General features: G+C 72.7%; 193 protein-coding genes, 5 pseudogenes and 1 riboswitch (1 of these 199 only partly in view). Of the genes and pseudogenes, 97 read left to right on the top strand and 101 right to left on the bottom strand.

The features are described 5' to 3' along the window. A protein-coding gene (locus F1615_RS02025) for a GntR family transcriptional regulator (RefSeq protein ID WP_149547084.1) crosses the window boundary here: on the bottom strand, positions 1–323 show its beginning. The gene continues 349 nt to the left of window position 1, outside the view; 323 of the gene's 672 nt are visible here — the first part of the coding sequence; the start codon lies at positions 321–323; its stop codon lies off the left edge, out of view. Between the two features lie 149 nt (positions 324–472). On the opposite strand from F1615_RS02025, the gene F1615_RS02020 reads away from it, so the two are divergent. Genes F1615_RS02020 through F1615_RS02005 form a run of 4 tightly spaced genes read left to right on the top strand, consistent with a single transcriptional unit; the run spans position 473 to position 5,423 of the window. Then, complete coding sequence (locus F1615_RS02020) at positions 473–2,131, top strand: L-lactate permease (RefSeq protein WP_149547083.1); 1,659 nt, start codon at positions 473–475, stop codon at positions 2,129–2,131. Beyond that, the gene (locus F1615_RS02015) at positions 2,131–3,513 is read left to right on the top strand and encodes an FAD-binding oxidoreductase (RefSeq protein ID WP_149547082.1); all 1,383 of its coding nucleotides are present in this window, start codon (positions 2,131–2,133) and stop codon (positions 3,511–3,513) included. The genes F1615_RS02020 and F1615_RS02015 overlap by 1 nt, the downstream gene beginning before the upstream one ends. Continuing rightward, the gene (locus F1615_RS02010; RefSeq protein ID WP_149547081.1) at positions 3,510–4,775 is read left to right on the top strand and encodes a (Fe-S)-binding protein; all 1,266 of its coding nucleotides are present in this window, start codon (positions 3,510–3,512) and stop codon (positions 4,773–4,775) included. Before F1615_RS02015 ends, F1615_RS02010 begins: the two co-directional genes overlap by 4 nt. A 6-nt stretch (positions 4,776–4,781) precedes the next feature. Beyond that, positions 4,782–5,423, top strand: coding sequence for a hypothetical protein (locus tag F1615_RS02005; RefSeq protein ID WP_149547080.1), 642 nt, complete (start codon positions 4,782–4,784; stop codon positions 5,421–5,423). Between the two features lie 343 nt (positions 5,424–5,766). Here F1615_RS02005 and F1615_RS02000 read toward each other — a convergent pair whose 3' ends face one another. Further along, positions 5,767–7,263: a cellulose-binding domain-containing protein gene (locus tag F1615_RS02000; protein WP_149547079.1), complete on the bottom strand. Its 1,497-nt coding sequence runs from the start codon at positions 7,261–7,263 to the stop codon at positions 5,767–5,769. A 216-nt stretch (positions 7,264–7,479) separates the two neighbouring features. Continuing rightward, positions 7,480–8,802, bottom strand: a complete 1,323-nt coding sequence (locus F1615_RS01995) for a radical SAM protein (RefSeq protein WP_149547078.1) — start codon at positions 8,800–8,802, stop codon at positions 7,480–7,482. Between the two features lie 154 nt (positions 8,803–8,956). On the opposite strand from F1615_RS01995, the gene F1615_RS01990 reads away from it, so the two are divergent. From F1615_RS01990 to F1615_RS01980, 3 genes are all read left to right on the top strand, one after another. Beyond that, complete coding sequence (locus F1615_RS01990) at positions 8,957–10,210, top strand: D-arabinono-1,4-lactone oxidase (RefSeq protein WP_149547077.1); 1,254 nt, start codon at positions 8,957–8,959, stop codon at positions 10,208–10,210. 153 nt (positions 10,211–10,363) lie between these two features. Then, a complete protein-coding gene (locus tag F1615_RS01985) occupies positions 10,364–11,590 on the top strand; it encodes an ROK family transcriptional regulator (RefSeq protein WP_149547076.1) in 1,227 nt (408 codons plus the stop codon). Positions 11,591–11,646: 56 nt separating this feature from the next. After that, complete coding sequence (locus F1615_RS01980) at positions 11,647–14,517, top strand: glycoside hydrolase family 2 TIM barrel-domain containing protein (RefSeq protein WP_149547075.1); 2,871 nt, start codon at positions 11,647–11,649, stop codon at positions 14,515–14,517. Positions 14,518–14,522: 5 nt separating this feature from the next. On the opposite strand, the gene F1615_RS01975 is transcribed toward F1615_RS01980, so the two are convergent. Together F1615_RS01975 and F1615_RS01970 are read right to left on the bottom strand one after the other, a co-directional pair. After that, positions 14,523–15,047 (bottom strand): hypothetical protein, encoded by a 525-nt coding sequence (locus tag F1615_RS01975; protein ID WP_244328607.1) that lies wholly within the window; start codon positions 15,045–15,047, stop codon positions 14,523–14,525. Next, on the bottom strand, positions 15,029–16,738 hold the full coding sequence (locus tag F1615_RS01970; protein ID WP_149547074.1) for a PHP domain-containing protein: 1,710 nt from the start codon (positions 16,736–16,738) through the stop codon (positions 15,029–15,031). The genes F1615_RS01975 and F1615_RS01970 overlap by 19 nt, the downstream gene beginning before the upstream one ends. A gap of 175 nt (positions 16,739–16,913) precedes the next feature. On the opposite strand from F1615_RS01970, the gene F1615_RS01965 reads away from it, so the two are divergent. Beyond that, the gene (locus tag F1615_RS01965) at positions 16,914–17,492 is read left to right on the top strand and encodes a TetR/AcrR family transcriptional regulator (protein ID WP_149547073.1); all 579 of its coding nucleotides are present in this window, start codon (positions 16,914–16,916) and stop codon (positions 17,490–17,492) included. Here F1615_RS01965 and F1615_RS01960 read toward each other — a convergent pair. The 9 genes from F1615_RS01960 to F1615_RS01920 all read right to left on the bottom strand — a co-directional run bounded on the left by F1615_RS01960 (position 17,455) and on the right by F1615_RS01920 (position 24,301). Continuing rightward, entirely contained in the window at positions 17,455–18,249 is a 795-nt protein-coding gene (locus F1615_RS01960; protein ID WP_149547072.1) for an isocitrate lyase/PEP mutase family protein, read from the bottom strand. The genes F1615_RS01965 and F1615_RS01960 overlap by 38 nt on opposite strands. Further along, positions 18,246–18,497, bottom strand: coding sequence for a hypothetical protein (locus F1615_RS01955; protein ID WP_149547071.1), 252 nt, complete (start codon positions 18,495–18,497; stop codon positions 18,246–18,248). Before F1615_RS01955 ends, F1615_RS01960 begins: the two co-directional genes overlap by 4 nt. Before the next feature lie 107 nt (positions 18,498–18,604). Continuing rightward, positions 18,605–19,519, bottom strand: a complete 915-nt coding sequence (locus F1615_RS01950; protein ID WP_149547070.1) for a carbohydrate esterase — start codon at positions 19,517–19,519, stop codon at positions 18,605–18,607. Position 19,520: 1 nt separating this feature from the next. Continuing rightward, positions 19,521–20,615, bottom strand: a complete 1,095-nt coding sequence (locus tag F1615_RS01945) for a glycoside hydrolase family 43 protein (protein WP_149547069.1) — start codon at positions 20,613–20,615, stop codon at positions 19,521–19,523. Positions 20,616–20,755: 140 nt separating this feature from the next. Continuing rightward, positions 20,756–21,583, bottom strand: coding sequence for a class II glutamine amidotransferase (locus F1615_RS01940; protein ID WP_149547231.1), 828 nt, complete (start codon positions 21,581–21,583; stop codon positions 20,756–20,758). A gap of 646 nt (positions 21,584–22,229) precedes the next feature. Next, positions 22,230–22,412 (bottom strand): hypothetical protein, encoded by a 183-nt coding sequence (locus F1615_RS01935; protein ID WP_149547068.1) that lies wholly within the window; start codon positions 22,410–22,412, stop codon positions 22,230–22,232. A gap of 173 nt (positions 22,413–22,585) precedes the next feature. Next, entirely contained in the window at positions 22,586–23,026 is a 441-nt protein-coding gene (locus tag F1615_RS01930) for a DUF7144 family membrane protein (protein ID WP_149547067.1), read from the bottom strand. 29 nt (positions 23,027–23,055) lie between these two features. Next, positions 23,056–23,526 (bottom strand): SHOCT domain-containing protein, encoded by a 471-nt coding sequence (locus F1615_RS01925; protein WP_149547066.1) that lies wholly within the window; start codon positions 23,524–23,526, stop codon positions 23,056–23,058. 115 nt (positions 23,527–23,641) lie between these two features. Then, positions 23,642–24,301: an HdeD family acid-resistance protein gene (locus F1615_RS01920; protein WP_149547065.1), complete on the bottom strand. Its 660-nt coding sequence runs from the start codon at positions 24,299–24,301 to the stop codon at positions 23,642–23,644. A 172-nt stretch (positions 24,302–24,473) separates the two neighbouring features. Here F1615_RS01920 and F1615_RS01915 point away from each other — a divergent pair, with 172 nt between their 5' ends. Then, positions 24,474–25,877 (top strand): DUF2252 domain-containing protein, encoded by a 1,404-nt coding sequence (locus F1615_RS01915; protein ID WP_149547064.1) that lies wholly within the window; start codon positions 24,474–24,476, stop codon positions 25,875–25,877. A 15-nt stretch (positions 25,878–25,892) separates the two neighbouring features. On the opposite strand, the gene F1615_RS01910 is transcribed toward F1615_RS01915, so the two are convergent. From F1615_RS01910 to F1615_RS01895, 4 genes and pseudogenes are all read right to left on the bottom strand, one after another. Then, positions 25,893–26,090, bottom strand: coding sequence for a hypothetical protein (locus tag F1615_RS01910; protein ID WP_149547063.1), 198 nt, complete (start codon positions 26,088–26,090; stop codon positions 25,893–25,895). A 129-nt stretch (positions 26,091–26,219) separates the two neighbouring features. Continuing rightward, positions 26,220–26,651, bottom strand: coding sequence for a hypothetical protein (locus F1615_RS01905; protein ID WP_244328621.1), 432 nt, complete (start codon positions 26,649–26,651; stop codon positions 26,220–26,222). 56 nt (positions 26,652–26,707) lie between these two features. Beyond that, positions 26,708–27,289 (bottom strand): annotated as a pseudogene (locus F1615_RS01900) (MFS transporter); the annotation flags it as partial. Between the two features lie 88 nt (positions 27,290–27,377). Then, positions 27,378–30,035 carry a LuxR C-terminal-related transcriptional regulator gene (locus F1615_RS01895; RefSeq protein WP_149547061.1) on the bottom strand — a complete coding sequence of 886 codons (2,658 nt, stop codon included), beginning with the start codon at positions 30,033–30,035 and terminating at the stop codon, positions 27,378–27,380. 99 nt (positions 30,036–30,134) lie between these two features. On the opposite strand from F1615_RS01895, the gene mmuM reads away from it, so the two are divergent. Next, positions 30,135–31,049 (top strand): homocysteine S-methyltransferase, encoded by a 915-nt coding sequence (mmuM, locus tag F1615_RS01890; RefSeq protein ID WP_149547060.1) that lies wholly within the window; start codon positions 30,135–30,137, stop codon positions 31,047–31,049. Positions 31,050–31,108: 59 nt separating this feature from the next. On the opposite strand, the gene F1615_RS01885 is transcribed toward mmuM, so the two are convergent. Then, complete coding sequence (locus tag F1615_RS01885) at positions 31,109–33,601, bottom strand: SpoIIE family protein phosphatase (RefSeq protein ID WP_149547059.1); 2,493 nt, start codon at positions 33,599–33,601, stop codon at positions 31,109–31,111. Positions 33,602–33,956: 355 nt separating this feature from the next. Between F1615_RS01885 and F1615_RS01880 the strand changes: the two genes are divergently transcribed. Continuing rightward, positions 33,957–36,392: a SpoIIE family protein phosphatase gene (locus F1615_RS01880; RefSeq protein WP_149547058.1), complete on the top strand. Its 2,436-nt coding sequence runs from the start codon at positions 33,957–33,959 to the stop codon at positions 36,390–36,392. Between the two features lie 72 nt (positions 36,393–36,464). Here the strand turns inward: F1615_RS01880 and F1615_RS36105 are convergent. Further along, positions 36,465–36,701 (bottom strand): annotated as a pseudogene (locus tag F1615_RS36105) (ATP-binding protein); the annotation flags it as partial. A 264-nt stretch (positions 36,702–36,965) separates the two neighbouring features. Between F1615_RS36105 and F1615_RS01870 the strand changes: the two are divergent. After that, positions 36,966–37,634: a DNA alkylation repair protein gene (locus F1615_RS01870; protein ID WP_149547057.1), complete on the top strand. Its 669-nt coding sequence runs from the start codon at positions 36,966–36,968 to the stop codon at positions 37,632–37,634. Between the two features lie 7 nt (positions 37,635–37,641). Here the strand turns inward: F1615_RS01870 and F1615_RS01865 are convergent, their stop codons facing one another. Beyond that, the gene (locus F1615_RS01865; protein WP_149547056.1) at positions 37,642–39,186 is read right to left on the bottom strand and encodes a carboxylesterase/lipase family protein; all 1,545 of its coding nucleotides are present in this window, start codon (positions 39,184–39,186) and stop codon (positions 37,642–37,644) included. A gap of 175 nt (positions 39,187–39,361) precedes the next feature. Between F1615_RS01865 and F1615_RS01860 the strand changes: the two genes are divergently transcribed. Continuing rightward, positions 39,362–40,423 carry a LacI family DNA-binding transcriptional regulator gene (locus F1615_RS01860; RefSeq protein WP_149547055.1) on the top strand — a complete coding sequence of 354 codons (1,062 nt, stop codon included), beginning with the start codon at positions 39,362–39,364 and terminating at the stop codon, positions 40,421–40,423. A gap of 309 nt (positions 40,424–40,732) precedes the next feature. Continuing rightward, a complete protein-coding gene (locus tag F1615_RS01855; protein WP_149547054.1) occupies positions 40,733–41,956 on the top strand; it encodes an MFS transporter in 1,224 nt (407 codons plus the stop codon). 134 nt (positions 41,957–42,090) lie between these two features. Here the strand turns inward: F1615_RS01855 and F1615_RS01850 are convergent, their stop codons facing one another. Then, entirely contained in the window at positions 42,091–45,057 is a 2,967-nt protein-coding gene (locus F1615_RS01850) for a helix-turn-helix domain-containing protein (RefSeq protein WP_425385612.1), read from the bottom strand. Positions 45,058–45,205: 148 nt separating this feature from the next. Here F1615_RS01850 and F1615_RS01845 point away from each other — a divergent pair, with 148 nt between their 5' ends. After that, positions 45,206–45,511, top strand: coding sequence for an SH3 domain-containing protein (locus tag F1615_RS01845; protein ID WP_149547052.1), 306 nt, complete (start codon positions 45,206–45,208; stop codon positions 45,509–45,511). A 68-nt stretch (positions 45,512–45,579) separates the two neighbouring features. On the opposite strand, the gene F1615_RS01840 is transcribed toward F1615_RS01845, so the two are convergent. From F1615_RS01840 to F1615_RS01830, 3 genes are all read right to left on the bottom strand, one after another. After that, positions 45,580–46,986 carry an erythromycin esterase family protein gene (locus F1615_RS01840; protein ID WP_244328606.1) on the bottom strand — a complete coding sequence of 469 codons (1,407 nt, stop codon included), beginning with the start codon at positions 46,984–46,986 and terminating at the stop codon, positions 45,580–45,582. An 88-nt stretch (positions 46,987–47,074) separates the two neighbouring features. Continuing rightward, positions 47,075–47,413 carry a YciI family protein gene (locus F1615_RS01835; protein WP_149547051.1) on the bottom strand — a complete coding sequence of 113 codons (339 nt, stop codon included), beginning with the start codon at positions 47,411–47,413 and terminating at the stop codon, positions 47,075–47,077. Between the two features lie 44 nt (positions 47,414–47,457). Further along, on the bottom strand, positions 47,458–48,156 hold the full coding sequence (locus tag F1615_RS01830; RefSeq protein ID WP_149547050.1) for a ThuA domain-containing protein: 699 nt from the start codon (positions 48,154–48,156) through the stop codon (positions 47,458–47,460). A gap of 122 nt (positions 48,157–48,278) precedes the next feature. Between F1615_RS01830 and F1615_RS36100 the strand changes: the two genes are divergently transcribed. After that, positions 48,279–48,680, top strand: coding sequence for a VOC family protein (locus F1615_RS36100; protein ID WP_244328620.1), 402 nt, complete (start codon positions 48,279–48,281; stop codon positions 48,678–48,680). On the opposite strand, the pseudogene F1615_RS01820 reads toward F1615_RS36100, so the two are convergent. Together F1615_RS01820 and F1615_RS01815 are read right to left on the bottom strand one after the other, a co-directional pair. Then, a pseudogene (locus F1615_RS01820) lies at positions 48,672–49,349 on the bottom strand (helix-turn-helix domain-containing protein); the annotation flags it as partial. The gene F1615_RS36100 and the pseudogene F1615_RS01820 overlap by 9 nt on opposite strands. A 10-nt stretch (positions 49,350–49,359) precedes the next feature. After that, positions 49,360–50,295: an AraC family transcriptional regulator gene (locus tag F1615_RS01815; protein ID WP_149547047.1), complete on the bottom strand. Its 936-nt coding sequence runs from the start codon at positions 50,293–50,295 to the stop codon at positions 49,360–49,362. Positions 50,296–50,376: 81 nt separating this feature from the next. Between F1615_RS01815 and F1615_RS01810 the strand changes: the two genes are divergently transcribed. Continuing rightward, entirely contained in the window at positions 50,377–51,219 is an 843-nt protein-coding gene (locus tag F1615_RS01810) for an NmrA family NAD(P)-binding protein (RefSeq protein ID WP_149547046.1), read from the top strand. A 137-nt stretch (positions 51,220–51,356) separates the two neighbouring features. Here F1615_RS01810 and F1615_RS01805 read toward each other — a convergent pair whose 3' ends face one another. Continuing rightward, entirely contained in the window at positions 51,357–52,499 is a 1,143-nt protein-coding gene (locus F1615_RS01805; RefSeq protein ID WP_149547045.1) for a YihY/virulence factor BrkB family protein, read from the bottom strand. A gap of 89 nt (positions 52,500–52,588) precedes the next feature. Between F1615_RS01805 and F1615_RS01800 the strand changes: the two genes are divergently transcribed. From F1615_RS01800 to F1615_RS01730, 15 genes are all read left to right on the top strand, one after another. Then, the gene (locus tag F1615_RS01800) at positions 52,589–54,223 is read left to right on the top strand and encodes an acyl-CoA dehydrogenase family protein (RefSeq protein ID WP_149547044.1); all 1,635 of its coding nucleotides are present in this window, start codon (positions 52,589–52,591) and stop codon (positions 54,221–54,223) included. Between the two features lie 255 nt (positions 54,224–54,478). Next, the gene (locus F1615_RS01795; RefSeq protein WP_149547229.1) at positions 54,479–55,756 is read left to right on the top strand and encodes a GAF domain-containing protein; all 1,278 of its coding nucleotides are present in this window, start codon (positions 54,479–54,481) and stop codon (positions 55,754–55,756) included. Positions 55,757–55,953: 197 nt separating this feature from the next. Then, complete coding sequence (locus F1615_RS01790; RefSeq protein ID WP_149547043.1) at positions 55,954–57,225, top strand: hypothetical protein; 1,272 nt, start codon at positions 55,954–55,956, stop codon at positions 57,223–57,225. Between the two features lie 73 nt (positions 57,226–57,298). Then, positions 57,299–57,871 carry a GNAT family N-acetyltransferase gene (locus tag F1615_RS01785; protein ID WP_149547042.1) on the top strand — a complete coding sequence of 191 codons (573 nt, stop codon included), beginning with the start codon at positions 57,299–57,301 and terminating at the stop codon, positions 57,869–57,871. A 127-nt stretch (positions 57,872–57,998) separates the two neighbouring features. Then, the gene (locus tag F1615_RS37040) at positions 57,999–58,082 is read left to right on the top strand and encodes a putative leader peptide (protein WP_310887545.1); all 84 of its coding nucleotides are present in this window, start codon (positions 57,999–58,001) and stop codon (positions 58,080–58,082) included. 127 nt (positions 58,083–58,209) lie between these two features. Next, positions 58,210–59,925 carry a nitrite/sulfite reductase gene (locus tag F1615_RS01780; protein WP_149547041.1) on the top strand — a complete coding sequence of 572 codons (1,716 nt, stop codon included), beginning with the start codon at positions 58,210–58,212 and terminating at the stop codon, positions 59,923–59,925. Beyond that, positions 59,922–60,101, top strand: coding sequence for a hypothetical protein (locus tag F1615_RS36095; RefSeq protein ID WP_149547040.1), 180 nt, complete (start codon positions 59,922–59,924; stop codon positions 60,099–60,101). Before F1615_RS01780 ends, F1615_RS36095 begins: the two co-directional genes overlap by 4 nt. Beyond that, the gene (locus F1615_RS01770) at positions 60,098–60,808 is read left to right on the top strand and encodes a phosphoadenylyl-sulfate reductase (RefSeq protein WP_149547039.1); all 711 of its coding nucleotides are present in this window, start codon (positions 60,098–60,100) and stop codon (positions 60,806–60,808) included. Before F1615_RS36095 ends, F1615_RS01770 begins: the two co-directional genes overlap by 4 nt. 35 nt (positions 60,809–60,843) lie before the next feature. Further along, complete coding sequence (cysC, locus tag F1615_RS01765; protein WP_149547038.1) at positions 60,844–61,380, top strand: adenylyl-sulfate kinase; 537 nt, start codon at positions 60,844–60,846, stop codon at positions 61,378–61,380. After that, entirely contained in the window at positions 61,377–62,312 is a 936-nt protein-coding gene (gene cysD, locus F1615_RS01760; protein WP_149547037.1) for a sulfate adenylyltransferase subunit CysD, read from the top strand. Before cysC ends, cysD begins: the two co-directional genes overlap by 4 nt. A gap of 2 nt (positions 62,313–62,314) precedes the next feature. Beyond that, the gene (locus F1615_RS01755; protein ID WP_149547036.1) at positions 62,315–63,649 is read left to right on the top strand and encodes a sulfate adenylyltransferase subunit 1; all 1,335 of its coding nucleotides are present in this window, start codon (positions 62,315–62,317) and stop codon (positions 63,647–63,649) included. A gap of 262 nt (positions 63,650–63,911) precedes the next feature. After that, the gene (locus F1615_RS01745) at positions 63,912–65,015 is read left to right on the top strand and encodes an aliphatic sulfonate ABC transporter substrate-binding protein (protein WP_149547034.1); all 1,104 of its coding nucleotides are present in this window, start codon (positions 63,912–63,914) and stop codon (positions 65,013–65,015) included. A 36-nt stretch (positions 65,016–65,051) separates the two neighbouring features. Continuing rightward, positions 65,052–65,840, top strand: coding sequence for an ABC transporter ATP-binding protein (locus tag F1615_RS01740; RefSeq protein ID WP_149547033.1), 789 nt, complete (start codon positions 65,052–65,054; stop codon positions 65,838–65,840). Beyond that, positions 65,827–66,723, top strand: coding sequence for an ABC transporter permease (locus tag F1615_RS01735; RefSeq protein ID WP_037925923.1), 897 nt, complete (start codon positions 65,827–65,829; stop codon positions 66,721–66,723). The genes F1615_RS01740 and F1615_RS01735 overlap by 14 nt, the downstream gene beginning before the upstream one ends. An 8-nt stretch (positions 66,724–66,731) precedes the next feature. Further along, a complete protein-coding gene (locus F1615_RS01730) occupies positions 66,732–67,469 on the top strand; it encodes a sirohydrochlorin chelatase (RefSeq protein WP_149547032.1) in 738 nt (245 codons plus the stop codon). A gap of 51 nt (positions 67,470–67,520) precedes the next feature. Here the strand turns inward: F1615_RS01730 and F1615_RS01725 are convergent, their stop codons facing one another. Both F1615_RS01725 and F1615_RS01720 read right to left on the bottom strand, forming a co-directional pair. Then, a complete protein-coding gene (locus F1615_RS01725) occupies positions 67,521–68,138 on the bottom strand; it encodes a DsbA family protein (RefSeq protein WP_149547031.1) in 618 nt (205 codons plus the stop codon). A 95-nt stretch (positions 68,139–68,233) separates the two neighbouring features. Continuing rightward, complete coding sequence (locus F1615_RS01720) at positions 68,234–68,782, bottom strand: DUF1697 domain-containing protein (RefSeq protein ID WP_149547030.1); 549 nt, start codon at positions 68,780–68,782, stop codon at positions 68,234–68,236. Positions 68,783–69,156: 374 nt separating this feature from the next. Here F1615_RS01720 and F1615_RS01715 point away from each other — a divergent pair, with 374 nt between their 5' ends. Beyond that, positions 69,157–71,406, top strand: coding sequence for an MMPL family transporter (locus tag F1615_RS01715; RefSeq protein WP_149547029.1), 2,250 nt, complete (start codon positions 69,157–69,159; stop codon positions 71,404–71,406). A 79-nt stretch (positions 71,407–71,485) separates the two neighbouring features. Here F1615_RS01715 and mgt read toward each other — a convergent pair whose 3' ends face one another. Beyond that, positions 71,486–72,685 carry a macrolide-inactivating glycosyltransferase gene (gene mgt, locus F1615_RS01710; RefSeq protein ID WP_425385611.1) on the bottom strand — a complete coding sequence of 400 codons (1,200 nt, stop codon included), beginning with the start codon at positions 72,683–72,685 and terminating at the stop codon, positions 71,486–71,488. Positions 72,686–72,952: 267 nt separating this feature from the next. Between mgt and F1615_RS01705 the strand changes: the two genes are divergently transcribed. Beyond that, complete coding sequence (locus tag F1615_RS01705) at positions 72,953–73,816, top strand: phosphotransferase enzyme family protein (RefSeq protein WP_149547028.1); 864 nt, start codon at positions 72,953–72,955, stop codon at positions 73,814–73,816. Positions 73,817–73,835: 19 nt separating this feature from the next. Here F1615_RS01705 and F1615_RS01700 read toward each other — a convergent pair whose 3' ends face one another. Together F1615_RS01700 and F1615_RS01695 are read right to left on the bottom strand one after the other, a co-directional pair. Next, a complete protein-coding gene (locus tag F1615_RS01700; protein ID WP_149547027.1) occupies positions 73,836–74,558 on the bottom strand; it encodes a 3'-5' exonuclease in 723 nt (240 codons plus the stop codon). A gap of 131 nt (positions 74,559–74,689) precedes the next feature. After that, entirely contained in the window at positions 74,690–75,931 is a 1,242-nt protein-coding gene (locus tag F1615_RS01695) for an SAV2148 family HEPN domain-containing protein (RefSeq protein ID WP_149547026.1), read from the bottom strand. A gap of 303 nt (positions 75,932–76,234) precedes the next feature. Here F1615_RS01695 and glgX point away from each other — a divergent pair, with 303 nt between their 5' ends. The 3 genes from glgX (at position 76,235) to F1615_RS01680 (ending at position 82,215) form a co-directional block, all read left to right on the top strand. Next, positions 76,235–78,370 (top strand): glycogen debranching protein GlgX, encoded by a 2,136-nt coding sequence (gene glgX / locus F1615_RS01690; protein ID WP_149547025.1) that lies wholly within the window; start codon positions 76,235–76,237, stop codon positions 78,368–78,370. Positions 78,371–78,463: 93 nt separating this feature from the next. Continuing rightward, the gene (treY, locus tag F1615_RS01685) at positions 78,464–80,812 is read left to right on the top strand and encodes a malto-oligosyltrehalose synthase (RefSeq protein WP_149547024.1); all 2,349 of its coding nucleotides are present in this window, start codon (positions 78,464–78,466) and stop codon (positions 80,810–80,812) included. Positions 80,813–80,997: 185 nt separating this feature from the next. After that, positions 80,998–82,215 carry a M14 family zinc carboxypeptidase gene (locus F1615_RS01680; RefSeq protein ID WP_425385610.1) on the top strand — a complete coding sequence of 406 codons (1,218 nt, stop codon included), beginning with the start codon at positions 80,998–81,000 and terminating at the stop codon, positions 82,213–82,215. Between the two features lie 51 nt (positions 82,216–82,266). On the opposite strand, the gene F1615_RS01675 is transcribed toward F1615_RS01680, so the two are convergent. The 3 genes and pseudogenes from F1615_RS01675 to F1615_RS01665 all read right to left on the bottom strand — a co-directional run bounded on the left by F1615_RS01675 (position 82,267) and on the right by F1615_RS01665 (position 83,737). Then, positions 82,267–82,686: an SSI family serine proteinase inhibitor gene (locus F1615_RS01675; protein ID WP_149547022.1), complete on the bottom strand. Its 420-nt coding sequence runs from the start codon at positions 82,684–82,686 to the stop codon at positions 82,267–82,269. 168 nt (positions 82,687–82,854) lie between these two features. Continuing rightward, positions 82,855–83,055 (bottom strand): annotated as a pseudogene (locus F1615_RS36090) (dehydrogenase); the annotation flags it as partial. A gap of 130 nt (positions 83,056–83,185) precedes the next feature. Further along, positions 83,186–83,737, bottom strand: a complete 552-nt coding sequence (locus F1615_RS01665) for a DUF1707 and FHA domain-containing protein (protein WP_149547021.1) — start codon at positions 83,735–83,737, stop codon at positions 83,186–83,188. 174 nt (positions 83,738–83,911) lie between these two features. Here F1615_RS01665 and treZ point away from each other — a divergent pair, with 174 nt between their 5' ends. After that, positions 83,912–85,657 carry a malto-oligosyltrehalose trehalohydrolase gene (gene treZ, locus F1615_RS01660; protein WP_149547020.1) on the top strand — a complete coding sequence of 582 codons (1,746 nt, stop codon included), beginning with the start codon at positions 83,912–83,914 and terminating at the stop codon, positions 85,655–85,657. A 13-nt stretch (positions 85,658–85,670) separates the two neighbouring features. Here treZ and F1615_RS01655 read toward each other — a convergent pair whose 3' ends face one another. Beyond that, the gene (locus F1615_RS01655; protein ID WP_149547019.1) at positions 85,671–86,624 is read right to left on the bottom strand and encodes an aminoglycoside phosphotransferase family protein; all 954 of its coding nucleotides are present in this window, start codon (positions 86,622–86,624) and stop codon (positions 85,671–85,673) included. A 49-nt stretch (positions 86,625–86,673) separates the two neighbouring features. After that, positions 86,674–87,801 (bottom strand): aminopeptidase P family protein, encoded by a 1,128-nt coding sequence (locus F1615_RS01650; RefSeq protein ID WP_149547018.1) that lies wholly within the window; start codon positions 87,799–87,801, stop codon positions 86,674–86,676. A gap of 193 nt (positions 87,802–87,994) precedes the next feature. On the opposite strand from F1615_RS01650, the gene F1615_RS01645 reads away from it, so the two are divergent. Beyond that, positions 87,995–88,750 carry a metallophosphoesterase gene (locus F1615_RS01645; protein WP_208818227.1) on the top strand — a complete coding sequence of 252 codons (756 nt, stop codon included), beginning with the start codon at positions 87,995–87,997 and terminating at the stop codon, positions 88,748–88,750. Here F1615_RS01645 and F1615_RS01640 read toward each other — a convergent pair. The 5 genes from F1615_RS01640 to F1615_RS01620 form a co-directional block, all read right to left on the bottom strand. Next, positions 88,743–89,327, bottom strand: coding sequence for a PDZ domain-containing protein (locus F1615_RS01640; protein ID WP_149547016.1), 585 nt, complete (start codon positions 89,325–89,327; stop codon positions 88,743–88,745). The genes F1615_RS01645 and F1615_RS01640 overlap by 8 nt on opposite strands. Before the next feature lie 29 nt (positions 89,328–89,356). Next, entirely contained in the window at positions 89,357–91,513 is a 2,157-nt protein-coding gene (cyc2, locus tag F1615_RS01635) for a germacradienol/geosmin synthase Cyc2 (protein WP_149547015.1), read from the bottom strand. A 95-nt stretch (positions 91,514–91,608) separates the two neighbouring features. Next, on the bottom strand, positions 91,609–92,781 hold the full coding sequence (locus F1615_RS01630) for a damage-control phosphatase ARMT1 family protein (RefSeq protein ID WP_149547014.1): 1,173 nt from the start codon (positions 92,779–92,781) through the stop codon (positions 91,609–91,611). A gap of 41 nt (positions 92,782–92,822) precedes the next feature. Beyond that, complete coding sequence (locus tag F1615_RS01625) at positions 92,823–93,470, bottom strand: ScbR family autoregulator-binding transcription factor (RefSeq protein ID WP_149547013.1); 648 nt, start codon at positions 93,468–93,470, stop codon at positions 92,823–92,825. Positions 93,471–93,725: 255 nt separating this feature from the next. Continuing rightward, entirely contained in the window at positions 93,726–95,537 is a 1,812-nt protein-coding gene (locus F1615_RS01620; RefSeq protein WP_244328605.1) for a S8 family serine peptidase, read from the bottom strand. Positions 95,538–95,905: 368 nt separating this feature from the next. Between F1615_RS01620 and F1615_RS01615 the strand changes: the two genes are divergently transcribed. The 6 genes from F1615_RS01615 to F1615_RS01590 all read left to right on the top strand — a co-directional run bounded on the left by F1615_RS01615 (position 95,906) and on the right by F1615_RS01590 (position 101,866). Next, positions 95,906–96,775, top strand: a complete 870-nt coding sequence (locus tag F1615_RS01615; protein WP_244328604.1) for a lytic polysaccharide monooxygenase — start codon at positions 95,906–95,908, stop codon at positions 96,773–96,775. Positions 96,776–97,032: 257 nt separating this feature from the next. Next, positions 97,033–98,043, top strand: coding sequence for a substrate-binding domain-containing protein (locus tag F1615_RS01610; protein WP_149547010.1), 1,011 nt, complete (start codon positions 97,033–97,035; stop codon positions 98,041–98,043). 51 nt (positions 98,044–98,094) lie between these two features. Further along, positions 98,095–100,470 (top strand): sensor histidine kinase, encoded by a 2,376-nt coding sequence (locus tag F1615_RS01605; protein WP_149547009.1) that lies wholly within the window; start codon positions 98,095–98,097, stop codon positions 100,468–100,470. A gap of 29 nt (positions 100,471–100,499) precedes the next feature. Beyond that, positions 100,500–100,931, top strand: coding sequence for a roadblock/LC7 domain-containing protein (locus tag F1615_RS01600; RefSeq protein WP_149547008.1), 432 nt, complete (start codon positions 100,500–100,502; stop codon positions 100,929–100,931). Position 100,932: 1 nt separating this feature from the next. Beyond that, positions 100,933–101,292 carry a DUF742 domain-containing protein gene (locus F1615_RS01595; protein WP_149547007.1) on the top strand — a complete coding sequence of 120 codons (360 nt, stop codon included), beginning with the start codon at positions 100,933–100,935 and terminating at the stop codon, positions 101,290–101,292. After that, on the top strand, positions 101,279–101,866 hold the full coding sequence (locus F1615_RS01590) for a GTP-binding protein (RefSeq protein WP_149547006.1): 588 nt from the start codon (positions 101,279–101,281) through the stop codon (positions 101,864–101,866). Before F1615_RS01595 ends, F1615_RS01590 begins: the two co-directional genes overlap by 14 nt. A 52-nt stretch (positions 101,867–101,918) precedes the next feature. Here the strand turns inward: F1615_RS01590 and F1615_RS01585 are convergent, their stop codons facing one another. The 5 genes from F1615_RS01585 to F1615_RS01565 form a co-directional block, all read right to left on the bottom strand. Next, positions 101,919–102,875 (bottom strand): ABC transporter substrate-binding protein, encoded by a 957-nt coding sequence (locus F1615_RS01585; protein WP_149547005.1) that lies wholly within the window; start codon positions 102,873–102,875, stop codon positions 101,919–101,921. 77 nt (positions 102,876–102,952) lie between these two features. Beyond that, on the bottom strand, positions 102,953–103,618 hold the full coding sequence (locus tag F1615_RS01580) for an ABC transporter permease (protein WP_149547004.1): 666 nt from the start codon (positions 103,616–103,618) through the stop codon (positions 102,953–102,955). Continuing rightward, on the bottom strand, positions 103,615–104,316 hold the full coding sequence (locus tag F1615_RS01575; RefSeq protein WP_149547003.1) for an ABC transporter permease: 702 nt from the start codon (positions 104,314–104,316) through the stop codon (positions 103,615–103,617). Before F1615_RS01575 ends, F1615_RS01580 begins: the two co-directional genes overlap by 4 nt. After that, positions 104,313–105,455 carry an ABC transporter ATP-binding protein gene (locus F1615_RS01570; protein WP_167533624.1) on the bottom strand — a complete coding sequence of 381 codons (1,143 nt, stop codon included), beginning with the start codon at positions 105,453–105,455 and terminating at the stop codon, positions 104,313–104,315. The genes F1615_RS01575 and F1615_RS01570 overlap by 4 nt, the downstream gene beginning before the upstream one ends. Positions 105,456–105,589: 134 nt before the next feature. Beyond that, positions 105,590–106,291 (bottom strand): FAD:protein FMN transferase, encoded by a 702-nt coding sequence (locus tag F1615_RS01565; RefSeq protein ID WP_149547002.1) that lies wholly within the window; start codon positions 106,289–106,291, stop codon positions 105,590–105,592. Between the two features lie 71 nt (positions 106,292–106,362). Here F1615_RS01565 and F1615_RS01560 point away from each other — a divergent pair, with 71 nt between their 5' ends. The 3 genes from F1615_RS01560 (at position 106,363) to F1615_RS01550 (ending at position 109,934) form a co-directional block, all read left to right on the top strand. Then, the gene (locus F1615_RS01560; RefSeq protein WP_149547001.1) at positions 106,363–107,052 is read left to right on the top strand and encodes a response regulator transcription factor; all 690 of its coding nucleotides are present in this window, start codon (positions 106,363–106,365) and stop codon (positions 107,050–107,052) included. 38 nt (positions 107,053–107,090) lie between these two features. Beyond that, positions 107,091–108,494 carry a sensor histidine kinase gene (locus tag F1615_RS01555; RefSeq protein ID WP_149547226.1) on the top strand — a complete coding sequence of 468 codons (1,404 nt, stop codon included), beginning with the start codon at positions 107,091–107,093 and terminating at the stop codon, positions 108,492–108,494. A gap of 438 nt (positions 108,495–108,932) precedes the next feature. Beyond that, complete coding sequence (locus tag F1615_RS01550) at positions 108,933–109,934, top strand: NAD-dependent epimerase/dehydratase family protein (protein WP_149547000.1); 1,002 nt, start codon at positions 108,933–108,935, stop codon at positions 109,932–109,934. Between the two features lie 176 nt (positions 109,935–110,110). On the opposite strand, the gene F1615_RS01545 is transcribed toward F1615_RS01550, so the two are convergent. Continuing rightward, a complete protein-coding gene (locus F1615_RS01545; protein ID WP_149546999.1) occupies positions 110,111–111,223 on the bottom strand; it encodes a sensor histidine kinase in 1,113 nt (370 codons plus the stop codon). Positions 111,224–111,225: 2 nt separating this feature from the next. Then, a complete protein-coding gene (locus tag F1615_RS01540; protein WP_149546998.1) occupies positions 111,226–111,948 on the bottom strand; it encodes a response regulator transcription factor in 723 nt (240 codons plus the stop codon). A gap of 104 nt (positions 111,949–112,052) precedes the next feature. Between F1615_RS01540 and F1615_RS01535 the strand changes: the two genes are divergently transcribed. From F1615_RS01535 to F1615_RS01525, 3 genes are read left to right on the top strand one after another with little or no spacing between them, the layout of a single operon-like run. After that, complete coding sequence (locus tag F1615_RS01535) at positions 112,053–112,775, top strand: glycosyltransferase family 2 protein (protein WP_149546997.1); 723 nt, start codon at positions 112,053–112,055, stop codon at positions 112,773–112,775. Further along, on the top strand, positions 112,772–113,395 hold the full coding sequence (locus F1615_RS01530) for a TIGR04282 family arsenosugar biosynthesis glycosyltransferase (RefSeq protein ID WP_149546996.1): 624 nt from the start codon (positions 112,772–112,774) through the stop codon (positions 113,393–113,395). The genes F1615_RS01535 and F1615_RS01530 overlap by 4 nt, the downstream gene beginning before the upstream one ends. Continuing rightward, positions 113,392–114,123 (top strand): class I SAM-dependent methyltransferase, encoded by a 732-nt coding sequence (locus F1615_RS01525; protein WP_149546995.1) that lies wholly within the window; start codon positions 113,392–113,394, stop codon positions 114,121–114,123. Before F1615_RS01530 ends, F1615_RS01525 begins: the two co-directional genes overlap by 4 nt. Before the next feature lie 202 nt (positions 114,124–114,325). Here F1615_RS01525 and F1615_RS01515 read toward each other — a convergent pair whose 3' ends face one another. Beyond that, positions 114,326–114,784 (bottom strand): hypothetical protein, encoded by a 459-nt coding sequence (locus F1615_RS01515; protein WP_167533623.1) that lies wholly within the window; start codon positions 114,782–114,784, stop codon positions 114,326–114,328. A gap of 8 nt (positions 114,785–114,792) precedes the next feature. Beyond that, complete coding sequence (locus F1615_RS01510) at positions 114,793–116,064, bottom strand: molybdopterin-dependent oxidoreductase (protein WP_149546993.1); 1,272 nt, start codon at positions 116,062–116,064, stop codon at positions 114,793–114,795. A 113-nt stretch (positions 116,065–116,177) separates the two neighbouring features. Between F1615_RS01510 and F1615_RS01505 the strand changes: the two genes are divergently transcribed. After that, positions 116,178–117,533 carry a hypothetical protein gene (locus tag F1615_RS01505; RefSeq protein WP_149546992.1) on the top strand — a complete coding sequence of 452 codons (1,356 nt, stop codon included), beginning with the start codon at positions 116,178–116,180 and terminating at the stop codon, positions 117,531–117,533. Positions 117,534–117,547: 14 nt separating this feature from the next. On the opposite strand, the gene msrB is transcribed toward F1615_RS01505, so the two are convergent. From msrB to F1615_RS01485, 4 genes are all read right to left on the bottom strand, one after another. Continuing rightward, positions 117,548–117,955 (bottom strand): peptide-methionine (R)-S-oxide reductase MsrB, encoded by a 408-nt coding sequence (gene msrB / locus F1615_RS01500; RefSeq protein ID WP_149546991.1) that lies wholly within the window; start codon positions 117,953–117,955, stop codon positions 117,548–117,550. 14 nt (positions 117,956–117,969) lie between these two features. Continuing rightward, positions 117,970–119,358, bottom strand: a complete 1,389-nt coding sequence (gene murC, locus F1615_RS01495; RefSeq protein ID WP_149546990.1) for a UDP-N-acetylmuramate--L-alanine ligase — start codon at positions 119,356–119,358, stop codon at positions 117,970–117,972. 80 nt (positions 119,359–119,438) lie between these two features. Further along, on the bottom strand, positions 119,439–119,912 hold the full coding sequence (locus F1615_RS01490; RefSeq protein WP_208818226.1) for an indole-3-glycerol phosphate synthase: 474 nt from the start codon (positions 119,910–119,912) through the stop codon (positions 119,439–119,441). A 234-nt stretch (positions 119,913–120,146) separates the two neighbouring features. Next, entirely contained in the window at positions 120,147–120,941 is a 795-nt protein-coding gene (locus tag F1615_RS01485) for a pyrimidine reductase family protein (RefSeq protein WP_149546989.1), read from the bottom strand. On the opposite strand from F1615_RS01485, the gene zapE reads away from it, so the two are divergent. The 3 genes from zapE to F1615_RS01470 all read left to right on the top strand — a co-directional run bounded on the left by zapE (position 120,940) and on the right by F1615_RS01470 (position 124,655). Further along, the gene (zapE, locus tag F1615_RS01480) at positions 120,940–122,079 is read left to right on the top strand and encodes a cell division protein ZapE (RefSeq protein ID WP_149546988.1); all 1,140 of its coding nucleotides are present in this window, start codon (positions 120,940–120,942) and stop codon (positions 122,077–122,079) included. The genes F1615_RS01485 and zapE overlap by 2 nt on opposite strands. 269 nt (positions 122,080–122,348) lie before the next feature. Then, the gene (locus F1615_RS01475; RefSeq protein ID WP_149546987.1) at positions 122,349–123,170 is read left to right on the top strand and encodes a slipin family protein; all 822 of its coding nucleotides are present in this window, start codon (positions 122,349–122,351) and stop codon (positions 123,168–123,170) included. Positions 123,171–123,260: 90 nt separating this feature from the next. Then, the gene (locus F1615_RS01470; protein ID WP_149546986.1) at positions 123,261–124,655 is read left to right on the top strand and encodes an alkaline phosphatase PhoX; all 1,395 of its coding nucleotides are present in this window, start codon (positions 123,261–123,263) and stop codon (positions 124,653–124,655) included. Between the two features lie 60 nt (positions 124,656–124,715). Here F1615_RS01470 and F1615_RS01465 read toward each other — a convergent pair whose 3' ends face one another. After that, complete coding sequence (locus F1615_RS01465; protein ID WP_149546985.1) at positions 124,716–125,201, bottom strand: SRPBCC family protein; 486 nt, start codon at positions 125,199–125,201, stop codon at positions 124,716–124,718. Next, positions 125,198–125,605: an ArsR/SmtB family transcription factor gene (locus F1615_RS01460; protein ID WP_149546984.1), complete on the bottom strand. Its 408-nt coding sequence runs from the start codon at positions 125,603–125,605 to the stop codon at positions 125,198–125,200. Before F1615_RS01460 ends, F1615_RS01465 begins: the two co-directional genes overlap by 4 nt. An 88-nt stretch (positions 125,606–125,693) precedes the next feature. On the opposite strand from F1615_RS01460, the gene F1615_RS01455 reads away from it, so the two are divergent. After that, complete coding sequence (locus F1615_RS01455; RefSeq protein ID WP_149546983.1) at positions 125,694–127,217, top strand: FAD-dependent oxidoreductase; 1,524 nt, start codon at positions 125,694–125,696, stop codon at positions 127,215–127,217. Between the two features lie 89 nt (positions 127,218–127,306). Next, positions 127,307–128,170, top strand: coding sequence for a polysaccharide deacetylase family protein (locus F1615_RS01450; RefSeq protein WP_149546982.1), 864 nt, complete (start codon positions 127,307–127,309; stop codon positions 128,168–128,170). A gap of 21 nt (positions 128,171–128,191) precedes the next feature. Here F1615_RS01450 and F1615_RS01445 read toward each other — a convergent pair whose 3' ends face one another. The 3 genes from F1615_RS01445 to F1615_RS01435 all read right to left on the bottom strand — a co-directional run bounded on the left by F1615_RS01445 (position 128,192) and on the right by F1615_RS01435 (position 132,699). Next, complete coding sequence (locus F1615_RS01445) at positions 128,192–129,799, bottom strand: FAD-dependent monooxygenase (RefSeq protein WP_167533622.1); 1,608 nt, start codon at positions 129,797–129,799, stop codon at positions 128,192–128,194. Positions 129,800–129,860: 61 nt separating this feature from the next. Next, complete coding sequence (locus F1615_RS01440) at positions 129,861–130,376, bottom strand: DUF2231 domain-containing protein (protein ID WP_149546980.1); 516 nt, start codon at positions 130,374–130,376, stop codon at positions 129,861–129,863. A gap of 133 nt (positions 130,377–130,509) precedes the next feature. Then, positions 130,510–132,699, bottom strand: coding sequence for an MMPL family transporter (locus tag F1615_RS01435; RefSeq protein ID WP_167533621.1), 2,190 nt, complete (start codon positions 132,697–132,699; stop codon positions 130,510–130,512). A 140-nt stretch (positions 132,700–132,839) separates the two neighbouring features. Here F1615_RS01435 and F1615_RS01430 point away from each other — a divergent pair, with 140 nt between their 5' ends. The 5 genes from F1615_RS01430 (at position 132,840) to F1615_RS01410 (ending at position 138,414) form a co-directional block, all read left to right on the top strand. After that, a complete protein-coding gene (locus F1615_RS01430; protein WP_149546978.1) occupies positions 132,840–133,478 on the top strand; it encodes a TetR family transcriptional regulator in 639 nt (212 codons plus the stop codon). Between the two features lie 38 nt (positions 133,479–133,516). Continuing rightward, the gene (locus F1615_RS01425; RefSeq protein WP_149546977.1) at positions 133,517–133,702 is read left to right on the top strand and encodes a hypothetical protein; all 186 of its coding nucleotides are present in this window, start codon (positions 133,517–133,519) and stop codon (positions 133,700–133,702) included. Between the two features lie 33 nt (positions 133,703–133,735). After that, entirely contained in the window at positions 133,736–134,455 is a 720-nt protein-coding gene (locus tag F1615_RS01420) for an aminoacyl-tRNA hydrolase (protein ID WP_149546976.1), read from the top strand. Between the two features lie 337 nt (positions 134,456–134,792). Next, positions 134,793–135,956, top strand: a complete 1,164-nt coding sequence (locus F1615_RS01415; protein WP_149546975.1) for an MFS transporter — start codon at positions 134,793–134,795, stop codon at positions 135,954–135,956. Between the two features lie 388 nt (positions 135,957–136,344). Beyond that, positions 136,345–138,414, top strand: a complete 2,070-nt coding sequence (locus F1615_RS01410; protein WP_149546974.1) for a neutral/alkaline ceramidase — start codon at positions 136,345–136,347, stop codon at positions 138,412–138,414. A 14-nt stretch (positions 138,415–138,428) separates the two neighbouring features. On the opposite strand, the gene F1615_RS01405 is transcribed toward F1615_RS01410, so the two are convergent. Beyond that, entirely contained in the window at positions 138,429–138,629 is a 201-nt protein-coding gene (locus tag F1615_RS01405; protein WP_149546973.1) for a type II toxin-antitoxin system VapB family antitoxin, read from the bottom strand. A gap of 214 nt (positions 138,630–138,843) precedes the next feature. Between F1615_RS01405 and F1615_RS01400 the strand changes: the two genes are divergently transcribed. From F1615_RS01400 to F1615_RS01390, 3 genes are all read left to right on the top strand, one after another. Continuing rightward, positions 138,844–140,154, top strand: coding sequence for a DUF692 domain-containing protein (locus tag F1615_RS01400; protein WP_167533620.1), 1,311 nt, complete (start codon positions 138,844–138,846; stop codon positions 140,152–140,154). An 84-nt stretch (positions 140,155–140,238) separates the two neighbouring features. Then, positions 140,239–140,466, top strand: a complete 228-nt coding sequence (locus tag F1615_RS01395; RefSeq protein WP_341873403.1) for a hypothetical protein — start codon at positions 140,239–140,241, stop codon at positions 140,464–140,466. Positions 140,467–140,538: 72 nt separating this feature from the next. Then, on the top strand, positions 140,539–142,152 hold the full coding sequence (locus F1615_RS01390) for an alpha/beta hydrolase (protein WP_149546972.1): 1,614 nt from the start codon (positions 140,539–140,541) through the stop codon (positions 142,150–142,152). A gap of 47 nt (positions 142,153–142,199) precedes the next feature. Here F1615_RS01390 and hemQ read toward each other — a convergent pair whose 3' ends face one another. Both hemQ and hemG read right to left on the bottom strand, forming a co-directional pair. Continuing rightward, the gene (hemQ, locus tag F1615_RS01385) at positions 142,200–142,931 is read right to left on the bottom strand and encodes a hydrogen peroxide-dependent heme synthase (RefSeq protein ID WP_149546971.1); all 732 of its coding nucleotides are present in this window, start codon (positions 142,929–142,931) and stop codon (positions 142,200–142,202) included. A 5-nt stretch (positions 142,932–142,936) separates the two neighbouring features. Further along, complete coding sequence (gene hemG, locus F1615_RS01380) at positions 142,937–144,397, bottom strand: protoporphyrinogen oxidase (RefSeq protein WP_149546970.1); 1,461 nt, start codon at positions 144,395–144,397, stop codon at positions 142,937–142,939. A 156-nt stretch (positions 144,398–144,553) separates the two neighbouring features. On the opposite strand from hemG, the gene F1615_RS01375 reads away from it, so the two are divergent. Continuing rightward, a complete protein-coding gene (locus tag F1615_RS01375; RefSeq protein ID WP_149546969.1) occupies positions 144,554–145,510 on the top strand; it encodes a DUF4349 domain-containing protein in 957 nt (318 codons plus the stop codon). Between the two features lie 45 nt (positions 145,511–145,555). Continuing rightward, a complete protein-coding gene (locus F1615_RS01370; protein WP_149546968.1) occupies positions 145,556–146,953 on the top strand; it encodes an FAD-dependent oxidoreductase in 1,398 nt (465 codons plus the stop codon). 64 nt (positions 146,954–147,017) lie between these two features. Here F1615_RS01370 and F1615_RS01365 read toward each other — a convergent pair whose 3' ends face one another. Together F1615_RS01365 and hemE are read right to left on the bottom strand one after the other, a co-directional pair. Further along, on the bottom strand, positions 147,018–147,338 hold the full coding sequence (locus F1615_RS01365; protein WP_149546967.1) for a hypothetical protein: 321 nt from the start codon (positions 147,336–147,338) through the stop codon (positions 147,018–147,020). A gap of 231 nt (positions 147,339–147,569) precedes the next feature. Continuing rightward, a complete protein-coding gene (gene hemE / locus F1615_RS01355) occupies positions 147,570–148,664 on the bottom strand; it encodes a uroporphyrinogen decarboxylase (RefSeq protein ID WP_149546966.1) in 1,095 nt (364 codons plus the stop codon). Between the two features lie 145 nt (positions 148,665–148,809). Between hemE and F1615_RS01350 the strand changes: the two genes are divergently transcribed. From F1615_RS01350 to F1615_RS01340, 3 genes are all read left to right on the top strand, one after another. Continuing rightward, the gene (locus tag F1615_RS01350) at positions 148,810–149,484 is read left to right on the top strand and encodes a DUF3000 domain-containing protein (RefSeq protein ID WP_149546965.1); all 675 of its coding nucleotides are present in this window, start codon (positions 148,810–148,812) and stop codon (positions 149,482–149,484) included. 269 nt (positions 149,485–149,753) lie between these two features. Further along, positions 149,754–150,416 (top strand): helix-turn-helix transcriptional regulator, encoded by a 663-nt coding sequence (locus F1615_RS01345; RefSeq protein WP_149546964.1) that lies wholly within the window; start codon positions 149,754–149,756, stop codon positions 150,414–150,416. Between the two features lie 174 nt (positions 150,417–150,590). Further along, positions 150,591–151,871 (top strand): HRDC domain-containing protein, encoded by a 1,281-nt coding sequence (locus tag F1615_RS01340; RefSeq protein ID WP_149546963.1) that lies wholly within the window; start codon positions 150,591–150,593, stop codon positions 151,869–151,871. 103 nt (positions 151,872–151,974) lie between these two features. Here F1615_RS01340 and F1615_RS01335 read toward each other — a convergent pair whose 3' ends face one another. From F1615_RS01335 to F1615_RS01325, 3 genes are read right to left on the bottom strand one after another with little or no spacing between them, the layout of a single operon-like run. Then, positions 151,975–152,805 carry a carbohydrate ABC transporter permease gene (locus F1615_RS01335; protein WP_149546962.1) on the bottom strand — a complete coding sequence of 277 codons (831 nt, stop codon included), beginning with the start codon at positions 152,803–152,805 and terminating at the stop codon, positions 151,975–151,977. Next, a complete protein-coding gene (locus tag F1615_RS01330; RefSeq protein ID WP_149546961.1) occupies positions 152,802–153,755 on the bottom strand; it encodes a carbohydrate ABC transporter permease in 954 nt (317 codons plus the stop codon). The genes F1615_RS01335 and F1615_RS01330 overlap by 4 nt, the downstream gene beginning before the upstream one ends. Next, entirely contained in the window at positions 153,755–155,077 is a 1,323-nt protein-coding gene (locus tag F1615_RS01325; RefSeq protein WP_149546960.1) for an ABC transporter substrate-binding protein, read from the bottom strand. The genes F1615_RS01330 and F1615_RS01325 overlap by 1 nt, the downstream gene beginning before the upstream one ends. A 146-nt stretch (positions 155,078–155,223) precedes the next feature. Between F1615_RS01325 and F1615_RS01320 the strand changes: the two genes are divergently transcribed. The 6 genes from F1615_RS01320 (at position 155,224) to F1615_RS01295 (ending at position 165,412) form a co-directional block, all read left to right on the top strand. After that, entirely contained in the window at positions 155,224–157,605 is a 2,382-nt protein-coding gene (locus tag F1615_RS01320; RefSeq protein ID WP_149546959.1) for a glycoside hydrolase family 2 protein, read from the top strand. Further along, entirely contained in the window at positions 157,602–158,636 is a 1,035-nt protein-coding gene (locus F1615_RS01315) for a LacI family DNA-binding transcriptional regulator (protein WP_149546958.1), read from the top strand. Before F1615_RS01320 ends, F1615_RS01315 begins: the two co-directional genes overlap by 4 nt. A 353-nt stretch (positions 158,637–158,989) precedes the next feature. Continuing rightward, the gene (locus F1615_RS01310) at positions 158,990–160,207 is read left to right on the top strand and encodes a thiolase family protein (RefSeq protein WP_149546957.1); all 1,218 of its coding nucleotides are present in this window, start codon (positions 158,990–158,992) and stop codon (positions 160,205–160,207) included. Beyond that, complete coding sequence (locus F1615_RS01305; protein WP_149546956.1) at positions 160,204–162,333, top strand: 3-hydroxyacyl-CoA dehydrogenase NAD-binding domain-containing protein; 2,130 nt, start codon at positions 160,204–160,206, stop codon at positions 162,331–162,333. The genes F1615_RS01310 and F1615_RS01305 overlap by 4 nt, the downstream gene beginning before the upstream one ends. Before the next feature lie 145 nt (positions 162,334–162,478). Continuing rightward, entirely contained in the window at positions 162,479–163,927 is a 1,449-nt protein-coding gene (locus F1615_RS01300) for a cellulose binding domain-containing protein (RefSeq protein ID WP_149546955.1), read from the top strand. A gap of 57 nt (positions 163,928–163,984) precedes the next feature. After that, positions 163,985–165,412 (top strand): polysaccharide deacetylase family protein, encoded by a 1,428-nt coding sequence (locus tag F1615_RS01295; RefSeq protein WP_244328603.1) that lies wholly within the window; start codon positions 163,985–163,987, stop codon positions 165,410–165,412. Positions 165,413–165,481: 69 nt separating this feature from the next. Here F1615_RS01295 and F1615_RS01290 read toward each other — a convergent pair whose 3' ends face one another. Together F1615_RS01290 and F1615_RS01285 are read right to left on the bottom strand one after the other, a co-directional pair. Then, a complete protein-coding gene (locus tag F1615_RS01290; protein ID WP_244328602.1) occupies positions 165,482–167,257 on the bottom strand; it encodes a glycosyltransferase in 1,776 nt (591 codons plus the stop codon). Continuing rightward, positions 167,254–168,525, bottom strand: coding sequence for a nucleotide sugar dehydrogenase (locus tag F1615_RS01285; RefSeq protein ID WP_149546953.1), 1,272 nt, complete (start codon positions 168,523–168,525; stop codon positions 167,254–167,256). The genes F1615_RS01290 and F1615_RS01285 overlap by 4 nt, the downstream gene beginning before the upstream one ends. Positions 168,526–168,783: 258 nt before the next feature. On the opposite strand from F1615_RS01285, the gene F1615_RS01280 reads away from it, so the two are divergent. Further along, entirely contained in the window at positions 168,784–169,872 is a 1,089-nt protein-coding gene (locus F1615_RS01280) for an LCP family protein (RefSeq protein ID WP_149546952.1), read from the top strand. Positions 169,873–169,875: 3 nt separating this feature from the next. Here F1615_RS01280 and F1615_RS01275 read toward each other — a convergent pair whose 3' ends face one another. Further along, the gene (locus F1615_RS01275) at positions 169,876–170,892 is read right to left on the bottom strand and encodes a hypothetical protein (protein WP_149546951.1); all 1,017 of its coding nucleotides are present in this window, start codon (positions 170,890–170,892) and stop codon (positions 169,876–169,878) included. Between the two features lie 68 nt (positions 170,893–170,960). On the opposite strand from F1615_RS01275, the gene F1615_RS01270 reads away from it, so the two are divergent. Further along, positions 170,961–171,332 carry an NYN domain-containing protein gene (locus F1615_RS01270; protein ID WP_149546950.1) on the top strand — a complete coding sequence of 124 codons (372 nt, stop codon included), beginning with the start codon at positions 170,961–170,963 and terminating at the stop codon, positions 171,330–171,332. A gap of 75 nt (positions 171,333–171,407) precedes the next feature. On the opposite strand, the gene F1615_RS01265 is transcribed toward F1615_RS01270, so the two are convergent. The 9 genes from F1615_RS01265 to ngcE all read right to left on the bottom strand — a co-directional run bounded on the left by F1615_RS01265 (position 171,408) and on the right by ngcE (position 183,524). Continuing rightward, a complete protein-coding gene (locus tag F1615_RS01265) occupies positions 171,408–172,910 on the bottom strand; it encodes an amino acid permease (RefSeq protein WP_149546949.1) in 1,503 nt (500 codons plus the stop codon). Between the two features lie 147 nt (positions 172,911–173,057). Then, the gene (gene dxs, locus F1615_RS01260) at positions 173,058–174,980 is read right to left on the bottom strand and encodes a 1-deoxy-D-xylulose-5-phosphate synthase (RefSeq protein ID WP_149546948.1); all 1,923 of its coding nucleotides are present in this window, start codon (positions 174,978–174,980) and stop codon (positions 173,058–173,060) included. Positions 174,981–175,213: 233 nt separating this feature from the next. Further along, positions 175,214–176,500, bottom strand: a complete 1,287-nt coding sequence (locus tag F1615_RS01255; protein ID WP_149547223.1) for a sugar ABC transporter permease — start codon at positions 176,498–176,500, stop codon at positions 175,214–175,216. Positions 176,501–176,511: 11 nt separating this feature from the next. Further along, on the bottom strand, positions 176,512–177,303 hold the full coding sequence (locus tag F1615_RS01250; RefSeq protein WP_040905943.1) for an ATP-binding cassette domain-containing protein: 792 nt from the start codon (positions 177,301–177,303) through the stop codon (positions 176,512–176,514). 182 nt (positions 177,304–177,485) lie between these two features. Next, positions 177,486–178,598 carry a sugar ABC transporter substrate-binding protein gene (locus tag F1615_RS01245; RefSeq protein ID WP_149546947.1) on the bottom strand — a complete coding sequence of 371 codons (1,113 nt, stop codon included), beginning with the start codon at positions 178,596–178,598 and terminating at the stop codon, positions 177,486–177,488. A gap of 120 nt (positions 178,599–178,718) precedes the next feature. Continuing rightward, positions 178,719–179,930 carry an ROK family transcriptional regulator gene (locus F1615_RS01240; RefSeq protein WP_149546946.1) on the bottom strand — a complete coding sequence of 404 codons (1,212 nt, stop codon included), beginning with the start codon at positions 179,928–179,930 and terminating at the stop codon, positions 178,719–178,721. A gap of 180 nt (positions 179,931–180,110) precedes the next feature. Next, positions 180,111–181,046, bottom strand: coding sequence for a carbohydrate ABC transporter permease (locus F1615_RS01235; protein WP_149546945.1), 936 nt, complete (start codon positions 181,044–181,046; stop codon positions 180,111–180,113). Between the two features lie 15 nt (positions 181,047–181,061). Then, entirely contained in the window at positions 181,062–181,991 is a 930-nt protein-coding gene (locus F1615_RS01230; RefSeq protein WP_149546944.1) for a carbohydrate ABC transporter permease, read from the bottom strand. A 75-nt stretch (positions 181,992–182,066) separates the two neighbouring features. Continuing rightward, positions 182,067–183,524 (bottom strand): N-acetylglucosamine/diacetylchitobiose ABC transporter substrate-binding protein, encoded by a 1,458-nt coding sequence (ngcE, locus tag F1615_RS01225; protein WP_149546943.1) that lies wholly within the window; start codon positions 183,522–183,524, stop codon positions 182,067–182,069. A gap of 374 nt (positions 183,525–183,898) precedes the next feature. On the opposite strand from ngcE, the gene F1615_RS01220 reads away from it, so the two are divergent. Beyond that, positions 183,899–187,702, top strand: a complete 3,804-nt coding sequence (locus F1615_RS01220) for a GH92 family glycosyl hydrolase (protein WP_149546942.1) — start codon at positions 183,899–183,901, stop codon at positions 187,700–187,702. A gap of 189 nt (positions 187,703–187,891) precedes the next feature. Here F1615_RS01220 and F1615_RS01215 read toward each other — a convergent pair whose 3' ends face one another. The 3 genes from F1615_RS01215 to acnA all read right to left on the bottom strand — a co-directional run bounded on the left by F1615_RS01215 (position 187,892) and on the right by acnA (position 192,972). Further along, a complete protein-coding gene (locus F1615_RS01215) occupies positions 187,892–189,727 on the bottom strand; it encodes a caspase, EACC1-associated type (protein ID WP_149546941.1) in 1,836 nt (611 codons plus the stop codon). Positions 189,728–189,739: 12 nt separating this feature from the next. Then, positions 189,740–190,159, bottom strand: a complete 420-nt coding sequence (locus tag F1615_RS01210) for a hypothetical protein (protein ID WP_244328601.1) — start codon at positions 190,157–190,159, stop codon at positions 189,740–189,742. Between the two features lie 89 nt (positions 190,160–190,248). Then, a complete protein-coding gene (gene acnA / locus F1615_RS01205) occupies positions 190,249–192,972 on the bottom strand; it encodes an aconitate hydratase AcnA (RefSeq protein ID WP_149546940.1) in 2,724 nt (907 codons plus the stop codon). A gap of 309 nt (positions 192,973–193,281) precedes the next feature. Between acnA and F1615_RS01200 the strand changes: the two genes are divergently transcribed. From F1615_RS01200 to F1615_RS01190, 3 genes are all read left to right on the top strand, one after another. Next, a complete protein-coding gene (locus F1615_RS01200; RefSeq protein ID WP_149546939.1) occupies positions 193,282–193,488 on the top strand; it encodes a DUF4236 domain-containing protein in 207 nt (68 codons plus the stop codon). A gap of 64 nt (positions 193,489–193,552) precedes the next feature. Then, entirely contained in the window at positions 193,553–195,082 is a 1,530-nt protein-coding gene (locus F1615_RS01195) for a helix-turn-helix domain-containing protein (RefSeq protein WP_149546938.1), read from the top strand. 456 nt (positions 195,083–195,538) lie between these two features. After that, positions 195,539–195,748: a hypothetical protein gene (locus F1615_RS01190; protein WP_149546937.1), complete on the top strand. Its 210-nt coding sequence runs from the start codon at positions 195,539–195,541 to the stop codon at positions 195,746–195,748. A gap of 452 nt (positions 195,749–196,200) precedes the next feature. Here the strand turns inward: F1615_RS01190 and F1615_RS01185 are convergent, their stop codons facing one another. Beyond that, on the bottom strand, positions 196,201–197,340 hold the full coding sequence (locus F1615_RS01185) for a site-2 protease family protein (RefSeq protein ID WP_149546936.1): 1,140 nt from the start codon (positions 197,338–197,340) through the stop codon (positions 196,201–196,203). A 399-nt stretch (positions 197,341–197,739) separates the two neighbouring features. Continuing rightward, entirely contained in the window at positions 197,740–197,901 is a 162-nt protein-coding gene (locus F1615_RS01180; RefSeq protein WP_341873400.1) for a hypothetical protein, read from the bottom strand. A gap of 516 nt (positions 197,902–198,417) precedes the next feature. Here F1615_RS01180 and F1615_RS01175 point away from each other — a divergent pair. Together F1615_RS01175 and F1615_RS01170 are read left to right on the top strand one after the other, a co-directional pair. After that, entirely contained in the window at positions 198,418–199,089 is a 672-nt protein-coding gene (locus F1615_RS01175; protein WP_149546934.1) for a CBS domain-containing protein, read from the top strand. Positions 199,090–199,261: 172 nt separating this feature from the next. Beyond that, positions 199,262–200,287 carry a 6-phosphofructokinase gene (locus F1615_RS01170; protein WP_149546933.1) on the top strand — a complete coding sequence of 342 codons (1,026 nt, stop codon included), beginning with the start codon at positions 199,262–199,264 and terminating at the stop codon, positions 200,285–200,287. A gap of 66 nt (positions 200,288–200,353) precedes the next feature. Here the strand turns inward: F1615_RS01170 and F1615_RS01165 are convergent, their stop codons facing one another. Next, positions 200,354–201,241, bottom strand: coding sequence for a universal stress protein (locus tag F1615_RS01165; RefSeq protein WP_149546932.1), 888 nt, complete (start codon positions 201,239–201,241; stop codon positions 200,354–200,356). Positions 201,242–201,433: 192 nt separating this feature from the next. Here F1615_RS01165 and F1615_RS01160 point away from each other — a divergent pair, with 192 nt between their 5' ends. From F1615_RS01160 to F1615_RS01145, 4 genes are all read left to right on the top strand, one after another. After that, positions 201,434–202,486 carry a class I fructose-bisphosphate aldolase gene (locus F1615_RS01160; protein ID WP_149546931.1) on the top strand — a complete coding sequence of 351 codons (1,053 nt, stop codon included), beginning with the start codon at positions 201,434–201,436 and terminating at the stop codon, positions 202,484–202,486. A gap of 377 nt (positions 202,487–202,863) precedes the next feature. Next, positions 202,864–203,202, top strand: coding sequence for a hypothetical protein (locus F1615_RS01155; protein ID WP_149546930.1), 339 nt, complete (start codon positions 202,864–202,866; stop codon positions 203,200–203,202). Further along, positions 203,199–204,767 (top strand): sodium:solute symporter family transporter, encoded by a 1,569-nt coding sequence (locus F1615_RS01150; RefSeq protein WP_149546929.1) that lies wholly within the window; start codon positions 203,199–203,201, stop codon positions 204,765–204,767. The genes F1615_RS01155 and F1615_RS01150 overlap by 4 nt, the downstream gene beginning before the upstream one ends. A gap of 85 nt (positions 204,768–204,852) precedes the next feature. Beyond that, positions 204,853–205,461: a dihydrofolate reductase family protein gene (locus F1615_RS01145; protein WP_149546928.1), complete on the top strand. Its 609-nt coding sequence runs from the start codon at positions 204,853–204,855 to the stop codon at positions 205,459–205,461. 279 nt (positions 205,462–205,740) lie between these two features. On the opposite strand, the gene F1615_RS01140 is transcribed toward F1615_RS01145, so the two are convergent. Beyond that, the gene (locus F1615_RS01140) at positions 205,741–205,929 is read right to left on the bottom strand and encodes a DUF397 domain-containing protein (protein ID WP_149546927.1); all 189 of its coding nucleotides are present in this window, start codon (positions 205,927–205,929) and stop codon (positions 205,741–205,743) included. Further along, positions 205,926–206,816 carry a helix-turn-helix domain-containing protein gene (locus tag F1615_RS01135; protein WP_149546926.1) on the bottom strand — a complete coding sequence of 297 codons (891 nt, stop codon included), beginning with the start codon at positions 206,814–206,816 and terminating at the stop codon, positions 205,926–205,928. Before F1615_RS01135 ends, F1615_RS01140 begins: the two co-directional genes overlap by 4 nt. Before the next feature lie 317 nt (positions 206,817–207,133). On the opposite strand from F1615_RS01135, the gene F1615_RS01130 reads away from it, so the two are divergent. Both F1615_RS01130 and F1615_RS01125 read left to right on the top strand, forming a co-directional pair. Further along, the gene (locus F1615_RS01130; RefSeq protein WP_149546925.1) at positions 207,134–207,358 is read left to right on the top strand and encodes a DUF397 domain-containing protein; all 225 of its coding nucleotides are present in this window, start codon (positions 207,134–207,136) and stop codon (positions 207,356–207,358) included. Positions 207,359–207,443: 85 nt separating this feature from the next. Then, on the top strand, positions 207,444–207,911 hold the full coding sequence (locus F1615_RS01125; RefSeq protein WP_149546924.1) for a hypothetical protein: 468 nt from the start codon (positions 207,444–207,446) through the stop codon (positions 207,909–207,911). Positions 207,912–207,998: 87 nt separating this feature from the next. Here the strand turns inward: F1615_RS01125 and F1615_RS01120 are convergent, their stop codons facing one another. Continuing rightward, positions 207,999–208,961, bottom strand: a complete 963-nt coding sequence (locus tag F1615_RS01120) for a hypothetical protein (RefSeq protein WP_149546923.1) — start codon at positions 208,959–208,961, stop codon at positions 207,999–208,001. 332 nt (positions 208,962–209,293) lie between these two features. Here F1615_RS01120 and F1615_RS01115 point away from each other — a divergent pair, with 332 nt between their 5' ends. Next, positions 209,294–209,734 (top strand): ATP-binding protein, encoded by a 441-nt coding sequence (locus F1615_RS01115; RefSeq protein ID WP_149546922.1) that lies wholly within the window; start codon positions 209,294–209,296, stop codon positions 209,732–209,734. A gap of 34 nt (positions 209,735–209,768) precedes the next feature. Here the strand turns inward: F1615_RS01115 and F1615_RS01110 are convergent, their stop codons facing one another. Then, positions 209,769–211,088: a hypothetical protein gene (locus tag F1615_RS01110; RefSeq protein ID WP_149546921.1), complete on the bottom strand. Its 1,320-nt coding sequence runs from the start codon at positions 211,086–211,088 to the stop codon at positions 209,769–209,771. A gap of 94 nt (positions 211,089–211,182) precedes the next feature. On the opposite strand from F1615_RS01110, the pseudogene F1615_RS01105 reads away from it, so the two are divergent. Then, positions 211,183–211,476: pseudogene (locus tag F1615_RS01105) on the top strand (hypothetical protein); the annotation flags it as partial. A 52-nt stretch (positions 211,477–211,528) separates the two neighbouring features. Here the strand turns inward: F1615_RS01105 and F1615_RS01100 are convergent. Continuing rightward, positions 211,529–212,038 (bottom strand): hypothetical protein, encoded by a 510-nt coding sequence (locus F1615_RS01100; protein ID WP_149546920.1) that lies wholly within the window; start codon positions 212,036–212,038, stop codon positions 211,529–211,531. Positions 212,039–212,257: 219 nt separating this feature from the next. On the opposite strand from F1615_RS01100, the gene F1615_RS01095 reads away from it, so the two are divergent. After that, on the top strand, positions 212,258–213,274 hold the full coding sequence (locus tag F1615_RS01095) for a hypothetical protein (RefSeq protein ID WP_244328600.1): 1,017 nt from the start codon (positions 212,258–212,260) through the stop codon (positions 213,272–213,274). 10 nt (positions 213,275–213,284) lie between these two features. Here F1615_RS01095 and F1615_RS01090 read toward each other — a convergent pair whose 3' ends face one another. The 6 genes from F1615_RS01090 to F1615_RS01065 form a co-directional block, all read right to left on the bottom strand. Beyond that, positions 213,285–213,839 (bottom strand): YciI family protein, encoded by a 555-nt coding sequence (locus F1615_RS01090; protein ID WP_149546919.1) that lies wholly within the window; start codon positions 213,837–213,839, stop codon positions 213,285–213,287. A 69-nt stretch (positions 213,840–213,908) separates the two neighbouring features. Then, positions 213,909–214,586 (bottom strand): ABC transporter ATP-binding protein, encoded by a 678-nt coding sequence (locus F1615_RS01085; protein WP_149546918.1) that lies wholly within the window; start codon positions 214,584–214,586, stop codon positions 213,909–213,911. Continuing rightward, positions 214,579–215,580: an ABC transporter ATP-binding protein gene (locus tag F1615_RS01080; protein ID WP_425385615.1), complete on the bottom strand. Its 1,002-nt coding sequence runs from the start codon at positions 215,578–215,580 to the stop codon at positions 214,579–214,581. Before F1615_RS01080 ends, F1615_RS01085 begins: the two co-directional genes overlap by 8 nt. 56 nt (positions 215,581–215,636) lie before the next feature. Beyond that, the gene (locus tag F1615_RS01075) at positions 215,637–216,515 is read right to left on the bottom strand and encodes an ABC transporter permease (protein WP_149546917.1); all 879 of its coding nucleotides are present in this window, start codon (positions 216,513–216,515) and stop codon (positions 215,637–215,639) included. A 5-nt stretch (positions 216,516–216,520) separates the two neighbouring features. After that, positions 216,521–217,489 carry an ABC transporter permease gene (locus F1615_RS01070; RefSeq protein ID WP_149547219.1) on the bottom strand — a complete coding sequence of 323 codons (969 nt, stop codon included), beginning with the start codon at positions 217,487–217,489 and terminating at the stop codon, positions 216,521–216,523. Positions 217,490–217,509: 20 nt separating this feature from the next. Continuing rightward, positions 217,510–219,099 carry an ABC transporter substrate-binding protein gene (locus F1615_RS01065; RefSeq protein ID WP_149546916.1) on the bottom strand — a complete coding sequence of 530 codons (1,590 nt, stop codon included), beginning with the start codon at positions 219,097–219,099 and terminating at the stop codon, positions 217,510–217,512. Positions 219,100–219,301: 202 nt separating this feature from the next. Continuing rightward, positions 219,302–219,484: riboswitch (cobalamin riboswitch) on the top strand. Between the two features lie 30 nt (positions 219,485–219,514). Here F1615_RS01065 and F1615_RS01060 point away from each other — a divergent pair. Genes F1615_RS01060 through F1615_RS01045 form a run of 4 tightly spaced genes read left to right on the top strand, consistent with a single transcriptional unit; the run spans position 219,515 to position 222,318 of the window. Beyond that, positions 219,515–220,225 (top strand): energy-coupling factor ABC transporter permease, encoded by a 711-nt coding sequence (locus tag F1615_RS01060; RefSeq protein WP_149546915.1) that lies wholly within the window; start codon positions 219,515–219,517, stop codon positions 220,223–220,225. After that, positions 220,222–220,731, top strand: coding sequence for an energy-coupling factor ABC transporter substrate-binding protein (locus F1615_RS01055; protein ID WP_149546914.1), 510 nt, complete (start codon positions 220,222–220,224; stop codon positions 220,729–220,731). Before F1615_RS01060 ends, F1615_RS01055 begins: the two co-directional genes overlap by 4 nt. A 4-nt stretch (positions 220,732–220,735) precedes the next feature. Continuing rightward, positions 220,736–221,485: a cobalt ECF transporter T component CbiQ gene (gene cbiQ, locus F1615_RS01050; protein ID WP_149546913.1), complete on the top strand. Its 750-nt coding sequence runs from the start codon at positions 220,736–220,738 to the stop codon at positions 221,483–221,485. Continuing rightward, positions 221,482–222,318, top strand: a complete 837-nt coding sequence (locus tag F1615_RS01045; RefSeq protein WP_149546912.1) for an energy-coupling factor ABC transporter ATP-binding protein — start codon at positions 221,482–221,484, stop codon at positions 222,316–222,318. Before cbiQ ends, F1615_RS01045 begins: the two co-directional genes overlap by 4 nt. A gap of 59 nt (positions 222,319–222,377) precedes the next feature. Here F1615_RS01045 and F1615_RS01040 read toward each other — a convergent pair whose 3' ends face one another. The 3 genes from F1615_RS01040 to F1615_RS01030 all read right to left on the bottom strand — a co-directional run bounded on the left by F1615_RS01040 (position 222,378) and on the right by F1615_RS01030 (position 230,404). Next, positions 222,378–223,172: an SGNH/GDSL hydrolase family protein gene (locus F1615_RS01040; RefSeq protein ID WP_149546911.1), complete on the bottom strand. Its 795-nt coding sequence runs from the start codon at positions 223,170–223,172 to the stop codon at positions 222,378–222,380. 205 nt (positions 223,173–223,377) lie between these two features. Next, positions 223,378–228,288, bottom strand: coding sequence for a DNA repair ATPase (locus F1615_RS01035; RefSeq protein ID WP_149546910.1), 4,911 nt, complete (start codon positions 228,286–228,288; stop codon positions 223,378–223,380). Between the two features lie 70 nt (positions 228,289–228,358). Beyond that, complete coding sequence (locus F1615_RS01030) at positions 228,359–230,404, bottom strand: flotillin family protein (protein WP_149546909.1); 2,046 nt, start codon at positions 230,402–230,404, stop codon at positions 228,359–228,361. Positions 230,405–230,686: the final 282 nt, after the last annotated feature.

The raw sequence follows: 230,686 nt of genomic DNA, 5'->3' as shown, positions 1-230,686 counted from the left end.
ACCGCGTCGCGCTCGACGAGGACGCGGACGACCTGCGTCTCGAGCGGCGTACGGACGAGGAACAGATCGTCGACGTCGGCGCGGGTGAGGTGGGGCACGTAGGCCGACTTGTTGGCGTGGCGGTGCAGGAGCCCCTCATGGACCAGCATGGTCACGGCACTGCGGGCGGTGGGCCGCGAGACGCCGTAGCCGGTCGCGATCTCGGTCTCGGCTATGGCCGTACCGGGTGTCAGCTGCCCGTCGAGCACCCGGTCGCGCAGGGACGCGGCGAGGGCCTCGACGACCGAGACGGTGGACAGCCGGATGGCGGCGTCCTGAGCCATGAATACCTCCGAAGGGACCGCCGTCATTGTCGCACGCGGATGTACGCGACTCATTGACAGACATGTGCGGTTGTCTGACAATCGACCAACCCTGCACGGAGGAGTGACGGGGATCACGTCCGTTTCCGGACATGAGGCAAGGACGCGTCATGGCTGCTTACCAACAGGTTTTCGACCCCGTCTGGGGGTCTCTCGGATGGAGTGCGCTGTTCGCCGCGCTTCCCCTGGTCACGCTCTTCGTCCTGCTGGGGGGACTGCGCTGGAAGGCGTGGAAGGCGTCGCTGGTGTCCCTGGCGGTCGCGCTGGGAGTGGCGGTCCTCGCCTACTCGATGCCCGTCGGGCAGGCGGCACTGGCCGCGAGTGAAGGAGCCGCGTTCGGCCTGTTCCCGATCATTTTCATCGTGCTGAACGCGCTGTGGATCTACAAGATGACCGAGATCACCGGCTGGGACGCGGTGCTCCGCAGGGCATTCGGGTCGCTCTCCGGCGACCAGCGGGTCCAGGCCGTGATCATCGCATTCTGTTTCGGCGCACTGCTCGAGGCGCTCGCCGGTTTCGGCACCCCGGTCGCCGTCTCCTCCGTGATGCTGATGGCGGTCGGGCTGAGACCGATGAAGGCCGCCGCAGTCTCCCTCGTCGCCAACACCGCCCCGGTCGCCTTCGGTGCCATCGCGGTCCCGATCACTACCCTCGGCAAGATCACCGGCATGGACGCGGCCGACCTCGGCGCGATGGTCGGACGCCAGACCCCGCTGCTCGCCCTGTTCGTACCGCTGGTCCTGGTCTTCATGGTGGACGGCAGGCGCGGTGTGAAGCAGACCTGGCCGATCGCCCTCGTCGCCGGATTCGCCTTCGCCGCCGCTCAGTTCGTCAGCGCCAACTACATCTCGTACGAGATCGCCGACATCGTGGCCGCCTTCGCCGGCGCCCTGGCCGTCGTGGGCATGCTGCGCGTCTGGCAGCCGAAGGAGGTGCTGGCCGCGCAGGCGCAGACCCCGGTCATCGCCGGCGGCTCCACCGCCGACGAGCGTTCGGACGCGGTCGCGCGGCGCCGGCGGACCGGCGAGGGCTCCGCCCTCAAGGCCTTCGCCCCGTACCTGATCGTCGTGGCGCTCTTCTCCGTGGCCACCGCCGGACCCGTCAAGACCTGGCTGGAGGCCCACTCCGGCTGGAAGTTCACCTGGCCCGGCCTGGATGTCGTCAACGCCCAGGGCGAGCCGCTGTCCTCCCTGACGTACAACCTCAACATCTTCAACGCCGGCGGGACCGTCCTGCTGCTGGCCGGACTGCTCACCGCCGTTCTGTACGGCATCGGCGGCCGGCGGACCGCGGGCGCCTACGTCGACACGGTCCGGCAGTTCCGGTGGACGATCGTCACCGTGATGTCGGTGCTCGCCCTGGCCTATGTGATGAACCTGTCCGGTCAGACCGTCACCCTCGGCCTGTTCCTCGCGCAGACCGGCGCCGCGTTCGCCCTGCTCTCCCCCGTGGTCGGCTGGCTCGGTGTGGCCGTCACCGGCTCCGACACCTCCTCCAACTCCCTCTTCGGCATGCTCCAGGTCACCGCGGCCGAGAAGACCGGGATCTCCGCCTACCTGCTCGGCGCGGCCAACACCACCGGCGGTGTGCTCGGCAAGATGATCTCCCCGCAGAACCTCGCCATCGCCGCGGCGGTCGTCGGCCTCGAGGGCCGCGAGGGCGAACTCTTCCGCAAGGTCGTCGGCTGGGGCCTCGGCATGCTCGTCGCGGTCTGCGCGCTGGTCTACCTCCAGTCGACCCCGGTCCTGGACTGGATGGTGGTGCGCTGATGCCCGCCGGCACCGGCCTGGCCGGGGACCTGGCCTCCATCGTGGGGAAGGACCACGTGCGGAGCGACCCCGGCGCCCTCGCCGCGTACGCCCGCGACGCCACCTCGCTCTTCCACTCCCGGCCGCAGGCCGTGGTGCTGCCCGGCAGCACCGAGGAGGTCGCGGCGGTACTGCGCTACGCCACCGCCCGCGGCGTCCCCGTGGTGCCGCGGGGCGCGGGCTCCAACCTGTGCGCGGGCACCGTGCCGCTGACCGGCGGCATCGTCCTGGTCCTGACCCGGCTGAACCAGCTGCTCGAGGTCAGCTCCGAGGAACTGCTGGCCCGCGCGCAGACCGGGGTGTCCACCGCCACGCTGGCGGACGCCGCGGCGGAGAAGGGGCTCCTCTACGCCCCCGACCCGGGCAGCAGGACCGTCTCGACCATCGGCGGCAACGTGGCGACGTGCGCCGGGGGGCTGCGCGGACTGAAGTACGGCGTCACCCGCAACTACGTCCTCGGACTCGAGGCCGTCCTGCCCACCGGCGAGGTCATCCGCACCGGCGGCAGACTGTGGAAGGACGTCGCCGGTTACGACCTGACCCGGCTGCTCACCGGCTCCGAGGGCACCCTGGCGGTGATCACCGAGGCCACGGTGGCGCTGCTCCCGGCACCCGCCGAGACCGGTACGGGAGTGGCCTACTTCGACAGCCTCGCCGCAGCCTCCCGCGCGGTGGCGGCGGTCATCGCCTCCGGTATCGTCCCGGCGACCCTCGAGTTCCTCGACCGCAAGTGCATCGACGCGGTCGAGGAGTTCGCCGGCCTCGGCCTGCGGGGGGACGCCGGCGCGCTGCTGCTGTTCGGCGACGACGGCTCGGCGGCGAACGTCGCCGGGAACCTGGCCGGGATCGGGGACGTCTGCCACGAGAACGGTGCGCTGGAGGTCACGCTGGCGGAGAGCGTGGCCCGCGCGGACGCCCTCCTCGCCGCCCGACGCTGTTCCCTGCCGGCGCTGTCCCGGCTGGGTTCGCTGACGATCCTCGAGGACGCCACCGTGCCCCGGCACCGCATGGCCGAGATGGTCGACCGCATCGACGCCATCGCCGACCGGTACGACCTGCGGATCGCCACCTTCGGCCATGCGGGGGACGGCAATCTGCACCCGACCTGTGTGCTGGACCCCGACGACGGCGAGGGCGCCGACCGCGCCCACAAGGCGTTCGCCGAGATCTTCGCCGCCGCGATCCGGCTGGACGGCACCATCACCGGCGAACACGGCGTGGGGGCGGCCAAGTTGCCGTACCTGGCCGACCGGCTCGGGGACGACCAGGTCGCCCTGTTGCGTCGCATCAAGAAGGCCTTCGATCCCGCAGGCATCCTCAACCCCGGAAAGCTCGGATCATGACCGACCACGACTCCGTGGACCACTCGAGCCCCTGCGGCTCCTCCGGCGCCGGATGCGCCGGAGGGGCCCCCGGGCCCGCCCCCGCGGCCGGTACGCCGGGCCTCGGGATCTTCGACAAGGAACTGCTGGACCGCTGCATCTCGTGCGGATTCTGTCTCCCCTCCTGTCCCACGTACGCCCTCACCGGCGAGGAGACCTCGTCCCCGCGCGGGCGCATCACACTGATGCGGGCCCTGGAGACCGGGGACCTCGCTCCCGACGATCCCACGCTTACCGAGGAGTCCTCCTTCTGCCTGGGCTGCCGTGCCTGCGAGACGGTGTGCCCGGCGGGCGTGGAGTACGGGCAGTTGCTGGAGCAGTGGCGCGACCACCAGTGGGGCGGCCGTGACCGGCCGTGGATCGCCCGGGTCCTGATGATGCTGGTCTCCCGGCCGGGGCTGTTGCGCCTCCAGGGGCTGGTGCGGCGCCACGCCCGCGGTCCGGGCGGGAAGGCCGGGCCGCGCGATGCCACCCCGGCGCCGTCCCACCCGCCGAAGGCGCCGGAGCAGCCCGTGTCCCTGATGCTGGGCTGCGTGGAACGGGGCCTCTACCCGCAGGTCTCGCGAGCCGTGCGCCGGCTGTGCCCCGAGGTCGACGTGCCGGCCTCGCAGGGCTGCTGCGGCGCGCTGCACGCGCACAACGGTGACTCGGCCACCGGCGAGAAGCTCGCCCGCACGCTCGGCGGGCAACTGCCGGGCACCATCCTCACCACGGCGGGGGGCTGCGCCGCACACCTCGCGCACCACCTCGGCCGCGACCGGGTGCGGGAGCTGAGCGAGTACCTCGACGAGCGAGAGCACCGGCCGGCCGGCCAGGTCACGGTCGACGGCCGCAGGGCCCGGGCCGCCCTCCAGGACTCCTGCCATCTGCGCAACGGTCTGGGAGTGACCCGCCCGCCCCGTGAGCTGATCGCCGAGGTCGCCGACTACGTCGAACTCCCCGGCGCGGGACAGTGCTGCGGAGCGGCCGGAACCTACGCGCTGCTCCGGCCGGCGGACAGCAGAAAGGTGCTGGACCCGAAGCTGACGGAGGTGGAGACGGCGGACGTGGACTACGTCGTGGCGCTGAATCCGGGCTGTCTGCGCCAGCTCGAGCAAGGGCTGCGCCGTGTCCGCTCCCGTGCGAGAGCGATCCATCTGGCCGAGTTCCTCGCCCTGGCGGCGGAGCCGGAGCCCGGCCGGCCGGATTCCGGCCCGGGCGCGGCCGACCCGAGGGAGCCGTGAGAGCGCATGCCCACGGATCACGCCTGCCGGGCCGCGGCCGACGCCGTGGCCCATGCTCTGGGCGCCCTCCGGGAACATCTGAGCGGTCCCGGGGAGCACGGCGGTGCGCCGCGGCTGCGGTACGGCGAACCCGTCGACGGCGCGGCGGGACTGCTCGTGTTCCTCGACGGTCTGCACGCCGAGCTGCACGGCGCCCTGACCGGCTGGTACTGCGCGCTGGACCACCGGATACGCGATGCCCTCCGGCTGCTGCCGCCGGTGACCGGGGGCGCCGCTCCCCCGGCCGCGCGGCTGCCGTCCGGCTGGGACGGCCTCGGTGGCGTGCGGTACAGGGCGGAGGAGATCCTCACCGCGCTGTCCGCCCGGCCGCGCGGTGAAGCGGCCGGCGCGGCAGGTCTGCCCCGGAGACTGGAGGTGGTGGAGGACGTGTTCGCCGGGGCCCTGCGCCGGCTCGGGGTGCCGGCGCGGGAGTCGGCCGGCCTCGCCGCCGACATGGCGGCCGCCGCCGGCTCGCTCTTCGGCATGCACCCACCGAACCGGCCCCGGGCCGCCGCCCCGCCGCACGCCCCGGCCCCCGATCGGCACCACGCGATGCCGGCCGTGGCCTTCCCGCAGCTGGGTTACCTCTCACAGGGCGGCATGCCCTGACAGGGACCGTGCGGTGACCGGGGCGGCATGCCCGGCCGGACCGGTCACCGCACGGTCCCCGCCGGCCGTGCCGCATCGCGGCCGGTCGCCCTCCGCGGGGGTCCGGTGCCGGCGGACCGACCGGGGCGGCGTGCCCGGCCGCCCGCCGCGCCAGGGCCTGGTGCGGAAGTGGCGTCACCGCCCGGAGGACGGCCACAGGGCGTCCCGTGTGTGCCCTCGGACCGTTCGCCCCGGAAGCTCCGGCGCCAGGCGCGCAACCGGGTTGTCGGACGGTGCGGCGAGGGTGCGGGCCGGTCGGACGGGCGCCGCGCGGCAGACGCCGCTTCCGCACCGGGTGCCCCGGCTAGCTGTGCACGCAGGTCCGGCCGTTGAGCGTGAAGCCGGACGGCGGGGCGTTGGTGCCGCGCCAGGAGGCGAGGAAGCCGAAGGCGAGTTTCCCGCCCGCGGCGACCGTCCTGTTGTAGTCGGCGGCGGTGGCGGCGACATGGGAGCCGTCCTGGCGCACCGAGGCGTCCCACATCTGGGTGACCTGCTGGCCGTCCTCGAAGGTGAAGCCGACGCGCCAGGAGTCGAGCGGCTCCCGCGTGGTGACGGTGACGGTGGCCTGGAAGCCGTCGGGCCACTGGTTGACCAGGTCGTAGTCGACCCGGCAGGCGGCGGGCGCGCCGCGGCCGGTGATCCCGGGCGCGGCCGTCGCGGAGGAGGTGCCCTGCGGTTCCGGGTCGGGGTTCTTCCGGTCGGGTGTGCCGCCGGGGGTGTCCTGGGCGGACGGTTTCGCCGGAGCCGGGGAGCGCGGGGAGGCGTCGTCGGCGGAGACCGTGGGGGCGGACGGCAAGGAGGGCCCGGGGTCGGCCACGGGCTGACGGTCGGCGTCGGGCCGTGCGGCGCGTTCCTCGGCCGTGTCTCCGAACGGCATCAGCGAGACCGCGAGGGCGAGCGCGGAGACGAGTACGGCGGCGACGAGCAGCGCGTTCCGGGCGACGTGGTCGCGGCCGGGCCCGTGCGCCGCGTCGTCGGTGTCCGCGTCGGCCCGGTCCGGGCGTCCGGCGCCGAGCCGCACCTCGGCGGCGCGGCGGCGGCGTTCCAGATAGGCGAGGCCGCCCCAGCCGATCACTCCGCCGGCCAGCGCCCCGGGCAGTCCCCCGCCGTGCAGGCGCAGGCAGGCGGCGGCCTCGGCGCACGGGTGGCAGGTGGCGAGGTGCCGGGAGAGGTCGTCGGGGGTGTCCGCGGCGGGCGAGCGGGTGACGGCGTCGAGGAGCCGGGCGTAGCTGCGGCACTCGGCGTCCATCGGGGAGTCGAGGTGGTTGCGGTGACAGCGGTCCCGGAACAGGCGGCTCACCTGGGCGAGTTCGTCGGCCGCGGTGGCGGGGTCGAGGCCGAGCCGGCGGGCCACCAGGGGCAGCGGCAGGGCCTCCGCCTCGGCCAGCCAGAGCAGTTCGGCGTCCGCCTGCTGCAGATCGCGCAGTCCGCGCACGGCTACCGGGCGTTGCAGCGGCGGGCCGGTGTAGCGGGCGGCCTGGTCGGAGTGGAGCCACAGCCGGAGGTCGGGGTCGAGCTTGTGTCCTCGTCCCGCTTCCTCCCAGGCGGCCGCGGTGCTGCGAACCGCGGTCAGCAGCAGGGGTATCCGGGGCAGCCGGGACGAACGGCGGCCGGTGCCCCGCGCGGCACCCGTCTCGGCCGCGCGCAGTTCTCCTATGCCCTGCGCGAAGGCCTCGCGGGCCAGTTCGGCGGCGGCGGTGGATCCCGCCGTGCACAGGTCGGCGTACGAGAGCACCGCGTCCCAGCACTCGGAGAACAGCGCCGCCTCGGTGGCGTCCTGGGGGCTCGGCAGGTCGGGCATGAGACTCCTGCATCACATGCGAGGTCAACTCGCCATAACGGGCCTGGAGTTGGGGGAAACCTCGCGGCAGTGGCCGAGCTTTTCACGTACTCGACACAACTGACAAGCGCCGTCTTCACTTTCTGTGGCGGCGCCGCGACCCCTCGCGGTGACAATACGCAAGGAAGGCCGGAACGTCTCGGTTCCGGCCTTCCCCGTCCTCCGTCCCGGTGTCCCTCAGACCGTCCCGGCGGGCTCCTGCGCGGGGAGGCTGTCCATGAAGGAGCTGACGGAGAACACCGCCTGGCCGGGTCCGGGAGGACCGTACCCGGGGGGCGAGGACAGGCCGAAGTCCTCCATGGTCCGGCGGTACGCCTGGAGCAGCCGGATGTGGTACTCCAGCGGCGCTCCCTGCGGGTTGGCCTTGCCGAGCGGGGTGGTCGGCTCCGGGCACCAGGTGGTGAAGCGGGGCGTGATGCCGTGCGACATGAAGAAGCGCAGGCCCTCGGTGGTGGACTCGATCGCCTCGTCGACGGTCTTGAAGCCGAACGGCTCGGCCATCTCGACGCCCGCGACGAAGTTGGGGATCACGTTGCGCGCGCCGAAGATCTCGGCCGAGTCGAGGATCCGCCGGTGCCACTCGTCGCGGCCGACGTAGCGCTCCTTGCCGGGGCAGTACATCTTGAACAGGTACTCGTCCCACACCTCGTAGTTGGGGTGGTAGATCTGCACGCCGTAGTCCTTGAAGCGCCGCACGTCGTCCTTGGGCAGCGCCTGGGCGACGACCTTGCCGATCCAGCGGCCGGGGAAGCGCTCCTCGATGGCCTTGGCGTAGTGGCCGTAGAAGTCGGCCTCGTCACGCCCGGAGACCGTCTTGGTGATGGCGCCGCCGGTGAGGGTGTAGGCGGTGGAGGCCTTCGCCGTGTCGTACCGGTCGATGATCTCCAGGGCCTCGAGGACCTCCTCGACGTCCTTCACCCCGGTGTAGGGCCGGCCGGCCGCCTTGTGCTGGCGCCAGTTGTGGTTGATGTCGCAGTACTGGCACTCCTCCTTGGCGCCGAAGTACTGGCAGACCCGGAAGACGGTCAGGTAGATCAGGTAGCCCCACTGGATGGTGGGGGCGACCTCCATGACCGACTTCCCGTTGGACAGGGTGTGCCGGTAGTACTCGGGCATGGGCGGCACCCCGACGTCCGAGATCCGCCTGCCGTCGAGGTAGAGGCCGAGCACGCCGTGCTCGTCGGCGGCGACGCGGTAGGGGGAGGCCGGGTTCACGCGGACCGACACCACCGTGCGGCGCAGGTCGTACGGACCACCCGTGAGGATGATCTCCTCCGGCGGCCGCCGCAGCGCGGCCTCGCCCAGCTCGGGCAGGGTGCCGTGGTCGAAGGAGAAGATGAAGTAGGACTTCGGTTTGACCTCTCCGCTCTCGTTGTCACTGAGCGCGGACGGGTCGAAGGCCACACCGCCGCGCAGCAGGTCCTCCTTGAAGACGGCCTCGCGCGGCACGTGCGGGAACCGCTCCATCAGATCCTCGACCAGCGCGGTACGGCTGCCCATCCCGTGTTCTCCTCCCGGTTCGGACGTACGACTCCTCACGGTATGCCCCCGGTCGGACATCCGGGCTGCCGGGTCCCCCCACGTGGCGTGGGCCACTCCCGAGGTAGGTTCCGGCGAGGGCCCGTTTCGGCCCCGGTGGCCGGAAGGACGAGGGATGACCGAGAGCGTGACCAACTGGGCGGGCAACATCACGTACGCCGCCAAGGAGCTGCACCGCCCGCGCACCCTGGACGCGCTGCGCGCGCTGGTCGCGGAGAGCCCCCGGGTGCGGGCGCTCGGCAGCGGGCACTCCTTCAACGAGATCGCCGAGGCCGGCGAGGACGGCGTCCTGCTCTCCCTCGGCGGGCTGCCCCCGCGGATCGACGTGGACACGGCGGCCCGGACGGTACGGGTCGGGGGCGGGGTGCGCTACGCGGAACTGGCCCGGGAGGTGCACCGGCACGGGCTGGCGCTGGCGAACATGGCGTCGCTCCCGCACATCTCGGTGGCCGGCTCGGTCGCCACCGGCACGCACGGCTCGGGGGTGGGCAACGGCCCGCTCTCGTCGTCCGTGCGCGCGGTGGAGCTGGTCACGGCGGACGGCTCGACGGTGACCGTCGAGCGCGGCGACGAGCGGTTCGGCGGGGCGGTCACCTCGCTGGGGGCGCTCGGTGTCGTCGTCACGCTCGTCCTGGACCTGGAACCGGCCTTCGAGGTGGAGCAGCGCGTGTTCACCGAGTTGCCGCTGGAGGGGCTGGACGCCGGCACGTTCGAGAAGGTCATGGCGTCGGCGTACAGCGTGAGCCTGTTCACCGACTGGCGGTCGCCGGGCTTCCGGCAGGTGTGGGTGAAACGGCGCACCGACCAGCCGCTGCCGGACTTCCCCTGGGCCGCTCCGGCGACCGAGAAGATGCACCCGGTGCCCGGGATGCCGGGGGTGAACTGCACCGAGCAGTTCGGGGTGCCGGGGCCCTGGCACGAGCGGCTGCCGCACTTCCGGGCGGAGTTCACCCCGAGCAGCGGCGCGGAGCTCCAGTCGGAGTACCTGGTGCCGCGCAGGTCGGCCGTGGCGGTGCTGCGCGCGCTGGACGAGGTCCGGGATGCGGTCGCGCCCGTGCTGCAGACCTGCGAGGTGCGCACCGTCGCCGCGGACGACCAGTGGCTCAGCCCTTCCTACGACCGGGACACGGTGGCCGTCCACTTCACGTGGATCGAGGACACCCGGACGGTACTGCCCGTGGTGCGGCGGGTGGAGGAGGCGCTGGCGCCGTTCGACACGCGTCCGCACTGGGGGAAGGTGTTCACCACGCCGGCGGCGGAGCTGCACGCCCGCTACCCGCGCCTGCACGACTTCCGGGCCCTCGTCCGTGACCTGGACCCGGCGGGCACGTTCACCAACGCCTTCGTACGGGACGTGCTCGCGGGCTGACCCCCACCCGCCGGTGGAACCCCCGGGCGGCCTCGCCCGGACTTCGTCCAGCCCTTTTCCCAACCCCTTGTCGAACGCCGGTCCTCCTGCGTAGCCTTGCCGCGCGCCGGTGCCCGGTCGGCCCGGCCCGGCAGGCAATGGGGGCAGCTGACGGTGAAGCGCACATCACGGGACATCCGCACGGCCAACCGCTTTCAGGTGCTGCGCCAGATCATCGCCGCGTCGCCCACCTCCCGGCAGGAGCTGGCGGCCGCCACCGGGCTGAGTCTCGCCACCGTCGCCACCCTGGTCGGCGAGCTGCTCGACCTCGGCCTGATCACCGAGGTCGGCTTCGAGGACTCGGCCGGAGGCCGCCCCCGGGGCCTGGTGGCCGTCAACGCGTCCGGCGGCACGCTGATCGGGGTGGACCTGGCCGAGACCTACGTCCGGGTCGAACTGTTCGACCTCGCACTGAACGTGCTGGCCCGGGCCGAGGAGGGGATGCGCCCCGCGGACAGCCGGCCCGAGCAGGTCGTGCGGCACGTGGCGACGGCGGTCGGATCGGTGGTGGCGCGGGCCGGGGCGGAGGGCGCGCGGGTGCTCGGGGCCGGGGTGAGCGTCCCGGGCCAGGTGGACCGGGACACCGGTGTCTGCGAGTACGCGCCGAACTTCGACTGGCACGACGTGCCGCTGCTCGATCTGCTCGCCGGCCACATCGCCCACCCGCTGTATCTGGACAATCCGCTGCGGGCCTGCGCGGTGGCCGAGCTGTGGTCCGGGGCGGCGCGCGGGCACGGTGACGCGGTGGTGGTCAACCTGGGGACCGGGGTGGGCGCCGGACTGATTCTGGGCGGCGGGGTGCACCGGGGGGTGAGCAACAGCGCCGGCGAGTGGGGCCACACCACGCTCGTCCTGGACGGCCGCCCGTGCCACTGCGGCGACCGCGGCTGTGTGGAGGCGTACACGGGCGCGCCCGGGATCATGCTGAACCTGCGGGAACTGAGCCCGGACAGCCCGCTGCTGCATCCCGGGGACCAGACGGCCACCATCGACGCCCTCGCCCGGGGGGTGCGCGCGGGCGATCCGGTGGCGACGGCGGTCCTCCGGCACACCGCCCGCTGTCTCGGCGCCGGTGTCGCCGATCTGGTCAACCTGTTCAATCCGGAGGTGGTCGTGCTCAGCAGCTGGGTCGCGGCCGCGTTCGGCGAGCCGCTGCTCGAGGAGGTGCGCGCGGCGGTCACCCGGCACGCGCTGCGCCGCCCGCTGGCCGCCACCCGGATCGTCCTCTCCCCGATCCCGACCGATCCGGTGTGTCTGGGGGCGGCGACGTTCGCGCTGGAGGGGGCGTTGCAGTCGGCCGGCAGGGGCACCAGGACCCGCGCGCCCGGCGTCCGCCGATGACTCCGGCCCGGAAACGGCACGTTCGTCAGCACGAACGACCCACGACTAGGAGATCCATGTCATTGCGCACCCCGGCGAACGGCTCCACCGGCTATGTCGAGGACGTCTCCCCCGGCCGCGGGACCCTGCCCCCGCGCGCCTGGTACGCGTCCTCCGACGCGGCGTCCCTGTCACTGAACGGCACATGGCGCCTGCGGGTGTCCCAGGCCGCGGACGCCGAGGACGACGCCTTCGCCGCGCCCGGGTACGACGCCGGTGACTGGCCGGAGGTGACCGTGCCGGGCCACTGGGTGCTCCAGGGCCACGGCGCGCCGGTCTACACCAACCACCTGTACCCCTTCCCCGTCGACCCGCCGCACGTCCCGGACGAGAACCCGACCGGCGACCACCTGCGCGTCTTCGACCTGCCGGACGGCTGGCCCGCCGGGGGCGACGCCGTGCTCCGCTTCGACGGCGTCGAGTCCTGTGCCCGGGTGTGGCTGAACGGCACGGACGTCGGGGAGTTCAAGGGCTCCCGCCTGCCGCACGAGTTCGCGGTGGGACGGTTGCTGAAGCCGACGGGGAACGTCCTCGCCGTGCGCGTCCACCAGTGGTCGGCCGGGTCGTACCTGGAGGACCAGGACCAGTGGTGGCTGCCCGGCATCTTCCGCGACGTGACCCTGCTGCACCGCCCCGCGGGCGCCGCCGGCGACTTCTTCGTGCACGCCTCCTACGACCACGTCACCGGTGAGGGCACCCTGCGCGTCGACTCCGGCGCCGGGGGCCGGGTGACCGTGCCGGAACTGGGCGTCGACGTCGCGGCCGGCGAGCCGGTGACGCTCCCGGTCCAGCCGTGGACGGCGGAGACACCCCGGCTGTACGACGGCGTACTGGCGACGGCGGGCGAACGCGTCCCGCTGCGCGTCGGCTTCCGTACGGTCGCCCTGGACGACGGCGTGATCAAGGTCAACGGAACGCCGCTGCTCCTCAAGGGCGTCAACCGGCACGAGTGGCACCCGCGCACCGGCCGCGCGCTGGACCTCGGCACCATGCGCGAGGACGTGCTGCTGATGAAGCGGCACAACGTCAACGCCGTCCGCACCTCGCACTATCCACCGCACCCGGCCTTCCTCGACCTGTGCGACGAGTACGGGCTGTGGGTCGTCGACGAGTGCGACCTGGAGACCCACGGCTTCGTCGAGCAGGACTGGCGGGACAACCCCGTCGACGACGACCGCTGGACCCCCGCCCTGCTCGACCGGGCCGCCCGCATGGTCGAGCGGGACAAGAACCACCCGTCGGTGGTGATGTGGTCCCTCGGCAACGAGGCGGGCACCGGACGCGGACTGACCGCCATGGCCGAATGGATCCGCGACCGGGACCCCTCACGTCTGCTGCACTACGAGGGCGACCAGGGCTGCCGTGACACGGATGTGTACTCGCGGATGTATCCGCCGCACGCCGAGGTGGAGCGGATCGCCAAGGGCCTGGACGGCGGCACCCACCGCGGGCGCAGGCTGCCGCTGATCCTCTGCGAGTACGCGCACGCCATGGGCAACGGTCCCGGCGGACTGGCCGAGTACCAGGAGCTGTTCGAGACCTACGACCGGCTCCAGGGCGGCTTCGTCTGGGAGTGGATCGACCACGGCGTCGAGCACCCGGACCTGGGCTACGCCTACGGCGGCGACTTCGGGGAGGAACTGCACGACGGCAACTTCGTCTGCGACGGCCTGCTGTTCCCGGACCGCACGCCCTCACCGGGACTGACCGAGTACAAGAAGGTGATCGAGCCGGTCCGGATCGAGGCGGGCGCGGCGGACGGCACCGTACGGCTGACCAACCGGTACGACTTCGCGGACCTGTCCCATCTGGAGTTCGCCGTCTTCCACCAGGTGGACGGCGTGCCGTTGGGGGCGCGTCCGCTCATCGTGCCGCCGCTCGACCCCGGGGAGTCGGCGGAGGTCGCGCTGCCCGAGGCCCCGGAGGGCGGGGGCGGGGAGGTGCAGTGGACGGTGCGGGCGCTGCTCGCCGAGGACACGCCCTGGGCCGGCAAGGGCCACGAGGTGGCGTGGGCACAGCGAACGGTCGCCCGCCGCGCCCCGCTGCCCGCGGCGGCCGGGGTGCGCCCCGTCCTCGACGGGGACCGGATCACCCTGGGTCCGGCGGTCTTCGACGCCCGCACGGGCGCGCCGCTCACCCTCGCCGGTGTGCCGGTGCACGGTCTGCGCCTGGACGTGTGGCGGGCGACCACCGACAACGACGACGGCGCGCCGTGGCAGCCGGACGCCCGGTACGGACCGCTGTGGCGCGAGCTGGGTCTGCACCGCATGCGGCACCGCCTGGATTCCGTCGGGACGGACGACGACGCGCTGACCGTGCGGACCCGGGTGGCGCCCGCCGGCCGGGAGGCCGGGCTGCGGACGGCGTACCGCTGGACGTCCGACGGCACGCGCGTGCGGCTGACCGTCTCGGTCGTGCCGGAGGGCGACTGGCGGGTGCCGCTGCCCCGGCTCGGCATCCGCTTCGGGCTGGAGGGCACCCCCGAGGACCCCGTCCGCTGGTTCGGCGGCGGGAGCGAGTCGTATCCCGACACCCGGACCGCGTCCAGGGACCTGCTGTGGGACGCGAGCGTGCGGGACCTCCAGACGCCCTACGTGCGCCCGCAGGAGAACGGCGCCCGCGGTGACGTGCGCCGGGCGGAGATCGGCGGCCTGAGGGTCGACGGCGATCCGGTGTTCTGGTTCACGGCCAGGCCCTGGACCACCGAACACCTGGACGCCGCCCGTCACCTCACCGACCTCACGCCCGACGGCACGGTCTGGGTCAACCTGGACCACCGTCAGCACGGCATCGGCTCGCAGTCCTGCGGCCCGGGCCCGCTCCCCCGGTACTACCTGTGGCCGGAGCCCGCGGAGTTCTCGTTCGTCTTCTCGCAGCCGCGTGACTGACGGGCTCAGTGGCCGGCGCAGCAGGGCGTGGGGTCCGGGACCTCGAACGGCACGAGCGTGCCGCCCGGGGCCGGGGTGGCGGCGAGGACCAGTTCGTCCCGCTGCCACTGCGGCCGCACGTGGTCCCGGGTCACCACGCGCGTCCGCGGATCCGGGGGTTCGGGCGTGCCCAGGACCCTCACGCGGGCGATCGCGGAGCCGGCGAGCAGCTCCGCGACGGTCATCGTGCCGGTGAGAGCGAAGGCGCCCGGGTAGAGCACGGCGCGTCCCCCCGCGTCGGGCAGCCCCGGGGAGACGGTGCCGTACCCCGCGAGCCGCTCCCGGAGGGTCTCCGGGAGCGGCCGCGAGGGCAGGGACAGGGACACGACGACGCGCGGACGGCCGCCGCGTACCAGGTGGGTGCAGCCGAACACGTCCTCGGGGAGGGCGAGTCCGGCCGCCATCCGGTGCAGCAGGTGGTCGGCGTCGGGCAGGTCCCCGGTGCCCGCGTCCACGGTGAGGGCGTACGGCGTCACGACGGCAGGACCCACACCGGGTTGCTGTAGAACCACAGGTCGCGCCACGGGTCGGCGTCACCCACGACATCGAGGGCGGGGCCCGCCGGGTCGGCCCCGGCGCCCATCGCGCCGACGGCGGACCGGTTGCCGTCGGTGCCGCGCAGCCGGACGTAGAGCGGGCGGTCGACACGGCCGAGGTCGAAGGTGACGCGGACGGTGCCGGCCTGCTTGCCGATGTCGTACGACCGGGCGACCTTCGCCGTGGGCGCGGTGAACGTGTCCTGGTCGGCGACCGGTCCTGTCACGTCGCCCTGGATGACGTCGACGCGGGCGAGCCTCGGTGTGAAGCCGGCCCAGTTGGGGCCGCCGGCGAGCGCGATGTCGGCGGTGAGCGTCACCCTGGTGCCCTTGCGGACGTGCAGGGCCCCGCCGAGCGTGGCCCAGCGGCTGCCGCCGGCGACCCGGACGTCGAGGCCGCTGATGAGCCGGCCGTGGTCGACCCAGATGCGGCCGGCCCGGATGCCGTCCATGACGGCGGCGTAGGAGAAGCCGTCGGCGCCGACGTGCGTGCGGCTGTACTGGCCGGGCCAGTAGTCGCCCTGGTTGACGTCGATCTGCCCGCCGTAGACGGGGTCGGGGTACCGGCCGTCGGTGGTGAAGTCGCCGCCGGTGCCGCGTGCGGCGGTGTCGGCGTACACCTGGTGGGAGTCGGAGTTGGCGGTGATCCACCAGGGGCGGCCCTCGGCGAGGAGGCTGTCCCACAGGCCGCCGACGGTGGCGGTCATCCAGTCGAAGCCGCCCCAGGTGCGGTAGCTCTCCAGCGGGTAGCCGGGGAAGGAGTTGGCGCCGGGGTTGTTGTCGTAGATGCCGCGGGCCCGGCCCATGCCGAGCGGCTTCGGCAGGCCGGCGGCCTGGTGGCCGGGGGCGCCCTCGAAGCCGACGGCGATCTGCCGGTCTCCGGTGCCGGTCGCGTCGCGCCAGGCGCGGATCTCGTGCGGGGAGTCCACACCGCGCCGCGCCGGGTGGTTGGCGAGCATCAGCGCGTCCTGGACCTTGCGCCGTGCGACCTGCTCGGCCAGGAAGTCGAGGCCGGCGACGGCGAGGGCCTCGTTGGCGGGGGTGGAGTCGGAGGCACCCTTGACGCTGCCGTCGTAGTCGGTCTCGAACTGCTTGAGGACGGAGACCTCGTGGCGGCCGGGGTGGACGAAGACGGTGCCGTGCTCGGCGGCCGGGATGTTCCACTCCAGGCCCTGGAAGACGAGGGTGTCCCGGTGGGCGCTTCGCGCCTCCCTGATGTCCGGGTTGACCTTCTCGACGCCGATCCTGGCGTGGGTCGCGCTGCCGTGGTCGGTGATGACCAGCCAGTCCATGCCGTGCTTGGCACCCTGGCGGACCTGGTCGACGACGCGGTACTTGCCGTCGCTGCTGTACTGGGTGTGGATGTGGTGGTCGCCCGCGAGCCACAGGAAGCCCCTGCCCCTGCCGCGGCGGCTGTCGCCCGCCGCGTGCGCGGGAGTGGCCGCACCGGCGCCGGTGGACAGCACGGTGCCGGCCGTGAGCCCCGCGCCGAGCAGCCCGGCCCGGCGCAGCAGCGTGCGGCGGGACTTCTGCTCGGGGCTCAGCGCCTCGTCCGGCACGGAGGTGTCGAAGGCGGCGGGCAGGGGCGCCGTCGTCTCGTGCCGGTGGTCGTGCCCGTGGTGGTGGTGATGGTGCCCGTGACCCATGAAGTGCCTCCTCGGTGGCGCGGCGCGACCACGCCGCCCGAGGAGGATCAGGGCAACGCGTGAACGTGGAACGACCGACGGGTGAGCGTGATGTGCCCCGCACACGGCGGCTCGCCCCGCCCGCTGGGTAGGCTGGGCGCTTCCCGGACCCCTCAGGCGCCCCTCGGAGGTCTCCATTCCCCGCGCCGGACTGACCGCCGGACGTCTCGTCGCGGCCGCCGCCGATCTCGCCGACGAGGCGGGCTACGAGAACGTCACCCTGTCCGCGCTGGCCCGCCGATTCAACGTCAAGGACGCGAGCCTGTACGCCCATGTCCGCGGCCTGCACGACCTGCGCGTGAGGATGGCACTGCTCGCGGGCGGCGAGATGATCGACCGGATCGCGGCGGCGGTCGCCGGCCGGACCGGCAAGGAGGCGCTGGCCGCGTTCGCCGGCGCCTACCGCGCGTACGCCCTCACCCACCCCGGCCGCTACGCGGCGACCCAGATCCGCCTGGACCGGTCCCTCGCCACCGACTCCCCGGCGATGCGCCGCACCGCCGAGGTCACCTACGGTCTGCTCCGCGCCTACGGCCTGGACGAACCCGACCTCACCGACGCCGTCCGCCTGCTGCGCAGCACCCTTCACGGCTACTGCGCCCTGGAGTCCTCCGGCGCCTTCGGCGCACCCCGCGACCTCGAGGCGTCCTGGGACCGGGCGATCGAGGCCCTGGACGTCACCCTGCGGAACTGGCCCCGTCGGCAGGGGGGTTGACTCCGCTCAGGGCGCTGATCCGCTCGTACGAGGGTGTCGTGCCCTCCGGCACTCCGTGGCCCGAGCGGATCCCGGCCGCCGTCTCCACCGCCGCGCCGAGCGCCCGGCGGTACAGGAGCGAGCCCAGGCTGACGCGGCGGACGCCGAGGTCGGTGAGGTGGGGAACGGACGGCCCGGTGGGCGAGTAGAGGACGTTGAGGGGCAGGCCGTCCAGGCCGCGGACCAGGGTGGCGATGGCGCGCGGGTCGGTGAGGCCGGGGACGAAGACGCCGTGGGCGCCGGCGTCGCGGTAGGCCCGGGCGCGGGCCAGGGTGTCCTCCGGGTCGCCGTCGCCCCGCCAGTACGTGTCCGTGCGGGCGTTGACGAAGAGGCCCGGGGCCGCCGCGCGGACGGCGGCGATCTTCGCGGCGTGCCGGCCGGCGGGTCCGAGTCCGTCCTCCAGGTTGATGCCGGCCGCGCCCAGCGCGTACAGCTCCCGGGCGAACTCGGCCACCCGGTCCGGATCGTCGCTGAAGCCGCCCTCCGCGTCCACGGACAGCAGGAGAGGGGCCGAGCCGAGGGTGAGCGCGAGCCGCAGCGTCTCTTCCCGGGTGGCCGCGGCGCCGTCCGGCAGTCCGGCCGCCGCGGCGACGCCCAGGCTCGTGGTGCCGACGGCGCGGAAGCCGTGCGCGGCCAGCAGGAGGGCGGAGGCGTGGTCCCAGGCGTTCGGCAGCAGCAGGGGTTCGTCCGCGTGGTGGAGCTCGGCGAAGGCGGTCATGACAGGTCTCCCACGGCGTCGGCGTAGTGGACGGACTCCTGACCGGCGAGGCGTGCAGCCGGCTCCGCGAGGTGGTCGATCAGGTGGTCGGCGACGCGGCGGATCGCCTTGTGCGGGGTGTGGACGCGGTCGTCGGCGTGCACGGGTTCGCCGTTCCAGCGGGGCCGGCCGGCGGCCAGGGCGAGGACGTGGTCGGCCATGCCGGTGCCGGCCGCGGCGGGGGTGGGGGTCTGCGTGCTCTCGGTCATGGGGAAACGCTAGGAGCGTGACGCTTCGGTGGCGGCCGAAGTGTCCGTGCCCCGCGGGGAGGCAGGGACCTGGGGCGCCCCGGTTCCGGTCGGAACGCCCCAGGGGTTCATCCCACCCTGACTCCGCCCTCCGGCACCAGACGCAGGTCGACGAGTTCCTCGCGGACCAGGTCCGCGTAGAGGGTCGCGCCGTGCACGGAGGTGTGCGTGTTGTCCCGTTTCTCGTCGTACAGGTAGAGCGCCTTGGAGCCCTCCACGCCGAAGGACTCCACCAGCGCCTTGGTCCGTGCCGTGAGGTCGATCAGCGGGACGTCCCGGTCGGCCGCGACGGAGCGGATGACGGCCGGGTGGTCGACGCCGAGCCCGTTGACCAGCAGTGCCGTGTCGTTGTCCAGCGTGAGGTCGCCGTGCCGGATCAGTGGCCTGACGGTGTCCCAGAGGAGCGGGTTCCCGAGATAGCTGACCGTACTCTCCCCGGAATCGGCGTAGTTGGCGACGGACAGCCCCTTGCGCAGGTACTGGGGCAGTCGCCGGCCCCAGCCGGAGTACGGGTCTCCGGGCTGGTCGCAGACGGTGGAGTCACCGATCAGGAGGATCTGCCGGGCGTGCCGTGCCGGGGTGACCCGGATCCCGGCGAGCGCGGGCGCCGCCCCGCCGACGGTAAGGTCCAGGCCGGGTGTGCCCCCGGGGCCGAGGGGCTCGCCCTCGGGGGTGCGGACGTTGACGGTGAAGCCGCGGACGGTCCGTTCCCCGGCCGGTACCGCGGTCTCGGGGAGCAGGGCGCGCCGGGTCTCTCCGCCCACGGCGGTGCTGGACGCGTCGTCGCCGCCGAGGGTGACCCGTACGTCGTACGTACCGGGCGGCAGCGCGAAGTGGCAGGCGGTGGCGGCGCAGTGCTCGATGCCCTGGACCGGGCTCCGCCCGTGCTGGTGGCCCTGGGCCGGTACGGCCGTCAGGCCGACGCCCAGGGCCACGGCAGCCGTGAGGACGGCCCGGCCGGCCGGCCTGTACGCGCGTCCCATGTCAGATCCCCTCCCCCGTCGCCGTGTCGGCCACGGGGACGCCGAAGTCGGGGGTGCCGTCGGCGTGCCAGCCGAGCTTCTGGACGCGGGTGTGCCGGTTGGGATCGTGCAGCGGATCGCCGTCGATCTCCTTGTACGGGCGGGCGTGGTACACGAGCACGTCGGTACGGCCGTCCTCGGCGACGGTGAAGCAGTTGTGGCCGGGTCCGTACTGCCCGGTCGTGTCGTTGCTCGCGAGGACGGGGACGGGCGACTTGGACCAGTGCGCCGGGTCCATGAGGTCACTGTCCTCGTCGGCGGTCAGCAGGCCCACGCAGTAGTTGGCGTCGGTGGCACTGGCCGAGTAGGTCATGAACAGCCGCCCGTTGCGCTTGAGGACGTACGGCCCCTCGTTGACGGCGAAGCCGATGCGCTCCCAGCCGTACTCGGGTGTGGTGAGCCGCACCTGAGGGCCCGTCAGCGTCCAGGGGTTCGCCATCTCGGAGAGCCAGACGGCCGTGTTGTTGTCCGTCCCGGGTTCGTGCTGGGCCCAGGCCAGGTAGCGGGTGCCGCGGTGGGTGAACGTGGTGGCGTCCAGGGAGAAGGTCTCCCAGGCGGTCCTGATCCGGCCCTTCTCGACCCAGCGGCCCCTGAAGGGGTCGGGGTGGGCGTTCTCCAGCACCCAGATGCGGATGGCCCACACGTCCTCGGCGGGCGCGGCGGCGAAGTAGACGTACCACCTGCCGCCGGCCCGGTGCATCTCCGGCGCCCAGATGTGGGCGCCCATGTCGCCGGTGGGGTGCGCCCGCCAGATGACGGACTCGGCGGCGCCGGAGAGGCCGTTCAGCGTGCGGGAGCGGCGCAGGACGATCCGGTCGTACTCGGGGGCGGTGGCGGTGAAGTAGTAGAAGCCGTCGGTGTGGCGGGTGATGTGCGGGTCGGCGCGGTTGCGGACGAGCGGGTTCACGTACGGGGCCGCCTTCGGGCGTGCGGCGGGGGCGGCGTGTGCCGTCGCGGGCGTGGTGGCGGCGACGGCGCCCGCGGCCAGGGCGCCTTTCAGCAGGAGTCGGCGGGCGGGAGGCGGGGGCGGTCCGGGCGGGTCGGCGGCGCGGCTCATGCGGTTGCCTCTCGTGGGGGAGGACGAAGGACGAGCGGGCTCGACATATCGAACGTCATCTGACATGACGAACGCCGAAAAGGTAAGGGTGTACCGTGAGGAGGTCAACGGGTCCGGCGAGGCCGGACAGAAACCGCCTTCTACGCGGGCGCGAACGCGTGCATCCGGTCCCCTTCGGGCTGCACCACGCCGTAGGTGCCCTCGGGGACGGCGTTCCAGGCACCGGGCAGATCGCCCAGGGGCTCGGAGACGATGAGCCGGGCGTCGTCGGCGATCTCGCGCAGGAACGCCACGTCCGGGTGGAGGGACCGCAGCGTGTCCACGCGCGTGCTGTAGAACAGCGAGCGCGACTCCTTCCGGGTGGAGTAGCGGAACGCCCACAGGCGCACGCCGTCGGTCACCGCGACGGACATCTGCAGCGGGAACTCCACACCGTGCTCGTGGCCGACGCGTTCCACCAGGCCGGCCATCCGGGCCACGGCACCGGGCGGGTCCTGCTCCAGGCCGAGGGTCAGCGCCAGGTAGAACATCATCTCCGAGTCCGTGGACCCCTCCATGTACGGGAACAACTCCGGCGCGACGGACAGGGCGAGGTCGCGGCGGAGCAGGTGGAAGCCGGCGATCGCCCCGTTGTGCATCCACATCCAGCGGCCGTACCGGAACGGGTGGCAGTTGGTCTGCTGCACCGCCGTGCCGGTCGAGGCCCGGATGTGGGCGAAGAAGAGGGGGGAGACGACGTGCTCGGCGATCTCCCGCAGATTGCGGTCGCTCCAGGCAGGACCGGTGTCCCGCACGACGGCCGGAGTGTCCTTGTCCGGCACGTACCAGCCGACGCCGAACCCGTCACCGTTGGTGGTCTCGACGCCCATCTTGGCGTGCAGGCTCTGGTCGATGAGTGAGTGGACCGGTTTGTAGAGGATGCTGTCCAGCAGGATCGGCGTGCCCGAATAGGCGAGCCAACGGCACATCTCCACCGCCTTCCCGGCCCCCACGGGGGCCGTCGTCCCGTCGTTCCCCCTCACGGACCGGGCGTCGCCGCCCGCGGTCCCGGCGCCGGCCCGGTCACCCGCGGCCACCCGGGGGCACCGCTGCCCCACCACGTACCCCATCGGCCGCGCGGGACGCGGACCCGCGGCGCCCGCGGGGCGATCCGGCACACCACCGGCACCGGCAACAGCACGTGCTCCCCGGCAGCCCCCTGGCGGTCCGGATGCGCCCCCGTCCACACCGGCGGGGACGGCCGGTACGTCCGCCTCCACGACCACCTCCTCGGCGGTGAAGCCGCAGCAGACCGGCCGCGTGCGGCCCCCGCGCCGGACCGGCGGCCCGTACCGGGCTCGCCACCCGCACCCCCAGCACGCCGAGCCGGCCGGAGTCCAGCCGCTCCCGGCGCCCGGGCCGGGCCGCGTCGGCCGCCCGCGCGTAAGGGTTGTTGCTGACCAGTAGGGCCCGCAGCCCCTCCACGCGCGTCCCGCCCGCCCGCATCCGCAGCCGGTGCCCCGACGGGCCGGACAGCAGCCCGGGCAGGGTCTGCAGCGTGGTCCCGGGCGCCCGCCGCGCGCGCCCGGTCCGCCGGGTGGAGGCGGCCGGCCTTGCCGCCGCCCGAGCGCGGGTTCAGCAGTGCCCGGGGACGGTCCGGCGGCGGGTGCTGTCCGGCTCGGTGAGCTCCGGCGCAACCGCCGCCCGCGCCGCGCCCACCGCCGGCGCCCACAGCGCCAGGCAGAGGGCGGCAGGCCCCAGCAGCCCGCCCGCGGCGTACGGCGCGGGCACCGTCAGCAGGGCCGCCGCGCGCAGCACCGTGCCCAGGACGCGGACGGTCCCGGAGCGGGAGAGCGCCCACCACGGTCAGAGCACACCGCGCGGGCCGGCGGCCGCGAGCGGGACCAGCGCACCGGCCGCCAGGGCCAGGAGCGCCGGTCCCGCCCACGCCACGTCCCTCCGGGCGACGGTCCGCGCCACGGCGTCGCCGCTCAGCGTTCGGAGCGGGAACCCGGACGCGCCACGCACAGCGCCCAGACGATGAACCCGGAGAAGGCGATCATCACCACGGACCAGACCGGGTAGTACGGCAGGGACAGGAAGTTGGCGATGATGAGGAGCCCGGCGATCACCACGCCCGCGACACGGGCCCACAGCGCTCCCCGGACCAGACCGAGGCTGACGAGCACCGCGAGGGCGCCGAGCACGAGGTGGGTCCAGCCCCAGGCGGTGAGGTCGAACTCGAAGACGTAGTCCTGCGTCGCGACGAAGACGTCGTCCTCGGCGATGCCCATGACGCCCCGGAGGATGTCGAGCACTCCCACGATCATGAGCGAGACGGCGGCGAAGACCGTCAGGCCCTCGGCCCACTGCCGCTTCGCCGACGGCGCGTGCGTGCCGGTCGTGCCCCGCGCTCCGTGTGTTGTTGCCATGGCCGGTTCCTCGATTCGGTGTCGTGCGGTCAGCGCCCCGCGGACGAGGTGAACGGGCCCGGGTGTTCCGCCGGGCCGTGGCCGCTCAGGACCAGCTCCTTCGCCCTGCGGAACTCGTCGTCCGAGATGTCTCCGCGTGCCTTGATCTCGGACAGCCGGGCGAGCTCGTCGACACTGCTGGACCGTCCGCCGGCGCCTCCGGCGGCCTCACGGACGTAAGCGTCGAACGCCTCCTGCTGTGCGCGCGCCTGCGCCATCTCCCGGCGCCCCATGTTCTTGCCGCGGGCGATCACGTAGACGAAGACACCCAGGAAGGGCAGGACGATCGTGAACACCAGCCAGCCGGTCTTGGCCCATCCGCTCAGGGCGTCGTCGCGGATGATGTCGACGACGACCCGGAAGAGCAGGACCAGCCACACGATCCACAGGAAGAGCATCAGCATGGTCCAGAAGGCGCTCAGCAGGGGATAGTCGTACGCGAGGTCCATGGCGCCGCTCATCTCCGTCCTCCGTCCCGGGCTTGCGCCCGACATGTCATCCCCCTGGTGTCAGCGTCCGTCCGCCTGTCCCCCGCCGCCTCACCCGGGACGGGTGAAGCCGTGCGCCGGTGGTGTCTCACGCCGTGCCCGCGGGGCCCGGGGACCCGATGCCGGACCTGCGCAGTGCGGAGCGCCAGGCCAGGGCGACGGCCGCCTCGACCAGCCCGAGGAGGACGAGCCACAGGCCGAGGAGCCGGGTCAGCGCCCGGGCCGACTCGGCGGGCAGGGCCAGGACGACGATGCCCGCGACGACGGCGAGCAGCGCCGCCCCGAGCACGACGGCGCGGTGCGGCAGGTCCCGCGAGGCGAGCGCCGTGAAGAGGGTGAGCATCCCCGACACCAGCCAGACGACCCCGGTGATCAGGGAGAGGGCGGCGATGGTCTGCAGCGGGTTGCGCAGGCAGAGCACCCCGGCGAGGACGTACAGCACCGCCAGCAGGAGCCCGGGCAGCCGCTCGCCCTGCTCCTCCCGGCCGAACACCCCGACGAACCGGAACACCCCGGTCACCAGCAGGTACAGGCCGATGAGCACGGCGAGGACGTGCAGCGTGGTGTCGGGCCACACCAGCAGGATGACGCCCGGCACGAGGGTGGCGACCGCGGAGGCCAGCATCCACGTCCACGAGCGTCCCAGTGCCGCCAGGACGTCGGCGGGACCGCCCGGTGAACCGGGGACGGCACCGCCGGACACGTACCCGTGTCCGGCCCCCGGCGCCGGACCACCTGTCACGGCCATGGCTCCACCTCCCGCGTAGTACGGGGCGCGCCCGGCGCGGCGCGAGCGCAGGACCAGCCTTCCGCCCGGCTCCCGTCGCCGGGTCACCCACGGCGGGTGATCCGGTCGTGGCGCGGGCGCGGTGGACTGGGCGGCGAGCAGGTGTCGTCCGGGGTGCAGGCGGGAGACAGCGATGGCCGTACCGGGTCCCTTCAGCGGTTTCCTGTCGCCCGCCGAGCGGGCCGCGCACGGCAGAGGCGCGCGCGGCCGCGCCCCGCGCGCCTCCCACGGCTCGTTCGAGGAGCCCCGGGACCGGCCCGACCCCGTCGGCGTGATCGAACGGCAGTCCGCGACCCGTCTTCCCGAGCTGGTGCCGATCCGCTACGGTCGCATGCTCGAGTCCCCCTTCCGGTTCTACCGGGGCGCGGCGGCCGTCATGGCCGCGGACCTCGGGCCGGCTCCGAACACCGGGCTGACCGTGCAGCTCTGCGGTGACGCCCATCTGCTCAACTTCCGCCTGCTGGCCTCCCCCGAGCGCCGTCTCGTCTTCGACGTCAACGACTTCGACGAGACTCTCGCCGGTCCCTTCGAGTGGGACGTCAAGCGGCTGGCGGCGAGCTTCGCCATCGCCGGGCGGGCGAACGGCTTCGCCCTCGACGAGCAGGACGACGCGGTGCGCGCCTGTGTGGCCGCGTACCGCCGTCGCATGCGGGAGTTCGCCGGGATGCGCACCCTCGACATCTGGTACGCGCAGGACGACGCCGACCGGCTGCGCGAGCTCATGGCCTCGTCGCTGGACGACGAGGCCCGGCGCCGCACCACCGAGGCGACCCGGCGCGCCCGGACCCGCACGCATCTCCAGGCGTTCGCGAAGCTCACCCGGGTCACGCCGGAAGGACGGCGCATCGCCGGGGACCCGCCGTTGATCACGCCGCTGCGCGACCTGCTGGACGTCCCCTCCACCGAGGAGAAGGCCCTGCGCGAGGTCCTGGACGGCTACGCGCGCTCGCTGTCGTCGGAGCGCCGGCACCTGCTGGGCCGCTACCACCTGGTCGACGTGGCACGGAAGGTGGTCGGCGTCGGCAGTGTCGGCACGCGCTGCTGGATCGTGCTCCTGCTCGGCAGGGACGACGACGATCCCCTGCTGCTGCAGGCCAAGGAGGCGCAGGAGTCGGTGCTCGCCCCGCACACGGACGGCGAACCCTTCGACAACCAGGGCCGGCGCGTGGTGGCCGGGCAGCGGCTGATCCAGACGACCAGCGACATCCTGCTGGGCTGGACGCACGCCGTGGGTCTCGACGGGCGCCCCCGTGACTTCTACGTGCGTCAGCTGCGCGACTGGAAGGGCATCGCCCGCCCGGAGACCATGGATCCGGGCCTGCTGCGGCTGTTCGCGCGGCTGTGCGGGGCGAGTCTGGCGCGGGCGCACGCCCGCTCGGGCGATCCCGTCGCCATCGCCGCCTACCTGGGGCGCGGCGACCGCTTCGACCGGGCGCTCACCGGGTTCGCGCAGGACTACGCCGACCGCAACGAGCGTGACTTCGAGGCGCTGGCCGCCGCCGTCCGGTCGGGCAGGGTGCACGCCCGGAGCGCGTGACCCGCCCGGCAGGGCTCACTCCGGTACCTGACGCATCTCCAGGATCCGCAGGCCGAGGGACTGGCAGCGGGCCAGCAGCCCGTACAGGTGCGCCTCGTCGACGACATGCCCGAACAGCAGGGTCTGCCCCGACATGGTCACGTGGTCGAGTTCCGGGAACACCTTGATCAGCGGTTCCGAGAGATGCCCGTCCACACGGATTTCGTAGCGCATGAGCCGCTCCCCGGGTGGCCTGGAACAGGCGGGCCGCGCCCGTACCCCGCAATCGTCCGTCCCAGGGCGGCGGCCCGGCTCACCCCGTACAGGTGAGAGGTCCCTCGGCCCCGCCGCGATCCATTCCCCTCAGCGCTTCAGCCAGAGCTTGCACGACAGGATCACCAGTCCCAGGACGAGGTTCACCGCGGCCGACAGGACCAGCAGACGCCGGGTCGCGCCGGCCTGGCGGGCCGCCGCGACCGACCAGCCCACCTGCCCCGTCACGGCGACGGACAGCGCGAGCCACTGGCCGCCCTGCACACCGAGGCCGAGCACGGGGCCGACGCCCACGGCGACCGCCGGCGGCACGGCGGCCTTGACGATCGTCCACTCCTCCCGGCACACCCGCAGGACGACGGCACGGTCGGGGCCGTGCTGCGCCAGCCGCGCCCCGAACAGCTGCGCGTGCACGTGCGCGATCCAGAACACCCCGCCGGTGAGCAACAGCAGCAGCATCAACTCCAGGCGCGGGAACGAGCCGAGGGTGCCGGCCCCGACGATCACCGAGGCCGCGAGCATGGACCCGTACACGCCGCCCGTGTAGTCCGCGTGCGCCCCGTGCCCGGCGCCGGCCGTCACGGCACCCTCCGGCCGGCCCCGTCCCGCCCGCCGGACCGAGGACGCCCGGGCGCCGGGCCCGGAAGGCGGGGTGTGACCAGGAAGCCGGCGAGAGTGACGCCACCGGTTGGCAGGATCGCCGCTTCGAGTCCGTCGAGCCGCGCCGACGCGTAGGAGTCCGTCACGGCCTCCACCTCCTCGGGCGGCAGTCCGGCGCTGGTGGCCGCCGCGCGCACCTGTTCGGTCGGCACGAAGGTGACTACGGCATCCAGGGCGATGCCGACCTGCTGCCGGGCCTCCTGCGACAGCCGGGCGTCGTCCTCCACGTACGAGGTGAAGGCCTGCGCCAGGGAGCCCACGAGCAGCGATCCCATCAGCGCGGTGCCCGGCGCCGAGCCCGGGTTCTGCGCGGTGTACTGGAGTCCGCCCGCCTCGCTGCGCTCGTCCTCCCCCGCGCTGGACTGGACGACGTTGCCGAGCTGCGAGGCGAACAGCCCCATGCCGACGCCGAGCAGGGCCATCGCTCCCGCGAACTGGGCGTCGTCGACGACCGGGTCGATGGTGGCCGGCAGCCACACGACGGCCGCCGCCACGGTGACCGTCATGACCGACGTGTCGAGGACCATCAGGAACTGTGCGGTTCCCAGGACGGTCGGCGTGCGCCAGTGCCTCACGGTGTCCCTCCGGTCATAGCAGGTCCAGTTCACGGGCGCGGCGCACCGCCTCGTTGCGGCGGTTGACCGTCAGTTTCCGGTAGACGCTCTTGAGGTGGGTCTTCACCGTGTTCACCGACACGTACAGGTCGGCGGCGATCTCCTCCGTGGACATCGTCAGGGCCAGGCGCCGCAGGACGTCGCGCTCGCGTCCGCTCAGCTCCTCGACGACCGGGGGCGGCGGCTCGTGCCGGGACGGACCGGAGCGGGGTGCGGGCCGGCCGGTCGTCGGCCGGTGCGGTGACGCCGACCGCAGATAGGGCCGGATCCACGGCCCGGCCTCGGCGAAGGGCCGCCGCAGCCGCTCCCGGCGTGCCTCCGCCAGCGCCCGCCCCACGAGTCCGCGCGCCGTCTCGCCGTCTCCCGCCTCGTCCGCGGCCTGCGCCCGCACCAGCGCGGCCCGGACGGTCACCGCGGGGCCGGCCCGCCCCTCCGGGTCCACACGGTCGAGCAGACATACGGCCGCCGCGGTCCGGCCGGCGGCGAGCTGGACCCGCGCGGCCTCCACGGCGCACGCCACCTGCCCGTCGGGCACCCGCGCCAGCAGCCCGGCCGCCGTCCGCGCCCGGCCCTCGGCGAGATGCGCGGCGGCCGCGACGAGCGCCGTCCCACACCGTACCCAGGGCGAGGCGACGTCGGCGGGCACCTCCGGTTCCACCGCCCTCAGCGCGGCGCCGGGATCACCGCGCGCCAGGTGCAGGCGCGCGGTCGTCAGCGCGCGGCAGGCCTCCAGGACGGGGTCGCGGAGCGCGGGATGCGCATCGGCCGACGTGTCGAGCAGGGCCTGGGCCTGCCCCAGCTCGTCACGGTCCACGGCGACGGCGGCCAGGACGAGCCGTTCCACTCCGGAGCCGGAGGACCGGGGCAGCCCGAACCGCTCGGTCTCCGCGAGGGCCTCACGTGCCCTGCGTTCGGCCCTGCCGGGCCAGCCGTTCAGCTGGTCGATCAGGGCGAGGCGGCCCAGCGAGTCCTCGCGCGGGAGTGCGGTGGCCGCTCCCGGGACGGAGTCCGCCACCCTGTTCAGGGCGGCCCGTGCCTCCTCGAAGTGCCCGGCCCACAGCCTGGCGGAGCCCAGATGGTCCAGCAGCAGCGCGGTGACCTCCGGATGCCGGTCCAGCAGCTCGGGGACCGCGTCCCACAACCCCTCGGCCGCGCGCGCCGCGTCCTCCACCCGGTCCGGCGCACCGGCCAGCCGGGCGGCCAGGGCCTCCAGCAGGGCGCAGCTCAACCGGGCCGCCGCCTCGTCCGCCGTGCCGTCGTATCCCGCCAGTTCGTGCCGTGCCCGGCGCAGATGGGCCAGACCTCCGTCGACGTCGCGCCGGGCCAGCAGGCCGGCCGCCCGCACCAGCTCCGGGGCGGGCCCCGCGCTGTCCTGCCCCATCGCCGCGAACAGCTCGGCCATCGCCTCGGAGCGCGGCCCCGTGAAGAACTGACCGACGGCGAGATCGTCGATCAGGGCACCGGCGGTGAACTCCCAGTCGTCGGCGGCGGCCCCGTGCGCGAGCGCCTCACCGAGGGCCCCTGACCGCCGCAGCCACGCGGCGGCCCGGCGGTGCAGTCCGGGTTCGGCTCCGGGCCGGCGCATCCGCAGGTGGGCGCGGAGTATCTCCGCGAACAGGGGGTGCAGGCGGTACAGGCCGTGCCCGAGGTGCTCGACGAAGGCGTTCTCCCGGCTCAGCCGGGCCAGGACGGCCTCGGCGTCGTCGCGTCCCGTGACCGCGTTCGCGAGACCGGGACCGAACCGGTCGAGCACGCTCACCCGCAGCAGCAGCTCCTGGGTCCCGGCGTCCTGCCGCTTGAGCACCTCCGCCAGCAGGAAGTCGGCGACCGTGCTGCGGTCGGCCTCGAACTCCTTCAGGTAGACCTCGGGATCCGGGCTCTGTCCGGCCGCCAGGGCGCACAGCCGCAGCCCGGCGGCCCACCCTCCGGTGCGCTCCACGAGGGCGCTCACCGCGGCCGGGGGCAGTCGCAGTCCGTGCAGTTCCAGCAGCTGGGCCGCCTCATGAGAGGTGAAGGCCAGCTCCGCGCCCCTGATCTCCGTCAGCTCGCCCGCGGCCCGGTAGCGGTGCAGGGGCAGCAGCGGCTCGGTGCGGGTGACGAGGACCAGGCGCAGCCCCGTCCCGGCGTGGCGCAGGACGAAGTCCAGTTGCCCGGCGGTCTCCGGGGCGGTGACGCGGTCGAACTCGTCGAGCACCACGACCACCGGCCGCTCCCGGCCGCTGAGCTCCGCGGCGAGCCGGACCGGCAGGGCCGGGCCCACCCGGGTCGCGTCCGCCGGGACACCGATGCCGGCGGGCAGGGCTACGCCGGCAGTCCGCAGGGCCCGCAGCAGGTACGCCCAGAACACCCCGGGCCCGTCCCCGGCCGCGTCGGCGGTGAGCCAGGCCACCGGCAGCCGGACGCGACGTGCCGCCCAGTCCGCGACCAGCAGGGTCTTCCCCGCCCCCGCCGCGCCGTTGACCATGGTCAGCGGGGTGCGCAGGGCCTGGTCGAGATGCCTGGTCAGCCGCTCCCGCCGCAGATACGTCACCGGGCGCGCGGGGACGGCGAACCGGGTGCGCAGAAACGGGTCGCCGCGTGGATCGGCGTGGTCCTCCGCCGCGGCGGAGTCGTCCTCTTCGAGCCCGGTCATGGCACTCACCGCCCCTGTTCGGCCGTGCCCCCTCCCCAGCATCCCAGCAGTGGGGCGGGAGGGCGCGCTGTGACGGGGGACTCCGCTAGCGTCGCCGGTATGAGCACCGCTCCCCCACTCGCCGAGGCACTCGCGGACGGCACGGTCGTCCTCGACGGCGGCCTGTCCAACCAGCTCGCGTCGGCCGGCCACGACCTGAGCGACGAGCTGTGGTCGGCCCGGCTGCTCGCCGAGGACCCCGAGGCGGTGACCGGGGCGCACCTGGCGTACTTCGAGGCGGGCGCGGACGTGGCGATCACGGCCAGCTACCAGGCGACGTACGAGGGCTTCGCCCGGCGCGGGACCGGCCGGGAGGAGGCGTCCGCACTTTTCGCGCTGAGCGTCGGGTGTGCCCGGGAGGCGGCCCGGCGGGCCCGGGCGTCCCGCCCCCTGTGGGTGGCGGCCTCGGTCGGACCGTACGGGGCGATGCTCGCGGACGGCTCCGAGTACCGGGGCCGGTACGGGTTGTCGGTCACGGAGCTGGAACGCTTCCACCGTCCCCGCATGGAGGTCCTGGCCGCCGCCGCGCCGGACGTGCTGGCCCTGGAGACGATCCCCGACACGGACGAGGCGGAGGCCCTGCTGCGTGCCCTGCGCGGCCTCGGTGCACCGGCCTGGCTGTCCTACTCGGCGGCCGGCGGCCGGACCCGCGCGGGACAGCCCCTGGAGGACGCCTTCGCGCTCGCCGCGCGGGCGGACGAGGTGATCGCGGTCGGCGTGAACTGCTGCACCCCCGAGGACGCCGACCACGCCGTCGCCCTCGCCGCCCGCGTCACCGGCAAACCGGTCGTGGTCTATCCCAACAGCGGGGAGACGTGGGACGCGGGGGCGCGGGCCTGGAAAGGCCGGTCGACGTTCACCACGGGGCGGGTGGCGGGCTGGCGGGAGTCGGGGGCCCGGCTGATCGGCGGGTGCTGCCGGGTGGGGCCGGGGACGGTCTCGTCGGTCGCCGAGGTGCTGCGGGAGCGGCCGTAGCGGCCTCGCCCCACGCACCGGCCGCCCCCTCCCGCCGTACGAGCCCGCCTGTCGCCCGGTCAGCGGTCGGTGTCCGGCCCGTTCGGGCCGGGCACGCCGAGCAGGAGCAGCGTCACGTCGTCGTCGTGGTCGGCCGGGGCCGTGATGAGGGTACTGATCAGCCGGTCCGCCGCCCGGTCGAGAATCTTCGGGTCGGCGCGGGCGCCCTTCAGCGTGACGCCGACGGTGTGGGTGAGGACGTCGATCCGCGCCTCGATGTCGGTGCCGGGCTGTTCGACCAGCCCGTCGGTGTAGAGGACGAGGACGCTGCCCGGCGGCAGCGGCCGGGTCGCCTCCTCGAACGGCACCCCGCCGCCGCCCGGCTCGTTGACCCCCAGGGGCACGCCGACCGGTGTCCGCAGCCGGCCGGGAGCCCCGCCGGGAGGCAGGACGATGACGGGCAGGTGCCCCGCCGAGCAGACGGTGACCTCGCACGTGTCCTGGTCCAGGATCAGGTAGAGACAGGTGACGAGCTGGTCGGCCAGGTCGCCGACGAACGCGTCCAGCGAGGTCATCAGCCGGCTGGGCGTCGCGCCCGTGCGGGCCAGCGCGTGGGAGGCGGCGCGCAGCTGCCCCATGACGGCCGCCGCCTCCAGTCCCCGGCCCATCACGTCGCCGATGATGACGCCGGTGCGGCGGCCGCCGAGGGGGATGATGTCGAACCAGTCGCCGCCGACCCCCGGGTCCTGGACGGAGGCCAGGTACCGGTGCGCGCTGGGCAGATACGCGAGGGTGGGCGGCTCTCCCATGAGGCTGTGCTGCAGGGTGTAGGCGATGTGCCGGTGCTGCTCGTACCGTTCGGCGCGCTCGGCCTCCGCCCGCCTGCGCTCGGTGATGTCGCGTACGAACAGCACGACGAGGGTCTCCCGCTCGGCCTGGAGACTGCTGACGCTGACCTCGACGGGGAACGGCGAGCCGTCACCGTGCAGACCGTACAGATTCTCGTCCACGACCGTCGGCTGCGGGTCGCGCAGCCGCAGGTAGGCGTCGAGGAGGGCGCCCTGCCGCCGGCGTCGCGCGACGGGCGCCAGGTCGACGACCCGGGTGCCGACGAGGTCGCCCGGCGATCTCCCGAACACGTGTTCCACCTGTGTGTTGGCCATGACGACGGTGCCACTGCCGTCCGTGATGAGGGTGGCGTCGGGTGCGGATTCCAGCAGCGCGCGGAACCGCCGCTGCGCCCGCTCCACCTCGCGCTGGGCGGCGACGCGTTCGGTGATGTCGGTGACCACGCCGCACACGGCGTAGGGGGCACCGGACGCGTCCTTGAGCGGGAACAGGGTGGTCAGGAACTCCCGCGGACCGCCGGGCAGGGTGAGCGACTCCTCCCGCTGCACGGGCCTGCCCCCGGCCAGCATCGCGAGGTCGGCGTCCCTCGCGTGACGGCCGAGGCCGGCCGGCATGACGTCCAGGTCGCGGCGGCCCAGCAGCCGGTCGCGGGCCAGCCCCAGGCTCTCCTCGAACCTCGTGTTGACCGCCAGGTAGCGGCCCTCCAGGTCCTTGATGAACACCACCGCGGGCGTGTGGTCCATGAAGGCCTGCAGCAGTTCGTTCTGGCGCACCTGCCACGCGAGACGGGCATGGGCCACCTCGATGCGGCGACCCATGGCCAGCGCCGCGAAGATCACCACGGTGAGGGCGGCCACGTTGCCCCACACCAGCAGCGCGGTCCCCAGCCGCGGCCCGAACAGCCCCGCGTCCTCGCCCGCCAGGACGCCCCAGCCCAGCAGGGGCGGCACGACCAATGCGGTGACGAGCAGGCGGCGCCCCAGCGCGCCCGTCGTGCCCGCGTTCATGAGGAGCCCGGTCAGCCCCTCGTCCGGCCGGGCCAGGAAGACGGCCGCGCCCAGGAGGACCAGGGCCGGCGCGGTGTGCAGGGCCATGCCCGTGTAGGCGCCGAACCGCTCCAGCTCGGGCACCGCGTACGCGGCCCCGTACAGCCGCAGCATGCCGATGGCCCCGACCGCCAGCCCCATCACCTGACTGACCCACGCGGGAAGCCGGCGTGTACTCGCGCACGCGGACGCCGCACCCGCGAGCGTCAAGGCGACGGCCGTGTTCGGCCCCATCCGCCCGGGCACCCCCGTCTCGACGTCGGCCGTGTCGTCCTCGAAGAGGACCTCGTCGATGCCGAGGCCGGCCCCGGTGACGTACTCCGCGAGCGTGAGCGCCCCGATCACCAGCGCCGGCACCGCCGCCACACGGGCCGCCGCGGTCGTCCACGGGCGGAGCGGGCCGCGTGCGACGAGGAACAGCGAGACTCCCAGCGTCGCGACAGCCACGGAGGTGTTCGCCTTCATGGACACCGCGACACCGGGCAGCACGCTCTTCAGCACGTCGGTGTCGAGGATCCACCCGGTCAGGCCCACCAGGCCCACCAGAGCGGCCAGCAGCGCCGTGATCGCGGCCGCCGCGCGGGCGGCGGCCAGAGCGGGAGGGTGGAACGGCAGGCCGTCGGCGCGCTCCGCTCCCTGTACGCCGGGCAGCCCGGACGCGTCCTGCTGTCTCGTCACCGCGTTCTCATCCCTGACGGATGGCACACCCGCCGCATCAATCGGCTCACACCATGCTAAAGAACGCGGAAGGTATGGGCATGTGCCCGGCATGGCACGCGGGGCAGGGGACGCGGGAGCGCTGTGACCAGGGCGGGCGCCGGGCGAGGAGGGTGGCCGGCCGTCGGCCGTCGCCGTTCCGCTCCGCGCATGACGCGCGGGCACGGGTGAAGAACGGTAGAAGTGGAGGGAGGGGGCGAGACGCCGGGCGTCGGGACACGGCGGGACGGGACCGCAGCGGTGGGGCGGTCCGCGGCACCACCGGTGCCCCGGCCCCGGGCGCTGGTGGCCCCGAGGGCAGAACGGCGATGATCACATGCGCGACGCCATCCCGCTCGGCGGCGATGCCGGCGACCTCCCGGACCGGGCGGCCCCGGCCACGGCCGTCATCGACGCCCGGGGCGTCGTGGCGGGGTGGAGCCCGGGTGCCGAGCGCATGTTCGGCTATCCGCCGCAAGCGGCCATCGGGCGCCCCGTGGACCGTCTGCTCGGTGCGGACACCGGCAGGGACACCGGGGCGGGGGTCCTCTCGGCCCTCGACGGGCGGAACGGAACGACGGCCCTGCTCCGGCACCGGGACGGCCGACGGGTGGAGGTACGGCTGCGGGCCTACCCGTGGGTCGACGGCGAGGGCCGCGCCCAGCGGCTCGTCGTGGCCACGCCACCTCTTCCGCCGCAGGGTGCGGACCGGACGACGGAGGAGGCGGCGTTCGCACAGTGCCGTCTTCCGGTCATGGTGTTCGACTCCGCGCTGCGGGCCGTACGGGCGAGCGCCGGCGCCCAGCACGAGCTCGGCCTGAGCGAGGAGCGGATGGCGGGCATGCGGGTCACGGACGTCCTGCCTCCCCACATCTGCCGGGAGGTGGAGGACAGCATGCGCCGCGTGCTCGTCACGGGCGAGACCGAGCAGTTCCGCGAGCGGGGCAGGGCCCGGCCCACCGCGCCTGAGGGGGTCTGGTCCATCACCGTGTCCCCGCTCCTGGACCCCGACGGACAGGTACGGCAACTGGAGCTGTCCGCCCTCGACGTCACCGAGCAGTACCTCGCCCGGGAGCGGCTCAACCTGCTGAACGACGTGAGCACACGGATCGGCACCACCCTGGACGTGATGCGGACGGCGCAGGAGATGGCCGACCTGGTGGTGGGCCGGCTGGCGGACTTCGTCACCGTCGACCTGCTGGACTCCCTGTTCCGGGGGATCGAGCCGCGCCCCTCCCCCACCGGCGCCGTCACACTGCGCCGGGCGGCGCAGCAGTCCGTGCTGCCCGGGGTGCCCGAGGCGCTGGCCCGGCCCGGTGACCTGGACGACTACCCCCCGTCCACGCCTCCCGCCCGCTGCATGGCCACCGGCGAGGCGTCGCTGCACCGCACCGTCGACCCGGCCATCAGGGCCTGGCAGCAGGCCGACCCGGCCCGCTCGGGAGTGGTGCGGGCCTTCGGGGTCCATTCGGTCATGGTCATCCCGCTGCGGGCCCGCGCCGTCACCCTCGGTGTGGCCCTCCTCGTCCGGCACCGCCGCGAGGAGCCCTTCACGGAGGACGACCTGGTGCTGGCCGAGGAGATCGGCGCCCGGGCCGCCGTGGCCGTGGACAACGCCCGCCGCTACACCCTCGAACGCGAGACCGCGCTGGCCCTGCAGCGGAGCCTGCTGCCCCGGCGGATCGCCGCCCAGGAAGCGGTCGAGGTGGCGCACCGCTACCTTCCGGCCCGCACGCGGGCGGGGCTGGGCGGCGACTGGTACGACGTCATCCCGCTGTCCGGCGCCCGGGTCGCGCTGGTCGTGGGGGACGTGGTGGGCCACGGCCTGCGGGCCTCGGCCACCATGGGACGCCTGCGGACCGCCGTCCGCACGCTGGCCGACGTCGACCTGCCCCCCGACGAACTCCTGACGCAGCTCGACGACCTGGTCACCCACGTGGCGTCCGAGGAGGAGACACCGGCGCCCCCCAGGCCCGACCTGGAGGTGCCCACCGACCTCATCGCCACGTGCCTGTACGTCGTCTACGACCCGGTGTCGCGCCGCTGCACGGCCGCCACCGCCGGCCATCCGCCGCCCGCGGTCGTCACGCCCGCCGGCACGGTGGACTTCGTCGGCATCCGTCCCGGTCCGCCGCTGGGCCTGGGCGGTCTGCCCTTCGAGACCTTCGCCTGGGACATGCCACCGGGCGGCCTCCTCGCGCTGTACACGGACGGGCTCGTCCAGGGCGCGAGGCACGACCTGGGCAGCGGCCTCGCCCGGCTGCGCCGGTACCTGGAGCAGCCCGCCGAATCCCTCGAGGCCACCTGCGACGACTTGTTCCGCACGCTGCTGCCGACGCAGCCCCAGGACGACGTCGCCCTGCTCCTCGCCCGCACGCGGGCCTTCGACGCGGGCCACGTCGCCACGTGGGACCTGCCGTCCGACCCAGCCGCGGTGAGCGACGCCCGCGCGGGGGTGGCGGCCCGGCTGTCCGCGTGGGGCCTGGAGGACGTGGCGTTCACCGCCGAACTCGTGGTGAGCGAACTCGTCACCAACGCCATCCGCTACGGGCAACCGCCCGTCCAGCTACGGCTGATCCGCGGAGCGGCGCTCATCTGCGAGGTGTACGACAGCAGCGGTACCGCCCCGCACCTGCGGCGGGCCCGCACGCTCGACGAGGGCGGCCGGGGCCTGCTGCTGGTCGCCCAGTTCGCCCGGCGGTGGGGTACGCGCCACCGCGCCGAGGGGAAGACCATCTGGGCGGAGGTCGAACTGCCGGCCGGCGCCGCGTGACGGCACGGCGGCCGCACCCGAGCGCGCCGGACGGTCGCGTCGATCGCTGGGACCTGCGGAAGCCGTGACGAACTCGCACCACACGACCTTGCCCGGGTCCCGCTCCCCCACACCCCAGGTGTCCGCCGGCCCGGCCACGAGCAGCAACCCGCGCCCGCTCTCGTCGGGTTCACCCCGCGGCACGGCGGGCGCACCGCCCCCGCTGTCGTGCACCTCGACGCGGACGCTGTCGGCGTACGGCAGCAGCCTGAGCAGGAAGCCCCGGCCGGCCGGTACGCCGTGCAGCAGCGCGTTGGTCGCCGGTTCGCTCGCCCGGACCTGTGACCTCCTCGCTGCTCAGCCAACGCCACAGCCACTCGGCGAACCCCATGGAGTACTCGAAGAACTGGCCCTCCGAGAGACTCGCGCGGGTCCCCTTCGGGCTCGCCGTTCTCCTGTTCAACCTGTGACCAGCCTCTGACGTCCTGCGAATCATCTCCGGGAGATACCAACGCCCGGTGGCGGGATGCATCAGGTACAGATGCAAACCCCCGTCATAGGCTGAGGCCCGCATCCGAGGAACGGGAGGCCGGGATGACCGGGGCGACGCTGACCGAGGTGATGGCCGAGCTGGCCGCGCTCGAGGACCCGAAGGTCCGCGCGGTGAACGAGAAGCACGGCGACGACCACGGGGTGAACCTCGGCAAGCTGCGCGCGCTCGCGAAGCGGCTGAAGACCCAGCAGGACCTCGCGCGCCGGCTCTGGCAGACGGGCGACACCGCGGCGAGGCTGCTGGCGCTGCTGGTCTGCCGCCCGAAGGCGTTCGAGCGTGACGAGCTCGACGGGATGCTGCGCGAGGCGCGCCCGCCCAAGGTGCACGACTGGCTCGTCAACTACGTGGTGAAGAAGAACCCGCACGCCGAGGACCTGCGGCTCGCCTGGACCGCGGACCCGGATCCCGTGGTCGCGAGCGCCGGCTGGGCGCTCACCACCGAGCGCGTGGCGAAGAAACCCGAGGGCCTCGATCTCGGGGCGCTGCTCGACGTCGTCGAGGCGGAGATGAAGGACGCCCCGGACCGCCTCCAGTGGGCGATGAACCACTGCCTGGCGCAGATCGGGATCGAGCACGCCGAACACCGCGCCCGCGCGCTCGACATCGGTGAGCGCCTGGAGGTGCTCAAGGACTACCCGACGTCCCCGGGATGCACGTCACCGTACGCTCCGGTCTGGATCACCGAGATGGTGCGCCGGACGGGGAAGTGAATCGGCCTCAGGTGCGGCGGAGCGCGCCGTTGCGGCGTAGGCGGCGTATGACGGAGCGGAGTTCGGGGGTCGGCGCGGGCTCCTCGGGGGCGGGCGCGCTCCACAGGGCCAGTTCGCGGTCGCGGGGGCCGTGGCCGGTGTGCGGGTCACCGTCACCGAAGACGCGCACCGGGTGGCGGGGGTCCCACCGCTCCCATCCCGGCGAGCCGTCGGTGACGAACCGTACCCACGCGCCGTGCATCGCGTCGGCCAGTTCCTGCGGCGCGCCCTCGCCGGCGAGTTTGCGGGCGGCGGGCTCGCGGCCGCTGTCGAAGACGAAGCCGAGTTCCAGGGCATGGCAGGCGCCCATGCCGGGGCGGTTCGAGGGCCAGGCGAACTCGTAGACGTACGAGGGGTCCTGGCGTCCGTCGGCGAGCCGGTGCAAGGGGGCGCGGAGCAGGTGGTCGGTGACCATCTGGCCGACGAGTTCCGCGGTGCCGGCGTCCGGGTGCAGGGCGCGGTAGCCGCGCGGGACCTCGCTGCCGCAGCGGCAGCGGGCCATCGCACCGGCCAGGGCGACCGCGCCGAGGCGGTCGAGGCGTTCCACGAGGCCGCCGGGGACGAGCCACAGGCGGTACTCGTCGCGGGTCCAGCCGGTCAGGAGGCCGACGCCGGGGGCCGCGCCGCCGGTGAGCGCCTCCAGGGGGTCCCGTGGCACGAGGTCGCCGTCGACGACGACGCCGAAGGCGGGGCCGCCGAGCACCGGGCTGCTGCGCCGTCCGACGTCGGCCTGGGCGCGCAACAGGTGCCCGCGGTCGACGCCGGCGAAGGCCTCGGCGGTGGCGGGCACCTTCAGACGGGTCGCCATGCGCCGGACCATGCGCCGCACCTTGTCGCGGTCGGTGGTCTCGGGCGGGCCGCTCTGCAGGACGGCGCGGCGGACCAGTCCCCGGGCCTGCGGGGCGGCGACGAGCGCTCCCGCGCTGATCGCTCCGGCGGACTGGCCGCCGAGGGTGACGCGGTCCGGGTCGCCGCCGAAGGCCGCGATCGACTCGTGGACCCACTGGAGCGCGGCGAGCTGGTCGCGCAGTCCGGGGTTGGCGGGGGCGTCCGGGAACAGGCCGTAGCCCTCGACGCCGAGGCGGTGGTTGAGCGACACGAACACCACGCCGTCACGGGCGAAGGTGTGGCCGTCGTAGACGGGGACCGCCGAGGAGCCCCTGGTCAGGGCGCCGCCGTGGAGCCATACGAGGACCGGGATGCGGGCGCCGGGGGCGGGGTCGGGGGTCCAGACGTTGAGGTTGAGGCAGTCGTCGCCGGGGATGTCCGGGTCGGAGAGGTACTGGGCGAAGGCCTCCGAGTACGGGGGCTTGGGGGCCGTCGGCCCGAAGACGGCGGCTTCGCGTACGCCGTCCCAGCGGTCCGGCGGGACCGGAGGGCGGAAGCGGCGGGGGCCGAACGGGGGTGCCGCGTAGGGGATGCCCCGGAAGACGGCCACGTCACGCTCCCAGCGGCCGCGTACGGCCCCGTACGGGGTGCTGACCACGGGGTTGCTCCGGTCCGCTGCCGTCATGTGCCCACCAGCCCTTCACCGCGCCACGTCACGCCCCGGCCGGGCGAACCCGCCGGTAACTCAAAGCGCCACAGGGCTTCCGGGTATTCCTCGCGCCCGTGAGGGTTCTTCCCGCCCCGGTGCGCCGGATCTACAGTAGGAAGCGCTTTCTATCCGGTGGAGAGGTGGGTGCTCGATGGTCCGTACGGGAAGCGCCAAGGTGACGGCCGGGCCGACGCTGGCGGTGGTGGCCCGTGAGGCGGGGGTCTCGGTGCCGACCGCGTCCAAGGTGGTCAACGGCCGCGAGGACGTGGCTCCCGAGACCCGCCGCCGCGTCACCGAGGCGCTGGACCGGCTCGGATACATCAGGAGACCCCGGTTCGACGGCGGACGGGCGCCGCGTCTGGTGGACCTGGTGGTGCACGCGCCGGAGACCTCCGCGGCGGGCGCGGTGCTGCACGGCGCGGGGGACGCGGCGGACGACGCGGGGCTGGACCTCGTCGTCTCGGCCGCCCTCACGGGCGGCCGTCCGGAGCGGCCGGAGCGGGGCTGGCTGGACAAACTGGTGCTGCGCGGTTCGTCAGGGGTGCTGTTCCACCTGGCCGGGCTGAGCGACCCGCAGTACGCCTGGCTGACGCAGCACCGCATCCCGTTCGTGATGATCGACCCGGTGCACGAACCGCCGGCGGGTGTCGTGTCGGTGGGGGCGGCGAACTGGCAGGGCGGGGTGACGGCGACCGAGCACCTGCTGGCGCTGCGCCACGAGCGCGTCGCGGTCGTCGCCGGCCGCCGGCACACGCCGTGCGCCGACGCGCGGATCGCCGGCTACCGCTCGGCCCTCGCCGCCGCGGGCGTGCGGCACCGCCCCGAGTACGTCCGGCACACCGGTTCCGGCGAGAGCGCGGCCGGCCGCCGCATGCGCGAGCTCCTCGACCTGCCCGAACCGCCCACGGCCGTCTTCGTCTGCTCGGACCGGATGACGCTCGGCGTCTACGCGGCCCTGGCCGAGCGGGGCCTGCGCGTACCGGACGACATGAGCGTGGTCGGCTTCGACGACCTGCCCGAGGCCCGCTGGCTCACCCCGGCGCTGACGACCGTCCGCCAGCCCCTCTCCGAGATGGCGGCGACGGCCCTGCGCCTCCTGCTGCGCATGATGGACGGCCACCGCCCGGAGAGCACCCGCACGGAGCTGTCGACCCGGCTGGTGGAGCGCGCGAGTACGGCGCCTCCCGGATCGCGTCCGGGCGGTCACGGTTGACGGGCGGCACCGCGGTGCGGGCACGCCCCGGCGTCCGGCCGGCGGCGGAACCCGGTGACCGGGCGACCACCGGGCGGGTTGGGAGGACGGTACGCCCGCCCGGTGCGGCGTGACACGTGTCACGGAGACCTGCGGCTCGATCTTGGAATGCGCGGCCCACCGTTCTTGCTCCACTCCTATGGGCTTCCCCTGTCCAGGGGTGCGCCGGGCAACGGTGCTCAGCGCGACCGGGCACGAGAGCCGGGGACGGCTTCCGTCCTTCCCCTCCCTCGCTTCCGGCCCGCTGTCTTCGAAAGGTTTCCCCGCACCATGCCCCTGGCTCTGCTGGCCCTGGCCGTCGTCGCGTTCGGCCTCGGCACGACCGAGTTCGCCACCATGGGGCTGCTGCCCCAGATAGCCGACGGGGTCGGCGTCTCCGTGCCGGACGCCGGCAACCTCGTCTCTGCCTACGCGCTCGGTGTCGTCGTCGGCGCCCCCGTGCTGACGGGCATCGGTGCGCGCGTGCCCCACAAGCGGCTGTTGCTGCTCCTGACGGGACTGTTCGTCGTCGGCAACATCGCGTCCGCGCTGGCCCCCGCCTACGGCACGCTCTTCGCCGCGCGCTTCCTGACGGGGCTGCCGCACGGGGCGCTGTTCGGCGTCGGCGCCGTCGTCGCCTCCCGGCTGGTCGCCCCCGAGCGGGCCGCTCGCGCCGTCTCGAGGATGTTCCTCGGACTCACCGTCGCGAACATCGTCGGCGTCCCGGCCGGCACGGCCCTCGGCCAGCAGCTGGGCTGGCGGTCCGCCTTCCTCGCCATCGCCGTCATCGGCCTCGCCGCGCTCGCCGCGCTGGCCCTCTTCGTCCCCCACCAGCCCCGTGGCGGGCAGTCCGGCGTCCGGCACGAGCTGCGGGCGATGGGCAACCGGCAGGTCGCGATCGGCCTGGCCGTCGCCGTGGTGGGATTCGGCGGCTTCTTCGCCGTCTACAGCTACCTCGTGCCCATCCTGACGAACGTGACGGGCATCTCCGACTCCTCGACGACCCTGGTCCTCGCGCTCTACGGGGTCGGCATGACGCTCGGCACACTGGTCGCGGGCCCGCTCACGGACCGCGCCCTGCGCCCGACGCTGTACGCGGGGCTCGCCCTGCTCGCCGCGGCGCTGGTGACGTTCTCCTTCACCGTCCACAGCACCTGGCCCGCCCTGGTGACGATCACCTTCATCGGTGCGCTGGGCTCCTTCATCACCACGCCCGTCCAGATGCTGCTCATGGCCAAGGCGAAGGACGCCCCGACCATGGCGGCGGCCTCCAACCACTCCGCCTTCAACCTGGCCAACGCCGGCGGCGCCTGGTTCGGCGGTCTGGCCCTGTCGGCGGGCTGGGGCTGGACCTCCCCCGCCCTGGTCGGCGCGGCCCTCGCCGTGGCCGGCCTCGGCCTCGCCGTCACGGGCGGCCTGCTGAACCGGGAGGGCCACCGCTCCGAGGTGATCACGTCGTCCGCCGGTGCCGAGGCGGACGCCGGCCGCGTCACGGCGGCCCACGTCCCGGACTGACCTGGTCGCTCGCCGCGGTCTCCAGGGCAGCCCGCGCGGTGCCCGGACGCGGTGGACGCCCAGGTGAATCCGGCCTGGCAGGGTGGGCTCGCAGGGGCGAGGCGGCGCGGGCCTCGGCGGCCCGCCGCAGGCGTTCAGCCGCGCAGGAGTGGCAGACCCGGGCGGATCCCTGAGGCCGGGTCGGCCCTCGCGCGGCGCGGGCAGGGCGGGTCGTATGCGAGGCGGGGGAAGTGATGGGCCCACTGGGCGCGGCTGATGGTGCCCCGGACGCGGTTGCAGGCGTCGGCGAGCACCCGGTCCAGGTCGGTGTTCCATACCTGGACGCTGCGGTGGGCGGTCACGGTGAGGAGCGTGCCGTCCGCCGGGAGGTGGCGCACCTCCTTGACCGACCCGCCGGGGTTGGTGAGGAAGGCCAGCGGCGCGGGGCGCGCGCGGTCGGTCACGTCCCACACCTTCACCGCGCCGTCGACACCGACGGTCACCGCCGTACGGCCGTGGGGGGCGAAGGCCACACCGGCGACGACATCGGCGTGTCGCGCCAGTTCGCCCAGCCGGCGGTACCGGGCAGGATCACCGATGTCCCACAGTCTCGCCGTACGGTCGTCGCTCCCGCTCAGCAGGGTGCGGCCGTCGGGACCGTAGGCGAGGGCGTCGACGAAGTGCCGGTGTCCCTCGAGGACGGCGACGGTGGCGGCGTGCCGCGGGCGGGACACGTCCCAGATGCGGATGGTGCGGTCGTCGGAGCCCGAGGCCAGGGTCGTTCCGTCGGGACTGAACGCCACGGGCTTGACGTTGCCCGCGTGCCCTTTCAGCGTGGCGACGGTGCGGGGACGCGCCGGGTCGGTGATGTCCCAGAGGCGGATGGTGTCGTCGTAGCCGCTGGTGGCCGCCAGCCGGCCGTCCCGGCGCACGGCGACGGCGTAGACGGCGTCGGCATGGCCGGTGGGACGCTCCGACAGGGGTGCCGGTTCCCGGGGGTCGGTGACGTCCCAGAGCCGGAGTGTGCGGTCGGCGCCCACGCCGACCAGCGTGTTCCCGCTGGGGGTGAACTCGATGAAGTTCATGGCGACCCCGTCGCCGTCGAGGGTGGCCAGGCGCCGGGGCCGCCGGGGATCCGTGATGTCCCACAGGAGGATCTCCGCGCGGTCGGCCATGGCCAGCGTGCGCCCGTCCGCGGTCACGGCGGGAGTGTGGCCGGTCGGCCTGGGTCCGGTCGGCCCGGCGCCGTATGCCGCGAGGGACAGGGTGCTGAGCAGGGCGTCGCGCGTGCGCTTCTGCGGGGCGTGGCGGTAGGCGGCCAGTGCGACCTGGGCGGCCAATGACGGATCGTGCGGGCCGAGGCGCACGGACTCGTCGGCGGCCCTGAGAGCCACGGCCTCGTTGCGCTGCCGGGTGACGGTGTTCTGTGCCTGTACGGCGACGCCGGCGGCGGCCACGGCGCACACGAGCAGGACGACCAGGGCTCCGACCAGCCTGCGCAGACGGCGCAGGCTGCGCCGGTCGCGCCGCTGTGCCTCCTGCGCCGCCGACTCCCCGGCGTCGAGGAAGGCGCGTTCCCGCGCGGTCAGCGCCTGCCGCGGGAGATCCTTCGCGGCGGCGAGTCGTACGCCGCGGTACAGCGTGTCGGGGTCGTGGTCCAGGGACTCCCAGAGGGCCGCGGCCTCCGTGAGCGTGCGGAGCAGGCGCTCCTGGTCGCGGTCCTCGTCCAGCCAGCCGCCGAGCCGGGTCCAGCAGCGGATCAACGCCTCGTGGGCGATCTCCACATGGTCACCGTCGACGGTCAGCAGCCGCGCCCTGGTGGCCTGTTCGAGGACGTGCGCGGTGTCGGGGCCGTCGCCGAGTTCCTGACGCGGCACACGCCGCTTGGTGTCCTCGGTGCCCTCACCCAGGGCGACGAGCCTCACGAACAGCCGTCGGGCGGCTCCTCGCTGGCTGTCGCTCAGGGCGTGGTGGAAGGCCTCGGCGGTCTGCGTGAGCGCCCCCTCGAAGCCACCCGCCGCCCGGTATCCGGCCAGTGTGAGGGCGTTGCCGCGCCGTCGGCGCCAGGTCTCCAGCAGGGCGTGCGAGAGCAGGGGCAGCGCCCCCGGCCGGCCGTGGGCGTCGGCGGTGAGGGTCGTCAGCAGGGCGCTCTCGACGGTCAGCCGGGCGCGGGCGGCAGGGCCGGTGATCGCCGCCCTCAGTTCCTCGGCGGTCATCGGACCGACGGGATGGTGGGCGTGGGGCAGGATGTCGACGAGTGCGGGCAGGCGCGTGCAGTGCGTGTAGAAGTCGGACCGCACGGCCACGGCGACCCGCGTGCGGCTGTCGGGGGCCTGTGCCGCGTGCACCAGGGAGGCGACGAACCGCTCCCGCTCCTCCGCGTCGCGGCAGAGGGTGAACACCTCCTCGAACTGGTCCACCACGAGCAGCAGTTCGTCCGGGGCGCGGTCGCCCTCCGGCCGTCCGGCGAGGATCTGCCGCACGATCCGGTGGAGGCCGGCCGGTTCGGCCGCGAGATCGCCGCGCACCGAGGCGGGGTCGAGGCCGGCGGTGGCCGCCAGCCGGAGGGCGCATTCCTCCAGTGGGTGCGGACCGGGCGTGAATACCAGCGCGCGAACACCGGAGAACGCGGGGAGCACGCCCGCGCGAAGCACCGACGACTTTCCGGACCCCGACGCGCCGAACAGAACGAGAAGCCTTTTCTCCTTCATGTGTTCGACGAGTGCGGCGGTGAGCCTCTCCCGGCCGAAGAAGAAACCGGCGTCGGATTCCCCGAATGCGGCCAGACCGGCGTAGGGCGGCCGGGTTTCTCCGCCGTGCCGGTCCTCCGCGGCGGCGGCCGCCGCCGGGGTACCCGCGCACGCCTCGGCCGTACGGCGCCAGATCAGCTCCCATTCCCGCTCGTCACCGCCGCAGGCACGGACGTAGGCGAGGGTGACGGCCAGGCTGGGCAGCTGCCGTCCCGCCGCGGCCGAGGACAGCGTCGCGATCGAGTAGTGCGCGTGCCGTGCGAGGTCCCGGTAGGTGGGACGACCGGCCCGTTCCCGCAATTTCCTCAACCGCGCCGCGAATTCGAACAATGGACCGCTTTCCGGGTCCAGTGGGCGCTCTCCCCGTGGCACGCTGACGCACTTCTCCCCCGGTCACACGGATTGTTCGGCATCCGTTTGTTCGGCATCGGTCGACCGACCGTGAACAACAGATTAGCGGCTAGAAACGGTGCATCGGCTCCCGCACCGGGACCCGAGAACGAGTGGAAAGAGGAATCCCATGAAGAAGCGCATTCTGGCGGCGGCCCTTCTGGTCAGCGGGCTCACGGTGGCGGCCGGGCCCGTCGCGCAGGCCGCGCAGGAGCCGGCCCCGTCCCACACGGCGGCGCGGCAGGCCCTCATGTGCACGGTCAACGACAACGGGGTCAACTTCCGCGGCGGACCCGGCACGGAGTACCCGGTCCTGGGCCAGGTGAACAGGGGACAGCAGTTCGACGCCCGTGGCCAGCAGGGGGACTGGGTCATGGGTGACGTGGTGGGCGGACGCACCGGCGTGTGGATCCACGTCGCCTACCTCGACTGCTAGATCCGGTGACGTCCGGCTGACAGGGCGGGGTGCCGTCACCACGGGTGGCGGCACCCCGCCGCCGGCGTTCAGCCGCGTGGGAGCGGGAGGCTCGGGCGGATCTCGTGCAGGTGCACCACGACGTCCGCGGACTTCAGCAGGCTGACCCGGTCACCGGGTGGAGGGAAGTCCGTGCCGATCTCCCGTTTGGGCCGGGTGGTGTCCAGCCAGGCGCGGGCGGCGGCCGGTGCGGTGCGCAGGTCGAGGTACCAGTTCGGGTGGCCCACGCGGTCCAGGGTGTGCTCGACCGATCCGGGAGCGGCGGGCCCGGCCTCGAACCGCCTGACGTCCTCGTCGACCGGATTCTGCAGGCCCTGCTCGGTGGCGTGCACGGCGCCCCGGCCGAAGGAGAGACCCACCGCCAGATAGCCGTCGCCCAGCCGCTGCCGGAGCACCTCGCCCTGGGTGAGAGGGAGGCTGGGGGTGGAGGAGGCGGTGTACAGGTGGCTGTTGTGCCCGCCGAGCACCAGACGGTGGCCGGTGCGGCGGTGCCACCAGACGGTGTTGTCCGCCATGACGGTGTCGCGGTACGCCATGGCCTCCGGCACGGCGCCGGGGTCGGTGAAGTCGAAGGCGTACATGCGTGCCACCTGGTCGATGACGGTGGCGTGCTGGACCGCCCAGGCGTGCTCGCCGTCCGTCCCGGCGGGCTCGCGGGCGTTCAGCAGCGCGAGGACGCGGCCCGTGCGCTCGGCCCGTGCACGGCGCTCGTCCAGGGGTGCGGATGTGGCGGCGCGGATCCACTCGCCGACGGGCAGGGCGGGAGCCAGTCCCCGGTACAGCTCGGTGACGGCGGGCAGCAGATCGGGGTGGGACCGGCGGACGTGGCCGACGACCCGGTCGTACAGCTCGGGTCCGGCGTAGGCGTTGTCGTTGCCGGCGAACCTGAGCGGGTCGCCGGGGTGGTCGACGTTGTACGCGCGCATCCAGCGGACCATGTCCAGGTACTCCTGGCTGTGCAGCAGCAGGTAGGCGTTCTGGAACTCCTCGGACATGATCCGGGCCGGATCGCCGCGACCGGTGAGCAGGTAGTGGTCGAGGCGGAGCCCGGCGCTCCAGTTGGCCTCCAGGACGAAGGAGCGGAAGCCCTTCTCCTCGACCAGGTACCGCAGGGCCCGGTGCCGGAAGGTGACGAAGTCGCGCGAGCCGTGGGCGGCCTCGCCGATGCCGACCAGCGTGGCGTCACCGATCGCCTGCCCGAGGGCCCGCAGGTCCGCGAAGGGCCCGGCGGGTTCGGTGGTGCGCAGGGGACGCGCGGCCTTCTCGAGGGCCGGCAGCGGATCGTCGCCGGTCGTGGAGGGTTCCTCCGAGGTGCCGGGTCCCCCACCGGCCGGGGACGCCGCCGCGGCCGGGGACGACGACGGCGCCGTTCCGGTGAGGACGGCGAGCCAGACGAGCAGTGCGGCGGCGAGCCGTCTTGACGTGGTGGGTGCCATGACGCCAAGCGTCGCCGCCCGGGGAGCGGGCCGCGCTCCGTGTGTCACCCGTTCGGATCAGCGCAGCGCCGCAGCACGTCGTCTTCGCTCAGTCGGTCGGGTCGGGCATGATCTCCCGGACCTCCTGCGCACAGCGGCACGCCGCGGCGATCCTGGCGGCCCACTCCAGCGCCTCCGCGCGGGAGGGCACCTCGATGACCGAGAACCCGCCGAGCACCGCCTTGGTCTCCGGGTACGGGCCGTCGGTGACGGTCCCGTCGGTGGACACGACGCTCGCCTGCTGGCTCTGAAGTCCACCTCCGAAAACCCAGACACCGGCGGCCCGGGCCTCACGCACCACCTCGAGCGAGGCCTCGGCCACCTTGGGCAGCTCCTCCTCCGGGAAGGTCATCGCGCCGTCGTCGAACGAGATCAAGTACCGCGTCATACGTGACTCCTGTGGTCGTTGGCCCTCTTCCGGCGCCTCTCACCCTAGGAGCCGGGACCGACACTCCCCCCGGATTCCGGATCGGGCCGGGTGTCCCGGGCGCCCGACCAGGTGATCCCGCCGCGCAGGTGGGCGCGGAAGGCGGGGTCGTCGTAGGCCTCGGCGGTGTGGCCGAGGGCCGTGTAGAAGACGCGGCCCGCGCCCTGTTCGCGGCACCAGGCCAGCGGGTGGTCGTCGCCCATGCCGCCGCCGTCGTACGACGACTCGTCGGCGCGGAGCAGGACCCGCGCGCCGCTCCCCCGCGGGTTGGCGCGGAAGTCGTACCACTCGTCCGTGAAGTGCCAGACGGCGGGCAGGTGCCGGGTCGCCGGGTGGTCGCCGTCCTCGACCACCGCCCGGCCCGGCTGGAGCGCGGGGTGGCGGTCGAAGCGGGCGCCGAGCAGTTCCCCGTAGTACGGCCAGTCGTACTCCGTGCAGGCCGCGGCGTGCACCCCGGCGAACCCGCCGCCCGCCTCGACGTACGAGGTGAGCCGCTGCCGTCCGGCCGGCGTGAGCACCTCGCCGCTCGTGGAGAGGAAGACGACGGCGGCGTACCGGTCCAGCGGCGCCTCGAGGGCGGCGGGGTCCTCGGTGGCGTCGACGTCGAAGGCCCCGAGGCCGCGCAGGGCGGCGACACCGGCCGGGATGGAGTCGTGCCGGTAGTCCGTGGTGCGGGTGTAGACGAGGAGTGCGGGGACGGCCATGCGTCAGGAGCCTACGCGGGGGCGCCGACCGCCGGGCCGTGCCGGCCGGACGGCGGGCCCGGTGCGGGCGGTGTCCGATTCCTTCAAGACCGGTTCGGCGGGGCGGCCGTAGCGTGGCGCTCATATGTGCACGATTCGATGCCATCGGGATGGTCGTCTCGGACATGGCCGCCTCCGTCGCCTTCTACCGGCGGCTCGGGTTCGCCTTCCCCGAGGGGGCCGGGACGCAGGGACACGTGGAGGCCGAACTGCCGGGCGGGCTGCGGCTGATGCTCGACACGGAGGAGGTGGTCCGGTCCTTCCACACGCGATGGGAGCCGCCCTCGGGCGGGGGCAGGACCTCGCTGGCGCTACGGTGCGACAGTCCCGCGGAGGTCGACGCCCTGTTCGCGGAGATGGCCGGGGCCGGGAGCCGTGTCGAGTTGAAGCCGTGGGACGCGGTCTGGGGGCAGCGGTACGCCGTCGTCCTCGACCCGGACGGAAACGGGGTGGACCTGTTCGCTCCGCTGGCCGCGGGCGAGTAGCTCGCCCAGCGGCACTCCCGCCAAGCTCCGTACGTCACGCGCCAGGTGAGGCTGGTCGGCGTAGCCGGCGCGGGCCGCGGTCTCCGCCAGGGGGACGCCCGCCCGCGCCAGGGCGAGCGCGCGGCGCATCCGCAGGATGCGGGCGAGGGTCTTGGGGCCGTAGCCGAACGCCGCGAGGGAGCGGCGGTGCAACTGGCGCGCTCCCACGCCCAGTTCGTCGGCGGTCGCGGCGACCGGGCGGCCCGCGCCGAGGGCGGTGACGAGACGGCCGAGCAGGGGGTCGGGCGGGGCGGTCTCCGCCGCCCGGCGCAGCGCCACGTCCTCCAGGCCGTGCGCCGGGTCGTCCGCGGCGTCGACGCGGGCGGTGACGCGGCGCACGGCCGCGGCGGGCCACAGCTCGGCCAGATCCACGCGGCGGTCGCGCAGTTCGTGGGCGGGGACGCCCAGCAGGGCGGGCGCGGTACCGGGGTGGAAGCGGATGCCCGCCCAGGTGCTCGGCGGCCCTCCGGTGAGGTGGGCGCGGGTGTCCGGGCCGGCGACCAGGAGGCGTCCGTCGTGCCAGAGCAGGTCCATGCAGCCGTCGGGCAGCACCCTGCCCTGCCCGTTCCCGGACGGGACGCTGGTCCACACGACCGCGCCCGGCAGCCGCGACGCCCGCTCCCTGTACACGTCCCCCAGGCTACGCCGCGCGGGTCCGCCACTCCTGCGGGCTGACGTCGTAGGTCCGTTTGAAGGCGGTGGACAGGGCGAAGGCGCTGCCGTAGCCGACGTGGCGGGCGATCGCGCCGATGGTGTCGTCGGTGTCGCGGAGGCGGTCCGCGGCGAGGGCGAGGCGCCAGCCGGTGAGGTACGTCATCGGGGGTTCGCCGACGAGGTCCGTGAAGCGGCGGGCCAGGGCGGCACGGGAGACACCGGCCTTCGACGCGAGGGCGGCGACCGTCCAGGGGTGGGCGGGGTCGTCCTGGAGCAGGCGGACGACGGGGCCGACGACGGGATCGGACAGGGCCAGGTACCAGGCGGGCGGTTCCGCCTCCGGCCGGTCGAACCAGGCCCGCAGCGCGGCGATGACCAGCAGGTCGAGCAGCCGGTCCAGGACGACCTCCTGACCGGGTGCGTCGCGCACGATCTCCTCCATGAGGAAGGGCGTGAGCGGGCAGTCCCACACCTCGGCGGTGAGGGAGAGCAGCGGCGGCAGCGCGTCCAGCAGGCGGCCGCCGATCTCACCGCGCATCTGGTAGGTGCCGATCAGCATCACCGTCCCGCCGTCCGGGCCGTCGCCCCAGGTGCGGACGCCGAGGTCCATGACGCCGTTCAGGGGCCGTCCGTCGGGGTAGTGGCATTCGCCGCCGGGCAGGATCAGCGCCTGCGGGACCGTGTCCGGGGCGTCGGCGCAGGTGTACGGGCCGGGGCCGCGCGTGATGGCGAGGTCACCGGGGCGCAGCAGGAGGCGCTCTCCCCCGTCGGGCAGGAGCCACGCCTCGCCGCGCACGAGGAGCATCACCGTCAGCGGGGCGCGGTCCTCCACGCGGACCGCCCACGGCGGGTCGAAGCACGCCCGGATCATGAACGCGCCGCGGGCGCGGGGCCCTTCGAGCAGTCCGGTGAGAGCGTCCATGGGGTCAGCGTAGACGCGGGCTTATGCGCGTGAGCCGTTCGGCGATGGTCCCGTGCGGTGCGCGGCGGTTGACTCGAGGGCATGACGGAGAACACGAAGAGCGCGAAGGACACGACCCTCGTCGTCACGGGCGCTTCCGGGCGTACGGGGAGCCGGGTGGCTCGGGCCGCCGGGGCGGCGGGGCTGACGGTGCGGGCGGCGTCGCGGGCGACCGGGTTCGACTGGGCGGACCGGTCGACCTGGGCGGACACCCTGCGCGGGGCCGGCGCGGCGTATCTCGTCCACCCCGCCGACGTCGGCGCCCCCGGCACGGCGGAGGCGGTCGGCGAGCTCGCCCGAGTGGCGCTGGGGCTGGGGGTGCGGCGGCTGGTGCTGCTGTCCGCGCGGGGCGAGGACCAGGCGCTGCCCACCGAGGAGGCGCTGCGCGCGTCGGGCGCGGACTGGACGGTCGTACGGGCGGCCTGGTTCGCGCAGAACTTCAGCGAGGGGCCGCTGCTGGAGGAGGTGCGGCGCGGGGAGCTGGTGTTTCCCGCGGGCGAGGTGGCGGAGCCCTTCGTGGATGTGCGGGACATCGCGGAGGTGGTGGTGTCCGCCCTGGCGGGCGGGGAGCGGTACGCGGGGCGGACGATCACCGTGACGGGGCCCCGGCTGCTCACCTGGCGGGAGGCGGTGGCGGAGATCGCGGCGGCCACGGGGCGCCCGCTGACATACCGGGCGGTGCCGGCGCGTGACTACGGCGAGGCGCTGACCGGGCTCGGGGTGCCGGCGGCGGAGGCCGCGTTCCTCACCGAGGTGTTCGAGACGCTGCTGGACGGGCGCAACGCGCGGCTGGAGGACGGGGTGCGGCAGGTGCTGGGGCGTGAGCCGCGGGACTTCGCGGAGTTCGTGGCGGAGGAGGCGGCGGCCGGGACGTGGGCGGTGTGAGCCGGGGGCGGGCGGTGGGGCGTTGCCTGGTTGATTGGCCCCCGCCGCCCCTTCCCGTCCCGTCCCCGGGGCTCCGCCCCGGACCCCGCTCCTCGAACGCCGGAGGGGCCGGCTTTCCGGCCGGGGCGGGTGCCGGTTCACTTCTCCTCGTGCTCCGGTGCCTCCCCGTGTCTCGGGTGGGTGGTCTTCACATGCGCGCGCAGGCGCGCCGTGACGTCCTCCGGGGGGAGGAAGCGGGACCAGCGTTCGGGGAACTCGGAGGGCATGTCGGGGTCGGCCTCGCCGATCGAGGCCGCGGTGCGGGCGACGTACTCGGCGACCTGGGCCTGGCGCAGCCGCTCGTTGGTCTCGCGGGCCGCGGCGGTCGCGGCGGCCGGCCACACCCGGTCGATGGCCGCGTTGACGGCGGCGCCGACGAGCACGGCGAAGGCGGACACACCGATCCACAGCAGTACGGCGACGGGGGCCGCGAGGGAACCGTAGATGGTGGGTCCCTCCACGGTGTTGGTCAGGTAGATCCGCAGCAGGAAGCTGCCGAGCACCCACATGCCGAGGGCGACCAGCGCGCCGGGCACGTCCTCGATCCACGGGGAGCGCACGGGTACGGAGACGTGGTACAGCGTGGTCAGGAAGGCGATGGACAGCAGGATCACGACCGGCCAGTACAGGATCTGCACGACCGTCGTGGACCAGGGCACGATCCGCACGACGGCGTCCGGTCCCGCCACCATGAGCGGCAGCGCGACCGAGCCGATCAGCAGGCCCACGAGGAACAGCAGGAACGCCATCAGCCGGGTCTTGACGATGCCCCGGACGCCGTCGAGGCCGTACATGACGGTGATGGTGTCGATGAAGACGTTCACCGCGCGGGAGCCCGACCACACGGCGATCAGGAAGCCGAGGGAGATGACGTCGGGCCGGCCGCCCTTCGTCACGTCCCGCAGGATCGGTTCCGCGATCTGCGAGACACCCCGGTCGGAGAGCACCGTGCGGGAGGCGTCGAGGAGGTTGCGCTGCAGGCTCTGGATGGTCTCGGCGCCGGTCCAGGCGTCGACGTAACCGAGCAGGCCGATCATGCTGAGCAGCAGCGGCGGGACCGACAGCAGCGTGAAGAACGCCGCCTCGGCCGCCAGGCCCAGGATGCGGTACTCCATGCAGGAATTGACGGTGTCCTTGAGCAGCAGCCAGGCGGTCCTGCGTTTGGAGACGTTCCGGTAGAGGGCCCGGGCCCGGTGGAGGCGGCCGGAGGGCTCGTCTGGGGATTCACTTGCTGGCTGCACGAACCAAAGGTATCCGTCGTGCCTGGTCGCACTCACGCAGAGGCGGAATCACCGGGTGAGGAGGCCGGACCGCGGGGTACGTTCGGGGCATGGCAGGCACCACGCACACCGTGACCAACCAGACTCCGCCGCTGGTGCAGTACGACGTCTTCGGCGCCGACCGTGCTCTGGTGGAGGCGGTCGAGCGGCATCTGGCGGCGGAGGTGCTGGACGAGGGGCTCTCCGAGCTGTCGGGGCTCGGGCGGACGGTGGGGTCCGCGCAGGTGCAGGAGTGGGGGGTGCTGGCCAACGAGCATCCGCCGCGGTTGCGCACGCACGACCGCTACGGGCACCGGATCGACGAGGTCGAGTTCCACCCCTCCTGGCACCGGCTGCTCGGCAAGGGTGTCTCGGCGGGGCTGACGGCGGCGTGGGGGAGGCCGGGCGGGCACGTACGGCGGGCGGCGGCGTTCCAGCTGTGGACGCAGGTGGAGGCCGGCAACGGGTGCCCGCTGTCGATGACCCACGCGGCGGTGCCCGCGCTGCGCGCCGAGCCGGAGCTGGCGGCGGTGTGGGAGCCCCGGCTGACGTCGTCGGTCTACGACCCCGCCCTGCGGCCTCCCGGCCAGAAGCCCGGTGCGCTGTTCGGGATGGGCATGACGGAGAAGCAGGGCGGCAGCGACGTACGCGCGAACAGGACGGCCGCGCGGCCGCTGTCGGAGGACGGCGCGTACGAGCTGACCGGGCACAAGTGGTTCTGCTCGGCGCCGATGTCGGACGCCTTCCTGGTGCTGGCGCAGGCGCCCGGGGGCCTCACCTGCTTCCTGGTGCCGCGCGTGCTGGAGGACGGCACGCGCAACGTGTTCCTCATCCAGCGGCTGAAGGACAAGCTGGGCAACCGGTCCAACGCCTCCGCCGAGGTCGAGTTCGACGGGACGTGGGCGCGCCGGGTCGGGGAGGAGGGGCGCGGGGTGCGCACCATCATCGGGATGGTGGCGGCGACCCGGCTCGACTGTGTGCTGGGCTCGGCGGGGCTGATGCGGCAGGCGGTGGCGCAGGCGGTGCACCACTGCACGTACCGGGAGGCGTTCGGCGGCAGGCTCGCCGACAAGCCGCTGATGCGCAACGTGCTGGCCGATCTCGCGCTGGAGTCGGAGGCGGCCACCGCGCTGGCGCTGCGGCTGGCGGCGGCGTACGACGACGGCGGTGAGCAGGAGCGGGCGCTGCTGCGGATCGCGGTGCCGGCGGCGAAGTACTGGGTGACCAAGAGGTGCGCGCCCGTCACGGTGGAGGCGGCGGAGTGCCTGGGCGGGAACGGGTACGTCGAGGAGTCGGGGATGCCGCGGCTGGTGCGGGAGTCGCCGCTGAACTCGATCTGGGAGGGCGCGGGCAACGTCCAGGCGCTGGACGTGCTGCGGGCGCTGGGCCGGGAGCCGGGGGCGCTGGACGCGTACCTGCGCGAGGTCGGGCGGGCGCGCGGGGCGGATCACCGGCTGGACGCGGCGATCAAGAACCTGCTGACGGAACTGGCGGATCTGGAGGGTGCCGAGGGGCGGGCGCGGCGGCTGGTGGAGCGGCTGGCGCTGGTGCTCCAGGGGTCGCTGCTGGTGCGGTACGCGCCGCCGCAGGTGGCGGACGCGTTCTGCGCGGCACGGCTGGGCGGGGACGGGGGCTCGGCGTTCGGGACGCTGCCCCACACGCTGGATCTGGCGTCGGTGGTGGAGCGGGCCCGGCCGGTGTCCTGAACGGCGGAGCGCGCGACGCGGGGGTGGTGCTGCGCCGACACGGCACCACCCCCGCACCACAGGCCCCCTTGAGAGCCGTGGACGCCGCTCGGGACGGCGTCGCTCAATCTTCAAACAGTCTTCGAGCCGTCCACCAGGGTTGCAGGGGGTTGCAACGTGCTGTTCCCGCGCCGGTACTGAGCGTCCTCGCCGGGGGCAGACGGCAGTATTGGGTCCGACAGTCTTTCTCCGGGAGGTCCGGTGGCGCTCTCGCCGATGGACGTGACGCACCTGGCGGCCGTCGACACGGCGCGCGCGGCGCGGGTGCTCGACGAGGTCCGCTCCGCGGCGCTGTCCGGGCAGCGTCTGCCCGTCGCTCCCCGCCCGGTGATCGGGCAGTCCTGGGAGCGGATGCTGCGCAGCGGTGTGGACCCGGACCACGACTTCCGCAGTGGGCTGCTGTCCCGCGAGGAGGTGCAGCGGCGGCGGGAGGCCTCGACGCTGCGGCACGTCCTGCCGGTGCTGCGGGAAGGGCTGCTGTCGGTCGCGGACGTCGCGCACCACATCATGGTGGTCGCGGACGAGGAGGGCCGGGTGCTGTGGCGGGAGGGCAGCGCGCCGGTGCTGCGCAAGGCGGACGGGCTGGGCTTCGAGATCGGCGCGGACTGGCGTGAGGACGTCGTCGGCACCAACGGGGTGGGCACGCCGGCGGTGACGGGGCGCCCCGTGCAGGTCTTCGCCTCGGAGCACTTCGTGCGGTCGCACGCCGCCTGGACGTGTGCGGGGGCGCCGATCACCGATCCCCGGGACGGGCGGCTGATCGGCGTGGTCGATGTGAGCGGGCCGCTGGAGACGATGCATCCGGCCACGCTGGCGTGGGTCGACTCGGTGGCGAAGCTGGCCGAGGCGCGGCTGCGGGAGAGGCACGTGCGGTCGCTGGAGCGGCTGCGGGCGGTGGCCGCGCCGGTGCTGGCGCGGCTCGACGGGCGTGCGCTGGTGGTGGACCGGCACGGGTGGACGGCGGCGGTGACGGGAATGCCGTACACGGAGCGGCTGGCGCTGCCCACGTCGGTGTCGGCGGGCATGCGGTGGCTGCCCGCGCTGGGGCGGTGCTCGCTGGAGCCGCTGGCCGGGGGCTGGCTGGTGCGGGCGGCGGACGAACCGGTGACACGTGCCGCGGTGCGGATCGTGCTGGATCTCAGGGAGCCGCGCCGCCGGTCGGTGGAGGTGTCCGGTCAGGCGGGGTCCTGGACCCGGGAACTGAGCCCCCGGCACGCCGGGTTGCTGTACCTGCTGGCCGTGCACCGTGCGGGGCGCAGCGCCGCCGACCTGGCCCGGGACGTCTTCGGCGACCCGGCCCGTACGGTGACGGTCCGCGCGGAGATGTCCCGGGTCCGCCGCTACCTGGGCTCCCTGCTGGACCACCGGCCCTACCGCTTCACGGAGTCGGCCGAGGTGGAGATCCTCCTCCCGGACCACCCCGACGCCGAGCTGCTCCCCCGGTCGACGGCCCCGGTCCCGGGCCGTCGGCGGCGGCCGGTGCGGGATGCCTGAGGGCCGTCCGTCAAGGGTGCGGGGTGTCGTACAGGAGTGCCCGGGAGAGCCTGGGAAGGTCGCTGTTCCGCATATTTGCAGGGTCTTCGCCTCCCGGGCCGGCCGGCTGCCGTAGCATCCCGGTACGGGCCACCCCCATTGCTCCACGGTCAACCCGCTGATCACCGGACGCAGTTGGCTCGCCCCGGGAGGACGGTATGAAGCATCGCGGCAGACACCGCCGGCGCAGACGGGGCAGGGCGCTGCGGGCCGCGCTGGCCGGAACCGCTCTCGCGCTGACCGCGGCCGCGACCATGATCAGCGCCTCGCAGGCCACCGACGCCGACGACCCCGGGGCCCTGAAGCCGCTGACCGCGTCCGCCGAGACCGCGCCGCTGCGGCTGACCGAGCACGGCGTCCCCGGTGACACGCTCGACCGCCTCTCCGCCGGCATGGGCCGGCCCGTCGGCATCGGCGCCGTGCTCGCCGACCCCGACGGCTCCCTGCGCGACGCGGCGGAGTGCCCGGACGACGACCGTCGGGCGCTGCCCGTCGAACCGGCCGCGACCCGGGCGTACTGCTGGCCGGGCCGGGACACCGACGGCTGGCGGGCCGGCGCGGTCACCACCTCGGGGGACGCGGACGAGGACGGCCGCTGGGGCGCGCACCGGGTGATCCTCTCCGGGTGGAGCCGGGCCGCGGGTTCCGTGGCCGAGCAGGGGCTCGCCAGGGTCGCCTTCGTGGACGCCGGCGACCCGGGCGCAGCGCGCTACACCTGGGCCCTGCTCACCGTTCCGGTGGACGGCGGCCGCGACTACCGCGGGCTGGGCTCCGCCGTGTCCGGCATGGTCTGGTACCAGGACAAGCTGCTGGTGACCACAGGCCGGGGCGAGGACGCCGCGCTGTACGTGTACGACCTGGACCGGGTGCAGCGGGCCACGGTGGAGGGCAGGTCGGTGGGCAGGGTGCCCGGCGGCTGGTCGGCGGCCGGGGCGCGGTACGTGCTGACGGCGGTCGCCTCCTACCGGACGAGCGGTGCCGGCGCCCCGCGGCCGGGGGGCATCGCCCTGGACCGCAGCACCGCGCCGGACAGCCTGGTGGCGCACGGGGCCTCGTCCGCGGAGGACGGGCCGACCCGGCTGTGGCGGTACTCGTTCAGCACCGGGCCGGGGCGTGCCGGGCTGCTGGACCCCGATCCGGTCGCGGTGTACGAGACGGAGCTGAGCCGCGTGCGCAGTGTGCTGTCGTACCGGTCGGGCTGGTACCTGGGCCGGATGACCGGGACCCCGGACGAGCGCGGCACGCTGTGGCGGCAGGACACCGACGGGGCCCTCCCCACCCGCTGCGGGGCGGACGAGACGCACCGCTGCTGGAGCGGCGGGGCGACGTCCCTGTCGTACTGGCAGGAGACCGGCGACGTGTGGTCCCAGTCCGGGCGCATGCTGTTCGCGCTGCCGCTGGCCTCGGTCGACCGGTCCCTGGACCGGTAGCCGGGTGAGGCGGCTGTCCGCGCCCTGATCAGGCGTTCGACAGGAACGCGCCCCGGATGGTTCCCTTTCGGACATGACGACCATCTCCGTGACCACCTGGTCCCTGGAGCAGACCGCGCCCACCGATCTCCGTCCGGCCGCCGTGCCCGAGGGAGACGTGCGGGTGGTCCGCTCCGAGGTGCCCTCCCCCGAGTTCAGCCGTTTCCTGTACGCCTCGGTCGGCGGTGACATCCGTTGGACCGACCGGCTGGGCTGGACGTACGCGCAGTGGCTGGAGCACCTGGACCGGCCCGGGGTGGAGACGTGGGTCGCCCACGACCGCGGGACTCCGGCGGGTTACGTGGAGCTGGAGGCGCAGGAGGACGGGGTCGTCGAGATCGTCTACTTCGGTCTCGTCGCCGCCTTCCGGGGACGGCGCATCGGCGGGCACCTGCTGTCGTACGGCACGGCCCGCGCCTGGGACCTGGCGGACCGCTGGCCGGGACTGAAGCCGACCAGGCGGGTGTGGCTGCACACGTGCAGCAAGGACGGCGAGCACGCGATGGACAACTACCGGCGCCGGGGCTTCACCCTTTTCGACACCAAGGTCGAGGAGGAGACCCAGGTGCGGACGCCGGGCCCGTGGCCGGGGGCCTACCCGGGCTGACCAGCGCGGACAAGACCGCGCGCGGCGCTTGTGACCAAGGACACCCTTGTCTCTCATATCGAGACAAGGGTGTCCGCATTTTGGACAAAGCTGGACTGTGTCCAGAACGCCGTGCCAGGCTTCCGCCATGCCTGGAACTGGAATCGCCTTGGTGAGTCGGCGGCACGTCGACCTCGGCCGCATGTCCAGCGCCATCTGTCCGGCGCGCTGAGAGCACCCAGCACCGCCCGGCCCCCCTCTTCGCCTCACTCCCCGCGCAATGACGCGCACTCCCTTTCGTGCGCCTGCATGCGCAGGTCAGAGCATTCTTCCCGCCTGTCCCGAAGGACGTATCAACCATGGCCGCCACCCCGCAGACGCCTGCCGTCGCGCAGAATCCTGCCGCCGCGACTCCCCGCCGCAAGGTGAGCCGTCACCGCGGAGAGGGACAGTGGGCCGCGGGACACTTCACCCCGCTCAACGGCAACGAGCAGGTCAAGAAGGACGACGACGGTCTCAATGTGCGGACACGCATTGAGACGATCTACTCCCAGCGCGGTTTCGACTCGATCGATCCCAGCGACCTGCGCGGCCGGATGCGCTGGTGGGGGCTCTACACCCAGCGCCGGCCCGGGATCGACGGCGGCAAGACCGCGATCCTGGAGCCGGAGGAGCTGGACGACGAGTACTTCATGCTGCGGGTGCGCATCGACGGTGGCGCGCTGACCACCCGGCAGCTGCGGGTGATCGGTGAGGTCTCGCAGGAGTTCGCGCGCGGCACCGCGGACATCACCGACCGGCAGAACGTCCAGTACCACTGGATCCGCATCGAGGACGTGCCCGCGATCTGGGACCGTCTGGAGGCCGTCGGCCTCTCCACGGTCACCGCCTGCGGCGACACCCCCCGCGTGATGATCGCCTCCCCCGTCGCCGGCATCGCCGAGGACGAGATCATCGACGGCACCCCGGCGCTGGAGGAGATGAAGCGCCGCGTCCTGGGCAACAAGGCGTACTCGAACCTGCCCCGGAAGTTCAAGACGGCCATCTCCGGCTCGCCCGTCCTCGACGTGGTGCACGAGATCAACGACGTCGCGTTCGTCGGCGTCCGCCACCCCGAGCACGGGCCGGGCTTCGACCTGTGGGTCGGCGGCGGTCTGTCCACCAACCCCAAACTGGGCGTGCGGCTGGGCACCTGGGTCCCGATCGAGGACGTTCCCGACGTCTACGAGGGCGTCCTGTCGATCTTCCGCGACTACGGCTACCGCCGGCTGCGCAACCGGGCGCGGCTGAAGTTCCTGGTCGCCGACTGGGGTCCGGAGAAGTTCCGCCAGGTGCTGGAGGACGAGTACCTCCGCCGCAGGCTGACCGACGGTCCGGCGCCCGAGCAGCCGGTGCAGCAGTGGCGCGACCACATCGGCGTGCACCGCCAGAAGGACGGCCGCTTCTACGTCGGTTTCGCCCCGCGCGTCGGCCGCGTCGACGGCACCACGCTCACCAAGATCGCCGACCTCGCGGAGGCCCACGGCTCGGGCCGGGTGCGGACCACCGTCGAGCAGAAGATGATCATCCTCGATGTCGAGGAGGGCCAGGTCGACTCCCTCGTCGAGTCCCTGGAGGCACTGGACCTCAGCGCCAGGCCCTCCCCGTTCCGGCGCGGCACGATGGCCTGCACCGGCATCGAGTTCTGCAAGCTCGCCATCGTCGAGACCAAGGCGCGCGGCGCCTCGCTGATCGACGAACTCGAGCGCCGCATCCCGGATTTCGACGAGCCGATCACCATCAACCTCAACGGCTGCCCGAACGCCTGCGCCCGCATCCAGGTGGCGGACATCGGTCTCAAGGGCCAGTTGATGCTCGACGAGCACGGTCAGCAGGTCGAGGGCTACCAGGTCCACCTCGGCGGCGCGCTCGGCCTGGAGGCCGGCTTCGGCCGCAAGGTGCGCGGTCTGAAGGTCACCGCGGACGAACTGCCGGACTACGTCGAGCGGGTGCTGAAGCGCTTCCAGGCGGAGCGCGAGGACGGCGAGCGGTTCGCCGCCTGGGTCGGCCGCGCCCCGGAAGAGGCCCTGTCGTGAGCGAGCGTGCCGCGCCCTTCCACTGCCCCTACTGCGGCGACGAGGACCTGCGCCCGGGGGAACAGGGCCACGGTGCGTGGGAGTGCGGCGCGTGCAACCGAGCCTTTCAGCTGAAGTTCCTCGGGCTGCTCGCCCGGGGACTTGAGCGATCCGACACGGGAGGGGACCGGACATGACGACTGTTCAGGAAGAGCGCGCCACGGCCGACTTGAAGGCGCTGGCGGAGCAGGCGGGCCGCGACCTGGAGGAGGCGTCCGCGGCGGAGATCCTCACGTGGGCCGCCGAGACCTTCGGCAACCGCTTCTGCGTGACCTCCTCGATGGAGGACGCGGTGGTCGCCCACCTCGCCTCCCGGGTGATGCCCGGCGTGGACGTCGTGTTCCTCGACACCGGCTACCACTTCCCGGAGACCATCGGCACCCGGGACGCGGTCGAGGCCGTGATGGACGTCAACCTCATCACGCTGACCCCCCGGCAGACGGTCGCCGAGCAGGACGCGGAGTACGGCCCGAAGCTGCACGACCGCGACCCCGACCTGTGCTGCGGGCTGCGCAAGGTGCGGCCGCTGGAGGAAGGCCTGAAGGACTATCTGGCCTGGGCGACCGGGCTGCGCCGCGACGAGTCCCCGACCCGGGCGAACACCCCGGTCGTCGGCTGGGACGAGAAGCGGCGGAAGGTCAAGATCTCCCCCATCGCCCGCTGGACCCAGGACGACGTGGACGCCTACGTCGCCGAGCACGGCGTCCTCACCAACCCGCTGCTGATGGACGGCTACGCCTCCGTGGGCTGCGCCCCCTGCACCCGCCGGGTCCTGGAGGGCGAGGACGCGCGCGCCGGCCGCTGGGCGGGCCGCGCCAAGACCGAGTGCGGGCTGCACGGCTGACCATGACCGCGCCTTCGACGAACCAGGAGAATTACGTGACGACCGGAGCCACCGTCTGGCTCACGGGTCTGCCGAGCGCCGGCAAGACCACCATCGCCCACGAGCTGGCCGGCCGGCTGCGCGAGCAGGGCCGGCGGGTCGAGGTGCTCGACGGCGACGAGATCCGCGAGTTCATCTCGGCGGGCCTCGGCTTCAGCCGCGAGGACCGGCACACCAACGTGCAGCGCATCGGCTTCGTCGCCGAACTGCTCGCCCGCAACGGCGTCACCGCGCTCGTCCCGGTGATCGCGCCGTACGCCGACAGCCGGGACGCGGTCCGTGGGCGGCACGCGGCGAGCGGAACGCCCTACGTCGAGGTGCACGTGGCCACCCCGGTCGAGGTGTGCTCCGTACGCGATGTGAAGGGCCTGTACGCCAAGCAGGCCGCGGGTGAACTCACCGGCCTCACCGGCGTGGACGACCCGTACGAGGAGCCCGAGAAGCCCGATCTGCGGATCGAGTCGCAGAACCAGACCGTGCAGGAGTCCGCGGCGTCGGTGTACGCCCTGCTCAGCGAAAGGGGACTGGCATGACGACCGTCGCCACTGTCGAGGAGGGTACGGCCAGTCCGTACGCCCTCTCCCACCTGGACGCCCTCGAGTCCGAGGCGGTGCACATCTTCCGCGAGGTGGCGGGCGAGTTCGAGAAGCCGGTGATCCTGTTCTCCGGCGGCAAGGACTCCATCCTCATGCTGCACCTGGCGCTGAAGGCCTTCGCCCCGGCGCCGGTCCCCTTCACGCTGCTGCACGTGGACACCGGGCACAACTTCCCCGAGGTCCTCGACTACCGCGACCGCACGGTCGCCAGGCACGGGCTGCGGCTGCACGTCGCCTCGGTGCAGGACTACATCGACCGCGGGGTGCTCAAGGAGCGTCCGGACGGCACCCGCAACCCGCTGCAGACGGTGCCGCTCACCGAGAAGATCCAGAGCGAGCGGTTCGACGCCGTGTTCGGCGGCGGGCGCCGGGACGAGGAGAAGGCCCGCGCGAAGGAGCGGGTGTTCTCGCTGCGCGACGAGTTCTCCCAGTGGGACCCGCGCCGCCAGCGCCCCGAGCTGTGGAACCTGTACAACGGCCGGCACGCCCCCGGGGAGCACGTCCGCGTCTTCCCGCTGTCCAACTGGACCGAGCTGGACGTGTGGCAGTACATCGCCCGCGAGGGCATCGAACTGCCCGAGATCTACTACGCGCACGAGCGCGAGGTGTTCCGGCGCGGCGACATGTGGCTGACCGCCGGTGAGTGGGGCGGCCCCAAGGACGGCGAGAGGGTCGAGAAGCGGCTGGTGCGCTACCGGACCGTGGGCGACATGTCCTGCACCGGCGCGGTGGACTCCGACGCCGACACCATCGAGAAGGTGATCACCGAGATCGCCGCCTCCCGGCTCACCGAGCGCGGTGCCACCCGCGCCGACGACAAGCTCTCCGAGGCCGCGATGGAAGACCGCAAGCGCGAGGGGTACTTCTAGACATGAGCACCATCACGACCGAGGAGCTCGCGGCCACCACCCTGCTGCGGTTCGCCACCGCCGGTTCCGTCGACGACGGCAAGTCCACCCTGGTGGGCCGGCTGCTGCACGACTCCAAGTCGGTCCTCACCGACCAGCTGGAGGCCGTGGCGCGCGCGTCGGCGAACCGCGGCCAGGAGGCGCCCGACCTCGCGCTACTCACCGACGGCCTGCGGGCCGAGCGGGAGCAGGGCATCACCATCGACGTGGCCTACCGCTACTTCGCCACGCCCCGGCGCCGGTTCATCCTCGCCGACACCCCGGGCCATGTGCAGTACACGCGGAACATGGTCACCGGCGCGTCGACGGCCGAGCTGACGGTGATCCTCGTCGACGCCCGCAACGGTGTCGTCGAGCAGACCCGGCGGCACGCCGCCATCGCCGCCCTGCTGCGGGTCCCGCACGTCGTCCTCGCCGTCAACAAGATGGACCTGGTCGACTACCGGGAGTCCGTGTTCGCCGCGATCGCCGAGGAGTTCACGGCGTACGCGAGCGAGCTGGGCGTCCCCGAGGTCACCGCGATCCCGATCTCGGCGCTGGTCGGCGACAACGTGGTGGAGCCGTCCGCGCACATGGACTGGTACGGCGGGCCGACGGTGCTGGAGCACCTGGAGACCGTCCCGGTCAGCCACGACCTGGCGCACTGCCACGCGCGGCTGCCCGTGCAGTACGTGATCCGGCCGCAGAGCGCCGAGCACCCGGACTACCGGGGCTACGCCGGCCAGATCGCGGCGGGCACCTTCCGGGTGGGCGACGAGGTGACCGTGCTGCCGTCCGGGCGCACGACCACGGTCACCGGGATCGACCTGCTGGGCAAGCCCGTCGACGCCGCGTGGACGCCGCAGTCGGTGACGCTGCTGCTGGCCGACGACATCGACATCTCCCGCGGTGACCTGATCGTCCCCAGCAAGGACGCGCCGGCCACCTCGCAGGACGTCGAGGCCACCGTGTGCCACGTCGCCGACCAGCCGCTGACCGTCGGCCACCGGGTCCTGCTCAAGCACGGCACCCGCACCGTCAAGGCGATCGTGAAGGACATCCCGTCCCGGCTGACGCTGGACGACCTGTCCCTGCACCCGCACCCGGGCCGGCTGACCGCCAACGACATCGGCCGGGTGAAGATCCGTACCGCCGAACCGCTGCCCGCCGACTCCTACGCGGACTCGCGGCGTACCGGCTCGTTCATCCTCATCGACCCCGGTGACGGCACCACGCTCACCGCGGGCATGGTCGGCGAGTCGTTCGCCGCGCCGGAGCCCGTCAAGGACGAGGCCGACGAGGACGGGTGGGACTTCTGAGCATGAACTCCACCGATTTCTGCACCGGGTTCGGCACCGGGTTCGCGAAGGAGGGCGGCCGTGTCGGCTGGGGGTCCCCCCGGAAGAAGTCCGGGGGAGGCGCCCTCGGCGCCGGACAGGGCGGAGTGGGCCGATGTGTGCGATGACGTACGCGCACCGCTCGCGCGCCCTCACCTCCCACCGCCGTAGACGAAAACCTGCCGACTTCCCGGCCACGACCTGAGAGACCGTGACCGCCGGGCCACCGAGAGGAACACCTCCCGTGCCTGCCACATCCGTCCTGCGCCGTGCCCTCGCCGTCACAGCCCTGCTCCCGCTGCTCTCCTTGGCCGCCTGCGGCTACGGGTCCCAGGCCAAGGACGACGACTCCGTGAAGGTCGCCGCCGGGGCGAAGAAGATCGACGGTCTCGACTCCGTCAGGATCGGCTACTTCGGCAACCTGACCCACGGCACCGCGCTGGTGGGCAACAAGAAGGGCCTGTTCCAGAGGGCACTCGGCGCCACGGAGGCGAAGTACGCCGTGTTCAACGCGGGGCCGTCGGAGATCGAGGCGCTCAACTCCGGTTCCATCGACATCGGCTTCATCGGCCCCTCCCCCGCCATCAACGGCTACACCAAGTCCGGCGGCAAGAACCTGCGCATCATCGGCGGTTCGGCGTCCGGCGGGGTCAGGCTCGTGGTGAACCCGGACAGGGTGACGTCCCTGAAGGACGTCGAGGGCAAGCGGATCGCGACCCCGCAGCTCGGCAACACCCAGGACGTCGCGTTCCTCAACTGGGCTGCCGGGCAGGGCTGGAAGGTCGACGCCCAGAGCGGCAAGGGCGACGTCACGGTCGTCCGCAGCGACAACAAGGTCACCCCGGACGCGTTCAGGGCCGGGTCGATCGACGGCGCCTGGGTGCCGGAACCGACCGCGTCGAAGCTGGTCGCCGAGGGCGGCAAGGTACTGCTGGACGAGTCGTCCCTGTGGCCGGACGAGAAGTTCGTGATCACGAACATCATCGTGCGCCAGGAGTTCCTGAAGGAGCACCCGAAGGCCGTCGAGGCGGTGCTGAAGGCGTCCGTCGAGACCAACCGGTGGATCAACGCCCACCCGGACGAGGCGAAGACCGTCGCCAACGAGCAGTTGGCGGCCGACTCCGGCAAGGCGCTGCCGGCCGAGGTGCTGGACCCGGCGTGGAAGTCCATCCGGTTCACCGACGACCCGCTGGCCGCCACGCTCGACGCCCAGGCGGAGCACGCCGTCGAGGCGGGCCTGCTGGAGCAGCCGGACCTGGACGGCGTCTACGACCTCACGCTGCTCAACAAGGTCCTGAAGGCGGCGGGCGAGCCCGCCGCCGACGACGCCGGACTCGGCGCCAGGTAAGCCCGGATCACGAAGAGTTCCCAGGAGGTGACGACCATGGCCACGACCCTCGCCAAGGCCGCCGACGGCATCGGAGCGGCCACGCACGCCGCCCGGATCGAGCATGTCTCGAAGTCGTTCGCGGGCCCGGCCGGGCAGCAGCTCGTGCTGGACGACATCACGCTCGATGTCGCGCCCGGTGAGTTCGTCACCCTCCTGGGTGCCTCGGGCTGCGGCAAGTCCACGCTGCTGAACCTGGTCGCGGGCCTGGACCGGCCCACGGCCGGCGGGATCAGCACGGACGGACGGCCGGCCCTGATGTTCCAGGAGCACGCGCTCTTCCCGTGGCTGACCGCGGGCAAGAACATCGAACTGGCCCTGAAGCTGCGGGGCGTGCCGAAGAACGAGCGCCGCGGGCGGGCCGAGGAGCTGCTGGAGCTCGTACGGCTGAAGGGCGCGCACGGCAAGCGGGTGCACGAGCTGTCCGGCGGCATGCGTCAGCGGGTCGCGCTGGCCCGGGCGCTCGCCCAGGAGAGCAGGCTGCTGCTGATGGACGAGCCGTTCGCGGCCCTCGACGCCATCACCCGGGACGTGCTGCACGACGAGCTGACCCGCATCTGGCGCGAGACGCAGCTCTCGGTCCTGTTCGTCACGCACAACGTGCGCGAGGCGGTCCGGCTCGCGCAGCGGGTGGTGCTGCTGTCCTCCCGCCCGGGCCGGATCGCCCGTGAGTGGACCGTCGGCATTCCGCATCCGCGCCGTATCGAGGACACCGCCGTGGCGGAACTGTCCGTCGAGATCACCGAAGAACTCCGTGGGGAGATCCGCCGTCATGGCCAGCACTGAGACGACCGCGAAGGACAAGGACGGGGGCGACCTCGCCGGTCTGGAGGCGGGGCTCGACGCACTGGAGACGGTGCAGACCGGCCGCAGGCCGCTGCGGCTGACCCTCAGGGAGAAGGTCCTGCCGCCGGTGGTGGCCGCCGTGCTGGTGCTGGCGGTGTGGCAGGCCCTGGTCTCCTTCGAGATCGTCGACGATCCGACCAAACTGCCCTCGCCGGGCGCGGTGTGGCACGTCCTGCGCGAGGCGTGGCTCCAGGGCGAGCTGCTCGGCTACATCTGGACCTCCGTCTCGCGCGGCCTGCTGGGCTTCTTCTTCGCGCTGCTGATCGGCACCCCGCTGGGGCTGCTGGTGGCGCGGGTGAAGGTGGTGCGCGCCGCGATCGGGCCGATCCTGTCCGGTCTGCAGTCGCTGCCGTCGGTGGCGTGGGTGCCGCCGGCGGTGATCTGGCTCGGCCTGAACAACTCGATGATGTACGCCGTGATCCTGCTCGGCGCGGTGCCCTCGATCGCCAACGGTCTGGTCTCCGGCGTCGACCAGGTGCCCCCGCTGTTCCTGCGGGCCGGGCGGACCCTGGGCGCGACGGGGCTGAAGGGCACCTGGTACGTGGTGCTGCCGGCCGCGCTGCCCGGCTATGTGGCGGGCCTGAAGCAGGGGTGGGCGTTCTCCTGGCGTTCGCTGATGGCCGCGGAGATCATCGCGTCCTTCCCCGACCTGGGTGTGGGCCTCGGCCAGTTGCTCGAGAACGGCCGCAACGCCAGCGACATGGCCATGGTCTTCGAGGCCATCCTGCTGATCCTGACCGTCGGTATCGCCATCGACCTGCTGATCTTCAGTCCGCTGGAGCGGTGGGTGCTGCGCAGCCGCGGCCTGCTGGTGAAGGGCTGAGTCACGTCATGCGCCGTCCCGTTCTGCTCGTCATCGCCCACGGCAGCCGCGACCCGCGGCACGCCGCGACCGTGCACGACCTGGTGCGGCGGGTGCGGTCGCTGCGGCCGGGACTGCGCGTGGAGACGGGGTTCCTCGACTTCAACATCCCCTCCGTGAAGGGCGTGCTGGAGTCCCTGGACGCGGAGGGCGTCCGCGACGTGGTGGCCCTCCCGCTGCTGCTGACCCGCGCGTTCCACGCCAAGGCGGACATCCCGGCGGTGCTGGCGGAGGCCCCGCGGCGGATGCGGATCCGCCAGGCCGGGGTGCTGGGCCCGTCCCCGCTGCTGCTGGCGGCGCTGGAACGCCGGCTGTACGAGGCGGGCCTGACGCCCGCCGACAAGTCCTCGACCGGGGTCGTGCTGGCCTCGGCGGGGTCCTCCGACCCGGAGGCGATCGCAGTGATCGCAGATATCGCGCGGGAGTGGCGGCACACCGGTTGGTGCGCCGTGCGGCCTGCGTTCGCCTCCGCATCCCTCCCCCGCACCGAGCAGGCGGTAGGCGAACTGCGCGCCCTCGGTTGCGCGCGCGTCGCCGTCGCGCCGTACGTCCTCGCTCCCGGCTTCCTGCCGGACCGCATCGCCCGGGGCGCGGCGGAGGCCGACGTCCTGGCGGACGTGCTGGGCCCGGCGCCGGAAGTGGCGCGGGTGCTGCTGGAGCGGTACAACGAGGCCCGGGTGCCGCTGTTCGCGGCGGTCGGCGCCTGACCCGTCCGCCGGACGCCGTCGCCCCCGGCCCCCGTCGCCGGCGAGGGGTCCTCAGTCGAAGGACAGGCCGCCCGTCCGGGTCCGCTTCAGCTCGAAGAAGTCGGGGTCGGTGGCCAGCACCCGGTAGCTGTCGAAGAGCCGGGCCGCGCGCTCGCCCCGGGGTACGGCCCGCAGCACGGGTCCGAACCACACCGTTCCGTCGACGTGGAGGGTCGGCGTCGCCACATAGGCGCCCGAGTCCGGTTCGGCGCCCGCCTCGTGGCTGCGGCGCACGGCGTCGTCGTACGCCGGGTCGTGCGCGGCGGCGGCCAGGTCCCGGGGCAGGCCGAGTTCGGTGAGGGATTCGGCGATCACGGTGTCGAAGTCCTTCGTGCCGCGCTCGTGGATGCGGGTGCCGAGTGCGGTGTAGAGGTCGCGCAGCACCTTCTCGCCGTGCCGTTCGGCGGCGGCCACCGCCACCCGTACCGGGCCGACGGAGCGGTCGACCAGGTCCCGGTACCAGTCGGGCAGCTCGTTGCCGAGGTTGTGCAGATAAAGGCTCATCACGCGGAAGCGCAGGTCGAGCGGGCGTTCCCGCTCGACCTCCAGCAGCCAGCGGGAGGTGATCCAGGCGAAGGGACAGGCGGGGTCGAACCAGCAGTCGACGCGGGTGGGTGATCCGTTGCTCATGCCGTCGACCGTACGGGCGGCGGGGGGCGGGGACCTGGTCCACTTCGCGGCCCCGGCACTGGTCCAATCCCGGCGGCGACCCGCCCGGTCCCCGGTCAGCCCTCGGTGAGCTCCACGAGCTTCGTCACCGTGTTCCAGTTGCGGGTGGTGGCGACGACGCCCTTGTTGATGCGGGGCCTGGCCAGGTGCTCGGCGAGCCGGGAGCGGCCGAGGCCGTCCGGGGCGTACAGGTACAGCGCGCGGTCACCGAGGCGGAACTCCTCGGGCAGGTACGCCGCCTGGTCGATCTCGGCGAAGCGCTCGGGGGTGACGGGCGCGGAGAAGTAGGTGACGTGGAGCTGCCTGGGCTCCAACGCGTCGGCCGGGAAGGGGCAGCCGTCGGCGACGGCCTTCACGTAGGCGTGATCGCGCACGATCACGTCGACGCCGAACCCGAAGTGCCGCTCGACCGCCCCGGCCAGCTCGGCGGCCAGTGACTCCTCGTCGCCGTGCCCGGAGGTGAACACCGCCTGGCCGCTCTGCAGATGGGTGCGCACCCCCTCGAAGCCGAGGCCCTCCATCAGCGCGCGCAGTTCGGCCATCGGCAGTTTCCTGCTGCCGCCCACGTTGATCCCGCGCAGCAGCGCCGCGTATCTCTTCGACATGGGCACACGATAGGACGGCCGTCGTGCCCCGTGGGGGTGGGCACGACGGCCGGGTCCGCGTGGGGCGGGCTGTGCGGAACTCTGGCGGACCGGTGGGGCCAGGATCAACCGGTACACGCGTCTGTGACTTATTCAACAAGGTTGCGGAAAGGCGGACGGCGCTCCGGAACCCTGATCATCGTCCCCCACGCCCCCGGGTATGTGTAGGGGACCGCCGTCCTCCCCAGTGGGGAGGAGGTGAACGCCGATGGGATGACTCGGCGGCCCGGAGCTTCACCGGACAGCACGACGATATGGCCTTATCCGGCCCCTACCTTCGAAAGGGTCAGGTGGCGGCAGGGGGTCGCTGCCGAACACGAGGGAGCGAGCCCGTCATGGGGAACGGAGATTCGCGGGTACGGGGCCTCGCCGCCCGGGCCGGCGGCTGGAGCGCCCGGCACCGCTGGGCGGCCGTCGGCATCTGGGTGCTGTTCGTCGTGCTGGCGATGGGACTCGGTTCGGCCGCCGGCCGGGTCGACGTCGGCGACAGCGATCAGCTCAAGGGAGAGACCAGCACCGCCGCCCGCATCATCGAGGACGCCGGCATCGAGGAGCCGGCCAGTGAGACCGTGCTCGTCCAGGCGAAGGACGAAGGCCTGACGGCCACGGACGAGGAGTTCCGGTCGGCGGTCACCGCGGTCGTCACGGCCGTGGAGAGGACCGGCGAGGTCACGGACGTCACCTCGCCGTACGAGAGCGACACCATTTCCGAGGACGGGCGCAGCGCGCTGGTCCAGTTCGACGTGCGCGGCGACTCCGACACCGCCGGTGAGCGGGTCGAGCCGGTGCTGAAGGCCGTGGAGGACGTCCAGAAGGACCACGAGTCGCTGCGGATCGAGGAGATCGGCGGCGCCAGCATGATGAAGACGTTCGACGACGCGTTCGGCGACGACTTCAAGAAGGCCGAGTACTCGGCGGTGCCGGTGGCGCTCGGCATCCTGCTGATCGCGTTCGGCGCGCTGGTGGCGGCGCTGCTGCCGGTGGCTCTGGCGATCACCGCGATCATGGCGACGATGGGTCTGATGGGCCTGGTCAGCCATCTCCAGCCGATGAGCGAGACCGCGAACTCGGTGATGCTGCTGGTCGGCCTCGCCGTCGGTGTCGACTACTGCCTGTTCTACCTGCGCCGCGAGCGTGAGGAGCGGGCGGCCGGACGGGACGCACAGACGGCGCTGCGGATCGCCGCCGCGACCAGCGGCCGGGCGATCGTCGTCTCCGGCGTCACCGTGTGTGTCGCCATGGCGGGCATGCTGTTCACCGGGCTCGCGGAGTTCGAGGCGATGGGGCTGGCCTCGCTGATGGTGGTGGCCGTCGCCATGGTCGGTTCGGTCACCGTCCTGCCGGCGCTCCTTTCGCTGCTGGGCGAGCGGGTCGAGAAGGGCCGTCTGCCGTTCCTGCGCCGGCGGCGCACGAGCGGCAGCACGGACAGCCGGTTCTGGACGGCCGTGCTGAAGCGGGTGCTCGCCAAGCCGGTGCTCGCCGTCGTGGTGGCGACCGGTGCGCTGCTCGCCGTGGCCGCTCCCGCGCTCGGGATGAAGACGCAGAACCTCACGCTGGACCAGGAGTTCGGCGACTCGCTGCCGATCGTGCAGACGTACAACCGGGTCAACGAGGCGTTCCCGGGCGGCTCCGAGCCGGCCGAGGTGGTCGTCAGGGCGGACGACATCAACGCGCCCGAGGTGAAGGCCGCGCTCGCCGACTTCCGGGAGCAGGCGGTCAGTTCGGGTGCCTCGCGCGGCCCGGTCGAGATCAAGCTGCACGACCAGCGGAACGTCGCCTTCGTCTACGTGCCGCTGGTCGGCGGTTCCGACCAGGACAGGGCGGGCGAGAGCCTGGACAAGCTCCGCGACGAGGTGCGGCCCGCCACGCTCGGCGAGGTGGACGGTGTCGAGGCGCCGATCACCGGGCAGGTGGCCGGTTCGCAGGACTTCAACGACCAGCTGGTCGGCTCCGTCGTCCCGGTCTTCGCCTTCGTGGTGGTCTTCGCCTTCCTGGTGATGCTGCTGTCGTTCCGCTCGCTGACGGTCGCGATCACCTCGATCGTGCTCAACCTGCTGTCGGTGGGTGCCGCGTACGGCATCCTCGTGGCGGTCTTCCAGCACGGCTGGGGCGCGTCCCTGGTGGGCGCGGAGGGCGTCGGCGCGATCATCACCTGGCTGCCGCTGTTCCTCTTCGTGATCCTGTTCGGCCTGTCGACGGACTACCACGTGTTCGTGGTCTCCCGGATCCGCGAGGCCCGGTTGCGGGGCCGTACGACGCGGGACGCGGTCCAGCACGGCGTGGTCACCACGGCCGGCGTGGTCACCAGTGCCGCGATCATCATGGTCGCCGTGTTCGGGATCTTCGGGACGCTGTCCATGCAGTCCATGAAGCAGATGGGCGTCGGCCTCGCGGCGGCGGTCCTCATCGACGCGACGGTCATCCGGGGTGTGCTGCTCCCGGCGGTGATGGCGCTGCTCGGCGAGCGCAACTGGTACCTGCCGAAGTGGCTGCACCGGATGCCCGACCTGACCCACGACGAGTCGCCGGAGGCGGTCGCGCCGCCCAAGGCGCGGGACGACGAGGGCGAGCGGGTGCCGGTGTGATCCGGTAGGCGCGGCAGGGGCCCGGCGGTTCTCCGCCGGGCCCCTGCCCGTGTCCGGGGGCCGCGCCGCCCGGCGCTCGTCAGCGCCGGGCCGGCAGCTCCGCCTCGATCAGGTCGGCCGCCCTGCGGGTGCCGCCCTCCTCCGCCATCCCGGACCGGACGCCCTTCAGCCGCCGGGCGACCTCCGGGTCGTCGACCAGGGCGAGGGCCGCCGCCCTCAGCACCTCGGCGGTCGCCTCGCCGGCGGGCACATGCCGGGCCACCCCGAGCGCCTGGAGCATCTCGGCGTTGCCGAACTGGTCCACGGCCTGCGGTACGGCGATCATCGGCGTGGCCGTGGCCAGTCCCTCCTGGCTGCCGCCGGCGCCGGCGTGGGTGACGAACAGGTCGGCCTGCTTGAGGACCGCGAGCTGCGGCACCCAGGGGCGCACCTCGACGTTCTCCGGTACGTCCCCCAGCTCGGCGGGGTCGACGTGCCTGCCGATCTGGAGCACCAGGTGCCAGCCGGGCAGATCGGCGAACGCCCTGACGCACTCCCGGTAGAAGTCCGGCTGCTTGGTGAAGGACGATCCGAGCGACACCAGGACGACCTTCTCCGCCCCGGCCGGCCGCTGCCAGTCGCCCTCGGCGCCCCGGTCGCCCTGGCAGGCCCCGACGAAGGAGTACACCCGCTCGTCGACGCGGTCGGCGTGCGGCTGGAGCGCCTTGGGGATCAGGACGAGGGAGCGGTCCGGGCGGCCCACGAAGTCGTCCGGGTGCCGCGTGATCCCGTTCTCCTCCACCCAGGCGTGGAAGCGGGCGTAGTAGGCCCGTCCCCGCTCGGTCTTCTTCGGCTCCTCCCACATCGGCCCGGCGATCTCCTTCTCGTACCCGTCCCAGGCGACGAGGTTCGGCGAGAGGGAGATGACGGGCACGCCCCAGCGGTGGCCGAGCACGCGTGCCGGGTAGGAGGTGATGTCGTGCAGGACGAGGTCGGGCGTGTCCCCCTCGTACGCCTCGATGAGCTGCGGGAGTGCCTGGATGGCGTCGTTCAGGAACGGCTCCACGTTGTCCAGCAGCGTGGTGCCCCAGGCCTCCGGGTCGTCGTCGGGGCCCGGCAGTGTGGTGTTCCACAGCTTGGGTTCGGCGCCCGTTTCGGCGATCTTGTCGGCGAAGAGCGGCGGGATCGCGTACGTGACCCGGTGGCCGCGTGCCACGAGCTCGCGAATCACCTCGAGGCTCGGGTTCACGTGCCCGTGGGCGGCGATGGAGAACATGGCGATGTGAGCGGGACTGGTCATACCGGGACCATAGACGAGACGATACGTCTCGTGCAACCGACGGGCGGTCAGCGCGGGCGGCACCAGGAACCACGGGCCGTGGTCGACGGCGCGCCCCGGTGTGCGACCCGGGGCAACGCGGGGCCCGGATCGGGCCACGTCATGACCGTGACAGCGGTCTGCCTCGTCAAGGCACCGCGCAGACGGCCCGACCTGTACGAATGCGACACTGGCCGACGGCTGGCCGGATCACGGCGGTCGGACACGGAGGGGACCTGGAGGGGACGGATGGACGAGGCACGGGCGCGGGACGTCCTGGCGGCGGCGGGAGTGCTGCCCGGCGCGGCACGGGACGCGCGGTTGCTCGCCCTCGGTGAGAACGCGGTGTTCGCCGCCGGTGACCTGGCCGTCAAGGTGGGCCGCGACGCCGAGCTGCTGGACCGGGCCCGCCGGGAGCTGGCCGTCGCGGAGTGGCTGGCGGCTCGGGGCGTGCCCGCGGTGCGGGCGGCCGAGCCCGGGGCGCTGCTGGTGGAGGGGCACCCGGTGACCGTGTGGCACCGGCTGCCGGAGGCCGTGCGGCCCGCGGGACCCGGGGATCTGGCCGAACTGCTGCGGCTGGTCCACGCACTGCCCGCTCCCCCCTTCGCACTGCCGCCCCGCGAGCTGCTGGGCGGGGTGGAACGCTGGCTGCGGCTCGCGGGCGACGCGATCGACCCCGCGGACGCGGCGTACCTGCGCGAGCGGCGCGACGGTTTCGCGTCGGCCGCCGCCGCGCTGACGCCCCTGCTGCCGCCGGGGCCCATCCACGGCGACGCGCTGCCCCGCAATGTGCACATCGGGCCGGACGGGCCGGTCCTGGTCGACCTGGAGACGTTCTCGGCGGATCTGCGTGAGCACGACCTGGTGGTGATGGCCCTCTCCCACGACCGCTACGGGCTGCCGGACGAGGCGTACGCGTCCTTCACCTCGGCCTACGGCTGGGACGTGCGCGCCTGGGAGGGCTGCTCGGTGCTGCGCGGCGCGCGGGAGACCGCCAGCTGCGCCTGGGTCGCCCAGCACGCGCCGGGCAACCCCAAGGCGCTGGCCGAGTTCGAACGCCGGGTGGCGTCGCTGCGGGACGGGGACGAGACCGTGCGCTGGTACCCCTTCTGATCCCGGGCCGCCGGGCGCGTCAGACCCGCTCGCCCGCCGGCTCCCGCAGCGGCCAGGTGCTGTCGACGACCGCGGTGGCGTCGCCCTTGCGGCGCAGGAAACTCTGGAAGTCCGCCGCCCACCCCGCGTACCACTCGATCTGCCGACGGTGCAGTTCCGCCGGGCCGAGGGCCGCGACCTTGGGGTGGCGGACGGCTATCGCGCAGGCCAGCCGGGCGGCGGCGAGGGCGTCGGCGGTCGCGTCGTGCGCCGAGTCGAGGACGACGCCGTACTCCGCGCAGACCGCTTCGAGGTTGCGCTTGCCGCGCCGGTAACGGTCGACGGATCGGTCGATGGTGTACGGGTCGATGACGGGGGCGGGGTCGACACCGCCCAGGCGGTCGCGCAGGGAGGGCAGTCCGTACCGCCGCAGTTCGGCGGAGAGCAGGGTCAGGTCGAAGGCGGCGTTGTAGGCGACGACCGGGACGCCGGTCCTCCAGTAGGCGGTGAGGACGCCGGCGATGGCGTCGGCCACCTGGTCGGCGGGGCGGCCCTCGGCGGCCGCCCGCTCGTTGCTGACCCCGTGCACCGCCACCGCGTCCGCGGGGATGGGCACGCCCGGGTCGGCCAGCCACTCGCGGCGGCCCATCGGCTCCCCCGCCCTGACCTCGATCACGGCCCCCGTGACGATCCGTGCCTCGCGCGGGTCCGTCCCCGTCGTCTCCAGATCGAAGCCGATCAGCAGCTCCCGGTGCCAGCCCATGGGCTGCCCCCCTTCTGTGTGGTGCTTTCCCCCAGTGGTCTTCACCCTCCCACGCACCACTGACAATCAGAGGATCCCGTTCCGCTCACCGGCCGGGACGGCTCCCCATGAACGGCCCCGGCGCGGGGCGTTCAGGACACCGGACGCGAATCCGCCCACATCAGCTCGAACTCCTCGCGGTAGGTGGGGAACAGCGCGCCTTCCTCGACTTCACCCGGCTTGACCACTTTGGTCCCGTTGCGCAGGACCAGCACCGGTGCCTCCATCCCCCGGGCCCGCCGCAGATGGTTCTGGACGACGGCGATGCCGTCGGCCCCGTCGCCGTCCACGAGGTAGGCCGTGCAGCGGGGCGTCTCGTCGTAGACCTGGATACCGAAGGCATCCGGGTCGCGCAGCCGGGAGCGGACGCGGCGCATGTGCAGGATGTTCATCTCGACGGCGCGGCCGAGCTCGCCGCGCTTGATGCCCAGTTCGCGCTCGCGGCGCTTGACCGCGCTGGAGGCCGGGTTCAGGAACAGCAGCCGCACCCGGCAGCCGGACTCGGCCAGCCGCACCAGACGGCGCCCGGAGAAGTTCTGCACCAGCAGGTTGAGCCCGATCCCGATGGCGTCCAGGCGGCGGGCCCCGCCGAAGATGTCCTCGGCCGGGAACCGGCGCAGCAGCCGCACCCGGTCGGGATGGACGGCGACGACGTCGGCGTACCGGTCGCCGACCAGGTCCTCGACCGCGTCGACGGGCAGCCGGCGCGCGGACGGCACGTCGCCGCCCGCGCCGAGCATCTCGAGGAGCCGCGCGGAGGCCCGCTCGGCCTGCGCGAGGACCGCTTCGGACAGCGCCCGGTTGCGGGAGACGACGTTCCGGGTGACCTCCAGCTCGTCCAGGGCGAGTTCCACGTCCCGGCGGTCGTCGAAGTACGGCTCGAAGCACGGCCAGTGCTGGACCATCAGCTCGCGCAGCTGCGGCAGGGTGAGGAAGGACAGCACGTTGTCGTCGGCCGGGTCGAGCAGGTAACCCTTGCGGCGGCTCACCTCGCGCACCGCGACCGCGCGCTGCACCCACTCCTGTCCGGCGGGTCCGGCGGCGGCGACCACCCAGTCGTCGCCGTGCACGGGCTCGTAGACGGGACGCAGGACGGCGGCCACCACCGCGCGCAGCCGCTGTTCCACCAGGTTCAGCCAGATGTAGGCGCGGCCGGCCCGCTGGGCGCGGGTGCGCACCTCACGCCAGGCGTCGGCGCCCCAGTCCAGCTCCGGCCCGATCGAGCCCGCGTCCATCGGCCGTGCCAGGGACACCGCACCGGGCGGGACGTCCGTGGAACTGCTCCCCTCGTGACCCTCGTCACCAGGGGGCAGTTCCAGCCCTCCCGAGCCCACCCGCGCACCGCCTTCCGCTCCCCCGAGCACTCCCCGTCCCAACGATCAAGGAGAGTACTCCGCAAGCGGCACACGGTGCAGCCCGATGGACAGGGTCGTTTCCCAACTTCCCCCGTCCATGCGACCGTTCCGCCCGCCCGGGCCCCGGGAGTGAGCTGATTCATAGCCTGACCGGCGGGTGCACGGCGCGTGTGGGCGGAGGGGGCATGGGTAGGAGGTGTGCCGCCGCCCTTTCGGGGAGACACGGAAACACTCGGAGCCAAGGCGCCCCACCGGCGCCGTACACCTGAAAGAGTCGTATCCATGCAGGTCTGGCCTGGCGAGGCGTATCCGCTCGGTGCCACGTACGACGGCGCCGGAACGAACTTCGCGGTCTTCACGGAAGCCGCGGACCGAGTAGAGCTGTGTCTGCTGCACGACGACGGCTCCGAGACGGCGATCGAGCTGCGCGAGAGCGACGCGTTCGTGCGGCACGCGTACCTGCCCGGGGTGATGCCCGGGCAGCGGTACGGCTTCCGTGCGCACGGGCCGTACTCCCCGGAGCGGGGACTTCGCTGCAATTCGGCGAAGCTGCTGCTCGACCCGTACGCGCGTGCGATCAGCGGCTCGGTCGAGTGGGGCGAGGAGGTGTACGGCTACCACTTCGACGACCCCGACCGGCGCAACGATCTCGACTCGGCGCCCCACACGATGTCGTCGGTCGTGGTCAACCCGTACTTCGACTGGGGCGACGACCGGAGCCCCCGTACGGAGTACCACCACACGGTGATCTACGAGGCCCACGTCAAGGGCCTCACCATGCGCCATCCGGGGCTGCCGGAGGAGCTGCGCGGCACCTACGCGGCCCTGGCGCACCCGGCGGTCATCGAGCATCTGACCGAGCTCGGGGTGACGGCGCTGGAGCTGATGCCGGTGCACCAGTTCGTCAACGATCACCGCCTGGTGGACATGGGCCTGAACAACTACTGGGGCTACAACACCATCGGGTTCTTCGCCCCGCACAACGCCTACGCGTCCTGGGGCGACCGGGGCCAGCAGGTGCTGGAGTTCAAGTCGGCGGTGAAGGCGCTGCACGAGGCGGGGATCGAGGTGATCCTCGACGTGGTCTACAACCACACCGCCGAGGGCAACCACCTGGGGCCGACCCTGTCCTTCAAGGGCCTCGACAACCCCTCGTACTACCGGCTGACCGACGACCCCCGGTACTACATGGACACGACGGGCACCGGGAACTCCCTGCTCATGCGGTCCCCGCACGTCCTGCAGATGATCATGGACTCGCTGCGGTACTGGGTCACCGAGATGCACGTCGACGGGTTCCGCTTCGACCTCGCGGCGACCCTCGCCCGGCAGTTCCACGAGGTGGACCGGCTGTCGTCGTTCTTCGACCTGGTGCAGCAGGACCCGATCGTCTCCCAGGTGAAGCTGATCGCCGAGCCCTGGGACGTCGGCGAGGGCGGCTACCAGGTGGGCAATTTCCCGCCCCTGTGGACCGAGTGGAACGGCAAGTACCGCGACACCGTGCGGGACCTGTGGCGGGGCGAGCCGCGCGCGCTCGCGGAGTTCGCCTCCCGGCTGACCGGCTCCTCCGACCTGTACCAGGACGACGGCCGGCGTCCGCTGGCCTCGATCAACTTCGTGACCTGCCACGACGGCTTCACGCTGCACGACCTGGTGTCGTACAACGACAAGCACAACGACGCCAACGGCGAGGACAACCGGGACGGCGAGAGCCACAACCGGTCCTGGAACTGCGGCGCCGAGGGCGAGACCGACGACCCGGACGTGCTGCGGCTGCGGGCCCGGCAGATGCGCAACTTCATCGCCACGCTGATGCTCTCCCAGGGCGTGCCGATGATCAGCCACGGCGACGAGGTGGCCCGCACCCAGCGCGGCAACAACAACGCCTACTGCCAGGACAACGAGCTGGCCTGGCTCGACTGGCCCGGGGACGAGGACGAGGACGGTGAGGAGGACCTGCGCCGCCGGCTGCTGGAGTTCACCCGCGCGATGGTGTGGCTGCGCAAGGACCACCCGGTCTTCCGCCGGCGCCGCTTCTTCCACGGCCGGCCGGTGGAGGGCACCCACGACGACCTGTCCGACATCGCCTGGTTCACGCCCGAGGGCGCGGAGATGACCCAGCGCGACTGGGACTCCGCGCCGGCGTCGGCGCTGACGGTGTTCCTCAACGGCAACGCGATCTCCGAGCCCGGGCAGCGCGGGGAACGCATCACCGACGACTCGTTCCTGCTGATGTTCAACGCCTCCCCCGAGCCGCTGGACTTCGTGGTGCCGGTCGACCACGGCCGGCAGTGGCAGGTGGTCGTCGACACCGCCCGCGCGGACGGCGTACCCCCGGGCACCGGCCCGAAGGTCACGGCCGGCACCCGGCTGACGCTGACCGACCGGAGCCTGACGGTGCTGCAGCGGCCGGTGTAGCGGCACACCCCGCCTGTCACCCGTTCGGGCGACGGGTGGCTCGGCGGGGTGCGCGATGACACGAAAGGCCGCCACGGGGGTACGTAGGTTCCCATGACCCCTGAGCGACCTGACCCGGCGGTGCCCACGGCCACCTACCGGCTGCAGCTGCAGCCCGGCTTCCCCTTCTCAGCGGCGGCGGAGGCCGTGCCGTACGTGGCCTCGCTCGGCGTGTCCCATCTGCATCTGTCTCCCGTCCTGGAGGCCGTGCCCGGCTCGCTGCACGGCTACGACGTGACGGACCACTCCCGCGTGCGCGAGGAACTCGGCGGGGAGGAGGGGCTGCGGGAGCTGGCACGCACCGCCCGGGAGCACGGCCTCGGGCTGGTCGTGGACATCGTCCCGAACCACATGGCGATGTCCCCGCGCCACAACCGGGCCCTGTGGGAGGTGCTGCGCGACGGCCCCGCCTCGCCCCGCGCACGGTGGTTCGACATCGACTGGGAGGCGCAGGGCGGGCAGGTGCTGCTGCCGGTGCTCGGGGGGCCGCTCGGCGCGGAGGCCGGCCACCTCGGGACGGACGGCGACGTGCTGCGCTACTACGACCACGTGTTCCCGTTGCGCGAGGGCACCGCGGGGCTGCCGCTGCCGCAGCTGCTGGACGCGCAGTGGTACCGGCCCGTGTGGTGGCGCCTGGCCCGGACCGAGCTCAACTACCGGCGGTTCTTCAGCATCTCCGAGCTGATCGGGGTGCGGGTGGAGGACCCGGAGGTGTTCGAGGCGACCCACGCCAAGACGCTGGAGCTGCTCCGGGAGGGTGTGATCGACGGGCTGCGCGTGGACCACCCCGACGGGCTCGCCGACCCCGACGGCTATCTGCGGCGGCTGCACGAGGCCACGGGCGGCCGGTGGACGGTGGTGGAGAAGATCCTCTCCGACGGGGAGCGGCTGCCCGCCTCCTGGCCCGTCGCCGGCACCACCGGCTACGACGCCCTGCGGCACGTCGACGGGCTGTTCACCGACCCGGCGGGGTTCGGGGAGCTGCTCGGCCAGTACCGGCGCTTCGCGGCCCCGCAGACGGACCGGGGCGGCGACTGGGACGCCACGGTGCGGCGGGCCGCGTACAAGGTGCTCACGCACGAGCTGGCCACCGAGGTGGACCGGCTGACCCGGCTGACGAGCCGGCTGTGCGCGACCTCGCCGGAGCCCGCGCTGCGCGACCGCGCGCCCTGGGCGCTGCGCACGGCGCTGACGGAGCTGCTGGTCAGGCTGGACGTCTACCGCCCCTACTCGTCCGTGGACGCCGCCGCGGTGGTCACCGGGGAGGCGGCCGCCGAGGCCCGGCTCGCGTTCGCCGTCCCCGAGGAGGCGGAGGCGGTGGACGTCGTACGGAATCTGGTGCTCGGGCGGTACGGGGACGGGCCGGCGCACATGGAGTTCCGTACGCGGTTCGCGCAGACGGCGTCGGCGCTGCGGGCCAAGTCCGTCGAGGACACGGCGTTCTACCGGTACGTGCCGCTCCTGTCGGCGACCGAGGTGGGCGGCGACCCCGGCGGCCCGGCGGTGTCCCCGGAGCGGTTCCACGCGTACTGCGCGCGCGTGCAGCGCGACTGGCCGGCCACCGGGACGGTCCTCTCCACCCACGACGCCAAGCGCAGCGCCGACGTGCGGGCGGCGCTGCACGTGCTCACCGAGTGCCCGGGGCGCTGGGCGGACGTCCTCGCGGAGGTGACGCGCGGCGGCGAGGGCGTACCGGACGCGCAACTGGCCTGGGCGGCCTGGCAGACGGTGTTCGGGCTCGGGCCGGCCGAGGAGGAGCGGGTGCGGGGGGCCCTGCTGAAGCACGTGCGCGAGGCGGGTCTGTACACCAGCTGGACGGAGCAGGAGCCCTCGTACGAGGAGGCGGTGGCACGGTTCGTGGCGGCGGGGCCGTGCGGGGTGCCGGGCGAGCGGGTGGCCGCGTTCCGCGCGTCGCTGGAACCGCACATCCGGGCGAACGTGCTCGGCGCGGCCCTGGTGCACCTGACGATGCCGGGGGTGCCCGATCTCTACCAGGGCACGGAGCACGAGTACCGGGCGCTGGTCGACCCGGACAACCGGCGGACCGTGCGGTTCGGGGACGACGGCGGCGACAAGGAGGCGGTGACGCGGGCGGCGCTGCGGCTGCGGGCACGGCGGCCGGACGTCTTCGGCGACACGGCGTCGTACGACCCGCTGCCGGCCGAGGGCCCCGCGGCGGCGCACTGCACGGCGTTCGTCCGCTCCGGCGAGGTGCTCACCGCCGTGACCCGCCTGTCGCTGCGCCTGGCGGAGGAGGGCGGCTGGCGCGGCACCCGGCTGCCGCTGCCGCCGGGACGGTGGGCCGACGCACTGGATCCCGAACTGGAGTTCGGCGGCCAGGTGGACGTGGAGGAACTCTTCGCGAACCGCCCCGTGGCACTCCTGGAACGGCTCCCGGACTGACCTCCGTCCCCGACCGGCCTCACGCGACCGGCGGCGCGGTGACCGGGCCCGGCGTGCCTCCGGGCGCCCCCGGAGGGCTCCCCCGTCGCGCTCTTGACACCGTCTCCCGGCCGTGGGGTACTGCGCAGTGCGGATTCGGGCGGTGACGGGGGGTGGGTCCGCTGGGGGAATCGCGCTATCCGACGGTGGCTGAGCTGGTCTTCTCCGCCCGCACGCTGGCCGTGCAGTGGCCCGGTCTGTGCGCCGTGCGGCAGGTGGGCGTCTCCCGGGCGGGACGGCCGCTGCATCTGCTGTCCTTGGGACGCGCCCGGCGCGCCGTCCTGGTGGTGGCCGGCGCCCACGCCAACGAACCGGCCGGCGGGGGAACCCTGCTCGCGCTGGCCCGGCGGGTCCTCCGGGAGCGGGACCTGCGCGACGGGACGTCGTGGCACTTCCTGCTGTGCGCGGACCCCGACGGGGCGAGCCTCCATGTGACGCCGGCGCCACGCAGTCTGTACGACTACCACCTGGGCTTCTTCCGTCCCGCCGGGCCGGAGCAGCCGGAGTGGGCCCCGTCGGTCCTGCCACCCGGCCGGCTGCCGCCCGAGACCCTCGCGCTGACCGGGGTGATCGACGAGCTGCGGCCCTATCTGCAGGTGTCCCTGCACGGCACCGATCTGGGGGGCAGCTGGGTGCAGTTGACGCGGGACGTCCCCGGGCTGGCCGAGCCGTTCGCCAAGTCCGCGGCGCAGCTGCACATCCCGGTGGAGACGGGCGCCTCGGACGCGGCGGGCTGGCCGGCGTCCGGCCCCGGGGTGCACGTGATGCCGGCGCCGGAGGCCGCGCCGGCCTATCCGAGCCTGACCGACGACGCCCGGCACAGCACCTGGTACCACGCGCACCGGTACGGCGGTCTGACCGCGGTGGTCGAGGTGCCGATGTGGGCGAGCGACCTGGTGGACGACCCGGCGCCGCACCCGGCCCCGGACGCGGCGATGCACCGGCTGGCGGACCGGCTGCTGCGGGACGCGGACGAGGTGCGGCGCGTACTGGAGGACGCGGGGCCGGGGCACGGGGACGCCGGCGGTCCGCTGCTGCGGGCGGCCACCTGGGGACTGGAGCTGGTGCCGGGGCTGGCCGCCGACCTGGTCCGCACGCCGCCCGCCGACGGAACGCGGGCGTATGTGGGGAGCGTGGACGCGTTCGCGCGGCGCGTGCCGCTCAGGGCGGCGGCGATGCTGCGGCGGGCGCTGAGCGGGACCGACGCGCGGACGGCGGCCCGTCTCGAGCGTCTGGTCGCGCACTGGAGCGACTCCTTCGCCGCGCGTTTCAAGGCCCGCTGGGTCCCCGTGCGGCACCAGGTCGAGCACCAGTCCCGCACGGTACTCGCGGCGGCCCGTCACGCCCGGGAGCACTCCTGCTGACACCGCCCCCACCAGGAGCGGCCGGGCGGCCGTGGTCGCGGTGCGGTGCCGTCACGGGGCGTTCAGCGCGAAGACCGAGCCGGTCCGGGCGGTGAGCATGCAGCTGTTCGAGAAGGTCTCGGTGTACTCGACCGCCCGGCCGCGCCACGTGCCGTGGGCGTGGGCGGTCACCGGCGCGTGGACCATCGGGCAGATGACGTCCTTCGCCGGGATGTCCGCGATGCGTCCGTCCGCCGCCTCCAGCTCCGCGCAGGCGTCGGCGGCGCGCCGGTGGTGGCCCCGGGGCGGGTCGCACCAGAGCATCGTGCCGCCCACCGCGGCGGACTGGGCCTCGCCGTGACCGACCGTGAGCATCAGCCCGCTGTCCCGGGCCGGGCGCCAGGAGTCCGCCCGTGCGGGCGCCGCGCAGGCGAGCAGGACGAGGGCGGCGGCCAGTGCCGCCCGTACAGCTTTCAGTGAGGTGTGCGTCATTCCCGTTGCATCGGCACGGCGGTCCCCGGACCCCACCCCCGCTCACCCGAACGGGAGGGTGCGGGTGTGTGCCGTGCGGCCGGCGCGAAGGCGGCGAGGACGACGCGTGCCCGGTACTCGGTTCCGGCACGCGACCGCGATCCAGCACGCCCCGGGTACGTCCCGGCAGCCGGCGCGGCGGGTGGCGTGCGGTCCGGCGACGACGAGGGTCCGGCGGCCGCCGTGGCCGATGTCGAGCAGCCGGAGGGGCACACCCTCCCGGGAGGCGCCCACGCGGCGCAGCCGGGCGTCGCGGGGATGCCGGGCGACGAGGGCGGCGGCCCGCGCGCCCGGTCCGTCGGCGGTCGGGCAGCACGGGAGGGGCGGCAGGGCACAGTCCGCAGCGGCGCCGTCGTTCCACCGGGAGTGCGGGGCGTACGCACCGTGGGTGACGGCTCCGCGGGATGCGTCAACACCGCGACCGGCACGGGCATTCGGCGGGGCCGACGGCCCGGCGCGGTCAGTTCGCCGCGAGCCGGTAGGTGATCCGCCCGAAGCCGATCTGGTCGCCCTCGCGGACGACGGCCGCGCCGACCACCCGACGGCCGTTCACGGTCGTGCCGTTGGTCGAGCCGAGGTCCCGCAGCACCCATATGCCGCCCTGGTTGCGCAGTTCGGCGTGGACGCGGGAGACCGTCTCGTGGCTGATGCGCAGTCCGCTGGCGGGATCGCGCCCTATCCGCAGCGGGTGGCCGGCCGCCGGGTGCGGCAGCAGCAGTTTGGGCAGCTTCTCGGCCTGCCAGGCCCGGCGCAGCCGCACGGTGAATCCGGAGACCGCCTCGACGGTGCCGAACACCACGCGCGAGAAGCGGTTCTCCCTCGGGAGGTCGGCGGTGAGTGCGGCGAGTTCGTCGGAACGCCGCGCGGCGAGGGCGAGTTCCATGCGCCGGATGAACGTGTCGTGGGACAGGCGGCCCATGGCGACACCGTCCCGCAGCACGCTCAGCGCCTTGTCGCGCTCCGCGTCCGAGAGCCGCGCGGGGTACGTGTGGAACTCGAAGGACGACGTCACACCGTTGATTGTCGGTCAGTGACGGCCGGACTGTCCAGGAACCGGTAAAACGGCCGCCCCGCGCGCGCATCCGGCGACACCTGCCGCAAAAGGGAGGATCCACCGGCGAATTGATCTCCGATGCAGCACGATGGACGGGCTACATCACGGTGAGCAGACGAAGGGGAACCGTCCGTGCAGTTCGAGGTGTGGGCACCGCAGGCCGGAAGAGTGACGCTCCAGTGCGACGGCGCCGCGCGCGCGTTGGAGCCCGATCCGCAGCGCGAGGGGTGGTGGCGGGGGGAGGCCGAGGCGCACGACGGCTCCCGGTACGGCTTCGCGCTGGACGACGGTCCCCTACTTCCCGATCCGCGCTCGCGCCGCCAGCCGGACGGGCCGGACGGCCCGAGTGCCGTCGTGGACCACGACCGGTTCGCGTGGCGTACGCGGTGGGCGGGGCGCCCGCTGCCCGGAGCGGTGCTGTACGAGCTGCACGTGGGCACGTACACCCGCGAGGGCACCTTCGACGCCGCCGCCGAGCGGCTCGGCCATCTCGCGGACCTGGGTGTGACGCATGTGGAGCTGATGCCGGTGTGCCCGTTCCCGGGCCGGCACGGGTGGGGGTACGAGGGGGTGTCGCTGTGGGCGGTGCACGAGCCGTACGGCGGGCCCGAGGGGCTGAAACGGTTCGTCGACCGGGCGCACGCGCTGGGGCTGGGCGTCGTCCTGGACGTCGTGCACAACCACCTGGGGCCGTCCGGGAACTACCTGCCGCGGTTCGGCCCGTACTTCACCGACACCCATCACACCCCCTGGGGCGCCGCGGTCAATCTCGACGCGCCCGGCTCCGACGAGGTGCGCGCGTACCTCGTCGACAGCGCGCTGGCATGGCTGCGGGACTACCGGATCGACGGGCTGCGGCTGGACGCGGTGCACGCGCTGGCGGACACGCGCGCGTGCCACTTCCTCGAGGAGCTGTCCCGCGCGGTGGACGCCCTGGCCGCCGACACGGGCCGGCCGCTGTTCCTGGTCGCCGAGTCGGATCTGAACGACCCCCGGGTCGTCACGCCGCGCGAGGACGGCGGCTTCGGGATCCACGCGCAGTGGAACGACGACTTCCACCATGCCCTGCACACCGCCCTGACCGGTGAATCGCGGGGCTACTACGCCGACTTCGCGCGCGCCCCGTTCGCGGCCCTCGCCAAGACGCTCACCGGCGGCTTCTTCCACGACGGCACGTACTCGAGTTTCCGGGGCCGGCACCACGGCCGCCCGCTGGACCGCAGCCGGGTGGCCGGGCACCGGCTCCTCGGTTACAGCCAGACCCACGACCAGGTCGGCAACCGCGCCCAGGGGGACCGGCTGGCCGCGCTCGTCCCCGCCGGGCTGCTGGCGTGCGCGGCGGCCCTCACGCTGACCGCCCCCTTCACGCCGATGCTGTTCATGGGCGAGGAGTGGGCGGCGGGCACGCCCTGGCAGTTCTTCACCGACCACACCGACCCGGCGCTCGCCAAGGCGGTGAGCGACGGGAGACGGCGGGAGTTCGCGGCACACGGCTGGGCCGAGGAGGACGTGCCCGACCCGCAGGACCCGGCCACCCGTGACCGCTCCTGCCTCGACTGGTCGGAGCCGGAGCGCGACCCGCACGCGCGCGTGCTGGCCTGGTACCGGCTGCTGCTCGCCGTGCGTCACGCACAGCCGGACCTCACCGACCCCGATCTCGGCGACACCAAGGTGGCCTACGACGAGGAGCACCGCTGGCTGGCCTTCCGGCGCGGCGACGTCCGGGTCGCCGTGAACCTGGGGGACCGGCCGGCCGCCGTCCCCCTGGGCGTCCCCGGAGCGCGTGTCCTCGCGGCGTGGGAGCCCGTGGAGACGCCGGGGGCGGACGGAGTGCTGCACCTGCCCGCGGAGTCGGCGGTGGTGCTGCTGCAGGAATGACGGGCCGGCCGGGTCAGGACGCTTCGTCGCCGTCCCTGAGGTCCGTCACCCGCTCCAGCATGATCGGCTCCCAGGCTCGTCTCAGCCGGGTGCGCAGCAGCGGCGGCGGGCTGCCGCCGCGGCCGGTGAGGGCGTCGGCGAGGTGGATGACGGCGTCGCAGCGGGCCAGCCAGAGACCGCGCAGGCACGGGCGGGCGCCGTACCCGGCGAGCGTGGCGGCGCGGACGGCGGCCGGGGCGCCGACGGCGACCGCGAGGCCGGCGATGTCCTCGGCGGGATCGCCGACCACCGCCGCGTCCCAGCCGAGGACGCCGCGCACCCGGCCGTCGGCGCCGACCACGAGGTGTCCGCCGGTGAGGGCGTGGTGGACGAGGACCGCCGTGCCGGGCTGGGCGGCGAGCTGGATCGCGGCGGGCGGGGTGAGCCGGTCCAGGCGTCCGGGGTCGAACTCGTCGGCCGCGGCGAGCCGTTCGGCGGCCCGTTCGGCGGCCCGGCGCAGCGCTTCGAGCGACCGCGGGGACACGCGCGGCACGCCGAGCGTCTCGGCCTGCCGCACCGGCACCTCGCGCAGCCCCGTGAGCAGCCCGGCCAGGTCGGCCTCGCCGACGGCGGACACGGTGTGCTCCTCCCCCGTCCCGCCGGGCAGCCTGGTGTCGAGGGTGCACAGCAGACCGGGCGCCCACTCGCCCTGCGCCACGTGGGCGGGCAGGGCGACGGGGACGTGCGGGCGGACGAGGTCGCGCAGCCGCGGTTCGCGGCGCCGGCGGACGCTCGTCCCGCGGTCCCGGGCGAGGCGCAGCACATGGTGGCCGCCGACCCACCAGGTGGCGGGCCCGGCGCCCGCGGAGACGGGCCGGACGTCGGGTCCGGCCGCGGACTGCGCGTGGCCGCCTCCGCCGCCGTCCTTCAGCAGCGAGCGGGCCAGTCGGCGGACGGTGTCCGCGGTGGGTGCGGGTGCCTGGGTCATGGTCGCGCCATTGCCGTTCGGGGTGGCGGGGAGGGGACGGAAGGGCCGTTCAGTCCACTATGACCATCTCCCGGGCGGTGTTGTTCAGCCGCCGCCCGCCGTCCTCGGTCACGGTCACGATGTCCTCGATGCGCACGCCGAACCGGCCGGGCAGGTAGACCCCGGGCTCGACGGAGAAGCACATGCCGGGCACGAGGGGCCGCTGCTCGCCCTCGATCATGTACGGCGGCTCGTGCGTGGTGACGCCGATGCCGTGCCCGGTGCGGTGGATGAAGTACTCCCCGTACCCGGCGCCGGCGATGACCGCGCGGGCGGCCCGGTCGACGTCCTGGCAGGCCGCCCCGGGCCGCACCGCGCGGAAGCCCGCCTCCTGCGCCTCGCGCACGAGGTCGTGCACGCGGCGTTCCTCGTCGGTGGGTTCGCCGACGTGGACGGTGCGGGAGGTGTCGGAGCCGTACCCGTCCTTGAGGCCGCCGAAGTCCAGGACGACCATGTCGCCGCGCTCGATCACGCGGTCACCGATCTCGTGGTGCGGGTTGGCCCCGTTGGGTCCGGAGGCGACGATCGTGAAGTCGACCTGGGAGTGGCCGAACCGGCGCAGCAGGGCGGCGAGGTCGGCGGCGACGTCGGTTTCGCGGCGGCCGGCGAAGGCGACGCCCCGGATCTCCTCGAACGCGGCGTCGGCGGCGGCCCCCGCGGCGGCGAGGAGTTCCAGTTCGGCCGCGTCCTTGACGGCGCGCAGCATGGGCAGGGCCTCGGTGAGGGAGGCGTACGAGGTGCCGGGCAGCGCGTTCTGCAGGCCCAGCAGGTGCATGGCCCAGGCGTTGTCGCTGATGCCGAACCTGCCGTCCGGGTCCAGCAGGGCGGCGGTGGCGGCGTAGGGGTCCTTGCCGTCGGTCCAGTCGCGCAGGGTGAGGGCCGGGGCGCCGGGGGCGTGCTCGGCGTCCGGGGCCTCCAGGGTGGGGACGACGAGCACGGGGTCCCGGCCGGCCGCCAGGACCAGCAGGGTGAGCCGCTCGGTGACCGCGGTGGGGGTGTAGCCGGTGAGCCACACCAGGTCGGGGCCGGGCGCCACGAGCAGTCCGGCGAGCCCGGCCCCGGCGGCCTGCCGTGCCGCACGCTCCATGCGGGCCTCGTAGTCGTCGGCGGTGAAGGACGCGGACGCGGTGCCGGTCATCCGGGGGCCTCCCAGGGGCGGACGTCAGGGCTACGGGCAGCATCCTGCCCGGCGGGCGGGGGCGGCGCGAGCCGGTTCGCGGTGTTGGACCCGCGGCTCCCGTCACCTAATGGCAGGGCCTTGCCCAACCATTAGCGCTAATGCTTGGATCACACAGTCCCGTCAACAGGTACAGCCGAGGAGGCGTACGACCGTGCTCGTACTCGCGCACATCAGCGATCTGCATCTGGACGGAACCGCCCGGGCGACCGAGCGCGCCCGGCGGGTGCGCGACCGGCTGTGGGACATGCCGGAGCCGCCGGACGCGCTCCTGGTGACCGGGGACATCGCGGACCACGGCACCGAGGCCGAGTACGAGGAGGCCGCCCGCCTGCTGGGGCTGCGCGACGGGGACGCCCCGTTCCCGGTGCTCACCTGCCCGGGCAACCACGACAGCCGGGCGCCGTACCGCAAGGCCCTGCTGGGCCTGCCGGCCACCGGCGGACCGGTCAACAGCGCGCACGTGCTGGACGGCGGCGCGGTGCTGATGTGCGACTCGACCGTCCCCGGCCGCGACGACGGGGAGCTGGACGCGGAGACCTGCGCCTGGATCGAGTCCACCCTCGACGGGCTCGACGACGGCGTTCGCGCCCTGCTCGCCTTCCACCACCCGCCGGTGCCGCTGCACCACCCCCTCCCCGACTCCTGCCCACTCCGCGCTCCCGAGCGGCTGGCCGCCCTGCTGGCGCGCCGGCCCGAGGTCGCCGGGCTGATCACCGGCCACGCCCACACCCCGGCCGCCACCACGTTCGCGGGCCGCCCGGTGCTGGTGGGGCCGGGCGTGACGTGGACGCTGCGGCTGCCCTGGGAGGGCGAGCAGGTCGCGGACCGGGACGCGCCGGTCGGGCTCGCCTTCCACGTCCTGGACGGCGGGGGCCGGCTCACCAGCCACTTCCGGGTGGTCACGTGACGATGCCGGGGACGGCCGTCAGCTGCCGGTGGCCGCCGCCGCGGTGGCGCACCGTCAGTCTCACCTCGTCGCCCGGGCGGGCCCGCGCGACGGCACGTGCCAGGTCGGCGGCCGAGTCGACGCGCGTGCCGCCGAACGCGACGAGTACGTCGCCCCGCACCAGGCCGGCCGAGAACCCGGGTCCGGGAACGTGCACGCCCACGACCCGGGCTCCCGGCCCCCGGTCGTCGGCCACCTCCACCCCGAGCCGGGCGACGGCGGGCGCGGCCGACGTCCCCGGCGCGGAGGCGGCCACGGAACGCGGCGACACTGACGTGCCGGAGACGGGTGCCGTTCCCGCCGGCCGCCCCGGGCCCGCGAGTCCGCCCGCGCCGACGACCGTGGCGCCCATCGCCCCCAGACCGACCCCGGACAGCACCAGGACGACACCGGCCGCCACCCCGAGCACAGCGGCCACCAGACGCCGCCGGCGCCGCCGTCCGGCGTGCTGTCCGGACGGCCGGGCGGGCTCCGCGCGCCCCTCCGGTCCGCCCCCGGCCCCGGGCATCGGTCTGGGCCGCAACGCGGGTTGTTCCATGGTTCGCCTCCGGCGGGAGAGTCAGGCCGTCAGATCAGAACCGGCGGTGCCGGCGGACGGTACGGGAGGAAGCCGTGGACCCGGCCGGACAGGTACTCGTCCCTGTACCGCGGGACGTTGCGGTGCCAGTTGAGGATGCCCGCCATCCAGTTCTGCAGGTCCGTCACATAGCCCCGCATGATCGCCCTGGCCTCCTCCGACAGCCGGAAGTCGTCGTAGACGACGGGCAGTTCGTGCTCCACGACGTGCTGGAACTGCCGCATCCGCTGGTTCATCAGGTCCTGCACCACGGGCAGCGCGGTCGGATAGTCGACGCCGAAGAAGTTCTGCACGACGAGGACCGCGTTGTGGATCTCGCCCTCGAACTCGATCTCCTTCTGGTAGGAGAAGATGTCGTTGAGGAGGCACGCGTAGTCGATCGCCGCGTTCTCCAGGGAGCGCACGGGACCGCTGCGGTAGACCTCGGGCGGGACCGCAGGCCCGTGGCCGGCGCGGCAGAGCCCGAGGGTGAGATCGGAGCCGAAGGTGGCGCGCCGCATCTCCAGGTAGTCCACCGGGTCCGGGACGCGGTGGTGGATCTGGTTGGACAGCTCCCAGACCCAGGCCTCGGTCATGGTCTCGACCGCCGCCTTCAGGGGGCGGCGCTCCTCGGGTGTCATGCCGGCCGTCGTGCGTGCCCACAGGTCGGTCAGGGAGCGTTCCATGGCGTTGGCGGGCGGCGGGACCGGTCCGCCGTCGAGGGGCATGCAGGCCGCGAGGCGGGCCGTGGTCAGCCGGGCGGCGGCCAGGTCGCGGCGGTGGCCGTACACGAGCGGGTAATAGTCGTCGCCGTAGGTGCCGAAGGCCAGCCAGCCGGAGGCGAGGTCGAGTTGCTCCTGGGTGGCGTCCGGGTCGAGGCCCGCCGCGCACAGCGGCAGGTCGCAGCTCGCCAGCTTGTCCTCGTCCCAGACGCCCTCGCTGAGCACGCCCATCCGCCGTGACCACTCCAGCAGGTGCCGGCGCGCGCCGTCGAGGGCGGGGCTGAGCCGCAGCGGGAACGGCATGTCGATGTCGGGGATGACCGACGGGCCGACCTTCGGGAAGGGCACGTGCGTGTGGGCGCGCCATCGCCGGGCGCCGGTGGCGGCGAGCAGCGCGCCGACGTCGGCGGCGGACGTCCCGGGGCCGGACGGCGACTGCCAGGGGGCGCCGGAACGCGCGCCCTCGTTCATGTAGCGGCTGGAGCGCAGATGCCATTCGTGGCCGCCGGACTGCCAGTCCTGCAGCCCTTTCGCGTACGCCGCCACGGCCGCGACCTGGTCCGGGGTGAGGCCGTTCTCCAGCGCGACCGCGGGGACCTCGGTGAACGCGCTGTGCTCGAACTGGTGCAGCCGTGAGGTGAGGACGTCGTTGACCAGGTCGGCGGCCTCCTGGGTGGTGCAGCCGAAGAAGGCCTCCAGGACGAGGACGCCGTTGCTGAGTTCGCCCTCGTCCTCGACCTCGCGCTGGTAGGAGAACAGGTCGTTGCGCAGGTGCACGGCGTCGGAGAACGTCTCCATCAGCACGCGCAGCGGCCGGGTCCCGGCGACGGCGGCGGGCACCTCGGCGGTCGCGTACTCCACGAGCCCGGCCGACCAGGGGGCACCGCCCACCTTGCGCCGCATCTCGATGTACTCGACGGGGTTGGCGATCCGCCCCTCGTTGATGTTGGACAGCTCCCACAGCGACTCGTTGAGGAGGTGTTCGGTGGCGACGGCGAACCGGCGGCGCCAGCCGGCGGACATCGCGGGCACGGTGCGCGCCCACAGGTCGGCGAGGCCCGCCTCGACGGGGTTCTCCGGCTCGGGGACCGGCGCCCCCGGGTCGAGCGGCATGAACAGCGGCAGCCGGTCCAGGTGGGCCTTGCCGGCGGTGCGGTCCTGGGTCCGTTTGAACATCTCCAGGAAGTGGTCGTCGAAGAAGAAGACCCACACGTACCAGTCGGTGACGAGGGAGAGGGCGGGGCCGTCGCAGTCGGGGTGGGTGTAGGCACAGAGCAGGCCGTAGTCGTGCGCGTCGAGGTCGGCCTGCTCCCAGACCCCGCTTCCCTCCAGCATGCCCATCTCGCGCGCCCACGCCGTGGAATGAGCACGGGCCTGATCGAGGTGCGGGTTGAGCCGCGCGGGGTGCGGCATGTAGAAGTGCGGGAGTTCGAACGGCTGCGTCATGGCCGGGGGCTACCCGTGGCCCGGTGGCGGCATCCACCGGCCGGGACGTGATCACACCATCGCGTGAACCCTCTTCGTTGGCAGGATCCTGGAGGTCATGTCCGTACCTGGATCAGCGCGTGGGTGCCGCCGGTGCGCCAGCGCTGCCCCTCCGCGGCCGTCAGCGCCGCCTCGGTCTCCGTGTCCAGTCCGGTGATCACGTCGGACTTGAGGGTGCGCAGGGCGGCGACCGGTCCGGGGAAGTACGCGGTGACGTCCGCGAACGGTGTGGTCGGGGGCCAGTACCGGTCCCCGACGAGACGGCGGTAGTTGAGGTCGCCCTTGACGACGGTGAGCGCGGCGGCGGCGAAGTCGGCGCGCAGGTCGTCCGGCATCTCCTCGTAGGGCAGCGGCGCGCAGGCGAAGGGGTGGGCGCGGAGGGTGAGGCGGCCGTCGGAGAGGGCGGCCCACAGGCCCCGCCCGTACTCCGCCGCCGCCCCCTCGGCGTCGGTGAGCCGGCGCACGGCGTCGACGACGTCGGCGGTGGTGGCGTCGGAGACGTAGTACGGGTACGGCTTGACGTGCAGCACGGCGCGGCCGATGCGGCCGTGGGCCAGCAGGTGCGCGAGAAGCAGCAGATCGGGGACGAGTTCGCGGCCCGCGTTGTCGGCGACCAGGCACAGCGTGCCCGCGGGGGACAGCAGCGGCCACAGCCGCTCGCTGTCGTCGGCCACCAGGGCGGGGACCGGAGCCGTCCGCTCGGCCCCCTCCGCGGACAGCCGGAAGCCGAGGTCGGCGCGGTTGCCCCAGAGGGAGCCGTGCAGCAGGGCCCGGGCCCGTTCCCCTTCCGGGCGGCCGGCCAGGTCGTCGAGAGCGGCCAGTTCCTCGTCCGTGGCGGGCGAGTCGAGTTCGGCGAGTTTGGACGGGCGGAAGGGATCGATGCCCTGCCACGGGCCGGGGGCGAAGTAGCCCACGGCGTGCAGCAGTCGGCGGTAGAACCAGCTCTCGGACCACAGCCAGGGCACGTCGTACCAGGAGCGGCCGGTGTGGGTGGTCATCCCCCAGGCCTCCCAGCGCTCCCGGTCGTGCGCGTCGGCGGGGAGGGGTTCGATCGCGCCCTCGGCGCAGCCGGTCAGCAGGGCGTCGAGCGCGCCGCGCTGCCAGGGCTCGTAGGGGAAGGCCTCACGCACCTGCCGGATGATCGCGGGATGCCGCTCGGCCAGCACACGGTGGGGGAACGTGCCGGGTTCGTCGGCGACGATCACGGGCGCGGTGGGGATGTCGGGCATGCGGCTCACCGTAGCGCGCGTCCGTCGTCGCCCGCCGTGCGTCACACCGGGGCGATCTCCCGTTCCAGCCGTGCGGCCAGGCTGAGGTAGCGGGCGCGCCGGGTCACGGGGACCAGGCCGCGGATGAGGATCTGCCACATCTCCGCCGTACGGCGGGGCTGGCGGGCGACGGATTCCCGGGACCGGCCGACGACCCGGGTGCCGACGAAGAAGCAGACGAGGGAGTGGGCCACGACGTCGATGTCGACGTCCGGGTGGACGTCTGCCTCCTTGACGGCGCCCAGCAGCCGCGCCGTGACGATGTCCAGCCACTCGGTGAAGGGATGGCTGAGCGGCGGGCGCGGCCGAGTGCCGCCGGTGGCGAGCCGCAGACCGGCCCGCAGCACGGGGTCCTCGGCCGACATCCTGGCTATGCAGAAGGTGAGGCGCATCAGCGCCTCCAGGGAGGTGTGGCCCCGGATCTCGGTGTCCCTGGCCAGCCGGCGGCAGGTCATGGACTGCAGTTCCAGGATCGCGTGGGCGAGATCCTCCTTCGCCGCGAAGTGGAAGTACAGGGCTCCCTTGGTGACATGGGCGTGTTCGACGATGTCACTGAGACTGGTCGATTCGTACCCATGCCGGTCGAACAGGTCGGCGGCGGCCGTGATGATCGTCGCACGGGTCTGCTCGGCGCGTACCTGCCTCGCCATCGCCTAACTCCTGAGCCGGAAAGGAACGGGTCATGCCGTTTGTTTTGACGCCCCGTATACGATAACTCACCCTGCGGCGAGGTCCACCACGCGGGCAGACGACCACATACGGACACAAGCGGCAAAACAAACGCGCCCCTCGAAAGAAAACAGCACGTCCGGTATCTAAGTGTGTCAGGTGCCGGCACAAAAGAGAACGGCGGGCCGACCGGTGCCCCATCCGCACCAGTCGACCCGCCTGCTTGTGGGAGTCGCTCAGAAGGTCAGCTGCCAGCCGTTGAGCCGGCCGGTGTCGTACGACGCCGTGTCCCGCACCCGCAGCTTCCAGGTGCCGCCCGCGGTCTCGGCGGAGGCGTCGACCGTGTAGGTGGCCCTGACGTCGTCCGCGGAGTCCGAGGAACTCGCGGACTTGAGGCGGTACACCGAACCGTCCGGTGCCACCAGGTCGACGACCAGGTCACCGCGGTAGGTGTGGGTGATGTCCACGCCCACCCGGAGGGCGGCCGGGGCGTTGCCGCCGCGTCCGGTGACGGTGATCGGGGACTCGATCGCCGAGCCGTTGTCCGGGATGGAGACGGCGGTGGAACTCGCGTAGGTGGAGCCCGTGGACGTGCCGCCCTTGACGGCCTGGACGGTCTTCGCGGCGTCCGCGAGGCCCGCTCCGCAGCCGCCGGAGCAGGTGCCGGGCAGCGCACGGGCGTTGGACTTCACCGCGGACTCGATCTGCGCCGGGGTGAGGGAGGGGTTGGCCGACTTCATCAGCGCGGCGAGACCCGCGATGTGCGGGGTGGCCATGCTGGTGCCCTGGTAGAAGGCGTAGTTCTCGGTCGAGGGGGTGCGGGTGCCGGAGTTCAGCGTGGACAGGATGCCGTTGGCCGCGGTCGCGGTCTCACCGCCGGGGGCGGCGATGTCCACGGTCGTGCCGTAGTTGGAGTAGGAGGCGCGGTTGCCGGAGCGGTCGGTGGCGGCGACGGTGATGACGTTGCCGCAGTTCGCCGGGGAGGAGTTGGCGGCGTTCTGGTTCTCGTTGCCGGCCGCGACGACCACCGTGGTGCCCCGGCTCACGGCGCCGTTGATGGCGCTCTGGGTGGCGGTGGAGCAGGCGCCGCCCCCGCCGAGGCTCATGTTGATGACCTCGGCGACGTCGGCGTTGGCGGGCACGCCGGAGACGGTGCCGCCGGACGCCCAGGTGATGGCGTCGATGATGTCGCTGTCGTAGCCCCCGCACTTGCCGAGCACGCGCACCGGGGAGATCTTCGCGCCGTAGGCGATACCGGCGACGCCCCTGCCGTTGTTCGTGGCCGCGGCGATGGTGCCCGCCACATGCGTGCCGTGCCAGGAGGAGTTGCCGCCGGTGGCCTGGCCGCACTCGCCGGCGGCGTACCAGTCGCCGGGGTCGGCCGGGTTGCTGTCGCGGCCGTTGCCGTCGACGGAGACGGCGGTGTCGGAGATGAAGTCGTAACCGCCGACGATGTTCGCCGCGAGGTCGGAGTGGGCGACGTAACCGGTGTCGATCACGGCCACGGTGACACCGCTGCCGGTGGCGAGGTCCCAGGCGCCCGGCACCCGCATGCCGGCGGTGGCCTCGAACAGGTCCCACTGCTTGGTGTACTCGGTGTCGTTCGGCGTGGCCAGCGGCTTGTTGAGCCGGTCCGGTACGACATAGGCGACCTGCGGGTCGGCGCTGTACTCGGCGACGACGTCGGCGACATCGGCCCCGGAGGCATGCCCGCCCAGGTCGACGAGGGCGGCTCCGGTGCCGAGGCGGCGCTGGAAGCCGACGTCCTCGCCGGCCTTCCTGCCCTTGGCGGCGGCGTCCGCGGCGGCCGCCTTGTCGGACTCGGCCTCGGCGGCACCGGACTTGTAGCCGACGATGAGGCGCTCGGCCGGGGTGCCGGGAGCGGCCTCGGTGCGGGCCGCGGGGACGGCCGGCGCGTCGGAGGGCGCCTCCTGGGCCAGGGCGACCTGGCCGGAGGCGGTCGTCAGCAGGGCGACGGAGAGCGCGGCGACGGATATCAGCTTCCGTCTCGGGGACGAGCCCCGGGGAGAGCTCGGGGAGGTACGCAAGGTGGTGCCTTTCGTGCCTGGACTCCGGGCAGCGCGGAGTGTGGGGAGGGGGGATCGATTCGCTTCGTCCTCGAAGCGGAGGGGGTGCATCGACGTGCGGCGGATCGGCCGGCCTGGCGCGAGCGGCGGCGGCCCGTCCCGGGGGTCACCCGGGGGCCGGCCGCGCTCGAACGATAGGCAGCGCGCGGCCCGCCGGGATACGGGGGAAACCCTCGATCCGGCCGGGAACCCACCCTCGGCGCAAGGCGGTTGACCAGGAACGGGACGCTATGCCCCGCATCGTTACGGAGGTGAACGCGCCAGGCGGTTCATCCGTACCTCACGGAAGGACCCCACACGTTCCCGACCCGCCTGACGAGGTGTTCCGTTTGTCCCCGACGACCGCACACCGCACCGCGCTCGCGGCGGCCCTCGTGGCCCCGCTGCTCCTGCCGCTGTGGGCCGCGGGGCCGGCGCGCGCCCACGGGGCGCCGACGGATCCGGTGAGCCGGGTCGCGGCCTGCTCGCCGGAGGGCGGCGAACGCGCGGAGTCGGCGGCGTGCCGTGCCGCGGTCGCGGCGAACGGCGCGCCGTTCACGGCGTGGGACAACCTGCGGGTGGCGAACGTCGGCGGCAGGGACCGGCAGCGGATCCCGGACGGGAAGCTGTGCAGCGGGGGCCTGCCCGCCTACCGGGGCCTCGACCTCGCCCGCGCCGACTGGCCGGCGACCCGCGTGACACCCGGTGGGGCGCTGCCGATGACGTACGTCTCGACGATCCCGCACGCCGGCACCTTCCGCGTGTATCTGACGGAGCCCGGCTACGACCCGGCGCGGCCGCTCACCTGGTCCGGCCTGCCCGAGAAGCCGTTCGCCGAGGTGACGGACCCAGCGCTGGCGGACGGCGCCTACCGGTTCCGGGTGACGCTGCCGTCGGACCGGTCGGGGCGTCATGTGCTGTACACGGTCTGGCAGAACAGCGGCACACCCGACACGTACTACTCGTGCTCGGACGTGGTGTTCCCCGAGGAGGAGCCGGCGGCCACCGCGCACACCCCTGCCGCGCACACCCCTGCCGCGGGCACCCCTGCCGCGGGCACCCCGGCGGCCACGGCTCCCGGGCCCTCCGGCACCCCCGGTGCCCGGGCCACCGCCACCGCCTCCTCCGGTCCCTCCGCCCCGTTGTTCGCTGGCGGCGCCGTCGGCGTCCTGGTGCTCACCGGGGGTGCCGCGCTGGTCCTGCGGCTGCGCCGGCGCTGAACCGGGGCCCACGGCCGGAGCGGTGACCGCCGGTGCCGTCCGTCCGGTCCGGGTGCCGCGCGCGGCATGCCTGCTCACGCTTCATCACAATGCGGCAGCATCACCTCACTTCACGTGGCCCTTCACTTGACGACCGGTGGTCGCACAGGGTTGGCTCCGGGCCAGTGAGAGTCACCCGGTAGGCGCACGCTCCCCGCGGCTGCCGTCCGTGCTCTCCCCTGCTCTTGCTCGGCCGCACAGCGAGGTCCGCACCCCTCATGAACACTCGTCCCCCGTCCCGCCGCTTCCCGAGACACCGCCTGGCGGCCCTGGCAGCCGCCGTCGGTCTGCTGGTGACCGGCTGCTCCGCCTTCGGCGCGGCCGGCGACTCCGCGGACTCGGACGACGCGAGCGGGTCCGGCGCCGGACGGATGAAGGTCACGATGGTCACCCACGGCAGCGAGGACGACGCCTTCTGGGACCGGGTGAAGAAGGGGGCCGAGGCCGCGGCCGCCAAGGACGGCATCGAGCTGACGTACGTGAGCGACCCGGATCCCGCGGGGCAGGCCGCACTGGTCCGCGAGGCGGTCCGCGACGGCGTCGACGGCATCGCGCTGACGCTGGCCAAGCCGGGGGCCATGACGGGCCCGGTCAACGAGGCACGGGCGGCGGACATCCCCGTGGTGGGGCTCAACGCGGGCATCGACGCCTGGAAACCGGCGGGGCTGCCGGCGTTCTTCGGACAGGACGAGAGCGTGGCGGGCCGGGCCGTCGGCGAGAAGCTGAACGAGCTGAAGGCCAAGCACGCCCTGTGCGTCGTCCACGAGCGCGGCAACGTCGGCCTGGAGGCCCGCTGTGCCGGAGTGAGGAAAACGTTCGAGGGGACGACGGAGAACCTCTACGTGGACGGCACCGACATGCGCGCCGTCTCCGGCATCCTCACCGCCCGGCTGCGGCAGGACGCGGCCATCGACGAGATCGTCACCAACGGGGCGGACTTCGCGCTGACCGCCGTGGAGGCGGTCGCGGAGGCGGACAGCGACGCCGGCGTGGCCACCTTCGACCTCAACAAGGACCTGGTCGAGGCCGTGCGCGGCGGCAACGTCCGGTTCGCCGTCGACCAGCAGCCCTATCTCCAGGGCTATCTCGCCGTGGACGCGCTGTGGCTGTACCGGACCAACGGCAACATCAGCGGCGGCGGAGTCGCGCCCGTGCTCACCGGACCGGCGTTCGTCACGAAGGCCAACGCGGACTCGGTCGCCGGGTTCGCCGCCGGCGGAACCCGCTGACGGGCCGGCCCGTGCGTATTCTCCCCACCATCCGACCGCTCTAGGACCACGATGTCTCCACGGACAGGTGCCCGGCGCCGTCTCGGCTCCATTCGTCTCTCGCTGTTCCTCCTCGCACTCGTGCCCAGCGTCACCCTCGCCGGCATGTGGGGCCTGACCACGATCCAGATGTTCTCGGAGGGCCTGCAGCTGCGGTCCCAGACGGAGCTGAGCCGGTCGACCGGCGCGATGGGCACGCACGCCACGCTCGCGCTGCAGAAGGAGCGGGCGCTGACCGCCGCGTGGCTGGCCGAGCCGCGGCGGTCCCGCACCGCCCTCGAAGCACAGCGCGAGAAGACCGACGAGGCGGTGGCGAAGCTCGTCGGGCAGGCCGACGCGATCGCCGAGGCACCCGCGCGTGTCTCCGACCGGCTGTACTCGGTGCTCGGCTCGGTGGGCAGTCTGGAGTACTACCGGGACCAGGTGGACGACCCCGGCGACATCAGCGCCGAGGAGGCGCTGGACCAGTACACCTCGATCATCGACGACCAGATCCACGCCTTCCAGGAACTCTCCCAGGTCGACGACGGGGACCTGACCTCGCAGGCCCAGCCGCTGGTCGCGCTGGAACACGCGGCGGAGCTGGTGTCCCGGGAGAACGCGCACCTCACCCTCGCCTGGCCGTCCGGCAGCCTCGACGAGGAGGACTGGACCGCTTTCGCGGAGCTGGTCCACACCCGCCGCTGGCTGGTCGAGGACCAGATCGAGCCGTCCGTCGAGGGCGAGACCAAGACGCAGACCGAACGGATCCTGCAGAGCCCCGAGTGGCGCGCCCTGGAGGCGGTCGAGGACCAGGTGCTCGCCACCCACGCCACGGCGGACGACCACACCGTCGACCTGCCGGACCTGAAGGACCGCTGGGAGGAGGCCGTGAGCCGGGTCTCCCCGCAGTACTCCACGATGATCCGGCAGCAGACCGACGCGCTCCTCACCCGCAGTGCCGACGAGGCCCGCGGCCTGCTGGTGAAGGCCGCCTCCCTGAGCGCCGCCGGTCTCCTCGCGCTGCTGCTGTGCGTCGGGCTGTCCTGGCGCATCACCCGTTCGCTGTCCCGCCGGCTGCGCGGGCTGCGGGTGGCCACCCTGGGCTTGGCGGAGGAGCGGCTGCCCGACGTGGTGGCCCGGCTGGAGCGCGGCGAGAAGGTCGACGCCGAGTCGGCGACGACTCCGCTGGACTACGGGCACGACGAACTGGGGCAGGTGGCCCAGGCGTTCAACACCGCGCAGCGCACCGCCGTGCACACCGCGGTCGAACTCGCCGACACGCGGCGCGGTTTCCAGAAGGTCATCCTGGGCATCGCGCGGCAGAGCCAGAACCTGGTCAACCTCCAGCTCAGCAAGCTGGACGCGCTGGAACGCCGGCACACCGACCCCGAGGTCCTCAAGGGCCTGTACGAACTGGACTCCACGGCCAGTCAGTTGCGCCGCTACGAGGAGAACCTGGTCATCGTCAGCGGTGAGCGTCCCGGCCGTTCCTGGAGCGAGCCGGTCGCGCTGATCGACATCGTGCGCAGTGCCGTCGGGGAGGTCGCCGAGTACCAGCGGGTGGAGGTCCTCACCGAGGAGGAGGTGTCCGTCGCCCCGCCCGCGGTGGCCGACGTGATCCATCTGCTGGCCGAGCTGATCGACAACGCGACGGTGTACTCGCCGGCGCCCAGCCCCGTCGGGGTGCGGGCGGCGATGGTCGCCAAGGGACTGGCCGTCGAGATCGAGGACCGGGGCCTCGGCATGTCGGAGGACGACTACGCGTCCCTCAACGCCCAGTTGGCCAAGCCGCCGCAGTTCGACGTGGTGGCGCTCGCCGACGACCTCCGGCTGGGCATGTTCGTGGTCTCGCAGCTCGCGCACCGGCACGGCATCGCCGTCACCCTGCGGCCGTCGCCGTACGGCGGGACGACGGCGATCGTGCTGATCCCGCACGAGGTCGTGGTGCGGGACGCACCGGCCGGCGACGGCGGCCGGGACACGGCGGGCACCGCGACGGCCGAGGACGGGGCGGACGACGAGCGCGACGGGTCCGCCGCCGGTGTGCGGGCGGACGCCGACGGGCAGGCGGACGTGGGCGCGCGGGCCCCGGCGTCCCGGCCGGCCACCCCCGTACGGATTGGCCCCGCGCCCGCCGCCGCGGCGGCCGCCCCCCGCCGGGACGGTCTCACCCCGCTCCCCCGCCGGGTGCCGCAGACCAGCCTGGCCGCCGAACTGCGCGAGGAGACCGCGCCGGACACCGGGGAGGAGCCCTGCGAGGAGTTCACCGCGGAGCGCGCCGCCTCCTCCCTCGCGGGCTTCCAGCGCGGCACGCTCCAGGCACGGGACGACGACGCCGACGAGGCCGTACCGGCGCATGTGCCCGCCGCTCCCGGCGAGCTCCCGACTTCGCCCGCCGACCGCTGACCGCCGACCGCTCACGAAGGAACACCGCCATGACACCCCCCATCCCCGCCACCCACACCCAGCTGGACCAGCTGCTGACCGGACTCGTGGAACGGGTCGCCGACGTGAACCAGGCCGTGGTGCTCTCCGAGGACGGACTGGTGGTCAGCAAGTCCACCGGCTTCCCGCGCGACGACGCGGAGCGCCTGGCGGCGACCGCGTCCGGTCTGATGAGCCTCAGCAAGGGCGTCAGCATGGACTTCCGCGGCGGCCCGGTGCGCCAGGCGCTCATCGAGATGGCACACAGCTATCTGATCCTCACCTCGGCGGGTCCCGGCGCCCATCTGGTGGTGCTGACCGGTCCGGGCGCGGACGTCGGTGTGGTGGCGTACCAGATGAACATGCTGGTGAAGAAGATCGGCGAGCACCTCAGCGCGGCGCCGCGGGAGGCCGCAGGGCCCGCTGCCGACCCCGGCGTGTGAGGTGGGCGGAAGCGACTCGGCGGGCCGGCTGGTACGGCCGTTCACCCTGACCGGTGGCCGGACCCGGCCCAGCCGCGCCGACTTCACGCTGATCACGACTGTGACGGCCGCGGATCCGCAGCCCGGGACGGCCGCCCGGCCGCAGCCCGAGCACCTGCGGATCCTCCGGCTGTGTGCCAAGCCGGTCGCGGTCGCCGAGATCGCGGCGCGTCTCGACCTCCCGGTGAGCGTGGTCGTCATCCTGCTCTGCGACCTGCTGGAGGCGGGCCGGATCACCGTCCACCCGCCGCACCCCGTCACCCGTACCACCCCGGATCTGGACCTGCTGCAGAAAGTGAGGGAGGGCCTTGGCCGGCTCTGACACCACCGCTCAGGCATCCGCCGGCCGTCCGGCACCCGACACGGTCAAGATCCTGATCGCCGGTGGCTTCGGCGTGGGCAAGACCACCATGGTCGGCTCGGTCAGCGAGATCGTCCCGCTGCGCACCGAGGAACCGCTCACCATGGCGGGACTCGATGTCGACGACCTGGACGGCGTCGAGGAGAAACGTGCCACCACGGTCGCCATGGACTTCGGCCGGATCACCGTCTCGGACGACCTCGTGCTGTACCTCTTCGGCACGCCGGGGCAGCAGCGGTTCTGGTTCATGTGGAACGATCTGGCCCTGGGGGCGCTGGGCGCGGTGGTCCTGGTGGACGTGCGCAGACCCAGGTCCAGCTTCGCCGCGATCGACTTCTTCGAACGCCGGGGCATACCGTTCGTGATCGCCGTCAACGGCTTCCACGGTGAGCACCCCTACCCGGTGGAGGACATCCGGGAGTCGCTGACGCTGCCGGAGGGCGTGCCCGTGCTGCTGTGCGACGCGCGGGAGCGGGAGTCCAGCCGGGACGTGCTGATCGCGCTGATCGACCGGCTGATCGCGGACGCGGCCTAGATCCGGTGGGTGACCGTGGGTACGGCCGGGCGGCCGCACCCACGGGCGGCGGTCAGTCCAGGCCGGCCGACTTCAGCCAGGCCCTGGCCACGTCCAGCGGGTCCTGCTTCTCGAGCTGGATCCGGGCGTCGAGGTCGAGGAGCGTCTCGGTGTCCAGCTTCGCCGAGACGGCGTTGAGCGCGTCGACGCCCTCCTGGGGGAGCCCGTCCTTGTGCACCAGGGGGGTGACGTTGGCGAACCCGAAGAGGTTCTCCGGGTCCTTCAGGACGACGAACTTCTCCTTCACGATGGTCGGGTCGGTGGTGAAGATGTCGGCGGCCTGGACCTCGTTGCCGCTCAGCGCCGCCTGGGTCAGCGGGCCGCCCGCGTCGAGCGCCTTGAAGGACTTGAACTTCAGGCCGTAGACCGACTCCAGGCCCTTCAGCCCCTGCCGGCGGGTCTGGAACTCGGGCGAGCCGCCGATCACCAGCTCCGGTGCGATGTCCTTGAGGTCGGCGAGGGTCGACTCGGCGGTGAGGCCGTACTTCTTCGCGGTCCCGGCGTTGACGCTGACCGAGTCCTTGTCCTCGGCCGGCGACGACTCCAGCAGCGTCAGCTTCTTGTCCAGCTTCGCCTTGACGGCCTCGTTCACCGCCTCCGTCGACTCCTGCCCGGCCTCGGGGTCGAGGTAGGCGAGGAGGGAGCCGTTGTACTCGGGCAGGACCGTGATGGAGCCGTTCTTCATCAGGCCGTAGGTCGTCTCACGGCTGCCGATGTTGTGCTTGTAGCTCACCTTGAGGCCCTTGGCGCGCAGCGCCTCACCGTAGATGTCGGCGAGCAGGGTGCTCTCGGCGAAGTTGTTCGAGCCGACGACGACGGTGCCCGTCTCGGCCTTCTCCCCTTCGAGGGGGTTGTCGGAGGTGTCGTCGGAGGAACAGCCCGCGAGCAGCGCCGCCGCGGCGGTGAGCGCGACTGCCGCCGCGCCGGTGTGCCTCGTCCTGGATCTGCTGCCCTTGGCGGTAGAAGTCATTCATCGATCCAATCCAGCCGTTTTACGGTCAGTCAAGAACATGGTGGTCACGGTTTGTCACTCGGGCCGGGCGGCCGTCAGCGCCTGCGCACGCCGGGCGACACCGCCAGCCGTCCCGCGGCCCAGAACAGCGCGAGGGTGGCGAGCGCCAGGACCGCGACCAGCGTGGCGCCGCCGACCACCTTCTCGTAGTCGCGCTGGTAGAGCCCGTCGATGATGTACCGGCCGAGGCCGCCGAGGCTGACGTACGCGGCGATGGTGGCCGTCGACACGATCTGGATGGCGGCGGACCGCAGGCCGCTCAGGACCAGCGGGAGCGCCACCGGGAGTTCGACCTGGAACAGGATCCGCGACTCGTGCATGCCCATGCCCCTGGCGGCGTCCACCGGGGCGGGGTCGACGGAGCGCACCGCCTCGTAGGTGGTCACCAGGACCGGCGGGATCGCCAGGACGACCAGCGGGATCATGACGGGCAGCAGACCGAAGCCGATCAGCAGGACGGCCAGCACCAGCAGGCCGAAACTGGGCAGGGCGCGGGCCGCGTTGGCGATGAAGGCGAGCGCGTTCCCGCCGCGTCCGGTGTGCCCGGTCAGCAGGCCCACGGGCAGGCCGATCGCGGAGGCGACGGCCAGCGCCAGCACCGAGTACTGGACGTGCTCCCAGAAGCGCTGCGGGATGCCGTCGTAACCCTGCCAGTGGGCGCTGTCACTGAAGAACGCGTTGACGAAGTTGAGGACGTTCACCGGACCGCGCCCTCCGGGGTGAGCTCTTCCCGCCGCGCGGCGGGCTTCCGGCGGCTGCCGCCACGCGGCATCCACGGCGTGAGCAGGACCCGCAGCAGAACCAGCAGGGCGTCGCACAGGACCGCCAGGGCGGCCATCGTGAGCACGGAGTTCACGGCGAGCTCGGGCCGGTCGTACTTCTGCGCGGCCGCGAGCAGATTGCCGAGGGCGCCCTGGTTGCCGATCAGGGCGCCGACGCTGACCAGGGAGATGCTGGACGCGGTGGCGACCCGGAGCCCGGCGATGATGGCGGGCGCGGCGATCGGCAACTGCACCTGGAGGTAGCGCCGTACGGGGCCGAAGCCCATGGCGGTGGCGGCGGCCAGGGTCTCGTCCGGCACCGAGCGCACACCGTCGACGATCGCCGGGACCAGCACCACGAGGCTGTACAGGGCCAGCGGGATCATCACGGTGAGTTCGGTCTGTCCGGTGTAGTCGATGAGGACGACGAAGAACGCCAGCGAGGGGATGGCGTACAGCACGGTCGTCACACCGAGCACGGGCGGGTACAGCCAGCGGAAGCGTCCGCACACCTGCGCGAGCGGCAGGGCGAGGAGCAGCCCGGCGGCCACCGGCAGCAGGGCCTCCCGCATGTGCAGTCCGATGAGGCCGGCCCAGCTGTGCTGGAGGTCGCTGGGGATGTCGAAGAAGCCGCTCATCCGGCTGCCTTCTCGTCCTCGGCGCGGCCGGCCGAGTGGGCGGCGCGGATGGCCTCGCCGATGGTCTGCTGGGAGACGACCCCGGTCACCCGGCCCTCGTCGTCCACGGCGACCGCCCAGCCGGTGGGCGAGAGCACGGCGCAGTCGAGGGCGACCCGCAGGGAGTCGGCGCCGGGCACGAACGGCCGTCCGTACGGCAGCAGTCGGCCGGTCCCGATGGCCTCGATGGTCCCGATGGTCCCGGCGGTCGGCCGGTCGCGCTCGGCCCAGCCGAGCGGGCGGCCGTCGGGGTCGGTCACCAGGAGGTACGGGCTCCTGACGGCGGCGATCCGTTCGGCGGGAGCGTCGGCCGGGACGACGGCGTCGGTGGTCAGCTCCAGTGGGGCGGAGGGGAAGAAGGACAGCCGGCGGATGCCGCGGTCGGCACCGAGGAAGTCCTCCACGAAGCCGTCCGCGGGCGTGGACAGCAGCTCGGCGGGCGGCGCGTACTGGGCGAGCCTGCCGCCCTCGCGCAGGACGGCGACCATGGTGCCGAGTGTGATCGCCTCGTCGATGTCGTGGGTGACGAAGACGATGGTCTTGCCCAGCTCGTCCTGGATCCGCAGGAGTTCGTCCTGCAGCCCCTTGCGCACCACGGGGTCGACGGCGGAGAACGGCTCGTCCATCAGCAGCACCGGCGGGTCCGCGGCGAGCGCCCGCGCCACCCCGACGCGCTGCTGCTGGCCGCCGGAGAGCTGGTAGGGGTACCGCTTGGCCAGGGAGGTGTCCAGGCCCACCCGCTCCATCAGCTCCGCCGCCCGCTCCCGGGCCCGCTGCTTGCCCCAGCCGAGCATGCGCGGGACGGTGGCGATGTTGTCGACGATCGTGCGGTGCTGGAAGAGCCCGGCGTTCTGGATGACGTAACCCATGGACCGGCGCAGGGTGGTGACCGGTTGCCGCTGGATGTCCTCGCCGTCGAGGAGGATCGTTCCCTCGGTGGGTTCGACCATCCGGTTGATCATGCGGAGGGTGGTCGTCTTGCCGCAGCCGGAGGGGCCGACGAGGACGGTGATCGAACGGTCGGGGATCTCCAGCGACAGCCGGTCGACCGCCACCGTGCCGTCCGGGTACCGCTTCGTGACTGAATCGATCCGTATCAAGACGCCGAATGCCCTTCGGGTGGCGGAAGTTTCTGACCGGGGTCGCGCGCTGTGCCGCCGGTGAGTGTAAACGGCACCACCGACAAAGCCCCGGAACCCCGCGCACCCGACCCCTGGGCCGCCACCTGCCCGGATTACGGCGTGGGAAACCCCGGGGTGCGCAGCACCCGTCGGTCCGCGGTGACGGCGAACACCTCGCAGCCGGGGCGCGCCGCGGCCCACTCGGGCCCTTCCCGCCCCAGTGCGAAGCCCGCGGTGGCGACCGCGTCCGCCTCGGTCAGGGTGGGGGCGACGACGGTCAGGCTCAGCAGACCGGTGGCCGGGCGGCCGGTGCGCCCGTCGATGATGTGGTCGCCGCGTTCGTAGCGCGCGGAGGTGGCGACCGCGCCGTCGGTGAGGTGGACGACGGCGCACAGCCGGCCGGCGTGCCCGGGGTGCCGTACGCCCACCCGCCACGGGCCGCCGGCCGCGACCACGTCACCGCCGGCGTTGAGGCAGAACCGCCGTGCCCCGGCCGCCTCGAGCAGTTCGGCGCCCCGCTGCACCGACCAGCCCTTCACCACGGCGCAGGGGTCGAGCCGCCGCCCCGGCAGCCGTACGTCGAAGGCGCCGCCGGTGGCGGTCCGGTACCGCTCGCAGAGGTCGAGGACCTCCGTCAGATCGGGGCCGGTCCGGGCGGGGGGCAGCTCGCCCCGGTCGAGCCGGGAGACCTCGCTGTCCTCACAAGCGGCGCGGGAGGCACGGAGACAGCTGTCACGCCGGAAGCTCCTTGATCGGGTCCTGGGACACCGAGCCTGGTCGCGGGCGCTGTCGATCCGCTGTCGGCCGGCTTTCAAGTCGTTGTCGATCGGGACGCGGAGGCGCACCGGCCTCGGGCGCCGGACGCCCGGTGCCGCAGTATGGGCGGGTGGAAAAAGTACGACTCCTCGTCGTGGACGACGACCCGCCGATAGCCGACCTGGTGGCGACGGTCGCCCGGTACGAGGGCTGGGAGGCGGTCACCGCCAACTCGGGTGAAGAGGCGCTGCGCCGCGCCGCCGGGTTCCGCCCGGACATCGTGGTGCTCGACCTGATGCTGCCGGACGTCGACGGCTTCGGTGTCCTGGACCGGCTGCGGCGCTCGGGGACGATGGTGCCGGTGGTGTTCCTCACCGCCCGGGACGGGGTCGCGGACCGGGTCGCGGGGCTGACCCGGGGCGGGGACGACTACCTGGTGAAGCCGTTCGCCGTCGAGGAGCTGATGGCGCGGCTGCGGACGGTGCTGCGGCGCAGCGCGGGGCCGGGGTTCCGGCGGTCGGTGCTGCGGGTGGCGGACCTGACGATGGACGAGGACACCCGTGAGGTGCGGCGCGGTGAGCGGCTGCTGTCGCTGACGCCGACCGAGTACGGGGTCCTGCGCTACCTGATGCGCCGGTCGCCGACCGTCCTGACCAAGGCGCAGATCCTGGACCACGTGTGGGAGTACGGCTTCGGCGGCCGTTCCAACGTGGTGGAGCTGGTGGTCAGCCGGCTGCGGCGCAAGCTGGACGACACCGGTGCGCCGCTGATCCAGACCGTGCGGGGCTTCGGGTACGTGATACGGCGGGCCGCCGAGTGACCGGGGCCGCCCGGCGGCTGCGGGACACGTACCGGCGGATGCGGCTGGGCACCCGGCTGGCGCTGGGCCTCGGGGTGCTGTCGCTCGCGGTGTTCGCGGTCGTCGGCACGGCCCTGACCGCGTACATGCGGGACTATCTGGAGCGGCAGCTCGGCGACCAGCTGAAGCTGATCCAGACCGTGCAGGCCAAGGACGCGGCGGCGCACGGCACGGTGCGGCGCAAGCCGTACTACGGCTGGTACACGGCGGTGTACGACGTCTCCGGCGACGCGGTCACACTGCGCAGGCCCTCCGACGTGCCCGGCGACACCCGGGCGATGGCCGATCTGGCGCGGGCGATGGCGCACTCCGACACGGAGCTGGTGCGCACCGCGCGGATCGAGGGGAAGGGCACCTACCGGCTGCGCGGCTGCGAGGTCGAACCGGGGGTGGTGCTGGTGAGTGCCGCTCCCGTGAAGGACGTCGAGGAGACCGTCGAGCAGCTGATCACGGTGCAGGTCGTGGTGTTCGCCCTCGCGCTGCTCGCCCTGGTGGTGTTCGGGCGGCGGATGCTGCGGCGGGGGCTCGAGCCGCTGAGCGACATGGCGCACACCGCGCACGGCATCGCCTCGCACGACCTGAGCGTGTCGGCGGCCCGGCTGCCGCTGCGCGCGGACGGGCGGGACGGCGGTCTCGAGGTGGCGGAGCTGCGCACCGCCTTCAACACGATGCTGGAGCACATCGACGGCTCCCTCGCGGTGCGCGCGGAGGCGGAGCTGCGGCTGCGCCGCTTCGTCGCGGACGCCTCGCACGAGCTGCGCACCCCGTTGATGTCGGTACGCGGCTACGCGGACCTGTTCCAGTACGCCGCGGCCAACGAACCCGCCGAACGCGAGCGGCATCTGGCCCGGCTGCGGGCGGAGGCCGCCCGCATGGGCGTGCTGCTCGACGACCTGCTGCTGCTCGCCCGGCTGGACGCGGCGGAGGTGGAGGCACCGCTGCGCATCGCGGACACGGATCTGACGGAGCTGGTCCAGCAGGCCGCCGACGCGTTCCGGGCGGGCCGTTCGGGGCATCCGCTGACGGTGACCGCCGGGAGCGGTCCGCTGCGGCTGCGGCTCGATCCGCAGCGCATCCGGCAGGTGCTGGACAACCTGCTCACCAACGCCGCCGTGCACACCCCGGCCGGCACCCCGGTGTCGGTGGAGGTGTCGGTGGCCGGTGACGCGGCGCTGGTGCGGGTGGCCGACGCGGGCCCCGGTGTGCCGGCGGAGGACCGGGAGCGGGTCTTCGACCGGTTCTACCGGGTCGACAAGGCCCGCAGCCGGGACCGGGGCGGCAGCGGGCTGGGCCTCGCGGTCGCCCGGTCGCTGGCGCGGGCGCACGGCGGCGACATCGAGCTGACCGGCGGGCCGGGGGCGACGGTGTTCACGGTTCGGCTGCCGCTGGGCGGCGGCACCTGACGGGTGACCGGGCCGCCGGGCGGACCGCCGGGCCCCTCCTCCCGGCCGCCCGGGGAAGGCTCACGGCCACCCGGGAAGGGCTCACGGCCGCTGCCGAGGGCAGCCCGGCGGCAGCGGGCCGGGCCTCGCGGTCGCCCGGTCGCCGGCTCGGGCGTGCGGCGGGGACATCGAGCTGACCGGCGGGCCGGGGGCGACGGTGTTCACCGTTCGGCATCTGACGGCCCCGTCCGCCCGCGGGAGGGCTGCTGGAGGAGGCTCGCGGCTGCTGCCGGGCGGCCCGCGACGAGCGGGTTCGCGGATGGCGCCGGCCGCCGCCCGCGCGGGCCGGGGCCGACCGGGTCCACCGGGCGGGTGCCCGACGGGAGACGCGTCTTACGGAGCGGTGACGTGCCGGGCGCGGCCCCGCTGTCCGGTGGGGCGCGGGCCTAGCGTGGGCTCATGCGTGTACTGGTCACCGGCGGTGCCGGGTTCATCGGGTCCCATGTCGTCGAGGCGCTGCGGACCCGCGGGCACGAGCCCGTCGTGTTCGACGTCCGCACCGTCCCGACGGCGGACGTGTGTTCCCCCGGCGCGGTGCGCGAGGCCCTGTCCGGCGTGGACGCGGTCTGCCACCAGGCGGCGATGGTCGGCCTGGGCACCGGGTTCGCCGACGCACCGGAGTACGTCTCCCACAACGACCTGGGCACGGCGGTGCTGCTGGCAGCGATGGCCCAGGCGGGGGTGCGGCGGCTGGTGCTGGCCGGCTCCATGGTGGTCTACGGCGAGGGCCGGTACGCCTGTGGCCGGCACGGGGTGGTGCGGCCGGGGCCGCGGGCCGTCACGGACCTGGCGGCCGGGCGCTTCGAACCCACCTGCCCGGTGTGCGGCTCGGACCTCGCCCCCGGCCTGGTCGGGGAGGACGCACCGGCCGACCCGCGCAACGTGTACGCCACGACCAAGCTGGCCCAGGAGCACCTGGCCGCCGCCTGGGCCCGGTCGACGGGCGGTTCGGCGGTGTCGCTGCGCTACCACAACGTCTACGGACCCGGCATGCCCCGCGACACCCCGTACGCAGGAGTCGCCTCCTTCTTCCGCTCGGCGCTGGCCCGCGGCGAGGCCCCGCGCGTCTTCGAGGACGGCGGTCAGCGCCGGGACTTCGTCCACGTACGGGACGTGGCGGCGGCGAACGTCGCCGCCCTGACGGCGGAGCCGGCCGCCGGGACGCTCACCGCGTACAACACGGGCAGCGGTACGCCCCGCACGGTGGGCGAGATGGCCCGCGCCCTGGCTTCGGCCCACGGCGGGCCGGACCCGGTCGTCACCGGCGAGTACCGCCTGGGCGACGTCCGCCACATCACGGCGGACTCCTCCCGTCTGCGCGCCGAACTGGGCTGGAAGCCGGAGATCGCCTTCGAGGAGGGGATGCGGGAGTTCGCGGCGGCGGGACCCCGGGGCGACTGACCCGCCCCGCGGCGGGACGCCCACGGCCGTGCGCCGCCACCCGCGCCACGGGACCGGCGCACCCCGGCACGGACGGCACACCGGTGACCGCGTCACCGGGCGGAGGGACGACCGCTGCCGCCGCATCACCCGCGCCGTGCGACATCCGCGTGTCCGCCCGGGAGGGGGATCCGAGGTCAGCCCTCCGTCGCCGGGAGCGTCACCTCGAAGCGGCAGCCGCCGGTGACGTTGCGGACCGTGGTGCTGCCGCGATGGGCCTCGACGATGCCGCGGACGATGGCGAGGCCGAGGCCCGCGCCGGCCGGTGGGGTGCGGGCGTGGGTACCGCGCCAGCCGGTGTCGAAGACGCGGGGCAGGTCCTCCTCGGGGATGCCGCCGCAGCCGTCGGTCACGGACAGCACCACGCCCTCGTCCGAGCGCCGCGCGGCTACGGCCACCGTGCCGTCGGCCGGGGTCCTGCGGATCGCGTTGACCAGCAGATTGCCCAGCACCCGGCTCATCTCCCGCCCGTCGACCTCCACCGGCACCGCTTCGACCCGGTCGCCGACGAGCCGTACGCCGTGCTCGCGGGCGAGCGGATCCGCGCCGGCGAGGGCGTCGCCGATCAGGTCGTACAGGGAGATGCGGGAGAGCGAGAGGGTCAGCGCGCCCGCGTGGATGCGGGAGAGCTCGAAGAGGTCGCCGACCATGTCGTTGAGGCGCTCCACCTCGGTGCGGATCTGCCGGAGGTATCGGTCGGGTTCGGCGGCGACCCCGTCCTCCAGCGCCTCGGCCATCGCGCGCAGTCCGGCGAGCGGGGTGCGCAGGTCGTGGGAGATCCAGGCGACGAGTTCCCGCCGTGAGGACTCCAGCGCCCGCTCGCGGTCCCGTGACTGGGAGAGCTTGACGCTGGTCGCCGCCAGCTCGCGGCTGAGCGCGGCGAGTTCGGCGGTGGCCGGGCCGTCGGGGGCCGCGAAGTCGCCGCCGTCGCCGAAGGAGCGGGCGGCGAGCGTCAGGTCCCGGCTGCGGGCGACGACCCAGCGGCCCAGCAGCAGCGCGGTGACGGTGGAGACCACGGCGGCCATGGCGACGACCGTCGTGACCACGCTCAGGTCGTGCGCGGACAGGAACATGGCCTGGGCGACGGCCAGCGTGCCGGCGAGCATCGCGGTCACCGCGACCCCGGCGACGACCGCGAGGTGCGCCGTCAGCGACCGGCGCCGGATCATCAGCAGCACGCACGCGCCGAGCAGACCGGCCGCGGCGGCGCCGAGGAAGGCGAACAGGGCGATGAGCAACGTGTCCGGCATGCTCACTCCTCGCCTGCGGCGGGGTCGAAGCGGTAGCCGACGCCCCACACGGTCTGGATGAGCCGGGGCCGCGCGGGATCGTCCTCCACCTTGCCGCGCAGCCGCCGCACGTGGACGGTCACGGTGGACAGGTCGCCGAAGTCCCAGCCCCACACCTCCCGCATCAGCTCCTCACGCGCGTACGCCCGCCCGGGGTTGCGCAGGAGGAAGACGAGGAGGTCGAACTCGCGGATGGTGAGGGCGAGTTCATCGCCGTTCTTGGTGGCACGGCGGGCGGCCGGGTCGACGGCGAGGCCCGCGGCGCGCAGCAGACCGGAGGCGGCGGCCGGGGCGGGGCGGGTGCGGCGCAGCACGGACTCGACGCGCAGGACGAGTTCGCGCGGGCTGAACGGCTTGGTGACGTAGTCGTCGGCGCCCACCTCCAGGCCGAGGATGCGGTCGTCCTCGTCACCCCGCGCGGTGAGCATGATCACCGGCACCGGCCCGTGACCGCGCATCCTGCGGCACACCTCCAGGCCGTCCATGCCGGGCAGCATGAGGTCGAGGACGACGAGGTCGGGCCAGTGGGCCGCCGCGCGGGCGAGCGCGTCGGGGCCGTCACCCGCCCGGTCGACGACGTATCCGGCGCGGTCGAGGTAGCCCGTGACGATCTCCGCCACGGTGGGGTCGTCGTCGACGACGAGGACCCGGGCTCCGGCCTCGGCATCGGGTGGTCGCTGTTCCATGCGGCCAGCCTCGCACCCCGCGCACGCGAGCGGTGCGGGCCGGTCGCCGATGTCCGTGTTTCGTAAGCAGCCGCTGCCCGTTGTGCCCGTTTCGCGTTCGTAGGGTGAGAGCCGTGACCTCCTCCCCCGCCCCAGAACAGGCGAACCCCGCGCCCGTGGACGTCGTCCTCCCCTGTCTCGACGAGGCCGCGGCGCTGCCGTGGGTGCTGGAACGCGTCCCCCCCGGCTGGCGCGCCCTCGTCGTCGACAACGGCTCCACGGACGGCTCGGACCGCGTCGCCCGCGCGCTCGGCGCGACCGTCGTGCACGAGGAGCGGCGCGGTTTCGGCGCCGCCTGCCATGCCGGGCTGACCGCCGCCACGGCCGACATCGTCTGCTTCTGCGACTGCGACGCCTCGCTGGATCCGGCGGACCTGGTGCCGTTCGTCCGGGAGATCCGGGCGGGCGCCGCCGACCTCGTGCTGGGGCGCCGCCGGCCGCGGGCGCCCGGCGTCTGGCCCGTCCACGCCCGCGCGGGCAACCTCGCGCTTTCCCGGCTGCTGCGCCGCCGTACCGGACTGCGGCTGCGCGATCTCGGCCCGTTGCGGGCGGCACGGCGTGAGGAGTTGCTCTCCCTGCGCCTGACCGACCGGCGCAGCGGCTATCCCCTCCAGATGGTGGTGCGCGCCGCCGACGCCGGCTGGCGCGTCGCCGAGCACGACGTGCCGTACGCGCCGCGCACGGGTGCCTCCAAGGTGACCGGCACCTGGCGCGGCACCTTCCAGGCGGTACGGGACATGAGCCGGGTGCTCCGGGAGGAGCCGGTGCGCGAGGAGGTGACGTCATGACGCCGGTGGCGCCCGTGACCCTGCTCGTCATCGCCAAGGAGCCCCGCCCGGGCCGGGTGAAGACCCGGCTCACCCCGCCGTTCACCCCCGAGGAGGCGGCGGGGCTCGCGGAGGCGGCGCTCGCGGACACCCTGGACGTGGTGGCACGCACGCCCGCGGGACGCCGCGTACTGGTGCTGGACGGGGCGCCGGGGCCCTGGCTGCCGGCGGGCTTCGAGGTCGTACCGCAGTGCGCGGGCGGCCTCGACGAGCGGCTGGCCGCCGCGTTCGCCGGATGCGACGGACCCGCCCTCCTCATCGGCATGGACACGCCCCAGGTGACGCCGGAGCTGCTCACCGTGGACTTCGCGGACTGCGAGGCGTACTTCGGCCCCGCCGAGGACGGCGGCTTCTGGGCACTGGGCCTGGCCGAACCCGACCCGGGGCTGTTGCGCGGGGTGCCCATGTCGGCCCCGGACACGGGGGCGGCGCAGCGGCTGCGGCTCGCGCATCTGCGGGTGCGGGAACTGCCGCGGCTGCGGGACGTGGACACGGCCGACGACGCCGCGGTGGTCGCCGGTGCGGCGCCGGGCGGACGGTTCGCCGCGCGTCTGGCACGGCTGACGGCGGCCCGCCGGTGAGCGGGCTGCGGGCTACGACGACGCCACGCGTCGGGCGGCAGCGGACGGCTCCCGCCGCCGACCGCGCCTGGTCCGCCGACCCCTACGCCGACGCCCTGCGCACCGGCCGGGGGCCGCTGTTCCTGCGCCGGTCCGACGGATGGCTGCTGCCGCTGGACGTGGAGCGCTGGTGCGCGCCGGCGGACACGGCGGACCTGGAGGTGCTGCGGCGTTGCGAGGACACGGTGCTGGACGTGGGCTGCGGTCCGGGACGGCTGGTCGCGGCACTCGGCGCCCAGGGGCGCTGTGCGCTCGGCATCGACGTCAGCGAGGCGGCGGTGGCGCACACCGTGCGGCGCGGCGGGCGGGCGCTGCTCCGCTCCGTCTTCGACCCGCTGCCCGGCACCGGCCGCTGGGGCACCGCGCTGCTCGTCGACGGCAACATCGGCATCGGCGGCGATCCGGTCGCCCTCCTCCACCGGCTCGACCGGCTTCTGGCGCCGGGAGGCCTGGTGATCGCCGAGACGGTTCCCTGCCCGGACGTCGACGAACGCGCCCTGGTCCAGGTCACCGGCGCGCACGGCACCCCCGGCGCCGCCTTCCCGTGGGCCCGCGTGGGCACCCCGGCACTGCTGCGGTACGCGAAGGCCGCGGGCTGGCGGGCCAACGACCAGTGGTCGACGAGCGACCGCTCCTTCGTGGCCCTACGGCGAACCACCCTCACCCCCACCGGCCCGTCCGACGTTTGACGACGCCCCGACCCACCAGACCGTCCTGGAGGTACCCCTTCCGGGGGAGTCTGAGGACGAGGCCCGCCCCACCAGCCCGTCCGGCGTTTGAGGACGAGGCCCGTTCAGGGCCGAAGGGGGTCCGGGGGCGCAGCCCCGAGGGACGGGAAGGGAAGGGGCGTCGGGGGCGACAACACACCGCCCCGGCACCCCCGCACCGCCGTCACCCCTCACCGGCACCCACCGCACGCCCCCACCGCACACGCACCGCGAACACCACCGCCGAGCCCCCGAACAGGACGGCCGTGACGATCAGCCAGCGGGCCGGATAACCGGCCGCGGACTGGCCCGCCACCCCTTCGTAGCGTTCCGACACGCGACCGCTGATCAGCGGGAACCACACGAGGAGCAGCAGCCCGGACAGGGCGGCCGGCACCCGCACGTACGTGACCCACGACCTGCGCCGGCCCGCGCCCTTCACCAGCGCGCGGTCGGCGACCGCGTACAGCGGCAGCAGCACCAGGTCGTGGACCAGCGCCGCGCCCACGAACCACAGCGCGATCAGGAACGGGTCGCCGTCGAGCAGCCGCATCCCCGCGTACGCGCAGAGGGCGAACGAGCAGAGCAGCACGAGCAGGTGGAAGGGGCTGCCGAGCACCGGCCGGGGCGTCCGGTGCGGCACGGGGCGCCTCACAGCGCACCGAACGTCAGCCGCGCGACCCACTTGGTGTTGAGCACGCCCGGAGCCGCGGGGACGATGATCCGGGCCGGATGGCCGTGATCGGGGGTCAGTTCCTCGCCGTTGACGGACAGGGCGAGCAGGGAACGCGGATCGCCCACCTGGTTGGCGCGCAGTGCGGCGTGCCGGAAGGCGCCTCGGCGTTGCAGCGATTCCACGAACACGTCGACCGGGCCGTCATGGCCGACGAGCGCCGCGAGGTCCCGCAGCCGTACGCCCCGCCACCACTGGTCGGAGGTGGACCAGCCCTCCACACAGGCGATGGGCAGGGCGGCGCTGTGCAGCGGCAGGCCGAGCAGGTCGGCCCTGCTGAGCCGTACGGTGCCCGAGCGCCCGGTGACGGCCAGCCGCCACGCCTCCTCGCCCGTCTCGTCGGCGCGGATCCCGGCGTACGCGGCCGTCTTGTTGATCTGGAAGCCGTTCGGACCTCCGCCGGGTTCGGGACCGCCGTGCGGGGTGAGGACGGCGGTCTGTCGCAGCGGTCCGTCGAAGCTGCGCCCGGCGGAGGTGGCGAGCAGGAGCAGCGAGCCGCCGCCGACCAGCCCGAGCGCTCCGCGCCGTGAGACGGTCGGCGGGTCGGGGCGCGGGGCGGCCAGTTCGTCGGCCTGCCCGTCGGCGCGCTCCTCGCCGCCCTCCCGCATCCTGCGCAGATTGCGGAACGCCACCGGAGCCTTCAGCACCGCATGGGCGAGGAACGCGCCGAAGAACACCCAGGCGCCGTAGAAGTGCAGGGGGTAGAAGGAGCCCGGGAAGACGTAGTCGAGCTGGACGTTGAGGATGCCCGTGACGAACTCGAACAACGCGCCGCCCACCAGGAGCAGCAGCGAGATCCGCTCCAGGGCGTGGGTGAGCGAGCGGGCCGGCGGCAGGGTGAACAGCCTGGGCACCACCGACCACAGCTTGGCCAGCAGCACCGGGACGAGCGCGAGCCCGAGGGTGACGTGGACGCCCTGGGTGAGCCGGTACAGCCACGGCGGGTCGGTGGGCCAGGAGAACAGGTAGAAGCCGAGGATTCCCTTGTCGGGCGTCTTGTCGTTCACCGGGGACAGGTCCGGGTTGTACGCCGCGTACGACAGCAGTCCCGTCACGAACAGGACCGTGACGCCGGCGAGGAGGACCACCCCGAGGACCGAGGTGAACCAGGTGCCGCGCAGCGGGCTGCGCCAGAATCCCGGCGAGAACGGGCCGCGCGCGTCGGGGGCGGGGAGGAGAGACCGAGCCATGTGCCGACCGTAGGTCCGCGCCACCCCGTGAGCGGGTGCGGGAACGATGACGAAACGCTGACATCCACCCTCGTCAGCCGGTCGGCGCCGCTCCCCCGGCCTAGCGTGACGGCGTGAACCGCGATCTCCCCCGCACCGCCTCCCGCGGCGGCCTCGTCCGTGATCTGTCCGCCGTCGCCGCGGCGGCGTCGCTCGTGGTGGCCGCCGTCCTGGTCGGGACCCGGATCCAGGACCGCCACGGCACGCTGTACGTGAACTGGCCGCCGCTGGTGGGCGAGTGGATGCCGCACACCGGTCCGGGCACTCCGGCCGCGCTGGTCGTCGCGGCGGCCGTGGTGACGTACGGCCCCTCCCTGGCCGCCCGGCTGTCCTGGCGGCCCCTGCTGCTGGCGGCATGGGCCGGGTCGATGGCGTGGACCTGGTCGCTCGCCCTCGTGGACGGCTGGTCGCGGGGTGTCGCCGGGCGGCTGACCGAGAAGCACGAGTATCTGCGGGTCATCGGCCGTTTCGGTGACATCCCCGCCGCGCTGCGGGACTTCAACGGGCACATCCTGCTCGACGCCCCCGACAACTGGCCCGCGCACGTCGCCGGGCATCCGCCGGGCGCCACCCTCGTCTTCGTCCTGCTGGACCGGATCGGTCTGGGCGGCGGCGGGTGGGCCGGCGCCTTCGTCATCACCGCCGGCACCACCGCGGTGGCCGCGATCCTGATCGCCGTGCGCCGGCTCGCCGACGAGCCGCTCGCCCGCCGCGCCGCGCCCTTCCTGGTCCTGGCCCCGGGCGCGGTGTGGATGGGCGCCTCCGCCGACGGCTGCTTCACGGCCGTCACCGCCTGGGCCGTCGCCCTGCTCGCCCTCGCCGTGACGGGTCACCGCCCGGCCTGGACCGGCTTCGGCTCCGGGCTGCTGTTCGGCGCCACGATGTACCTGTCGTACGGGCTCACCCTGTTCGCGGTGATCGGCGCGGCGGTGTTGCTGCTGGGGACGCGGCGGCTGCGGCCCCTGGCGTACCTGGCCGCCGGGTTCCTGGTCGTGCCGGCCCTCTTCACGGCGCTGGGCTTCGACTGGTGGGAGGCGTACCGGCTGCTGGTCACCCGCTATTACCAGGGCGCGGGCGGGGTGCGTCCGTACGGGTACTGGATCTGGGCGAACCTCGCGTGCACCGTACTGGTCGTCGGCCCGGCGACGGTGGCGGGGCTGCGCAGGCTCGGGGGCGTACTGACCGGGTCCCGCGCCGTGCTCCTCCGCGGCTCCGCTCCCCGCCTGGCCCTGCTCGTGTTCTCCGCGTTCCTGGCCCTGCTGATCGCCGATCTGTCCGGGATGAGCAAGGCGGAGACGGAACGCATCTGGCTGCCGTTCGCGTTCTGGCTGCTGCCCGCCGGTGCCCTTCTGCCCGGCCCGCGCGCCTGGCTGGCCGGGCAGGCCGTCCTGGCCCTGCTCCTCAACCACCTGGTGCTGACGGGGTGGTGAGGAGCGGGCACGGATCAGCCCTGGGCGGGCTGCAGCCTCAGCGAGACGCTGTTGATGCAGTACCGCTGGTCGGTGGGCGTCGGGTATCCCTCGCCCTTGAACACGTGACCGAGGTGCGAGCCGCAGCGGGCGCAGCGGACCTCGGTGCGGACCATGCCGTGCGACCGGTCCTCGACCAGCTCCACGGCGTCGGTCTCCCTCGGGTCGTAGAAGGACGGCCAGCCGCAGTGCGACTCGAACTTGGTGTCCGAGGTGAACAGCTCGGCGCCGCAGGCGCGACAGGAGTAGACGCCCTCGGTCTTCGTGTCGGTGTACTCACCGGTGAAGGCGGGTTCCGTGGCTGCCTCGCGCAGCACGGCGTACTCGGACGGCGAGAGTTCCGCGCGCCACTGCTCGTCCGGCTTCTCGACGTCGTACGGCATGAGCTTCCAGCCCCTTACTTCGACAGACGGTCCAGGATCCGCGGGCCGAGGTCGGTGACGTCGCCCGCTCCCATGGTGAGAACGAGATCACCGGGCTTCGCCATTCCCGCGACCACCTCGGGGATCTCCGCCTTGTCGTGGACGGCGGTCACGTCCGCGCCGGCCGCCCGCGCCGCCTCGATGATCAGCTCGCTGGTGACGCCCGGGATCGGGTCCTCGCGGGCCGGGTAGATGTCCAGCACCACCGAGGCGTCGGCCAGGGACAGCGACTGGCCCATCTCCGTGCCCAGCTCCCGGGTGCGGGAGAAGAGGTGCGGCTGGAAGACGACGAGGATGCGGGCGTCACCGGCGGCCGCGCGCATCGCCTCCAGGTCTGCGGTCATCTCGGTCGGGTGGTGCGCGTAGGAGTCGACGACCTGGACGCCGGCGGCCTCGCCCTTGAGCTGGAGGCGCCGCTTCACCCCGGTGTACGCGGCCAGCGCGGGGGCCAGCTCGGCGGCCGGGATGCCGAGCGCCACGCCCGCGGCGAGCGCGGCGACGGCGTTGTGCGCGTAGTGCCGGCCGGGGACCGAGACGGTGAAGGTGAGCGGGCCGCCGTCGAACTCGACGGTCACCTCGCTCTTCAGGCCCTGCGGGACGACCGACAGCACCCGCACGTCGGCGTCGGCCGCCTCGCCGTACGTCACCGTCCGCACGGAGCCGTCCAGCCGCCGGGTCAGCTCCCGGGCGCCCTCCTGGTCCGCGGAGATCACCAGGGTGCCGCCGGGCACGATCCGGCCGACGAACGTCTCGAAGGACTCGTGGATCTCCTCCATCGAGGCGTAGTTGGCGTGGTGGTCCAGCTCCACGTTGAGGATGATCGCGACCTCGGGTGCGTACTTGTGGAAGCTGCGGTCCGACTCGTCGGCCTCGGCGACGAAGATCTCGCCCTCGCCGTGCAGCGCGTTGGAGCCGGGGGCGTCCAGGTCGCCGCCGATCGCGTACGACGGCTCCCGGCCCAGCTCGGTGAGGGAGACGGCCAGCATGGAGGTGGTGGTGGTCTTGCCGTGGGTGCCGGCCACCGCGATCGGCCGCAGGCCGTCCATCAGGGCGGCGAGGGCGTCGGAGCGGTGCACCACCGGGATGCCCAGCTCGGCCGCCCGGACCAGTTCGGGGTTGTCCTCGCGGATCGCGGAGGAGACGACCACGCAGCTGGCGTCGTCGGCGAGGTGCTCGGCTGCGTGGCCGATGTGCACGGTGGCGCCGAACGCGCGCAGGGCGTCGGCGGTCGGGGAGTCCTTGGCGTCGCTGCCGGCCACGTTCGCCCCGCGCTGCGCGAGGATCTTGGCGATGCCCGACATCCCGGCGCCGCCGATGCCGATGAAGTGCGGTCGGTCCATGGCGGTAGGAAGGCCGGGTGCCATGCGTGTTCTCCCAGTGGTGCGACGAGCGGGACGGCGGTCTTCGCGCCCTCGCCGGAGGCCGGGAGAGCGCCGCCCTCAGCCTATGCCTTGCTGTGGGAGAAGAGTTTCAGGACCGGGACCCCGACCTTGTGCCGGGCCCGGGAGGCCCAGTCCCGGTGGAAGAACTCCTCCACGTAGTGCGGGTCGGTCAGGACGATCACCTCGTCCGCGCCGACCTCCTCCACGAGGGCCTTCAGGGCGTCCAGCGGGTGGTCCTCGATGAGCCGGCCGTCCGCCGTGTCGCCGGTGGCCCGCAGGGCCTGCAGGGACACCTCCAGGGCCCGCTCCCCCATGCTCTGGGCCTCCTCGCCCTCGGGCGTCTCACCCTCGCGGACGGCCTCGTCGATCTCGCCGAGCGCGACGTCGTCGATGGCTCTCAGCAGCCGGTCGGCCTGTTCGCCGCGCGGCTGGAGCAGCACGTGGAAGGAGACCGGCTCGTCGCCGTGCAAGGTGGTGACGAACTCCACGTCGGCGGACGTCAGAGCCTTCTCGATCATCAGTACGCTTGTGAACACCAGGCGCCCCTTCTCCTCGGAGGACCCGCGGGCCCTCTCCGCTCCGCGGGCCGAGCCGGGCCCCGCGGAAACCATCCTGCCCCGTGTTCGCACGGGTACTGCCGGAATCAGTCTTGCCCTTTCCCGCACGGGGTGGGCGGATCCGTACCGCCGATCGCCGGACCGGCGGCCGCCGTCGAACAGGTTGCCGACTCCCTTCCGGGCTCCCGCTTCCGGACACGCCCGGCCGGGCGGTCAGGCCCGCCGGTAGCGCGTGAACAGGAAGCCGTCCTCCTCCAACACCGAGTTCAGCGTGTAACGCCGCGGAAGTGTCACTGAGGGTCCACCGGCGATGCGCTGAGCGTCACCCGCGGTGAGCATCGGGGAGACGGTGAGACAGAGTTCGTCCAGCACCCCGGCCGCCACCGTCTGGCCCAGCAGCCGCGGCCCGCCCTCGGTCAGCAGCCGGGTGTGTCCGAGGTCCGCCAGCGCCCGCACCGCCCGCGCGGGGTCCACCGCCACCCCCTCCCCGGCGGTCACCACCCGGGCGCCCGCCCTCCCGGCGGCGGCGACGCGGTCCGGGGCGGCGCCGGCGCCGGTCAGGATCAGCGTGGGCAGCAGCGGGGAGGCGAACAGCGGCAGGGAGAAGTCCAGGTCGAGGCTCGCCGTCACCACCGCGATCACGGGCGCCGGTCCCTGTCCGGCCGCCTCCCGGGCAGCGGCGAACTCGGCACGCGCGCGTGCCGGACGGTAGCCCTCCTGCCGTACGGTCTCGGCGCCGACGACCACGACGTCGGCGAGCGCCCGCAGCACGCCGAAGATCCGCATGTCGGCCGGGCAGGAGATGGGCTGCGAGCGGCCGTCGTGCTGGGCGGCGCCGTCGAGGGTGGACACCATGTTGCCCCGCAGCCACGGCTCCCGGCCCCCGGGCCCCGGCTCGGGGTAGGCGTACGCGGCGGCCAGCTCGGCCAGGCTCCACTCGCGGCCGTCCTCCCCTCCGGGGGCCGCTGTCTCGTCGGTCACGTCGGTCACGGGGAACAGGCGTCGCATGTCAGGCAGTGTTCCACGCCCCGTAGCATGGGGGACCGTGTCCTCCTCCGCCGCCTCCCGTCCCGGTCCGCCAGCCGACGTGGCTCCGCTGTCCCTGTGCGCCCGCGAGCCCCATGTCCCCGCGGACCGGCTCGTCGCCGAGATGGTGCCGCCGCCGCGGTTCGACGCGGTGCGCTTCGGCACCTACATCCCCGACCCGGACCAGCCGAGCCAGACCGAGGCCGTCCGCGTCCTCGAGGGCTTCGCGGCGGGCCTGAACGGGGCGCCGGCCGGAGACCCGGGCCGGCGCAGGCTGTTCGGCTTCGGCAAGGCGCCGAAGAAGTCGCCGGCCGGGCCGCGCGGCGTCTACCTCGACGGCGGCTACGGCGTCGGCAAGACCCACCTGCTGGCCTCCCTGTGGCACGCCACCCCGGCCGAGCCCTCCCTCAAGGCGTTCGGCACCTTCGTGGAGCTGACCAACCTGGTCGGCGCCCTCGGCTTCCAGCAGACCGTGAAGACCCTCTCCGGGCACCGTCTGCTGTGCATCGACGAGTTCGAGCTGGACGACCCGGGCGACACCGTGCTGGTCTCCACCCTGCTCGGCAAGCTGGTCGAGGCGGGTGTCGCGCTCGCCGCCACCTCGAACACCCTGCCGGGCAAGCTCGGCGAGGGCCGGTTCGCCGCCGCCGACTTCCTCCGCGAGATCCAGGGCCTGTCGGCCCACTTCCGCGCGCTGCGCATCGACGGTGAGGACTACCGCCACCGGGGTCTGCCCGAGGCGCCGCCGCCGTACTCCGCCGAGCTGGTGACCCGGACCGCGCACTCCACCGAGGGCGCCTCGCTCGACTCCTTCCCGGATCTGCTGGACCACCTGGCGCGGGTCCACCCCAGCCGCTACGGCGCCCTCACCGACGGACTCCGCGCGGTGTGCCTCACGGATGTGCGTCCGGTGCCGGACCAGTCGACCGCGCTCCGGCTCGTCGTCCTCGCGGACCGGCTCTACGACCGCGAGGTGCCCGTGCTGGCCTCGGGGCTGCCGTTCGACCGGTTGTTCAGCGAGGACATGCTGAAGGGCGGCTACCGCAAGAAGTACTTCCGGGCGATATCCCGCCTCACCGCCCTGGCCCGCGACGCGGGACGCCTCACCGACGCCCGGTAGGACGCACGGGCCCCGGCGGGCGGGGAGCTGCGCGGCCCCGGGGCGCCGGGGCCGTACCGGCACGCGGCTCCGCCGCGTGGGCCCGCCCGAGGGGGCGGGACAGGCCCCGGGGGCGGGACGGCGGGGGCGAAGACCCCCACCACCGGCCCGCCCGGCCCTCACGCCCTCACCCTCACGGCACGCCATGGCCTCGCACCGGACACCGGGCATATCGTTGCAGGTGCGGATGAAGCGTACGCGCTCCCCGGACCTCTGGACGGGAGGTCGTCATGGTCGAGGAACTGCTCACCGCGGCCGTCGGCGTCGGCATCGCGGCGACCACCTATCTCGTCGCGGCGGCACGCGTCGTCAAACAGTACGAACGCGGCGTGGTCTTCCGCCTCGGCCGCGTGCGGGGCGACCCGCGGCACCCCGGCTTCACGTTGATCGTCCCGTTCGTGGACCGGCTGCACAAGGTCAACCTGCAGATCGTCACGATGCCGGTCCCGGCCCAGGAGGGCATCACCCGGGACAACGTGACCGTACGCGTCGACGCGGTCGTCTACTTCAAGGTCGTCGACGCGGCGGCGGCGATCATCAACGTCGAGGACTACCGGTTCGCAGTCTCGCAGATGGCGCAGACCTCGCTGCGCTCGATCATCGGCAAGAGCGACCTCGACGACCTGCTGTCGAACCGCGAGAAGCTCAACCAGGGCCTGGAGCTGATGATCGACAGCCCCGCGGTCGGCTGGGGCGTGCAGATCGACCGCGTCGAAATCAAGGACGTCTCCCTGCCGGACACGATGAAGCGGTCCATGGCCCGCCAGGCCGAGGCCGACCGCGAGCGCCGGGCCCGGGTCATCAACGCCGACGCCGAGTTCCAGGCGTCGAAGAAGCTCGCCGAGGCGGCCCAGCAGATGGCCGAGACGCCGTCCGCGCTGCAACTGCGCCTGCTGCAGACCATCGTCGCGGTCGCCGCCGAGAAGAACTCCACCCTCGTCCTGCCCTTCCCGGTGGAGCTGCTGCGCTTCCTGGAGCGGGCCCAGCAGACGCCCGCGAACCGCGCGGTGGAGACCGGCGATAGGCCCTCCGGGGAGCCGCCGGGCCCGTGACACGCGCTACGCGCGTGGTTCCCGGGACCGGCGGCAGGTGATAGACACGGCTGGGTCACAGTTCCTGTCCGCCAGCAGGAAGGTTTCCCCATGTCAGAAACCGGGTCCACCACCGGCTCCCCGGCGACACGACGTCAGATGCTCGCCCGCTCCGGGGCCGTGGGTATCGGCATCGCCTTCACCGGCGCCCTCTCCGAACTGTTCACCGGCACCGCCGCCGCCCGGAACCTCGGCCACCGCGGCTACGGCCCCCTCGTCCCCGATCCCGGCGGACTTCTCGACCTGCCGGAGGGCTTCCGCTACAAGGTGCTCTCCCGCGAGGGCGACCCGTTGCGCTCCGGCGAGGGACCGGTGCCCTCCAACCACGACGGCATGGCGGCGTTCGCCGGCCGCCACGGCCGTGTCCACCTGGTCCGCAACCACGAGAACCGCGCCAGTGGCAGAGTCCCCGTCCCGGCGGTCGAGGGGCTGACCTACGACCCGGAGGGCAAGGGCGGCTGTACGGCGCTGACCCTGGACCACCGCGGCGCGGTGCTGTCGGAGCGGGTCGCGATCGCCGGTACGGCCGTCAACTGCGCGGGCGGTCCGACCCCCTGGAACACCTGGCTGACCTGCGAGGAGACCGAGGACAAGGCCGGGACCAACGGCTACACCAAGGACCACGGCTACATCTTCGAGGTCGACGGCGCCGACCCGCGCCGCACGGGCGCCGTGCCGCTGACCGCGATGGGCCGCTTCCAGCACGAGGCGGTCGCCGTGGACCCGGGGCGCGGCGTGGTCTACGAGACCGAGGACGCCTTCGAACGGCCCTTCGGCCTCTTCTACCGCTTCCTGCCGCACAAGCCCCTGGGCGGCACCGGTTCGCTGCGCGCAGGGGGCCGGCTCCAGGCGATGCGGGTGCCGGGGGTGCCCGACCTGTCCTCGATCCAGGAGACGGGCGCCCGGTTCGACGGCGTCGAGTGGGTGGACGTACCGGACCCGGGGGCCGCCGGAACACCCATCCGCCACCAGGACTTCGGCCCGGGGGGCATCACCCACGCGCAGAAGCTGGAGGGCTGCTACTGGGGCGGGCGCTCGGTCTACTTCGTCTCGTCCTTCGCCCGCAGCGCCGAGGGTTCGGCCGGGGACCACTACGGCCAGATCTGGCGGTACGACCCGGACCGGCGCCGACTGACCCTGGTGATCGTCTTCGGCCCGGACACGGACATCCAGCTGCCCGGTGAGTCGCCGGACAACATCTGCCTCGCGCCCGGCGGCGGTCTGATGGTGTGCGAGGACGGCGGCGGGGCCCAGCACGTCTACGGCGTCACCCGGCGCGGCGAGGTCTACGCGATGGCCCGCAACCGCCAGAACACTGGGACCCCCGAGGATCCGGAGTGGGGCGAGTTCGCCGGCGTCGCCTTCTCCCCGGACGGCCGGACGATGTACGTCAACTGCTACGACCCCGGCACGACGTTCGCCGTGACGGGCCCCTGGCGCGGGTAGCCGGGCGACGAGGACCGGGACGCGGGGGCGGCGCGCCGCCCCCGCGTCCCGGCGCGGTGTTCAGCCCGCCAGGAGCGCGTCCATCTGGCCGACGGCCTGGCTCATCCCCTCCACCATGCCCATCTCGGCCAGCTGCTCCATCTGCTCCCGGGTGTCGAACACGGAACGCAGCTCCATGCGCGTACCGCCGTCGTGCCCGGTGAGCGTCATCCGTACCGAGGTGGTCGGCATCTCGGGGTTCGGCCTGCCGTCCTGGCCGGAGAAGCCGTCGGTGAACTCGAGGGCCGTCGGCGGCGTGACCGAGGAGACCCGCCACCAGCCGCCGAACTTCTCGCCCTCCGGGCCGGTCATGTAGTACGTCGCCCCGCCCCCGGGCGTCAGATCGTGCTCCTCGAAGGTCGCCGGGTAGCTCGGCGGCCCCCACCAGCGCTCCAGCCGGCGCGGGTCCGCCCACAGCTGCCACACCCGCTCCACCGGGGCGGTGAAGTCGGCGACGAGCGTGAGGGTGAGGTGCTCGACGTCCTTGTCCACGCTGGTGACAGTCATCTGTCCGGTCCTTTCGTCGTGTTCTCGTCGGGGGCCGTGGCCCCGGATTCACCGGTCGCGTCGGTGTCCTCGGCCAGCAGACCGGACATCCGGTCCACCCGGGCGCGCCAGGCCGACTCCAGTTCGTCCAGTGCCTGCCTCGCGCGGCCCACCGCGTCGGGGTCGGTGCGCACGAGCTGCTCCCGTCCGCGTCGCTCCTTGGTGACCAGACCGGCCCGTTCCAGCACGGTGACGTGTTTCTGCACCGCGGCGAAGCTCATCGGGTAGGCCGCGGCCAGACGTGACACGGACAGCTCACCCCGGACACAGCGACGGAGTATGTCGCGCCGCGTCGCGTCGGCCAGGGCGTGGAACAGCCGGTCCACGGTCTCGCCGGTCTCGTCTGCGATCCCATCTACAACCATTTGGTTGTACGTTAGTCCCTTCCGGCCCGTCCCGCAACAGGACAGCCCGGTCACGCTGAACCGGACACACGTGGGTACTCGGCCCGGCATGACGGAGAAGCAGCAGGCCGGCGACTCGTACTGGCTCCAGAGCACACCCGGCGGACGGCATCTCGCACTGACCGACGACCTCGAGGTCGACGTGGCGGTGATCGGCGGGGGCATCGCGGGACTCTGCACGGCGCGGGAGCTGACCCGGGCCGGCAGAAGCGTCGCGGTGCTGGAGGCCGGGCGGATCGCGGCCGGCGTCACCGGCCACACCACGGCCAAGGTCACCGCCCTGCACACACTGATCTACGACAAGCTGCGCCGCACCCGCGGCAGCGAGGGGGCCCGGCTGTACGCCCGCTCGCAGTCCGAGGCGATCGAGCACACGGCCGGGGTCGTGGCGGAGCTGGGCGTCGACTGCGAGTGGGAGCGCCGCAGCGCGTACACCTTCGTCCGGGACGAGAGCCAGGTCGAGGAGCTGCGCGCGGAGGCGCGGGCCGCGCGGGAGGCGGGTCTGCCGGCGTCGTTCGTGACGGAGACCGGACTGCCGTTCCCCGTGGCGGGCGCCGTCGAGGTGACGGACCAGGTCCAGTTCCATCCGCGCAAGTACCTGCTGGCCCTCGCCGACGACATCGTCGCGCACGGCGGGCGCATCCACGAGGACACCACCGTCCTCGGCCTGGAGGAGGGCACGCCGTGCCGGCTGTCGACGTCGACCGGGGCCATGGTGACGGCCCGCGACGTCGTGGTCGCCACCCACTATCCCGTCTTCGACCGGGCGCTGCTGTTCACCCGCCTCTCACCGCGACGGGAGCTGGTCGTCGCCGGCCCGATTCCGGCCGCCCAGGACCCGGGCGGCATGTACATCACCACCGAGGAGAACACCCGCTCGGTCCGCACGGCCCCGTACGGCGAGGACGGCACCCGTCGCTTCCTCATGATCACCGGCGAGCACTTCACGCCGGGCACGGGCGACACCCGGGCGCGCTTCGACCGCCTCTCCGCCTGGGCCCGGGGGCACTTCCCCGACGTGGAGCTCACCCACCACTGGGCCACCCAGGACAACGATCCCACCGACACCGTGCCCCTCGTGGGCCCGCTGCACCCGGGTGCCCGGCACACCTACGTCGCCACCGGCTTCGGCGGCTGGGGCATGAGCGGCGGCATGATGGCGGGGCTGCTGCTCACCGCGCAGATCACCGGTGAGGAGCGCGAGTGGAGCGGCCTGTACGACCCGCGCCGCCTGGCCTCCGCCGTGCGCGAGGCGCCGTCCTTCCTCAAGCACCAGGCGCAGGTCGCCAAGCACTTCGTCGGCGACCGGATGCGTCCGTCACCGCCGGTGGAGGCGCTGCCGCCGGGCGAGGGAGCCGTGGTCCGCGTCGACGGCGGACGGCTCGCGGTCTACCGCGACGACGACGGCACCCTGCACGCCCTCTCGGCCCGCTGCACCCACCTGGGCTGCCTGGTCGACTTCAACGCCGCCGAGCGCGCCTGGGAGTGTCCGTGCCACGGCTCCCGGTTCGACACGGAGGGCAAGGTCGTCCAGGGCCCGGCGACACGGCCGCTGGACCGGCGCGACATCTGAAAGGCACGGGGCCGCCGACCGGGTGAGACTCGTCGGCGCTCCCCCGCGGCCCACACCGATCACCGCAAAGCACCTCATACCGTCATGCGGTGATCACACTTATCCACCGGGCGGCCGCCGCATGCGCGCTGACCGCCGCGCTCACCGCCCTCACCGCCTGCGCCGCCCGCCCGGACCCCCAGGCGCCGCGCCCCGCGCCCTCGGCGTCCCCCGCCGTCCCGTCACCGCCCACCCTGGCCCCGGGCCCCGCGGGCCTGACCCCGGTCTTCCACCACGGCCCGCGTACCGGAGGCAGGACGGTCGCCCTCACCTTCGACGCCGACATGACCGCCGACCAGGGCCCGAGGGCCGCGGCGGGCGAGCGCTTCGACCACCCGCAGCTCATCGCCGGCCTGCGCGCGCTGAAGGTGCCGGCCACGGTGTTCATGACGGGCCGGTGGGCCGAGCAGTACCCGGACCAGGCCCGCTCCATCGGCCGTGACCCCCTCTTCGAGGTCGCCAACCACTCCTACAGCCACTACGCCTTCACCGGCGACTGCTACGGCCTGCCGACCGTCTCGGCCGACCGGATGCGGGCGGACGTGGAACGGGCGTACGCGGTGTTCCGGAAGGTGGGCGTGACGGACCCGATGCCGTACTTCCGCTTCCCCGGCGGCTGTTACGACCGTCAGGCGCTCAAGGCGCTGATCCCGGCCGGGGTCACGGCCGTGCAGTGGGACGTGGTCGGCGGCGACGCGTTCGCCACGGACGCGGACGCGGTGGCCCGGCAGGTGCTGGACGGCGTCCGCCCCGGGTCGGTGGTCGTCCTGCACTGCACCCGCAGCGCGGCCCCGGCCACGGAACGGGCCCTGCGGACGATCGTCCCCGAGCTGCGCCGCCAGGGCTACCGCTTCGTGAAGGTCTCCGAGCTGATCGCGGCGGAGCGGAGCGGGGCCCGCGCCGCCGGGACGTGACCCGGACGCACGGCGCTGTCGTCAAGGACGCCTGAGGGACGACGAGCCGGTGGCGCACAGCACCATGGGGGTCGGCTCGGCCGAGAGCACGGATGTCACCGTCCGGCCGGTGGCCGCTATGTGGCGGTCGGGGCGGACCAGGACGACAGGGGCCGCCTCGGCCGGTGCCGGCGGGTCCACGAGGCGCGTGTCGGGAAGGAAGACCACGGGGACTCCCGACCACCTCGGGTCGTCGGGCCCGGGATGCTCCTCACCCGCACGGCCCCGGGCGACCCAGGTGAAGCCCCGGGGCGATAGGTGCTGATGGAGCCGTCCACCGCCGCGTAACAGGGGGTTGGGCAGGCGACGGCCGACCGCGAACGGGGTGCGGTCCCCGTCGGCGGACTCCCCGCCGGCGTAGGCGATGTCGAGCATGCCGACCCCGCGTCCGAACCGGGTCCGCACGGAGGCGCGCGTCAGGAGCGTCGGCGCGACCATGCCGAGCAGGGCTCGGGGTATGCCCTTGCGTGTGGTGAGCGCTCCGGTCGCGCGGGCCGTGCCGCGCACCATCGCGTGGGCGACCGGCCGCCGCTCGGCCTCGTAGCTGTCGAGCAGGCCGTCCGCCCCGTCGACCGCCCGTCCGGCGGCGGCGAGCTTCCACATCAGGTTGTGGGCGTCCTGCACCCCGGTGTTGAGGCCCTGGCCGCCGACCGGGCTGTGGACGTGGGCGGCGTCACCGGCGAGGAAGACCCGTCCCCGGCGATAGTGGTCGGCGACACCGTGGCTGAGCCGGAAGCGGGATGTCCAGGTCACGTGGTGGCTGCCGAAGGCGATCCCGGACCTCCGGCGGATCAGGTCGTCGAGGAAGGCCGCGTCGACGGTCGGGGCCTCCTTCCGCTGTGCCCCGGGGTCGTGGGCGATGATGCGCCACCGGCCCGGCTCCGGCATCGGCACGATGAGCAACAGGCCTTCCGGGGCGAGATGGACATGCCCCTCGTCCTCGGCGAGTGCCGCCGTGGTCATCACGTCCGCCAGCACGAAGGTCGCTCCGGCGTCGGAGCGGTCCAGGCGCAGACCGGCGGCCTCCCTGGTGCGGCTGCGTCCTCCGTCGCAGCCGATCAGCCAGCGCGCGCGCACCACCTCGTACGTGCCGTCCGCGTGCTGCAGGGTGGCCTGGACGCCGCTGCCCTCGTCGTGGACCTCCTTGAGTTCCACTCCCCATTCGACCTGGTGGCCGCGGTCCGTGAGGTGCGCTTCGAGGACGCGTTCGGTGGCGTACTGGGGAACCGACAACCAGAAGGGGTAGGCGGTGTCGCCCCAGGGCAGACCGATCAGATCGACGCGCACCGGGCGGCGGCGCGGCGTGTTCACGTTCAGTGCCGTGAAACGGGTGCCTTCCGCCAGGATCCGATCGGCGATGCCCATCGTTTCGAAGATCTCCATGGTGCGGGCATGAACGACCAAGGCCTTGGAGAAGGTGGAGCGGTGAGGTTTGCGGTCGATGACGCGCACGGTCAGGCCGTGGCGTACGGCTTCGCACGCGGCGGTCAGGCCGGTGGGGCCGGCGCCGATGATCAGGACGTCGGGACTCGTGTGCTCCGTCTCCGGAACGCCGGGGGTGCCGTACGCGTGCGTGGGGTCCGTGAACAACGCTTGTCTCCTTGCCGGGGGGTCGGTTCTGCTCGGTGCTCGGTGCGCGGTGCGCGGTGCGTCACCGCGTGATCCTTTCCGCCGCGCCCTGTGGGACCGGTGCCGTTCGTGTGTCCCAGACGGCGTCGGCGCCGCTGTGGCCGATGCGGGCGACCTGGAGGCCGCTGCCCCCCGCACCGGTCAGCGCGAACAGGGTGAGTGCCACCGCGAGTGGGCGGGAGACGGAAGCACGTTGTCCGTTCCGCGGACGGGTCTCCCGCCGGGTCGCCCAGAACTGGGCGGCGGCTCCCAGGGTGAGGACGACCGCCCAGGGGAGCAGCCCGTCCCCGAGGTCGATGTGCCGCCGCACCGCATCGGTCCGGTCGACACCGTCCGCGAGCGTCTCGCCGGACCTGACGGTGAGCGGGACCAGGACGAGTGCCATGACGCTCAGCGCGAGGGGCAGCAGCCCCGCCCGCCCTCGGAAGCGGGGCCACAGGGCGGCTGTCGCGACCGTCAGGGCGGCGGCGGGCACGGCGACCACGGTGGCGTGGACGATCAGAGGGTGGACGGGCAGGTCGAGGAAGGTGTCGGGCAACGTGCTCTCCGTCGGATTCGATGGGTCGTGGGAGGCGACTGGGGGGTGGGTGGGCGGGGCCCGGCCGGCCGGGAGACGTTGGACGCGGAGGTCCGGTCACCGGTGCGGACGTGCCCCGTGCCGGAGGTGTCCGTCAGTGCCGCGGCCCCGGAGCCGGCTCGCTCCGCTCCCGGTCCGCGGCCGTCGGCGATCCGGGGCCGGCATCCCCGGCACGCGAGGACGAGGACGGAGGCGGTGCCACGTCCGCCGCGTGCCCTGGCAGATGCGGCAGGAACCGCCGCAGCGGGCGCGGCATCCACCAGGCGCGCTCTCCGAGCAGCGCCATGACGGCGGGCACCAGGACCAGCCGCACGAGCGTGGCGTCGATCGCGATGGCGACGGCCAGACCGAAGCCGAAGAGGTTGACGGTCCGCTCGTCGTTCAGCTGGAAGCTGCCGAAGACCACGACCATCACCGACGCGGCGGCCGTGATGATGCGGGCGGTGGCGGCGATGCCGCTGCGCACGGAGGCACCGGCGTCCCCGGACCGCAGGTACTCCTCCCGGACCCGGCTGAGGAGGAACACCTCGTAGTCCATGGACAGTCCGAACAGGACGGCGAACAGCATGACCGGCGCGAAGGACTCCACCGGCCCGGCCTCGGCGCCCAGCAGTCCGGCACCCCAGCCCCACTGGAAGACCGCGACCACCACGCCGTAGGCCGCACCGACGGAGAGCAGGTTCATCGCCGCCGCCTTGAGCGGCACCACGACAGAACGGAACTCGATCGTGAGCAGCAGGAAGCTGAGTCCCACGACGAAGGTCATGAACCAGGCCATCTGGCTGCCGAGCCGGTCGGCGAGGTCGATGGCGGTGGCGGTGGAACCGCCGACGTGCGTCTCGGCGTCCGGCGTGGCCCCGGGGAGGACGTCGTCGCGCAGGTGGTGCACCAGCCGCTCGGTGGACTCGTCGTCCGGTGAGCCCTCGGGCACGACGGTGTAGATGGCAGTGGTCCCGGTTTCGTCCAGCCGAGGGGGCCGTACCTCCTGCACACCTTCCGCCTTCTCCAGCTCGGTGCGCACCTCCGCGGCCTGTTGCTGCACCTCCGCCGCCGGCTGCCCCCCGGCGAACCGTGCCGTCACCACCAGAGGGCCGGTCCAGCCCCGGCCGAAGTCCCGCGCGACCAGTTCGTAGGCCTGACGCTCGGTGCTGTCCTCCGGTGCCGAGCCGTCGTCGGCCGTGCCCAGGCGCAGGGAGAACAGGGGGAGCGCCATCGCGATCAGGACGACGGTGGACACGAGGAGGTAGGGCCAGGGATGCCGCTGGACGTGGCCGGTCCAGCGGTGCCAGCCGCCGGTCCGTCCCGTGCCGTGGTCGAATCGCAGCTTCCGCACGCGGAACCGGTCCAGGTTGGTGCCGAAGACGGCCAGCACGGCCGGCAGAAGGGTGACTGCCGCGATCAGGGTGGCGCTCACCGTGATGGTGCTCGCCAGTCCGAGGGCGGAGACGAAGGGGATGCCGATGAGGTAGAGGCTCAGGATCGCGACGACCACGGTGGCACCCGCCACGAGTACCGACCGGCCGGCTGTCGCCAGTGCGAGCGGGATCGACTCCTCAGGGGTGTGGCCCGCGTGCATGCCCTCCCGGTGCCGGGTGACCACCAGCAGCGCGTAGTCGATGCCCACACCGAGGCCGATCATGGTCGCCACGACTGGACCGGAGGTGCCGATGGTGGTCAGCGAGGCGACCACGGTGAGGAGCGACATCCCCAGCGCGAGGGCGAACAGGGCGGTCAGCAGCGGCACCACCATGGCGAGGACCGATCCGAAGGCCACCAGCAGGACCAGCACCGCGGCGGCCAGACCGATCGCCTCGCTCCCCGACGGTCCGTGCTCGCCCTGGAGCACCGCGCCGCCGTACTCGACCTGCGCGCCGGCGTCGCGAACCGGGTCGAACGCCTCCTGCGCGGCCTCCACCGACGCCTCGGGCACGTCCTTGGCCCGCTCGGTGAACTGGACGGTGGCGACGGCGGTGCGCCCGTCCTCGGAGACCATCGTCGGGCCGGGGCCGTACGGCGACTGGACGACCGCCACGTCCTGTGTGTCGCGCGCCACCGTCACCGCGTCCGTGACCGCGGCCTTCATCGTCGCCGTTGTCATGCCCGAGTCGCTGTGGATCACCACCTGCATACCGTCCCCGGACAGGTCCGGGTACCGCTCGCGCAGGGTGTCGTAGGCGGCCTGGGAGTCGGTGTCCTCGAGTGTGAGGTCGTTGGTGAACGAACCCCCGGCCGTACGAGCGCCGAGGGCCGCCCCGATCACGGCCAGCAACCAGACAGCGATCACCCACCATCGATGCCGCACCGAGAAACGAGCCAGGACAGAGAGCACGCCGGGCCTCCGTAAGCAGGAGCGGGGTTCGGAGGGCCCCGCTGAGAGGGGGGGAACACCGGCAGAGTCACTCGCCCGGTCATAGAATCTCAACCATGATGAATTCGCGTTCGCGCGGCAGAAGGGCGGGAAAGCCCGAGACACGTACCCAGATCCTCGACGTCGCGCGCCGCCGCTTCCTCAAGGACGGGTACCAGGCCGTCACCCTGCGCGCCGTCGCGGCCGAGGCGGGCGTGGACGTGGCTCTGGTCAGCTACTACTTCGGTTCCAAGAAGGGCCTGTTCGGCGCGGCACTCGCGCTGGCCGTCAACCCTGCCGAGACCCTTGCCCGCACCGCGGAGGGCGACCCCGTCACCTTCCCCCAGCGCGCCCTGCGCGATCTGCTCGCCCTCTGGGAGGACCCGAACTCCGGAGCACCGCTGCGCGCCCTGGTGGCGGGGGCCGCCCAGGATCCGGCCGTCACCGGACTGGTGAAGGAGATGCTGGAGCGGGAGCTCATCGACAAGATCGCCGGCCGGATCGGCGGGGCGGACGCCCGCAGACGCGCCGGTGTGTTCTGCGCCCACATCGCCGGCCTGGTCGTCACCCGGTACATCCTGCGTCTCGAACCGTTCGCCTCCATGCCGTCCGATGAATTAATCCGGACCTACACCCCGTCGCTCCGCCTCGCGCTGGGCGAGACCTCGAGGCGCCCTGCCCCGGGCGGCGGGCCGCGAAGCGGGCCCACCCGCTGAACCGGCCGCGACCGGACCGCCCGGCCTACCCTGAACCCATGAACGACACCGACACCGACTACTGCCTGATCGACGCGTCCAGGCCGCCCGAGGCCGACGGCCCGCCGTACGCGGAGTGCGTGCTGTGCCGGGAACCGACCGAGTACCCGGAGTCGTACAAGGGGATCACGCTGTGCCCGGTCTGCGAGTGGCGTGAGGCGGAACGCACCTCCTGCTCCGGCTGACACGGCGGTCGTGCGCCTTGGCACACTGAACCCGTGAGCGACGACCGGACGACACCCGCCCCCGACAGCCCCTTCCGCCCCGACCCGGGCGCCCGTGACGCGGCACCCCAGTTCGTGCTGCCCCTGGTGGTCCGCATCGAGCGGGCGGCGCCCCCGGCCCGTACGGACGCCCTGGAGACGGCGGCCCGCGCGGTGCTGGTCATGCTGACCGACGAGCGCTCCGTGGGCGAGGGCGAGTGGGCGCGGGCCATACGCGACTGGCAGGACGCCCGCATCCGCAAGGTGGTGCGCCGGGCACGCGGCGCGGAGTGGCGCCGCGCGGAGGCGCTCCCCGGCATCACGGTCACCGGCAAGTCCGCCGAGGTGCGCGTCTTCCCGCCGGTCCCGCTGGACGGCTGGCCCAAGGAGCTGGCCCGCCTCCAGGTCTCCGGCACCGACCTCGACGACCCCGACCCCGTGCCCCCGGCGGACCCGGGCGTCCCCGCCCTCTGGCTCAACCCCGACCTCGGCATGTCGGCCGGCAAGGCCATGGCCCAGGCGGGCCACGGCGCGCAACTGGCCTGGTGGGGGCTCTCCCCCGAGGCCCGCAGGACCTGGCACGACACGGGATTCCCCCTCGCCGTCCGCACCGCCGCCCCGTCCGACTGGACCGCCCTGACCACCAGCGGTCTCCCCACGGTCCGCGACGCGGGCTACACGGAGATCGCCCCGGGCTCCTGCACGGTGGTGGCGGACCATCCGGCGCTGCGGTGACGTGATGCCCCTGCGCGACGGGAGCCGGCAAACAGCGCAGCACCGTGGAACGCCGTGGGAACCGCACCTCGCGTGACGGCCCGGCGATCCGGGCCCCAGATGCGTCAGAGGGCGACGTGTCCGTGTGTCTCCGTCGGTGGTCTCGGCCCGGATGAAGGGGCTCGGGAGGCGACACCGCCCCGATGAGCCATCGATGTAACCTCGGACTCCGGCCGACGGTACGACGCCGTCTCCGGTTCCCTTCGCCGCGGTACCCCGACCAGCAGGGCCGAGCGATCGTGAAGCCGAGTCCGCTGCGGGCAGCGGCACCGGTGGGCGCCAGGAGGAAGGGGCATGCATGACGCTCTCCCCGGGCAGCCGGGTCGGCCTGGCCGGAGCGGCTGTCGTCGGCGTCGCCTTCGGCATGGCCCGGTACGCCTACGGCCTCACGCTGCCCGCCGTCCGGCAGGACCTGGACCTCTCTGAACTGGTACTCGGCCTCATCGCCAGCGCCACGTTCGCCGGCTACCTGGCCGGCCTGCTGCTCGCGAGGCCGCTCGCCGCCCGTCGCGGCCCGCGGGCGCCGACGACCACGGGCGGGGCCTGTGGCGCGGTGGGCGCAGTGATCGTGACCGTCGCCCAGTCCCCCTGGTTGCTCGCCGTCGGCGCCGTCCTGGCCGGCAGCGCGGGTGGCTGGGTCTGGGCGCCCTATTCCGACATCGTGACGCGGACGGTGTCCCCGCGGGAGCGGCCGAGAGCGTTGGCTCTCATCACGACCGGCACCAGCGGCGGACTGGTCGCGCTGGGGGGCCTGGCCGTCCTCGCCGTACTGGGGTCATGGCGCCTGGTCTGGGGCGGCCTCGCCGTTGCCGCCGTGGCCGCCGCGATGGTGAACCTCCGCCTGGTGCCACGAACCGGTCCGGTCCCACACCCGGACGGACGGGGCGGGCCCTTCTCACTCGCGAGAGCGCTGACGGTCCCGGCCGCCTACTCCGTCGTCTACTTCGCGGTCGTCGTCATCTACTTCACCTACGCCGCGGATGTCCTCGCCCGCGACCTCCCGACGGCAGCCGTCCCGGCGCTCTACGCGGCCATCGGCGTCACCGGCGGCGTGGGCGTGGCGACCGGGTCCGTCGCTCAGCGACTGGGCAGCCTCAGGGTGGCGGCGCTGTGCCTCGTGACGGTGGCCGCGGCGCTGGCGCTCCTCGGGCTCGCCGGCGGTTCTCCGGCCGCGACGGCGGCCTCGGCGTGCATCTTCGGCGTGGGGTACATGACCGGCTCGGCGGTGCTGGCGGTCTGGACCGCCGAGTTGGTGCCCGACCGCGCGGGCGCGGCGTTCACGGGCTGCCTGATCGTGGGGGCCGTCGGCTCCGTCGCAGCGCCGGTCCTCGCCGGTGCGGTGATCCCCGGCCTGGGGCTGGGGACGCTGCTCGTCCTCACCGCCGCGGTGTCGCTGCTCAGCGGGGTGGCGCTGATGCTGCACGGGTTGTCGAAAGGAACCATCGCGGAAACAGGACCCTGACACGGAAGCCCCGCTCGTCGACGGCTCCACCCCGCACGGCGGACAGCCCGTACCCCGGGGCCGGCCGACAGCGCCTGCGACCACGGGTCAACGCCGTCGGGGCGAAGGACGACCGTGACGCGATCGGCACGCTGCCGCCCGGCTCGCCCCGACGCGGTTCGTGCCGCTCACGCCGCGTCGGGCGTGGGCATGTCTCCAGCAGGCGATCTGCGGGGTTCCGCGGCCGTCACGGGCGTTGTGTCCCAGTGAGTCGGCGCCACCGGACCCCTGACTGTCCTTCACGCCTCTTGCGGCGTCTGTGGCGGGCGGTGTACCAAGGAGGGCGCATAACTTGAATGTTGTTCAGGTTTTGCCCCGCCAGGAGGCCGACCGAGCCCAGGAGTGGCAGATGTCCGCGGAACGTCGTCCCGTGCGCAGCCGTCGTACCGTCCTGCGGGCGGGAGCCCTCACCGGTCTGGGACTGGCGGGTGCGCAGCTGGCGGCCCCGAGCCGGGCCACCGCCGCCACCGCCGCCGCACGCGGCTCCGGCTTCCTCGTCGGCAGGGGTCTCGCCGACGCCACCGGTGAGGTCGCCGAGGTCGGCATGATGGGCTACGGCCGGTTCGACCAGCAGGCCGCCGGGCTGCACACCCGGTTGCGTGCGAGGGCGTTCGTCGTGGCCGACGAGGCGAGCGGGCGCCGGGTCATGCTGATCGTCGCGGACTCGCCGATGATCTTCGAGAGCGTGCACCAGGCGGTACTGCGCCGGCTCGGCGAGGCGTACGGCGACCTCTACACCGAGCAGAACGTGCTCATCACCGCCACCCACACGCACGCCGGCCCCGGCGGCTACTCGCACCACCTGCTGTACAACACGACCACGTTCGGTTTCCACCGCAAGACCTTCGAGGCGGTGGCGGACGGCCTGTTCGAGGCCGCCCAGCGGGCCCACGACGATCTGGCGCCGTCCGAACTCGTCCTCAGTCACGGCACGTTGACCGGGGCCAGCGTCAACCGCTCCCGGGCCGCCTTCGACCGCAACCCGAAGGCCGACCGCGACCACTTCCCTGACGCCGTCGACGCGCACACCACGCTGCTCCGGGTGGAACGGGCCGGGCGGACCGTGGGGGCCGTCAACTGGTTCCCGGTGCACAGCACCAGCATGTCCGGTGACAACCGGCTCATCAGCGCGGACAACAAGGGCTACGCGGCCTACCACTGGGAGCGCGAGGTCAACGACGTCGACTACCTGTCCGACGGCTCCCCGGCGTTCGTCTCGGCGTTCGCCCAGACCAACAGCGGCGACATGTCCCCCAACCTGGACCTGCGACCGCCCACGACACCCGAGGACTTCGCGCACACCCGAGCGAGCGGACTGAAACAGTACGAGGCCGCCGCGGCCCAGGTGCGGCAGCCCGGCGTCCGGCTGTCCGGCCCGGTCGACTCCCGGCTGGTGTACGTCGACCTCTCCGACGTCACCGTCCGCCCCGAGTTCACCGGTGACGGACGGACCCACCGGACGTCCAAGCCGTGCATCGGCGCCTCGATGGCGGCGGGCAGCATGGAGGACGGGCCGGCCTTCCCGGGCTTCGAGGAGGGGGAGAACCCCTTCTGGGACGCGATCTCCGACTCGGTGATCTACACGGTCTCACCGGAACTGAAGCAGGCGCAGGCGCCCAAGGACGTCTTCGTGCCCATCGGGGAGATGAACCGCGTCTACCCCTGGGTGCAGGAGCGGGTGCCCGTGATGCTGGTCCGCGTCGGCAGGCTGTACCTGATCGGCATCCCGGGCGAGGTGACCGTCTGCGCGGGTCTGCGGCTGCGGCGCACGGTGGCCGGGATCGTGGGCGCGGACCTCGACGACGTACTGGTCGCCGGGTACGCGAACGCGTACTTCCACTACGTGACCACCCCCGAGGAGTACGACGCGCAGCAGTACGAGGGCGGCAGCACGCTGTTCGGCCGCTGGCAGCTGCCGGCGCTCCAGCAGACGGCGGCGGCCCTGGCCACCTCGCTGCGCGACGGAACGGACCTCCCCCTCGGCCCGAAGGCGCCGGACCTGTCCGGAAAGGCGCTCTCCCTGCAGCCGGGGGTGGTGCTGGACGCGCCGCCGGCGTTCCGGGGGTTCGGGGACGTGCTGGTGCCGCCACGGGAGAACTACCGTCCCGGCGAACGGGCCGAGGCCGTGTTCGCGGGCGCCCACCCCGGCAACGACCTGCACCGCGGCGGCACCTACCTGGAGATCCAGCGCCGCGACCCCGACGGAACCTGGCGCACCGTGGCCGACGACGGCGACTGGCCGACCCGCTTCCACTGGGAACGCGACGGCATCGCCGCCTCCAAGGTCGCGATCACCTGGGACGTCCCCCAGGACACCCCCTCGGGCACCTACCGCATCGTCTACCACGGCGACGCGAGAAGCCTCATCGGCACGGTCACCCCGTTCACCGGCACGTCCCCGGCCTTCACGGTGCGCTGACCGGGCGGGAGGGCTCAGCCCTGCGGCTCCTGCGGCTTGGCGTCGAGCTCACGCAGGTTCAGGTCCTTGAGCTCGGTGCGTGCCTCCGTGCGGTGGCCACGGGCGATGTAGTCCCGCACGACCGCCTCGACCGCGTCCTGCGGCGAGCCGATCCCCGCGAGGACCATCACTTCCACCACGAGTTCGGCATCGAGACCGATGGTGACCTTCGCCACTGCGCCCCCTTCCTCCACCTGTCCGCACTCTACCGGCCGCCCGTGGAGTACGTCCCGGACAGGGCGCCGCAGGGGGCGGGGTCCGAACCTCAAATGTTGCTCTGAAGGTGGCCGGAGGGCGGTTCGGGGGCGAGTGGTCGGGTGATACCCCTGGCACGTCCGGAGAGGGCGTTCGGGGGCCGGGCGGGAGAGCCGGGTGGAGGAGGGGGCGGGGATGAGCGTGCGACTGGGGAGCGGGATCGGGTGGCGTCCGGAGATCGCGGACGCGGTGGAGCGCATGCCGGGGATCGACTGGGTCGAGGTGGTCGCCGAGAACGTCTGCCCCGGGCATCTGCCCGGTTCGCTGGTGCGGCTGCGCGAGCGCGGGGTGACCGTCGTGCCGCACGGCGTCTCCCTCGGACTCGGCGGGGCGGAGCGGCCCGACGAGGGGCGGCTGGCCGCCCTCGCCGAGCGGGCCGTCGCCCTCCGCTCGCCGCTCGTCACCGAGCACATCGCGTTCGTGCGGGCCGGCGGGGCGCTGACCGCGTCGCCGCGGATCGAGGCGGGGCACCTGCTGCCCGTGCCGCGCACCCGTGACGCCCTGGACGTGCTGTGCGAGAACGTCCGGATCGCCCAGGAGTCGCTGCCCGTACCGCTCGCCGTGGAGAACATCGCCGCGCTGATCTCGTGGCCCGGCGAGGAGATGACCGAGGGGCAGTTCCTGTACGAGCTGGCCGACCGCACCGGGGTGCGGCTGCTCGTCGACGTCGCCAATCTGCACACCAATCACGTCAACCGGGGCGAGGACCCGGCCAAGGCGCTCGCCGAACTGCCCCTGGAGGCCATCGCGTACGTCCATGTCGCGGGCGGGTTCGAGCGGGACGGCGTGTGGCACGACAGCCACGCCCACCCCGTCCCGGGGCCCGTGCTGGACGTCCTCACCGATCTCGCGTCCCGCGTCCGTCCTGACGGCGTCCTGCTGGAGCGGGACGAGAACTTCCCCGAGGCGGACGAGATGGAGCGGGAGCTGGCAGCGATCCGGCAGGCGGTCGAGGAGGGGGCGCGACGCCGGGACCCGAGTGCGGCCCCGGTCGTGGGGGGCCGCCCCGAGTCGCGGCGGGGCTCCCCCGGGCCCGCGCGGCAGCGGCTCGCGCTCGCGCAGACCGCCGTGCTGTCCGCGCTCGTCGCCGGGACGCCCGTGCCCGAGGGGTTCGACCGGGTGCGGATGGGCGTGCAGGCGCGGGCACTCGCCGCCAAGCGGGCCGACGTCGTCGCCAAGGTCGCACCCGAACTGCCGGTGATCCTCGGGGACGGATACCGGCCCGCCTTCCTCGCGTACGCGCAGACGCGGCCGATGACCGGCGGCTACCGGCAGGACGCGCTGGACTTCGTCGCGGAGCTGCTGCCGGCCGGACGGCCGCGGGACGCGCGGGTGCGGCGCGAGCTGAGGGAGTGGTGGCTGGAGCGGTCGGGGCCGAGGCCGCGGTCGAGCCGGCCGGCGGTGCGGCTGGCGCGGGCCACGCGGCAGGTGCTGCTGCGGCGCTGACCCGCGCCGGCGGCAGCGCGGGCGGCGGCACGCCGGGGCGCGCGGCCGCTGCCGCTGGTCCTCACGCTGGGCTGCCTGGCCATCGTGCGGTTCGAGATCCATCCGTACTCGCGCTGGGCCTCCCCCGCGGGTCAGCGGCTGCTGGGCGGCCTGCCCCGCGGCTCCGGGGACGCCGGGGACGCCGGGGACGACCGTACGTATCTGACCTCGGTCGCGGTCCGCGGCGTCCGCGCGGTGGGCGAGCCGGAGGTGCGCGCGGCCTCGCGCACCGGGGGCCGCGCCAGGGGCCCTGAACGCCGACACACCCGGTGAGGGGTGCTTGCCTCCCGTCACCATCGAACGAAACATCCCTATTGTCGCTTTCGCGCACCGAAGGGATCGTCGATGAGAACTGCCGCCGCCGTCCATGTGGCCGCCGGGTCCATGCTCCTCACCGCCCTGGCCGCCGCCCCGGCCGGTGCCGGTGCTCCCGCCGACTCCTCCGCGGCCGAGCAGCGGGGCGCCGCCGCGGCCGCCGCGCGCGCCGCCGGCCGGGGCATCGACTTCGGCAGGTGCCCCGCCGCGCAGCAGCTCCCGGGCACCGTCCGGTGCGGCACCGTCCGTGTCCCGCTCGACTACGCCCGCCCGAACGGAAGGCAGATCGAGATCACCGTCAGCCGCGCCCGCGCCACCGGCAAGGATCCGGCGGGCGGCAAGCGCGAGGTGCGCAGGCAGGGGTCCCTGGTCCACAACCCGGGCGGACCGGGCGCCACCGGCGTGTACTTCCCGATGATGGGCGCGCTGCCCGAGTGGAAGCGCATCGCGGCGGCCTACGACCTCGTCGGCTACGCCCCGCGCGGGGTGGGCGGTTCGGCCCCGCTGTCCTGCACGGACCCGGGTACGTTCCACAAGGGCCCCACCAGGGCGCCGGTCCACCCCTCGGAGGCGTACAAGCGCGAGCGGGTCGCACAGGCCAAGGCGTACGCGCGCGGCTGCGCCGAGCGGGCCGGGGACTCCCTGCGGCACTACAACTCGCTCAACAACGCCCGTGACCTGGACGTCCTGCGCGCCGCGCTCGGCGAGAACCGGCTGACGTTCCTGGGCGCGTCGTACGGCACGTACTTCGGGGCGCTGTACGCCACGATGTTCCCCTCGCACGTGCGGCGGATGGTGTTCGACTCGGCCGTGAACCCGGACCCGGAGCAGATCTGGTACCGCAACAACCTCGACCAGTCGGCCGCGTTCGAGGACCGCTGGGCGGACTTCCGGGCCTGGGTCGCCCGGCACCACGACGTGTACGGGCTGGGCGGCACCGCACGGGAGGTGCAGGCCGGCTACGACAGGGCCCGGGCGCGGCTGGCGAAGAAGCCGGCGGGCGGGAAGGTCGGACCGGAGCAGCTGCAGGCGGCCCTGCTGAGGGCCGGGTACTACGACGACCACTGGCCGCAGAGCGCGCGGGCGCTGTCGGCGTATCTGAAGGGCGACCCCGCGCCGCTGGTCGAGCAGGCGCAGGAACATCCGGAGGCGGCGGCGGAGGCCGAGAACTCACGGGCGGTGTATCTCGCCGTGGAGTGCAACGACGCGCCCTGGCCGACGGACTGGGCGGTGTGGGACCGGGACAACACCCGGCTCGCGCGCCGGGCGCCGTTCGAGACCTGGGGCAATGTGTGGACGAATCTGCCCTGCGCCTACTGGAAGGCCCCCCGGCAGCGGCCGCTGGACGTGCGCGCGGGCCGCGGTGAGCTGCCGCCGACGCTGATCCTGGCGGCGGAGCGGGACGCGGCCGCCCCGTACGGGGGTGCCCTGGAGCTGCACCGGCGGCTGGCCGGTTCGACGCTGGTGACCGAGCGGGACGCCGGCAGCCACGGCGTCGCGGGCGGACCCAACGCCTGCGTGAACGGTCACCTGGAGGCATATCTGCTCGAGGGCCGCGTCCCGGGCCGGCGCGCCTCGTGCGCGCCGCACCCGGAACCGGCGCCGGGGCCGCGGACACGGCCGGTGGAGCGGCAGGCCGGGTAGACGTCGCCCGGCGCGGAAAGACCCGCCCGCCCGGCGGGTCCCGGTGATCAGGCCAGGCCCGCGACCAGGTCCGCGACGTCCTTGCGGCGGCCCGTGTAGAACGGGACCTCCTCGCGGACGTGCATCCGGGCCTCCGAGCCGCGCAGGTGGCGCATGAGGTCGACGATGCGGTCGAGCTCGTCGGCCTCGAAGGCGAGGATCCACTCGTAGTCGCCGAGGGAGAACGAGGCGACCGTGTTGGCGCGCACGTCGGGGTAGCCGCGGGCCATCTTGCCGTGGTCGGCGAGCATGCGCCGGCGGTCCTCGTCGGGCAGCAGGTACCAGTCGTAGGAGCGCACGAAGGGGTAGACGCTCACGTAGGCGCGGGGCGTCTCGTCGGCGAGGAACGCCGGGATGTGCGAGCGGTTGAACTCGGCGGGGCGGTGCAGCGCCATGTTCGACCAGACCGGCTCCAGGGCGCGGCCCAGCTTCGTGCGGCGGAAGAGGTTGTACGCCTCCTGGAGCTGGTCGGCGGTCTCGGCGTGCCACCAGATCATGAGGTCGGCGTCCGCGCGCAGGCCCGAGACGTCGTAGGTGCCGCGGATCGTGACGTCCTTGGCGGCGAGCTGGTCGAACAGCTCCTGGACCTCCTCGGCGTACCCGGCGCGGTCCTCGGGCAGGACGTCCTTCAGCTTGAAGACCGACCAGAGGGTGTAGCGGATGACCTCGTTGAGGTCCTTGGCCAGCTTGCCCTTGTTCGGGATCCGGTCGGGGGCGGGGGTGGTGGCGTCGTCACTCATGTCCCTTATTCTCCTGCTCCTCCGTGGAGGCTGTGCACCGGGTGGGCGGTGAGCTCCTGCACACCGTGCGGGAGCTCACCGTTGATCTGGTCGGCGGCGGCGTACGCGCTCGCGATGCACGCGGGGATGCCGACGCCGTCGTAGGCCGCGCCGCACACGGCGAGCCCGGCGAGGCCCGCGAGGTGCGCGCGGACGCGGGTCACGCGCGCGTGGTGGCCGACGGGGTACTGGGGCAGGCCGTCCTGCCAGCGGGTGACGCGCGTCGCGACCGGGGCGGCGGTCAGGCCGGTGGCCGCCTTCAGGTCGTGCCGGGAGACCTGCACGAGGCCGGCGTCGTCGTGGCGGAGGATCTCCGTCTCCCCCTGGCGCCCCACGGAGGTCCGCAGGACGACCAGGTCCGGGTTCTCCTGCGCGATCCAGCCCCATTTGCGGGAGGCGAAGGTGGACGCCTTGATGGTGTGGCCGTCGACGGGCGGCACGAGGAATCCGCTGCCCTCGGGCAGATCGGTCTCCGCGCGGCGGTAGGCGAGGGTGATCAGCGCCATGGAGGCGTACTCCACCGCGGCGAGTTCGGCGGCCGCTCCGGGGGCCTCCGCGCGCAGCAGGCCGGCGGCGGCCGGGGCGGGCACGGCGACGACGACCCCGTCGGCGCGCAGCACCCGGTCGCCGGCGACGATCCGCCAGCCCTCCTGAGGTTCGCGGCGCAGCTCCGTGACCGGCGTACCGGTCAGGATCTCGGCTCCGCGCGCCCGCAGCGACTCCGCGACGGCGAGGGGGAGGGTGCCCACTCCCCCGGTGATGCCCATGAACACCGGGCCGGTCTGCCGGGCGGCGGCGGCCCGCGCCTGGATCTCGCGGACGCCCTCGGTCAGGGAGGTGTGGGTGCGGGCGGCCTCGAAGAGCTGCGGGACCGCCGCGCGCATCGAGATGCGGTAGGCGTCGCCCGCGTACACCCCGCCCAGCAGGGGCTCCACGAGGCGGTCGACGACCTCGCGGCCGAGGCGTGCGGCCACGTACTCGCCGATCGCCACGTCGTCGCCGATCTCGGTGCGGGGCAGGTCGGCGTCGCGTTCGATCCGGGCGACCCCCTCGTCGGACAGCACACCGGCGAGGGCCGCGGCGGTGCCGGGTACGCCCATGACGTGGCCCTTGGGCATGGGACGCAGGGCGCCGCGGGTCCACAGCGCGGCCGCGGCGGTGGCCGGCGGCTCGAGCCGGTCGGCGAGGCCCACGTCGCGGGCGAGGCCGACCGCCTCGGGGCGGCGGGCCAGCAGCGACTCCGCGCCGAGGTCGACGCGCGCGCCCGCGATCTCGCCGGGCAGCAGCTTGCCGCCGACCCGGTCCGAGGCCTCCAGCACCGTGACCCGTGTCCCGCTCTCCAGCAGCCGGTGCGCGGCCGCCAGCCCGGCGATCCCGGCTCCTACGACGACGACATGGCGTCCGTCGCCCGCATGTGATCCGCTCATGGTTCCACCTTCTCAAACGTCACCGCCGCTCCCGCCAGGGCCATGTGGCCCTGCCGAGTCCCTACCGTGACCGCATCGGGACCGTCCGGCGCCAACGTCCCGGACCCCCGCGGCGTCGAAGGATCGTCAGTCATCACGACACCGGGGGAGCCCCGTATGCGCACACGACGATCCGTACGACCCGCCCGCGCCCTGGCCGGGGTCCTGCTGGCGGCCGCGCTCGCCACCGGCGGGTGCAGCGCCGCGGGCGGCGACTCCGCCGGTTCCGAGGCCGACGACAAGGCCGCCGCGCCGGCCCAGGAGGCGGCGACGGACGGGGGCGCGAAGCAGGGCGCCCCGGGCGGCTCGGCCGCGGACGGTGCGGAGGCGGCCACGCCGCCGAAGGTCACCGCGGACCACATCATCCGCACCGCCTCGCTGACGGTGCGGGTCAAGGACGTGTCCGAGGCGCTGGACGAGGCCCGTGCGACGACCGAGAACGCGGGCGGCTACGTCGGCAACGAGACCACCCGCCGGGACGCGGAGGGCCGCGAGCACACGCGCGTGGTGCTGCGCGTGCCCGTCGAGAAGTACGCGGACGTCCTCGCCGGCCTCGAGGGCGCCGGCAAGCTCGTCGAACGCCGCGCGAAGGCGGAGGACGTCACCGACCAGGTGGTCGACGTGGAGAGCCGCATCGCGTCGCAGCGGGCCAGCGTGGCCCGGGTCCGCGAGCTGATGGACCGGGCGTCCAGACTCAGTGACGTGGTCACCCTGGAGGGGGAACTGAGCACCCGTCAGGCGGAGCTGGAGTCCCTGCTCGCCCGGCAGGAGTCCCTGAAGGACCGCACGAGCCTGGCGACGATCACCCTGTCCCTGTCCGGGACGCCGGCGGAGAAGGCGACGCGGGACGACGACGATCCGGGCTTCGTGGACGCGCTCACGGGCGGCTGGGACGTGTTCCTGACGCTGCTGCGCTGGCTGGCGCTCGCGATCGGCGCGGTCCTGCCGTTCGCCGCGGTGGCGGCGCTGCTGGCCCTGCTGTGGCTGAAGGCCGTACGTCCCCTGCTGTCGCGGCGCCCGCGGACGGTGCCCCCGGCGCCCCCGGCCGGCGAGCGGGGGACCGCGGGGGACTGAACGGTCCCGGGACCGGGTGAACCGCGCGCCCCGTAGCGTGGCCCCATGGACATGAGCGACGCGCGCGGTACGAGGGAACGTCTGGTGGTGGTCGGCGGTGACGCCGCGGGGATGTCCGCGGCGTCGGCGGCCCGCCGGCTGCGGGGCCCGGACGAGCTGGAGATCGTGGCCTTCGAGCGCGGCCACTTCACCTCCTACTCGGCGTGCGGCATCCCCTACTGGGTGGGCGGCGACGTCACCGACCGGGACCGGCTGATCGCGCGCACTCCCGAGGAGCACCGCGCGCGGGGCATCGATCTGCGGCTGCGCACCGAGGTCACGGAACTCGACCCCGGCCGGGGGCGGGTCCGCGCCCGTGACCTCGCATCGGGCACCGAGTCCTGGACGTCGTACGACAAACTGGTGATCGCGACCGGTGCGCGGCCCGTCCGCCCCGAGCTGCCCGGCATGGACGCCCCCGGGGTGCACGGCGTGCAGACCCTGGACGACGGGCAGGCGCTGCTGGACACGCTGGCCGCCACGCGCGGCCGCCGCGCGGTGGTGGTCGGCGCGGGTTACATCGGCGTGGAGATGGCCGAGGCGATGATCAACCGTGGGTACGAGGTGACGGTCGTCAACCGCGGCAGTGAGCCCATGGCGACCCTCGACCCCGACATGGGCCGCCTGGTGCACCGGGCCATGGAGGGCATGGGCATCACCATGGTGAACGACGCCGAGGTGACCAAGCTGCTGACGGGTGACGACGGCAGGGTGCGGGCGGTCGCCACCGAACAGGCCGAGTACCCGGCCGACGTCGTCGTCCTCGGCATCGGCGTGCAACCCTGGACGGCCCTCGCGCGGGCCGCCGGGCTCCCCCTCGGGGAGCACGGCGGGCTGCTCACCGACCGGTCGATGCGGGTGCGCGGGCACGAGAACGTCTGGGCCGGCGGCGACTGCGTGGAGGTGCTCGACCTGGTCTCCGGGCAGGAGCGGCACATCCCGCTCGGCACCCACGCCAACAAGCACGGCCAGATCATCGGCGCCAACGTCGGGGGGAGTTACGCCACCTTCCCGGGTGTGGTCGGCACGGCGGTCAGCAAGGTGTGCGACCTGGAGATCGCCCGCACCGGCCTGCGGGAGAAGGACGCCCGCCGCGTGGGCCTGCGGTTCGAGTCGGTCACCATCGAGTCGACCAGCCGCGCGGGCTACTACCCGAACGCCTCACCCATGACGGTGAAGATGCTCGCCGAACTCCGCACGGGCCGTCTCCTCGGCGTCCAGATCGTCGGCCGCGAGGGAGCGGGCAAGCGGGTCGACATCGCGGCGGTCGCCCTCACCGCAGGCATGACGGTGGAACAGATGACAGCCCTGGACCTGGGCTACGCCCCGCCGTTCTCCCCGGTCTGGGACCCGGTCCTGGTGGCGGCACGCAAGGCGGCGGCGAAGATCAGGGCAGCTTCTTAGCCAGGAGCGGTGCGGCGCCCCGAAGGGGGCGCGCAGCACCCCTGCGGCGCGGACCGAACGGCCCTCACGCCGACCCGTTGATCCTCTCGATCGCCTGCCGCGCCTGCTCCGCCGGAGGGCGCGACGGCAGCGACGACACCGAGGCACTCGACGGCACGGGCGGCGGCTGCTCCCCCGCCGGTTTCGCATGCGCGGCAGCCCGCGCGGACCGCAGCCGGTGGCTCACCGCCTCGTCCAGCGTCACCGGCCGCCGCATCTGGGAGGCGAGCCGCCCCGCTTCCTGGCCGAGCCGCGCGACGTCCTCCCAGGGCAGACGCACCACGAGCGTGAGCTCGGCCTCGCCGTCGGGCAGCGCGTGCATCGCGGGAGTCACTCGGTCGTTCATCGCCAGATTCCTCACGTCGGCCCCGCGGCGCCTTCCCCGCGCCGCGGGCGGTTGACGAGTCATACGCGCGACCGGGCGGCGGCGTTCAGCGACCCCGCGGATTTCGCCGGCCGCCGCTGTCCGGCACCGACGCCTTCGGCCCCGCCGGACTGCGGCGCCACCGGGACCGTCCGCTCCCCCTCCTCGACCGCACGCCGATCAACGGCGGAGGCGCGCGGCGCGTACGGTCAGTCAGCGCGCGGTCTGCGTGTGCACGTACTCCACGAGACGGGTCAGGGCGTCCGGGTCGGTGGACGGCATGACGCCGTGGCCGAGGTTGAAGACGTGGCCCTCGAGTCCGGCCGCCGTGTCCAGGACCTCCCGCGCCTTCGTCTCGACGGCCTCGCGGCCGGCGAACAGGACGGTCGGGTCGAGGTTGCCCTGAAGCGCCTTGCCGGGGCCGACGCGGCGGGCGGCCTCGTCCAGCGGGACGCGCCAGTCGACGCCGACGACGTCCGCTCCGGCCTCGCCCATGAGTCCCAGCAGCTCACCGGTGCCGACGCCGAAGTGGATGCGCGGGACGCCGTGTCCTGCGACCTTGCGGAACACCTTCGCCGAGGCGGGGAGCACCGAGCGCCGGTAGTCGGAGGGGGCGAGGGCGCCGGCCCAGGAGTCGAAGAGCTGGACGGCCGCGGCGCCGGCCCGGATCTGGACCTCGAGGAACGCGGCCGTGATGTCGGCGAGGCGGTCGAGCAGGTCCGCCCAGAGTCCGGGGTCGCCGTACATCATCGCCTTGGCGTTCTCGTACGTGCGGGACGGGCCGCCCTCGACGAGGTAGCTGGCGAGGGTGAACGGGGCGCCCGCGAAGCCGATCAGCGGGGTGGACCCGAGTTCGCGGGTCAGCATCCCGATGGCCTCGGTGACGTAGGAGACGTCCTCGGGGGTGAGGTCGCGCAGCCGGGCCAGGTCGGCGCGGGTGCGGACAGGATGCTCGACGACCGGGCCGACGCCGGGCTTGATGTCGAGGTCGATGCCGATGGCCTTGAGGGGGACGACGATGTCGCTGAAGTAGATGGCCGCGTCGACGTGGTGGCGGCGCACGGGCTGGAGCGTGATCTCGGTGACCAGCTCGGGCCGCATGCAGGAGTCGAGCATCCCGATGCCCTCGCGCACCTTGCGGTACTCCGGCAGTGAGCGCCCCGCCTGCCGCATGAACCACACCGGCGTGTGCGGCACCGGCTCACGCCGGCACGCCTTGAGGAAGGCCGAATCCTTGACTGCGTCGTTCTTGACGGGATCGGAGGTCGCGGTCGGCGTCTGGCCCGTCGGGCTTGCGTTGGCACTCACACCGGCCAGTCTCGCACGACCCGGCGGCCGCCCCGGACCTCAGGTCGCCCGGTACGCGGTGCGCGTGGGACACGATCCGGACACCCCCGGCCGGGGCGGGTGTCCCTCCCTGCGCCGGAGCCCCGTTCCGCTTAATCTTCCCCGCATGGCTGCGGCTCAGGGACGACTGTCGGACGGCGCTGGCGGAATGGACGAACCGAACGAGACCGGAGGGGACCCCGGGCACGGAGGTGCGCCACCGCGGCCCTTCCGGGCCGCCGTCGACGCGCTGCGCGGCGCGCGGCTGCGGCCGCAGATCGAGGTGGATCCCACGCCCGCGCCGAAGCGCCTCGCTCCGTACGCGTACGCGCTGGAGGCGGCGGTCGTCGACGACGAGGAGGATCTGGCCGACGGCCGGCTGGTGCTGCTGCACGACCCGGCCGGGCACGACGCCTGGCGGGGCACCTTCCGCCTGGTGACGCTGGTGCGCGCGGAGCTGGAGCCGGAGATGGCGGCGGATCCGCTGCTGCCGGAGGTGTGCTGGTCCTGGCTGACCGGTGCGCTCGCGGCGCGGGGCCTGACGTACGGCGAGCCGAGCGGCACGGTGACGCGGGCGAGTTCCCACTACTTCGGCGGGCTGTCGGCGCGGCCCGCGGCCTCTCAGATCGAGATCCGGGCCTCCTGGACGCCCCGGGAGGGCCTGGCCGGGGTGCCGGACACGGGCGCCCATCTGATCGCCTGGTGCGATCTGCTGGCGCAGGTCGCGGGGCTGCCGCCGGCCGCTCCCGGGGACGCGTCGGTGGTGACGCTGCCGCAGCGGAGGGGACCGCAGTCGCGCTGAGCTTCCCGCTTCGGGCTCCCCGCAATCATCGCTGCCCATCTCTTTGTCGATACGGCCACTTTCGGAAGCGATGCGACGCAGACCGAAACCGTTCGATCTTCGAATGATCGATCGCGCGTCCGAATTGCCCAGATTGTTACTCACTAGATCGTGATCATTTCCTAAAGGACACCAGGTTTGCTGCCGAAGACGACTGTGACCTTGAAAGCACGGTTCCTCCCGGCTTCACCCCCCACGAGCCGGCCCCGTCCCGCACCCCAGGAGGCCTGGTGTCCGTTCTCCTCGAGCAGCCCGCAAGCCTGGTCGCCTACCGCCCGAACAAGCCGACCGCCATGGTGGTCGTGGCCGACCCCCGCGTCCGTTCCACCGTCACCCGCCACCTGTGGGCGCTCGGAGTACGCGATGTCATCGAGGCCTCGTCCGTCGCGGAGGCTCGTCCCCGCATCGGCAACCCCCGCGACATCTGCGTCGCCGAAGTCCATCTGCCGGACGGTTCCGGCCTGACCCTCCTCTCCGAGACCCGTGCCGCGGGCTGGCCCAACGGCCTCGCCCTGTCCGCCGCCGACGACATCGGCGCCGTGCGCAACGCGCTGGCCGGCGGAGTGAAGGGTTACGTCGTCACCGGCACCCGCACCAACCTCGGGCTCCCCACCCGGCCCGGTGCCGCTCCCATCGGTGCCGCCGCCGCCCGTCTGCACCGCCGCCCCCCGGGTGCTCCGAGCCACCCGGGCGGCTTCCGCGAACTGTCCGGCCGCGAGGTCGAGGTGCTGCGGCTGGTGGCGGAGGGCCAGTCGAACAAGGCGATCGGCGTCTCCATGGGCCTGTCCGCCCTGACCGTCAAGAGCCACCTCGCCCGCATCGCCCGCAAACTCGGCACGGGCGACCGTGCCGGCATGGTGGCCGTGGCCCTGCGCACCGGCATCATCCACTGACCCTTCCACCGGCCCCGGGAAACCGACCTGCCCGCGCCCGTCGACGTCGCCGTCGGCGGGCGCCTTCGCGCGCGCCGCCGTCCGGGTGTCCGCCGAGGCCTGTTTTCGCTGGTCGGCCCCGCTCCCGCGCGTAGGGGCAGGTCAGGCGCCGGCCCGTGCGGATACTCTTGACAGGTGACCGACGCCCACGACACCGCAGCAGACACTTCACTGCGAACCACCGGAGGCGCCCCTCCGGACGACGGCGGATCTTCTGCTACGGAGGCGCCGATCCCCTTGCTCGAACCGCGCGAGGGCATTCCGCCCGTCATCGAGGACGAGGCCGCGCTCGCCGAGGCGATCGCCGCCTTCGCCGCCGGCACCGGCCCCGTCGCCGTGGACGCCGAACGTGCCTCCGGCTACCGCTACGGCCAGCGCGCCTACCTCGTCCAAATGCGCCGCGAGGGCGCGGGCACCGCGCTGATCGACCCCGTCGCCTGCCCCGACCTGTCGGGTCTGGGCGAGGCGCTGTCCGGCGCCGAGTGGGTGCTGCACGCCGCCACCCAGGACCTGCCCTGTCTGCGCGAGATAGGCATGGTGCCCACCCTCCTCTTCGACACCGAGCTGGCCGGACGCCTGGCCGGATTCCCCCGGGTCGGGCTCGGCGCGATGGTCGAGAACGTGCTGGGCTTCGTGCTGGAGAAGGGCCACTCCGCCGTCGACTGGTCCACCCGCCCGCTGCCCGAGCCCTGGCTGCGCTACGCCGCCCTCGACGTGGAGCTGCTGGTCGACCTGCGGGACGCCCTGGAGAAGGAGCTGGACCGGCAGGGCAAGCTCGACTGGGCCCGGCAGGAGTTCGACGCGATCGCCTCGGCGCCGCCGCCGGAACCCCGCAAGGACCCCTGGCGGCGCACCTCCGGCATGCACAAGGTCCGCCGCCGCCGGCAGATGGCCGTCGTCCGGGAGCTGTGGCAGACCCGCGACCGGATCGCCCGGCGCCGTGACGTCTCCCCGGGCAAGGTGCTCTCCGACGCGGCCATCGTCGAGGCCGCGCTCGCCATGCCGGCCGATCCGCACGCCCTGGCCGCGCTGAACGGGTTCGGTCAGCGGGTGGGACGGCGCCAGCTGGAGCAGTGGCAGGCGGCCGTCGACCGGGCGAGGGCGCTGAGCGAGGCGCAGCTGCCCCAGCCCGGCCAGCCGGTGACCGGCCCCCCGCCGCCGCGGGCGTGGGCGGACAAGGACCCGGAGGCCGCGGCGCGGCTGTCCGCCGCGCGGGCGGGCGTGAGCGCGCTGGCCGAGCGGCTGGGGATGCCGGCCGAGAACCTGATCACGCCGGACACGGTGCGGAGGGTGTGCTGGGAGCCGCCGGACCCGGCCGACGGGCAGTCGGTCGCCGCGGCGCTCACCGCGCACGGTGCGCGGGCGTGGCAGGTGGAGCAGGTCACGCCGGTGCTGGTGCCCGCATTGTCCGCCTGATCGCCGCACGGCGGTGTCGTGGGGCGAGTGCGGGCACGTCGTGGCTTGTCGCGCCCACGCGGCGGAGCCGCCATGTCGACACAGCCCCGCGCCCCCGGGGTGCTCACTTCGTCGCCCCCCTCATGAAGCCGTTGTAGATGAAGCGCTGGAGGAAGAGGAAGACGAGCAGGGTGGGGAGGATGACCAGCACGGCGCCCGCCGAGATCGTTTCCCAGTGCGCTCCGAAGGGGCCCTTGAAGCGGAACAGGGACGTCGAGATCACGCCAAGATCCTCGGAGGGCATGTAGAGGAAGGGGATGTAGAAGTCGTTGTAGACGTTGATCCCCTTCACGATGACCACCGTCGCGATCGCCGGCTTGAGCAGCGGGAAGATCACCTTGCGGTAGACGGTGAAGGCGCCCGCCCCGTCCAGACGGGCCGCCTCGTCCAGGGACACCGGGATCGAGCGGATGAACTGCAGGAAGATGTAGATCGACACGATGTCCGTGCCCATGTAGAGCGCGATCGGCGCCCACAGGCTGTCGAACATGCCGAAGCTGTTGACGATCTGGAAGGTCGCCACCTGGGTGGTCACCCCGGGGACCAGCGCGGCCAGCAGGAACAGCGCGACGACCAGTTTCCGGAAGCGGAAGTGGAAGCGGTCGATCGCGTACGCCGTCATCGAGCCGATGAGGATCGTGCCACCGACGGCGACGACGAGGATGACCGCCGTGTTGCCGAAGGCGGACAGCATCTGACCGTCCCGGAACGCGGTCACGTAGTTGTCCAGGTTCAGCGGGTCGTCGGGCAGGGCCAGCGCGCCACTGCCGTTCGCCATCTCCTTCGGGGACTTCAGCGAGGTCAGGAGGACCACGGCGAGCGGCAGCAGCACCACCAGCGTGGCGAGGATCAACGACAGGTACATCAGGGTGCGGGCCACGGTGCCGCGGGTCATACCAGGTCCACCTTCTCGTCGGGGACGATGCGCCGCTGCACCCAGGTGACCGCCAGGACGATCAGCAGCAGGACGACGGCGGCGGCCGAGGCGAGCCCCGTCTTGTTGAACTGGAAGGCCAGCTTCACGGTCTGGATCACGAACGTCTCGGTGCCGGTGGCGCCGCCGGTCATGATGTACGGGATCTCGAAGACCGACAGCGAGCCCGAGACGGACAGGATCACGCTCAGACTCAGTACGGGCCTGATGCCGGGCACGATGATGTGCCGGAACTGGTGCCAGCGACTGGCGCCGTCGATCTCGGCCGCCTCGTACAGCTCGCCGGGGACGGACTGGATCGCGCCGAGGAACAGGACGAAGTTCAGGCCGAGGTAGCGCCAGACGGAGACGCCGGCGAGTGAGGTGTTCGCGGAGAACGGCGTGCCCAGCCAGGCGTGGTCGGTCCGGATGCCGAGCAGGCCGAGTACGGAGTCGAGGGTGCCGCCGTCCTGGAAGAAGTAGAGGAAGACGAAGCCGATCGCCACCCCGTTGATCAGGTACGGGAAGAACAGCACGCCCTTGAAGAAGTTCCGGAAGCGGACGTCGAAGCTCAAGGCGGTGGCGAAGTAGAGGGCGAGGACGATCTGCACCGCGGACGCGGCCAGGTAGTAGCCGCTGACGAAGAACACCTCGAACAGCTCGGAGCGCGTGAGGAGTTCGGTGTAGTTCCCGGTGCCCGTCCAGTTCAGCTCCGGGCTCACGCCGTCCCAGTCGGTGAAGCTGTACGCGGCCATGTTGGCGATCGGCGCGTAGGTGAACGTCAGGAGCAGCGCCAGCGGGGCGACCAGGAAGAGCCAGGGCGTGAGGCCGCGCGACAGCCGGATGCGGCGCGGGGCGGGGGCCGCCCGCTCCGGCCCGGCGGGCGCGGCCGGTATGGCCGGCCGCGCCGCCTTGCGGGTGTTGTCCGTCATCAGGACCCCAGCGAGTTCCGCGCCTCGGCCCAGCGCTCGCCGAGGTCGCCGAGGAAGCCGTCGAGGCCGCCCTTGCGGGCACCGCGGGCGAGATCGACGAGTTCCTGGCGGTAGTCGGGCTTGTAGATGCCGACCTCGGACTGGTTGTCGATGGACTTCACCTCGGCGCCCTTGCTGTCGTCGAGGTCGAGCAGCCTCACGCCGGCCTCCTGGTACGGCTCGAGGATGCCGGGCAGCGGGGCGTCCTTCAGCGGGGAGAGGGCGAGGTTGGCCGCGGCGTAGCCGGACTTGTCGGTGAACCAGTCGATCCAGGCGCGGGCGGCTTCCTTGTGGTCGGAGTTGACGTTGACGGCCTGCTGGTAGTCCGGGGAGGTCACCGCGCAGAAGGTGCCGTCCCGCTGGGCGGGGAAGGGCATGAAGCCGATGTCGGCGGGGTCGGCACCGGCCTGCTCGGCGGCGTCCCGCATCTGGACGACGGCCCAGGAGCCCAGCCACATGGTGGCGATCTCGCCCTTGGCCAGCCGCGGCTTGGAGGCCTCCCAGTTGGTGGTGGTCGGGTCCTTCTCCGCCAGACCGCCGCGGACGATGTCGTGGAGCAGGGTGTCGGCCACGCGCAGGTCGGCGCCCTCGGCCCAGGGGTCTTCCTCGGCGAGCTTCGTCGTGGCGCCGGTGTCGCAGCTCACGGAGCCGTTGACGTTGGTCCACTGGGTCAGCGGCCACATGTCCTTGAAGTTGGTGTAGTACGGCACGGCGCCGGTCCTGGACCTGATCGCCTTCAGGTCGTCGAGGAACTCGTCGGGGGTGGTGGGCCAGCCGGTGACACCGGCCTCGCTCCAGACCTTCTTGTTGTAGACGAATCCGGGGACGACGCCGATGGGGCTCTGGCCGTAGACCTTGCCGTCGACGGTGGAGTAGTCGGTGAAGCGGTACTTGGCTCCACGTTCCGCCTTGGTGCCCAGGGACGCGAAGAACCTGGGGTAGTCCTTCTTCTCGATGACCGCGGGGATCATCAGGACGTCGCCGTAGTTCTCCGTGTTCATGCGGATCTTGACCTCGCCCTCGTAGTCGGTGAGGGCGTCGAACTCGACCTTCACGCCGGGGTAGGTCCTGTTGAACTCGGCGGCGTACTTCTTCATCGTCCCGTCCTGCACCAGGTCGGTCCGGTGGGTGAGGACCGTGATGGCCCCCTTGACCTCGGACGGGTCGTCGGGGGCCTTGGCGTCCGCGCCCTGAGAGGAGCCTCCCGTGCCCGTGCAGGCGGAGGCCAGGAGGGCGAGGAGGGCGATCGATCCGGTGAGTGTCGTGCGGCGGTTCAGGTGCATCACGGCTCCGTTCACGGGGCGGACGAGCACGAGTGGCTTGGCTGGTTCGGCACTCTGGCAGCCCTTACTGAACCGGTAAAGTCTCTATTGCGCCAACGATGCCAAAACGTTGCCCCGTCACCACTCAACCGGTTTAGGGAGTGTGCATGCGTCAGGTCACACCGCTCACCGACGGATGGATCCTGCGACACCCGGACGGCACGGGGGGCACGCTCCCCGCCTCGGTGCCGGGGTGTGTGCACACCGATCTGATGGCGGCCGGGCTGATCCCCGATCCGTTCCTCGGCCGGAACGAGGCCGAGGTGGCGTGGGTGGGACGGCGGGACTGGACGTACGAGACGGAGCTGCGCGCCGGGCCGGGCGCGTACGAGCAGACGGACCTGGTCTTCGACGGGCTCGACACCGTCGCCGAGGTCCTGCTCGACGGCCGGCCGCTGGGCCGGACGCGGAACATGCACCGCTCGTACCGTTTCGACGTGACGGGGCTGAGCGGGCGGCTGACGGTGCGGTTCGCCTCCGCCTACGCGGAGGCCGAGGCGGTGCGCGGCACGGTGGGCGAGCGGCCCGGCGCCTACGCCGAGCCGTACCAGTACCTGCGCAAGATGGCCTGCTCGTTCGGCTGGGACTGGGGGCCGACGCTGGTGACGGCCGGGATCTGGCGGCCGGTGCGGCTGGAGCACTGGTCGACGGCCCGGATCGCCCGGGTGCGCCCCCTGGTCACCGTGGAGGACGGCGTGGGGCGGGTGGAGCTGGCCGTCGACGTGGAGCGCTCCCGGGTCGAGGCGCCGCTCACCGTCGAGGCGGCCGTCGGCGGCGTGCGCGCCCGTGCGGAGATCGACGGCACGCGGGGGACGGTGCGCCTGCGGGTGCCGGACGCACGACTGTGGTGGCCCCGGGGCTACGGTGAACAGCCGCTGTACGACCTGGAGCTGACGCTGCTGCACGGCGAGGACGCGCTGGACTCGTGGCGGCGCCGCATCGGGTTCCGGACGGTGGAGCTGGACACCTCGGCCGACGCGCACGGCACCGGGTTCACCCTGGCCCTCAACGGGGAGCGGCTGTTCGCCCGGGGCGTCAACTGGATCCCGGACGACGTCTTCCCGTCCCGCGTCACCCGGGAGCGCTACCGGCGGCGGCTGGAGCAGGCGGCCGGCGCGGGCGTGGACCTGGTCCGGGTCTGGGGCGGCGGGATCTACGAGAGCGAGGACTTCTACGACGCCTGCGACGAACTGGGGCTGCTGGTCTGGCAGGACTTCCCGTTCGCGTGCGCGGCCTACCCCGAGGAGCAGCCGCTGCGCGGGGAGGTGGAGGCGGAGGCCCGGGAGAACGTCGTCCGGCTGATGCCGCACCCCTCGCTGGTGCTGTGGAACGGCAACAACGAGAACCTGTGGGGGTTCCGCGACTGGGGCTGGGAGCCGGGACTGGCCGGGGACTCCTGGGGCGAGGGCTATTACCTCGGCGTACTGCCGAGGGTCGTCGCGGAGTCGGACCCCACCCGGCCGTACACGGCGGGCAGCCCGTGGTCCGGGTCCTGGCTGCGCCACCCGAACGACCCGGCGCACGGTACGCACCACTCCTGGGAGGTCTGGAACCGCACCGACTACGCCGACTACCGGCTCGACGTCCCGCGCTTCGTGGCCGAGTTCGGCTGGCAGGCGCCGCCCGCGTACGCCACCCTGCGCCGGGCGCTGCCCGGGGAGGAGCCCGCGCCGGACTCCCCCGGCATGCTGCACCACCAGAAGGCGGACGACGGCAACGGCAAGCTGGAGCGCGGGCTGGCCCGGCACTTCGCCGTGCCGGAGGGCGACTTCGACCGCTGGCACTACCTCACGCAGGTCAACCAGGCGCGTGCGGTCGCGGCCGGGATCGAGCACTGGCGCTCGCACTGGCCGGTGTGCGCGGGCACCGTGGTGTGGCAGCTCAACGACTGCTGGCCGGTGACCTCGTGGGCCGCGATCGACGGGGACGGTCGGGAGAAGCCCCTCTACCACGAGCTGCGGCGGCTGTACGCGGACCGGCTGCTGACCGTGCGGCGGGACGGCGACGGCCTGGTGGTGGCGGCGGTGAACCAGTCCGCCGAGGGCTGGCGCGGTGCCCTGCGGCTGCGGCGGATGTCCGTCGACGGCACGGTGATCGCGGAGGCGGGCCCGGTGCTGGCCGCCGGGGCGCGGAGCGTGGCCGTCACCGAGGTCCCGGCGGAGCTGGTTCCGTCCGGCCCGGAGGAGTTCCTGGTCGCCGACGCGGGCCGGGTGCGGGCGCTGCACTTCCCCGCGCCGGACCGGGAGATCCCCTACCCGCGGCCGGACTTCGAGGTCGCCCTCGCTCCGGACGGGATCACGGTCACCGCCCGCACCCTCGTGCGGGACCTGCTGCTCCAGGCCGACCGGCTGGATCCGGACGCACGGGCCGACCGGGGGCTGGTGACGCTGCTTCCCGGGGAAGAGGTGACCATCGGGGTGCGGGGCTGGAAGACTCCGGACCCCCGGACCGCCCGTTCCGCCCTGTACTGCGTGGAGCCCACTCGATGACGGCAACGCCGACCCCTCGCGTCACCATCAAGGACGTCGCCGCGCGCGCCGGTGTGTCCAAGGGGGCCGTGTCCCTCGCGTTCAATCGGAAGCCCGGCCTGTCGGAGGCGACCCGCGACCGGATCTTCCGGGCGGCGCGCGAGCTGGGCTGGTCGCCGAGCCTGACCGCGCGCACGCTCGCCGGGTCGCGGGTGGACGTGGTGGGTCTGGCCGTGTGCCGGCCCGCCCGGCTGCTCGGCCTCGAGCCCTTCTACATGGAGTTCGTCTCCGGCGTGGAGAGCGTCCTGGTCGAGCGGTCCTGCTCGCTGCTGCTGCGGCTGGTGCGCAGCCCGGACGAGGAGGTCGGGCTGCTGGAGTCGTGGTGGAGGGGGCGGCAGATCGGCGGGTCGATCCTGGTGGACTTCCGGGCCGACGACCCCCGTCCGGCGGTGGCCGGGCGGCTCGGCCTGCCGGTGGTGGCGGTCGGGCACCCCTCGCTCACCGGCGGACTGACGTCCGTGTGGACGGACGACGCCACGGCGGTGACCGAGGCGGTGCGGTATCTGGCGGCGCTCGGGCACCGGCGGATCGCCCGGGTGGGGGGCGCGGCGGCGTTCGGGCACACGTCGATCCGGACGAGCGCGTTCGACGAGGCGGTCCGCGCGCTGGAGCCGCCGGCGCGGGCTTGGCAGGTGGCCACGGACTTCTCCGGGGACGCGGGGGCGCGGGCGACCCGCTCGCTGCTGGCCGCCGCGCCGGGCGAGCGGCCGACGGCGATCGTGTACGACAACGACATCATGGCGGTGGCGGGGTTGTCGGTGGCCGCGGAGATGGGGCTGCGGGTGCCGGACGACGTGTCGCTGCTGGCGTGGGACGACTCGCAGCTGTGCCGGCTGACGCATCCGACGCTCTCCGCCATGAGCCATGACGTCCACGGCTTCGGTGCGGAGGTCGCCCGGACGCTGTTCGGTGTCATCACCGGGGAGGGTCCGGGGTCCCACCCCGTACCGACCCCGGTCCTGACCCCGCGCGGCTCCACGGCCCCGCCGTGACGGATCGCGCCCCCGCCGCCCCTTCCCGTCCCGGCCTGGGGCTCCCGCCCCAGACCGCTCCTCAAACGCCGGAGGGGCTGAAACAGCCCGTCCGGCGTTTGAGGACTAGGCCCGTTCAGGGCCGAAAGGAGGGTCTGGGGGCGCAGCTCCCGGGGACGATGGGGGCACCTCCCGCTCGAGCGAAGCCGAGAGTAGGGGAGGGAAGGGGCGGCGGGGCGAGTGACCGCGGTCGGCGCACGGCCGTTCGTGTGATGTTCGCCGCTCCGGGGACCGGGACTGGGCAGTCACGTTACCCGCAAGTAGCATGACCCGTAAGCAAGCGCTCAGCATCCCGTACCTGGAGGAGAGCCATCGTGCCTCGTACCGTCAGGGACGTCGTCTTCGTCGACGGCGTCCGCACCCCGTTCGGCAAGGCGGGCCCGAAGGGCATCTACCACGAGACCCGTGCCGACGACCTCGTCGTGAAGGCGATCCGGGAGCTGCTGCGCCGCAACCCCGGTCTCGACCCGAAGAAGATCGACGAGGTCGCCGTCGCCGCGACCACGCAGATCGGCGACCAGGGCCTGACCATCGGCCGCACGGCCGGCATCCTCGCGGGCCTGCCCACCTCGGTCCCGGGCTACTCCATCGACCGCATGTGCGCGGGCGCCCTGACCGCCGTCACCACGGTGGCCGGCTCCGTCGCCTTCGGCGCGTACGACGTCGCCATCGCGGGCGGTGTCGAGCACATGGGCCGCCACCCGATGGGCGAGGGCGTCGACCCCAACCCGCGGTTCGTCTCCGAGAAGCTGGTCGACGAGTCCGCCCTCTTCATGGGCATGACCGCGGAGAACCTGCACGACCGCTACCCGAGCATCACCAAGCAGCGCGCCGACGAGTACGCGGTGCGCTCCCAGGAGAAGGCCGCCAAGGCATACGCCAACGGCAAGATCCAGGCCGACCTGGTGCCGATCTCGGTGCGCCGCACCAACGAGGAGGCCGGCGAGACCGGCTGGGGCCTGGTCACCGCCGACGAGCCGATGCGTCCGGGCACCACCCTGGAGAACCTGGCCGGCCTGAAGACGCCGTTCCGCGTCCACGGCCGGGTCACCGCCGGCAACGCGGCCGGTCTGAACGACGGCGCCACCGCCTCGCTCATCGCCTCCGAGGACTTCGCCCGCGAGAACGGCCTCCCGGTGAAGATGCGCCTCGTCTCCTACGCCTTCGCGGGCGTGGAGCCGGAGGTCATGGGCTACGGTCCCATCCCGGCCACGGAGAAGGCCCTCGCCCAGGCGGGGCTGTCCATCTCCGACATCGGCCTGTTCGAGATCAACGAGGCCTTCGCCGTCCAGGTCCTCGCGTTCCTGGAGCACTACGGCATCGCCGACGACGACGCGCGCGTCAACCAGTACGGCGGCGCCATCGCCTTCGGCCACCCGCTCGCCTCCTCCGGCGTCCGTCTGATGACGCAGCTGGCCCGCCAGTTCGAGGAGCAGCCGCAGGTCCGTTACGGCCTCACCACCATGTGCGTCGGCTTCGGCATGGGCGCCACGGTCATCTGGGAGAACCCGCACTTCGAGGGGGACAAGTGAGCACCACCGCAGAGCTTCTGAAGGGTGCGGCCGAGCTGTTCCCCGGCGAGGTCGTCACCAGCGCGCACGTACGCCACTTCGACCTGCCCCTGGGCGCCGGGCGCTTCGCCCTGATCACCCTGGACAACGGTCACGACCACACCAAGCCGACCACCCTCGGCCCGCAGTCGCTGGCGAACATCGACGCCGCCATCGACCAGGTCGAGAAGGAGGCCGCAGACGGCGACATCGTGGGTGTCGGCGTCACCGGCAAGCCGTTCATCTTCGCCGTCGGCGCCGACCTCAAGGGCGTCGAGCTGCTGAAGCGGCACGAGGACGCGCTCGCCATCGGCAAGGGCGGCCACGACGTCTTCAAGCGGCTGTCGAAGCTCGCCGTGCCGACCTTCGCGTACTACAACGGCGCCGCCATGGGCGGTGGCGTCGAGGTCGGTCTGCACTGCACGTACCGCACGGTGTCCGCGGCCCTCCCGGCGTTCTCCCTGCCCGAGGTCTTCCTCGGTCTGGTCCCGGGCTGGGGCGGCTGCACCCTGCTGCCGAACCTGATCGGCGCCGACAAGGCCGTCTCGGTGATCATCGAGAACAGCCTCAACCAGAACAAGCAGCTCAAGGGCGAGCAGGTCCACGACCTCGGCATCGCGGACGCGATCTTCGAGGGCGCGGACTTCCTGGAGCAGTCGCTGATCTGGACCGCGTCCGTCCTCAAGGGCGAGATCGCGATCGAGCGCCCGGTCGTCGACCGCGGCGAGGCCTGGGACCAGGCCGTCGCCAGGGGCCGCTCCATCGCCGACTCCAAGGTGCACGGCGCCGCCCCTGCCGCCTACCGCGCGCTGGACATCATCGCCGCCGCCAAGAACGGCGACCTCCAGCAGGGCTACGACGCCGAGGACAAGGCGCTCGCCGACCTGATCATGGGCGGTGAACTGCGCTCCGGCATCTACGCGTTCAACCTGGTGCAGAAGCGCGGCAAGCGTCCCGCGGGTGCCCCGGACAAGAGCCTGGCCCGCCCGGTCACCAAGGTCGGTGTCGTCGGCGCCGGTCTGATGGCCTCGCAGCTCGCGCTGCTGTTCCTGCGCCGCCTCGAGGTGCCGGTCGTGCTGACCGACATCGACCAGGAGCGCGTCGACAAGGGTGTGGGCTACGTCCACGCCGAGATCGACAAGCTGCTCGGCAAGGGCCGGATCAACCAGGACAAGGCCAACCGCCTCAAGGCCCTGGTCTCCGGTGTGCTGGACAAGGCCGAGGGCTTCTCGGACGCCGACTTCGTCATCGAAGCGGTCTTCGAGGAGATGGGCGTCAAGCAGCAGGTGTTCGCGGAGGTCGAGGCGGTCGCCCCGGCGCACGCGATCCTCGCCACCAACACCTCCTCGCTCTCCGTCTCGGAGATGGCGTCGAAGCTGAAGCACCCCGAGCGGGTCGTGGGCTTCCACTTCTTCAACCCGGTCGCCGTCCTCCCGCTCCTCGAGATCGTCCGCGGTGAGAAGACCGACGACGCCTCGCTCGCCACGGCGTTCGGCGTCGCCAAGAAGCTGAAGAAGACCGCGGTGCTGACGAAGGACGCCCCGGCGTTCGTCGTGAACCGCATCCTGACCCGCTTCATGGGCGAGATCCAGAACGTCATCGACGAGGGCACCCCGGTCGAGGTCGCCGAGAAGGCCGTCGAGCCGCTCGGTCTGCCGATGTCGCCGCTGGTGCTGCTGGAGCTGGTCGGTCCCGCGATCGGGCTGCACGTGTCCGAGACCCTCAACCGGGCGTTCCCGGAGCGGTTCACGGTCTCCCCGAACCTCAAGAGGGTCGTGGAGGCCGGCAAGCGCGGCTTCTACGTCTACGACAGCGGCAAGCCCGAACTGGACCCCGAGGTCGCCGCGCTGCTCCAGCAGGGCGACACCGTCCTCACCGAGGAGCAGGTGCGGGCCCGGGTGCTGGACGCGGTGGCGCAGGAGATCGGGCTCATGCTCGAGGAGGGCGTCGTCGCCGAGGCGCAGGACATCGACCTGTGCCTGATCACCGGCGCCGGCTGGCCGTTCCACCTGGGCGGCATCACGCCGTACCTGGACCGTGAGGGCGTCTCCGAGCGCGTCAACGGCAAGCGGTTCCTGGAGCCGGGCGTGGCGAGCGTTCCGGCGTAGCGGACGCGGTCCCCGCAGGGGGTGGGTCGCACGGATAACGATCCGTGCGACCCACCCCCTTTCGTCACAGGCGTACCGATAGGATCTCCACACCATCTGCCACCTTGTTCACATGCACGTCGTGTTGTTCTGCTGAGGAGTTGCCGTGGCGTCCACCCGTCGCCGGCCGGACCGCAGTCGGGTGTGGCCCAAGATCCGGCTGCTGCTGATCGTGGCCGTGATCGCCGCCGGCGCCACGGCGTTGTATCCCCTGTGGAAGAAGGCGAACCCGGAACCGCCGGACCTGCTCGTCCGCTACCGGACCGACACCCCGGCCACGTCCCAGGTGGCCAAGCCGTCGCTGGAGGTCTTCAACAAGACCGACACACCACTGCCGTTGAGCGAAGTCTCGCTCCGGTACTGGTTCACCGCCGACGAGGACGCGGGTTCGCCGGGGTACGCCTTCAACTGCGTCAACGTCGCCTTCGGCTGCTCCAACCTCGCCGGCCGCGTGGTCGAGATGGACAAGCCCACCGGCACCGCGGACCGCTATCTGGAGATCCGGTTCACGGAGAAGGCCGGCACGCTGGCTCCGGGAGCCAACAGCAAGGGCATCGACCTGCAGCTGTTCCGCACCGATCACAAGGAGCTGAAGCAGTCCGACGACCGCTCCTTCGACGCGGAGATGAAGACGTACAAGGAGGCGAAGCAGGTCACCGCCTACAGGCGGGGCGTGCTCGCCTGGGGTGAGGAGCCGGACGGCACCGAGCCCGACCCGGACGCCAAGCGGGCGAGGACGGCCGCCGCGCCCGATCCGCTGCCGGCCGCGCCGGAGGGCGTGCTGTTCGACACCTTCGACTACCTCGGCGCCAAGGACCCGGCCCTGTTCAAGCACGGCTGGCTGGTCCGCACCAGCAAGGGCGGCCCCGGCATCGAGAACACCTGGTCGGCCGACGGCGTCACCTTCCCCGGCGACGAGGAGGCACTGGAGGGCGGGCAGGTGCTCCAGCTGCGCGCCAGCACCGACGGCACCGAGGCGGGCACCAAGCAGGCCAGCCTCGGCACCGCCGCCAGCAAGTTCCGCGAGGGCACCTACGCGGCGCGCATCCACTTCAGCGACGGTCCGTCCACCGGTGACAAGGGCGATCACGTCAACCAGACCTTCTACGCCATCGGCGGCAAGGGCGCGAAGTACAGCGAACTGGACAACGAGTACATGCCCAACGGCGGCTGGGGCCGGCCCGGTCCCAAGCTGGACACCGTGACCTGGTTCGACCACGAGACGAACGACCGTCTCTACACCACCACGAACAAGAGCCTCGACGACTGGCACACCGTGATGATCAGGGTGAAGGACGGCGTCGTCGCCTACTGGCTCGACGGGAAGAAGCTCTTCCTCACCAACGGGAAGTTCTACCCGCGCGCCGACATGTCGGTGAACTTCAACCACTGGTTCATCGACCTGCCCTTCAAGGGCGAGCGCGCCTGGGACATGAAGATCGACTGGCTTTACTACAACGCGAACGAAACCCTGTCGGCACAGGAGGTCCAGGCCCAGGTCGAGGACTTCACCGGCAAGGGAATGAACTACTTCGACACGGTTCGGGGGTCCTAAGTGGGCAAGAGGCGGTCCACCTCACAAAGCCGCGCTGCCGCGGGTGAGAAGCCGGTGGTGAGCCGGCGCTCGGCACTGTTCCTGGGTGGCGCGGGCGGCGTCGCGATGGCGGGCGGGGGCGCCTGGCTCGGCAATGTGGCGGCGCAGCCCGCCGCGGCCCCGCTGGCGGCCGAGGGCGCCATCGGCGGCCTCACCACTCCCCCGCCGTACGCCCCTTCGGGGCGCCGGCCCAAGAACCGCCGGGCCACCTGGTCCCAGCAGTTCCAGGCGTCGCACGGCTGGAGCGCGGGCGGCGCGGGCACCCAGTCCGCCGAGGCGAACGACAAGACGCAGTTCGTGCGCGGCACTCAGGCCGTGCGGGTGACCACCAACGGCAGCGGCAAGCAGTCCTACGTCCGCAAGTCCGGTATGGCCGCGATGGACCTGAGCGGCAAGATGATCCGGCTGGTCTTCCGCGTCGACGACGTGGCGAACCTGTCCAAGATGGTGTTCTACCTGGGCAGCGGCGGGCTGAAGAACTACTTCTCGTGGACGTTCCACGCCCACTCCAGGACCGCGGCCAACTACGTCCAGTCCGGGGAGTGGGTGACGGTCCACCTCCAGTGGGCCGACGTCAGGAGCGCGTTTGGCACGTACACGATCTCCGCCGACGGCAAGCCGTCCACCAGGACGGGTTTCACGGACATGTCGTTCGCCGTGTACGACAACGCGGCCGGGCCGGTGACGTACCGGGTCCAGGCGGTCGAGCTGATACCGGACACCGCCGAGGTGTTCCCCAAGGGCGTCGTCTCCATCACCTTCGACGACTCCCACAAGTCGATCCACGACCTGGCCCGTCCGGTGATGGACTCCTTCGGCTTCCCCGGCACGTCGTACAACATCGCCGACGTCATCGGGACCGGGACCTTCATGACGGTCGAGCAGATGCGCTCGATGCAGAACTTCTCCGGCTGGGAGATGGGCGGACACGCCTACGCGAACGCCACGCACTCCGCCAGCTATCCCAAGCTGACCGCGGAGCAGGCCGACGAGGACTTCCGCAGACTGCGGGAGTGGATGGTGTCCAACGGCTTCACCAGCGAGCACTTCGCCTACCCGCACGGGGCGTTCCAGAAGACCTCCGACGGGGTGCCCGTCGACCTGATCGCGAGCCGGCACTTCACCACGGCCCGGTCGATCATCTCCGAGACGATCGAGTCGTTCGCCCCGGCCAACCCGTACCGCCTGAAGTCGCTCACCGGCATCACCGACGGCACGGGCATCGGCGGCACGCCCCTGACGCGGCTGACGGCCGAGGGCGGCCACCTGGACCGGTGCCGGGGGAACGGCGACTGGCTCATCCTGTGCCTGCACAAGGTCGTCGAGGGCGCTCCGAAGAGCAGCACGGAGATCGGTACGGCCGGTCTCACCACGCTGATGCAGGAACTCACGGACCGGGACATCCCGGTGGTGACGGTCGAGGAGGCGATGGCCTACTACAAGTAGGCACCCGGACACGACGGAAGGGGGGCGGCCATGCGGCCGCCCCCCTTCCGTCGTAGTACGCGCCCGGGTCTACCAGCCGCCGCCCTGGCCGTTCTGCGGCCAGTCGGGGTTCTGGTAGCCGCCCTGGCGGCCGTCACGGCCGTAGCCCTGGCCCTGCGGGTACTGCTGCGGCGGGTACTGCTGCGGCGGGTACGGCTGCTGCTGCTGGTACGGGTCCCCGTGGCCGCCCTGCCACTGCTGCCCGCCCTGGTGGGCCGGCTCCGGGGTGCCCCAGCTGACGGGCTGCTGCGGCACGTTCTGGTGGTGCTCCTCGTCGTAGCCGGGCAGCGGCTGCGGCTGGCTGGGGATGTAGGCCGCGCGGGGCCGGGTGCGCAGGGCCACGCCCTCCAGGCGCATGAGCTGGAGCGTCTCGGTGACCTTCTTGTCGGAGTACGGGTCCTCTTCCTCCCAGATCTCCGTCATGTCGGCCTCGTGGTCGCCGCCCACCGACACCTCGACACCGGCCTGGCGCGTGCCCCAGCTGCCCTTGTGCAGGGTGAGCAGGGCGTAGAAGCGCAGCGGGGTCAGCAGGAAGAGCTGGATCAGGCCGTACAGCGGAGCCAGCAGGAACATGCCGAACCGCCTCACGAAGCCCATGCCGCGCCGCGGGAAGTCGAGGTAGCGGACGTTGCGCAGGTAGCCCATGAGCACCATGAACAGCGCGTAGTCGCCGATGTGGTCGACGAACCGGGCCGGCTCCATGATCGGCAGGATGACCATCGAGTAGAACATGGCCGTGCCGAAGACCAGCCACAGGCCGAGCTCCATGCACGTCAGCCAGAACGCCGGGCGGTACTTCTTCTGGTGCCGGAAGGCCCACAGGGACTCGCGGAAGAAGGACTTGTTCCAGCGGACCTGCTGGCGCAGGAAGTGCGGCAGCTTCTCGGGGACGGCGGTGTAGCCGACGGCGGTCTCCTGGAAGACCACCTGGCCTTCCATCAGGCAGTAGTTGGTCATGCGGCGGTCGTCACCGAAGACGGCCGGCTTGCCCAGGAACTGCTGGTTGAGGAAGTCCGGCAGGTACTTGCGCACCAGGGTGCCGCGGTACGCCGAGAGGGCGCCGCAGCAGCAGAGCACGGACTTCAGCCGCGAGTAGGCGGCCCGCTCGAAGAGGAAGGAGTTGCCGTAGCGGAGGTCCTGCAGGCGCGTGAAGATGTTGCTGTCGTGGTTGAGCGCGAGCACCATGCCCGTGGAGGCCATGATCTTCTCGTCGGCCAGCGGCAGCAGCAGCTCGCGCACGGTGTCCCGGGAGAGCACGGTGTCGGAGTCGACGCAGAGGAAGATGTCGGAGTACGGCGCCGCCTCGAAGCCCAGCGCGAGGGCCTCGCGCTTGCCCTTGTTCTCGGGCTGGATGCTGACGGTGTACTTGACGCCCTTGGCCTCGAACTCGGACCGCAGCTTCTTCGCCGCCCGGATACCGCCGGCGTCGGCGCTGCAGTCGTCGATGATGTGGATCTCGTTGGGGAGGCGGCTCTGGGCGAGCAGGGAGCGCATGCCCTGCTCGAACATCACCGGGTCCTCGTTGTAGATCGGGATGACCGCGGTGACCCAGCAGTTCTCCAGGTACTCGAGTTCCTCGCGGCCGGCCTTGGCGGGCCGGTAGAACAGGGCGCCGAACATCTTCAGGGCCAGCAGGCCCATGGCGCCCATCGAGTACAGGTGCAGCGAGTCGGAGTCGAGCCGGGTGGCGATGACCGCGGCGATCGCGAGGAAGAAGAAGTACGAGACCTTCAGGTGCCGGCGTTTGCGGTGCCCCCGGCCGTCGGAGTCGACGGCTCCCGGTATGTACGTGTCCTCGGTGGTCACAGCTTGACCACCCGGGGGTGATCGGCGGACTTGCCCCGGGTGTCGAACAGCTTGCGCGCGCGGTCGGCCAGCAGGTCCAGGTCTATCTCCCGGTGCGGCTGGAGCAGGATGGTGAGGTCGGCCGCCTCGGCGCCGGCGAGGTAGTCGTCGACGCGCTCGACCGGGGCGCCGTCGACCGCCCAGCCGTCGACCCGGGGGTCGAAGTAGGCGAGTTCGGCGCCGCGCGCGAGCAGGTTCTCGGCGACCGCCATGGCCGGGCTCTCCCGCTGGTCGGAGATGTCCGGCTTGTAGGTGACGCCGAGCAGCAGCACGCGGGAGCCGCGCACGGCCTTGCCCTCGTCGTTGAGCAGGTCGGCGGCCCGGTTGACCACGTGCACGGGCATGCGCTGGTTGATCTCCTGCGCCAGCTCCACGAACCGGAACGGGATGCCCAGCGAACGCACCTTGTAGGAGAGGTAGTTGGGGTCGATCGGGATGCAGTGACCGCCGACGCCGGGGCCGGGGTAGAACGGCGCGAAGCCGAACGGCTTGGTGGAGGCGCAGCGGATCGCGTCCCACAGGTCGACGCCGATCTCACGGCAGAACATCGACATCTCGTTGACGAGGGCGATGTTGACGTGCCGGTAGGTGTTCTCCAGCAGCTTGGCCATCTCGGCCTCGCGGGTGCCCTTGGCCTCGACCACGCGGGCCACGAAGCGCTCGTAGAGGGCGCGGGCGGCCTTGGTGCAGTCGGCGGTGACGCCGCCGACGACCTTGGGGGTGTTCTCCAGGCCGAAGGAGGCGTTTCCCGGGTCGATGCGCTCGGGTGAGAACGCCAGGTGGAAGTCCTTGCCGACGGTCAGACCGCCGGCCTCCAGCCGGGGCCGCACGACCTCGTCGGTGGTGCCGGGGTAGGTGGTGGACTCCAGCACCACGAGGTGGCCGGGCCGCAGGTGGGTGGCTATGTCCTCCACCGCGGCGTGCACCGCGCCGAGGTCCGGGGAGCCGTACTCGGTGAGCGGGGTGGGCACGCAGATGACGACGGCGGCCGCGTCGGCGATCACCTCGGGGCGGTCGGAGGCCGTGAAGCCCTGCTCGAGCATCGCGCCGACCTCGGCGTCCGTGATGTCGTCGACGTGCGAACGCCCCCCGTTGAGCCCTTGGACCACGGAGCGACTGCGGTCGAGACCCACCACCCTCAATCCGGCGGCGGCGGCGGAGCGGGCCAGCGGCAGCCCCACGTAACCGAGTCCGACAACGACTAGATCCGTCGTGGAGGATCTGCTCACGACACCATTCCCCAACCCCGTTTTTGTACGGCCACGGACAGGCCGGACGCGGGCAGCACAAGCCGCCCGAGAAAATCGAACAAGTCCGAGGAGGCTAACAGAACCTTCACCTTTTCACCTTGCCCGCAGAAAGTGCGGCTTGTCACGTACACATCTGTACAACCCTTGGCGCGGCTTGTGTGTCTCCTGTCACCACAGCGCCGTCCGGCCGGGCCGAAGCCCCGGCCGGACGGCCGAGTCATCGTGAACCGGAGCGACATGACCCACACCAGCGCCCCCGACGCCGGGCCCCGGCCCGGCAGCCGCAGGCGTGCCCGTACCCGTACCCGCGGCAGAACACTGCGCCGGGTCGTCCTGCCGGTGCTGCTCGTGGTGGTCCTCGCGGCGGGCGGTACCGCATGGTGGCTGTACCAGGGGCTGGACGGCAACCTCAAGGAGAGCGCGGTCGACCTGGACACCGCGCTCGGCGACGAGAGGAACCGCCCGCGGCGCGCGGCGGCGGCCGGTGACGCGCTGAACCTGCTGCTGCTCGGCTCGGACTCCCGGGCCGGGGCGAACGCGGCGCTCGACGGCGGCAGGCCCGGCGGGGCGCGTTCCGACACCGCGCTGCTGGTGCACGTGGCGAAAGGCCGGACCGAGGCGGTGGCGGTGAGCATTCCGCGCGACACGCTGGTCACCCGCCCCGAGTGCGTGAAGCCCGACGGCACGGTGGTGCCCTCGGCCCGGCGCGTGATGTTCAACTCCGTCTACGCCCAGGCCGGATCGGCGTGCACCGTGAAGACGGTGGAACAGATGAGTGACGTACGGGTGGACCATCTCGTGGAGGTCGACTTCGCCGGGTTCAAGGGGATCGTCGACGCGATCGGCGGAGTGACCGTACGGCTGGAGCGGCCGATCACCTCGGGGCTGCGGCTGGACGCCGGGGAGCACCGGCTGAACGGCGACGAGGCGCTGAAGTTCGTGCGCACCCGGCACGGTTACGGCGACGGCAGCGATCTGGGGCGGATCGAACTCCAGCAGAAGTTCCTGGGCGCGCTGCTGACCGAGATCAAACGGCAGGACCTGCTGGGGAGTCCGGCGAAGCTGTACCGGATCGCCGACCGGCTGACCGAGTCGCTGACCACCGACTCCGAGCTGGCCTCGCTCACCGCGCTGGCCGAGTTCGGGCAGAGCCTGGAGGGCATCGACCCCGCGGCGATGGACACGGTCATGCTGCCGGTGGAGTACGACCGGGCCGACCCCAACCGGGTGGTGGCGGTGGAGCCCCTGGTGTCCCGGCTGTGGGAGGCGATCCGCACGGACGCGGAGATACCGGAGTCGGTACGGAAGTCCCCGGCGCGCGGCTGACGTTCAGATCTCCCGCCATGCCCGCAGGGCCAGCCCCGGTTCGTCCTTGCGGCGGGTGAGCAGGAGGGTGCCGGTGGACGGGGCGTGGGAGGCCGCGACGACCTCGCCGTGCTCGTCGAGGGCGACGGACACCGTGGCGTCGGCGGGCAGTTGGGGACCGGACTCGGTCCACCAGGCGCCGGCCGGCTCCCGCTCGGTGGGGTACGCGGCGAACGCGACGCGGCCGCTCGCCGAACGCTGGGCGAGCACGGTGCAGTCGTGGCCCTCGATGTCGCAGCGCACGGCGGAGACCGGGCCGGGGCCGGCCGCGGCGACCAGGAACACCGGCTCGTCCCCGGGGCGCCAGGCACACAGCTCACCGCGCTCGTCGGTGAAGAAGAGGGTGGCGCGCCCGGCGGAGGTGGCCAGCGCGCGCAGGGTGCCCGGCTGTACGGGCACGTCGACGCCCCCCGCCCGGACGGGCTGCTTGCCGGGTTCCTCCTGACGCCAGTGCAGGATGCCGCCCGGGACGGCCGCGTACAGCTCGACGCGGCCCGACTCCCCCGTCACGGCCGTGAGTTGCTCGTGGACGTCCTCTCCCCCGAGGTCCGCCCACGGCTCCCAGCCGCCCTTCTCCCGCTGGGCGAACACGCTCACCCCGCCGCCCCTGGTGCGGACGAAGACATGAGCGCGTCCCCGGTCGTCGACGGCGACGGCCGGTGTGCCGGTGCGGTCGCCCTTCTTGCCGGGGTGCCCGACGGGGACCCAGTCCAGCGGGGCGAGCCGGGGACGGAAGTGGGTGGAGTGCACCAGGCCGGACTCGCCGTTCGCCGTGGGCCGCCAGGCGACCAGGTGGGCGTAGCCGTCGGCGCCCTGGCCGACGGCGGGTCCCGGGCGCAGTCTCTGGTCGCCGCCGATCCTGCGGGGTGCCTCCCAGGCACCGCCGGGGGCGAGTTCCGCGCGGCACAGGACGGCGTCGTCCGACGGCAGGTAGACGGTGAGGCGGCCGTCGCGGCCGCGGAGGAGCCAGTCGCCGTTCACCACTTCACCTTATGCAAGGCGGTGCGCGGGGCGCGGGCGGGGCGGCCCCCGCGTGGGACCCTGGCCGCATGAACGACACCGCCGAGCTGCTCGTGATCGTCGACGCCGCGAATGTCGTCGGGTCGGTGCCCGACGGATGGTGGCGGGACCGCCGGGGCGCCGCGGAACGCCTCCGCGACCGGCTGGCCGCGGACGGACTGCCCGGCCACCCCGGCCCGGTGGAGATCGTCCTGGTGGTGGAGGGGGCCGCCCGCGGGGTGGAGCCGGTGCCGGGCGTCCGGGTGGACCCGGCCCCGGGCAGCGGCGACGACCGCGTGGTCGCGCTGGTGGCCGGGGCCGGGGACCGACCGGTCCTCGTCGTGACGGCGGACCGCGAGCTGCGCCGCAGGGTGACGTCCCTGGGCGCGGAGGTCACGGGTCCCCGCACGGTACGCCCCTGACTCCGGCACCCACCGGGCACACGGGTCGGCCCCGTGTCCCCGTCGGGCGGGGGGCACGGGGCCGGGGAGGCGTGGTCAGCGGCCGGGCGGGGCGGGGGTTTCCTCCGGGGTGCGGGCCATACGGCTGTGGGTGCGGCTGTAGAGGAAGTAGACGACGATGCCGATCGCCATCCAGATCCCGAACCGGACCCAGGTCTCGGCGGGCAGGTTCAGCATCAGCCACAGGGAGGCGGCGACCGACACGATCGGCAGGACGGGCACCCAAGGGGTGCGGAACGACCGGTGCAGGTCGGGCCGGGTCCTGCGCAGGATGATCACGCTGATCGCGACGATGACGAAGGCGAAGAGCGTGCCGATGTTCACCAGCGCGGCCAGCTCGTTCAGCGGGGTGAAACCGGCGAGGACCGCGATGGCGACACCGAGCAGGATGGTCGGCCGGTGCGGCGTCCTGAACCGGGGGTGGACCCGGGAGAAGAACCGGGGCAGCAGTCCGTCGCGGCTCATCGCGAAGAAGACCCGGGTCTGGCCGAGCAGCAGGATCATGCAGACGGTCGTCAGGCCGACGGCGGCGCCGAAGCTGATGAAGCCCGCGTACCAGGGATGCCCGGTGGCCTTGAAGGCGTCCGCGAGTGGGGCGTCCACGGACAGGTCCCGGTAGTTCTGCATGCCGGTGACGACGATCGACACCAGGACGTACAGCACGGTGCAGATGAACAGGGAGCCGAGGATGCCGCGGGGCATGTCGCGCTGCGGGTTCTTCGTCTCCTCGGCGGCCGTGGCGACGATGTCGAAGCCGATGAACGCGAAGAACACCACCGAGGCGGCGGTGAAGATGCCCATCACGCCGAAGTTCGCCGGGGCCCAGCCGAACATCAGCTGGATGAGCGGGGAATTGAGGCTGTCACCCGCGGGTACCGGCTTGGAGTCCGGGATGAACGGGTCGTAGTTGTCGGCGGTGATGAAGAAGGCCCCCGCGATGATCACCACGAGGACCACGGTCACCTTGATCGCGACGACGATCGAGGTGACGCGGGCGGACAGCTTCATGCCGAGGACGAGGATGCCGGTCAGCACCAGCACCAGGGCGGCGGCGAGGATGTCGAACCCGAAGATGTCGGAGCCCTCTCGGCTGCCCAGCGCGGCGGGCATCTCCCAGCCCGCGTTGTCCATGAGCGACTGGATGTAGCCCGACCAGCCGACGGCCACCACCGCCGTGCCGAGCGCGAACTCCAGGACCAGGTCCCAGCCGATGATCCACGCGGGCAGTTCACCCAGGGAGGCGTAGGAGAACGTGTAGGCGGAACCCGCCACCGGGACGGTGGAGGCGAACTCGGCGTAGCAGAGCGCGGCGAGCGCGCAGACGACACCGGCCACCACGAAGGCCAGGGCCGTGGCCGGCCCCGCGTTGTTCTTCGCGACCGTACCGGTGAGGACGAAGATGCCGGTGCCGATGATGACACCGACGCCGAAGACGGTCAGATCCAGCGCGGACAGCGATTTCTTGAGCGCGTGCTCGGGTTCCTCGGTGTCGCGGATGGACTGCTCTACCTTCTTCGTCCGGAAGAGGGGGCTTGTCACGGGTACCTCCCACGCTTGTCGTCCTCGACATGATCGAGAGGGGGCGTAGCTCGTATGCCCCGGCGCGGGCGCATTCACGCAGACGGGCCGCGCGCGCCACTCTCACAGTGGCACGCGCGGCCCGTCCGGGCGACGTGTGGGCGTCCGTCAGTCGCGGGCCGGCTCCACCGCGTCGACGGACGACCGCTCGTACCGCCCGTCGAGCTTCGCCACCAGGCCGGTGACCTGGCGGGCGATGTCGGGGGCGGTCAGGCCGATCTCTGCCATGACCTCGGCGCGGGAGGCGTGGTCGAGGAAGCGCGGCGGGATGCCGAAGTCGCGCAGCGGTACGTCCACGCCGGCGTCGCGCAGCGCCTGGGCGATCGTGGAGCCGACACCGCCGACGCGGGAGTTGTCCTCCACGGTGACGACGACGCGGTGCTTCTCGGCGAGCGGCGCCATCGCCTCGTCGACGGGCTTGACCCAGCGCGGGTCGACGACGGTGGTGGAGATGCCCTGCCGGTCGAGGAGGGCGGCGATCTCCAGGCACATGGGGGCGAGGGCGCCCACGGACACCAGCAGGACGTCGGGGGCGTCGGTGCCGGGCTCGCGCAGGACGTCCATGCCGCCGACGCGGCCCACGGCGGGCACGGCGGGCCCGACGGCGCCCTTGGAGAACCGGACCACGGTGGGGGCGTCCTCGACGTCGACGGCCTCGCGCAGCTGGGCGCGGACCTGGTCGGCGTCGCGCGGGGCGGCCAGCCGCAGCCCGGGGACGACCTGGAGGATCGACATGTCCCACATGCCGTTGTGGGAGGCGCCGTCGGTGCCGGTGACGCCGGCCCGGTCGAGCACGAACGTCACGCCGCACTTGTGCAGGGCCACGTCCATCAGCACCTGGTCGAAGGCGCGGTTCAGGAAGGTGGCGTACACGGCGAAGACGGGGTGCACCCCGGCGTGGGCCAGGCCCGCGGCGGAGACGGCGCCGTGCTGCTCGGCGATGCCGACGTCGTAGACCCGGTCGGGGAAGCGCTTGGCGAACTTGTCGAGGCCGACCGGCTGGAGCATCGCGGCGGTGATGGCGACGACGTCCTCGCGCTCCTCGCCGAGCCTGACCATCTCCTCGCCGAAGACGGAGGTCCAGTCGGCGCCCGAGGTGGCGATCGGCAGGCCCGTGTCGGGGTGGATCTTGCCGACGGCGTGGAAGCGGTCCGCCTCGTCCTGGAGGGCGGGCTGGTAGCCGCGGCCCTTCTCGGTGAGGCAGTGCACGATCACCGGGCCGCCGAAGCGCTTGGCGCGGGCCAGCGCGGACTCCAGCGCCTCGATGTCGTGGCCGTCGATGGGGCCGACGTACTTCAGGCCGAGGTCCTCGAACATGCCCTGCGGGGCGATGAAGTCCTTCAGGCCCTTCTTGGCGCCGTGCAGGGTGTCGTAGAGCGCCTGGCCGACGACCGGGGTGCGCTCCAGGAGGTCCTTGGTACGGGTCAGGAAGCGCTCGTAGCCGTCGGTGGTGCGCAGGGTCGCCAGGTGGTTGGCGAGTCCGCCGATGGTCGGCGAGTAGGAGCGCTCGTTGTCGTTGACGACGATGACGAGCGGGCGGTCCTTGGCGTCGGCGATGTTGTTCAGCGCCTCCCAGGCCATGCCGCCGGTCAGCGCGCCGTCGCCGATGACCGCGACGACGTGGCTGTCGCGCCGCTTGATCTGGTTGGCCTTGGCGATGCCGTCGGCCCAGCCGAGCACGGTGGAGGCGTGGCTGTTCTCGATGACGTCGTGCTCGGACTCGGCCTGGGAGGGGTAGCCGGACAGGCCGCCCTTCATCTTCAGCTTGGAGAAGTCCTGCCGGCCGGTCAGCAGCTTGTGCACGTAGGACTGGTGCCCGGTGTCCCAGAGCACCTTGTCCTTGGGCGACTCGAAGACCCGGTGCAGGGCGATGGTGAGCTCCACCACGCCGAGGTTGGGGCCGAGGTGGCCGCCGGTCTTGGAGACCGCGTCGACGAGGAAGGTCCGGATCTCCCCGGCCAGCCGGTCGAGCTCCTCCAGGCTGAGCCGGTCCAGATCGCGCGGTCCCCTGATGCGGGTCAGCAGCGGCACCCGTGCCTCCTTGCAGTAGAGCTGATCGAGCTGTTGCCGGGCGGGTCGAGTCTAATGTTCCGCTCCACCGAACGGACTCCGGGCCGTGCGTCATACGTCACCCGTTCAGCAGTACCCACAAACGAAGCACTGTTGCCCGGCACCACGAAGGCACCGGGCAACAGCGACGTACTTCAGGGGCGCGGGGCTGTATCGATGTGCGACTACGCGCGCCCCGCCGTCTTCTGCGTCTTCTACGCGCGCCCCGCCGTCTTCTGCGTCTTGCGGGTCACCGCGTCGATGACGACCGTCGCCAGCAGCACTCCACCGGTGATCATGTACTGCACCGGCGAGGCGATACCCTCCAGCGCCAGGCCGTACGTGATCGAGATGATCACCATCACACCGAGCAGCGCGTCCCACGTGCGGCCGCGGCCGCCGAAGAGCGACGTACCGCCGATGACGGCCGCGGCGATGACGTTCATCAGGAACTCACCGGTGCCCGCGCCCTGGTTCGCGGAGGCGATCTTCGAGGCGACGAACAGACCGCCGATCGCGGCGAAGGTACCGGCGATCGCGAAGACCGAGATCCGGACCATCTCCACGTTGATGCCGGCGCGGCGGGACGCCTCGACGCTGCCGCCGAGCGCGAAGACCTTGCGGCCGTAGGCGGTGCGGCGCAGCACGAAGTCCGTGAGGACCAGGAAGGCGAGGAAGATCACCACGGCCAGCGGCAGGCCCTTGTACTGGTTGAAGACGATCGCGACGACGAACGCCAGGATCGCGAGCAGCACGGTCCGCACGATGATCTCGTTCAGCGGCCGGGACGGCACCCCGGCGGCCTCGCGGCGGCGGTTGTCGAAGAAGGCCAGGAGGAAGTACCCCACGGTCGCGACGATCGCCAGTCCGTACGCGGCGGCCACGTCCGAGAAGTAGTAGCTGGTCAGCTTGACGACGATGCCCTCGGAGTCGAGGTTGATGGTGCCGTTGCTGCCGAGGATCTGCAGCATGAAGCCCTGCCAGAACAGCAGGCCGGCCAGGGTCACGGCGAAGGCCGGGACGCCGATGCGGGCGAAGATGAAGCCGTGGATGGCGCCGGCCGCCGTGCCGGTGAGGATCGCCAGCACCAGGGCCAGCACCTCGTTCATCCCGTGGGTGACGCTCATGACCGCGAAGGCGGCGCCCGCGACACCGCTGACCGAGCCGACCGACAGGTCGATCTCGCCGAGCAGCAGGACGAAGACGATACCGACGGCGATCATGCCCGTGCCGACCATCGCGACGGACATGTCGGAGAAGTTGCCGGCGGTGAAGAAGTTGGGGTTCAGGCTGGTGAAGATGGCCCAGATGATCAGCAGGCCGACCACGACGGGGATGGAGCCGAGGTCACCGGCCTTCATCTTCCGCTTGAACTCGTTCCAGTAGCCCAGGAAGCCCTGTTCGCGGACCAGCAGCCGGGGGTCGACCACGGTGACCGCGGCGGCGGCCGCCTCGGGGTTCTCCACGGTGTGGGCCTCGGCGGACGTCTTGTCGGTGCTCACTTTTTCGGTGCTCACTTCTTGATCTCCCCATTGGTGCGCGCCGCACGACGGGTCACGGCGTTGTCCGTGGCGCCCGTGATGGCGGAGATGATCTCTTCCTGCGAGGTCGACTTGACCTCGAAGACGCCGTTGTTGCGCCCGAGGCGCAGGACGGCGACCTTGTCCGCCACGGCCTTTACATCGGCCATGTTGTGGCTGATGAGGATGACCGCGTGACCGCGCTCGCGCAGCCGCTCGACCAGGTCGAGGACCTGCGCGGTCTGCTCGACGCCGAGGGCGGCGGTGGGCTCGTCGAGGATCACCAGCTTGGGCTCGCCGAGCATGGACCGGGCGATCGCCACGACCTGGCGCTGACCGCCGGAGAGGGAGGCGATCGGGATCCGGACGCTGGGGATGCGGATCGAGAGCGTGTCCAGGAGCTCGCGGGAGCGGCGCTCCATCTCGACCTCGTCCAGGACGCCGCGCCTGCGCAGCTCCCGGCCCAGGTAGAGGTTGCCGACGACATCGATGTTGTCGCACAGCGCGAGGTCCTGGTAGACCGTCGCGATGCCCAGGTTCTGGGCGTCGTGCGGCCTGTTGATCTGGACGGCCCTGCCGTCCCACTCGATGACGCCCTCATCGATGGGGTGCACGCCGGCGATCGTCTTGACCAGCGTGGACTTTCCGGCACCGTTGTCGCCCACCAGGGCGACCACCTCACCGGCGTGGACCTCAAGCTCTACGTCGGTGAGCGCCTGGACGGCACCGAACCGCTTGGAGACCCCGCGCAACGCCAGCACGGGCGTAGCGGACACGTGAACCATCTCCTTCGCCGCCTGACCCGGCGGGAGGTTGTGCAGAAGTATTTGGGGGGTGTTCCGTCCGGCGCCCCGCGTAGCTTGCGGGGCTGATGTGTGCGGGGCGCCGGCGGAAGCGCGTGGCAGTCGGTCCCGTCGGGGAGTCCGGGTCACGGACTCCCCCGTGTGTCACGGGACTCGGGGACTGCTTACTTGAGGCCGATCTTGTCGCAGGCGGCCTTGTACTTGTCCGTGCAGATCTCCTGGACGGTGTAGATGCCGTCCTTGATCACGGTGTCGTTGATGTTCTTCTGGGTCAGCGACACGACCGGGACGAGGACGGAGGGGACGGCCTTGGTGGTGGGGCTGTCGACCTTGTCCTTGGCGATGGAGTCGAGCGACTTGCCCTGGGCGAGCAGGACGGCCATCTCCGCGGCGACGTCCGCCTCCTGCGGGTAGGGCTTGTAGACGCTCATGTACTGCTCACCGGTGACGATGCGCTGCACGCCCGCGAGCTCGGCGTCCTGGCCGGTGACCGGGATGTCGTCGATGCCGGCGGCCTTCAGGGCGGTGATGATGCCGCCCGCCATGCCGTCGTTGGCGGAGTAGACGCCGACGATCTTGTCCTTGCCGAGGGCGGAGATGGCGCCCTCCATGTTGGCGTTGGCGTTCTCCGGCTTCCACTCCTTGGTGTCGTACTCGCGGCCGACCTTCACCTTGCCGTCGAGGACGGAGTGCGCGCCCTGCTTGAACATGGCGGCGTTCGGGTCGGTGGAGGACCCGTTCATCATGACGATCTGGCCGTCCTTGGCCTTGTCGCCCAGAGCCTCGAGGAGGGCCTCGCCCTGGGTCTTGCCGACGGTCACGTTGTCGAACGAGGTGTAGGCGTCGATCGGGCCCTCGGCGAGGCGGTCGTAGGCCACGACCGGGATGCCGGCGTCCTTGGCCTTCTTCACCGAGCCGGCGATGGCCTTGGAGTCCACCGCGTCCACGATCAGCACGTCGACCTTGTTGGTCACCATCGTGTCGACCTGCTGGTTCTGCAGGCTGGCGTCCTGCTTGGCGTTGGCGTAGACGACCTCGCCCTTGTTGTTCGTGAGCTCCTTGACCTTCTTCTCGATCAAGGGCTTGTCGAACTTCTCGTACCGCGCGGTCTGGTTCTCCGGCAGGAGCAGGCCGACCTTGATGTCATCGCCCTTGGCGGCGGAGCCGCCGTTGTCCTTCTTGTCGCCCGCCTCCTCGGCGCTGCCACAGGCAGCGAGCGAGACGGCCATGGCACCCGCGGCAATGGCGATAGCAGCACGACGCATACGCGTGTTCATTCAGAAACCTCCCTGACGAGGCCGCGTCGTTGCGGCCGAGGTGGCTGGAAGTCAACTCGGCCGCACGTGCGACGTCAAGAAGTAAATCCTTAACGAGATGGCAACGGTGCCATCCGTTCTCTAAGTGAAGGCAGGGCCGGCCACGGCGAGCGACCCCGTCGCGGTGCCGTCCAGAAGGGTCGAATCGCCCATTTCGCTCAGTGCGAGAGCGAGCGCTCCGAGCACCTCGGCACGACCCCCAAGTGCCCCCGGAAGAACGGACAGTTGACGCGCCGCGCTGGGGATCGCATAGCGGCCGACGGACTCCCGGATCGGCCCGAGCACCAGCTCGCCGGCCTCGGCGAGATCACCGCCGAGAACCACCCGGCTCGGGTTCAGCAGGTTGCAGAGATTGGCGACTCCACTGCCGATGTGGCGGCCGACGTCGGCGATCACCCGACGGCAGCCCGGGTCACCGTCCCGCGCCAGCCTGACGACGCCCTCCATCGTCAGATCGGTGCCGTGACTGGGCTGGAGCAGCGGGAGCACATAGCGCGCGGCCGTGAAGGTCTCCAGGCAGCCGCGGTTGCCGCAGCGGCACACGGGGCCGGATTCATCGAGTGTAATATGTCCGATTTCGCCTGCGGTGCCGCCCGGGCCGCGATAGATCTTGCCGCTGATCACCAGACCCGCGCCGACACCGCTGGCGACCTTGATGTAGGCCAGGTCGCGCACGCCCCGGCCGCTGCCCCAGACCATCTCGCCGAGGGCGCCCAGGTTGGCGTCGTTGTCCACGTGCACCGGCACGCCGAGCCGCCCCCGCAGCTCCTCGGCGGGCCTGGTGCCGGTCCAGCCGGGCAGGATCGCGGTCGAGCCCAGGGTGCCGGACTCCACGTCGATCGGACCGGGCACGCCCAGACCCACGCCGGCGATCTTGGCGCGGTCCACCCCGGTCGCCTCGATCAGCCGGCTGACCAGCTGTTCCGCCCGGTCGAAGCCCTGTGTCGAGGAGGCGTCCACGTCCAGCGGCTCGGACTCCTCCGCGAGCACCTGGTGGGCGAGGTTGCCGACCGCGACCCGCAGATGGGTGTGCCCGAAATCGACCCCTATGACGATGCCGGCGTCACCGCTCAGCGAGACGCTGCGGGCCCGGCGTCCGCCCGACGAGGTGGGCGTGACCTCGACCGTTCCGCTGTCCTTCAGTTCCCGGACGATGTTGGAGACCGTGGCCGCGGACAGGCCGGTCGTCCTCGCGATCTCGGCCTGGGTGAGGGAACCCGCGAGGCGTACTGCTCGGACGACCCGCTCCAGGTTGGCTCGGTGCAGCGACGACTGCGACCCCGGAGTCTCCACGACGACCTCCTGCGCGCGGGGCCGCTTCGGTGAGGCCCCTATGTCCAACTAGTGAACTCTAAGCTGAGCCGTTCGGGTTGCCTCCCGTCAAGAGGTTGAACCGTTTCCGGGTGCATGGACACACACACGAACGCCGCTCCCAGGGACGGGAGCGGCGTGTGTGCGAGGGGTTCCGGAGCGTCACTTCAAGGTGGCGGAGGTGAGACCCGCCTGCACCTGCCGCTGGAAGGACAGGTAGACCACCAGCATGGGCACCATCGCGATCGTCACACCGGCGAAGAGCACGGGAAGGTCCGAGGCGTACCCCTGCTGCTGCTGGAGCTGGATGAGCCCCTGGGTCAGCACGTAGCGTTCCGGATCGTCACCGCTCTGCGGCTGCATCAGCACCGTCGGCAGGATGTACTGGTTCCACTGGCCCAGCGTGTTGAAGATGCCGACGCTCAGCAGACCGGGCTTGGCCATCGGCATCATCACCTGGAAGAAGGTCCGGGTGTGCGAGGCGCCGTCCAGGATCGCCGCCTCGAAGACCGCCGTGGGCAGGGTCCGGAAGAAGGCGTGCATGAAGAACACCGTGAACGGCAGCGAGTAGGCGACGTACACCAGGGCCAGGCCGTGGTAGGTGTTCAGCATGTCCAGCCGTTTGACCATGAAGAACAGCGGGACCAGGGCCAGGAACACGGGGAACATCGCGCCCGCGACGAAGAAGTAGTACAGCAGGCGGTTGCCCCGGAACTCGTACCGGGCCAGTACGTAGGCCGCCATCGAGCCCAGCAGCATCGTCAGCGGCACCGAGATCACGAGCACGATGACGGTGCTGGTGAAGTAGTCGCCGATGCCCTTCTCCCAGGCGCGGGAGAAGACGCCCAGGTCCCAGTTCTGCGGCCGGCCGAAGGCCGAGGCGCCGATCTGGGCGTCCGTCCTGAAGGAGCTGAGCACCAGCCACAGCAGCGGCAGCACGATCAGCACCGCCCACAGGGCGAGGAAGCCGTGCGAGAAGACGTTCAGGACCACGCCTTCGCCGCGCCGGCCGCCGGGGCGGACGGTGCCCTTGCCCACCGGCGGCGGGGGCGTGGTGGAGCCCCCGGCGGGGGCGGTTTCCTTGAGGGGTGCGCTCATCGTCGTTACTCCGCCTCAGAACTCGATGCGCTCGCGACGGGTGGCGCGCAGCATGACCACGGACACGATCAGGGTGAGGAGCAGCATGACCACGCCCATGGCGCAGGCGTAGCCGCTCCGGCCGTACAGCAGGAAATTCCGCATCATCACGGTCGACATGACCTCGCTGTGGTGGTCGGGGCCGCCGCCGTAGTCCCCGGCGGTCATGGTGGAGACCAGGATGAACATGTCCATCGCGGCGATGCCGAGATAGACCCAGGCGGTCTGCACGGAGTCCCACAGCAGCGGCAGGGTGATGCGGAAGAAGGACTGGGTCCGGCTCGCCCCGTCGATGAGCGCGGCCTCGTAGATGTCGCGCGGAATGGACTGCATGGCGGCGGAGAAGAGCACCAGGTAGAAACCGACGCCGTGCCAGACGACCACCGCGATGAGTGCCCACAGCACGAAGTTCGGCTCGTTGAGCCATTCCACGGGACTGTCGCGGTCGACCAGGCCCAGTTTGATCAAAGCGCCGTTCAGCATGCCGCCGCCGTCGCTGCGGTAGACCGCTCCGAAGAGCACGGCCAGGATGGCCAGCGACAGCACCTGCGGGAAGAAATAGATGACCCGGTAGTACTTCGATCCGGCGACGCCCGCGACACCGCCGGAACGTCCGCGTCCGCCCGCGTTCAGCATGAAGGCGAAGAACAGCGCGAGCAGAATGGTGATCACCGGGATGAACACCAGGAACAGGATGTTGTGCCAGATGGCACCCATGAAGATGTCATCCTCGAACAACGCCGTGTAGTTGTCCAGGCCGACGAAGTCGAAGGTCTGCGACTGCCCCTTCCAGTCGGTCAGTGAATAACCGAAGGTCTGGATGTACGGCCAGATCACGAAGATCAGGTAGAGCGCCACGGGAAAGAGGAGAAATCCCGCGACGAACCGGTGCTGCCCTTTGCGCATGGCGTTCCTGCCCCTGGGTGTGGCCGTTCCGGGCCGGGAGTCGTCCCGGCCCGGAATCCGGTCGGTCGAGCGAGATCAGTCGCGGCGGTTCTTCTTCGACGCCGGGTCCTTGGCCTGTTTGTCGACCGCGGCCTGGGCCCGCTTGAGCCATTCCTTGGGCTGGATGCGCTTGGCCATCAGCTCGTTGGAGGCGTTCTCGATGGCGGTGCCCATCTCGCTGTACCACTCGGTGTACAGGAAGCGGAAGGTGTTGTCGCCGGCCGCCTTGGAGGCTTCGACGGTGGACTGGGTGCCCGGGCGCAGCTGGACGCTCGGGTCGACGCCGTCCTTGAGGATGGTCAGCGAGTTCGCCTCCTTGGCGAAGATCGTCGACCACTTCTTGGAGAGCATCATCCGCATGAACTCCTTGGCCGCGGGGAGGTTCTTGGCCTTGGACGGGATGATGAACGGCTCGCCCGAGCCGGCCCGGATCGCCTCGAACGGCAGGGCGCTGTCCGGCAGCAGCGGCATCGGCAGGAACTTCATGTCGAAGTCCGCCGGTGTCGTCTTGAGCTGCTCGTTCTCGATCCAGGAGCCGCTGGTGATGAACGCGGCCTTGTACTGGTTCCAGCGGGTCTGCGACTCGGTGTGGGTCAGGCCGTTCGTACCGGGCATCAGGTAGCCCTTCTCGACGACCTCGTAGACGGCCTCGATGGCCTCCGTGGCGGCGTCGGAGCCGACGAACGCCTTGGGGTCGAGGTTGTCGATCGCCTTCATGGCGTCCAGACCGCCCTTCTTGGCGATCAGGTCCATGATGGCGACGTTGATGTAGTACGGGTACTTGCCCTGGTGGGCCAGGCCGCCGATGCCGTCCGCCTTGGCGTCCTTGCAGATGGCGAGGAAGTCGTCCCAGGTCTTGGGCGCCTCCCAGCCCTTCTCCTCGAAGAGCTTGCCGGAGTACCACAGACCCCACACCGTGTAGATGTAGTTGAGGGCGACGACCTTGCCCTCCTGCATGCCCGCGTCGAGCGTGCCGGGGATGAGGGTGTCGCGGACCTTCGTGTCCGGGTCGTCGGCCGACGGGGCGTCCAGCACTTCGGCGAGGTCGAGGAGCTGGCCGTTCTTGGCGAGCACGTCGATCGGGATCTGCTGGGCGCCGGAGTCGTCGACGATGTCCGGCGGGTTCCCGGCGTTGAACCGGGGCTGGAGCTTGCCCGTGATCTCCTGGGTGCCGGTGTGGACGGAGGAGACTCCCCACTTCTTCTTGAAGTCGGCTTCCCAGGCCTTGGCGTAGGCGTCGCCGTAGCCGCCCTTGAAGATGACGACGTCGAGTTTGCTGCCTTCCTTGACGCCGAACGGGTTGGATTCGGACGTCTTGCCCTCATTTTCGCCGGAATCGTCGTCCCCGCCGCCACTGGCGCACGCGGAGAGGAAGCTCATCGTGGGTACGGAAATCAGGCCGAGCGCGGCGGACCGCTTGATCAGTGCGCGGCGTCCCACGCCGGTCGTGCCGTTGTCGCCGGTGCCGTTGTTCTCGGCGGAAGTGGATCCCATGCTCAAGTCCTCGCCTTCTCCAGGACTCAGGCGGTGAACCGGATCCTTCCCGGCACCGCGTTCGGGTCAAGCTGGGTCGTGCAGGAAGTGCGACTGGTACTGGTCGGGTGCGGTGAAGATGCCCCGGAGTGCCGACAGGTATAGTCCACTTCACGCCGACGGAGCAAGATCGAATGCAAGGTTCGCCGCACGTCTTTTCCGAGTTGAGACCTCCCGGAAATGTGAGCGTCCGGCGTGTTCCGCAACGGAAAAGTCCCCGCCGAGGGGCCTGAACGCCACATTCAACCCCTTGACACCATGGGCCACTTGACCCACTACTGGTCCTTGCGCAGTGGAATTGACAACGTTGTCCAGCGCAGGGAGGGTGCTCGCGCATGCAACAGAGGGTTCGGCACAGATGGAGCACGGCGGTCGTCGCGACGACCGCCTTCGCTTTGGCCGCGGGCTCGCAGGGTGTCGCCGTCGCCCTGCCCCAGGCGCCGCCGGAGGCGGACCGTGAGTTCGCGTCGTCGTTCGAGTCGGAGGACCCCGCCCCCGACTGGCTGAACACCGTCGACACCACTCCGGGCGGCGGGAAGCGCGCCTCGGGCGTGGACGGCGGATACAGCTCCGGCATACCGGGCAATGTCACCGACCATGTGACGGACGTCCGCGCGAGTGCGGAGAACACCGGTGGCGGGGAGGTGAAGGAGAACCTCGTCGACGGCGAGCCGAGCAGCAAATGGCTGGCCTTCGAGTCCACCGGCTGGGTGGAGTTCGACCTGGACTCCCCTGTGAAGGCGGTCCGTTACGCCCTCACGTCCGCCAACGACCACGAGGAGCGCGACCCGAGGGACTGGACCCTCAAGGGCTCCACCGACGGCGAGACCTGGAAGACCCTCGACACCCGTTCGGGCGAGACGTTCACGGAGCGCTTCCAGACCAAGATCTTCGGGCTCGACGCGTCGGCCGTCGCCGAGTACCGGCACTTCCGGCTGGAGATCACGAAGAACGGCAGTGGCGGCATACTCCAGCTCGCCGACGTCCAGTTCTCGACCGGCGACGACGAGGCGCCCATTCCGCAGGACATGCTCTCGCTGGTCGACCGCGGCCCGACCGGCTCGCCCACGGCCAAGTCGGGCGCCGGGTTCACCGGCAAGCGGGCGCTGCGGTACGCCGGCCGGCACACCGCCGAGGGACGCGCGTACTCGTACAACAAGGTGTTCGACGTCGACGTGAAGGTCGGGCGCGACACCAGGTTGTCGTACCGCGTCTTCCCCTCGATGGCGGACGGGGACCTCGACTACGACGCCACCAACGTCTCCGTCGACCTCGTCTTCACCGACGGCACCCACTTGAGCGATCTGGGCGCCACCGACCAGCACGGGTTTCCGCTGACCCCGCGGGGACAGGGTGCCTCGAAGATCCTCTACGTCAACCAGTGGAACAACGTGCTCTCCCGTATCGGCTCGGTGGCCGCGGGCAAGACCGTCGACCGGATCCTGGTGGCGTACGACTCCCCCAAGGGCCCGGCGAAGTTCCGCGGCTGGCTGGACGACGTGGCGCTGAAGACGGTGAAGCCCGAGCGCCGGAAGGCCCATCTCTCCGACTACGCGGTGACGACCCGGGGCACCAACTCCAGCGGCGGATTCTCACGCGGCAACAACTTCCCCGCGACCGCCGTGCCGCACGGATTCAACTTCTGGACCCCGGTCACCAACGCCGGATCGCTGAGCTGGCTCTACGACTACGCCCGCGGCAACAACGCGGACAACCTCCCCACGATCCAGGCCTTCAGCGCGAGCCACGAGCCGAGCCCTTGGATGGGCGACCGCCAGACCTTCCAGGTGATGCCCTCGGCCGCCTCCGGCACCCCGGACACCGGCCGGGAGGAGCGCGAACTGGCGTTCCGGCACGAGAACGAGACCGCCCGGCCGTACTACTACGGGGTGCGGTTCGAGAACGGTCTGAAGGCCGAGATGGCGCCGACGGACCACGCGGCGATGATGCGCTTCACCTTCCCCGGTGACGACGCGAGCGTGCTGTTCGACAACGTGACCGACGAGGCCGGTCTGACCCTGGACGAGGAGAACGGGACCTTCAGCGGCTACTCGGACGTCAAGTCCGGGCTGTCCACGGGCGCGACCCGGATGTTCGTCCACGGCGAGTTCGACAAGAAGGTCACCGACGGCGCCTCCAGCGGTGTCAAGGGCCATCTGCGGTTCGACGCGGGCGACGACCGCCAGGTCACGCTGCGCCTGGCCACCTCCCTGATCAGCGTCGAGCAGGCCAAGGACAACCTGCGCCAGGAAATCCCCGCGGGCCGCGACTTCGAGGCGGTCAGGAGGAGCGCCCAGCGCCAGTGGGACCGCATCCTCGGCAAGGTCGAGGTCGAGGGAGCCACGCCGGACCAGCTGACGACGCTCTACTCCAGCCTCTACCGGCTGTACCTGTACCCGAACTCGGGCTTCGAGAAGGTCGACGGGAAGCACAAGTACGCCTCGCCCTTCTCGAAGATGCCCCAGCCGGACACCCCGACGCACACCGGCGCCAAGGTCGTGGACGGCAAGGTGTACGTCAACAACGGCTTCTGGGACACCTACCGCACCACCTGGCCGGCGTACTCCTTCCTGACGCCGTCCAAGGCCGGTGAGCTGGTCGACGGGTTCGTGCAGCACTACAAGGACGGCGGCTGGACCTCCCGCTGGTCCTCCCCCGGCTACGCCGACCTGATGACCGGCACCTCCTCGGACGTCGCGTTCGCCGACGCGTACGTCAAGGGCGTCGACTTCGACGCGGAGGCGGCGTACGACGCCGCGGTGAAGAACGCCACCGTCGTGCCGCCGTCGTCCGGTGTGGGCCGCAAGGGCATGGCCACCTCGCCCTTCCTCGGCTACACGAGCACCGAGACGCACGAGGGCCTGTCGTGGGCGCTGGAGGGCTTCCTCAACGACTACGGCATCGCGAAGATGGGTGAGGCCCTCCACAAGAGGACGGGCGAGAAGCGCTACAAGGAGGAGTCCGCGTACTTCCTCGACCGCGCCCGCGACTACGTCAACCTCTTCGACTCCGAGGCCGGCTTCTTCCAGGGCAGGAACGCGAAGGGCGACTGGCGCGTGGAGTCCGCGAAGTACGACCCGCGCGTGTGGGGCCACGACTACACCGAGACCAACGGCTGGGGCTACGCCTTCACCGCCGCGCAGGACAGCCGCGGTCTGGCGAACCTGTACGGCGGGCGCAAGGGCCTCGCGGACAAGCTCGACGAGTACCTGTCCACGCCCGAGACCGCCTCCCCGGACCTCAAGGGCTCCTACGGCGGCGTCATCCACGAGATGATCGAGGCGCGCGACGTCCGGATGGGCATGTACGGCCACTCCAACCAGGTGGCCCACCACGCCCTGTACATGTACGACGCGGCCGGGCAGCCCTGGAAGACGCAGAAGAACGTGCGCGAGGTGCTGTCCCGCCTGTACACCGGCAGCGAGATCGGCCAGGGCTCCCACGGCGACGAGGACAACGGTGAGCAGTCGGCCTGGTACCTGTTCTCCTCGCTCGGCTTCTACCCGCTGGTCATGGGAAGCGGCGAGTACGCCATCGGCTCCCCGCTGTTCAAGAAGGTGACCGTGCACCTGGAGAACGGCCGCGAGCTGGTCGTCGAGGCGCCGCGGAACAGCGCCGCGAACGTGTACGTGCAGGGGCTGAAGGTGAACGGCAAGCGGTGGAACTCCACCTCGCTGCCGCACTCGCTGATCGCCAAGGGCGGGGTCCTGGAGTTCGACATGGGCCCGCGTCCGTCGTCGTGGGGCACCGGCAGGAACGGGGCACCCGTGTCGATCACCCAGGACGACGAGGTGCCCACGCCCCGCGAGGACGCCCTGAAGGGTGAGGGCGAGCTGTTCGACAACACGTCGGCGACCGGCGCCACGGTGTCCACCGTGGAGCTGCCCGTCACCGGAGAGACCAGGGCGGTGCAGTACACGCTGACCTCCTCGGACCACGCCAAGGCGCCCATGGGCTGGGTGCTGCAGGGCTCGGCCGACGGGGAGACGTGGACGGACCTGGACAGGCGGACGGACGAGTCCTTCCGCTGGGACCGGCAGACGCGCGCCTTCTCGGTCGACGAGCCGAAGGCCTACGGCCACTACCGGCTGGTGCTGACCGGTGAGGCGGCGCTGACGGAGGTGGAACTGCTGAGCTGACCCCGGCTCACAGGGCGGGTCCGGGCATCGTCCGGACCCGCCCTTCGCGCGGGCGAGGTGGGGGCGCCGCCGACGGCGGGTTCCGGTCCACCGGGGCATGGGAGCGCTCCCACCTCGCCCGTGAGGGGAAGGTAACGTCACGCGTCACCGTTGTAAACGGTTGCGGCAGGGGCGCGTTATGTCTGTGGGTCAGTCAGGGGCGTTGATCAGCCACCCCAGATCATGGCCCGCCCGCGCTCCTCCGAGCGCCCTGGTGACCTCCACCAGGGCCCGTTTCCCGCCGGGGGCGGCGAGCGCGGCCCGCGCGATGACCACCGCGTCCTCCCGGAGCCCGGCGCCCCTCACGTCGACCGGCCGGCCGAGCACCTGCCCCAGCGCCGCCGCGAACCGCGTCCTGGCCCGCGGGGTCCCCAGGCACGGCAGCTCGCAGAGGGCGTCGGTGAGCAGCAGGAGCGACAGTGCGCCGTGCAGCCGGCCGACGGCCACGCGGAACCCCCTGGCGACCGTGAGGGGCGCGCCCTGCCGGGCTGCCGCCGGGCCGGGCGCGGGCCTCGCCGTACGGCCGCGCACGGCAGGCGCCTCGTCCCGCCGGGTTCCCGGGCCGGAGGCCGGCCCACGGTCGGGCCCCACGGGTCCCCCGCCGGGCCGCGTCCCCGCCCCCGGCATCCGGCCCGAGCCGGCGTCGCGCACCGCAGGGCTCCCGCTCGTCCCGGTCCCCGCCCCCGGCATCCGGCCCGAGCCGGCGTCGCGCACCGCGGGGCTCCCGCCCGTCCGCTGTGCCGGACCGGTGGCCGACGCCACGGCCCGGCCGTCCGCCGCGGGCCCCTCACCCGCACGCGCGGCCGGAACCGGCGCCGGCCCGGGCCCACGGCCCGGTGCCGGAAAGCCGTCTCCCCGCAGGAGCCGGTGCCTCACCTCGGCCGCGGCCGGCGCTCCCTCGAAGAGCTCGACCGTCGACAGCAGGGCGCTCTCCCCGCCCTCCTCCTTCAGCGCGGTGCGCACGATCGCGACCACGTCCTCGCGCTGCCGGACGCCCCGGAGGTCGACCCGGCGGGCGAGCAACTCCCCCAGCACGGTCGCGAACTGCTGCCGGCCCCGCGCGTCCTCCATGCACGGCAGGCCGGTCAGCGCCTCCGTGAGCAGCAGCAGCGGTGCCGGTGCGCTCCACGGCCGCTCGGGCGCGCCGGCGCCGGTGTGCGCCGAGACGGGAACGGGTGCGGGCCGGGGCGCGGGCGGCGCCGGCCCGGGGCGGGGCTCCCCGCCCCCGCCGGCCCGCGGCACGGGCGGGAGGACCGACCGCGCCACGACGACCCGGCGCTCCAGCTCGGCCCACACCTGGGGCCGCTGTGCGACACGGGCGGCCTGCAGTTCGTCGTAGACGAAGTCGTAGAGCTCGTGCACGCCGATCAGGCCGTCCCGGTCGCGGTCCGCCTCGCCGGTGCGGAGTCCCCTGACGACGGCCCCGGTGAACAGCGACGGCTCGGGATTCAGCGCGGTGATCCGCTCGCCCTCCCAGGCGTACTCCGTGCGGTTGGTCGCGGTGAGCACCGCGCGGCCGTGTCCGGCCAGTTCGTCCTCGACGTGGACGGTCGTGTCGCCCTTGCTGCCGGCCAGGAAGGCGCCGCTGTAGCAGCAGTCCAGGAGCAGGACGATGGACCGGGCCCGGCAGGCGCGCATCTGCTGGTGCACGAACAGGGCGGGGACGGAGGTGGAGGCGAGCAGCCGCCGGTCGGTGTCCCGGGCGGCGAAGTGGAGTTCGCCGTTGTTGTTCTTGAGGCCGTGGCACGAGATGTGCAGCAGGAGCAGGTCGTCCCTGCGGCGGTCGAGGAAGAAGCGCTCGATGGCCCGGGTCACCTCGCGGTGGCGGCCGTCGAGGACCGTGGCCACCTCGAAGCCGCCGATCCGGGGGTCCTTCAGCACGTCCGCGAGGTCCTGGGCGTCGCGGGCGGGCGAGCGCAGTCGTCCCAGATCCTCGTTCTCGTACCGGCCCGTCGCGACGAGCAGCGCGTAACGGCCTGCGGACACGTCGTACGCCCCTCAGTCCCCCTGCCCGGTGCCGGTCTCCGGCTCCTGGGCGCGCGCGGCCAGAAACGCCTCGATGAGCCGCCGCTGGTCGGCGGAGGAGACGTCCTCCAGCTCCAGGCTGTCCTCGCCCAGGGTGATGCTGACCGTGCGCACCGGGCGGTTCTCGATCCAGGTCCGCACCAGGTCGAGCGCCGCGCGCAGCGCGAAGGGAGCGGCGGTCACGGCGAGCGCGCCGACGGCGATCGCGTCGACCGGCTTGGCCCCGGTGGGCACGTCCCCGGATCGGATCGGTTCGACGTCGTCGACGTCCAGTTCGAGCAGCCGCTCGCGCAACTGGAGTGTCAGCTGGTCGAGTTCTTCCTGGTCGCTGTCCCGGCTGCCGGCCAGGACAAGATGCATGCGCTCCGTGCGGCCCACCGCCACCCCCGTCATCCGGTGAGATGTCAGCGTACAACGGGGGCGACGACGGGGGCCGCATCCCCGACGCGGGGATGCGGCCCTCAACTGCCCTGCGGCGTCGCCTACTTGCGGATCAGGCTGCGCAGCACGTACTGCAGGATGCCGCCGTTGCGGTAGTAGTCGGCCTCACCGGGGGTGTCGATGCGGACGACCGCGTCGAACTCGACGCCCGTGTCGGTGGTGACCTTCACCGTGCGCGGGGTGGTGCCCTCGTTCAGCTCGGTGACGCCGGAGACGGAGAAGGTCTCCTCACCGGTCAGGCCGAGGGACTCGGCGGTGTGGCCCTCCGGGAACTGCAGCGGCAGGACGCCCATGCCGATGAGGTTCGAGCGGTGGATGCGCTCGTAGGACTCGGCGATGACGGCCTTGACGCCGAGCAGCGCGGTGCCCTTGGCGGCCCAGTCACGGGACGAGCCGGAGCCGTACTCCTTGCCGGCCAGGACGACGAGCGGGATGCCCTGCTCGATGTAGTTGCGGGAGGCGTCGTAGATGAACGACACCGGACCGCCGTCCCGCGTGAAGTCGCGGGTGTAGCCGCCCTCGGTGCCCGGCGCGATCTGGTTGCGCAGGCGGATGTTGGCGAACGTACCGCGGATCATGACCTCGTGGTTGCCGCGGCGCGAGCCGTAGCTGTTGAAGTCGCGGCGCTCGATGCCGTGCTCCGTGAGGTACTGGCCGGCCGGGGTGTCGGCCTTGATGGCGCCGGCCGGGGAGATGTGGTCGGTGGTGACCGAGTCGCCCAGCTTGGCGAGCACACGGGCGCCGGAGATGTCCTCGACCGGGGCCGGCTCCATGCCCATGCCCTCGAAGTACGGGGGCTTGCGGACGTAGGTGGACTCGGCGTCCCACTCGAAGGTGTCGCCGGTCGGGATGGGCAGCGCCTGCCACTGGGCGTCACCGGCGAAGACGTCGGAGTAGGACTTGGCGAACATGTCCTCGCCGATGGCGTTCGCCACGACCTCGTTGACCTCGGCCTCGGAGGGCCAGATGTCCTTCAGGAAGACCGGGTTGTTGTCCTGGTCGTACCCGAGGGCCTCACGGGTGATGTCCACCGTCATGGAACCGGCGAGCGCGTAGGCGACGACCAGCGGCGGGGAGGCCAGGTAGTTCATCTTGACGTCGGGGTTGATCCGGCCCTCGAAGTTGCGGTTGCCGGAGAGGACCGAGGTGACCGCGAGGTCGTGCTCGTTGACGGCCTGGGAGACCTCCTCCGGCAGCGGGCCGGAGTTGCCGATGCAGGTGGTGCAGCCGTAGCCGACGAGGTTGAAGCCGACCTTGTCGAGGTACGGGGTCAGGCCCGCCTTCTCGAAGTAGTCGGTGACGACCTTGGAACCCGGGGCGAGGGTGGTCTTGACCCACGGCTTGCGGGTCAGGCCCTTCTCGACCGCCTTCTTGGCCACCAGCGCGGCGGCGACCATGACGTACGGGTTGGAGGTGTTGGTGCAGGAGGTGATGGCGGCGACCGTCACCGCACCGTGGTCCAGCGTGTAGGTCGTGCCGTCGGGGGCGGTGACCTCGACCGGGTGGGAGGGGGCGCCGTTGGAGATCGCCGGGGCGTCGGAGGCCGGGAAGGACTCCTTGCTCGCCTCGTCGACGTCGCCGCCGTCCTTGACGTAGGCGCGCACGTCCTGGGCGAACTGGGCCTTGGCGTCGGCGAGGACGATGCGGTCCTGCGGGCGCTTCGGGCCGGCGATCGACGGGACGACCGTGGAGAGGTCCAGCTCGAGCTTCTCGGAGAAGTCCGGCTCGGCCTTCGGGTCCAGCCAGAGGCCCTGCTCCTTGGCGTACGCCTCGACGAGGGCGACCTGCTGGTCGCTGCGCCCGGTCAGGCGCATGTAGTTCAGCGTCTCGTCGTCCACGGGGAAGATCGCGGCGGTGGAGCCGAACTCCGGCGACATGTTGCCGATGGTGGCGCGGTTGGCCAGGGAGGTGGCGGCGACGCCCTCGCCGTAGAACTCGACGAACTTGCCGACGACGCCGTGCTTGCGCAGCATCTCGGTGATGGTCAGCACCAGGTCGGTGGCGGTGGTGCCGGGCTTCAGCTCGCCGGTCAGCTTGAAGCCGACGACGCGCGGGATCAGCATGGAGACCGGCTGGCCGAGCATGGCGGCCTCGGCCTCGATGCCGCCGACGCCCCAGCCGAGGACGCCGAGGCCGTTGACCATGGTGGTGTGCGAGTCGGTGCCGACCAGGGTGTCGGGGTAGGCCTTGCCGTCGCGGACCATGACGACGCGGGCCAGGTGCTCGATGTTCACCTGGTGGACGATGCCGGTGCCCGGCGGGACGACCTTGAACTCGTCGAACGCGGTCTGGCCCCAGCGCAGGAACTGGTAGCGCTCGCGGTTGCGGCCGTACTCCAGGTCGACGTTCTGCTTGAAGGCGTCGTTGGTGCCGAACTTGTCGGCGATGACGGAGTGGTCGATGACCAGCTCGGCCGGGGCCAGCGGGTTGATCTTCGCCGGGTCGCCGCCGAGCTCCTTGACGGCCTCACGCATGGTGGCGAGGTCCACGACGCAGGGCACGCCGGTGAAGTCCTGCATGATCACGCGCGCCGGCGTGAACTGGATCTCCTGCGACGGCTGCGCCTGGGAGTTCCAGCCGCCCAGGGCACGGATGTGGTCGGCGGTGATGTTGGCGCCGTCCTCGGTGCGGAGCAGGTTCTCCAGCAGCACCTTCAGGCTGTAGGGAAGGCGCGCGGAGCCCTCGACCTTGTCCAGCCGGAAGATCTCGTACGACTCGTCGCCCACCTGCAGCGTGCTGCGGGCGTCGAAGCTGTTCGCCGACACGACAGTCTCCTTCATTGATGTGCGCGTACCACCGCATCCTGCCGCCACGCCGCCCCGGCCGGTCCGCTAAGGTAAGGCTAAGTTAGGCGACCCTCACCAGGGTGGCGGCTGCGGTGCTCCTCGGCAGATATCTCGATGTCGAGATAACTCTAGTACACCGGGCCCGAATGGTCATGCCCGGGCCCCGGCGCGCCCTCCTCTCCGCCTCCACCCTCCCGCCAAGCCGGCACGGATGCCATCAGGACGCCCGAGCGGGGTAAGCGACTGAGACGGAGTCAGTTCCAGGCACGACCGAGAGGGAGGCAGCCCATGCCGCTCACGTTCCGCAAGAGCTTCCGGATCCTGCCCGGGGTACGGCTGAACATCAACAAGCGTTCGTGGTCCATCACCACGGGCGGCAGGAACGGCCCCCGCCACACACGAAGCAGTACGGGACGTCGCACGACATCGATGGATTTGCCCGGACCTTTCGGATGGCGCCGGACCACCCGGACCCGTCGCGGCGGGGGACACTGACGTCACGTCACCCGAACGGACCCCCCAAGAGGTGCCATCTCATATCTGAGATAGCCTCAGCCTCATGGCAGACGACTACCTCGTACGCATCGGCAAGCTCATCCGCGACGCCCGGCAGCACCGCGGCTGGACGCAGACGCAGCTCGCCGAGGCGCTCGGCACCAGCCAGAGCGCCGTCAACCGCATCGAGCGCGGCAACCAGAACATCAGCCTTGAGATGATCGCCCGTATCGGCGAGGCGCTGGACAGTGAGATCGTCTCCCTGGGCTACGCCGGTCCGATGCATCTGCGGGTGGTGGGCGGCCGCAGGCTCTCCGGCTCCATCGACGTGAAGACGAGCAAGAACGCGTGCGTGGCACTGCTGTGCGCCTCGCTGCTCAACAGCGGGCGCACGGTGCTGCGCCGCGTCGCCCGGATCGAGGAGGTCTACCGCCTGCTCGAGGTGCTGAACTCCATCGGCGTGCGCACCCGCTGGATCAACGACGGCGTCGACCTGGAGATCGTGCCCCCGGCCGAGCTGAACCTCGCCGCCATCGACGCGGACGCCGCCCGCCGCACCCGCTCCATCATCATGTTCCTCGGCCCGCTGCTGCACCGCCTGGACCGCTTCATGCTGCCGTACGCCGGCGGCTGCGACCTCGGCACGCGCACCGTCGAGCCGCACATGATCGCGCTGCGCCGGTTCGGCCTGGACATCGCCGCGACCGAGGGCCAGTACCACGCGGTGGTCGACCGCTCCGTCGCCCCCGACCGTCCGATCGTGCTGACCGAACGCGGGGACACGGTCACCGAGAACGCGCTGCTCGCCGCCGCCCGGCACGACGGCATCACCGTCATCCGCAACGCCTCCTCCAACTACATGGTCCAGGACCTGTGCTTCTTCCTGGAGGCGCTGGGCGTCAAGGTCGACGGCATCGGCACCACCACCCTGACCGTGCACGGCGTGCCCACCATCGACGTCGACGTCGACTACTCCCCCTCCGAGGACCCGGTCGAGGCGATGAGCCTGGTGGCCGCGGCGGTGGTGACGGAGTCCGAACTCACGGTCCGCCGCGTCCCCATCGAGTTCCTGGAGATCGAGCTGGCTGTCCTCGAGGAGATGGGCCTCGACCACGACCGCACGCCCGAGTACTTCGCCGACAACGGCCGCACGCGCCTGGTGGACCTCACCGTCCGGCCCTCCAAGCTGGAGGCGCCGATCGACAAGATCCACCCCATGCCGTTCCCCGGCCTGAACATCGACAACGTGCCGTTCTTCGCGGCGATCGCCGCGGTGGCCCAGGGCAAGACCCTGATCCACGACTGGGTCTACGACAACCGCGCGATCTACCTGACCGACCTCAACCGCCTCGGCGGCCGCCTCCAGTTGCTCGACCCGCACCGCGTCCTGGTCGAGGGCCCGACCCGCTGGCGCGCCGCGGAGATGATGTGCCCGCCGGCCCTGCGCCCGGCGGTGGTCGTCCTGCTGGCGATGATGGCGGCGGAGGGCACGTCCGTGCTGCGCAACGTGTACGTCATCAACCGCGGCTACGAGGACCTGGCGGAGCGGCTGAACTCGATCGGGGCGCAGATCGAGATCTTCCGGGACATCTGACCGGCCGATGCCGCCACACAGCCCTCTCACGGCCTGTACGGACACCGCAGGCGGCGCCGGTCGATGAGGTCGTTGGACACGTCACCCGGCGACGGACAACGGCCGCCCGTCCTCACGGGCGGATGTGATGGCCGCGGGACGGAGGCCACGCCGGGTGACCTCCGCCCCGCGGCCCCACCGGTGAGAAGGCCGGGGATACGCCCGGCGGCCCCGTTCGCTGCGGGCGCCGGGCGACCGTTGTTTACTGGCTATGAGCGGTGACCGGCAGGGCACGGATGCCGGGGCGGCCAAGCGGTAGAGCTCCCCCCTGGCTGATCAGACTCCCGAAGTCGCTGTCAGGGCAGCGGAACCATGTGCTGGAAGAAGACACACCCCGCACGGCGCGGGCTGATCAGCGTGATACGGCGGACGCGTCGACCCCACGGCCCCGTCACCGCCCCGAAAGGAGGCACGATCATGACGCAGCCCCATCCCGACGCATCGCATGCCACGCCAGGACCGGAGGCCCGGTTGAGCCGTCTGGAGACACAGGTCGCGACCCTGGCCGAGGCCGTCCGGGTCCTCGCCCGTGGCCTGGAGGACATCCCGTCGCAGGACGTTTCCCCCGAGGAAGCGGCACGCGGCGCACGACTCGCCCACGAACTTCTGCTCTCCCAGGGCCTGTAGCCGCTCCCCGGCGCCGGAAGGAACCCATTCGGCCGCGGTGGCCCGCACCGGGCACGACGTGCCGGTCGAAGGGGGCATCCGGCGTGGGTGCCGCGCGCGCAGGCACAGAGCGGGTCGTGGTCGACGCCGGCCACGAGCAGCCGGCCGCCGCGGGGGATGCCGAACCCGACGCCGCCCGAGGGGACCACTCCGCCGGCCTCGACGTCCGTGGCGGCCGCGCCTCCGCCGGGGAAGCCGTACCCCCGTGCACGTCGGCCATCGCGTACGGGGCACGGACGGTGCCGGGCGGGGTCGCCACGTGCGCGACCTGTTCCAGCGCCTCGTACCGGGCCGCCCGAGGCAGAGGCTCCCGCGTCGCGAAGACGACCCCGGTCACGCGCATCGGCCCTGCCGCTCGGCACGGAAGCCTGCGCCCTGCCCGCCCCGGCGCGCCCGGTGGTGCCGTGCCACGGTCACGGACCGCCGCGCCGCCCGGCGTTGTCCATCAGCCAGGTCACCGTTCGGCTGACGTCCGAGAGCGACACGATTCCGGCGAGCCTGCCGTGATCCATGACCAGGACCCGGTGCTCGGCTCCCGGCTCCATGCGCGGCAGCAGATCCGCCAGCGGGCTGTCCGGCTCGACCACGGTGGTCTGCGACAGCGGCACCATGACGTCCCTCACCGTCACGGCGTTCGCCTCGGCCTGCGGCACCTTTCGGGCGTTGTCGGTGGTCAGCAACCCGAGCGTGGCCCCGTCCTCGGTCACGGGGAACGCCAGGTGCCGGTAGCGGTATCGCGCACCGGTGAGGAAGTCCGCGACCGTCGTGGCCGCGGGAACCGTGAGAGGTCCGGGCGTCATGGCGTCCCGCACGGGGACACCGGCCAGCACGCCGCGCAGCTGGGCCTGCCGCCCCTCGGCGGTGGCGGCCGTGATGAGGAACCAGCCGATCAGCGCCAGCCACAGACCGCCGAACGTGCCGGTTCTCATGAACGCGACCAGGCCGAGGACGACCAGCAGCCACCCGAAGACCCGCCCCGCCGCGGTGGCGCCGGCGGTCGCCCGCAGCCGGTCTCCCGTGCGCCACCACAGGAACGCGCGCAGCAGCCTGCCGCCGTCGAGCGGTGCGGCGGGCAGCGCGTTGAAGACGGCGAGCAGCACATTGATGCCCGCGAGCCAGGCGGCCATCTCCACCACGACCCCGGACACGGATGCCAGGTCGAGCAGCCAGGTGGCGAGGGCGAACAGCCCGCCGAGGAGCAGGCTGACGAGGGGGCCGACGCCGGCGATCCTCAGCTCCCTGCCGGGGCTGGACGCCTCGGACCTGAGCCGGGCCGCTCCGCCCAGCAGCCACAGCACGATGTCGTCCACCTCGACCCCGTTGCGCCGGGCCACGACGGCGTGCGCCAGCTCATGTGCGAGGAGGGAGGCGAAGAAGATCACAGCGGTGCACAGGCCGGCCGCCCAGTACACCGCCCAGCCACGCCCCGGATACGTCTCCGGGAGGCGGCCCTGGGACAGGCCGAACGCGATGATGCCGAAGATGAGCAGGACGCTCCAGTGCACGCCGACCCGGACCCCGACGATCCGGCCCAGAACGAACGTCGCACGCACAGCGCTCTCCCTCAGCCGACCCCCTGATCCCAGTACACCCTCGGCCCGACGCCTCCGCGCGCTGGAGGGACACGTCGGTCCCTGGAGTGTGAGATGTGGTCCGGCCCGACGACCTGGGCGACGAGGGCGTCCTCCGGGCCAAGGGTCACGGGGCGAGGTTCGCCATCGGCACCGGCGCCCACTCGATCCCCGGCTCGCGTACCCGCGCCACGGGGTCGGCACGGCACAACGTGGACGGCCCACCCCGGACTATGTGATCGACACGTGGCCGATGCGGCGACTGCGCCAGTTCCTGCGCGAGGACCGGGCGGCCTGAGGCGCCCGGCGGCTCCAGTCCCGGGGACGGAGCGCGCCCCCTCGCGGGCCCCGGGGACGGCCGCCCGGCGGGAAGCGCTTCTCCTACGTCTCCTCGCGCCACATTCTGGAGTCGCCACCGCGCCACTCGACCAGGTCGGGATCATCGATTCCCTCGTGCGCCTCCGGCAGGCCGGCACGGCGCAGAAGCTCCAGAACATCGAGCAGGTGATGAGCCGTACCCACCTGCTCACCGCGAACCGTCACGTGCCGGCCACCATCCGGTCCCGGCGGATGCACAACCACTGGTGCGCGTTGAGCCATTGTCCCATCGTCACCCTGGCCACGACCTGCCGCAATCGCGGACGACACCCCCAGCAGGCCGGACGACTTCGGCACCTGGGTGTGCAGAACCGTCCTGAACCCATGAACCCCCCTGTTCCTGGAACCGCATCACCTGCTCCAGGAGGAAGCCGACCACGGGGACCGCGCGCCGTGCCACTCCGCGCCCGCCGCCGGCTCCGCGGGCTGCCGGGCCCGGGGCGCGATCGCCGAGTGTCTCGGCACGCCGCTCACCGACGCCCCACGCTGTCCGATGCTCCTGCGGGCGAACGGCCTGCTGCGCGCTCCGCCCGGCGTTCGCCGCCGGTGACCGCGCCGCCCGCTGTGGCGGGCGGACGGACGGGCGGGAGCGGCCGGTGTGCGTCGGCAGTGCGAGCGCTCTCCGGAGGACGGACAGTGGAGTAAGGACCGTGCCGCGAACGTCCGAGAAGGGAGCACGGCATGCTGCATCGCCTGGTCGGAGACCTCATGACCCCGGCCGTCGTGAGTGTGCGGCGGGAGACGGGCTTCAAGGACATCACCGAGCACCTCGCGGAGCACGGCATCACCGCGGTGCCCGTCGTCGACAGCCAGGGCCGCCCGGTCGGTGTGGTGTCGGAGGCGGACCTGCTGCGGAAACAGGAGAGCCAGGCGGATCCGGGCGGACATCTGGCCGCCGCGCACCTGCTGCCCTCGGAACGCGCCAAGGCCCACGCGCTGACCGCCGAGGAACTGATGACCAGCCCCGCCGTCACGGCCCGGCCCCAGTGGTCGGTCGTGGAGGCGGCCCGTGCCATGGCCCGCCACCACGTGAAAAGGCTGCCCGTCGTCGTCGACACGGGCCGGCTGGTGGGCATCGTCAGTCGTACCGACCTGCTGCGGGTCTTCCTGCGGCGAGACCTCACGGTCGGCGAGGAGATCACGACGGACATCCTCACCCGCACCCTCGGCCTGTCCCCCGGCACGGTCACCGTCCAGGTCACCGACGGCCGCGTGACGCTCAGCGGCACCGTGCCGCAGGAGAGCCTCATTCCCCTCGCGGTACGCCTGTCCGAGAGCGTCGACGGTGTCGTCGACGTCACGAATCACCTGCGTCCCGAAACCGACACCACCGTCGATATGCCAGGACGGTGACCCGGATCCCGCCCAGTGCGTGGGTGAGCCGCCTGGAGCGGACGTCCGTCGAGTGGCCACCGCGGTCCGAATGGAGGGAGGCTGGGAGGAGGCGGTCCGGGTTCCCTGACAGCGGTTCGATCGCCGCGAGGGCCGCGACCTGGCGGGGTGCTCAGCGGATGGGAGGAAGCCCATGAGGGTCGGAGTGCTGACCGGCGGCGGTGACTGCCCCGGCCTCAACGCCGTGATCCGCAGCATCGTCCGCAAGGGCGTTCAGGAATACGGCTTCGACTTCGTCGGTGTGCGGGACGGCTGGCTCGGTTTGCTCCGCGGTGAGGTCATTCCGCTGGACATTCCCCGTGTGCGGGGGATTCTCCCCCGTGGCGGAACCATTCTCGGTTCCTCCCGCACCAACCCGTTCAAGCACGAGGACGGGCTGCTCCGCGTGCGGGACACCCTTGCCACACACGACGTGGACGCGCTCGTCGTGATCGGCGGCGAGGACACGCTCGGCGTGGCCACCGAGCTGAGCCGGCGGGGAATCCCTCTGGTGGGCGTGCCGAAGACGATCGACAACGACGTGTCCGGGACCGACTACACCTTCGGTTTCGACACCGCCGTCGGTATCGCCACCGAGGCCATCGACCGCCTCCACACCACCGCCGAGTCGCACATGCGCGCCCTCGTGGTGGAGGTGATGGGGCGGCACTCCGGATGGATCGCCCTGCACGCCGGCGTCGCGGGCGGCGCCAACGTGATCCTCATCCCGGAGCGGCCGTTCGACATCGACCAGGTCTGTGAGCAGGTGAAGAACCGGTTCAAGATCAACTATGCGCCGATCGTCGTGGTCGCCGAGGGGGCCGTCCCCAAGGAAGGGCAGATGGTCCTCAAGGACAAGTCGCTGGACGAGTTCGGCCATGTGCGGCTGTCCGGCATCGGCGAATGGCTGGCCCAGGAGATCTCGGAGCGCACCGGCAAGGACGCCCGTACCACGGTCCTCGGTCACATCCAGCGCGGTGGGACCCCGAGCGCCTTCGACCGGTGGCTGGCCACACGCTTCGGCCTGCATGCCATCGACGCGGTCAAGGACGGTGACCTCGGCGTCATGGTCGCCCTTCGGGGCACCCTCGTCGTCCGCGTCCCCCTCGACGACGCCACGGCGCGGAACAAGGTGGTCGATCCCTCGCTGTACGACGAGTTCGAGGTGTTCTTCGGCTGACCGGTCCCGGCGCTCGTCGGATCACCGGCCGGACCTGCCGGCCCGCTGCCCGCCTCCGGCCGGCCGTCATCCGGCGTGCGGTACGACCGCCACCGGGCAGCGGGCGTGGTGCAGTACGGCGTGCGTGACCGGACCGAGTCGGCCCTCGGCCGCACTCGGGTCGGCGCGGCGCCCCACGACGAGCAGGTCCGCGGCCCGCGACGTGTTCAGGAGCGCCTCCGCGGGGTGGAGCAACAGGACGTCGATGTGGACCGTCACACGGGGGTACTTCTCCTGCCAGGCGCGCAGGGCGTCGGAGAGCTGCAGGACCTCCTGGTCCTCCCAGGTGGCGCGGTCCTCCTCGGTCACCACCAGGGTCCGGTCAGACACGGACTCGGCGGGAAAGGCCCATGCCTGGACCACCCGCAGGCGCGCCGTGTGCGCCTCGGCGGCCGAGAACGCGAAGTCCGCCACCTCACCGACCGGGTGATGCGCGTCGAACCCTGCCACGATCCGGGACGTGGCGCGTGCCAGGTGGGCCCCTTCCCCGAAGGTGCCGGACGGTTGAGGCACCAGCACGACGGTGCAAGGGGCGGCCGCCGCCACCCGCAAGGCCACCGAGCCGACCGCGAGACCCTCGAACCCGCCCGTCCCCCGTGTGCCGACCACGAGAAGCCCGGCGTCGCGGGCCGCGGCGAGGAGGGCCGGGGCCGGCGCGTCATCGGCCTGCTCGCCCCGCACCTCGAGGTCCGGGTAGCGGTCGGCGAGTTCGGCGGCCATCCGCTGGAGCATGCGGGCACCCACGTGCCGCAGCCTGTCCCCGGCGGGGCCCGGCACGGCAGTGCCCGGAAGCGGTGGAGAGGCGTGGAACAGACGCAGCGGAACACCACGCAGCACGGCCTCCCGCGCCGCCCACTCGGCCGCCGCCGAACCGCGATCGGATCCGTCGACACCCGCCAGCACAGAGTGACTCATCGTGTCCTCCTTCGCCCGGCCCATGCCTGCGCCGACGCCACACGAGTCCGTCTCCTGCCTTCCACTGTTTCACGGCACGACCGCTCGGGCGCCCGGATCGGACGCCGGGGCGCCCGACCCACATGAGCCCGGGGGTTACGGGAACCCGGGCCTCAGCCCCTCGGCATTCCGAACGACCGGAGAGGCGAGCCGATGACCGACATCCAAGGCTTGCTGGGCGACGAGGCCAAGGACCTCCTGACCTATACCGCCCAGGGAATTCCCCGAGAAGACCTGGTACTGCCGGGCCCCGACTTCGTCGACCGGACCGTGGCCGCGACCGACCGCTCCCCCCGGGTGCTGCGCAACCTGCAGTCCCTCTTCGGCCACGGCCGTCTGGCCGGCACGGGATACGTGTCGATCCTGCCGGTGGACCAGGGCATCGAGCACTCCGCGGCGTCGGCGTTCGCCGCAAACCCCCGTTACCTCGACCCCAGGAACATCGTCGAGCTCGCCGTCGAGGGCGGCTGCAACGCGGTCGCCAGCACCCTCGGGGTGCTCGGGGCGGTGTCGCGGCGCTACGCGCACAAGATCCCCTTCATCGTCAAGCTCAACCACAACGAACTGCTGACCTACCCGAACCACTACGACCAGATCATGTTCGGCAACGTCGAGCAGTGTTTCGAGCTCGGCGCGGCCGGCGTGGGCGCCACGGTCTACTTCGGCTCGGAGCACTCGGACCGCCAGCTGCAGGAAGTCAGCGAGGTCTTCGCGCGGGCTCACGAGCTGGGCATGTTCACCGTGGTGTGGTGCTACCTGCGCAACCCGGCGTTCAAGAAGGACGGAGTGGACTACGCGGTGTCGGCGGACCTCACCGGGCAGGCCAACCACCTCGGCGTGACCATCGAGGCCGACATCGTCAAGCAGAAGCAGCCGGAGAACAACGGCGGCTACACCGCACTGGGCTTCGGCAGGACCGACGAGCTCCTGTACGGCACGCTCACCACCGACCATCCGATCGACCTCACCCGCTGGCAGGTGGCCAACTGCTACATGGGCCGGGTCGGACTGATCAACAGCGGCGGCGCGTCGGCCGGCTCAGGGGACCTCGCGCAGGCCGTACGGACCGCGGTCATCAACAAGCGGGCCGGAGGCACCGGCCTCATCACCGGCCGCAAAGCCTTCCAGCGTCCCACCGGCGAGGGCGTGGAACTCCTCCACGCCGTCCAGGACGTCTACCTCGACGACGGCGTCACCGTGGCCTGACCGGGGTGGCCGCGGGCCTACCCGGGGCGTGAGTTCCGCGCGCGGCGGCCGGCGCCCGTGCGGGCGCCGGTCACCGGCCACCGGCAGCGATCCGCGGCTTCCCCCCGGTGTCGGGTACACCGGCGGCCACCACACCGGCGCCCCGGCCGCGGACCCGGCCGTCCGGACTCCCGGCTCCCGGCTCCCGGCTCCCGGCTCCCGGCTCCCGGTCACGCAGTGCCCGCTCACCGTCCGCACGGCTCCCGGTTGGGCGGAGGAACAGATCTGCGCGCGGGGCGGGCGGTTCCGGGCATGTGTCTGATTGACTCCGCGCCCACCCCCACACCCGTACGCGCACCCTTCCCGGGTGCCGGACCGACGTGAGCGGAGCCACCCACATGTCCTTCGGACCGCGGCCCTGGCACGGGCCGCCGCACCATGACGAGCCCGCCGCCGGCGCGCGACCCCCGGCGGAGCACGAGCGGCACGACGACGGGGAGGCGGCGCGACTGGCCGTCGGGCTGCGGCTCGGCGTCCGGATCGCCGTCGTCTGGCTGCTCTACGTGCTGCCCGCCGCCCTCGTGCCGGCCGTGTACGGCACGAGGATCGCCGGGCCGGTGAGTCTCGGCGTGCTCCTGGCCGTGGTGCCCTGCGCCGTCGCCGTGCACGCGCTGGTGGCGTACGGACGCCGGGTCGACCGGCTCGAACCGCGGCCGGATGCCCGGAGGTGGTCGTGACCACGCTCCTCGATCCCTCGTCCCGGTCCCTCGTCTTCGCCGTGTTCTCGGTGTTCGTCGTGATCTGCCTGATGCTGTGCATCGTCACGGGCGCCGACGAGGACGACCGGGCTCTCGTCCGGTCCGACAGCCGCCGTCTGCGCTCCTGGCAGCAGGGCATCGCGATGGGCGGCGACACCACCACGGTCGCGACGGTCACCGTCCTGGTCGGCATGGTCGCCACGTTCGGCTTCGACGGCCTCGGCGTCATGCTGGGCAGCCTGATCGGGGTCGTGCTGCTCCTCGTGCTGATCATCGAGCCGCTGCGCCGGCACGCCTCGCTGACCGCCGCGGACATGCTGGACGCGCGCGGCAGCGGCGGGCCCGCCGTACGCGTCTCGTGGGGCGCGGTGACCCTGCTGGTCTGCTTCCCGCTGCTGGTCGTGCAGTTGGTGGTGGTCGGAAACGTCGCCGCCGCGCTGATCGGGCAGCCCGGTGCGCGGACCGGCTGCATCCTGGTGATCGGCTGCGTGATGACGGCGCTGGCCGTCAGCGGCGGGATCCGGGGCACGGGCGTGGTGATGATCGTGAAGTCGGCGATCGCCCTGCCCGTGCTGGTGGTCGCCGCGGTACTCGTGCTCCACCGCTTCGGCGGGGACCCCGGGCGGCTGCTCGACGCGGCCGCGCACGGCTCACGGATGGGCGAGGCGTACCTGCGTCCGGGCGGCTACACCGGTGAGGGGTGGGTGGGGGCCGTGAACCGGATCGGGCAGACCTTCGGCATGTCGATGGCCACGCTGGCGATGCCCGCCGTGCTGATGCGGGCGATCTCGACGAAGAGCCCGCGCGGCGCCCGGACCGTCGGCCGCTGGATGCTCGGCGAACTCACGCTGCTGTACGGCGCGCTCGCCGTCGTCGGCGTCGGCGCGGCGGCCCTCGTCGGCGAGGCGCTGCGCGAGGCCGGTCCGGCGGCGCAGGTGTTCACGCCGCTGGTGCTCGGGCGGGCGCTGGACAGCGGCGGCATCCTGGTGGCGGCCCTGGCCTGCGTCCTCTTCCTCACCGCGCTCGCGGCCGTGGTGGACGTGACCCTCGCCGCCGGCATCGCCCTGGGACGGGACGTGCTGGGTGCGTCCGGCCGGCGCCCGGCGGGCAAGGCGGACGGTGCCGCGTCCCGGTGGTCGGCGGCGCTGACGGGGGCCCTCTCCGCGGTCGTGGCGGTCGTCGCCGCCGACTGGAACCTGGTGGTCGTCTCGACACTCTGGCTCGCCGTCTGCGGCGCCGCCCTCGCGCCCGTCCTGCTGTACGCCCTGTACTGGCCCGGGTTCACCGCCCGCGGCGCGCTGTGGTGCCTGTGGGGGGCAACGGCGCTGACCGTCGCGGCGCTCGCGCTGTCGCCGTACGCCTCCGGCACACCCGGGTCGATCTTCCCGGGTCACGACTTCCGCCTCTGGGACGTGACGATCCCGGGCTTGGTGACGGTGCCGGCCGGGTTCCTGCTGGGCTGGCTGGGCAGCGTCACGGACCCGCGCGGGGCGGCGGGCGGCGTGCCGGGTCCGGAGCGCCGCAGGGAACTGGACACCGTCTGAACCGTCCGCGTGCCGCCCACCGATGATTTCCGGTGGGCGGCACAGTCGTAACCGGTACACGGAACGGACACCCCAGGAGAACACCATGTCCCGGAAGATCACCGCCAGCCTGTTCATCTCGCTCGACGGCGTCGTCGAAGCGCCCGACCAGTGGCATTTCCCCTACTTCAACGACGAGATGGGAGCGGCCGTCGACGCGAGCCTGAAGACCGCGGACGTCATGCTCTTCGGCCGCAGGACGTACGACAGCTTCGCCGGCGCCTGGCCGGACCGGGAGGCGGCGGGCGGCGACGACGCGGGCTTCGCCAAGCAGCTCGGCGACATGCGCAAGATCGTGTTCTCGCGCGGCCCGCTGGAGTTCCAGTGGCGCAACTCCGAGCAGGCCCGAGGCGACGTCTCCGAGGTCGCCGCCGCGCTGAAGGGCGAGTCCGGGGGTGACGTAGCGCTGAGCGGCTCGGTCTCGGTCATCCGGCAACTGCTCGACGCGGGGCTGCTCGACGAGCTCCAGCTCCTCGTCCATCCCATCGCCGTACGCAAGGGCATGCGCCTGTTCGACGAGGGCGAGCCGTCGGTCCCGCTGAAGCTGCTGAGGTCGCAGACGTTCACCACGGGCGTGCTGCACCTGGTGTACGGCCCCGACACCGCACCTCCCACGGGGGGTTACGAGGAGGCCGTCGCCGCGCTCGGGGAGTAGGAAGCCCCACGGAGGCGCCGGCGCGGCAGCCATGGGACCCGCCCGCCCAGCGCGATGACGGCCTGATACCCAACCACTCCCTCTCCCCTCGCACGGCCACCACGTTCACGCACATATGACGGGCGGCATGGGGAGGGGTAAGCGGGGTTGGGGACAGTCGGCGGACGTTTCCGCATCACGGGCGTCGTCGGACGCGGAAACATGGGCGAGACCAAGGGCTCTCGAACGGGGTGAGGGCGTGCCGTCCGCTACTCCTCCATCGGACGGCACGCCCTCAAGTCACTCAGCGCTCGACGCGAACCGTACGAACTGCCCCCAGCCTTCGCGGCCGACGGCGAAGGTCGGACGGGTTACGTCCTTGGAGTCCCGTACGTGGATGGCCTGCTCGGTGACGGCAACCTCCACACAGTCGTCGCCCGAGCTACCGCTATAGCTTGACTTGAACCAGGCGAGTTCCGTCGTGCTCATGTCTCTCCTCGCAGTCGCTCCAGCAAGGCCCGGGAATCTTTGGGGTGCAGGGCCTGCGACCGCAGTGTGTCATAGCGCTGCTGAAGGACTCTCACCTCTTTCGAGTCGCCAATCAGCCGTCCGCTCTCCTGGCCCTCCGAGTATGCGAGTCGACGCCCCTCTGGGGTTTCCAGTAGGCGCAGAGGCCCATCCATGCACGAGTGGTACTCGGCTTCCAGCGGCATGATCTGCAACGTCACGTTGCGAGGCGACGTGTGCTCCAGAACGTGGTCCAGTTGCTCGCGCCGTACCTCGGCACCGCCCAGCCTCCGTCGCAGGACCGCCTCCTCAACGATGAAGTGGAACGGAACGGTCGGGCGCTCGTACAGCATCCGCTGCCGCTCCATCCTCGCTTCGACCTGAGCCTCCAACTGCTCATCCGTCAGCAGCGGAATCCGGTTCTCGAAGAGGGCCCGCGCATAGCCCTCCGACTGCAACAACCCCGGAACCAACCGGCACTCATACGTGCACAGGCTCACCGCCTCCCGCTCCAGCCGAGCCCACCGCCGGAACCACACAGCCAGCCCCGCCTCCCCCCGCGTCAGATGCCGCGCCGCCTTCCGCAGCGCACCCGTGTTGCCCAGGGCCTCCTCCGCCCGCTCCACGAACGCCTCGTCCGGCATCCGGCGCCCCAACTCCACCGACTCGACGGTGTGCTTGGAGTACTGGACCCGGGCCCCCAGGTCGACCCGGCTCAGCCCCGCGTGCTCACGCAACGCCTGGACGACGGCCCCGAACGTCCGCAGGCTGTCCGACGGATGCGGCTCCCGCTCCCACTCCCCCGTCGGAACCGCCCGCGCACCGCCGGCGCTGCCGGCCGCCTCCCCCTCGACCCCGACCACGTCCATCCGCCGCCCCTTTCCTCTCCTCCGTACCGCGCATCACGACGGCTCCTCACGCCGCCCGCGTCCACCTCCAGCCTGACGGATCATCAGACGTACCGTCCACTCTTCGTGTCCGTACGCTGACTCAGCGTACGGGCTGCCACACTCGTCCCCGCCCCCGTCCGACCGCCACCCTGAGGTCACGAAGAGCCGGGAGAAACCGTCCGCGTCCACCGCTCACCTGCGGAAATTCCGGGCGGCCGTCTCCCCTCCCGTGCACTCCCGCCCACCACGGGCGGCGGCCGGACCTGGCCGCATCGGACGAACTGGAAGGTGCAGTCATGCAGAACGGAACCAACCTCTACGCGCTCGACATCAGCGGGGCCTCGTTCACGAAGGCGTGCGGCGGCCCCTGCACCGAGGGGTGCGTGACCCTGGCCCGGATCGGCGAGGACGCCTGGGCGCTGGGCGACAGCAAGCGGCCGGACACGCAACCGCTGCGGTTCACCACCGAGGAGCTGGACGCCGCCGGTATCGACCCGGCGCGCTTCGGCCTCGGCGCCTGACCCTCCTCCCCCTCCCTTCCCCACCGCCGGCCGGACCGGGCCCCTCCCCGGGTCCGGCCGGCGCTCCTCGAAACGGGAGCAGCACGTGCACCACCACGCCTACCTCTGGACCGGCCCGAAGGCGCGCTTCGACGACGAGGCCCTGCGGCGGCCCCCGCACCCCGACCCGCCCCCGGCCGGGAGCAGACCGGAACTGGTCGAGCGCTACCGCCAGGTGGCCGCGGAGTTCCGCACGTCGGACCTCCCGCCCCTGGAGACGGCTTACTGGCTCGTGAAGCCCCGCTCGCTGGTACGGGGCACCTGGGAGGAGGCGAAGGAGGCGGCGGCCTGGCTCGGCGAGCGGCTGGCCGAATACACCCCCCGGTTCGCGACGCAGGCCGACCGGGACACCGCACGCCTGGCCCGGCTGGTGGACGCCGCCGCCGAACGCCTGCGCTCGGGCGCCGACGTGTCGTACGGCCACTACCTCGAACGCCCTTCGTACCTCTCCCTGGCCGTGGTGACCTGCTCGCCGAACCGCGCGCTCCCTCAACTGGCCTGCCCCTGCGCGTAGCCGGAGGCGGGCCGGGACCTCCCCGTACCGTCCCGCGACGCCCCGCCCCGCGCACGCGATCCGGACCGGACCGGCGGCCCGGGAACGCTAGAGGCCCGGCAGCAGCTCCACCAACCGCACCGTCCGCCGCCAGCCGCCGGCGAGAGTCCCGCCGAGCAGCAGGCCCGCGGCCGCGGCCAGCGGCAGGAGGTCGTCCGGCACACCGGCCGCCCGGCAGCCCAGCCACGCCCCCAGGGCCCCGCAGAACGCGACGAAGATCACCACCGTCATGAGCGCCGACTCCCGCAGCGCCTGACGGGCCACCGTCACCGGCTCCACGTCCACGAGATCCTCCTCGGGCAGCAGCCCGCCGATCCGGCCCTCGGCGTACCGCTCGCACACCGTCACCAGCTTCCCGGCGAGGTCCCGCAGCGCGTCCCGCGGCTCGGCGTCCACCCGGCACAGCTCCCGACGCAGCGCGCCCGCCACCAGCTCGGCGTGCCGCCGGGCGGCGGCCCGCCGCGGCGAGGAGCCTCCGATCGTGCCGCGAACACGGTGGGCCCGCAGGACGAGGGGCTCGGTCCGGCGGTACAGATCGTCGAGCTTGCGGAGGTGCCCGGCGTGGTCGGCGTCCGGTGCCTCCAGGGCGCGGACGCAGGCGAGCACCATGGCCGTGCCCGTGCGGAGCAGCGCGTCCCGTCGCCCGGGCCGGTCCAGTCGGTCCGCCAGCCACAAGGCCGTCACCATGAGCAGCAGGACGACCACCGCGGCAGTGGCCAGAGCGCCGATCGTGACGGCCGTCCGCGGACCGTCCGGGAAGGCGCGGCTCACGCCGAAGGCCGAGTAGAGGCCGCCCACGACGGGGAGGCACGCGAGGAGGCCGACGACGAACTCGTGCCACGAGGGATCGGTCTTCGGCGTACCGATCGTCGCACGGGTGAGGGGAACCTCCTCCGGCGCACGGGACAGACGGCCCAGCGCCGCGTCGTAGGAGGTCAGCGTCTCCGCGGCCGTCGCGGCCCGCCGTCTCTCCTCCGCCTCCCAGTACCCGCTGTGATACAGCTCTTCCACGAGATCCCCGCCCTCCCCCTCGCACGTCTCACGTCTCACGCGGAACGGTGGCGGCGGGCGTCTCCCCGTTTGACCGCCCGAGTGAAGGCATCCCGGGTGAAGGCACAGATATACACCCCGGGACGACCCCGCGGGCCGGTATCGGCCACACCGGACGGCGGTCCGCGCCGGGAGGGTGTGGCAGGCCCGACGGTTCATTCTGCCGCCGCCCCGCGTTCCTCACACAGTGTCGCGGGAATCCGGCGTACCGCCCGCTTTCCCGTCCGTACGCCTACTCTCCGTACGGGGCGCGGCACTCGCCACCGCCCGCGTCCGACCGCCAGTCTGACGCCATGAACCACGCAACACCCCAAGTGGGCGCCCCCGTCGGCACCTTCACCCAGCTGCTGTCGTCCACGCGGCGCGGCGCTCGTCTCTCCCGTCTCCTCGCGGTGACCGAGCTGCGCTCCCGGGGCGCGTCCCACGACCTCACCGAGCGTGCCGAACTCGTCGTCGCGGAGCTGGCCGCCAACGCCGTCCTGCACGGCCGCGTGCCCGGCCGCCGCTTCCGGCTCACCCTCGCCCTCGACCCCGCCGCGGACCGTCTGCGCGTCGAGGTCACGGACGCCCGCGGGGACCTGTGGCCGCGGCCGGCCCCGGCGGAGGACGGGCCTGGCGCGCTCCCCCTCGGCGGACGCGGCCTGGCACTCGTCACCGCCCTCACCGACCACTGGGACTGCGTCCCCCACCCGCCCGGCGGCAAGACCGTCCGGGCGGTGCTGGTCTGCGGGTGAGGGTGTCGACCGAGGCGAGCGGAAGCCCGCGCGCCTACACCTCCGCGGGCAGCGCGGGGAACACGACCACCGAGCCGTCCTTGTCACGAAGGATCTCGATTGTCACGTCCGCCGGACGGCCGCCCACAGTGACGCCGTCGCCCAGCCGGTGGAGCCGGTGCGCCGTGCGCATCAGGCGGTCGACCTCACCCGTCGTGAGGACGGGGAGCTTGCTGTTCGGGCGTGCCAGCTCCAGCGCCGACACGCGCACCAGGACACCGGCGATGCCCGACTCCAGTTCGTCGAGGCGCTGCTGGTCGGCCTTGAGTGCGCGGGTGAAGTTCTCGAACAGGTTCCCAGGGTCGCTCTGAGCGTGCTCGACGGCCTGAAGGACGTTGACCCGCCGCTGCAACGCAATGGCCAGGTCGGCGAGTTCAAGATGCGTGCGGAACGTGCCGCCGTGATCGTCGATGCCGGGGAACGCCTCGGTCAGCGTTCCGATCTCGACGGGCTTGTCGTCGGGCAGTTTGTCGAGTGCCGCCTGCCACCGGGCGAGCCGGTCGCGCACGTCGATCAGCGCCTTGCTGATGGCATGGATCGCCGAGTCCAGTCCCAGCGAGACGCCGAGCTTGCCCTGGTCGAGCAGGATGGCGGTGGCTTTGTCGATCGCGTAGCGGCAGCCGTCGAGTTCGCGGCGCTCGTCGTCGAGCTGCTTTTCGTTCAGTTGCTCCAGCAGTTCCGTGATCCGCTCGATGGCCTGCTGGCGCTTGCGGTCGGCGTTCGCGCTCACCCCTACCGCCACGGCCATGAGGACGAGCGGTGCGGCCACGGTGAGCGCCACGCTGCCGGCGGCCGCCACGCCGGCCGTCGCACCGGCGCCACCGGCCGCGCCCGCCGCCGCCGCTTTGCCGACCGGCTCGAACGTCACATGCCCGGCGATGCGCTTTGTCGTCGAGTTCACGAGTGCGGTGTACAGCTTGCCGTCCGCCCCCCTCACCGTCATGGGGCGGACGATGCCCTGACCCAGCTGGGCGGCGAACTTGGCCGGGACCACCATGCGGTACAGGTTCTCGCCGGAGGCGGTCGCCCTGGCCGCCGTGGAGGAACCCTGCGCCGACTGCGTGATGAGCTGCGACAGGTGCTGCGCCAGAGGACTCGCGGCGTCGAGCGGGATGCCCCGGCCCCGGTCGATTCCCTCGGGCAGCGGATGCACCTCGAGCGTGGCGATCGGCCGGTCGGCCAGCACGGCCAGCACACCGCGCAGTTCGGCCAGGCGCTCAGCCGTCATCGGCTTGTCCCCGGCCACCGCGGGCACCTGCACATCACCCGTCGCCAGCGTCCACACCGGAACGGTCGCCTTGCAATAGTCGATCATCTTCCCCCCTGAGTTCTTCCACGACAGCCTACGGCTGACGTCCTACGAGAAAAGTGGGTTCTCGTCCTTCCGGATCACAACACGCGGACGTTGCACCTACCGCTACGCGCCCGGTGGTGCCTTCGGACAGGCGGTGGCCGAGGCGTGGGAGTCGGCGCGGTGGGGGGACACGGACACGGCGTGGCGCGTGATCCGTGCCGCGCTGCCGTCCTGGTCGCCGCCGGGGCCGGGCCTGCTGGCGCCGCTCGGTCTGCTGGCACCGCTCGGTCTGCTGGCACCGCTCGGTCTGCTGGCCGACCCCGTCCTGGGGCCGGTGGTGACGCGGGAACGCGGCCTCGAGCTGCTGGCCATGCCCAGGGCGGGCCGGCCGGGCCCGGTGCCCGCCCCCTGCGCCGCGGGAGGGTGAGGCCTACGCGTACGCCACGTTCCGTGTTTACCGGTCAGGCGGCCTCGTGGATGACGAGTTTGAACTCCGCCAGGACGATCTTGCGCGCCACCGTGTCGTCATGGGTGGCGCGCAGGGCCAGGGGGACGGCCGGGTCGACGAAGAGGCCCCACTGCTTCGTCCAGCACTGCATGCCGGGGCTGGGCGGCCGGTGCTCCGTCGCCGTGGTGTCGTTGGGCGACGGGGTGAGGCCGAGCGGGTCCCGGACGAACTGGTCCCGGAGTTCGTCGTAGCCTCCCGCCTCCCACTGGATCATCGCGTACAGCGTGCCCCAGCCGGCCGCGCTGGGCCATATGAGCCCGGAGCGGTCGTCCGTGTCCCAGCTCGTGACTGTATAGCCGTCCGGCTGTTCGACCTGGTGCATGGCGAAACGGTCGGTGGACTCGGCGGCCCCGAACGGGAACCTGATGACCGTGTACGGGCTGTTCGCCGGGATCGACTGCGGGGTGTCCCGCTTCAGGGAGCAGACCTGGACCCCGGATGATGCCGTTGCGTGGGTGGACATGCTTTGAGATATGCCCGTCACCGGTCGATTCGATGTTCCTGCAGGGCCGTCGGGCAGCAATTCGGTTGTCGCGTACAACCGTTCGGGTCGAAGATCGGTCTACTGGGTGACCGCTCTGGTCGCATTAACGAGGAGACCGTCATTTCCGCCATACGCAAGACCCTGACCGCCACCGCCGTCGTCACCGCGGTCCTGGCCGGTTCCGCCGCCTGCGGCACCGTGGAGAACCTGTCCGCCGGGCAGAAGCTCGACCAGGCCTTCGACAAGCTCGGTGAGGAGCGTTCCCTCTCCTTCGAGCTGGACCTGGACACCGACGTCGCGTCGCTGAAGGCGCTGGACGCCGAGATGGCCGAGCCGGGCGAGGAGATGACCGAGGAGGTCGCCGAGCTGCTCAGCGACGCGCGGATCTCCGTCTCCGTCCAGTCGAAGAAGCCGCTGGAGAAGTCCGGCGAGAAGGACTTCAGCGCCATGGCGATGAAGTTCAGCGGCCCCGAAGGTGACCTGTTCGAGTACCGGCTGGTCGGCGACTGGACCTACCTCCGCGTCGACGCGGAGGCGCTCGGGAGGATGTCCGGCAGCCCCATGCCGTCGGCCGACGAACTGCCCGACAGCGCCGGGGCGTTCAAGAAGCTCCTCGCCGGTGAGTGGCTCAAGGTCTCGACGAAGGAGCTGGAGGAGACCGGCGAGCAGATGTCCGGGGCGGAGGGCGCCGGGGCCGGTGAGCCCTCGGCGGAACCCACCCTCGACGCCAAGACGCAGAAGAAGCTGATGAAGGCCCTGCGGCAGGTCGTCGCCCAGGAGGTCGACTTCAAGACGTCCGGCGGATCGGACGGCATCGAGCACATCAAGGCCACGGCTCCCTTCCGCACGCTGATGACCGAGCTGTTCGACGAGCTCCGCCTGGTGCAGAAGGAGCTGCCGGCGGGGGCCGAGCTGCCGACGGCCAAGGACTTCGCGGACGCTCCGAACAAGAAGGTCACGGCCGACTTCACGCTGAAGAACGGCGAGCTGACCGAGGTGTCCCTGGACCTGGCCGAGCTGGCGGAGACGGCGAAGGTCAAGAAGTTCGCGCTGGTGCTGCGCGTGGGCAAGGGCGAGAAGGCCGCGGCCCCGGCGGGAGCCACCGAGGTGCGCATCGACGAGATCCTGGAGAACTTCTTCGGCGGCGCCGGGGCGGCGTTCGGGGAAGAGGACTTCGGCGACGAGGGGTTCGTGGAGGACTACCCCCAGGGCTGACGGCTCGCCGTCACCTGCGTCCGCCGAACTCCCAGTCGTGGACCTCGACGACGGCGTACCGGTCCGGGGCCAGGACCGCCCGGGCCGTGCCCCGGTCCGGTGCGCGGACCAGGGCCGCGGTGCCCAGCCAGGCCGTGCCGTCGTCGGACAGCAGCGGACCGTAGGCGATCAGCTCGTCCCGGTCGGCGGCCGGCACGTCGGGGTCCGCGGGCCGGCCCGCGCCGAGGCCCAGGACGAGGTACCGGTTGCCGCCGCCGGTCCGGCCACCGGGGAAGTCCCACATGGTCCGGCCCAGTACGTTGTGCCACCGGCGCAGCAGCACGTCCCGGTACACGCCGGCCTGCTGGTTGGGCTCGTCGAAGGCGAACGCGCGGGCTGCCGCGGGATCCGGCAGGTCGACGATGTGGACGCTGCCGGTGGGCGTTTCCCCGTCGTCGGCGAAGGTCGGGCCGCGGGCGATCAGCCGCTTCGCGTACCGGTCCATGTAGGACCAGTGCTCCTCGCCCAGTTCCTCACGCAGGGGCAGGGATCCCGGCCGGTCCCGGTGGTAGCAGAAGAACTCCATGGGTTTCCTCCAGCGAGCCGGGACGGGCTTTCGCATCGTACGCGGGCGAGCGGCGAGGGGCGGCTCCGGTCAGACGAACGCCTCCGTCGCCGTCGGCGTCACCGTGTCCCAGTGGACCGTGCGGTCGCACCACCGGTTCAGCAGGGTCCGGTCGTGGCCCACCGCCAGCAGGCCGGCCCCCGTCGCGGTGCGGTAGTCCTCGACGACACGCACCAGCGCCGCCGTCGTCGACGCGTCCAGCATCGCCGTCATCTCGTCGCAGACGAGCCAGCGGGGGCGCAGCACCAGCGCGCGGGCCAGGCAGGCGCGCTGGAGCTGACCGTCGCTGACCTCGTGGGGGCGGCGGGTGAGCAGGTCGGGGGTCAGGCCGACGGTGTCGGCGAGTTCGGCCACGCGCTCGGGGACCGAGGAGCGCCGGCCCGTCGCGCGCAGGGGTTCCGCGATCAGGTCGGTGAGGCGCAGGCGGGGGTCGGCGGAGAGACGGGGCTGCTGGAACACCACGCCGATGGCGGTGCGCTGTGCGCGGGGTGCCCGGTGGCGGTAGCGGTGTACGGGGGCGCCGTCGAGGACGACGTTCCCGGAGTCCGGGCGGTGGAGGAGGGCGGCGACCCTGGCGAGGGTGGACTTGCCGCAGCCGCTGGGGCCCAGCAGGCCCACGGCCTCACCCGGGGCGACGGTGAGGGTCGCGTTCCGTACGACGGGGACGCGGCGGTCGTAGCCGGCGGTGACCTCGCGCAGTTCAAGCACGGATGTCCTCCGGGGTGGGAGCCGGAACCGGATGGTGGCAGGCGACCGGGCCGGTGAAGGGCGGGAGGGTCGTGCAGGTGTCCGTGGCGCGGTCGCAGCGGGCGGCGAAGGCGCAGCCGTCGGGGAGGCTGCCCAGTTCGGGGGGCAGTCCGGGGATCGGGGTGAAGGACCGGTCCGGGAGGGCCTCCAGCAGACCCCGGCTGTAGGGGTGGCGGGGGCCCGGGGAGCCGAAGAAGGTGTCCGCCCGGGTCAGTTCGACGATGCGGCCCGCGTACATCACAGCGACCCGGTCGGCGATGCGTTCCGCCGCTGCCAGGTCGTGCGTGATCATCAGCAGGGCCCGGCCGGCGTCGACGTGGCGGCGCAGTTCGTCGACGGTGCGGTCGACCAGGTCGCGGTCCAGGCCGGTGGTGGGTTCGTCGGCCAGGAGCAGGGGTGCCTCGCCGATCAGCGCCAGGGCGGTGGCGGCTCGCTGGGCGAGGCCGCCGGAGAGTTCGTGCGGGTGGCGGTCGAGGTGGTCCGCGGGGAACCCGGTGCGTGCGGCGGCCCGTTCGGCCGCGGCGCGCCGGGCGGTGCGGCCGCGGGTGCCGGTGAGCTGGGCGACCGTCTCCTCCATCTGGGCGCGGATCGTGCGTACGGGGGTGAGGTGGGCGGCCGGGCTCTGCGGGACGAGGCCGACGCGGCGGCCGCGGACGGTGCGGGCGAGGGTCCTCTCGTCGGCGGTGAGCAGGTCGAGGTCGCCGAGGTGGGCGTGGCCGGCGGTCTGTGCGTTGGCGGGGAGAAGGCCGAGCAGGGCGGAGGCCAGGACGGACTTGCCGCAGCCGCTCTCGCCGATCAGGGCGAGGCACTCGCCGGGTGCCACGTCGAAGCGCGCGTCGGAGACGGCGGCGATCCGGCGGCCGCCCGGCAGCAGGAAGCGCACGGACAGTCCGCGGACCGACAGCACGGGAGGCCGTCCGGCCGGCGCGGCGTCAGCCGCCGGCACGGAGGACAGCTCGCACGCGGCATCGCCCGGCGCTGCTCCGGCAGGCGGCGCGGGAGGTCGCTCGGTCACAGCATCAGCTCCGATCTGCGGCGGGGGTTGATCCGCTCGCGCCAGACACCGGCGAGGCCGGCGACGGCGAGCGTGGGGATGATCAGGAACAGCCCCGGGAAGAGGGTCGGCCACCACTGTCCGGCGAGGAGGGAGCCGCGGGCGCCCTGGATGAGGGTGCCGAGGCTCGCCGTGTGGGTGGGCAGGCCCAGGCCCAGGAACGACAGGGCCGACTCGTGCCACATGGCGTGCGGGACCATCAGGACCGCGGCGAGACCCGCCTGGGGCAGTACGCCGGGGAGCAGGTGGCGCACCGTCACCCGCCACCGGGAGGCGCCGCCGGAGACGGCGGCGTCGATGTGGGGGCGGGAGCGCAGCGAGAGGACCTCGGCGCGGACGATCCGGGCGGTGGACAGCCAGTGGGTGAGGGCGACGGAGATCACCACCGGCCAGACGCCGGGCCGGAACATGGCGACGACGAAGATGCCCAGCAGCAGGTGCGGGACGGAGGACAGGGTGTCGACCAGGCGCATGACCGTCCGGTCGGCCCAGCCGCCCAGTGCCCCGGCGGTGGCGCCGACGGCGGTGCCGATCAGGGTGGCGGTGAACGCGGCCACCACGCCCACCAGCAGGGACACCCTGAGCCCGTAGACGCAGCGCAGCAGCAGGTCGCGGCCCAGGTCGTCGGTGCCGAAGGGGTGGGCCCAGCTCGGGGGCAGGAGCTTCGCCGCGAGGTCGACGGCCTGCTGGTCGAGCCGGACCAGGGGCGGGACCAGCAGGACCGCGAGGACCGTCACGGCGATCAGGGCGGCGGACACGCGCAGGCGGAGGGTGTGGGTGGAGCGGCGGGTGGCACCGTGCGAGCGCCACGCCTGCACCGCGGTGACGTCAGCCATGGGGGTCACATCTCATTCAGCTTCACCCTCGGGTCGATCAGGCCGTAGAGCAGGTCGGCGAGCAGGTTTCCGGCGAGGACGGCGGCGGTGGCGAGGGTGGTGAGCGCGGCCAGCAGCGGGAAGTCGACGGCGGTGGCCGCCTCCACGGTGGCCGCGGCGATGCCCGGCCAGCTGAAGACGCTCTCCACCAGCAGGGCGCCGGTGATGAGTTCGGGGACGCGCGAGCCGATCAGGGTGAGCACGGGCAGCAGTCCTGAGCGCAGGGCGTGGCCGAGCAGGACGGTGCGCTCGCTCAGGCCTCGGGCCCTGGCCCCGCGCACGGGGTCCTCGGCGAGGGCGTCGCCGACGCCCTGACGGACGTAGAGCGTGAACCACGGCAGCTGGGAGACGGCGAGGACGCCGGCGGGCAGGATCAGGTGGCTCGTGACCTGTCCGGCGGTGACCCGGTCGCTGCCGGTGTCGGTGAGGCCGCCGGCCGGGAGGACGTCCAGTTCGAGCGCGAACAGCCAGACGGCGAGCAGGGCGATCCAGAAGACCGGTGCCGCCTCCAGGGAGTACGCGAGCGAGGTGACCGCGCGGTCCAGGAGGGAGCCGGGGCGGCGGGCGGCGAGCACGCCGAGCACGGTGCCGAGCAGGACGGCGACGGCGAACGCGACGGCGCACAGCAGCGTCGACCAGACCAGGCGCTCGCCGATGACCTCGGCCACGGGCCGGCGCATGACGGTGGACAGGCCGAGGTCGCCGCCGAGCGCGGAGGTCAGCCAGTCCCACCAGCGGGCGGTGAACGGCCGGTCCACGCCGAGGTTCTCCCGCAGCCGGTCCAGGGTGTCCTGGTCGGCGCCGAGCGCGGCGGTGCCCGCGTAGGCCTTGACGGGGTCGAAGGGGGAGGCGGCGGCGACGGCGAAGACGCCGAAGGTGACGACGAGGAGTACGGGCACGGCGTACAGGGCGCGCCGTGCCGTGAGCCGTGCCATCGCCGGCCAGGGGGCGCGTGTCATGCCTGGGGCTGCCAGTCCTCGACGTTCCACCAGGGACCGCCGGCGAAGCCGTGTTCGTGCGGTTCGGTCTGGGTGGTCAGGCCCTTCCAGCGGTCGGCGAGGACGTACATGTGGTCGATGTGGGTGAGGAAGGTGTAGCCGGGGTTCTTGACGAGTGCGCGCTGGAGGTCGTCGTAGGCGGCCTTGCGTGCCGTGGGGTCCTGGCTGCGGCGGCCGGTGTCGAGGGCCTCGTCCACGGCCGGGTTGTCGTAGCGGGCCATGTTGTTGAAGCCGTCGCCGGCGAGGGAGGAGTGCAGCAGGGTGTAGAGGCCGAAGTCGGGGTCGCCGGTGCTGCCGAAGCCCGCGAGGACGGCGTCGTGCTTCATCCGGGGTTCGATGACCTCCCAGGTGGCGCTCTCGGCCTTCACCTCGATGCCGGCCTTCTTGGCGTCGGAGGCGTAGGCGAGGGCGTGGTCCTGGCGGACCTTGTCGCCGGAGGGGTAGTACAGCGTGAACGAGGCGCGGCGGCCGTCCTTGGCGCGGACGCCGTCCCCGCCGGCCTTCCAGCCGGCCTCGTCGAGGACGCGACGCGCCTCGCCGGGGTCATGGGCGCGTTCGATGCCCTGGGCGAACCAGGGGTCGTCCAGGGGCAGCGGGCCGTAGGCGGGGCGGCCGGCTCCGTCGAGGATGGTGCCGACCATGGCCTCGCGGTCCACGGCGAGGTCCAGGGCCCGCCGGATCGTGGTGTCGCCGGTGACCGGGTTCCCGGTGGGGAGGGTGACGGCGCGGAAGTCGTAGGTCGTCGCCCGGTACGTCTTCTTGTCGTCGTCGCTCTTGAAGGTGGCGGCGAGGTTGGGGGGCAGGGTGGCGCCGTCGAGGTCGCCGGAGCGCAGCCGGGTGGCGCGGACGTCGTCGTCGGCGACGATCGCCATGGTGAGCTTTTTCACCTTCGGGGCGCCGCCCCAGTAGTCCGGGTTGGCCTTGAAGGTGAGCTTTTCTCCCTTGCTCCAGCCGGTGAGGACGTACGGCCCGGTGCCGACCGGCTCGGTGTTGAAGGCGCCGGTGTTGGGGTCCTGCTTCCCGGCGATGTGCTCGGGGACGACGGGCAGGACCGTGCGGGCGGCGAACGCCGCGTAGGGGTAGTCCAGGGTGAAGACGACCTTGTCGTCACCGTCCGCCCGGACCTCCTTGATCGCGTCCAGTTCGCTCTTGGCGGTGTTGTTGGTCCTGTCGTCCAGCACGGTGCGGTACGTGAACACCACGTCGTCGGCGGTGAGGGGCTCGCCGTCGCTGAACTTCACGCCCTCGCGGAGGGTGTAGGTGTAGGTGCGGCCGCCGTCCGTCACCTCGGGGAGGGCCTTCGCCAGCGCGGGCTCGAGGCTCAGATCGGCCTTCCGGGCGAGGAGCCCGTCGAAGATCTTGGAGTTGCCGTCCTTGCCGTAGCCGAGCAGGGGGCTGAGCGTGTCCGGTTCGGTGGAGACCCCGATCACGACGGAACCGGCGGCCGCGCCGCCGTCCGCCCCGCCGTTGCCCGGCGCCGAACAGGCGGAGACGGCACCGGCCATCGCCATCGCTGCGGCGGTCCCCCGTATGCGTCGGGTCGTCATCGAACCTCACATCCCTGTTGCGTACACATCGCTGTTGCATATTAAGCGCAACAAGGTCCTGCCCAGGACGGCGGCCCCCCCAGTCCCCCGCCCCCACGGGCGGCACCGTTCGTGTCAAGTGCGCAGGTGTGCGCCGCGTCGCGAGCCGCCGGGCGCCGTCCGCGCGCCCCCGTGACCGCTTGTCACCGGGCCGCTGCGGGCACTACTGTCACCACGCCTTGGTGACGGGAAATCGGTGCGATACCGGTGCGGCCCTCGCCACTGTGATCGGGAAGTCCGGCTCCGGCCCTCACGGGCAGCCACTGGGTTCGCAAGGACCCGGGAAGGCGGAGCACGGGCGGTGGTACCCGTCAGCCAGGAGACCGGCCAAGGCACGTCAACCATCCACGAGGTGCTGGAGAGGGTCTGCTGAGCCATGCACATAGCCGAGGGTTTTCTGCCTCCGGCGCACGCGGTCGCCTGGGGCGTCGCGTCGGCGCCGTTCGTCGTCCACGGAGCCCGGTCGCTCACCCGTGAAGTCAGGGAACACCCCGAGAGCACACTGCTGCTCGGCGCGTCGGGCGCCTTCACGTTCGTCCTGTCCGCTCTGAAACTGCCGTCGGTGACCGGGAGTTGCTCCCACCCCACCGGCACCGGACTCGGCGCCATCCTGTTCCGGCCGCCGGTGATGGCGGTGCTGGGCACCATCACCCTGCTGTTCCAGGCGCTGCTGCTCGCCCACGGCGGGCTGACCACGCTGGGCGCCAACGTCTTCTCGATGGCGATCGTCGGTCCGTGGGCCGGGTACGGCGTCTACCGGCTGCTGCGCCGGTACGGCGTGCCGCTGATGGTGGCCGTGTTCTCCGGCGCGTTCGTCGCCGACCTGTCGACGTACTGCGTGACGAGCGTGCAGCTGGCGCTCGCCTTTCCCGACCCGGCCGGCGGATTCCTGGGCGCGCTCGGCAAGTTCGGCTCCATCTTCGCCGTCACCCAGATCCCGCTCGCGGTGAGCGAGGGGCTGCTGACCGTGCTGGTGATGCGGATGCTCGTACAGTCCAGCAGGGGGGAACTGACGCGGCTCGGGGTGCTCGTGGCCTCGGCGGCCGGGCGGAAGCGGGCGGAGTCGGCCGGGGCGGTGGCCCGATGAGCCGCAACGCGAGGATCAACGGCCTGCTGCTGCTCGCGGTGGCCGCGCTGGCGGTGCTGCCGCTGGTGCTCGGGCTCGGCGACCACAAGGAGGAGCCGTTCACCGGCGCCGACGGCGAGGCGGAGACCGCGATCACCGAGATCGACCCGGACTACGAGCCGTGGTTCTCGCCGCTGTACGAACCGCCGTCCGGGGAGATCGAGTCGGCGCTGTTCGCCCTCCAGGCGGCGATCGGTGCGGGCGTCCTCGCGTACTACTTCGGGCTGCGGCGCGGGCGGCGGCAGGGCGAGGCGCGCGCGCTCGAGCGGTCGCGGGACGAGGCGGGCGCGGCCGGCGGCGGAGCCGCGGACGCGGACACGGACACGGACACCGGAGTCCGCGCGGGCAGCGGTGACCGAACCGGAGGCACGAACACCGGGACCGGCGCGGGCAGCGGTGACCGAACCGGAGGCACGAACACCGGGACCGGTGCGGGCGGCGGGGCCGCGTCCCGGTCGCGGGGCTGACCTCGTGCTGCCGATCGACGCGGCGGCGCACAGCAGTCGCTGGCGCCGCCGTCATCCCGTGGACAAGGCCGTGCTGGGCTTCGGGCTCACCGTGCTCGCGATCTCGCTGCCGCCCTGGCCGGGCGCGGCCCTGGTGCTGGTGACCGCGCTCGCGGTGCTGCTGGGCCCGGCGGGGGTGCCGGGGCGGCGGCTGTGGCGGGCGTACCGGGTGCCGCTGGGCTTCTGCGTCACCGGCGCGCTCACGCTGCTGGTGCAGGTGGGCGGGCCGGAGGGGTTCGTGTCCCCGGCCGAGGACGGGCCGCTGCGCGCCGGGGAGTTGCTGCTGCGCACCTCGGCGGCTTCGCTGGGCGTGCTGCTGTTCGCGTTCACCACGCCGATGTCGGACCTGCTGCCGCGTCTGGTGCGCGCCGGGGTGCCCGCGCCGCTCGTGGACGTGGCGCTGGTGACGTACCGCATGAGCTTCCTGCTGCTCGACTCGGTGCACCGCGTCCGCCAGGCGCAGGCGGCCCGGCTCGGGCACACCACCCGGGCGGCCACCTGGAGGTCCCTCGGCGGGCTGGGCGCGACCGCGTTCGTCCGGTCCTTCGACCGGGCGGCGCGGCTGCAGACCGGTCTCGCGGGACGCGGTTACGACGGCACCCTGCGCGTGCTGGTGCCCGAGGCCCGTGTCTCCGTGCGGTTCACGCTCTGGAGCGTGGCGCTCCTGGCGGCGCTGGCCGCCCTCACCCTCGTACTGGAAAGGCCGTTGTCGTGAGCGAGTCCGTGCTGGTGGCCCTGCGGGGCGTGTCCTTCGCCTACGAGGACGGACCGCCCGTGCTCACCGGCCTCGACTTCGAGGTGCGCGAGGGGCGCGCGCTGGCCCTGCTGGGGCGCAACGGCAGCGGCAAGACGACGCTGATGCGGTTGCTCAGCGGTGGACTGCGCCCGGACGGGGGTGAGTTGACCGTCGAGGGGCGGACCGTCCGGTACGACCGGAAGGGGCTGACGGCGCTGCGCACCACCGTGCAGCTGGTGGTGCAGGACCCCGACGACCAGTTGTTCGCCGCGTCCGTCGGGCAGGACGTGTCGTTCGGGCCGCTGAACCTGGGCCTGTCCGACGCGGAGGTGCGCGCCCGGGTGGCGGAGGCGCTCGCCGCGCTGGACATCACCGCGCTCGCCGACCGGCCCACGCATCTGCTGTCCTACGGGCAGCGCAAGCGGACGGCGATCGCGGGCGCGGTCGCCATGCGGCCCCGCGTCCTGATCCTGGACGAGCCGACGGCGGGCCTGGACCCCGACGGCCAGGAGCGCCTGCTGACCACCCTCGACGGGCTGCGCGAGAACGGCACCACGGTCGTCATGGCGACGCACGACGTGGACCTGGCCCTGCGCTGGGCCGACGACGCGGCCCTGCTCACCCCGTCGGGCGCGCACACCGGCCCCGCGGCCGTCGTGCTGGCCCGTACGGACCTTCTCGCGGCGGCCGGGCTGCGGCTTCCGTGGGGCGTCGCGGCGGCCCGGCTGCTGCGCGCCTGCGCCCTGTTGCCCGACACCGCGGCCGGCCCCCGCACGGCGGAGGAACTGGTGGCCGCCCTGGGCGGCGGATGAGCGCGCCGGCGTGCGGGGGTGCCGTCCGGCGGACGGCACCCCCGCACGCGCAGGGCCCGCTAGGCCACGGAGCGGAGGGCGGGCAGGTACCCGCCCGACTGGCCGATCGCCTTCGGGTGGTAGGAGTTGGTGACCGGGAGCGTCACACTGTGCAGCCACGCGTCGCCCGAGCAGAGCTCGTGCCCGGTGAACTCGTCGACCACCGACGAGAAGGTGAATCCGGCGTTGGCCGCCCGCTTCGCGAGCACCCCGTTCAGCACGTCCGAGGCGTTGTTGATCGCGCCCCGCTCGGTCTCGGTGAGGCCGGCGATGCAACTGCCCGACAGCTTGTAGAAGCGCGGGTACCCCAGCACCACCACGTGTGCCTGCGGGGACCGGGACCGGATGCCGGTGTACAGCGAGTCGAGCCTGCCGGGCAGGGTGCTCTGCATCTGCGAGACGGCGGTGTTGACGCGGGAGACGCAGGTGGCCTCGCTCTGCAGCACGCAGGTCTGCATGACGTCCGCGAACCCGACGTCGTTCCCGCCCGCGGTGACGCTGACCAGCGTGGTGGAGGAGCTCAGCGCGCCCAGCTGCCCGGAGGCCACGCTCGACGTCGTCGCGCCCGAGCAGGCGACGAACCTGAACGACGACGGGGCGTTGGCGTTCGCCCACAGTTGCGGGTACGCCTTGGTGCTGCGCAGGCAGTCACCGCTTTCGGAGGTGTAGCTTCCGGCGCCCACCCCGGAGGAGTAGGAGTCGCCGAGAGCAACGTAGTTGCCGCCTGCGGCCGAAGCCGGCTGAGCCAGACCGAGCACGGCCGCGGCACCCATGGCGAGGGTTGCCAGGTATGCCCCAAGAGAACGCACGGACACGGCAGTCCGCCCTTCGAATGTGAGGGTCAGGGGAGAGGTTCATGAAGCAACCAAGGTTGTAGCAGCCCTCTGTACCGCTCGGTAACACCTGGAAAAAAAGTCATCCGGTATGCCCGAATGATCGTTCGGCGGGGTGAGCTCCGCGCGTAGATAAACGTGCGGCCCGTGGCGATCGGGTGAACATCGGGCCGCTTGGCCGTACGCGCTAACTCCGTTTGGACGCCCGTGTGATGGCGGACTCGACGGCCGCGATGCGGTCGCCGAGGAGGGCCAGGGCGGCCACCGCGCGGGCCAGGGCGTCCTCGCCCGAGCCGCCCGGGGCGAGGGTGCGGACGTGGGCGGCCTTCAGCTCGGTCCAGCGGGCGGACTGTGCGGGGGTGAGCGTGCCGCGCAGTTCGGCGAGTTTGAGCAGGCTCGCCTCGGCGCCGGTGGTGAGGGTCTGGGCCTCGGCCGTGTAGTGGTCGTCGATGACGGCGGTCAGTTCGGAGTCGTTCATGACGGGCTGGATCCGCTGGGCGATCCTGTTCATGCTGCGGTAGGAGCCCTGGAGCCGGAACGGCGGCTCGGTGCGGGCGTCGTCGGACTGGGCGGCGGAGGCGATGTAGGCCGCGTTGACGGCGAGGACCGTACGACGGGCGGTGAGCAGATGGCGCAACACCGCCAGGACGCGCTCCAGTTCGGTGGGCGCGTAGGGATGGCCGAGGCGGTCGGGGCGGGCCGTGGGGTCGTTGCCGGCGAGGCGGATCAGCAGCTCCAGGTCGGCGCGGTCGCGGGAGGCGAGCGGGGCGAGCACCGGGTTGGCGGTGAGGGCGTTCTCCACGAAGCTGAGCGCGAAGACGTCCTCCTTGCCGGTGAGGACGTCGCCGAGGTTCCACACGTCGGCACGGTTGGCCAGCATGTCGGGGATCCGGAAGACCTCTCCGGACTCGGTGTAGGGGTTGCCTGACATGCAGACGGCGAACCGCTTGCCGCGCAGGTCGTAGGTCCGCGGCTCGCCCTCCCACACGCCCTCCACCCGGCGTGTGGCATCGCACAGCGGGATGAACTTCTGCAGCAGTTCGGGCGAGGTGTGCTGGATGTCGTCGAGGCAGAGAAGGGTGTTGTTGCCGGCGGCCAGCGCGAAGTTGATCTTCTCGACCTCCTGGCGGGCGGTGGCGTTCGGCGCCTGGGCCGGGTCCAGCGAGGTGACCGCGTGGCCGAGCGCCGGCCCGCTGATCCGCACCAAGACCAGGCCGAGCCGGTGGGCCACGTACTCCATGAGGGTCGTCTTGCCGTATCCGGGCGGGGAGAGGAGCAGCAGCAGTCCCCCGGTGCCGGTGCGGGCGGACTCGCCTGTGGTGCCGAGCTGTTTGGCGAGGCTGTCGCCGACCAGCGGGAGGTAGACCTCGTCGACCAGCCGGTTGCGGACGAACGACGCCATCACGCGGGGCCGGTGGTCGTCCAGGCGCAGTCGGGTGCGTTCGGCGGTCACCAGGGCGGCGCGGCGGCGCTGGAAGGCGCGGAAGGCGGGCACGTCGCGCGCCCTGAACTCCTCGGTGCGCTCCAGGAACTCGTCCAGGCGGAGGGTCAGGCGGCGGTCGGTGATCCGGGGGTGGGTGGAGATCAGGCCCCCGACCGTGACGGTCAGCGGCGCGTCCGACGCGTGGCGGGGCAGGTCCGGGCAGAGCTCGGCGGCGACGGCCTCCGCGAGGTCGCCGGGGGTGACGTGCTCGCCGGTGGCGGCGGTGTACGCCGTCAGCCAGGCCTCGACCAGCTGGCGGCGGGCGGTGAGGTCGGCCAGGGCGGGGAGGTCCTCGTCGTAGGCCTTTGTCGCGACCGTGCGGCGGAAGGTGTCGAGGAGGGCACGGGTCCGGGTGCTGATGACGAAGCCGTCGGGGCCGGTGGTCAGTTCGTCGAAGAGGTAGGCGGCGCAGGCCTCGGGTCGGACGGTGGCGTCCTCGTCCCACTCCCCCACGGCGCGGGCGAGTTCGTTGCGCAGCGCGTCCAGGGCCGGCGGCGGGCCGAAGGTGTCGCGGGCGCGGGCCAGGGAGCGGGCGCGGCGGGTGAGGTCCTCGCGCTCCCGGGCCGTGGTGCCGTGCGCCCAGTACAGCAGGGCGTGGGCGCGTGCCGCGGAGGCGTGGCGCAGGGTCCCGGCACCCTCGTACAGGGGCAGTACGGCGGTGAGGATCGCGGTGGCGTCGTGGTCGTGGACGCCCCGCTCGTAGCCCTCGTCGTACGCCTCCTCGGCGGCCTCGCGGACCAGCGCGGCGAGATCGCCGGCCCCGGTCAGGGCGCCGGGGCCGCGCTCGTGCAGCAGGCGTGCGGCGAGGTGTTCCGCGCGGTGGACCGCGGGCGACTCGGACGGCAGGTGCCGGTTCCACAGGGGGCGGTCGGCGAGGAGGGCGGGGTCGGTGACGGGGGCGCGGTAGTCGGTGCCGGTGAGGGCGACGGCGAGACCGTCGCCGTGCGGGACGACGGTCAGGTCGAAGGGCTGGGTGGAGACGGCGAAGCGGTGGCCGCCGAGACGGATGGTGCGTCCGCCGTCCGCGTAGAGGTCGGTGCGGTCGCGCAGGGCGCGGGCGGCCTCCTCGTGTGCGGAGCGCAGACGGCCGTCGAGTTCCTCGGCCCGTACCCGGTCGCCCATCGCGCGCAGTTCGTCCGCGGTGCGGCGGACCTTGGCGACGAGGGGGTCGGAGGCGAAGTAGGTGCTCACCGCGTCGGTGTCGGTGAGTGCGGCGGAACGCCGGGCGATCGTCCCGAGGACGCGGTCGGCGGCGGAGGCGAGCTGTCCGGCGCGGCGGGCGCGGGCGTCGGTGAGGCTCTGCTTGCGGGCGGAGAACGCCTCGTAGATCTCGGTGCGCTTGGCGGCGAGCTCCCCGAGGACGTCGTCGAACTCCGCGAAGCGGGACTCCAGGGCCTCCAGCTGGGTCAACACCCGTGTCAGCTGGTCGTCGCAGACCTCGGGGTCGTGCGCCGCCGCGAGAGCGCCGGTGACCGTCTGGCCGAGCAGGGCGAGCTCGGCGGCGAACCCCGCGCGTGCCTCCCGGTCGAGAAGTCCGCGCCGGCGGGTGGCGAGGGTGGCGCGGGCGCGGTTGACGCCGCCCATGGCTTCGGCGACCCGTTCGAGGACGGCCGTGCGGACGGTGGCGTCGGTGATGTCGAGTCCGGCGACCACCTCGGTCACCGTGCGCAGCCCGTCGGCGAGTTCGTCGAGACGGGCGGCGACCGGGGCGGCCTCGGCGGTGGTGGCGATCGCGTCGATGTCGGCGTGCAGCCGTTCGAGGCCCGCGTGGTGGGCGGCGAAGGCGTCCTCACGGGCCAGGAAGGCGATCGCGCGCTGACCGAAGGAGGCGAGGTCCGTGTCGGCGGCGCCGGCCAGCGCGTCGATGCGGGCGTGGTCCGCGTAGCGCATGTCCTTCAGCGTCAGCAGATGGCCCTGGGCGTGGCGCAGTTCGGTGAGGCCTGCGACCCAGGCGGCGGCCTCGCGGGGCTGCTCGCCGCGCAGCCGGCGCACCACCGAGGCGATCCGGTCCGCCGCCTCGTCGAGCGCGTCGGCGGCCCGGCGGGTGAGGTCGCGCACGGTCTCGAACTCGGCCAGGACCTGCTCGGCGGTGGCCCGCACCTCGTCCAACGGGGCGCGCAGGCCGCCGAGTTCGGTGTCGCCCAGCCAGTGGTGGGTGTCCGCCGCGCGGACGCAGGCTGCCGCCAGGGTGCCGTAGATCTCGGCCGTCGGGGTGGTCTCGGCGGCCGAGCGGGCCAGGGACAGGCAGTCGGAGATGCCGCGAACGAGGTCGGCGTTGCCGACCCGGGCCAGCGGCCCCTCGCCGGCGGGTCCACCCGCGGCGTGGGTGTCGGAGACGTAGGGGGTGTCCCAGAGCTGCACGGGGTGGACGCGGGCGGGCTCGTCACCCTCGGGGCGCAGCAGGACGAGCCGCCCGTCGTCGGACAGCGCCCAGCCGTGGCAGGCCATCGGGGTGGCGACCGCCTCGCGGATCTGGTTGTACGACAGCAGCAGGCCGCGTCCGCGCCCGGGTGCGTGGAAGGCGTAGAGCACGTCCTCGCCGTGGGGCGAGCGCACCTCGCGTTCGAACTCCATCCCCTCGGTGCCGAGTTCGTACGTCTTGTGCGTGCCGGCCGCGAGGCAGTAGCCGCCGGGGAACACGATGCCCTGGTCCTCGGGCAGCCGGCGGGCGCCCTGCCCGATGCCGTCGAGGCGGACGACGGTGCGGGCGAGGGTGTTGAAGACCAGGTAGCGGTGTGCGCTCTCCTTGTAGGGCAGGATCCGCAGCAGGACCAGGGGGCCGACGCGGGCGTGGGCGATGTCCGCGTCGGCGAGGGACTGCAGGGGCTCGTCGACCGGCTCGGCGTGGATGCCGTCGGGGGTGGTGGTGTCGTTCTCGGTCTTGACGGTGAGGGTGCCGCCGAGGGTGTCGACGAAGACCTCGCCCTGGACGGAGACGTGCGGGTGGCGGCCGAGGACGTGGTCCTCGCGGGTGGTGGACGTCCAGTCGATGTCGGCGGGCGGGGTGAGCGCGTGGTCGCGGTCGCCGCGCGCGTCGAGGAACGCGGCGCGGCCGTCCTCGGTGACCGACCAGCGCAGGACGCGGATGTCGCCGGCCTTCTCGCCGGTCTGGAAGACGGCGAGCAGCTTGCCCTCGACGCGGCGCAGCCGCAGCAGGCGGGCCTGGCGGTAGTAACGGTGCAGGGCGGCGAACTCGCGCAGGAAGCCGGGGTCGTCGAGGAGTCCGGGCACGGCGTCGTCGGACAGCCGGTTCAGGTCGCGGTCGTGCGGGGCGAGGACGTCGCCGACAGCGGTGTCCCGGTCGGGGCGCGGCCGGGCCTCGTAGCCGAAGAGGAGCACGTCGCCCACGGCGACGATGTCGCGGGGCACGCCGGCGCGGTCGGTGCGCAGTCGCCCGGTGCCGGTGAGGCGCAGCTCCGGGGCGCCGAACTCCTCGGCGCGGCGCCGGTTCAGCGCCTCGGCACGGCGGGCCAGTTCGGCGGCCTGCGCGGTGAGGCGGTCACGCAGTACCTGGTAGGCGCCGCCGTCCACGGCCTCGCGGCCGTCAAGGGCGCCGCCCGTGTCCGGTGTCGCGGGACGGGCCGGGAGGGTGGGCTCGTGGGTGGCGGTGGTCATGGCTGCCTCTCGGGAAGGGAGCGGCCGGGAGCCGCCGTCCCCTGTGCGGCGGCTCCCGGCCGGGTGGTGGTCAGGCCCCGGCGTGGCCGTTCAGCTCGGCCAGCGGTGTGTCCGAGAGGCCCAACTCACCTGCTTTGGCGATCAGTTCCTCGAACCGACCGGTGTTCTCCCCGCCCTGCCGCATCAGGCGCATCAGCAGGGCGGAGACCGTGAGGTTCTGCACGTCGGCCGTGGAGACGGAGCCCAGGATGCGGCTCAGGTCGTCGGTGAAGCTCGCCGAGCCGTCCAGCCAGGGGCCGGCGAGGGCCTGCGCGGTCTCGGAGTTCCTGACGAAGCCGTCCACGCTCTTGCCGAGCGCGATCGAGGACATGAGACGGTCGAAGAACACCGACTCCCCGCCGACGATGCTGATGTCCGCGTTCTCCAGTCCGGTGGCGAGGACGGTGGCCTGCGCCTCGGCGACCTGCCGCTGCACGTCCAGTCCGGCGAGCCGGACGTCCTTCTCGGCCTCCAGCCGCAGCCGGTACTCCTCGTGGCCGCGGGACGCCTCGTCGAGGGCGGCCATCGCCGCCGCCTTCTCGGTGAGGCCGGCCGCCTCCGCGCGGAGCCTGCCGCTGATGGCCTCCGCGTCGGCGAGGGCCTTGGCCCGCGCGCCCTCGGCCTCCGCACGCATCCGGGCCTCGGCTGCCCCGGCCTCGGCGCGGCCCGCCTTCTCGATGACCTCGGCCTCCTTGTCGCGGACCTGCACGGCGGCGAGTCCCTCGGCCGCGGACTCCGCCTGGACCCCCTCGGCCATCCGCAGCTTGGCCCGCGCGTCGAGGTCGGCGGTCTTCAGCCGTGCCTCGGCCAGGGTGAGTTCCTCGGCGGCGCGGTGTGTGGCGGCCTGCTCGGCGGCCTCCGCGGCCTTGATGTCCTTGACCAGCTTCTCCTGCGCCTCGGCCTCGGCGGCGATGATCACGGCCTGGCGCCGGCGCTCGGCCTCCTCGACCGCGCGCAGCCTCAGAATCGATTCCTCCTGCTCGGCGACCGTACGGTCCACCGCGACCCGCTCGCGGACGACCTCGGCTATCTCCCGCTTCTCCGCCTCGACCTCCTTGTCGGCGGCGATCCTGGTCAGCTGGGTCTCCCGCTCGCGGGCGATGACCTCGAGGAGGCGGTCCTTCTCGATGCGCTCGCTCTCCACGGCGATGACCCGCTCGCGGTTCTTGGCGGCGACGGCGACCTCGCGGGCCTGGTTCTCGCGCTGCACGCCGAGTTGTTCCTCGGTGCGCAGGAAGGCGCTCTGCGCGCGCAGCCGCTCCTCCTCCACCACCCGCGCGGTCTCGGCCTCCTCGCGGGCCCGCACGGTCTCGATCTCCCGCCTCTGCTTGATCTCGGCGTCGGCCTGCCGGCGCTCCAGCTCCAGGATCGCCTCGCGCGCGTCGACGTCCTGCCGGGTGATCTCCTTCTGTTCGCTCCGCTGGGCCTCGTTGGTGCGGACGTGCTCCACGGCCGTCAGCTCGGTGATCTTGCGGATGCCCTGCGCGTCGAGCACGTTGCCCGGGTCGAGCTGGGTCAGCGGCGTCTGCTCCAGGTAGTCGATCGCCGCGTCCTCGAGGTGGTAGCCGTTCAGGTCGACACCGATGACCTCGATGATCCGGTACCGCAGTTCCTCGCGCTTGGTGTAGAGGTCGGTGAAGTCCATCTGCTTGCCGACGGTCTTCAGCGCCTCGGAGAACTTCGCGTGGAACAGCTCCTGGAGGGTGTTGCGGTCGCTGGCCCGAGCGGTGCCGACGGCCTGGGCGACCTTGATGACGTCCTCGACGGTCTTGCTGACCTTGACGAAGAAGGTGATGCGGATGTCCGCGCGGATGTTGTCCCGGCAGATCAGGCCCTCCTTGCCGGCCCGGGTGATCTCGATGGTCTTCACCGAGATGTCCATCACCTCGGCCTTGTGCAGCACCGGCAGCACGACCGATCCGGTGAACGTCACATCGACCTTGCGGGTCCTGGAGACGATCAGCGCCTTGCCCTGTTCCACCTTCCGGAACAGCTTGGAGACGACGAGCAGGCCGATGAGCACGAGCAGCAGGGCGACGCCGGCGAGTACGGCGATGCCCACGGTGGGAGCGTCCATGGGACACGTCCTTCTGGGCTGAAAAGTGGGCAGAAGTCAGGTGAAGTGACGCCTCGTCACCGAGGCGGGTGAATGTCCGGTGGAGGTGGAGACGGCTCAGGCGGTGCCGCGGTTCTGCGGCACGCGCGGACGGCTGCCGTCCGCTGCCCGGCGCACCGCGCGCGACCCGCCGTCCCGGTCCGCACCGCGTCGGCGCGGGGACCGGGAGGGCCCGGGTTCGTCGGGGCAGGGACGGTGCAGCGGCCGCACGAACCGGGGGGCGGGCAGGCCCGCGGCGGGCTT

Source organism: Streptomyces marokkonensis (assembly GCF_008312835.1).
In the GTDB taxonomy this organism is placed as follows: domain Bacteria; phylum Actinomycetota; class Actinomycetes; order Streptomycetales; family Streptomycetaceae; genus Streptomyces; species Streptomyces marokkonensis_A.
This window is presented reverse-complemented; position numbering and strand designations above follow the sequence as displayed.

What these genes read in the sequence shown, in the direction of transcription:
- F1615_RS02020 (WP_149547083.1), top strand. Translation starts at nt 473, where the DNA reads ATGGCTGCTTACCAACAGGTTTTCGACCCCGTCTGGGGGTCTCTCGGA.
- F1615_RS02015 (WP_149547082.1), top strand. Translation starts at nt 2,131, where the DNA reads ATGCCCGCCGGCACCGGCCTGGCCGGGGACCTGGCCTCCATCGTGGGG.
- F1615_RS02010 (WP_149547081.1), top strand. Translation starts at nt 3,510, where the DNA reads ATGACCGACCACGACTCCGTGGACCACTCGAGCCCCTGCGGCTCCTCC.
- F1615_RS02005 (WP_149547080.1), top strand. Translation starts at nt 4,782, where the DNA reads ATGCCCACGGATCACGCCTGCCGGGCCGCGGCCGACGCCGTGGCCCAT.
- F1615_RS02000 (WP_149547079.1), bottom strand. Translation starts at nt 7,263, where the DNA reads ATGCCCGACCTGCCGAGCCCCCAGGACGCCACCGAGGCGGCGCTGTTC.
- F1615_RS01995 (WP_149547078.1), bottom strand. Translation starts at nt 8,802, where the DNA reads ATGGGCAGCCGTACCGCGCTGGTCGAGGATCTGATGGAGCGGTTCCCG.
- F1615_RS01990 (WP_149547077.1), top strand. Translation starts at nt 8,957, where the DNA reads ATGACCGAGAGCGTGACCAACTGGGCGGGCAACATCACGTACGCCGCC.
- F1615_RS01980 (WP_149547075.1), top strand. Translation starts at nt 11,647, where the DNA reads ATGTCATTGCGCACCCCGGCGAACGGCTCCACCGGCTATGTCGAGGAC.
- F1615_RS01970 (WP_149547074.1), bottom strand. Translation starts at nt 16,738, where the DNA reads ATGGGTCACGGGCACCATCACCACCACCACGGGCACGACCACCGGCAC.
- F1615_RS01960 (WP_149547072.1), bottom strand. Translation starts at nt 18,249, where the DNA reads ATGACCGCCTTCGCCGAGCTCCACCACGCGGACGAACCCCTGCTGCTG.
- F1615_RS01955 (WP_149547071.1), bottom strand. Translation starts at nt 18,497, where the DNA reads ATGACCGAGAGCACGCAGACCCCCACCCCCGCCGCGGCCGGCACCGGC.
- F1615_RS01950 (WP_149547070.1), bottom strand. Translation starts at nt 19,519, where the DNA reads ATGGGACGCGCGTACAGGCCGGCCGGCCGGGCCGTCCTCACGGCTGCC.
- F1615_RS01945 (WP_149547069.1), bottom strand. Translation starts at nt 20,615, where the DNA reads ATGAGCCGCGCCGCCGACCCGCCCGGACCGCCCCCGCCTCCCGCCCGC.
- F1615_RS01940 (WP_149547231.1), bottom strand. Translation starts at nt 21,583, where the DNA reads ATGTGCCGTTGGCTCGCCTATTCGGGCACGCCGATCCTGCTGGACAGC.
- F1615_RS01930 (WP_149547067.1), bottom strand. Translation starts at nt 23,026, where the DNA reads ATGGCAACAACACACGGAGCGCGGGGCACGACCGGCACGCACGCGCCG.
- F1615_RS01925 (WP_149547066.1), bottom strand. Translation starts at nt 23,526, where the DNA reads ATGAGCGGCGCCATGGACCTCGCGTACGACTATCCCCTGCTGAGCGCC.
- F1615_RS01920 (WP_149547065.1), bottom strand. Translation starts at nt 24,301, where the DNA reads ATGGCCGTGACAGGTGGTCCGGCGCCGGGGGCCGGACACGGGTACGTG.
- F1615_RS01915 (WP_149547064.1), top strand. Translation starts at nt 24,474, where the DNA reads ATGGCCGTACCGGGTCCCTTCAGCGGTTTCCTGTCGCCCGCCGAGCGG.
- F1615_RS01910 (WP_149547063.1), bottom strand. Translation starts at nt 26,090, where the DNA reads ATGCGCTACGAAATCCGTGTGGACGGGCATCTCTCGGAACCGCTGATC.
- F1615_RS01905 (WP_244328621.1), bottom strand. Translation starts at nt 26,651, where the DNA reads ATGCTCGCGGCCTCGGTGATCGTCGGGGCCGGCACCCTCGGCTCGTTC.
- F1615_RS01895 (WP_149547061.1), bottom strand. Translation starts at nt 30,035, where the DNA reads ATGACCGGGCTCGAAGAGGACGACTCCGCCGCGGCGGAGGACCACGCC.
- mmuM (WP_149547060.1), top strand. Translation starts at nt 30,135, where the DNA reads ATGAGCACCGCTCCCCCACTCGCCGAGGCACTCGCGGACGGCACGGTC.
- F1615_RS01880 (WP_149547058.1), top strand. Translation starts at nt 33,957, where the DNA reads ATGCGCGACGCCATCCCGCTCGGCGGCGATGCCGGCGACCTCCCGGAC.
- F1615_RS01870 (WP_149547057.1), top strand. Translation starts at nt 36,966, where the DNA reads ATGACCGGGGCGACGCTGACCGAGGTGATGGCCGAGCTGGCCGCGCTC.
- F1615_RS01865 (WP_149547056.1), bottom strand. Translation starts at nt 39,186, where the DNA reads ATGACGGCAGCGGACCGGAGCAACCCCGTGGTCAGCACCCCGTACGGG.
- F1615_RS01860 (WP_149547055.1), top strand. Translation starts at nt 39,362, where the DNA reads ATGGTCCGTACGGGAAGCGCCAAGGTGACGGCCGGGCCGACGCTGGCG.
- F1615_RS01855 (WP_149547054.1), top strand. Translation starts at nt 40,733, where the DNA reads ATGCCCCTGGCTCTGCTGGCCCTGGCCGTCGTCGCGTTCGGCCTCGGC.
- F1615_RS01845 (WP_149547052.1), top strand. Translation starts at nt 45,206, where the DNA reads ATGAAGAAGCGCATTCTGGCGGCGGCCCTTCTGGTCAGCGGGCTCACG.
- F1615_RS01840 (WP_244328606.1), bottom strand. Translation starts at nt 46,986, where the DNA reads ATGGCACCCACCACGTCAAGACGGCTCGCCGCCGCACTGCTCGTCTGG.
- F1615_RS01835 (WP_149547051.1), bottom strand. Translation starts at nt 47,413, where the DNA reads ATGACGCGGTACTTGATCTCGTTCGACGACGGCGCGATGACCTTCCCG.
- F1615_RS01830 (WP_149547050.1), bottom strand. Translation starts at nt 48,156, where the DNA reads ATGGCCGTCCCCGCACTCCTCGTCTACACCCGCACCACGGACTACCGG.
- F1615_RS01815 (WP_149547047.1), bottom strand. Translation starts at nt 50,295, where the DNA reads ATGGACGCTCTCACCGGACTGCTCGAAGGGCCCCGCGCCCGCGGCGCG.
- F1615_RS01810 (WP_149547046.1), top strand. Translation starts at nt 50,377, where the DNA reads ATGACGGAGAACACGAAGAGCGCGAAGGACACGACCCTCGTCGTCACG.
- F1615_RS01800 (WP_149547044.1), top strand. Translation starts at nt 52,589, where the DNA reads ATGGCAGGCACCACGCACACCGTGACCAACCAGACTCCGCCGCTGGTG.
- F1615_RS01795 (WP_149547229.1), top strand. Translation starts at nt 54,479, where the DNA reads ATGGACGTGACGCACCTGGCGGCCGTCGACACGGCGCGCGCGGCGCGG.
- F1615_RS01790 (WP_149547043.1), top strand. Translation starts at nt 55,954, where the DNA reads ATGAAGCATCGCGGCAGACACCGCCGGCGCAGACGGGGCAGGGCGCTG.
- F1615_RS01785 (WP_149547042.1), top strand. Translation starts at nt 57,299, where the DNA reads ATGACGACCATCTCCGTGACCACCTGGTCCCTGGAGCAGACCGCGCCC.
- F1615_RS37040 (WP_310887545.1), top strand. Translation starts at nt 57,999, where the DNA reads ATGCCTGGAACTGGAATCGCCTTGGTGAGTCGGCGGCACGTCGACCTC.
- F1615_RS01780 (WP_149547041.1), top strand. Translation starts at nt 58,210, where the DNA reads ATGGCCGCCACCCCGCAGACGCCTGCCGTCGCGCAGAATCCTGCCGCC.
- F1615_RS01770 (WP_149547039.1), top strand. Translation starts at nt 60,098, where the DNA reads ATGACGACTGTTCAGGAAGAGCGCGCCACGGCCGACTTGAAGGCGCTG.
- cysD (WP_149547037.1), top strand. Translation starts at nt 61,377, where the DNA reads ATGACGACCGTCGCCACTGTCGAGGAGGGTACGGCCAGTCCGTACGCC.
- F1615_RS01755 (WP_149547036.1), top strand. Translation starts at nt 62,315, where the DNA reads ATGAGCACCATCACGACCGAGGAGCTCGCGGCCACCACCCTGCTGCGG.
- F1615_RS01740 (WP_149547033.1), top strand. Translation starts at nt 65,052, where the DNA reads ATGGCCACGACCCTCGCCAAGGCCGCCGACGGCATCGGAGCGGCCACG.
- F1615_RS01735 (WP_037925923.1), top strand. Translation starts at nt 65,827, where the DNA reads ATGGCCAGCACTGAGACGACCGCGAAGGACAAGGACGGGGGCGACCTC.
- F1615_RS01730 (WP_149547032.1), top strand. Translation starts at nt 66,732, where the DNA reads ATGCGCCGTCCCGTTCTGCTCGTCATCGCCCACGGCAGCCGCGACCCG.
- F1615_RS01725 (WP_149547031.1), bottom strand. Translation starts at nt 68,138, where the DNA reads ATGAGCAACGGATCACCCACCCGCGTCGACTGCTGGTTCGACCCCGCC.
- F1615_RS01720 (WP_149547030.1), bottom strand. Translation starts at nt 68,782, where the DNA reads ATGTCGAAGAGATACGCGGCGCTGCTGCGCGGGATCAACGTGGGCGGC.
- F1615_RS01715 (WP_149547029.1), top strand. Translation starts at nt 69,157, where the DNA reads ATGGGGAACGGAGATTCGCGGGTACGGGGCCTCGCCGCCCGGGCCGGC.
- mgt (WP_425385611.1), bottom strand. Translation starts at nt 72,685, where the DNA reads ATGACCAGTCCCGCTCACATCGCCATGTTCTCCATCGCCGCCCACGGG.
- F1615_RS01705 (WP_149547028.1), top strand. Translation starts at nt 72,953, where the DNA reads ATGGACGAGGCACGGGCGCGGGACGTCCTGGCGGCGGCGGGAGTGCTG.
- F1615_RS01700 (WP_149547027.1), bottom strand. Translation starts at nt 74,558, where the DNA reads ATGGGCTGGCACCGGGAGCTGCTGATCGGCTTCGATCTGGAGACGACG.
- glgX (WP_149547025.1), top strand. Translation starts at nt 76,235, where the DNA reads ATGCAGGTCTGGCCTGGCGAGGCGTATCCGCTCGGTGCCACGTACGAC.
- treY (WP_149547024.1), top strand. Translation starts at nt 78,464, where the DNA reads ATGACCCCTGAGCGACCTGACCCGGCGGTGCCCACGGCCACCTACCGG.
- F1615_RS01675 (WP_149547022.1), bottom strand. Translation starts at nt 82,686, where the DNA reads ATGACGCACACCTCACTGAAAGCTGTACGGGCGGCACTGGCCGCCGCC.
- F1615_RS01655 (WP_149547019.1), bottom strand. Translation starts at nt 86,624, where the DNA reads ATGACCCAGGCACCCGCACCCACCGCGGACACCGTCCGCCGACTGGCC.
- F1615_RS01650 (WP_149547018.1), bottom strand. Translation starts at nt 87,801, where the DNA reads ATGACCGGCACCGCGTCCGCGTCCTTCACCGCCGACGACTACGAGGCC.
- F1615_RS01640 (WP_149547016.1), bottom strand. Translation starts at nt 89,327, where the DNA reads ATGGAACAACCCGCGTTGCGGCCCAGACCGATGCCCGGGGCCGGGGGC.
- cyc2 (WP_149547015.1), bottom strand. Translation starts at nt 91,513, where the DNA reads ATGACGCAGCCGTTCGAACTCCCGCACTTCTACATGCCGCACCCCGCG.
- F1615_RS01630 (WP_149547014.1), bottom strand. Translation starts at nt 92,781, where the DNA reads ATGCCCGACATCCCCACCGCGCCCGTGATCGTCGCCGACGAACCCGGC.
- F1615_RS01625 (WP_149547013.1), bottom strand. Translation starts at nt 93,470, where the DNA reads ATGGCGAGGCAGGTACGCGCCGAGCAGACCCGTGCGACGATCATCACG.
- F1615_RS01610 (WP_149547010.1), top strand. Translation starts at nt 97,033, where the DNA reads ATGAACACTCGTCCCCCGTCCCGCCGCTTCCCGAGACACCGCCTGGCG.
- F1615_RS01605 (WP_149547009.1), top strand. Translation starts at nt 98,095, where the DNA reads ATGTCTCCACGGACAGGTGCCCGGCGCCGTCTCGGCTCCATTCGTCTC.
- F1615_RS01600 (WP_149547008.1), top strand. Translation starts at nt 100,500, where the DNA reads ATGACACCCCCCATCCCCGCCACCCACACCCAGCTGGACCAGCTGCTG.
- F1615_RS01585 (WP_149547005.1), bottom strand. Translation starts at nt 102,875, where the DNA reads ATGACTTCTACCGCCAAGGGCAGCAGATCCAGGACGAGGCACACCGGC.
- F1615_RS01575 (WP_149547003.1), bottom strand. Translation starts at nt 104,316, where the DNA reads ATGAGCGGCTTCTTCGACATCCCCAGCGACCTCCAGCACAGCTGGGCC.
- F1615_RS01555 (WP_149547226.1), top strand. Translation starts at nt 107,091, where the DNA reads ATGCGGCTGGGCACCCGGCTGGCGCTGGGCCTCGGGGTGCTGTCGCTC.
- F1615_RS01550 (WP_149547000.1), top strand. Translation starts at nt 108,933, where the DNA reads ATGCGTGTACTGGTCACCGGCGGTGCCGGGTTCATCGGGTCCCATGTC.
- F1615_RS01545 (WP_149546999.1), bottom strand. Translation starts at nt 111,223, where the DNA reads ATGCCGGACACGTTGCTCATCGCCCTGTTCGCCTTCCTCGGCGCCGCC.
- F1615_RS01540 (WP_149546998.1), bottom strand. Translation starts at nt 111,948, where the DNA reads ATGGAACAGCGACCACCCGATGCCGAGGCCGGAGCCCGGGTCCTCGTC.
- F1615_RS01530 (WP_149546996.1), top strand. Translation starts at nt 112,772, where the DNA reads ATGACGCCGGTGGCGCCCGTGACCCTGCTCGTCATCGCCAAGGAGCCC.
- F1615_RS01510 (WP_149546993.1), bottom strand. Translation starts at nt 116,064, where the DNA reads ATGGCTCGGTCTCTCCTCCCCGCCCCCGACGCGCGCGGCCCGTTCTCG.
- msrB (WP_149546991.1), bottom strand. Translation starts at nt 117,955, where the DNA reads ATGCCGTACGACGTCGAGAAGCCGGACGAGCAGTGGCGCGCGGAACTC.
- murC (WP_149546990.1), bottom strand. Translation starts at nt 119,358, where the DNA reads ATGGCACCCGGCCTTCCTACCGCCATGGACCGACCGCACTTCATCGGC.
- zapE (WP_149546988.1), top strand. Translation starts at nt 120,940, where the DNA reads ATGTCAGGCAGTGTTCCACGCCCCGTAGCATGGGGGACCGTGTCCTCC.
- F1615_RS01485 (WP_149546989.1), bottom strand. Translation starts at nt 120,941, where the DNA reads ATGCGACGCCTGTTCCCCGTGACCGACGTGACCGACGAGACAGCGGCC.
- F1615_RS01475 (WP_149546987.1), top strand. Translation starts at nt 122,349, where the DNA reads ATGGTCGAGGAACTGCTCACCGCGGCCGTCGGCGTCGGCATCGCGGCG.
- F1615_RS01470 (WP_149546986.1), top strand. Translation starts at nt 123,261, where the DNA reads ATGTCAGAAACCGGGTCCACCACCGGCTCCCCGGCGACACGACGTCAG.
- F1615_RS01465 (WP_149546985.1), bottom strand. Translation starts at nt 125,201, where the DNA reads ATGACTGTCACCAGCGTGGACAAGGACGTCGAGCACCTCACCCTCACG.
- F1615_RS01460 (WP_149546984.1), bottom strand. Translation starts at nt 125,605, where the DNA reads ATGGTTGTAGATGGGATCGCAGACGAGACCGGCGAGACCGTGGACCGG.
- F1615_RS01455 (WP_149546983.1), top strand. Translation starts at nt 125,694, where the DNA reads ATGACGGAGAAGCAGCAGGCCGGCGACTCGTACTGGCTCCAGAGCACA.
- F1615_RS01430 (WP_149546978.1), top strand. Translation starts at nt 132,840, where the DNA reads ATGATGAATTCGCGTTCGCGCGGCAGAAGGGCGGGAAAGCCCGAGACA.
- F1615_RS01425 (WP_149546977.1), top strand. Translation starts at nt 133,517, where the DNA reads ATGAACGACACCGACACCGACTACTGCCTGATCGACGCGTCCAGGCCG.
- F1615_RS01415 (WP_149546975.1), top strand. Translation starts at nt 134,793, where the DNA reads ATGACGCTCTCCCCGGGCAGCCGGGTCGGCCTGGCCGGAGCGGCTGTC.
- F1615_RS01410 (WP_149546974.1), top strand. Translation starts at nt 136,345, where the DNA reads ATGTCCGCGGAACGTCGTCCCGTGCGCAGCCGTCGTACCGTCCTGCGG.
- F1615_RS01400 (WP_167533620.1), top strand. Translation starts at nt 138,844, where the DNA reads ATGAGCGTGCGACTGGGGAGCGGGATCGGGTGGCGTCCGGAGATCGCG.
- F1615_RS01390 (WP_149546972.1), top strand. Translation starts at nt 140,539, where the DNA reads ATGAGAACTGCCGCCGCCGTCCATGTGGCCGCCGGGTCCATGCTCCTC.
- hemQ (WP_149546971.1), bottom strand. Translation starts at nt 142,931, where the DNA reads ATGAGTGACGACGCCACCACCCCCGCCCCCGACCGGATCCCGAACAAG.
- hemG (WP_149546970.1), bottom strand. Translation starts at nt 144,397, where the DNA reads ATGAGCGGATCACATGCGGGCGACGGACGCCATGTCGTCGTCGTAGGA.
- F1615_RS01375 (WP_149546969.1), top strand. Translation starts at nt 144,554, where the DNA reads ATGCGCACACGACGATCCGTACGACCCGCCCGCGCCCTGGCCGGGGTC.
- F1615_RS01370 (WP_149546968.1), top strand. Translation starts at nt 145,556, where the DNA reads ATGGACATGAGCGACGCGCGCGGTACGAGGGAACGTCTGGTGGTGGTC.
- F1615_RS01365 (WP_149546967.1), bottom strand. Translation starts at nt 147,338, where the DNA reads ATGAACGACCGAGTGACTCCCGCGATGCACGCGCTGCCCGACGGCGAG.
- F1615_RS01350 (WP_149546965.1), top strand. Translation starts at nt 148,810, where the DNA reads ATGGCTGCGGCTCAGGGACGACTGTCGGACGGCGCTGGCGGAATGGAC.
- F1615_RS01335 (WP_149546962.1), bottom strand. Translation starts at nt 152,805, where the DNA reads ATGACCCGCGGCACCGTGGCCCGCACCCTGATGTACCTGTCGTTGATC.
- F1615_RS01330 (WP_149546961.1), bottom strand. Translation starts at nt 153,755, where the DNA reads ATGACGGACAACACCCGCAAGGCGGCGCGGCCGGCCATACCGGCCGCG.
- F1615_RS01325 (WP_149546960.1), bottom strand. Translation starts at nt 155,077, where the DNA reads ATGCACCTGAACCGCCGCACGACACTCACCGGATCGATCGCCCTCCTC.
- F1615_RS01320 (WP_149546959.1), top strand. Translation starts at nt 155,224, where the DNA reads ATGCGTCAGGTCACACCGCTCACCGACGGATGGATCCTGCGACACCCG.
- F1615_RS01315 (WP_149546958.1), top strand. Translation starts at nt 157,602, where the DNA reads ATGACGGCAACGCCGACCCCTCGCGTCACCATCAAGGACGTCGCCGCG.
- F1615_RS01280 (WP_149546952.1), top strand. Translation starts at nt 168,784, where the DNA reads ATGACCCACACCAGCGCCCCCGACGCCGGGCCCCGGCCCGGCAGCCGC.
- F1615_RS01270 (WP_149546950.1), top strand. Translation starts at nt 170,961, where the DNA reads ATGAACGACACCGCCGAGCTGCTCGTGATCGTCGACGCCGCGAATGTC.
- F1615_RS01250 (WP_040905943.1), bottom strand. Translation starts at nt 177,303, where the DNA reads ATGGTTCACGTGTCCGCTACGCCCGTGCTGGCGTTGCGCGGGGTCTCC.
- F1615_RS01245 (WP_149546947.1), bottom strand. Translation starts at nt 178,598, where the DNA reads ATGAACACGCGTATGCGTCGTGCTGCTATCGCCATTGCCGCGGGTGCC.
- F1615_RS01235 (WP_149546945.1), bottom strand. Translation starts at nt 181,046, where the DNA reads ATGAGCGCACCCCTCAAGGAAACCGCCCCCGCCGGGGGCTCCACCACG.
- F1615_RS01230 (WP_149546944.1), bottom strand. Translation starts at nt 181,991, where the DNA reads ATGCGCAAAGGGCAGCACCGGTTCGTCGCGGGATTTCTCCTCTTTCCC.
- ngcE (WP_149546943.1), bottom strand. Translation starts at nt 183,524, where the DNA reads ATGGGATCCACTTCCGCCGAGAACAACGGCACCGGCGACAACGGCACG.
- F1615_RS01220 (WP_149546942.1), top strand. Translation starts at nt 183,899, where the DNA reads ATGCAACAGAGGGTTCGGCACAGATGGAGCACGGCGGTCGTCGCGACG.
- F1615_RS01210 (WP_244328601.1), bottom strand. Translation starts at nt 190,159, where the DNA reads ATGACGGGGGTGGCGGTGGGCCGCACGGAGCGCATGCATCTTGTCCTG.
- F1615_RS01200 (WP_149546939.1), top strand. Translation starts at nt 193,282, where the DNA reads ATGCCGCTCACGTTCCGCAAGAGCTTCCGGATCCTGCCCGGGGTACGG.
- F1615_RS01195 (WP_149546938.1), top strand. Translation starts at nt 193,553, where the DNA reads ATGGCAGACGACTACCTCGTACGCATCGGCAAGCTCATCCGCGACGCC.
- F1615_RS01190 (WP_149546937.1), top strand. Translation starts at nt 195,539, where the DNA reads ATGACGCAGCCCCATCCCGACGCATCGCATGCCACGCCAGGACCGGAG.
- F1615_RS01175 (WP_149546934.1), top strand. Translation starts at nt 198,418, where the DNA reads ATGCTGCATCGCCTGGTCGGAGACCTCATGACCCCGGCCGTCGTGAGT.
- F1615_RS01170 (WP_149546933.1), top strand. Translation starts at nt 199,262, where the DNA reads ATGAGGGTCGGAGTGCTGACCGGCGGCGGTGACTGCCCCGGCCTCAAC.
- F1615_RS01165 (WP_149546932.1), bottom strand. Translation starts at nt 201,241, where the DNA reads ATGAGTCACTCTGTGCTGGCGGGTGTCGACGGATCCGATCGCGGTTCG.
- F1615_RS01160 (WP_149546931.1), top strand. Translation starts at nt 201,434, where the DNA reads ATGACCGACATCCAAGGCTTGCTGGGCGACGAGGCCAAGGACCTCCTG.
- F1615_RS01155 (WP_149546930.1), top strand. Translation starts at nt 202,864, where the DNA reads ATGTCCTTCGGACCGCGGCCCTGGCACGGGCCGCCGCACCATGACGAG.
- F1615_RS01145 (WP_149546928.1), top strand. Translation starts at nt 204,853, where the DNA reads ATGTCCCGGAAGATCACCGCCAGCCTGTTCATCTCGCTCGACGGCGTC.
- F1615_RS01140 (WP_149546927.1), bottom strand. Translation starts at nt 205,929, where the DNA reads ATGAGCACGACGGAACTCGCCTGGTTCAAGTCAAGCTATAGCGGTAGC.
- F1615_RS01135 (WP_149546926.1), bottom strand. Translation starts at nt 206,816, where the DNA reads ATGGACGTGGTCGGGGTCGAGGGGGAGGCGGCCGGCAGCGCCGGCGGT.
- F1615_RS01130 (WP_149546925.1), top strand. Translation starts at nt 207,134, where the DNA reads ATGCAGAACGGAACCAACCTCTACGCGCTCGACATCAGCGGGGCCTCG.
- F1615_RS01115 (WP_149546922.1), top strand. Translation starts at nt 209,294, where the DNA reads ATGAACCACGCAACACCCCAAGTGGGCGCCCCCGTCGGCACCTTCACC.
- F1615_RS01110 (WP_149546921.1), bottom strand. Translation starts at nt 211,088, where the DNA reads ATGATCGACTATTGCAAGGCGACCGTTCCGGTGTGGACGCTGGCGACG.
- F1615_RS01100 (WP_149546920.1), bottom strand. Translation starts at nt 212,038, where the DNA reads ATGTCCACCCACGCAACGGCATCATCCGGGGTCCAGGTCTGCTCCCTG.
- F1615_RS01090 (WP_149546919.1), bottom strand. Translation starts at nt 213,839, where the DNA reads ATGGAGTTCTTCTGCTACCACCGGGACCGGCCGGGATCCCTGCCCCTG.
- F1615_RS01075 (WP_149546917.1), bottom strand. Translation starts at nt 216,515, where the DNA reads ATGGCTGACGTCACCGCGGTGCAGGCGTGGCGCTCGCACGGTGCCACC.
- F1615_RS01070 (WP_149547219.1), bottom strand. Translation starts at nt 217,489, where the DNA reads ATGGCACGGCTCACGGCACGGCGCGCCCTGTACGCCGTGCCCGTACTC.
- F1615_RS01065 (WP_149546916.1), bottom strand. Translation starts at nt 219,099, where the DNA reads ATGACGACCCGACGCATACGGGGGACCGCCGCAGCGATGGCGATGGCC.
- F1615_RS01060 (WP_149546915.1), top strand. Translation starts at nt 219,515, where the DNA reads ATGCACATAGCCGAGGGTTTTCTGCCTCCGGCGCACGCGGTCGCCTGG.
- F1615_RS01055 (WP_149546914.1), top strand. Translation starts at nt 220,222, where the DNA reads ATGAGCCGCAACGCGAGGATCAACGGCCTGCTGCTGCTCGCGGTGGCC.
- F1615_RS01035 (WP_149546910.1), bottom strand. Translation starts at nt 228,288, where the DNA reads ATGACCACCGCCACCCACGAGCCCACCCTCCCGGCCCGTCCCGCGACA.
- F1615_RS01030 (WP_149546909.1), bottom strand. Translation starts at nt 230,404, where the DNA reads ATGGACGCTCCCACCGTGGGCATCGCCGTACTCGCCGGCGTCGCCCTG.